The following is a 230,686-nucleotide window of genomic DNA, read 5'->3' as shown; positions in this document are numbered from 1 at the left end:
CTTGAGTTCCTCGTAGCCGAAGCCCATCCGCTCCATCACGCCGGAGCGGAAGTTGCTGACCACCACATCCGCGTCCGCCATGATGGCGTGCAGGACGTTTCGGCCTTCCTCAGTGCGCGTATCGATGGAGACGCTCCGCTTGTTCCGGTTGATGGACAGGAAGATCGGGTTGTCCTGGCCGTCCTTGTCCGGGAACGAGTTGCGCGAGATGTCGCCGGCGCCGGGCCGTTCCACCTTGATGATGTCTGCTCCATAGTCGCCCAGCAGCTGGGTGCAGGACGGGCCCATGAACACCTGGGTGAAGTCCACGATCTTGATGCCGTCCAGCGGCAGCGGAGTGGCGGTGGGTTCCGCCGCGGCGGCGGGCGCCGCCGTCGTGCGTTCCGGCTCTGTCGATTCCAACGTCAATGTGCTCATGCCGGAACCGCCGCATCGGCGTCTACGGTGGCGTTCGACGACGGGACGTCGCCCGGGTCGGCGCCGTGCCGGCGCATGCCCTGCTGGATGTCCAGGGCGGAGACGTCCCGGACCAGGAGGCCGTTCTCGACGGCGAGGGCTGCGGCGACGCCGACGGCCTGGCCCATGGCCATGCAGGGCGGGATCTCGCGGGACATCTTCTGGGCTTCCGGGGTGGCGGAGTAGTGCCGGCCGGCCACCAGGAGCTGGTCCACTTCCTTGGGCAGCAGCGAGCGGTAGGGGTAGTAGTAGTCGCGGCCGCGGGCCACGGTGTCGGCGAAGTGGCGGCGCTGCGTGACGTCGTCCTTGGTCATGACGTACTCGCCCTGCAGCAGGCGGGTCTGGCGGACGCCCATCTGGGAGGCGACGTCCAGCATGTAGCAGTTTTCGAAGCCGGGCAGGTTGGCGCGGACGTAGTCCACGGCCTCGGAGATCCGGTCGCGGGCGGCGAACTCGGCGGCGGTCATGTCTGCCGGGTCCGTGCCGTCGAAGCCGGTCATGTGCGGGGCGTTGCACCAGACCACGCCGTCGATGGGGGTCTTGAGCCACCACAGTTCCCAGGCGCCGCCGAGGAGACGCTTGATCTTGCGGTTGATGGCGCGGGCCTCCTTCGGGTTGGCCTGCTCGAAGGCCTCGGCCGCCTCCGTGTTCACGTTGCCCAGGCGGAAGACGAGCGTGGTGAGGTAGTTGTCCTTGGCGTAGCTGGCGCCGGCCCGGGAGGCGACGTCGATGTCGCCGGTGGTGTCGATGACGACGTCCGCCATGAACGCCTGCGGGCCCAGTTTCGTTTCGCAGATGACGCCCTTGATCACGCCGTTGTCCACAATGGGGCGGGAGAACCAGGAGTGTAGGCGGAGGTCCACGCCGGCCTCGCGGACGAGGTCGTTGGAGACGCGCTTCCAGCCGTCCGGGTCGAAGGCCGCGGCGTAGCAGATGGGCTTGGGGCTGGTGTGGGAGTGGAAGTCGAAGGTGCCGTAGCGGCCCCATTTGTTCCAGAGTTCCTCGGAGGTCTTGCGGTCATCGGCCGGCGGGACGACGGCCAGGCCCAGCTTCTGCAGCCGCTCCACGTATTCGGACACGATGCCCGTGACCGTGATTTCCTGGCCGTTGATCATGTCGTCCAGCACCAGGACCATGCCGCCGGAGGCCAGGCCGCCCAGTGATGAGTAGCGTTCCAGCAGGGTGACTTTGGCGCCGGAGCGGGCGGCGGTGACGGCGGCGGCCACACCTGCGGGGCCGCCGCCCACCACGAGGACGTTGGAGCGGGAGATGACCGGGGCGGTGAGATCCGCCGTCGTGGTGGCGAGTTCCAGGGAGCTGAATGTTGTGGAGGAGTTCATGGGGGATCCTTACTTTCCGACGAACAGGCCGTTGCTGCGGCGTGCGGCGAGGTAGAAGACGATACTGAGGATGGAGAGGACGGCCACGTAGACCGGGAAGATCCAGCTGAGGTTCAGGGACTGCAGCCAGACCAGCAGGTAGGAGGCGGTGCCGCCGAAGAGTGCCACGCCGATGCCGTAGCCCAGGGCCACGCCGGTGCCGCGGATGTTCTTGGGCATCAGGGACGAGCTGACCACGTTGTAGAGGGTCATGTTCAGCACCAGGACGATGGAGCCGCCGAGAAGGACGGCCGCGAAGCCGCCGATGCCGGGCTGGACGTACATCAGCATGAGGAACACGGAGGGGATGGCCAGGATGCGGGTGATCAGGAACCAGCGGGACATGGCCTTGCCGTCGGCAAGCTTGCCGATGATCCAGCTGCCGGCCACCAGGATGACGCCCAGGATGGTGGTGAGGGCGAAGACTGCGGTGGGATCTTCCTTGAATCCGCTGCGGGCCGCGCTGGGCAGGCCCACGTTCCAGGCGTAGTTGTAGGCCTGGGCTGCGCCCACCACGAAGATGATGGCCAGGACGGAGAGCCAATGCTTGCGGACTCCGGACCAGACGGCGCGGGGAGTGTTGGTGGCCATTTCCTCGGCCTTGAGTGTTTCCGGCAGCGAACGGCGCAGGTACAGGACCACGAAGCCGAAGAGGGCTCCGATGATGAACGGTACACGCCATCCCCAGTCACTCATCACGGCCCCGCCCAGGGTAAGGCTGCAGAGGAAGCTGATGAGCGAGGCCAGCAGGATGCCGATGTTCACGTAGAAGGACATGATGCCGGCCACGTAGCCTTCGCGGCCTTCGGGGGCCAGTTCCACGGCATGCGAGGTGGAGAGCGGGGCTTCGATGCCGGTGGAGATGCCCTGCAGGACACGGCAGACCAGCAGGATGATGCCGGCCCAGGCGCCGATCTGCTGGTAACTGGGCGTGATGGCGATGATGAGCGTGGTGCCTGCCATCAGCATGATGGACAGCAGCATGACGCGGCGTCGGCCCACCCTGTCCGCCAGGGTGCCGAGCAGGATTCCGCCCAGCGGACGGAAGGCGAAGCCGACGGCGAACACGGCCAGCGCGTTCAGAGTGGCGGAGAGCGGATCGGTGTTGGGGAAGAAGTTGGGGCCGATGAAGGCCGAGAGGAGGCCGAAGACCATCCAGTCGTACCATTCCAGGGCGTTGCCGAGGCCAAGGCCCAGCAGGCCCTTGCGGACTTCGGGAGTGAATTTTTCGTTTGAGCGGGTGGGGGATGAGTGGCTGGTGCGTGGAGACGGGACAACGTTGTCCGTCCCTCGGGGGTCCGTCGTTTGTGTTTCGAGCATGGAAATGTCCTTACGCTGACGCCCCTGAGGGCGTGGGAGGGTATGACGCATCGACGCCTGTTGGAACAGGCGTTTGATGCGAACGATGCAAGGAGTGTCTGCGGCCACGGAGTGTGTCCGGACAGTTAGGGGAAAACGCTGGTGCCGGTTGGGGTCGGCAGGGTTACCACGCGTGTGGTGCGTTGACCCAGATGGCTACGCATACCTCTTCGTAGCTGTTCTTGTACCAGTGCGGGATCTCTGAGGAGTAGGTGATCGAGTCGCCCTCCTCAAGGCTGTAGCAGACGCCGTCCAGGAAGACGTCCTTGCGGCCCGAGATGATGTAGCAGAACTCCTCACCGCTGTGGGTGAAGGGTGTTCCGCTCGTGTCATGCCCCGGGGGCGTGCTGATCCACTGCGCTTCGATGTTTCCGTCACGATTCGGGGTCAGCAGTTCGTGAACGGCTTCCCCTACCGACTCGCGGGTGACGTTTTTCAGGTTGCGCCGATCGGATTTTCGAACGACGGGGGATTTGGATTCATCCTGGCCAATGAAGAACCTCCCTACGGGGACGTCCAATCCGTGAGCCAGCTGTGCCAGCGTGGTGAAGGAAGGGTTGGCCAGGCCGCGTTCGATCTGGCTGACGATCGCCTGGCTGAGGCCGGTGATGTCCGAGAGCCGGGCGAGGGTCATGCCCTTAGCCTTGCGCATGGTGCGCACCTTGTTTCCGACAGTCGCCAGAAGTTCGCTGGTGGCCGGCGGGGCGGGAGTCTCGGTGGTCATTGCCGCATCCTTCGTTGGTGAGCTAACTCACACAACTATAGTGAAGATTTTCAGCCAGTCAATGGTTTTGCCTTGATTAAAGTAAAAATTTTCACAGGAATGAAGATTTCGGCGGTTCTGGAGACGCGATGCGCCGCCCCGGCCCCCGCCCGGCGTCGGCCCTTAAAGCAAAAAGCTGGTGCAGCCGCCTGCATCTACGCAGGGCAACTGCACCAACCGGTGGTTAAAACATTCAGATTGCTATGAAGCTTTCCTCATGAGCGGCTCCTTATGTCCCGGCTACGCGATCCGGGTTACCTGCGGTCCTCGGCCAGATGCCTCGAGAGGATCCAGCCGGCGCCAATCATCAGCACACCCAGCACCATGTGGGTCCAGTTATCCAAAGTGTTCAGCGACAGGAAATTGGCCGCCGAACCTACTCCGACAATGAGCCCGAAGATGCTGAGGACGATGTACAGCAAGCCAAAGCCCATAAGGAAGTTCCGGGCGCCCATTCCATTACGGGACATTACCCAGCCTGTAGCACCGATGACCAGCTGCACGATGTTCAGCAGCATGGACGTCTGGAACAGGCCAAGGAACATGGCGTGCGAATCAGGCCCAAGGAACCTTAGTTCGCCGTACTGCTGGGTAATGCCCGGGATGAACCCCAGGACACCCACCAACATCAGGACAATACCTACACCCATGCCGACGTTCTGGACATCCGTACGTCCAAAGTGAACACCATGTGCATGTGGGGATGCGGTAGTCATTTTTCTGCCTCCAACCACTGATTGCGGACAATCCAATTTTACGGCCGAGTAACGAAAAAAGCGCTGGGAGATGGGGACTTCTGCCCAGCGACAGAACCGCCACTGTCTGGTGAACTGACACCACCATGCGCCCTGTAACCGTGACCCTCCGAACCTTTGTGGCCGCCGTCGTGCTTCTGCTAACCGCCGGCTGCAGCGTGGCCGTGCCGGCCGAAAAGGCGCCCGCGGTGGGGGCGCTGAGGATGAGCGGGGAGACAGCCGTCCCGGAAGCCGGCGGCGACCGTCCCCTGAACCCCCGTCCCCTGAACCCCAGGCCCCTGAACCGGGCCGAACAGCTCCTGCCCAAGGTGAACGCGCAGCCGTGGGCGGCACCGCTGCCAGTGGTGGTGCAGTCGGCCAGCAAGGACATGCAGTGCTCCATCGACGCGGACGGGGCTGCCTGCCACCTGCTCACGGACGTTGCGCCCCGGCCGGGCGACATCAAGGGCCAGTGCACGGGGCTCAGTGAGTACTTTGGCGGATACGCGGTGGTAACGCTCGATGGCGGGGCCCAGTACGGGCTGTGCGGCAACGGAACGTCGCCCATGGAGGCGGAGGAAGTGGCGGGGCCGGCGTTCCCGGGGCCGTGGATCCAGGACGGCCAGACCGTGCGGCTGGGCAACATGGTGTGCGAACGGGCGCCGGTTGCCATGACCTGCGCGCATCTGCGGACGGGGCACGGCTTCATGATCAGCAGGGAGAACTACGAGCTCTGGTAACTCCGGGGTTTGAGCCTGTCGCAGACGGGTCCGGGGCGCCTCCCGTGACACCATGGAGCACGATGAAACTGCGCGCTGATCAGACCGGAGACCGTGGCATTCCCATGCCCTTGTGGCTGCAGGGAGCGCTCGAATCAGCGCAGGCGGCGGTCATTTCCGCGCTGGTGGTGCTGGCACCGATAGTCGCGGTGTGGGCCACGGCCGGATTCCAGAACAACAACTTCGACGCCCTGGCCCGGCTTGGCGGCCAGGCTTGGCTGCTGATCCACGGGGTGCCGCTGCACCTGACGACGGTGGCCGGGGAGTCCGCGGCGCAGCCGGAATCGGGCACCCTGTCGCTGATCCCCCTGGGCCTGACGCTGATCCCGTTCCTGCTCGCGTGGCGGGCGGGCCGGCGCCTGGCCCGGGCCTCCTACACGGACCAGCTCTGGCAGGCTCTCCTGGGTTCCTGGCTGGTGTACGCCGGGTTCGGCATGGCCACGGGCTTCGTGTGCCGGACGGACGACGTCGCCATCTTCCTCTGGTTCGCCGGGCTGATGCCGCTGGTCCCGTTCGGCCTGGGCATGGTGGTGGGTGCCCGGCGCGAAGCGGGGTCCTGGAGCCGGCTCATCGGCGTCGACGCCGTGGACTGGATTGCACGGACCAGCCAGCATTCCCGCTGGGCAGGGTCCTACCTGGGTTCCGCCATCAAGGCCGGTTTCGTCGCGCTGATGGCCGCCTTCACCATGTCCGCCGCGCTGCTGGCGGTGGACCTCTTTATCCACTGGGACCTGGTCATCGCCGTGTATGAAGGGCTCGACGCCGGCGCCATGGGCGGTGCCGTGCTCACCATCGCGCAGCTCGGCTTCCTCCCCAACCTCGCCGTCTTTGCGCTCGCCTGGACGTCCGGCTCCGGCTTCGCCCTGGGCGTCGGCTCGCAGGCCGGCCCGCTGGGAACCGCGGTCGGCCCGCTGCCGTCCATTCCGGTGTTCGCCGCCTTGCCTTCCGGTTCGCTCGATTACGGCTTCGTGGCTCTGGTGGTGCCCGTCCTGGCGGGCGCCCTGGCCGGCTGGTGGTTCCTGCGCGAAGGCGAAAACCACTTCGACGAATGGCTGTCCATCAAGGTCCGTGCCCGCTGGTTCACGGCATCGGCGTCAACCATAGTCCTCGGCGCCATCACCGGCGTGGCGGCGGGCCTGATGACCGCCGGCCTTGCTTGGATGGCGCGCGGATCAGCAGGGATCGGCCGCCTCACCGACATCGGACCGGACCCCTTGAACACGTCGCTGTGGGTGGCCGCCGAGGTGGGCGTCGGCGTCGTGATCGGCTATGCGGCGGGCCCCTGGCTGGAACGCCAGCAGAAGCTGCGTGAAGCGAACCTGGACACAGCGAAGCCCTAGGGAGCGCCGCCGTCGGGCGTTACTCCCGGAGGGTCAGCGGGCGGTGCGGCTCAGCGGGTGGTGCGGCTCAGCGGAGCTGGGCGGGGAGGGAGTTCTGCAGCTGCGTCTGGCACTGGGTCATGGCCTGCTGGGTGAGCGCACTGCGCGAGCACTGCTGGAAGTCCCGGACCTGGTTGAAGAACACTGCGGAGACCATGATCAGCAGGACCATCACCGCGGAGACCACCAGTCCTGAAATGGTCCCGAAAAACACAAGCTTGGATTCCTTCAGCTTGATGGCCCGGACCAGCACCATGATGCCGAGCACGATGCTCACGGCCGTGAGGAGGGAGGTCAGCCACAGGTAGGTGACGTCCAGCTGGTAGACGAAGAAGGCGCCCAGGACGGCAACGATGAAGGCACGGAACAGGTTGTGCGTCTTCAGCAGCGATGTCTTGGCAGCCTCGCTGAGGGGTTGCCGGGCCTGCTGGGGACCTGCGGGGTCCTTCGGGGGATTCATGTTTTCCAGCCTACGCGAGCGGCCCCATAAGCTAGAGCCATGCGCATCGTTGTCCTCGTGTCCGGTACCGGTTCCAACCTCCAGGCTGTCATTGACGCCGTCAAGGCGGGCGAGCTGGACGTGGAGATCGCCGCCGTCGGCGCTGACCGGCCGGGGACCTACGGTGTGGAACGGTCGGCGGCCGCCGGAATCCCGACCTTCGTGGTGGATTTCAAGGCCTACGCCGCCCGTGCCGAGTGGAATGCGGCGCTGACCGAGGCTGTGGCCGCGTATGAGCCGGATGTGGTGGTGTCCTCGGGGTTCATGCGTATCGTCGGCCCGGAGTTCATTGACGCGTTTGGCGGCAAGTACCTCAACACCCACCCTGCCCTGCTGCCGGCCTTCCCGGGGGCGCACGGCGTCCGCGATGCGATGGCCTACGGTGTCAAAGTCACCGGCTGCACGGTGCACTGGGCCGACGCCGGCGTGGACACCGGCCCCATCATCGCGCAGGAAGCCGTTGCCATCCTCGACGACGACACCGAGGACACCCTGCACGAACGCATCAAGGTGGTGGAGCGCAGGCTCCTCGTCTCCACCCTGGCGCAACTCGCCGCCGCCTGAGCCTGGCCCAACTGACTGGCACTTCCCAACTGACTGGCACTTAACGTCGCGAAACGCGGTTTTCACGACGTTTACTGCGAGTCAGATGGGTGAGCGTGCGCAGTTCTGTGGATAACTTCTGAGCGCGGGCCCGGGGTTTGAAATCATGAGGAATGCGAGATCCGAACCCACTGCCCGCCCCGCTGGGCGAAGCACCCTTTACGGTCTACGAAGCTGTCGACGCCGGTGTGAGCCCCGGGCGTCTTAGGTTCCGTGAACTGCGCGTCCCATGCCGCGGCGTTCGCATCCCCAGCACATCCGAGCCTCTTGACCGGCTCAAGGTGGTCAGGCCGTACACGGTGGTGACCCCGTTCTCGGCAGCCTCGCACACCACGGCTTTCGTATTGTGGGGGCTTCCGGGGTATCTCCCGAATCGGGACGATGAGCGGATACACATATCGCGTCCTGACACTATGGCCATCCCGCGTCGACGAGGCGTGGTGGGGCATGTCGGGCAGTTCTTTTCCGACGAGGTTGTCAGCCTCGGAGGGCTGTTGATTACCACGCCTGCACGGACCTGGCTGGATTGTTCGCGGAAGATGAGCATCAACGAACTGACGGTGGTGGCAGATCACCTGCTGAGGATTCCGCGGCCCGAATTCGACGGGAGGACGGAGCCGCACGCCACGCTGGAAGAGCTCGCGGACATGCTGGACCGGCATAAGGGAACGCCCGGGATCCGGAAGGCCCGGCTGGCACTGGAACAGGCGCGCGTCGGCGCAGACTCCGCACCGGAGACCCGCCTTCGTCTGGCGCTGGAGAACGCGGGCCTGCCCGAACCGCAACTGAACGTACCCACGGAGCTGAGTCCCGGCGTCGTGCGTCAGCCTGACCTGCGCTATCCGGAGCACAAAGTGGCGGTGGAGTACGAGGGCGAGGGCCATTCCGAGGTGGCGCAGATCGTCCGGGACATAGCCCGCGAGGAGGATTTCAGCCGTGCCGGGTGGACCCTGGTCCGGATCTCCAAACGGCACATGGTCAATGATGCCCGGCCGGCGGTAGCAAAGGTCCGCACGGCACTCGTGAGCCGCGGCTGGGTACCCAAGTGACTGGCACTTAACGTCGTGAAAAGAGTGTTTCGCGACGTTAAATGCGAGTCAGTTGGGAGGGGACGGGAGCAGGGCCTACGTCAGCGTGCGCTGCTTCGTCTCGGGGGAGAAGAACGCCATCCACAGCACCGACAGCAGGACCAGCCCGCCAGCGAGTGCGAAGGACGTTGCCAGGCCCAGCTGCGGCCACAGGACCGAGGCGAAAATGAGCGGTCCGAAGCCCGCCCCGAGCCGCGAGAACGTGGACGCCCAGCCGAAGCCGGTGCCGCGCAGGTCCGTGGGGTACAGCTCGGAGACGTACGTGTACAGCACCGGAATGGCCACCTGCACGATGAAGCCGAACACCAGCAGCCAGAACACGGCGGCGGACGGGATGTCCACCACGAACGCCACGATCACCAGGGTCAGCGCGGACAGCGGCCCGGTGATCGCCAGGATCCACTTGCGGCCCACGCGCTCCACCAGCACGGCTGCCACCACCACGCCCAGAAGGCCGACGGCGGCCATGGACGCCGTCGTGAGGAAGGCCTTGTAGTCCTGGAAACCGGCGCCGATCAGGATCCGCGGCATCCATGTCAGGGACAGGTAGTAGACCAGCAGGATGCTGAAGAACAGGGACCATGCAGCCGCGGTGATCTTCCAATTGAACCGCCAGACGCGGACCAGCTGGAGCCAGGCGCTGCCGGCAGAGAGCTTCGGGGCGTCCTGAGCATCCGGGAGGCTGTAAGCGCGGGGTTGGGCACCCGTGGCCTTGACCAGGTCGTCGATGACCTTGGCGGCCTCGTCGCGGCGGCCCTTGCGGATCAGGAACAGCGGCGATTCGGGTACGCTGCGCCGCACCCAGAACACCAGCAGGGCAGGCAGCACCATCACCAGCATGGTCAGCCGCCAATCCGCGAAGGCCGCGACCAGCCAGGCGGAAACAAAGCCGCACAGCGCGGCGCCCACGGGCCACCAGCCGTCCATCGCGGTCAGCACTTTGCCGCGCTGTTTCCGCGGCGTGAACTCACCCACCAGGGCATAGTCCACGGGGATGCACCCGCCAAGGCCGAAACCTGCCATAAAGCGGAACACGCAGAACCAGATGAAGTCGGGGGAGAATGCGCCCAGCACCGTGAAGAGCGAGAAGATCAGCAGGGTGGCCGTGAAAGCCTTCTTGCGCCCGATGGTGTCCGCAATCGTGCCCCACGCGAACGCACCCAGGGCCATGCCCACCAGGTTGGCCGTGCCGATCCACGCGGCATCGCCGGGCGCCAGCGCCCAGTGGGTGGACAGCAAGGGGATGAGGATCCCGTTCAGCGTCACATCCCAGGCATCGAACATAAAACCCAGGCCGCCGATCACGAAGATCCGCCCTTGGACTTTCCACCGCCAGGGCAGTTCCTGGACCACTTGTTCGCCGCTGGGCACAGTGGTGTAAGTATTCATCTCGGCCTCCTGGGAAAACTCTACGTTGCGCTCGCGGGTGCGCGCGCGGACTTCACACTCGGGCCTGCAGGGAGGGCATCGCGCGGGACGCGATAAACTGGCCACATCCCCACCAACCGCGGCACCCACCGTGTCAAAAGACGGAGACCTTTGTGAGCTTTACGCAGCTAGACCGTGTTCCCATCCGCCGAGCCCTGATCTCGGTCTACGACAAGACCGGTCTGGAGGAGCTCGCGAAGGGCCTGCACGAAGCAGGCGTCAAGATCGTCTCCACCGGCTCCACCGCGAAGAAGATCGCGGCTGCGGGCATCCCCGTCCAGGAGGTCGAGGAAGTTACCGGCTCGCCGGAGATGCTGGACGGCCGCGTCAAAACCCTCCACCCGCGCGTCCACGGCGGCATCCTGGCGGACCGCCGCGTCCCCGCCCACATGGAAACGCTGGCCGGCATGGAGATCGAGGCGTTCGACCTCGTCGTCGTGAACCTCTACCCGTTCGTGGAGACCGTCAAGTCCGGTGCCGCGCAGGACGACGTCGTGGAGCAGATCGACATCGGAGGTCCCGCCATGGTGCGCTCCGCCGCGAAGAACCACGCCGCCGTCGCGATCGTTACCGATCCCAATTTCTATGGCAACGTTGTGCGTGCCGCCGCAGAAGGCGGCTTCGACCTGAAGACCCGCCAGCGCCTGGCCGCGAAGGCCTTCGCCCACACAGCCAGCTACGACACCGCCGTGGCCACCTGGACGGCCAGCCAGTTCCTGGACGAGGACGGCGACGGCGTGATCGACTGGCCCGCCTACGCCGGCCTGGCCCTGGAACGCTCCGAGGTCCTCCGCTACGGCGAAAACCCGCACCAGCAGGCCGCCCTCTACGTCGACAAGGCCGCTCCCGCCGGCATTGCCCAGGCTGACCAGATCCACGGCAAGGCCATGAGCTACAACAACTTCGTGGACGCCGATGCCGCCCTTCGCGCAGCATTCGACTTCGCCGAGCCCGCCGTGGCGATCATCAAGCACGCCAACCCCTGCGGCGTGGCAGTCGGTTCCGCCGACGCCGCGGACGCCATCGCCGACGCACACGCCAAGGCCCACGCCTGCGATCCCGTCTCCGCATTCGGCGGCGTCATCGCAGCCAACCGCACGGTCACCGCCGGAATGGCGCGCACCGTTGCCGGCATCTTCACCGAGGTCGTCATCGCGCCTGGCTTCGAGGACGAGGCCGTGGAGATCCTGTCCAAGAAGAAGAACATCCGCCTCCTGGCCCTGCCGGAGGGTTACGGCCGCTACCCGACCGAGTTCCGCCAGGTCTCCGGCGGCATGCTGGTGCAGGCTGCTGACAAGGTCGACGCCGAAGGCGACAACCCCGCCAACTGGACCCTCGCCGCCGGCGAGGCCGCGGATGCAGCCACGCTGGCCGACCTCGCGTTCGCCTGGACCGCCTGCCGCGCCGCCAAGTCCAACGCCATCCTGCTCGCAGACAACGGTGCTGCCGTCGGCATCGGCATGGGCCAGGTCAACCGGCTCGACTCCTGCAAGCTGGCCGTGGAACGCGCCAACACCCTGGGTGTGCAGGTAGAGTCCGACGTCGAAGGCGCCGGCGGTGCAGCCGGTCCGTCGACGACGGAAGCCAGCGGAGCCCCGCAGCGTGCCCGCGGTGCCGTGGCAGCCTCGGACGCGTTCTTCCCGTTCGCCGACGGACTGCAGATCCTGATCGACGCCGGCGTCCGCGCCGTGGTCCAGCCCGGCGGTTCCGTCCGGGATGACGAAGTGATCGCCGCGGCGAACGCGGCCGGCATCACCATGTACTTCACGGGTGCGCGCCACTTCTTCCACTAAGAGTTAAGCGCCACGTACGACGGCGACCGCCCCGAAGAGGGGACGGTCGCCGTCGTCGTTTATTCAGTTAGTTGTCTTCCGGTTCCGCCTCTGGCTCAGCCTCCGGCTCGGGGAGCCGGACCTCGCGGGGTTTCGCTTCGGCCATCCGCTCCGGCGTCCAGTAGGCGATGATGTCCTCCGGCGCCTGGCTGATGTCGCTGTGGCTCACGGCGTCCTCATCCGAGGGCCCGGTGCTGTCAGTTCGCGGACGATGCACTCGAGTACGCCTGCTGGATGACGGAACCCCAGTAGGGTCCGTACATGACCTTGGAGGGGGCGCCGCTGTAGCCGTAGCTGTTGATGGAGTTCTGGTAGCCGCTGGAGCTGGTGCCGATGAACCAGGGACCGCCGGAGGAGCCGCCCGTCATGTCGCACGGGATGCCCTGCGTGTTGAACTGGGGGTTGTAGGGGTCATCGCTGGCCGGGCCGGTGCAGCTGACCAGTGACTGTCCGTCGAACGGGGCCGCGGCCGGGTAGCCATAGGACTTGTAGGTCAGGCCGCGTGCTGCGTTGAACTGGACCCCGGATGAGCCCACCACATCGGCCAGGTTCTGGCCGTTGAGCTGCGAGACGACGGCGAAGCCTGTGTCGTACTGCATGTCTCCGGCCGAGCTCCACTGGGTGGGGGCGTACAGGGCCTTGGCCGCCCATTTGCCGTACGGGGCGGCGCCGTCCAGATAGGCCGGGACGAAAACGAAGTTGGTGGCAAACGCGCCGGGACCCTCATTGACGCAGTGGCCCGCTGTGGACACGGTGCTCTTGTTGTTGGACACTACTGAGTTACCCGAGCAGACGTAGTTGCTGCCGCCCATGGTGAAGAAGACTTTGCCGATATGGGACACCGGATTCTCATCGACGTGCAGGACGGTCTTTCCCTTGCCTGCTTTGCCCGTGATTTTGGTACTCGAACCCTTTTCCACCGCCGCGGCTGACGAGGTGTTGCCGCGCTGCAGCGCCTTGGCGGCCAGTACGTCGCCCGGAACCGCTGCACGCATGCGGTCTGCCGTCCAGTAATCCGCCGACTTCGAGCCGTCCACCGACTGGCTGGCAACCTGTGCGGCTTCCTGCGGTGAGGCGTCCTGTGGTGACGCGGGCGCTGCATTTGCCCCGCCGGCGGCACAGACGGCCAGCAGTGCGGCTGCGGACAGGCTCAGGAGGCTGGTGGCCAGAGTCTTCGATTTCGTCATGGGTGTGTCCTCAACAGAAGTGAATGCGGCGCCCTCAGATGGTGGCCGCCGCTGGTGGTGATCAACCTACCCACTGTGACAATTGTTGTAAATAGAAACCCGAGTTTTGTATTGTGCCTGGTGTTACGCGGAGTCCCGTGTCATCGCGGCCCTGTCAGCGACCGGCAGGGTCATGCTACGCGTCTCTGGAGGCCCCGATGGGCGCCGACGCGGCCTGCTCGGGTAAGTTAAGTATGTTGAAATAACGCCAGAGTTCCAGATGTATGTATACCTTCAGGAGACGCCCAAGCAATGGCCAAGATTATCTATACCCACACAGACGAAGCGCCCATGCTGGCCACCTATTCGTTCTTGCCGATCGTCGAGGCCTACGCGTCGACTGCCGGTGTGGAAGTGGAGACCCGGGACATCTCGCTCTCTGGCCGCATCATTTCGGTGTTCGGTGACTACCTCACCGAAGAGCAGCGGATCAGCGATGCCCTGGCCGAACTGGGCGACCTGGCAAAGAAGCCGGAAGCCAACATCATCAAGCTGCCCAACATCAGCGCTTCCATTCCGCAGCTGAAGGCGGCCATCGCCGAGCTCCAGTCCCAGGGCTACGACCTCCCGGACTACCCCGACAACCCGTCCTCCGACACCGAGACGGACATCCGCTCACGCTACGACAAGATCAAGGGTTCGGCCGTGAACCCGGTCCTGCGCGAAGGCAACTCGGACCGCCGTGCGCCCCTCTCCGTGAAGAACTACGCCCGCCAGAACCCGCACTCCATGGGTGCCTGGACGCCGGAGTCCAAGACCAACGTGGCCACCATGGGCGCCGATGACTTCCGCGCCAACGAGAAGTCCGTGGTCATCGAGTCCGATGACACCGTCAAGATCCAGCTGGTCAAGGAAGACGGCACCGTCAAGGTCCTGAAGCGCGGATTCCCCGTCCTGGCAGGCGAAGTTGTGGACGGCACCGTGATGCGCGCCGCCGCCCTGGATGAGTTCCTGGCTGCACAGGTTGCCCGCGCCAAGGAAGAGGGCGTGCTGTTCTCCGCACACCTGAAGGCCACCATGATGAAGGTCTCGGATCCCATCATTTTCGGCCACGTGGTGAAGGCCTACTTCACCGAACTGTTCGACACGTACGGCGAGCAGCTCGCCGCCGCCGGCCTCAGCCCCAACAACGGCCTGGCCTCCATCCTGGGCGGACTCGAAGAACTCCCGGAAGACGTCCGTGAGGGCGTCCAGGCAGCCATCAAGAAGGGCCTCGCAGAGGGACCCGCGCTGGCCATGGTGGACTCGGACAAGGGCATTACCAACCTGCACGTTCCCTCCGACGTCATCGTGGACGCCTCCATGCCCGCCATGATCCGCTCCTCCGGCCACATGTGGGGCCCGGACGGCAAGGAAGCGGACACACTGGCCGTTCTCCCGGACAGCAGCTATGCAGGCATCTACCAGGTTGTCATCGACGACTGCCGCGCCCACGGCGCCTTCGACCCCACCACCATGGGCACCGTGCCGAACGTTGGCCTCATGGCCCAGGCCGCCGAGGAATACGGCAGCCACGACAAGACCTTTGAGATCCAGTCCGCCGGAACCGTCCAGCTCGTGGACAGCAAGGGCAACGTGCTGATCGAACACCAGGTGGCACCGGGCGACATCTGGCGCGCCTGCCAGGCCAAGGACGTGCCGATCCGCGACTGGGTCAAGCTGGCCGTCACCCGCGCCCGCGCCTCCGAAACGCCCGCCGTGTTCTGGCTGGATGAGACGCGCGCACACGACGCCAACCTGATCGCCAAGGTCAAGGAATACCTCAAGGAATACGACACCGAGGGCCTCCAGATCGAAATCATGTCCCCGGAAAAGGCCACGGCCTTCACGCTCGAGCGCATCCGCAAGGGCGAGGACACCATCTCCGTGACCGGAAACGTGCTCCGTGACTACCTGACGGACCTTTTCCCGATCCTTGAACTGGGTACCAGCGCCAAGATGCTCTCCGTGGTGCCGCTGATCAATGGAGGCGGCCTCTTCGAGACCGGCGCCGGCGGATCCGCCCCGAAGCACGTCCAGCAGTTGCTGAAGGAAAACCACCTTCGCTGGGACAGCCTTGGTGAGTTCCTGGCCCTCGCCGTCAGCTTCGAGCACCTGGCGACCACCACGGGCAACAAGCGTGCCCAGGTACTCGCCGACACCCTGGACCGCGCCACCGGCACGTTCCTGCTTGAGAACAAGTCCCCGCGCCGCAGCGTAGGGGAACTGGACAACCGCGGCAGCCACTTCTACCTCGCCAAGTTCTGGGCGCAGGAGCTGGCCAAGCAGACCGACGACGCCGAGCTGGCCGCCGATTTCGCCGCTGTCTCCGAGGCGCTGACCTCCAACGAGGACACGATCATTGCCGAGCTGCTCGCAGTGCAGGGCTCCCCGGTGGACATCGGGGGCTACTACCACCCGGACGTTGCCAAGGTCGCCTCGGTGATGCGTCCGTCCGCGAAGTTCACTGAAGTTCTGTCCGGCCTGGCCAAGTAGCCGGACCCGCTGAACGTCAGAACGCCCCGCCTCCCATCACGGGAGGCGGGGCGTTCTTGTTTGGCAGGCAGCCGACGCGGGCGTGGGAGCCGACGCCGGCTTGGCAGCCGCAGCTGCCGGCCGGCCGCAACAGCGTTAGCGCTGGACGTGCTTGCCGAACGGAGGCTCGGTCGCCATGTCCGGATCGGTGTTCACGGGCTGCTCGGTAGGCACCGCGTCGTAGCCCACTTCCTCTTCGAGGGGGACCGCAGTGGTGGCAGCCTGAGGATTTTCCGCCGTCGTACCCGCTGCAGCGCCCGTTCCGGCGGCACTTCCAGTGACTGCGCTGTCGCTGACGCGTTCCCGCCAGGCGCCGGTTTCCACGTGGCGTTCCTCGATGAATTGCTTGAAGCGTTTGAGGTCCGAGGCCACCTGGCGGGAATCAAGCCCCACTGCTGCTCCCACCTTCTCAACGGCGGAGTCCGGCTCCCAGGCGAGTTCAACGCTGACCTTTGTTTCGGTCGGGTTGAGTGCTTCGAACCATACGGTCCCTGCGTTGCGCGGCTCGTCGAGGCTTTCCCACGTGACGCGCTGGTCCGGCTGCTGGACGGTGATTCGCGCGTCGTATTCCCTCTTGACGCCGGCGATGCTGGTCTGGAAGTGCACTGTGGTGTCGTCGAGCTGGCGGACAGCGTCCACGCCGCTCATGAAGTGCGGGAAGTCCTCGAACTGGGTCCACTGGTTGTAGGCCTGGCTCAGCGGGACACCTACGTTGATGGATTCCTGGACAATTGCCATGCGTAAATCACTCCTTCAGCTGGCGGGCCGGCGGCCCGCGGTTCTGATCTCGCTGCGCTTCGTGGGCGCACTTAACCAACCTAGCGACATTGGCGGCAAATAGTAAGTTTGCTGACGAATCTCCCGCAGGTCCGTTGTGGTTGCGTGTCGCCTTCCCTAGAGTGATAAGCAAGCTTAGTTTCTGGCCGAACGGCCGCCTGTGGCTAAGAACTGCTCATCAAAGGGGAACGAACCATGCCAGCTGACAGCAACATCCGCATTCCCGGCGCGACGTCGAGCGAGCCACCCGCTGTTGCCGAGCCGACGGAACCGCGCGAACCGCTGCCGCCCAAGCCGGACCAGCGGGGCCCCGAGGCGGTCTCGCCCACCGGAACGCCGAGCGGCGCCCCGGTCCATTCGAGGGCCCAGTCCGGCGCCTACCTCACCACCGCGCAGGGGCTCCGGCTCCAGGATACGGACCACTCGCTGAAGGCAGGCCGGCGCGGCCCGGTACTGCTCCAAGACCACCATCTCCGCGAGAAGATCACCCACTTCGACCACGAGCGCATCCCGGAACGTGTGGTGCATGCCCGCGGCGCCGGAGCGCACGGCATTTTCCGCTCCTACGGCTCCGCTGCCAACATCAGCCGGGCGGGATTCCTGGCCAAGGACGTCGAAACACCTGTATTTGTCCGGTTCTCCACGGTGCTGGGGTCCCGCGGCTCCGCCGATACTGTCCGCGATACGCGCGGTTTTGCAACGAAGTTCTACACGGATGAGGGCACTTTCGACCTGGTCGGCAATAACATCCCGGTGTTCTTCATCCAGGACGGCATCAAGTTCCCGGACATCATCCACGCCGGCAAACCCCACCCGGACCGCGAAATCCCGCAGGCCCAGAGCGCCCACGACACGTTCTGGGATTTTGTTTCGCTCCACACCGAGGCGCAGGCGCACACCATGTGGAACATGTCCGACCGGGCACTGCCCCGTTCCTACCGCACCATGGAGGGCTTCGGCGTCCACACGTTCCGTTTCGTGAATGCCGAGGGCGCCACCAGCCTGGTGAAGTTCCATTGGAAGCCCAAACAGGGCGTCCATTCGCTCCTCTGGGAAGAAGCCCAGCTCATCAACGGCATGGACCCGGACTTTCACCGGCGCGACCTTGCCGACGCGATCGAGTCCGGAGCCTACCCGGAATGGGAGCTGGGAGTGCAAGTCTTCCCGGACACCGAGGAGGAGTTCTTCGAGGGAATCGATCTCCTGGACCCCACCAAGTTCGTCCCTGAAGAGCTTGCGCCGGTGCAGCCCATCGGCCTGATGACCCTCAATGCCAACCCGGTGAACTACTTTGCCGAGACCGAGCAGGTTGCCTTCCACCCCGGCCACCTCGTACCGGGAATCGACGTCACCAATGATCCGCTGCTCCAGGTGCGGCTCTTCTCCTACATCGACACGCAGATCTCCCGGCTTGGCGGTCCGAACTTCGGACAGATCCCCATCAACCGGCCACAGGCGCCCGTCAACGATATGCTGCGCGACGGAATGCACCAGCAGGCGGTGCACGGGGGTGCGGCACCGTACCACCCGAATTCGCTGGACGGCGGCTGCCCGTTCCTCGCAGGGGCGGACCTCAGCGCATTCGTCGACGTTCCCGAGCAGTTGGCGGCGGCAGTCAAGGAACGGAAGTCGCCGGCGTCGTTCGATGACCATTTCAGCCAGGTCAGGCTCTTTTTCCGCAGCCTGAGCCCGGTGGAGCAGGACCATGTGATCCAGGCCTACACTTTTGAGCTCGGCAAGTGCCGGGAGGAAGCCATCAGGGAACGGCAGCTGCAGAATCTGGCCAACGTTGACGCCGAACTGTGCGCTGCCGTCGCCACGGGACTGGGCATGTCGGCACCCGCAGCTTCGGTGGAGGTGGCCGACGCTGAGCCGAGCCCCGCGCTGTCGCAAGTCGGAGGCACCTGGCCGGTGAAGGGACGCGTGGTGGGTATTGTGGCCGACGCGTCCAGTGACCTTGACGCGGTGCGTGCCGCGCGCACGGCTCTGGATGCCGCGGGGATCGTGCCGCTGGTCATTGCACCCTCCGGAGGCTACTTGGGAGAGGGGGCCGACGGCGGGATCCCCGTTCAGCGCACCTACCTCACCGCACGTTCCACGGAGTTCGACGCTGTGCTCGTGGCCGGATCGGCTGACCCGGCCCCGGACGCTGACCAGGGCCTGGATGCCAAGGCCGGAGAGCCCGGCGCTTCCCTCGATCCGAGGGTGGTTCTTTTGCTTTCCGAGACGTTCCGCCACGCGAAGGCGATCGGCGGCTGGGGCGGAGGTTCCGCCGTCGTGGACGCCGCTAGCATCCCGCAGGATGCTCCCGGGATAGCTCTCGGTGAGTCAGCGGACGGCGTGGTGTCGCAGATCCAGGAACTGCTTGCCGCACACCGGTCCTGGGACCGTTTCCCGGCGTCGGGCTTCACGTCGTAGCAGAGCCCCTAGCGGGGGCGTCCCGGCGAGGGGCGGATCTTCGTGAGGCAGGACGGCTGATTCCGGCAAGTGCCGGAATCAGCCGTCCTTGCCTTTGCCCTTTTCGCCCTTTCCCGGACCTTGGTTTTGCTGGGCCGGAGCTGGCGCGACCGGCGCCGGCGCTTCTGCGGCGGGAACAGCGGCCGCTTTCGCGGCTTCTGCCGCTGCCGCGTCCGCGGCGGCCTTGGCTGCGGCCGCCTGGGCTGCTGCTGCAGCTGCTGCTTCGGCTTGAGCTTTTGCGGTGGACAGGTCCGCTCGCACCGCCTCGATCGCCTTCATGATGCTCTGGTGGCGCTTGAACGAAACGTCTCCCTCGGCTGCCGCGGCGTCGAGCTGTGCCACCAGCTCGTCAAGTGTTTTGAGTGCGCCGGCCGGATCGTTGCCGGCAGCGGACTGCGTGACGGTCAGGACTTTGGCCTGCAACTGCTGCGCGGCTTCCACGTCCAGGTCCGGGGCTGCAGAACTGCAGCCTGCCAGGGCCGCGGAAAGCACGCCTGCTGCGAGGACCAGGTGCCATCGCTGGGCTGGCCTCGCGCGAAGGCGACTGACTGCAAGTAATGTCACGGTTCCACGCTCTTCTGAAGTTGGTCGAGGTGCTCTCCCAAGGTGCCGGTGACCGCGGGGTATTGAACCGGCTCCGGTGTTTTGGGAGTGAGGGCAGGCGCCAACATTATGGCGGCGACCGCAAGCACCGCAGCGGCTGCCAGCGCGGCAGCCAGCTTGCCGCGGCCAGCAGGCCGGAGTCGTCGGGCAGCGTTGGGGCGCGGCGGGTTGCTGTGACCCGGCTGCAACTCGGCTGTGGTGCGGCCGCCGGTGTCCGAGCCCGGTGTGCGGGCGCCGCCCGGCGCAACCAGCGGGGGACGAGAAGGCGGTGCCGGGAGGATGCGTGTTGGCTCCTCGGCCACGGAACCGGGAACCGACTCCGGAGAGACCAGGGCCTGTCGAAGGGCGGTCTCGAGATCAGCTGCCGTCGGGCGGTCCATGGGGTCCAGCGCGGTCATGGAAGTGATGAGGGCGGCCCACTCGACGGGAACATCGTTGGGGATTTCCGGGGCGCGGTGCAGGCGCGCCACCGCGGATTCAATGGCGCTCCCCGGATATTCCACGGCTCCCTTGATGCACTCGAGCAGCACGAGGCCAAGGGAATAGATGTCGCTGGCGGGACCGAGGTCGGCGCCCCGTGCCTGTTCCGGGCTCAGATATGCGGCTGTTCCCACCATGGTTCCGGTAGCCGTCAGGCGTGTGCCGTCGACAATCCGGGCAATGCCGAAATCGGTCAGTTTGGGGCGCAGGGGCTCGCCGGGGCGGACCTGTACCAGGAGGATATTGGCCGGTTTGATGTCACGGTGGATGATGCCCAGGTTGTGGACGTACGCCAGGGCGTCGGCCACTCCGGCGCCGATCACTGCCAGTTCATCCAGCGGGACAGGGCTGTGCCGGATCCTGCTCCGGAGGTCCTGCCCCTCAACCAGTTCCATAGTGAGGAACGGACGCGGCTCCTCCGGCACGCGGGAGTCTATTCCGGCGTCGAACAAAGTCACGAGGCTGGGGTGGTTCAGGGTGGCGAGCAGCTGGATCTCGGCTTCCTGACGCTTCAACTCGTCCGCGTCGGCTGATTGCGGGGCAAAGAGCTTCAATGCCACGTCCCGGCCGAGGTTCTCGTCCCTGGCTGTGTACACCGATGCCATGCCGCCGCGTCCGATGACCTCGCCGAGGCGGTATCGGCCGTCCAGGACCTCTGCCGTCTCGCTGCGCGAACTCTCCACGATGTCCCCATCCTTTTCAGCGTTCCCTCGGAATGCACTCTAAAGATGATACGGGGACGGGTATGCATTTTCATAAGGGTACTTGGTAATTACGCTTGCCGGAGCGGAATATGCGGGCCCCGGTGGTCTGGCCCGGCAAGCCCTGAGCGGCTTCCCGGGCCAGACCGGTTTAAGGTCTCACCACGCCTGGCGGGCAGGGCGCCGGCACCGCCGCCGCCCTGCCCGCTGATGCCCTATGCCTTCTTGCGCCGGGCCGGAACGAGCATGATGATCATGCCGGTGGCCAGCAGGAGCAGGGCTGCGGCCAGCAGCTCAAGGTTGGCGCCCGTGTTGGCGAGCATCGGAGCTGCCATGGGAGCTACTGCAGCGGCGGGCGCCATCTGCGTACCGGCAAGCACCGTATTCGTACCGGCCACCGCCAATGACGACGGACCTTCGGTAGCTGTCACAGGAGGGGCAACTGCCGGGCCGAAGACCAGCGGGGGCGTAACCACGGGAGGCGTGACGACGGGAGGCGTGACGACGGGAGGCGTGACGACGGGAGGCGTGACGACCGGGGGAGCCACGACGGGAGGAACGACCGTGGACGACGAGTCACCGCCAATTCCGACCGAGGCACCGCCAATCGTGATCGGTGCGGTGACGGGTGCGACGACCTGGGTTCCGGAGGCGAGGCCGTCGGAGCCGCTGGTCGATGGGGCGGGGGTGGTGCTGGTTCCCGCCGGTGCGGTGGTGGCGCCGTTGTCGCTTTCGGTGGTGGCCGTTGAGTCACCCAGCAGGCCCAACGACGTCGTACCTAGGGTGATTGGTGCGGTGACGGGTGCTGCGACCTGGGTTCCGGAGGCGAGACCGTCGGAGCCGCTGGTCGATGGGGCGGGGGTGGTGCTGGTTCCCGCCGGTGCAGTGGTGGCGCCGTTGTCGCTTTCGGTGGTGGCCGTTGAGTCACCCAGCAGGCCCAACGACGTCGTACTTACGGTGATCGGTGCGGTGACGGGTGCGACGACCTGGGTTCCGGAGGCGAGACCGTCGGAGCCGCTGGTCGATGGGGCGGGGGTGGTGCTGGTTCCCGCCGGTGCGCCGTTGTCGCCTTCTGTGGTTGCCGTTGAGTCACCCAGCAGGCCCAATGACGTCGTACCTACGGTGATCGGTGCGGTGACGGGTGCGACGACCTGGGTTCCGGAGGCGAGGCCGTCGGAGCCGCTGGTCGATGAGGCAGGGGTGGTGGTTCCCGCCGGTGCAGTGGTGCTGGTGCCCGCCGGTGCAGTGGTGGCGCCTTCGGTGGTGGCCGTTGAGTCACCCAGCAGGCCCAACGACGTCGTACCTACGGTGATCGGTGCGGTGACGGGTGCGACGACCTGGGTTCCGGAGGCGAGACCGTCGGAGCCGCTGGTCGATGGGGCGGGGGTGGTGCTGGTTCCCGCCGGTGCAGTGGTGGCGCCGTTGCCTTCGGTAGTGGCCGTTGAGTCACCCAGCAGGCCCAACGACGTCGTACCTACGGTGATCGGTGCGGTGACGGGTGCGACGACCTGGGTTCCGGAGGCGAGACCGTCGGAACCGCTGGTTGTATCCGCTGCGCTTGCAGCGGTGGTGCCGAGGGCTAGTAGTCCTCCGGCAAAGAGGGTGCTGATCAGCCCTCTGCGGATATTCGCGTGCATGGTGATCTCCTGAAAGTTGTTGTGTGGGTGCCCAGGGCAGCCCGAATGGCCGTTTTCCGCGCAAAGGCGCAGGGAAGGCCCAACTAGTCAGGAGATGAACCGGGGTCGAAAGACACCGGTGCGGGAGCACTTTGCAGGGGGCCGCTGACGGGAAGAACAACGGTCAGCGGAACGTCTAGGTGGAAAGCTGATAGCCAGGCTGCTCCGCCGGCACCGCCGCCTTGCGACTGGCTGCTCCCAGATCCGGAGCCCGGAACAGCCGGCAACACTGCCGGGCTGGGGGTTCCGTCGCGGGGGAGGGGATCTGCAAGAATTCCCGCTTGTACCGGTGCAGTCTGCAGCGTGCCAGGGCCAGAGGGGTGGAAGGACGCCGCTGACTTCGACATGGCTGAGGTTGATGTGGCCGGGGCGGCCGGCAGATCACTGGCGCTTGGGGCGTCCGCGCTGACGGGCGGGACCCTGGCCGGTGCGATGCTGTCGGCGGTTGCGTCGTCAGCCGCGGCGATGTCAGGAACTGGGAGATTCGGTATCAAGACCTCCGGACCCGGAAGGGGACCGACGCCCGCCAGGAGGTCGCCCACCGGTTCCACAACGGGGTCCAGCACTGGCAGGGCATCGCCAGCTATTGGCAAGACTTCCTCGGCGATGCCGGTGACGATTCCGTCGGCCGCGGCCGTGACGGGCGCCGTGACGGCGCCAACAGTGCCGGAGGGGACTATCTGGTTCACCACCGGAACAACCTCAATCAGGTAGTCCACGGGACCGGTTGCAGCGCCGGTAAGAGGCTGGAGCAGACCGGCCGGTTCAGCGGAACTTGGCTGTGCCGGGAGTACGGCTTCATCAACCGGAGCGTCCGTTCTTACGCCGGGAACCGCAGCGGCCAGGACGTCCTCAACTGGATTGATTGCGGCGGCGGTTACTGATGAGACGGAGGAGCTGACGCTTCCAAGCAGGGAAGCGGAATCAGACGCGGTATCGGCGCTGGCGGCCGGAGCAGATAGGGTCAGCCAGGCAGTGGCCGCGGCGCCTGCGAGGAGCAATGGACGGAGCGCGCGCCATGGAAAACCTGCTGATTCCATGCGCAAACACCCCCCAAGGCACCTCGAAGATTCGACGATTGCCTAACAGCCTAGGCACGATCCGGAGCCGGCGTCCAGCCTTTTCCGGTTAATAGTCCGGCGAATTGATTATTTTTTCCGCGGTGTTGAGCGACGTCAGTGTGCATCGTTCGGGTAGGTCACGCCGAGCTGGGCGCGGACACCATCGAACAGCCTCATGACATTCAGCGAGTCCTCAAGCGGCATGACCGGGCTCTCGGTGAGCCCCTGCTGGATGCACCTGGTGACCTCGCGGAGCTCGTAAGTGTAGCCACGGCCCACGACCTCGAAATGCTCGGTCCGCGGTTCCGTCATGCCGATCCTGACGTGGATTTCCTTGGGATTGTTGACCGAACCGATGGTCTGCAGATACCCGAGACTTCCTGCGACGGTTGCCGCCCGCGGGCCGTATGCCGTCAGCGATGATGTCAGTTGCGCCTGCGCGCCGTGGTGGTATCCCAGCGTCAACGCATTCTGGGCATCCACGCCGTCGTCGTTCACTGCCCCCGTGGCACTCACGGTTTGCGGAAATCCCAGGGTGCCCAGAGCCCAGAGCAGGGGGTACACGGTCAGGTCAAGGAGGGCGCCGCCGCCGTCCCTGAGGGCCCAGAGCCGTGCGCTGGGGGAGTAGACCGCCGGGAAGCCGAGATCCGCGGTGACCCACTGGACCGTCCCGAGCTCCCCGGAAGCCGCGATGTCGAATGCGCGCTGCATGCTGGGGAGGAAGCGGCTCCACATGGCTTCCATCATGAACAGCTTCTTGGAACGCGCGAGGGCTACAAGTTCACCAGCTTCCCGGGCGTTGATGGTGAGGGCCTTTTCGCACAGCACATGCTTGCCGGCATTGAGCGCGGCCAGTGCCACTTCATAGTGCTGCGCGTGCGGCGTGGCTACATAGACAATATCCACGGAGTCGTCGGCGAGGAGCCGGTGGTAGCCCGCTCCGCCGGCGTCGTCACCGTAGGCTGTGGAAAAACCGTACTCCGCAGCGAACGCTTCAGCCGACGCCTGGCTGCGGGAGCTGACGGCATACAGCTCCGCATCGGCCAGAAGGGCAAGATCCCTGGCCACCGATTGGGCGATGCCGCCGGTAGCCACCACTCCCCACCGCAGAGTTTGTCCTGTAGCGGAACGGGGATCCTGATCGGCCTGGCTGAACAGCCAGGGCTTCGCGATGGGGGCAGTCATTGTGACATCCTCTCATCCGGCTGAGAGAGCATCGGGGAAATACCTGCAGGAAGTGAGAGAGCGTCCGAATATTTCCTGCGACTGGTGAGAGAGCGTTGGGTTGAAAGCGGCAGGAGCTGAGAGAGGGTTGCTATCAGCCTCCTCAGCTCCTGCCGCGCGGGCTGCGACTACGCCGTGGCTGCAGCTGCCACCCTGGCGCGGGAGGGTTCCTCGGTGAGGCGCCCCTGCTGGAGCCGGAAGCGGCGGTCCGTCTTGTTCGCGAGCTGGCGGTCGTGCGTCACCACCAGGATGGTGGTGTTGTGGTCGCGGCTCAGCGAGCTGAGGAGCTCGATGATGTGCTCGCCGGTCTGCTCGTCCAGGTTGCCCGTGGGCTCGTCGGCCAGGATCAGCTTCGGCTCGTTGGCCAGTGCGCGGGCAATTGCCACACGCTGCTGCTCGCCGCCGGACAGGCGGTTGATGCGGCGCACGTGCTTCTCCGGATCCAACTGCACCTGCTCCAGCAGTTCCTTGGCCCGTGCCAGCCGCGCGGCCTTGCGGACCCCGGCGAACTCCAGCGGCAGCATCACGTTGTCCACGGCGGACAGGTTGGGGATCAGGTTGAACTGCTGGAACACGAAGCCGATGTCGCGGCGCCGGTACTCGGTCAGCTTGCCGTCCGGCATGCTGGCCAGGCTGACGCCGTTGACGACGACGTCTCCGCTGGTGGGCTTGTCCAGCGCACCCAGCAGGGACAACAGTGTGCTCTTGCCGCTGCCGCTCTTGCCCACGATGGACGCGAGCGTGCCCTGTTCGAGTTCGAAGCTGACGTCGTTGACGGGTTTGATGGTGCGGTCGCCGGACTTGAAGGTGCGGACGAGATTCTTGACTTCGATCATGGCTACTCTCCTCGGAGGACTTCGATGGGGCGGATGCGGGCGGTCAGGAGCGCGGGGACCAGCGCACCGATGATGGCGACGCCGAACACAGCGGCGATGCCGGCCGCGATCACGCCGGGGGAGGCGCTCGCGGTGACGGTGGTGAGCAGCTGGGAGGCTCCGCCGAAGGGCCCCCCTTGGGGAAGACCTGCGCCGCCGGGGAAGCCGGCCCCGCCGGGCATGCCGCGCCCGGTGGTTGCCGCCGTCGTCGTCGATGAATTGGAGCTGATCAGTGCGGAGGCGATGCCGCCGCTGGCGAACGACGCGATGGCGGCACCCGCCACGCTGCCCAGGGCCACGAGGACCAGCGCTTCCAGGACGAACTGGAGTCCGATGGTGCGGTTCGGCGCGCCGATCGCCTTGAGCACACCGATTTCACGGCGGCGCTCGCGGACCAGCATCACCATGATCAGGAGGATGATCAGGCCGGCCGTGCCCAGCGCCGCGATGAAGGCAATGAGGGAGATGTTCTTGACGCTGTCGAGTGAGCTGACGGCGGTCTCGAGGTTGCGCTGGCCCTGGGTGACGTCGGCCTTGTCCGTACCGAGGGCGGCCTGGAGGGCGGTCTTGGCGGCATCCACGTTTTCCATGGTGTTCACGGTGACGATCATGGTGGACAGCTCGCCGGGCAGTTCAGCCAGGGTCTGGGCGGAGGGGAGGGTGACGTAGAGGGCGTTGTTGCCGAAGGTGGTACCGGCGTCGAACAGGCCTGCCACCGTATAAGTCTGGTCATTGATGGTGAACGTCGAGCCGACCTTGAGGTTGTTCTTCTCGGCGAGCGTGGTGCCGAGAAGCGCGTTGGCGGATTCCGCGTTGTAGTCGCCCAGGCCGGTGCCTTCGGTGATACTCAGGGCCTTGCCCGTGCTGTCCACCTCGGCGCCGATCCCGGTGGCGGTGATCGGCAGGGACATGGTCCGGGCCGGCTGGGTGGTTCCGGTTGAGCCCGTGGTTCCCTCCGCGGCCTGGTTGCGGTTGCCGAGCGTTCCGGCGTCGATGGCGGCGGTGAGGCTGGTGGTCAGCGTGGTGGTGGCCTGTCCGCCGGGTCCGCCCTGGCCTCCGCCGGGGCCGACCGTCTGGGTTCCGGCGGCGGACTGTGCTGCCGCCTCGGTGGCATTGCGCAACCTGAGCGCCTTTGTGCCGACTACGCTGGTCACGTTCGGTACTGCGGCAGCGGTTGCCGCCTGCTCCGCCGTGAGCGGTTCTCCGCCGCCCTCGAAGCCCTGGCCGCCGGCCGGATTCACGGTCAGGACGGTGCCCACGGATGCGTTCAGTTCAGCGACTTTGGCGGCAACCGCCTGGTTGGCCACCAGCATGGACAGGGCCAGGCCGATCGCCACGGCCAACACCGCCACCACGGCCCCGGTTCGGACCTTGTTTCTGAAGGCATTGCCTACACTTCGGGCGAGGACGCTCACGGTACTCCTAGGATCTCTGGCCGGACGGAATGACCGGCTGCTGATCCAACAGTGGTGCGCGTGGCTGTGCGGGGAACGGGCCGAAGCTATGTTTCCGCTGTGAAGACGCGCTGGACTGCGGGAACCCCGTCCGGGCTGCGGGACCGTCGCGAAACCAAAAGCCCCGGCCCACCCTCTCGGGTGAGCCGGGGCCCTTGACTGCTGCTACAGGCGCCTAGGCGCGGACTACTTGGTGATCGGGCCGAGTACCGGATCGTCCACGTAGGCCGTCTTGACGTTCTCCTTGGTCACGATGACCGGATCCAGCAGGTAGGCCGGAACGGTCTTGACCGTGTTGTTGTAGGACTTGTCATCGTTGATCTCAGGCGTCTTGCCGGCCTGGATGTCCTTGACCATGGTGATCGCGTGCTCTACGAGCTTGCGGGTGTCCTTGTTGATGGTGGAGTACTGCTCGCCGGCCATGATGGACTTGACGGACTCAACCTCGGAGTCCTGGCCGGTGATGATCGGGAGCGGCTTGCCGGCGGCCTTGACGGACGTCAGTACTGCACGTGCCAGGGTGTCGTTCGGAGACAGGACGCCGTCCAGGGAAGCGGTGCCGTAGCTGCCGGTCAGCAGGGTGTCGGCGCGACGCTGGGCGTTCTCAGCCTTCCAGCCCTGGGTGACGGCCTGCTCGAACGAGGTCTGGCCCGAGACAACCTTGAGGGTGCCGTCATCGATCTTCGGCTTGAGGACGCTCATGGCGCCGTCGAAGAAGACCTTCGCGTTGGCGTCATCCGGGGAGCCGGCGAAGAGCTCGATGTTGTACGGGCCGGAAGGCTTCTTGGCCTTCATGCCGTCCAGCAGCGCCTGGCCCTGGAGTTCACCCACCTTGAAGTTGTCGTAGGCCACGTAGTAGTCCACGTTCTCGGTGTTCAGGAGCAGGCGGTCGTAGGCGATGATGGTGGCGCCGGAGTCCTTGGCCTGCTTGAGCTGGGTACCCAGCTGGGCGCCGTCAATGGCACCCACGATGATGACCTTTGCACCCTTGGTGACCATGGCGCTGATCTGGTTCTGCTGCTCGGAGACGCCGCCGTTGGCGAACTGCACGTCAGCCTTGAAACCGGCTCCGTTGAGTCCGTCGTTGAACAGCTTCTCGGCCAGCACCCAGTTTTCACTGGTCTTCTGCGGGAGCGCGACGCCGATCGAGGAGTTCTTCGGGAACGCCTCGCCGCCGCTGCTGCCACCCGTGGTGCCGGTCTCGGCGCGGCCGCAGGCTGTCAGCGCCAGTGCCGCAATAGCAGCGATCGCTGCTGCCTTTCCTGCTTTACCAATCATTTGCATTGCTTGGTTCACTTTCTTTAGATGGTGTGCGGAGAATCGTGGGGGAGCGCTCAGGCTTCCTTGCGGATAGCGTCCTTGGTGGATGAGGTCTCGTCCGGCTGCAGCTCGCTGCTGCTGCGGCCGAAGTTTTTCATCATCATGCCGATGATGGACTTCTTGCCCTGGGTCTTGTTGTAGACGTCGAAGGCAACGGCGATCAGGAGGACCAGGCCCTTGATGATCTGGGTGAGGTCGGCGCCGACGCCGAGGAGCTGCAGGCCGTTGTTCAGCACGGCCATGACCAGGCCACCAACGATCGAGCCGATCACCGTACCCACGCCGCCGGTCACGGCGGCGCCGCCGATGAACACGGCTGCGATGGCGTCTAGTTCCCAGCCGACGCCGTCGAACGGTCCGGAAGCGGTGGAGCGGCCCACGAAGATCATGCCTGCCAGGCCGGCCAGGATGGACATGTTCATCATCACCAGGAAGTTGACCTTCTTGGACTGCACGCCGGAGAGTTCGGCAGCGTGCCTGTTGCCGCCGACGGCGTAGATGTGGCGGCCGACGATGGTCTTGGAGGAAATGAAGCCGTAGATGAGGACCAGGACGGCCAGGATCAGGCCCGGAATGGGGAAGGACGTTCCCGGACGGCCGGTGGCGAACAGGTACGTGGCGTACAGGATGGCGCCGCAGATCAGGACGAGCTTGAGGATCATCACCCAGGCTTCCGGCACCTCGGCGCCGAGGGCAAGGGCCCGGCGGCGGGCACGGATTTCGCTGAAGATCACGAAAGCCACGGCCAGCAGGCCCAGGAGCAGCGTGAGGTTGTTGTAGGTGGTGTTCGGGCCCACTTCGGGAAGATAGCCCGAGCCGAGGTACTGGAAATCGGCGGGGACCGGGATGGTGTTGGACTTGCCGACGAACTGGTTGAAGCCGCGGAAGAGCAGCATACCGGCCAGGGTCACGATGAAGGCGGGAATGCCCACATAGGCGGTCCAGAACCCTTGCCACGCCCCGATCAGCGCCCCGAGGGCCAGGCCCAGGAGAACGCCGGCGTACCAGGGGATGCCCCAGTCACGGATGGCCAGGGCCACGGCGACGCCGACGAAGGCTGCCACGGAACCCACGGAGAGGTCGATGTGGCCGGCAATGATGACCAGCACCATGCCGATCGCCAGGATCAGAATGTAGGAGTTGCCGTTGAAGAGGTTGATGACGTTGCCCGGGGTGAGCGTGCGGCCCTCGGTGAAAATCTGGAAAAAGACGATCAGTGCAACCAGGGCGAAGATCATGCCGAATTGGCGGGTGTTTCCGCCAAATAGCTTCTTGAGCGCGTTCATTGTTTCGGTCCTTGTGTCTGGAAGGTTCTGGAGGTATCCAGAAGGTCAGGCGGCGGTCTTGCGGGCGGATGTCATGAGCTTCATCAGGTTTTCCTGGCTGGCTTCATCCTTGTTCAGGACACCGGTGATGGCGCCTTCGAAGATGGTGTAGATGCGGTCCGAGAGTCCCAGCAGTTCCGGCAACTCGGAGGAGATCACAATCACGCCCTTGCCCTGGTTGGCCAGCTGCTGGATGATGCCGTAGATCTCGTACTTGGCGCCCACGTCAATGCCGCGGGTCGGTTCGTCAAGAATCAGCAGGTCCGGGTCGGTGAACATCCATTTGGCGAGCACCACCTTCTGCTGGTTGCCGCCCGAGAGCTTGGCGACGCCTTCTTCCACTGAGGGCGCCTTGGTGCGCAATGACTTCCGGTACTGCTCCGCAACGGTGAATTCCTTGTTGGGGTCCACGATGTTGTGCTTGCTGATCTTCTTCAGGTTCGCCGCAACGGTGGTGGTTTTTATGTCATCCAGGAGGTTCAGCCCCAGGGACTTGCGGTCCTCGGTGACGTAGCCCAGCCCGGCATCGATAGCCTGCCGCACGGTGCGGAGGGTGATCTCCTTGCCGTCCTTGTAGATATGGCCGGAAATGAAGCGGCCATACGAGCGGCCGAACACCGAACGGGCCAGCTCCGTGCGTCCGGCGCCCATGAGCCCGGCAAAGCCGACAATCTCGCCGCGGCGGACGAAGAAGTTGGAATTCTTGCAGACCAGGCGGTCCTGGATCTGCGGGTGCCCGACGTTCCAGTCCTTGACTTCGAAGAACACCTCGCCGATCTTCGGTTCGTGGTCCGGGAAGCGTGACTCCAGCGTGCGGCCCACCATGCCCTTGATGATGCGGTCTTCATCCACGCCGTCGGCCTTGACATCGAGGGTCTCTATGGACTTGCCGTCACGGATGATGGTGATGGAGTCCGCGATCTGCTCGATCTCATTGAGCTTGTGGGAAATGATGATGGACGTGATGCCGCGGCCCTTGAGCCCCAGCATGAGATCCAGCAGGTGCTGGGAGTCGGACTCGTTCAGGGCCGCCGTGGGCTCGTCGAGGATGAGGAGCTTCACTGATTTGCTCAGCGCCTTGGCGATTTCCACCAGCTGCTGCTTGCCGACGCCGATCTCCTTGATGGCGGTATCGGGATCTTCGCGCAGGCCCACCCGGGCCAGCAGTTCGGTGGACCGCGTCCGGGCCTCGGCCCAGTCGATGATTCCGCGCTTGGTGGGTTCGTTGCCGAGGAAGATGTTCTCCATGATGGAGAGCTCCGGGATGAGCGCGAGTTCCTGGTGGATGATCACGATGCCGGCCTGCTCGCTGGCACGGATGTCCTTGAACTGCTGGACCTCGTTCTGGTACACGATGTCGCCGTCGTAGCTGCCGTACGGGTACACACCCGAGAGGACCTTCATGAGGGTGGACTTGCCGGCGCCGTTCTCGCCGCAGATGGCGTGGATTTCGCCCGCCTTCACCCGCAGGCTCACCTCGGACAAAGCTTTAACGCCGGGGAATTCCTTGGTGATGGACCGCATCTCGAGAAGGATCGGATCACTTTGCGTGGTCTGGGACGTCATTTGCCCTTACGCCTCCAATGCATGACTTCGTTGTCCGCCCCGCAAACCGCAGGGCCGTCTGATGAAAAAGTAAACTGGATCACAGCCCTTGTCGTCAAGTCTTTAACGCAACGGGCCGATAACGAATAGATTCAGGAGCGCCGGATTCCCGCGTGCTGGAAAACCAGGGCAGCCGCACCGAGCGCCTCGGCCCGGTCCCCGAGCGAGGACATGGTGAGCGTGGTGGTCTCGCCGATGACGGGCACTGCGTGCCGGATCAGGCCCCGCCTGATCGGGTCCAGGAGCAGGTCTCCCAGGCCGGCCAGCGGACCGCCCACCACAATTACTTCCGGATTGATGAGGTTGGCCACGTTGCCCAGTGCGCGGCCCACAGCCAGCCCTGCGTCGTCTATGACCCGGAGCGTTGCGGAGTCCCGTTCCAGCGCCTTGCGGACGATGTCCTCGGCGCTGAGGGGCTTCTCCTCGCCGCGGCCCAGGAGCTCGATCATGGTGGTGGTGGAGGCGATGGTTTCCAGGCACCCCCGGTTTCCACAGCGGCAGATGAGGCCGTGTTCATGGATGGTGGCATGGCCGATTTCGCCGGTGATGCCCACGTTGCCGTAGTACGGGGCGCCGTTGAGGATCAGCCCGGCACCAATGCCCGAGCCGATCTTCAGGAACATCAGGTTGCTGATGCCGCTGTGGGGGCCCCACGTGACCTCGGACAGGGCGCCGAGATTGGCGTCGTTGTCAACAAACACGGGGAAATTCAGGGTGTCTTCGAGGTGCTGCAGGATGTTGATGCCCACCCACTCGGGGAGGATGGCGCCTTGCGCCACGGTGCCCGTCCGGCGGTCGATCGGGCCGGGGATTCCGACGCCGGCGCCCACCACGGCGCTGCGTTCCACGCCGCTCTCGTCCAGCAGTTTGGCAAGGAGTTCCACGGCGGCCCGGATGCCTTCGTCGGCGTGGTGGCCCAGCGGCAGCAGCACCGATTCCTCGGCGATGATGTGGTAGCTCAGCGTCGCCAGGACCACCCTAAGGTGCCGGCGGCCGAAGTCGATGCCAACGGCAACTGCACCGTTGCTGTTGAGGCGGACATTCAGTGCCCGACGGCCGGAACTGGTGATCGGTTCCGTGGACGCCAGCCCGGCGTCCTGCATGATTTTGACGATGTTGGAGACCGTGGCCGTGGACAGGCCGGTCTGCCGGGCGAGTTCAGCCTGGGTTGACGGACCGTTCAGCAGGCACTCGATGATCCGTTGCTGGTTCAGGTGCCTCAATGCGGACTGTGACCCGGGGTTTTTGGTTCGGCTCCTCGTTGAGCGCGGTGTTGAGGGCATGCAATGAAGCGTGCACCATCTGCACCGTTGTAGTCAAGAAGTTAACGCAAGGCGCAGTCGTGGTGCCCTGGCTGCAGCCGCGGACGATCCGCACCGCGGGCCCCGGTCGCCAGGTGGAAATGCACCTAGGGCACAGTCTGCACCCTGGCTACGCTGGTAGGAAGAGGCTGCAAGGCAGGGTGGTCCGCACGTTTCGCGGCCGCCCCGGAGACTATAGAGGTGGTAATGGTGCTGCTGGCACTCCTGCAGGCGAACGCCGCCGTACTTGATGTGGAAGCCAACTGCGGTGCGGTGGATAACGCCGCCCGGACGGCGGCCGCCGCCGGCGCCCGGGTGCTGCTCACTCCGGAACTGTTCCCGGTGGGTTATGCGCCCCTCCGGGTCCGGGACGGGCTGGACCCGGCCCGGCTTCCGTCGATTCGCCGGAAGCTGGCAGACATCGCCCGGCGGAACGGGATCGCGCTGGTCTACAGCCTGCCCGCCGTCACCGCAGACGGGCGGTGGCAGATCACTGCCACCCTGGTGGACCATGACGGCGCTGAACTGCTGAACTACGCCAAGGTGCACTTGTTCGGTGCGGAGGAGCGCAAGGCGTTCAGCCCCGCGTCCGAACCTCCCGCCGTCGTGGATTTCCACGGGATCAAGACGTCCATGGTGATCTGTTACGACGTCGAATTCCCCGAAGCGGTGCGTGCCGCCGCGACCCGTGGCGCCGAATTGCTGCTGGTTCCCACGGCGCTGGCCCAGGGGTTTGATTCCGTTCCGCAGATCCTGCTGCGGGCCCGGGCGCTGGAGAGCCAGCTGACCGTGGCCTACGCAAACCATGCAGGGGAGGAGGATGGCTGCGAGTTCCTGGGCGGGAGTGTCATCGCCGGTCCCGACGGCTCCCTGCTGGCCGCGGCCGGTCCGGCACCGGAGCTGCTTTTCGCGGAGGTGTCCGCAGCAAGCGCCCGCAACGCGCGGCAGGTAGTGCCGTACCTCCGGGAGCGCCGGCCGGATCTCTACCGCGACTGGGAATCGGGTGTTCCGGAGGCCGGGGCCGGAGATTCGTCCACGTACTGAAGGGCGAACCAGAGTTCCGCCCGTACCTGGGCCTGGTTGAGGTCGGTGTCCAATAGCTCGGCGAGGGCGTTGATCTGGCGGCGGACGCTGTTGCGGTGCAGGCCCATGGCTTTGGCCGTGGCGTCCCAGCTCCCGTTTTCGCCCAGCCATGTCCGCAGCACCGCCAGCTGTCCGGCCCGCCGCTCGGGATCCTCCTGGCTGAGGACCGGTTCCAGCAGCCGGGCCGCAAGCATGGTCCCGGCTTCGCGGCCGAGCAGTCCGGCCACGGACCAGGTCACCTCGTCCACGCGGGCGCTCCGGCCGGTTGCTTGAACCCGCGCCCGCAGGGAGGTGACCCGACGGTACGCAGAGGACAGCCCGTGGAACTCCGTGGCATCGCCGATCACCAGGCGCCAGCCGAGCGCCTCCGTTTCGGCGAGCAAGGCCTCGTCCACCTTGAGGCGGGTGATGGCAGCGAAACCATAGTCGGTGATCTCGACGAGTTTGGTGTCGAACATCCGGCGCCACTGCAGCAGTTCCCGCACAGGGCTTTCGCCCGCCGGGCCGCCGGCTTCCGCCTTCACGCCCTGGACCACCCGGAGCGGTGCCGAGCGCGTGGAGGACATGCTCTGCGCCAGGAGGTCTTTGAGGCCGTTGACGTGCTTTGTGCCGCCTGAGGCGACGCTGTCCGGGTGCAGCAGCAGCGCCGTCGCAAGCTGGCTTGGTGCGAGCGAGCCGCTGGTCCGCTGCCGCACGAGCAGTTCCAGCAGCCCCACGACGGAGGACACCACGCTGTTCTGCGCCGGGGTGAGCGGACCGTTGGAGCCCAGGACCAGGGCGCCGAGATTGGCGTCCCGGGTGCTGCGGAGCGGATGGCCGAACACCACGGCGGACCCCGGTTCCTCGAGCTGCTCCATTTCCACGCGGGGCCCGCTGCCGGCCAGCAGCCTTTTCAGCAGCGGCTGCAGGGTGGAAAGTTCGACGGCGGCGCCCCCGCCGTTGCCGCCCGCGGACCGGGCGCGGATGCGGCCGTCGGCTCCGACGAGCAGCGCCCAGACCGGCACCCGCTGCACCAGCGCCGCCAGCAGTTCGTGTTCCGGCCTGGCCGAGAGGACCGCCCGCATCAGCTGCCGGTTGGTGTCCGCGAGCTGCCGGAACACCCTGGCGTTATCCGACTCCAGCAGCTGCGAGAATTCCAGCCCGATGGCGGCGAACGGAACAGTTTTGGGAAACTCCACGAGGGTCAGGTTGTGGCGCCGGCAGGCCGCTACAACGGTCTGGGGTACGGCATCGAAGTAGGGTTCCAGCCCGAACCCCAGGGCCCCCACCCCGGCGCCAACCAGCCGCTGGACGTAGGCATCCACCTTCGCCTCGCTGCCGCCGTCACCGAGGAAGGGCAGCCCGGCGGTGAGGATGAACTCGCCGTCGAGCAGGTAGGGCGTGGGGTCCTCCAGTTCGCTGGGCTCCACCCAGCGGAGCATCCCGGCACCGTTGCCGCCGTCGTGGAGTATCTTCAGCTCCGCCGGCAGCTTGTGCAGGAACTGCTCCAGCGTGACGAAGCCGAGCCGCTCGGCGGTGGCCTCAGGCGCCAACGGGAGCACCGGCTTCCTGGTAGTCCGGGCACTCGTAGGCCCGGGGCAGGCGCGGGGCGATCCGGTTGATGATCTCGTCACCGTGGCTGCCGATCGCTGCGCCCCAGTCATCGGCGCTCGCCGCCCCGGTGCGCGGATCGCCAAATAGCACGGCTGTGTCACCAACGGCCACGCCGTTGGCATCCGGGCCCAGGTCCACCATGAACTGGTCCATGCAGACCTTGCCGATCACCGGAACCCGGCGCCCGCCCAGGAGGATGAGGCTGCGGCCTGAAATGCCCTTCGGGATGCCGTCCGCGTAGCCCAGCGGGATCAGCCCCAGGTACCGCGGCTCGTGCGTGATGGCCTGGTGTTCATAGCTCACGCCAGTCCCGGCGGGCACTTTCTTGACCAGGACCACCGGCGCCGTCACGGTCAGGGCGGGGCGCAGGCCGAAGTCGGCCGGGGCCAGGTGGTCCGCCGGAGCGAGCCCGTAGAACGCCAGGCCGGCCCGCACCATGTCGAACGCGAATTCGGGCCGGTCCAGGATGTTGGCCGAACTCGAGACGTGCCGCAGCACCGGCTTCAGCCCTGCCGTCCTGGCCGCGAGGACGGCTTCTTCGAAAGCGTCCACTGCGGCCAGGTTTGCCGGGTGCGCGGGAACATCGGCCCAGGCCAGGTGGGTCCAGACACCCCGCACCGAGAGTGTGCCGTCACGCTCCGCCGCCCGCGCAGCGGCCACCAGCTCTGCCCAGTCCTCCGTCCGCGCTCCGCCGCGGCTGAGGCCCGTGTCGAGTTCAAGATGGACGACGGCGGGACGGCCCAGGCGGCGCGCGATGCCGGCCACAACGTCGAGCTGGGCGACGCTGCCCAGCGAGACATCGACGTCGTACTCCAGCGCTTCGCGGATCGTCTCGCTCGAGGCCGCCGCGAGGTACAACCAGGACAACACCGGGGCGGTAATGCCGGCCCGGCGCAGGGCGATGGCCTCGTGCAGCTGGGCCGTTCCCAGCCAGTCGGCACCGGCGGAGAGCGCCGTCCGGGCGACGTCAACGAGTCCGTGGCCGTAGGCGTTCCCCTTCACCACGGCCATGAAATGGGGGGCCGCAGACCGCTGGCGGAGGGTGCGGATATTGTCCGAAATGGCCGAGAGGTCAACGCTGACCTGCCCGGTGAGAGCCGCGTTCTGAGCGCTCTCCACGTGTGCATTAAGTCTCATGCCAGAACACTATAGGGCATTTTGCACAACGGTGAGAGGTGGCTCACAAACCTAAGCTGGTCCAGGGGAAAGCCGATAACTACTCACGAACGGACGTCAATGATGACTGTGCCTACACTCACCGGCCGGCCGCCGGCCGCTGCCCGCCGTCCGGGCCTTGCCGCGCAATTGCTGCGCCGCAAGCCGATCGGCCAGATGGTCAGCGAGGCTGAAAACGGCCACGGCGGGACCAAGCTGGTCCGCAGCTTCGGAGTCCTGCAGCTGACCATGATCAGCGTGGGCGCCACGCTGGGAACCGGCATCCTGGTCATCCTCGGTGAATCGGTGCCGTTGGCCGGTCCGGCCATCTGGATTTCGTTCGCCATCGCCGGCCTGGCTGCCCTGCTCTCCGCCGTCTCCTACGCCGAGATGGCCGGCCTGGTCCCGGTGGCAGGATCCAGCTACTCCTACACCTACGCCACCATGGGCGAAGGCATGGCCTGGATCTGCGGCTGGTGCCTGGTGCTGGAGTATGCGGTGTCGGTGGCCGCTGTGGCCGTCGGTGCCGGCCAGTACGTGAACGAAACCCTGGCCGTGTTCGGCCAGGTCCTTCCGGACGCCGTTTCGCAGCCGCCCGGCGACGGCGGCGTCATGAACATTCCGGCCATGGTCATCGTGGTCCTGGCCACCATCCTGCTGGTCCGCGGCGCCCGGGAAAGCGCCTGGATCAACACCGCGATCGTGGTGGTCAAGGTGGCAATCCTCCTCTTCTTCTGCGCCGTGGCTTTCACGGCCTTCAACGCAGGCAACTTCGAACCGCTCCTGCCGATGGGCGCCGCCGGTGTCTCCGCCGCCGCCTCCACAGTCTTCTTTTCCTACATCGGCTTCGACGCCGCCTCCACCGCCGGTGAGGAAGCCCGCAACCCCAAGCGGGACCTGCCGCGCGCCATTATGCTCTCCATGGTCATCGTCACCACCATCTACGTCCTCGTGGCTGTCGCCGCCATCGGCGCCCGTCCCTGGGGGTGGTTCGACGGCACCGAGGCGGCCCTGGTCAAGATCCTCGAGGAAACCACCGGGCAGCCCTGGATCGCACTGGTCTTCGCCGTCGGCGCCGTCCTGGCCATCGCCAGCATCGTCCTGACCGTCCTCTACGGCCAGACCCGCATCCTGCTCTCCATGGCCCGCGACGGCCTCATCCCCAGGATCTTTGGACGAGTTTCGTCCCGCACGGGCACGCCGGTGGCCGGGACCGTGATCGTGGGCGTCCTCGTGGCCCTCACCGCCGGGCTCGTGCCGCTTGGCGACCTCGCGGACGCCACCAGCATCGGAACGCTGTTCGCCTTCGCCCTGGTCAACGTCGCCGTCATCTACCTGCGCCGCAACCGGCCCGAACTCAAGCGCACCTTCCGCGTGCCGCTGTTCCCGCTGACGCCCATCCTCGGTGCCCTCATGTGCGCCTACCTGATGGCCAACCTCGGCGCCGACACCTGGGCGGTGTTCGGCATCTGGATGCTGGTGGGCCTGGCCGCCTACTTCGGCTACGGCCGGAGGAACTCCAGGGTGGCGGCGCTGGGCCACGAGGAATACCGTGAACTGAGCGGGCCCCAAGCTTCAACCCTGTCCACCCCCGAACCGACGAAGGCAGACCTTTCATGACCATCGCCACCGAACTGCCGGCCAACGATCCCGCTGCGGCCCCGGGCCCGGAAGCTGCCTCCGCAGCGGCGCGGGCAGCCGACGCCCCCATCACGATGCTGAACCCGGACTTCCCCTTCAGCTATGACCACTACCTGGCCCACCCGGACGGCCTCGGCTCCGTCCCGCCCGAGCTGTACGGAACCGAAGTGGCAGTGGTCGGCGCGGGCCTGTCAGGCCTGGTCACGGCTTACGAACTGATGAAGCTGGGCCTCCGCCCGGTCATCTACGAAGCGGACCAGATCGGCGGCCGGCTACGGACTGCCAGCTTCCCGTCAGCCCCCGGCGTGGTGGCTGACCTCGGCGGCATGCGGTTCCCGGTGTCCGGCAAGGCGTTCTACCACTACGTGGACCTGCTGGGCCTGCAGACCCAGGAGTTCCCGAACCCGCTGGCCGCGGCCACCTCCAGCACCGTCATCGAACTGGCCGGACAGAAGCACTACGCGAGCACGCCGGCGGACCTGCCGCCGTTCTTCCGTGAAGTGGCCGACGCCTGGAAGGCCGCAGTGAACGACGGCGCCATGTTCACTGAGATGCAGGAGGCCATCCGGGCACGGGACACAGCCAGGATCAAGGAGATCTGGAACGAGCTCCTGCCCCTGATGGACGAACAGACGTTCTACGGCTTCATCGCGGCCAGTGAGTCCTTTAAGGAAGCGGGCTTCGCGCACCGCGAGGCGTTCGGGCAGGTGGGATTCGGCACCGGCGGCTGGGACACCGACTTCCCCAACTCCATCCTCGAAATCCTGCGCGTCGTATATACGGACGCCGATGACCAGCACCGCCTCATTGCCGGGGGAGCGCAGCGGCTCCCCGAGGCACTGTGGCAGCACACGCCGTCGGGCATGGCCCACTGGCCGGACGGGACGTCACTGGCGTCCCTGCATTCAGGCTCACCGCGCGGTGCCGTGGACCGGATCAGCCGGGACGCCAACGGCGATCTCCGCCTCCGCGAACGCTGGGGCAGGGAAGCGAGCTACGCGGCCGTCGTCACCACGTGCCAGTCCTGGCTGTTGTCCACCCGGATCCACACCGAGGAGGCGTTGTTCCCGGCGGAGCTGTGGACGGCGATCGAACGTTCGCACTACATGCAGTCCTCCAAGACGTTCGTGATGGTGGACCGCCCGTTCTGGAAGGACATCGACCCGGACACCGGCCGCGACGTCCTGTCCATGACCCTGACGGACCGGCTGAACCGTGCCACCTACCTGCTGGATAACGGGCCGGACAAGCCCGCCGTGATCCTGCTCTCCTACACCTGGAACGACGACGCCCTGAAGTGGCTCGCGCTGGACGCGGACCAGCGGGTGGAGCTCATGCTTCACTCCCTGGAACAGATCTACCCGGGCGTGGACATCGCCGGCCACATCATCGGCCAGCCCATCACGGTCTCCTGGGAGGCGGACCCCAACTTCATGGGCGCTTTCAAGGCAAACCTGCCCGGGCATTACCGGTACCAGCAGCGGCTGTTCACCCACTTCAAGCAGGACAGGCTCCCGGAGTCCCAGCGCGGAATCTTCCTGGCAGGCGACGACGTTTCCTTCACTGCCGGCTGGGCCGAAGGCGCCGTCACCACGGGCCTCAACGCGGTGTGGGGCGTCGTGAACCACCTCGGCGGCCGGTCAGCGGCCGGGAACCCGGGGCCGGGGGAGCTGCTGGACGCGATGGGGCCGATCAGCCTGGACTAGCCGGCGTGGAGCTCCCGGTGCGCCTGCGCGAGTTCGCGGTAGTGCGCGGCGTTGCGCTTCACGCCGTCGAACTCCTCGTCGGTGAGCTCACGCCGGACTTTGGCCGGAACGCCGGCCACCAGGGAGCGAGGCGGGATGACGGTTCCTTCGAGCACCACGGCGCCGGCCGCCACCAGCGAGCCGGCGCCGATCACCGCACCGTTCAGAATGGTTGCGCTCATGCCGATGAGGCAGTCGTCCTCAACGGTGCAGCCGTGCACGACGGCGCTGTGCCCTACGCTGACGCGGGCGCCGACACTGCAGGGGAATCCCGGGTCGGCATGCAGCACCACGTTGTCCTGCAGGTTGCTGCCCGCGCCCACGGTGATGGCGGCCGTGTCCGCGCGCACCGAGACGCCGTAGAACGCGCTGGCGTCCTCGGCGAGGGTGGCGTTGCCGATCACTGATGCGCTGGGTGCGACGAAAACGGAAGGGTGGACGTCCGGGCTGGTGCCGGCGAAAGGATATAGAGGAGCCATGAGCCCAGCCTAGGAGTTTTTGTCCAGATAGCGGGACCAAAAGGGTCGTTTGAGGCGATTATCTGGACAAAAACTCGCGGGCCGGACCAGCCAGTTGCCGGTGTGCCAACGGACTTTGTGCCTAGTGACGCCGCTGCCGCGTCTCACTACCATTGGGCCATGGAACTACGGGGTTTGGACCTTCAAGGTCTGCAGTTGCAAGGACTTCACCTGCGGAAGACCGGAGGGGGCGGGGCCGGCCGGTTCCGCCGTTTGATGCGGGGGATTGAGCAACTGGAGGCCCTTGACCCGGCCGTCCGGGTTGCCGAGCCGAAGGCCGGCCGCCTGGTCCAGAACGAGCGAGTCCGCAGCTTCCTCCACGGCGATGCAACCGGAATACCACTGCACGGCATCCTCACAGACGTGCCTTTCGGCGCATGGTTCATGGCCATGTTCCTGGACCTGTACCCGGATGAAGGGACCCAGCGGGCGGCAACCCGCCTGATGGGCCTCGGCGTCGTCTCAGCCGTGCCCACTGCGCTGTCAGGATGGGCCGAGTGGGCGTTGGCCGGCCGGGGAACGCAGCGGGTTGGCATCGTCCATGCAGGCTTGAACGCCGCGGCCGTGCTGATCTTTGCCGGATCCTGGGCTGCCCGGCTCCGGGGCAAGCGCAGGCTGGGCGTCGGGCTGGCGAGGTTCGGGGCGCTCGTGGTGATCGCGGGCGCCTTCCTGGGCGGATACATGGGTAGTGCGCGCAGGGGAACCTAGGCCCGCGCTTTCCCCAACTGACTCGCATTTAACGTCGTCATTCGCGGATTTCGCGACGTTAACTGCCAGCTACTTGGGTTGGGGCGGGGGAGTGCGCAGAACCAGGAACTGGTAGTGCTGCGTCCAGTGGCCGGCACCCGGGCCGGATTCCGCCCCCGTGCCCTCCGGCCACGTGACGAATTCCTCAATCTCGCCGTGCCGGCCGAAGATCCGTCGGAGCGCCGCGTCACTGCGCCGGCTGAAGAACCGCGGCGGCTGGATCTCGTCTTCGGGGTTGATCACCTCTTCATCGTCCCCGGACCAGAGCCCGACGGCGATCGGCGCCCCCGGCGCGGCTACCCGCACCAGTTCACGGACGACGTCGTCGATGTCCGTGTTGGGGATGTGCAGCAGGGTGCTCATGGTCCACACCGCCGGGAAGACGCCGTCGGCGAAGGGCAGGTTCCGCGTGCTGGCGACCGAGACATTCAGTCCCTTGGCCGTGGCGATGCGCACCTGCTCTTCGGAGATGTCCACGCCCGTGTAGTGGATGCCGGCCTGGACGAACTTCAGCCCGTCGATCCCCGGACCCGAACCGATCTCCAGCACGGCGTGCCTGCCTTCGGCCTTCAGCCGCGCAATGAACCGCTCCCGCTGCTGCACCCGCTGTGGCGTCAGCGGGTGCTCCGGATGAAGGACGGCGCGCTGGTTGTAGAACGCGGCCAGCCGGTCCTCCCCGCTGTGGTGCTGTGCTCCGGGGTCCCCGCTGGCCGCCGTCACGTCCTGCCCGGCCTAGTTGAAGACGACGGTGCGGTTTCCGTCCAGCAGCACCCGGTGCTCGGCGTGCCATTGGACGGCCTGGGCCAGGGTGCGGCCTTCCACGTCCCGGCCCATCTGCACAAACTGTTCTGCCGTGCGGCGGTGGTCCACGCGGATGACTTCCTGCTCGATGATGGGCCCTTCGTCCAGCGCAGCCGTGACGTAGTGCGCAGTGGCGCCGATCAGCTTCACGCCGCGGGCATGGGCCTGGTGGTACGGCTTCGCACCTTTGAAGGACGGCAGGAACGAGTGGTGGATGTTGATGGCCTTGCCGGTGAGCTCGGTGCACAGCTCGTTGGACAGGATCTGCATGTAGCGGGCCAGGACGGTCAGCTCGATGTCTTCCTCTGCGATGATTTTCCGCAGCTGGTCCTCGGCCCGGACCTTGGTGTCAGCGGTGACCGGAATGAAGTGGAAGGGAATGCCGTAAAACTCCGCCAGCCCGGCCAGGTCCTCATGGTTGGACACGATGGCGGGGATTTCGATGGGGAGCGTGCCGGAGCGCTGGAGGAACAGCAAGTCGTTGAGGCAGTGGGCAGACTTGCTTGCCATCAGCAGCGTCCGGACCTTCCGGCCCGCGGGGTTCAGGCTCCACTGCATGCCGAAGGCCACGGCCACCGGCTCCAGCGCAGCGTGGACGTCTGAATGCGAAGCGGCAGTGGTGACCTCCACCCGCATGAAGAACGTGCCGGTGGTCTGGCTGCCGTACTGCTGCGAGTCCGTAATGTTGCATCCGGCCACAAGCAGTGCGCCCGCTACGGCATGCACGATGCCGGGCCGGTCGGGGCAGGAGAGGGTCAGTACGTAAGCGGAGGAAAGCTGGTCTTCAGTCACGAAGAACAGCCTACCCGCGCCGGAGGCAGCGCCCTCAACGGGGTTCCGACGGAATTCGGAAGGGTTTTGATAGTCTTAACCGGTCGCAACTGGCGTTGGATGGCTAACCATCAGGGAGCGGCACTGACGAAGACCACGGATCGTACGCCTGGGCCGAGGGTCATGTTTTGCCGGACGGCAGTTTAACCGCTGCCACACCCTGGCGTTGCCTTGCCCGTAACCAAGGGGCGGAGCCGCGTCACAGCCGGTAGCCTGACCTTAGCAGCGCCCATCCCTAGCCAGGAGTTCTTCGTGACCACTTCACCGACTTCCGTCAGCACTTCCTCGACCGTCAGTAACCTGCCGCTGGCTGAGCTCGACCCCGAGATCGCCGCCGTACTTGACCAGGAGCTTGGCCGCCAGCGCGGCACCCTGGAAATGATCGCCTCCGAAAACTTCGCCCCGCGCGCTGTCATGGAAGCCCAGGGCTCCGTCCTGACCAACAAGTACGCCGAGGGCTACCCGGGCCGCCGCTACTACGGTGGCTGCGAATACGTGGACATCGCCGAGCAGCTGGCGATCGACCGCGTTAAGGACCTGTTTGGCGCCGAGTACGCCAACGTCCAGCCGCACTCCGGTGCACAGGCCAATGCAGCAGCGCTCTCCGCCATGATCACTCCCGGCGACAAGATCCTGGGCCTCTCCCTGGCCCACGGCGGCCACCTGACGCACGGCATGAAGCTCAACTTCTCCGGCAAGCTGTACCAGGTAGCCGCGTACCAGGTGGAGCAGGACAACTTCCGCGTCGACATGGATAAACTCCGTGAACAGGCAATCGTCGAGAAGCCCCAGGTGATCATCGCCGGCTGGTCCGCCTACCCGCGCCACCTGGACTTCGCAGCCTTCCGCTCCATCGCCGATGAAGTCGGCGCGCTGCTCTGGACCGACATGGCCCACTTCGCCGGCCTGGTGGCCGCGGGCCTGCACCCGAGCCCGGTGCCGCACTCCGACGTCGTCACCTCCACTGTGCACAAGACCCTCGCAGGCCCCCGCTCCGGTGTGATCCTGGCCAAGCAGGAATGGGCCAAGAAGCTCAACTCCAACGTCTTCCCCGGCCAGCAGGGCGGACCGCTCATGCACGTCATCGCCGCAAAGGCCGTTGCCTTCAAGATCGCCGGCACCGCTGAGTTCAAGGAGCGCCAGGAGCGCGTCCTCGAGGGCGCCAAGATCATCGCCGACCGCCTGAACCAGGCTGACGTCGCAGAAGCAGGCGTCTCCGTGCTCACCGGCGGCACCGATGTGCACCTGGTCCTGGTGGACCTGCGCAACTCGCAGCTGGACGGCCAGCAGGCCGAAGACCTCCTGCACTCCGTGGGAATCACCGTGAACCGCAACGCTGTTCCGTTCGACCCCCGCCCGCCGATGGTCACCTCCGGCCTGCGCATCGGTACCCCGGCACTGGCCACCCGCGGCTTCGGCGCCGAGGAATTCACCGAGGTGGCCGAGATCATCGCCACCGCCCTGAAGGCCGGCTCCGCCACCGACATCGAGGCCCTGCAGGCCCGCGTGGACAAGCTCGCCGCCGACTTCCCGCTCTACCCGCAGCACGAACAGTGGTGAACCGGGCCATGGCGCAGACCGCGAAGATCCTTGACGGAAAGGCCGCCGCTGCCGCCATCAAGTCCGAGCTGGCTGAGCGTGTCGCCAAGCTGAAGGCCCGCGGAGTCACTCCGGGCATTGCCACCGTGCTCGTGGGCGCGGACCCTGCCTCGCAGCTGTACGTGTCCATGAAGCACAAGCAGTCCGTAGAGATCGGGATGAACTCGATCCAGCGTGAGCTTCCGGCGGATGCCACCCAGGCCCAGGTTGAGGCCCTCATTGACGAACTCAATGCGGACCCAACCTGCCACGGCTACATCGTGCAGCTGCCGCTGCCCAAGCACCTGGACACCGACGCCATCCTTGAACGGATTGACCCCGCCAAGGATGCCGACGGACTGCACCCGACCAACCTTGGCCGGCTGGTGCTCAATGTCAGCGGCGAGATCACCTCGCCTCTGCCGTGCACGCCCCGCGGCGTCATCGAGCTCCTGGAACGCAACGGTTACAGCCTCTCCGGCAAGCACGTCGTTGTGGTCGGCCGCGGTGTCACGATCGGCCGCACGATCGGGCTGCTGCTCACCCGGCGGTCCGTGAACGCCACTGTGACCCTGACGCACACAGGGACCGAGAACCTCTCGGAACTCCTGCGGCAGGCGGACGTAATTGTGGGCGCGGCAGGTGCCAAGCACATCGTCAAGGCTGCGGACGTCAAGCCCGGTGCGGCACTGCTCGACGTCGGCGTCACCCGTGAAACGGATCCTGAGACGGGCAAGAGCAAGGTCCACGGAGACATCGATCCCGCAGCTGCCGAGGTAGCGGGCTGGATTTCGCCGAACCCCGGCGGCGTCGGTCCCATGACCGTGGCGCTGCTGATGACCAACGTGGTCGAAGCCGCGGAACGCAAACTGGCAGCGGAAAGCGCCGGGACCGCCTAGCCCTGCCACCTTGAAGGAACGCCGCAGGGCGCCTGCTCCCCAGGGAGCAGGCGCCCTGCAGGCTTTAAGCGGAGGCCTTGCGGCACTACCCCGGGGCGCTTGCCGGCAATCCACATCGAATGGATTTTTTGAGATCCAACTCTTTCTTTGTTCGAACGTGCGTACTAACGTTGTGAGGGTGCCTGAACTTGTGTCCAACGAAGAACTCTCCAACAAACAATCCCGCAGCCAGCACCGGGGCGACCAGATGCAGTACGTCATCACCGCCGAAAACCTCACCAAGACGTACGGCGACGTCACCGCCGTCGACGGCATCTCGTTCAGCGTTCCAGCCGGCGAGGCCTTCGGACTGCTTGGCCCCAACGGGGCAGGCAAGTCCACCACCATGAAGATGATCGGCGGGGTTTCCCAGCGCACCTCCGGAAACCTCTCCATCATGGGGCTGGATCCGGAAAGCCACGGCCCGGAAGTCCGCGCACACCTTGGCGTTGTGCCTCAGCAGGACAACCTCGACGAAGAGCTCAAGGTCCGCGACAACCTGCTGGTCTACGGCCGTTACTTCGGACTGCCCATGAGCTACCTGAGGCCCAAAGCAGATGAACTGCTGGAGTTTGCCCAGCTCACGGACAAGGCAAAATCCAAGGTAGACGCCCTCTCCGGAGGCATGAAACGGCGGCTGACCATTGCGCGCTCGCTGATCAACGAACCGCGGATCCTGCTGCTGGACGAGCCCACCACCGGTCTGGACCCGCAGGCCCGGCACATCCTCTGGGACAGGCTCTTCCGGCTCAAGGAACAGGGAGTCACGCTCATCCTCACCACGCACTACATGGACGAGGCGGAACAGCTGTGCGACCGCCTTATCGTGGTGGACAAGGGACGCATCATGGCGGAGGGCTCGCCGTCGAGCCTGATCCGTGAATACTCCACCCGGGAAGTCCTGGAGCTGCGCTTCGGTTCCGAACGGAACGCCACGATCGGTGCTGAACTTGAGGGAATCGGAGAACGGCTGGAGACGCTACCGGACCGCGTGCTGATCTACGCGCACGACGGCGAGGCGGCGCTGGAGCAGGTGTCTGCCCGCGGCCTGCGCCCCCTCACGTCGCTGGTGCGGCGGTCATCACTGGAGGATGTCTTCCTCCGCCTCACCGGTAGGAGCCTCGTTGACTGAGCACGCCGCGCCTTCCGTGGCAGACGCCGGAGGCCGCGGAGCTGCCGGACCTGCCGCGCTGCGCGCCCATTCGCCGGCCGTGTCAGCTGCCCGGGCCCGCCGCTGGGGATCCTTCTACTACGCCGAGCAGGTCCTCCGCGTCATGAAGGGCTACGGCTGGACCATCGTGATGTACGGCGTGGGCCAGCCCGTGGCCTATCTGTTCGCCATGGGGGTGGGCCTGGCCACGCTCGTGGATACCAGCAGCGCTGCCGCGTTCGGCGGGGTCAGCTACCTGGCATTCATCGCCCCTGCGCTGTTGATCTCCGCGGCGGTCATGACGGCCGCCAACGAATTCACGTTCCCGGTCATGGACGGCTTCAAATGGCGGCGCGTCTACTACGGGCCGCATGCCTCCCCGCTCACGCCTGAGCAGATCGCGTCCGGCCACATCATGGCCGTGACCCTGCGGTTCCTGCTGCAGTCCGCCATCTACTTCGTGGTGGTGGCGCTCTTCGGTGCCGCACCCAGCGGCTGGGGCTGGGTATCCATCCTGGTCGCTACCCTGGCAGGGCTCTCCTTCGGCCTGCCGCTGATGGCCTATGCCGCCTCCATCAAGGAGGACAAAGGCCAGTTCGCCATGGTGATGAGGTTTATCGTGACACCGTTGTTCCTCTTTTCCGGAACCTTTTTCCCGCTCGACACCCTGCCCCTCGCGGTGCGGTGGATCGGCTGGATATCCCCGATCTGGCACGGCACCGAACTGGGCCGCGTCTTCAGCTACGGCTATGAGGAACCACCGCTGCTCACCATCCTGCACCTCGTCTTCCTGGTGGGCCTCGCCGTCGCGGGATGGATGCTCACCAAACGCCAGTTCGTAAGGAGGCTGGGGCAATGAGCATCCTGGCTGAAAGTCGCGACCCGGGAAGCCACAGCGTCGCCGAGGCGGCGCGGAACCGCCATTTCGGGCCGTTGTACTCGCGCAACGTCAAGGCCGTCATAGCCCGGGGCCTGATGGCCACCAAGAGCAGCAACTGGATGGTGATGCTCTCCGGCTTCTTCGAGCCGGTGCTGTACCTGATCTCCATGGGGGTGGGTCTGGGCGCCATCGTGGGGGCCGTCCAGGGGCCCGGCGGCCAGGAAATCAGTTACGCCGCCTACATTGCACCTGCGCTCCTGGCGGTGTCCGCAATGAACGGCGCCGTGTATGACTCCACGTGGAATGTCTTCTTCAAGATGAACTTCGCCAAGTTGTACCAGGGCATGCTCTACACCTCGCTGGGCCCGCTGGACGTGGCGATGGGGGAGATCTTCCTGGCTTTGTTGCGGGGCCTGCTGTACGCCACCGGGTTCACCGCCGTCATGGGCGTCATGGGCCTGATCACCACACCGTGGGCCATCCTGATGATTCCCGCGTCAGTGCTGATCGCCTTCGGTTTCGCCAGCTTCGGGATGGGGATCACCAGTTTCATGAAGACCTTCCAGCAGATGGACTGGATCAACTTCGTGATGTTGCCGATGTTCCTCTTCAGCGCCACGTTCTACCCGCTGAGCGTCTACCCGCAGTACATCCAGTGGCTGATCCAGGCCATGCCGCTGTGGCACGGCGTGGAGCTGCTCCGGCAGATCAGCGTGGGGATATTCACCCCTGCAACCGCCATCCACGTCGGGTACTACGTGGTGATGATCGTGCTGGGTGTCATGCTTACCGCCGGGCGCCTGCGCAAGCTGTTCCTCAAGTAACGTTCGCCCCGGGTGGAAGCGTCCACTTGCCCGCTTCGGCATTTGAGACAATGGACCCATGCGAACTTTGGGTAACCCTCACTCTGCGTCCAACCCGGCCAAGGGCGGGTTCTCCATGCTGCGAATCAGCGGCCCGGGAATGATGGTGTTTGTCGTCGCCTTCGTGGTGGCCGTCATCTTTGCCGCCAACCAGAACGACGTCGTCGGCTGGGTTGTGGCGGTCATTGCCGGCTTCTGGCTCGCGCTGGCAGCGTTCGTCGTCTTCAGCATCCAGAAGGCAGCGAAGAAGGCGACCGCCAAGCTGAACGAGGCGCAGAACGCCTTCAACGCCGCGACCGGCCGCGCGCCGTCATCAGGCAGTGCCGACCACGGCGGCACCCGACTGGTCCGGACCCGCAGTGAATCTGAAGAGGTCCGTGACATGAAGCTGGACCACTCCTTCAAGATCGTCCAGGTCCAGGTGCGCGTCGTCGAGCAGGAACGGGCCAAGGATGCCGCCGCGGACCAGGACACCATCCGCCGCGCCCTGGAAACCATCGAAATCACGGCCACCAATGCCAGGGACATGATCAAGTCCTCCGGTGGTGCTGACGAACCTGTCAGCGGAACCATCATCGACTAGAGTGGAGCGGGTGAGCTCGGCATTGAAGAAGGACCACCTTCGCATCGCATCAGTCAACGTCAACGGCCTCCGCGCTGCCTACCGGAACGGCATGGCGGAGTGGCTTGAGCCACGCGAGGTGGACATCCTTTGCCTGCAGGAGGTCAGGGCGCCGGACAAGATCGTCCGTGAACTCCTGGGCGAGGGCTGGTTCGTCCTTCATGAAGAAGCCGAAGCCAAGGGCCGCGCGGGCGTGGCCATTGCCTCCCGCACCGAGCCGCTGGCCACCCGTCCGCACATCGGGGACGACTACTTTGCCACCGCCGGCCGCTGGGTCGAGGCTGACTTCCGCGTTACGGACGCCGCGGGTGCCCCGGTCCAGCTGACGGTAGTGAGTGCGTACGTTCACTCCGGCGAGGCCGGGACCCCCAAGCAGGACGACAAGTTCCGCTTCCTGGACGTCATGGAGAGCCGCCTTCCCGAGCTGGCAAAGCACAGCGACCACGCCCTCGTGGTGGGTGACCTGAACGTGGGCCACACGGAGCTGGACATCAAGAACTGGAAGGGCAACGTCAAGCGGGCGGGCTTCCTCCCCGAGGAACGTGCGTACTTTGACCGCTTCTTCGGCGAAGACATCGGATGGAGGGATGTCCACAGGGGCCTGGCGGGAAACGTCGACGGCCCCTACACCTGGTGGTCCCAGCGCGGCAAGGCCTTTGATACCGACACAGGCTGGCGCATCGACTACCACATGGCCACTCCCGCCCTCGCCGCCGCAGCCATTTCGGCGACAGTGGACCGGGCACCGTCATGGGACACCCGCTTCTCCGACCACGCACCGCTGGTAGTGGACTACCAGCTCTAAGCCCGAAGGTTTTTCTCACAATGACTAGCTCGACTTCCACGGTGACCAAGAAACGCATCCTCTCCGGTGCCAAGCCCACAGCGGACTCGCTGCACCTGGGCAACTACATCGGCGCCGTCCGCAACTGGGTAGACATGCAGGCTGAATACGACGCCGTGTTCTTCATTCCTGACCTCCACGCCATCACCGTTGATTTCGAACCGGCGGAACTGGCCAAGCGCACCCGTGTGGTGGCTGCCCAGTACATTGCGGCGGGGATCGACCCGGACAAGAGCATCTTCTTCGTCCAGTCCCATGTCCCCGAGCACGCGCAGCTGGCCTGGGCGCTGAACTGCATCACCGGTTTCGGCGAGGCCTCACGCATGACGCAGTTCAAGGACAAGACGCAGAAGTCGGGGGCGGACTCCGCAACCCTGGGCCTGTTCGCCTACCCGACCCTGATGGCCGCGGACATTCTCCTGTACCAGACCGACCTCGTCCCGGTCGGCGAGGACCAGCGCCAGCACCTGGAGCTGACCAGAAACCTGGCCCAGCGCTTCAATACCCGCTTTGGCCACACGTTCACGGTGCCCGAGGCCACGATCCTCAAGGCCACCGCCAAGATCTACGACCTCCAAAGCCCGACTGCCAAGATGTCCAAGACAGGCGGGTCGCCCCACGGTTCCATCCAGCTCCTGGAGGACCCCAAGATCGCCGCGAAGCGCATCAAGTCCGCAGTAACTGACACCGGAACGGAAATCCGGTTCGACGCCGAAGCCAAGCCGGGGGTTTCCAACCTCCTCACCATCTACTCGACGCTCACCGGGAAGTCCGTGCCCGAGCTCGAAGCCGAATACCAGGGCAAGATGTACGGCCACCTCAAGAAGGACCTCGCGGACGTTATGGTGGACTTCATCACGCCGCTCCGGGACCGGACCAATGAACTGATGGCGGATCCGGCGGAGCTGGACCGGCTGCTGGCCCAGGGTGCCGAACGTGCCCGGGAAATTGCCTCCGTGACGCTCGGACAGGTCTATGAGCGCATGGGCTTCCTGCCGTCCCTCACCCTCGCAGGAGTCCGCTAGGCCCATGTCATCAGCCAGCAAAGTCACTGCAAACGAAAACTCCCCTGCATACCGCGGAGAGGGAAAATTCGTTGACGCCAATGATGACGCTGCCATGGTCCGGGGCACAGCGCCGCGTAAGCGCCCGACCCGGACCGACGAGATGAGCGTTGGTGTCATCCTGGGCTTCCCGCCGGATATTGCCCAGGAACTGCAGCGCTGGCGGGCCTCGTTCGGGGACCCGATGGCCGGCGTCATTCCCGCGCACATCACACTGGTCACCACCACGCCCACCAAGGACTGGGAGGCCACCCGAAGCCATGTCCGCGAAATTGCACGCAGGCAGGAACCGTTTACGGTCACCATTGCGGGGACGGGCTCGTTCCGTCCCGTGTCCCCGGTGGTCTTCCTGAACGTTGAAGACGGCTTCGGCCACTGCGTGAACCTGCACGAACAGCTGCAGACCGGGCCACTGGAACGCGAGCTGCCGTTTGCCTACCACCCGCATGTGACCATTGCCCACGATGTGCCGCCGGAGAGCCTGGATGAGGCCGAAACGGTGCTCAAGGATTACCGGGCCACATTCCCTGTGGTTAGCATGGGGCTGTACGAGCATGACATCAACGGCATTTGGCAGCTACGGGAAGAACTCGACTTTGGCATCGAAACTGACCACACCCGAGGCGCGTCCGGCAAAGACGGTTCAGGCGGCCCAGACGGCAACTGAGCCTCCTCTTCCCACGGAGCGCGCCCGGCTGAAGCTGGAAGTGAGCCGGAAGAAGGTCGAGTGGAGCAAGGCGCGCAGGTCCGGCAGCGGCGCCGCGGCCGGCCTGTCCGCCATGTTCCAGTGGCTGCTTGCGCGGCTCAATGCTTTCCGTCCCATGCGTGCGTTCCAGCACTACAACCTGCAGCACGGTCCGCTCATGGCGGCCGGTATCGGCTTCAGGATGTTCTCCTCCATCACGGGTCTGCTGGCCACCGGCCTTTCGCTGGCCGGCCTCGTCCTCAGCGGACAGCCGGCCCTGCTGGACCAGGTGATCAGGAGCGTGGCCAAGGCTGCGCCGGGTCTGATGAAGGTCGACGGCGGCGAGGGACTGGTGGATCCCTACGAGCTGCTGAACCCTTCCGGCCTGGGCTGGGCCGCCGTGATCGCCGCGGTGGTGACGGTTTTCACCGCCCTGGGCTGGATCAGCGGCATCCGCGACGGTGTGCGGGGCATGATGCAGCTCGGCCCGCGGGGGATTAACCCGGTCCTGCAGATACTGCGGGACGTCGGTACCTTGCTGCTGCTTGGCGTCGCACTGGTGCTGAGTGCGGCCGCCTCCTTGATTTTCGGCACCGCAGCCGGGTGGGTCACTGAGCAGCTGCACCTGGACCCGGTGATGGCCTGGCCGCTGACCACGGCCATCAAAGTGGGCGTGCCACTGGCCCTTGGCTGGGTGACCGCCCTGATCATGTTCCGGCTGGCGGCGGGCCTGAAACTTACCCGGCGGGCATTGCTTGAAGGAACCATCCTGTCGGCTGTGGGAACCACTGTGCTCCAGATCTTCAGCACTGAGCTGCTTGCCAGCGCCGGACGCAACCCGATTCTCGCACCGTTCGCGATCATCATCGGGCTGCTCATCTGGTTCAACCTGGTCAGTCAGGTCTATTTGGTGTCAGCGGCCTGGTCGGTCGTCAGGGAAGAGGACCTGAAGACTTCGGAGCTACCCCGAAAGAGGGTCCTGGGTTCGCGCCGCCTGCCTCCCCAGACCTGACGGGCGCCGCAGCCTAAGGCGCAGCCACCAATCCCTCCCAGGCCACCGTCCAGTCGGCCGGGAATCCCGGGGCATGCCGCCCGGGGCCGTTGTCCCAGCCTGCCGCCATCAATGCCGCGGCGGCAAGGAGTCCGCCGTTGCCGGGCAGATAGAGCGGCAGGGAATCCGTTTGGCGGTTATGGCCGTTGGGGAGCGCAACGTTCTTGCCGGCAGCCAGCAGCAGGGAGTCGACGGCGGTCTCCGGGTCTTCGAGGCGGGCGGCGGTCATGGCCATGACCGGGTAGTCCCAGCCCCACGTGCTGCCCCAGTCCCAGCCGGCCAGGACGTCGGCGAGCGTTGCCCGCATGATGTCCTTGTCGATCAGGTCGGTCTGCGGCAGGACCCCCAATGCGCAGAGCATCGAGGGGTGGTCGGTGCGGATCGTGAAGGGTTCCACATCGATCGCAGCGTAGACGCCGTTGACGATGCGCGGGGACACCAGGCCGTCGGCAACTTCTGTCCAGGCTCCGACGGGTTCGAGCCCCAGCCGTTCGCGCCACTCGGATGCGACCCTGAGACCCCACTGCCAGTAGGCAAGCTCGAAGGTGGGGTTCGTGACCGTGGCACGCATCGATCCGTAGCTTTCCTGGGCGGGAACCAGGGGCGGCCCCAGTTCGAACCCGCGGGCCGTCGGGTGGGCGAAGCTGGCCATGAAGGCGGCGGATTCGAAGACTATCTCGGCGAACTCCTCCAGAACGTCCCGGGAGGGGTTTGCCCGGTAGGCGAGTTCGGACAGGTGGATTGGGTGCGGTTGTTGCCAGATCAGGAATGTCCCGATGGGGCTGGGGCTCTCCCTGCCGTCGGGGCCTACCTGCTTCGGCCAGCGAACGCCGTCGAATCCCTGGGCCTTTGCGGTCCGGCGCGAGCTCTCCAGGACGGTGGAGTACCACCGCAGCGACGGAAGCAGGAGCTCCGAGCGGTTCCAGAGGGCAAAATGCGCCGCGTGCCACCAGTGCATTTCCAGGTGAAAGCGGCCGCGCCAGGAATTGCAGACCAGCCCCGTTTCCTGCGGTGGCAGTGACCCCGAGCAGTTGATGGCCGTGAGGTACTGGGAGAGGACGATCCGCCGCTCCAGCTCCTTCGCCCTGGGATCGTCGGCCGCGGCAAGCTCGATTGCCCCGCCCGAGGTCCAGAACCGGGGCCAATAGGCCTCCGACGCGGTGATGACATTGCTGCCCGTGGAAAGCCCGACGGCGGTCCCGCCTGCAGCCCTCCGTCCCGGTGTGGAGGCTGCCCGCGTCAGCCTGTTGTTGCCCCGTGGAATGCAGTCGCCGTCTCCGGCGGAGATGAAGCCGATGGAGAGATCAAGAACGTCAGGATTGTCCCGGCCACCCGGTGCCTCCGGAACGATCCGGAAGCCGTGAGGGCCGGTCTGTTGCATGCTCACGTCCCGCCCCGAAATCACCACGTGGTACCGGGCGTTGTCGAGTTGGCGGCGGACCGTCCAACTGGCCGCTCCGGGATCCGCGGCCGGCGCGTCCGGACCCTCCAGGAAGCTGCTGTGGGCGTTCTCGCGGTTCCAGTCGGCGGCGTCGTGCCACGCTTCTGAGCCGTAGGGAAAGCTGACGCCAACCGCCAGGCCCTTCGCGAGAGCGGGTGATTCCACCCGGACCCCGAGTTCGTCGCGATCGGGGTGGCACGCGGTGGTAACCGTCACCGGGTGGCCGGCCAGCGTGAAGCGGCTGGTCACTACTCCCGTCCACAGATCGAGCGTTTGCCCGGTTCCGGAAATGTCGGCTGCGGTGAGGGCCCGCTCTGACCCGTCGTCCATCCAGCGGAAGCCTATGCGTGCCAGGTCGAGGCGGTGGGGGTTGGCCCGGAGCCAGGTTTCTGCCCGGGAGGTGTCCGTCTCGCGATCATTGACGATGTCGCCGGCCATGTCCACGTACGGAACAGGTCCACGGGGCGAGTCGTAGAGGACCGTCGATCCGGCGAGCCCGTACAGGTGGGGAGGAGGACTGGCATGCCATCCCCACTGCGCCTGCGTGCCGAGCAGTGTTCCCGGCGGCAAGTCACCGCGTGCCCCCACCGGGTATGCATCCGGCAGCGATTGCAGTCCGGTCAGGTCCACGGTGAAGGCGAACTCCCCGTTGCCGACGGACACCGGGCTTTGCGGATCGAGATGGTCCTGCCGGACGTTGTGCCGGCGGACGAGTGCTTTCCTGTCGATGGCCACGGCGGGTGTGGTGGCGGATTCCGGTCGGTCGCTGATGCTCTGGCTGTGCACGATGCACGCCCTCCTGGTGCTGTCTGCTGTGACTGCGGCTGGTTCTGATCCGGTCAGGTGCGTCTCGGCTTCGTCGGTACGGGGAGCCGTCCGTGGATGGGAAAGAATCCGTGGATGGGAAAGAAGACGGATGGGCACGCAGCCACCCAAGAAACCGATTTCCGAAACGATTCAATAGTTGTCGCCCCGACGGCCCGTGTCAACCCGTGCGGCAGGCGGGGGGTCTATTGACGCTGAAGAGGCCTCTTGATACGTTTCAGGAACCGCTTTCTGACATCTTAAGGACGTTTACCCAATGGCGCGTAAATCTATCCGAACCTTTCGTAAGGCAATTGCCGTGGCTTCCGTGCTGAGCCTGCTCGGCCTCACTGCTTGTTCCAGTCCGTCGGCCACCCAGCCCGAGGACGGCAATGTTGAAATACGCTTCTCCTGGTGGGGCAACGCCGGCCGCGCCGAGCTGACCAACAAGGCCATCAAGGAGTTCGAAGCCGCCAACCCCACCATCAAGGTGAAACCTGAGTACGGGGACATCAGCGGCTACTTCGACAAACTGGCCACGCAGATGGCCGCCAACGATGCACCGGACGTGATCACCATGGGCGGCGCCTATCCGGCCGAGTACGCCAACCGCGGCGCACTGCTGGACCTCTCCAAGGTCGGCCGCTCCCTGGACCTCTCCAAGACGGACCAGGGGGCCCTGGAAAACGGCCAGGTGCAGGGCAAGCAGTACGGGGTCTCAACCGGCGCCAATGCGCTGGCGATCGTCGTGAACCCGGGTGTCTTCCAGGCCGCCGGCGTTGCGCTTCCGGATGACAGCACGTGGACCTGGGATGATTTTGCCACGCTGGCTTCCGACGTGACAGCCAAAAGCCCCAAGGGCACCTACGGGACGGCAACGGTCCTCACCCATGATTCGCTGGACGCCTTTGCCCGCCAGCGCGGCGAGTCGCTTTATACCCAGGACGGACAACTCGGCCTCAGCAAGGAGACGGTGCAGGATTACTTTGACTACTCCGTGAAGCTGAGTGAGTCGGGGGCTGCGCCGACCGCTTCGGAGACGGTGGAGAAGCTCAACGTCAGCACCGAACAGACATTGATGGGCATGGGCAAGGCCGGCATGATGCTGACGTGGAGCAACTCCCTCTCCGCACTCAGCAAGGCCTCGGGCGCGGAATTGAAGCTCCTTAAGCTCCCCGGTGAAAGCCCGACCCCAGGCATCTGGCTGCAGTCTTCACAGTTCTACACGATCTCGGCTCGCAGCAAGCACACCGATGCCGCCGCAAAGCTGGTGAACTTCCTGGTAAACGATGCGTCCGCCGCCAGGATTATCCAAAGCGACCGCGGCGTGCCCAGCAACTCCGGCATGCGCACTGCCATCCAGGACATGCTGACACCGCAGGGCAAGATCGAGGCCGCCTACATCGACCAGATCGGCAAGATGGACTTTGCGCCTACCTTCATTGGTCCCACCGGTTCAACAGCCGTCGCTGAGATCACGGCCCGCATCAACACCGATGTCCTGTTCAAGCGGCTCTCGCCGGAAAAGGCTGCGGAGCAGTGGATCAGCGAAAGCAAGGCGGCCATCGGCAAGTAGCCCGCCGCTAGCGGTTGGCGTCGAGGTACTGGTCGGCCCACGCGGAAATGATCTTCGCGGCCCGGGCGGCCTGGCCCTTGCCGGTCAGCAGGTGGTCGCTGCCTTCCAGCGACACGAAGCTGCGCGGGTGCCGCGCCGTCTGGAAGATGGTGCTGGCATTCTCGATCCCGACGGTGTTGTCCGTGGGGGAGTGCAGGACCATCAGGGGCTTCCCGAGCCGCTTGATGCAGTCGGTCAGGTCCGCATTCTCCAGGTCCTCCACGAAGTGCCGGCGGATCTCCACACGCTTGCCGCCCAGGTCCACCTCCGCGCTGCCTTCGCTGAGGATCCGGTCCAGCGCCGCATCAAACACATGGGCCACGTGCTTGGGCGAGAACGGGGCTCCCACGGTGGCCACGGCGTCAAGTCCGGGAATTTCCTTTGCCGCCGCCAGGACGGCGGCTCCGCCGAACGAATGCCCCACCAGCAGCGAGACCGGCCTTCCTTCGGCGCGCATGAACTCCGCGGCCTTGACGGTGTCCGCTACCTTGTGGCTGAAGGAACCTTCGGACCAGTACCCGGCGGAATCGCCCAGCCCCAGGTTGTCGAAGCGGAGCATCCCCACCCCGTTGTCGGCCAGCGCCTTGCACATCCTGGACGCCGACGGGCTGTCCTTGCCCAGCGTGAAGCCGTGCGAGAACACACCCCAGCCCTTCACCGGGCCTTCCGGCATGTCAATGATGCCGGAGAGCAATTCGCCGGTGGATCCTTCGAAGCTGACTTTTTCGGAGCGGGACATGCGGACCCTTTCGTAGGGGGCGGGGCGGTAACGTGCCGTGAAACGACGACGGCGCCCCCACCTGAAAGGTGAGAGGCGCCGTCGTCGTGGTTTTCGTGGTTAGCGGGTGCTAGATCTTGCGGGAGAGGATTGCCTGCTTGACCTCTGCAATGGCCTGCGTGACCTGGATGCCGCGGGGGCATGCTTCGGTGCAGTTGAAGGTGGTGCGGCAGCGCCACACGCCTTCCTTGTCGTTGAGGATCTCCAGGCGCATGTCGCCGGCGTCATCACGGGAATCGAAGATGAAGCGGTGGGCGTTGACGATCGCTGCCGGGCCGAAGTACTGGCCGTCGGTCCAGAAGACCGGGCAGGAGGACGTGCACGCGGCGCACAGGATGCACTTGGTGGTGTCGTCGAAGCGCTCACGGTCCTCGGCGGACTGCAGGCGTTCCTTGGTGGGCTCGTGGCCCTTGTTGATAAGGAACGGCATGACTTCGCGGAAGGACTGGAAGAACGGCTCCATGTCCACGATCAGGTCCTTCTCCACCGGCAGGCCCTTGATGGGTTCCACGGTGATGGGCTTGGTCGTGTCCAGGTCCTTCAGCAGGGTCTTGCACGCGAGGCGGTTGCGGCCGTTGATGCGCATGGCATCGGAACCGCAGACGCCGTGGGCGCAGGAACGGCGGAAGGAGACGCTGCCGTCAATTTCCCACTTGACCTTGTGCAGGGCGTCCAGCACACGGTCGGTGCCGTACATGGTGACCTTGAAGTCGTCCCAGGTGGCTTCCTCGGAAACCTCAGGGTTGTAACGGCGCACGCGCAGGGTGACGTCGAACGTCGGGATCTCTCCGCCGCCTCCGATGTGCGCGGGCAGTTCGATCTTTGAGGCTGGCTCAGCAAGTTCGGCGGACATCTTAGTACTTCCTCACCATCGGCTCGTAGCGGGTAAAGACAACCGGTTTGGTGGCCAGGCGGATGCCGGCAATTGCTTCTGCAGAGCCGTCAGCCGGGGCGTGGTCGTCCTTGTACGCCATGGAGTGCTTCATGAATTTTTCGTCGTCACGTTCCGGGAAGTCCTCGCGGAAGTGTCCGCCGCGGGACTCCTCCCGGTGCAGGGCTGCAACGGTCATGACCTTGGCCAGTTCGAGCAGGAAGCCCAGTTCAACGGCCTCGAGCAGGTCAAGGTTGAAGCGCTTGCCCTTGTCCTGGACGCTGATGCGCTTGTACCGCTCCTCGAAGGACTCGATGTCCCTGAGGACCTGGTTCAGCGTGTCAGCCGTGCGGAACACCTGCATGTTGGCGTCCATGGTGTCCTGGAGTTCCTTGCGGATCACGGCCACCTTCTCGTCGCCGTTGCCGTTGCGGGCAATGTCCAGCAGTTCGATGGTGTACGCCTCCGGGTCGGCCGGGAGGTCCACGAAGTCAGCCGTCTTGGCGTACTCCGCGGCGGCGATGCCGGCGCGCTTGCCGAACACGTTGATGTCCAGCAGGGAGTTCGTGCCCAGGCGGTTGGAGCCGTGAACCGAAACGCAGGCCACTTCGCCGGCCGCGTAGAGGCCCGGCACCACGGTGTCGTTGTCCTGCAGGACTTCGGTGGTGATGTTCGTCGGGATGCCGCCCATGGCGTAGTGCGCCGTCGGGAACACCGGAACCGGCTCCGTGTAGGGCTCAACGCCGAGATAGGTACGGGCAAACTCGGTGATGTCCGGCAGCTTGGCGTCGATGTGCGCCGGCTCCAGGTGGGTCAGGTCGAGGAGCACGTAGTCCTTGTTCGGTCCACACCCGCGGCCTTCGCGGACCTCGTTGGCCATGGAGCGGGCCACGATGTCACGCGGTGCAAGGTCCTTGATGGTGGGGGCGTAGCGCTCCATGAAGCGCTCACCCTCCGAGTTGCGGAGGATGGCGCCTTCGCCGCGCGCGGCTTCCGACAGCAGGATGCCCAGGCCGGCAAGGCCGGTCGGGTGGAACTGGAAGAACTCCATGTCCTCCAGGGGAATGCCGCGGCGGAACGCGATGCCCATGCCGTCGCCGGTCAGGGTGTGGGCGTTGGACGTGGTCTTGAAGACCTTGCCAGCGCCGCCGGAGGCGAAAACCACCGACTTGGCCTGGAACACGTGCAGCTCGCCGGAAGCGAGGTCGTAGGACACGACGCCGGCAACACGCTTCTGCTTGTAGGGCGTGCCGTCTTCGCGGACTGCGTCTTCCTCGACCGTCAGGAGATCCAGGACGTAGTACTCGTTGTAGAACTCAACGTTGTGCTTGACGCAGTTTTGGTAGAGCGTCTGCAGGATCATGTGGCCCGTGCGGTCAGCGGCGTAGCAGGCCCGGCGGACGGGGGCCTTGCCGTGGTCACGGGTGTGGCCGCCGAAGCGGCGCTGGTCAATCCGGCCCTCCGGCGTGCGGTTGAACGGCAGACCCATTTTTTCCAGGTCCAGCACGGCGTCGATGGCTTCCTTCGCCATGACCTCGGCCGCGTCCTGGTCCACCAGGTAGTCGCCGCCCTTAATGGTGTCGAATGTGTGCCACTCCCAGTTGTCTTCCTCGACATTGGCCAGTGCCGCACACATGCCACCCTGCGCCGCACCTGTGTGCGAGCGGGTGGGGTAGAGCTTGGTCAGTACTGCTGTGCGCGCGCGCTGACCGGATTCGATCGCGGCGCGCATGCCAGCGCCACCGGCACCGACGATGACGACGTCGTACTTATGGACCTGCATACCAGACGCTCTTTCTCTCAAAATTCGCTATAAAACCACGGGCGGGCGGAGCCTGCACCGTAAAACCGTCGGCCCGCTCAGTGCGGGCACGGCTGATCCCCCCGGGAGGACGGTGCCGCTAGGCTGCGGGGCAGAAGCCGCCGGGCAGCGGTACGCCGTTGACGTCCAGCGGGCACGGGTTGAAGGTGAAGATCACCAGGGTGCCCAGGATGATGATGACAGCCGTTGCGGCGTAGAGGACGATCTTCAGCCAGAAACGCGTGGAATCCTTCTCGGCGTAGTCGTTGATGATGGTGCGGACGCCGTTGGTGCCGTGCAGCATGGCAAGCCAGAGCATGGCCAGGTCCCAGAACTGCCAGAACGGATCGGCCCACTTGCCGGCCACGAAACCGAAGTCAATGGCATGGATGCCCTCGCCCACCAGGAGGTTGACGAAGAGGTGCCCGAAGATCAGGACTACCAGGACAACGCCCGAAAGCCGCATGAACAGCCAGGCAGCCATTTCGAAGTTGCCCTTCGACGCGCCGCTGCGGCGGTACTTGGGGGCAATCAGCCCTGCGCCCGGTTTCCCGCCGTCTTTTCCGCTGCGGGGACTCTGAATGGTTGCAGTCATGGCTTAGTGACCTCCAAAGGCGAGGGAAAGGTGGCGGATGGAGAAGCCCACCATGACGATGACCCAGAGAATCAGGACCGTCCACAGCATTTGGCGCTGGTACTTCGCGCCCTTCTTCCAGAAGTCGACGGCGATGATCCGCAGGCCGTTGAAGGCGTGGAACACGATCGCTGCGACAAGGCCCGTTTCACCCAGGGCCATCAGGGGGTTCTTGTAGGCGCCGATCACGGCGGTGTATGCCTCGGGGGACACGCGCACCAATGAGGTGTCCAGCACATGGACCAACAAGAAGAAGAAAATCACTACACCGGTAATGCGGTGTCCAACCCAGGACCACATGCCTTCACGGCCGCGGTACAAGGTGCCAGCTGGTTTTGTCGGCACTGAATAAACCTCCCTGCAACACAGCGGCGCTGGCATGGGATCCACGCGGGGGGAACGCCTGCTGCGAGAGCACTCGTAAGCTCAAGCCTAAATCTAGGCTTCGCTCACAGCTTATTCAATTCAGGAACTCCTTGGTGACGCCTCCCCGCGCGGTTTTTGCGCATTTTTGAGACGAACGCCACATTGTGGCTGTCCCGGGGGCGTCGGCCAAAGCGCATCTGCCGGTGTCGGGGCGGTGGTCGGCTAAAGTAGGCCGTGATGAGTACAGACATAGTGACAAGCCGGAATTCACCGCTGGACCGTTTTATTGCGGTAATTCCTGCAGGCGGAGTGGGGACCCGCCTCTGGCCCCTGTCACGTGCAGCAGCCCCTAAATTTCTTCACGATCTCACCGGTTCAGGCAGCACGCTGCTGCGGGCGACCTACGACCGACTGGAACCGCTTGCCGGTAAAGGCGTGCTGGTTGTTACCGGCGTTGCCCACCGGAATGCCGTGTGCAGCCAGCTCCCGGAGATCCAGGAGTCCGACCTGGTGCTGGAAAGCGAGCCCAAGGACTCCGGCGCGGCCATCGGACTCGCGGCCGCCATCCTGTACCAGCGGGATCCGGAGATCATCATGGGCTCCTTCGCCGCGGACCAGGTGATCAGCCCCGACGACCTCTTCCAGGACGCGGTGCGCGAGGCCATCCATACGGCTGCGGCCGGCAAGATCGTCACTATCGGCATCAAGCCCACGCACCCGTCCACCGGATTCGGCTACATCCGTGCGGGCCAGAAGCTGTCGATTGCGAACGCCCCGAGCGCGCAGGCCGTAGTGGAATTCGTGGAAAAGCCCAGCGAGGACGTTGCCCAGCAGTACGTGGACAGCGGAGAGTACGTCTGGAACGCGGGTATGTTCGTTGCTCCGGTGTCGCTGATGCTGAAGCACCTCGAAGCGAACCAGCCTGAGCTCTTCAAGGGGCTCACGGAAATCGCGCAGGCCTGGGACACTCCGGAGCGCGACGAGGTTACCGCCCGTGTCTGGCCCACCTTGCCGAAGATCGCCATCGACTATGCGGTGGCAGAGCCTGCCGCAGCTGCCGGGGACGTCGCCGTCGTGCCGGGAACTTTCCGTTGGGACGACGTCGGCGACTTTGCCTCCGTGGGCCGGCTCAACAGTGCGAAGGAAGTGGACGATGTGACCGTCCTCGGTGAAGGCGCCCGCGTGTTCACCGAAAACGCCAGCGGTGTGGTTGTCACGGACACCAAGCGCGTCATCGCGTTGATCGGCATCAAGGACGTTGTCATCGTTGACACTCCGGACGCCTTGCTGGTCACCACCATGGCGCACTCCCAGCGGGTCAAAGCAGCCGTGGACGCGCTCAAGGCCAGCGGCGACACCGACGTCCTCTAGAACGGACCCGGCAAACCCTATTCAGCCCAGTCTCACCGGCACCCGCCGGGAAGACTGGGCTGAGCCGTTCCAGACGCCGGGAGCCGGCTCCCGGATACGTAACCTCCGACGCTGATGCGGGTATTCGGGGCAGCCTCGCTAGAGTTGTTTTGTGCGCAATTACACTACTGAAGCCGAGCCCACCGCCCTCGTGGGGCCGTGGCTGGAGCCGCTGCTGCCGGAACTGATCGATTTCCGCCGTGACCTCCATGCGCATCCTGAACTGTCCTTCAAGGAGTTCCGGACCACGAACAAGCTGGCGGAACGGCTTGAGGCCGCCGGGCTTAGGCCGCGCCGGCTTGAAGGCACGGGCCTCACCGTCGACGTCGGTGAGGGCCCCATTGCCACCGCCCTCCGCGGGGACATCGACGCCCTCCCTATCATTGAGGAAACCGGGCTTCCGTTCGCGTCCAAGAACCACGGTGTCACCCATGCCTGCGGGCACGATGTGCACACCACCACCATGCTGGGGATCGCCCTCGTGCTGCACCGCATGCACCAGGAATCCCCGCTGGGGGGCACGGTCCGGATCATTTTCCAGCCTGCCGAGGAGACCATGCCCGGCGGAGCGCACTCCTGCATCGAGCAGGGCGTGCTCGACGGCGTGCCGCGCATCCTTGCCCTGCACTGCGATCCGCGTATCGAGGTGGGCAAGATCGGAACCCGGATCGGTGCCATCACCTCGGCGTCGGACACCATCAGGATTGAGCTGTCCGGACGCGGCGGCCACACCTCTCGACCCCATCTCACCGAGGACCTCGTTTTCGCGCTGGCGCAGATCGCCGTCAACGTGCCGGCCGTGCTGTCCCGCCGCGTGGACGTTCGCAGCGGCGTCTCCGTGGTGTGGGGACACATCTCGGCCGGCTCCGCGCCGAATGCCATTCCGGGCACGGGCTATATGGCAGGCACCATGCGCTGCCTGGACCGCGACGCCTGGCACAGCGCAGGCGAACTCCTGGACGAAGTGGTCCATCAGGTTGCCGGGCCCTACAACGTGGACGTCCGGCTGGAGCACACCCGGGGCGTTCCGCCGGTGGTCAACTCCGAACATGAGACGGCCATCATCGAGGCAGCCGCGCGCGCTGAAATCGCTGAAAGTGCCGTGGTCCTCACGCCCCAGTCCATGGGCGGGGAGGATTTCGCCTGGTTCCTGGCCGAGCTGCCGGGCGCGATGATGCGGCTTGGCACCAAGACTCCCGGCGGCGAGGAGTACGACCTTCACCGGGGCGATTACATCCTGGACGAGCGTGCCCTGGGGTACGGCATCCAGGTCCTCACCGCGGCAGCGCTCCGCACCATCCGCGACCTCTAGCCCCACCCCGGGCGCGAACGGACAGTTGAGGCCCCGAACCGGGGCCCTAACTGTCCGTTCGTGTTTTAGCCGGCGGATAAGTTGTGCACAATTTAATTGTGCGATATCGTTTTTGATATGACCGACGCTCCCAGACTCAACCGCCAGGTGTGCTTTGCGCTCTACTCCGCATCGAAGGCGGCCACGGCTGTGTACCGGCCCATGCTGGATGAGCTTGGCCTGACCTATCCCCAGTACCTCGTCATGCTGGTGCTCTGGGAAGAGCAGCCCCGCAGCGTCCGCGAACTGGGGGAGGAGCTGGGCCTGGACTCGGGCACCCTCTCCCCGTTGCTGAAAAGACTCGAATCGCTGGGGCTGGTGGAGCGGCGGCGTTCGGCCGAGGATGAGCGCCGGGTGGAGGTCTTCCTCACGGACTCCGGCACCGCACTGAGCGCCCGGGCCACAGCCATTCCCCAGCAGCTCGCAGATGCCGCCGGCCTGTCCGCGGCAGAGCTCGACCAGCTCCGGGAAACCCTGGGCAGGCTCACGGCGGCCCTCCACTCCTCCCGCTAGCAGGGTTTCGGTCGAACAGAATTTCCATCCAACAGAACGGAACCACGTGAAGACTCTCTATACAGCTGAAGCACTCGCCTCGGGCGAAGGACGGGACGGGAACGCCCGCACTAAGGACGGCAGGCTTGACGTCACCCTGGCCAGCCCGGTTGAACTGGGCGGCAACGGCCAGGGCACCAACCCCGAACAGCTGTTCGCTGCCGGGTACGCCGCGTGCTTCCACTCAGCCCTGCGCCTGGTGGGCCGTCAAGAAAAGGCCGACCTGACGGACTCCGCAGTGGCAGCGAAGATCCACTTCGGTGCACTTGGGGACGGTGTGGGCTACGGCCTGGCCGCTGAACTCGAAATTGCCTTGCCCGCCCTGGACCTGGCGACGGCGGAGGCGCTGGTGGCCAAGGCGCACCAGATCTGCCCCTATTCCAACGCCACCCGCGGCAACATCAACGTAGACATCAAGATTCTGGAGGTGGCCGCATGAACGCCAACACCACAACCCTTCCCCGGACAACCCGAGAGATCCAGCTGGCATCCCGCCCGCACGGCCGGCCCGTCCCGGAGAACTTCCGTCTGGCCGAGTCGGAGCTCCCGGAACTGCAGGACGGCCAGGTCCTGGTCCGCAACCAGTTCATCTCCGTCGATCCCTACATGCGCGGCCGCATGAACGACGTCAAGTCCTATTCAGCGCCGTTTGCGCTGGATGCAGCGCTCGACGGCGGCGCCGTCGGTGAGGTGATCGCGTCCCGGTCCGAGGAACGCAAGGTGGGGGACGTCGTCGTGCATTCACTCGGCTGGCGCGAATTCGCGGTGCTTGATGCCGCGGCCACATCCCTGGCGCATACCGACCTGGCGCCCGCGTCGGCATTCCTCGGAGCCCTGGGCATGACCGGCCTGACGGCTTACGCGGGCCTCCTGAAGGTTGCTGATTTCAAGCCCGGAGAAGTGGTCTTTGTTTCCGGCGCCGCGGGTGCGGTCGGTTCGCTCGTGGGACAGATTGCCAAGGCGATGGGCGCGTCCCGGGTTATCGGCAGTGCGGGGTCGCCGGAAAAGGTGGCGCGGCTGCTGGAGCTTGGCTTCGACGCCGCGTTCAACTACAACGACGGCCCGGTTGCCGGGCAGCTCGCAGCGGCAGCGGGGGAGCGCGGGATCGACGTGTACTTCGACAACGTCGGCGGTGAACACCTTGAAGCAGCACTGTCTGCACTCACGGTGGGCGGCCGCGTGGCCATGTGCGGCGCCATTGCGCAGTACAACTCGACCGAACCGTCTGCCGCCCCCCGTAACCTCATGCAGGCCATTGGCAAGCAGCTGACCCTCAAGGGATTCCTGGTCGGCGGCTATTGGCAGCACATGGATGAGTTCGTACAGACTGTGTCCGCCTGGGTTGCTGACGGCACCGTGCGCTACGACGAGACAGTCGTGGACGGCCTGGAAAATGCCCCGCAGGCTTTTATGGACCTCCTCGACGGCGCCAACACCGGGAAAATGCTGGTCCGAATCTAGGGAAATGGACGTGACTTGCGGTGGCGGCTACCGGTAGGTAACAAGTTCTCAACAATCTCCTCGCTTGGGTGGCGGCGTGGTGCCCGGACGTGTTCCAGGCCACTACAGTAGCTGTCATCAGTGCGCCTCGGCGCAGTGCTGCGAAACCATCAGTGAAAACAGAATTTCAGTGTGGAGCATTCGAAACGGACACTCATTGAACTCCCGTCGTAGCGCCTATCTCTTTGTTCCTGGAGGAAAATTGAAGAACTCACTGCGTGCAACCCTCAAGCGCGGTTCAATGACCGGAGTTGCCACCGCCGGGGCGGCCGCTCTGCTGCTGACCGGCTGCGGTGCTGCCCCGGAAGCGGGCAGCACCGCCAGCGCCACCGCCAGCGACTACACGGGCTGCATCGTGTCCGACTCGGGTGGATTCGACGACCAGTCGTTCAACCAGTCCTCCTACGAAGGCCTGAAGAAGGCCGAAAAGGATCTCGGGATCAAGGTCAACCAGGTCGAGTCCAAGACCAACAACGACTTCGAGCCGAACCTCCGCGCCATGGTCACCGCAGGCTGCGACCTGACCGTCACGGTCGGCTTCCTCCTCGGCGATGCCACCAAGGCACAGGCCACGGCCAACCCGGACAGCCACTTCGCCATCATCGACTTCGGCTACGAGACCCCCATCAGCAACGTCAAGCCGATCATCTACGACACCGCCCAGGCTGCCTTCATGGCCGGCTACCTGGCGGCAGGCTCCACCAAGACCGGAACGGTGGCAACCTTCGGCGGCATCAAGATCCCCACGGTCACCATCTTCATGGACGGCTACGCCGACGGTGTGAAGTACTACAACGAACAGAAGGGCAAGGACGTCAAGATCCTTGGCTGGGACAAGGCGAAGCAGGACGGCAGCTTCACCGGCGACTTCGAAAAGCAGGACAAGGGCAAGCAGCTGACCCAGAACTTCCTGGACCAGGGCGCAGACATCGTGATGCCCGTTGCCGGCCCCGTCGGCAAGGGAGCAGGCGCAGCACTCAAGGAAGCCAAGGCGGCAGGCAAGGACGTCAAGCTCATCTGGGTTGACTCCGACGGCTTCCTCACCGCCCCTGACTACAAGGACATCATGCTGTCCTCCGTCATGAAGCAGATGGGCGAAGCAGTGGAGACCGTCGTGAAGGAAGACAAGGACGGCAAGTTCAGCAACACGCCGTATGTCGGCACCCTCGCGAACGACGGCGTGCAGCTGGCTCCGTTCCACGATCTGGAGTCCCAGGTTCCCGCGGAACTGAAGACCGAACTGGAACAGATCAAAAAGGACATCATCGACGGCAAGCTGAAGGTCGAGTCGGCAGCGAGCCCGAAGGCCTAATTCCCTCCGCAAAGCGCCACCACCCGGTTGGTCATTGACTTCCGGGCGGTGGCGCTTTGCGTTGAGCGTCGGCTTTTCCGGGCTGCGCCGCCCGCTCCGCCAGAGGCTGCAGGCACTAGGCTGGTGCTGCAGCCACATATCCCGTCCGGGCACATTTTCCGGACGCTTCGAGATTGGTCAGAGTTTTGAAACTTGAACTCAGAGGGATCACCAAACGCTTCGGCTCCCTTGTTGCCAACGATCACATCGATGTGGTTGTTGAACCCGGGCAAATTCATTGTTTGCTTGGTGAAAACGGCGCTGGCAAGTCCACGCTGATGAATGTCCTGTACGGCCTGTACGAGCCAAGTGAGGGCGAAATCCTGGTGGACGGCAAGGCCGTCACCTTCCGCGGCCCGGGTGACGCGATGGCTGCGGGCATCGGCATGGTGCACCAGCACTTCATGCTGGTTCCGGTCTTCACTGTTGCGGAAAACGTGGCGCTCGGCGCCGAAACCACCAAAGCCGGCGGCTTCCTCAACCTGGACGACACCCGGCGGAAGATCAAGGAGATCTCCGACAAATACGGTTTCGACGTCGACCCCGACGCCCTGATCGAGGATCTTCCCGTCGGTGTCCAGCAGCGCGTGGAAATCATCAAGGCCCTGGTCCGCGACGCCAAGGTGCTCATCCTTGACGAGCCCACCGCCGTGCTGACACCGCAGGACACCGACGAACTCCTGGACATCATGCGCCAGCTGAAAAGCCACGGCACCTCCATCGTCTTCATCTCCCACAAACTCCGCGAAGTGAAGGCCGTCTCCGACACGATCACGGTCATCCGGCGCGGCAAAGTGGTGGGCACCGCGGACCCGGGTGCTTCGACCACTGAGCTTGCCTCCATGATGGTGGGCCGCGCAGTCAACCTGACCCTGGACAAGGCCCCGGCCAAGCCGCAGGAAACCACGTTCAAGGTCAAGGACCTCACCGTGATCGCCCCGACAGGCCAGCACGTGGTGGACGGAATCAGCTTCGACATTGCCCGCGGCGAAATCCTGGCCATCGCGGGAGTGCAGGGCAATGGCCAGACCGAACTGACGGAAGCCATCCTTGGCCTGCAGGACCGCGTCCACGGCTCCATCATGCTGGACGGCGAGGAGCTCCTGGGCCGCAGTGTCAAGGAAGTACTCGGCGCCGGCGTCGGCTTTGTCCCGGAGGACCGGACCGTTGACGGGCTGATCGGCACGTTCTCCATCGCGGAGAACCTGGTCCTGGACCGCTATGACCAGCCGCCATTCGCCAAAGGCATCAGCATGAGCCCTGCCCGGATCCTCGAGAACGCGAAGTCCAGGATCGACGAGTTCGACGTCCGGACCCCGTCCGGGGCGCTGGCCGCAGGGACCCTCTCCGGCGGCAACCAGCAGAAAGTGGTGATGGCACGGGAGCTGTCCCGCCCGCTGAGGCTGTTCATCGCTTCCCAGCCCACCCGTGGCGTGGATGTAGGTTCCATCGAGTTCCTGCACAAACGCATTGTGGCTGAACGGGACCAGGGCACGCCGGTGATGATTGTGTCCACCGAACTGGATGAAGTGATCGAACTGGCGGACCGGATCGCCGTGCTCTACAAGGGCAAGCTGGTGGGTATCGTCCCGGCCGGCACCGGACGCGACGTCCTGGGCCTGATGATGGCAGGGCTTTCCCCGGAAACCGCCCACGCTGATGTCGCCCACAGCGGCGGCAGCAAGACCAGCGGGCACCAGCCCGTCCAGACTTCCACCTCCGGTGCCGAAGGAGGCGACCAGTGACTGAACAGGACAATCCCAAACACGTGGCTGATGTAAACGCGGCGGACCACCGTGACGCCCAGGCCCCCGAGCCGCAACGTGCCGAACCCCAGGCGCCGGCCGAAGAGGCCGCAGCCGCCGCCGCGCTGGACACGGCCGGCGGGGCGATGCAGCCTTCGGCTGTCCCCGTTTCGGCCCAGAGCGGCACCGTTCCGGGCGGGGCGGACACCCTGGTCCGGCGGATCTTCACGGGCAGCGGCATGGTGTCGGTGCTGGCCGTCCTGCTGGCCCTGATCCTCGGCGGACTGCTGATTGCCAGCACGGACAAGCAGGTGGGTGCCACGGCAAGCTACCTCTTTGCCCGGCCGTCGGACTTCCTCTCGGCTGTCTGGACCGCGGCGACGCGCTCGTACGTCGCGCTGTTCCAGGGGTCCGTCTTCAACCCCCGCGGTTCCAGCGTTGCGGTGCAGTTCGCTCCGCTGATGGAGACCCTCACCATCGCCACCCCGCTGATCACCGCGGGCCTGGGCGTTGCGCTGGCATTCCGGGCAGGCCTGTTTAACATCGGTGCCCAGGGCCAGATCATCATGGCCGGCATCCTCGCCGCCTGGGTCGGTTTCGCACTGCACCTGCCGCTGGGCCTGCACCTGCTGCTGGTCCTTGTGGCCGGCATCGTGGGCGGCGCCATCTGGGGCGGACTCGTTGGCCTGCTGAAGGCCCGCACCGGGGCCCATGAGGTCATCCTGACCATCATGTTCAACTACATTGCGTTGTACTTCCTGCGATACCTGTTGAATACCCCGGCGTTCCAGCGGCCGGGGGAGTCCAACCCCATTTCGCCGATTCTGGATCCCACAGCGGTGTACCCGCAGATTTTCGGGACCCAGTACCGGCTCCACCTCGGCTTTGTCCTGGCCATCGCGGCCACGGTCTTTGTCTGGTGGCTGCTGAACCGCTCCACCGTGGGCTTCGAATTCCGTGCGGTCGGGGCAAACCCCAAAGCAGCACTGACCGCCGGCATCAACGTCCCGCGCGCCACTGTCCTGGTCATGGCGATCGCCGGCGCCCTGGCGGGCCTGTCCGGCGTGGCGCAGGTGGCGGGGACAGAAAAAGTCCTGACCGACGGCGTCGCCGCCACCTACGGTTTCGACGCCATCACCGTTGCACTCCTGGGACGCTCGACGCCGTGGGGCACCTTCGCCGCCGGCCTGCTGTTCGGCGCCTTCCGCGCCGGCGCGGTACAGATGCAGATCCAGACCGGGACCCCGATCGACATCGTGCTCGTGGTCCAGTCACTGATCGTGCTGTTCATCGCGGCGCCGCCGCTGGTGCGTGCCCTCTTCGGGCTCAATCCCCGCAAGAAGAAGGCCGCAGCGGCCGGCAAGTCCACGACTGCAGCAACCACCGGAGGTGCAGCATGAGCACAACAGCAACATCACCCGTTCCGGGAAAGCCGCAGCAGGGAAAGCCCCAGCCGGGAACACAGCGGACTGCCGCAGACAATGCCCCCGCGGTATCCGCGAAACCCGTGACGTGGAAGGTGCCGGTCCTGCTGGCCGTCCTCGGCGTCGTCGCGTTCATTTTCTTCGGCGTCATGGGACCCAACCAGACGGCCAAGTTCGGGATTTCCTCCAGCGGCGATTTCTTCCAGCTTCCGGCCATCGAAGTTCCGGCTTTCCTGGGCGGAATCGTCCTGTCGGTCCTGATGCTGGGCCTCGCCGCCTACGCGGTGTACCTCAAGACGCGGAACGAAGCTTCTCCCGGCTGGCTGCCCATCGTCTTCATCGTGCTCTTCGTGGCAGCGTTCCTGATCTGGGTGGTGGGCGGCGCCCGCACACCGAGCATCTCGCTGGCCGGACTCATCGCCGGTTCCGTAACGCTCGCCGTTCCGCTCGTGTTCGGATCCCTTTCCGGTGTGCTCTGCGAACGCGTCGGCGTCGTCAACATCGCGATTGAAGGCCAGCTGCTTGGCGGTGCCTTCACCGCCGCGATGGTGGCCACGCTGACCAGGAGCCCCTTCATCGGGCTGCTGGCAGCGGCCGTTGCCGGTGCCCTCGTCTCCATGGTCCTGGCGGTCTTCAGCATCAAATACCTAGTCAACCAGATCATCGTGGGCGTGGTCCTCAACGTCCTGGTCTCGGGCCTGACCGGCTTCCTGTTCAGCACTGTGATGCAGGCAAACAAGGCGCAGTTCAACTCACCGGGACGGCTGCCCATCATCGACATCCCCGTGCTGTCCAGCATCCCGGTGATCGGGCCTATCCTCTTCAAGCAGTCCGTGGTGGGCTACCTGATGTACATTGCGGTCATCGTGGTGTGGGTCGGCCTCTTCAAGACCAAGTGGGGCCTTCGCGTCCGGGCCGTCGGGGAGCACCCGCAGGCCGCGGACACCATGGGCATCAAGGTCAACGCCACACGCTTCTGGAACGTCACCCTCGGCGGTGCTGTTGCAGGCATCGGCGGCTCCTTCTTCACCCTGGTGGCCATCGACAGCTTCACCAAGGAGATCTCGGGCGGACGCGGCTTCATTGCCCTGGCAGCGCTGATCTTCGGCCGGTGGAACCCGATCGGGGCCTTCTTCGCGGCGCTGCTGTTCGGCTTTGCGGACAACCTGCAGAGTATTGTGACCATCATCGGCACGCCGGTTCCGAGCCAGTTCATGGCCATGCTGCCGTACCTGGTGACGGTTCTCGCCGTGGCCGGGCTGGTGGGCCGCTCCAGGCCCCCGGCCGCCAGCGGCATACCGTACGTCAAGGGATGACGGCGGTGGACAAGGATCCGTCGCGCACAGGCACCGGCCTGGAAAGCCGCGATATCGACTGGACGGCTCTCGAAGCCGCCGCCGTTTCAGCCATGAAGAACGCGTACGCGCCATATTCGAAGTTCGCGGTGGGGGCAGCGGCCCTCACCGCGGACGGCCGGATTGTGAGCGGCTGCAACGTCGAAAATGCCAGTTACGGCCTGACGCTGTGCGCCGAATGCGCATTGGTGGGCAACCTGCACATGACCGGAGGGGGCCTGCTGCGCGCCTTCTACTGCGTGGACGCCGGAGGCAACATCCTGATGCCGTGCGGACGCTGCCGGCAACTGCTATACGAATTCCGGGCACCCGACATGGAACTCATGACCACGCAGGGAATCAAAACAATGGACCAGGTGCTACCCGATGCCTTTGGTCCCCAACACCTGGAGGAACCCCGGTGACACCAACCCCGAGCAATACTGAAGCGTTCGACGCCGTCGACATCATCCGCATCAAGCGGGACAGGGGCGTGCTGAGCCCGGCCCAGATCGACTGGACCATCGACGCCTACACCCGCGGTGCGATCGCCGACGAGCAGATGGCCGCCCTGAACATGGCCATCCTGCTCAACGGCATGGACCGCGCGGAAATATCGCACTGGACCGCCGCGATGATCGCATCCGGCGAACGGATGGACTTCTCCGGACTGAGGCGAGCCGACGGCAGCGTGAAGCCGACGTCGGACAAGCACTCCACCGGGGGAGTGGGAGACAAGATCACGCTGCCGCTGGCACCGCTGGTTGCTGTTTTCGGCGTGGCTGTGCCGCAACTCTCCGGCCGGGGCCTCGGCCACACCGGCGGCACCCTGGACAAGCTGGAATCCATCCCGGGCTGGCGCGCAGCGCTGAGCAACGACGAAATGATGGCTCAACTCCAGGACGTCGGGGCAGTGATCTGCGCCGCGGGCGCCGGACTGGCCCCTGCGGACAAAAAGCTCTATGCCCTGCGCGACGTCACGGGAACGGTGGAGGCCATCCCGCTCATTGCCTCCTCCATCATGAGCAAGAAAATCGCCGAGGGTACCGGCTCGCTGGTCCTCGACGTCAAGGTGGGCAGCGGCGCCTTTATGAAGGACGAGGCCCGCGCCAGGGAACTGGCCGAGACGATGGTGGCCCTGGGCAAGGACGCCGGTGTCAACACCGTGGCCCTCCTGACGAACATGAACACGCCACTGGGCCTGACCGCCGGGAACGCGATCGAGGTGGAGGAATCGGTGGAGGTGCTGGCCGGCGGCGGTCCGGAAGACGTCGTGGAACTGACGGTCCGGCTGGCGGAGGAGATGCTCGCCTGCGCCGGCGTGCATGACGCCGACCCGCGCGCCGCACTCAAGGACGGCCGGGCCATGGACGTGTGGAACCGCATGATCGAGGCCCAGGGCGGGGATCCCCGGGCCAAGCTCCCCGTTGCCAGGGAATCCGAAATTGTCTACGCTCCGGCTGACGGTGTCCTCGTGGAGCTGGATGCCCTGGCCGTTGGCGTGGCCGCGTGGCGGCTGGGTGCCGGCCGGGCGCGCAAGGAGGACCAGGTCCAGGCAGGCGCCGGCGTCCGGCTGCACGCCAAGCCCGGTGCCGTGGTCCGTGCCGGTGAGCCCCTGATGACGCTGCTGACGGACACCCCGGAGAAGTTCGGGCGCGCCAGGGAAGCCCTCGAAGGGTCCGTCGTCGTCGCGCCGGAAGGCTCCCGGCCGGCGCAGAAACTCATCATCGACCGCATCGCCTGATCCCGTGGTTCTCCCCGTCCGGGTTCCTGCGGCAGCGGCTCCACTGGCCGCCCGTGGACCGGCCGGGGAGAAAACGGGTGGTCCCGGCCGTTAGGAAACTGTGCAGGCTATCAACGACTTCATTCTCGCGGCGGCGGGGCAGCCCTGGGTTCTCCTCCTGGTGCTGGCCTGCTGCGTGATCGACGGGTTCTTCCCGCCGATCCCCAGCGAGTCGGTGGTTGTTGGCTTGGCGGCGGTCGCTGCGACGGCCGATGTCCCCAACCCGTGGCTTCTGATGCTCATGGCCGCACTCGGGGCCTTCGGCGGCGACAACATCGCCTACGTGATCGGACGGAGGGTGGGCACCCGCCGTTGGCGGTGGATGCGCGGGCCGCGGATGCAGGCCGCCTTTCACTGGGCCGGGAGGGAACTCCGGAAACGGCCGGCGTCGCTGGTCCTCGTGGCCCGGTTTGTGCCGATCGGCCGGGTGGCTGTCAACCTCACGGCGGGCGCCACCCATTTCCCGCACCTGCGTTTCGTGGGCCTGACCGTCTTGTCCGCAGCGCTTTGGTCCTCTTACTCAGTGGCAATCGGGCTGTTTTTCGGGCAATGGTTCGAAGACAACCACCTGCTGGGTGCCGCCATTGCCATCGCCTGCGCGATCCTCCTCGGCATCATCGTGGACATCCTGATCAGCCGCCTCCGCGGCCGGCTGCCCGAGGAGCCCACGGGGGAAGCCGCGCCGGGACCCTGACCGGCTGTCCGGCGTCCGCTGAACGGTGTGGGGAAGCACCGGACCGCGGGTCACTTTTTCCCGGCCGTAGCGTAGCGGATTATGCCGCTGACATGGGACACTAAATAGCGATTTCCGTCACTTTATAGGAGCAGGGCCCCGCGTGGAATTTATCAATGAGGCAGTGCTCCATGCCGCAGGTCAATGGTGGATATATCCGATCCTGCTGGTGTTCTTTTTTGTTGACGGCTTTGCGATGGTTGTCCCCAGCGAAACACTCATCGTGGCGCTTGCGGCATTTTCGCGCCAAAGCGGTGAACCCAACCTCTGGATCCTTGGCGTGACGGCGCTGGTCGGTGCCATCGCCGGAGACAACATGGCCTACATGCTCGGGCGGAAGATCGGGCTTGAACGCTGGCGCTGGATGCGCAAACCCAAGGTGCAGAAGGTCTTCGCATGGGCCCACTATGAGCTGGAGAAGCGCGGCGCCGTCCTGATCTTCACGGCCAGGTACATCCCGTGGGGCCGTGTGGCAGTCAACTACGTTGCCGGCACCACCGCTTTCCCGCACCGCAGGTTCTTCATCCTGGACGCACTTGCCTGCGTCACCTGGGTGGGTTACTCGATCGGGATAGGCCTGCTGGCGAGTTCCTTCCCCTTGCTGCATGACAATCCGCTGCTCGGCGCCGGCATTGCGGTGGTGTTTGCCATCATCCTCGGCATCATCATCGACCACCTGCTGCGCTGGTGGCACAAACGGCTGGGACGCCACGATGATGCACGTCCCGATGTGGCGTCCACGACGGGGGCCGGCAGGGAAGCCTCCCCGGAACCTGGAATGCGCGCCGAGCGGGACGCCGCCGTCGAGGTCGCCCCGCTGGCCATGCCCGCCGTCGCCGAAGCGGAAACGGGCCGCTGAAAGGGGCTTCGGCCCCAGCCGTCCCTACCGGGTGGCGCCGGACGCCGTCCGACCCTAAGGTTGGAACCGTGACTGAGCCTATTCTTGACGCTGCCCCTGCCATCGACTTCGACCTCAAGAGCCTCCCCAAGGTATCCCTGCACGACCACCTGGACGGCGGCCTGCGCCCGGCCACCATCATCGAACTGGCGGAAGCCGTTGGGCACACACTGCCGTCCACCGATCCGGTGGCGCTGGGGGAGTGGTTCCGCGAATCCGCCGACTCCGGCTCCCTGGTCCGCTACCTCGAGACCTTCGACCACACCATCGCCGTGATGCAGACCAAGGAGGGTCTGTTCCGGGTGGCCAAGGAATTCGTGGAAGACCTGGCCGACGACGGCGTGGTGTACGGCGAAGTCCGCTGGGCACCGGAACAGCACCTGCAGAAGGGCCTGACGCTCGACGAAGTGGTCGAGGCCATCCAGGAAGGGCTTGACGCCGGCGTGGACGCCGTTGCCGAAACCGGCCGGGAGATCCAGGTGGGCCAGCTCATCACCGCCATGCGCCACGCCGACCGGGGCCAGGAAATCGCCGAACTGGCAGTCCGCCACCGTAACAACGGAGCAGTGGGCTTCGACATCGCCGGAGCCGAGGACGGGTTCCTGCCGTCCCGCTTCCGCGATGCGTTTACCTACCTCGCCCAGCACAACTTCCCCGCCACGGTCCACGCCGGCGAAGCGGCAGGACTCGAAAGCATCCAGTCCGCCCTGGTCGACGGCCGTGCCCTGCGGCTCGGCCACGGCGTGCGCATCGCCGAGGACATCACGGTCGAGTTCGACGACGAGGACTCCGCAGAGGAAGCCGACGAGAACATCGGCATGGTGACCCTCGGCGAACTCTCCAGCTGGGTCCGCGACCGCGGCATCGCCTTGGAAATTTGCCCCTCCTCCAACCTGCAGACCGGAGCCATCGCCGGCTTCGGCGAGGGCATCGAAAGCCACCCGCTGGACATGCTGTACCAGCTCGGCTTCAATGTCACGATCAATACGGACAACCGGCTGATGAGCGGCGTGACCCTCACCGACGAGTTCGAACTGCTCGTGGAAACCTTCGACTACGACCTTGACGACATCCTGGAGCTCACGCTCAATGCCGCCGAAGCCGCCTTCCTGCCGCTGGAGGAAAAGGAAGCCCTCGTTGAGTACATCAACGACGCCTACGCCAACCTTGCCTAACGACGGTTCAGTTCCGGTTGCCTCCCTGGTGGGCGTCATAGCCGCCCTCAGGGAGCACTGCCCCTGGATGGGGGCGCTGACGCACGAGTCGCTGGTGGAGTACCTCCTTGAGGAGGCCTTTGAGGTGGCCGAAACAATCGAAACCGGCGCCGACCAGGCAGAGCTCCGCGGGGAGCTGGGCGATGTCCTGCTCCAGGTGGTGCTGCATGCCCGCCTCGCAGAGGAACGCGGGAGTTTCGGTTTCGACGACGTCGTCCAAGGCCTCACGGCAAAGATGATCCGCCGGAACCCGCACGTTTTCCGGCCGGACGGCTCGCTCCAGGACACCTTCCCGGCCAGTGTCGAGGAGATCGTCCGGAACTGGGACTCCATCAAACGGGCGGAGAAGCCGGAACGCGGTGATCCCTTCGAAGGAATTCCGCAAGGGCTTCCGGCCCTCGCGCGCGCCCAAAAGTCGTTGGACCGGGCCGCCCGTGCAGGGCTCGCGGTGGCCCCCGGATTCCGCCCGGGGCTGGCTGTGCCGGCGGGTCCGGTGGTTGAGCGGGTCGGTCCGGTGGTTAGGCTTGTCGAACCCATGGACTCCGAAAACCAGCTCGGCGATCTCCTGTTCGAGCTCGTCGCCGCTGCCCGCAGCAGGGGTTTCGACGCCGAACGCGCCCTCCGTGGGGCAGTCCGGCGGTACCAGGACGGCCACCGCCCTGCTCACCCTGACCTGCCCCGGACGGGATCATGACGTCCGGGTGCTGGATAGGTTTCCGTAACGTGCACCACTCTCGACTACGCTAGTCCCTGACGAGGACGTCGAGTTTTTCCGCTAGTTTCCCAGTAAATCGCTTCACCATAAGGAGCATATTCATGGCGCTTATCGATGCCATTCACGCCCGCGAGATCCTCGATTCCCGTGGCAACCCGACCGTAGAAGTTGAAGTTCTGCTTTCCGATGGCCAGATCGGCCGCGCGGCAGTTCCCTCCGGCGCCTCCACCGGCGAACACGAGGCTGTTGAGCTCCGCGACGGAGACAAGGGACGCTACCTTGGCAAGGGCGTCCAGAAAGCAGTCGACGCCGTCATCGACCAGATCGCACCGGCACTGACCGGTTTCGACGCCACGGACCAGCGCAGCATCGACCAGGCCATGATTGACCTGGACGGCACCCCCAACAAGTCCAAGCTCGGCGCCAACGCCATCCTGGGTGTTTCCCTGGCAGTGGCCAACGCCGCCGCAGCCTCCGCTGATCTGCCGCTGTACAAGTACCTGGGCGGCCCCAACGCGCACGTCCTGCCCGTTCCGCTGATGAACATCCTCAACGGCGGCTCGCACGCTGACTCCGATGTGGACATCCAGGAATTCATGATCGCCCCGATCGGCGCCGAGACCTTCTCCGAGGGCCTGCGCTGGGGCGTTGAGGTTTACCACAACCTCAAGTCCGTCCTGCAGGCCAAGGGCCTCTCCACCGGCCTGGGCGACGAAGGCGGCTTCGCGCCGAACCTGCCGTCCAACCGCGCGGCACTGGACCTGATCCAGGAAGCCATCAAGAACGCCGGCTACACCCCGGGCAAGGACATTGCCCTGGCACTGGACGTTGCCTCCTCCGAGTTCTTCAAGGACGGCGCCTACCAGTTCGAAGGCAAGGCCCTCTCCGCCACCGAGATGAGCGCCTACTACGCCGAGCTCGTGGCCGACTACCCGCTGGTTTCCATCGAGGACCCGCTGGATGAAAACGACTGGGACGGCTGGAAGACCCTCACCGACGCAATCGGTGACAAGGTACAGCTGGTCGGCGACGACCTCTTCGTCACCAACCCGTCCATCCTGCAGCGCGGCATCGACACGGCTACTGCCAACTCCCTGCTGGTGAAGGTGAACCAGATCGGTTCGCTGACCGAAACCCTGGACGCCGTGTCGCTGGCACAGCGGGCCGGTTACACCACCATCACCTCGCACCGCTCCGGCGAAACCGAGGACACCACCATTGCTGACATCGCCGTTGCCACCAACGCGGGCCAGATCAAGACCGGTGCACCGGCGCGCTCCGAGCGCGTTGCCAAGTACAACCAGCTGCTGCGCATCGAAGAAGAACTCGACGACGCCGCACGCTACGCCGGACGCAGCGCCTTCCCGCGTTTCAAGGGCTAGCATCCAAAAAAACAGCTGACCGGTGGCTATGGTTGAAAGACCATGGCCACCGGTTTTGTTTGTGGTCCGCTTTTGAAGGAGTGTCATGGCAACCCGACGTCCCAAGGTTCCCCGGGCCACGCCCGCGGTGCGTCAGTCCAAGGACGCCGACGACGGCGCTGACGTCATCCGCGCGGATTTCGGCGCAACGCGCCACCTGCCCGCTGACGGCGAAGCCAAAACGCCCGCCGCGCCCGCGAAAACCACCACGGCCGGACGGCTGGGCGCTTCGGTCAAAGCCGGGGTCGCAGCCGGCAAGCAGGCAGCCGGCCGGCCGGCAGGCAGTCAAGCCGGCGCGAACGCCTCGGGTGCTGCTGCCAAGGACGGGACGGACAGCCAGGATCCCGTGCCCGCAAAGGCCTTCTCCGGCCGGATGCTGGCCCTGGCCGTTGTCATGATTGCCATCACCATCATGCTGGCCCCTACGGTCAAGATCTTCATCGACAAAAAGGCCGAGATCGCCGCGCTGGAGGCCGATATCGCCGCACGGAAGACCGAGCAGGACGGCCTGAAACTCCAGGTGTCCCGCTGGCAGGACCCGAACTACGTGAAACAGCAGGCCCGCGACCGCATTAACATGGTTATGCCGGGAGAAACCGGCTACTGGGTGTTTGGCAGCGATCTGCCGGCCGGGACCGCCAGTGGCCAGGCCGGAACAGGAACAGCAGAGGACCCGGCCAACCTGCCATGGGTGGACTCGCTTTGGGAGTCCATCAGGCGCTCGGCAACAGACTAGAGGCGGTGCCCTCCGCCGGCTTTCCCACGGGTCAGCCTTCAAGGGCAGGAAGGCGGCCGCGCCAGTGGACCAGCATGCAGTAGGCGACAACGCCCTGGGCGGGCAACCCGTGACAGAAGACGCCTCGACCGTACCCGCGTACAGCCACCCGTCCGCCCGGGACCTGGACGTGCTAAGCCGCCAGCTGGGGCGCCCCGTGCGCGACGTCGTCGAAATCCCCGCCCGCTGCGTGTGCGGCAACCCCTTGGTCGCGGCGACGTCACCGCGGCTCAGTAACGGAACGCCGTTCCCCACCACGTTTTATCTGACCCACCCGGTCATCACGTCGGCGGTATCACGGCTCGAGGCCGCCGGCCTGATGAACCGGATGAACGAACAGCTCGCTGAGGACTCCGCTCTCGCCGCAAGCTACCGGGCCGCCCACGAGGCGTACCTCGTGTCCCGGGCGGAGATTGGCGAACGGTCCGGCATTGGCGCCGTGCCCGAGATCGACGGCATCTCCGCCGGCGGGATGCCCACCCGGGTGAAATGCCTCCACGTCCTGGTGGGCCATTCCCTGGCCGCCGGTCCCGGCGTCAATCCGCTCGGTGATGAGGCCATTGCCGCCATCAGTGAATGGTGGACCGCGGACCGCTGCTACTGCGACGGCGCCTGGGATACCGGCGGAGAAGCGCCGTCCAAGGACCTCAGCCGTCACGGGCCGCAGGGGCTCCCCGACATCGTGGGCCGTCCGGCGCCCGTCCGCAAGACCCAGCGGCACGCTGATAGCAACCACGCTGATGAGAATACCGGGAACACCACGGAGGCTGCCCAGTGAACCGCGTTGCCGCCATTGACTGCGGAACCAATTCCATCCGTCTCCTGATCGCCGATGTGGAGGGAAACGGGAGCAGTTCCAAGCTGACCGACGTCGTGCGCGAAATGCGTGTGGTCCGGCTGGGCCAGGGTGTGGACGCAACCGGCGAACTGGCACAGGAGGCGCTGGAGCGCACTTTCGCCGCCACGTCGGACTACGCCGCGCTGATCCGCGAACACGGGGCCGGGAAGGTGCGCTTCGTTGCCACCTCCGCCACCCGGGATGCCAGCAACCGGATCGTGTTCGTGGACGGTATCCGCGAGATCCTGGGCGTCGAGCCGGAGGTGATCACCGGCGATGAAGAGGCGGCCCTGTCCTTCGCGGGCGCAAGCAGCGTCCTCCCGTCCCGCGGCGCCGACCCCGTGTTGGTAGTGGACCTCGGCGGCGGAAGCACCGAATTCGTGCTCGGCGACGCCAGCGGCGTCATTGCCGCCAAATCCGTGGACGTCGGCTGTGTCCGGATGACGGAACGCCACCTTCGCAACGATCCGCCGTCACCGGAGCAGATCGCCGCGGCGGAGGCCGACGTCGACGCCGCCATCACCGAGGCGGGACTGGTCGTTCCGCTGGAACGCACCACCGCCGTCGTCGGTGTGGCAGGGTCCGTCACCACCATTACGGCCCATGCGCTCCGGCTGCCGGAATACTCGCCCGCGGCGATCCACGGCGCGGAACTTCCCCTCGGCACATTCGGCGAGGCGTGCACGGACCTCCTCGGCATGTCCAAGGCCGAGCGGGCCGGACTTCCGTACATGCATCCCGGCCGGGTGGACGTCATCGGCGCCGGCGGTCTGGTCTGGCGCCGTGTACTGGAGCACCTCGCGGAGGTAACGGAGGGAAGGATCACTTCGGCTGTCGCCAGTGAACACGATATTCTCGACGGAATCGCCCTGAGTATCAGCTAGTGCGTTGGTATCAGCCAATGACTTCGCATCAGCCGGGTTCCGCTACAGCCGGATCCTTGTCCCGCCGATGCCACGCGACCGGAGCCTGCCTCCGCACCGCGCCATCACATGTAAAGCCGATTGGACCCGAATGACCAGAGCAACAACCCGCTGGGGCCGGATGGCCTCCGCCGTGACTGCACTTGCCCTGGCCGCAGCTAGCGTGGCAACGTCGCTGATCGCGGCACCGGAAGCCCGGGCCGATTCATGGCGGGACAAACAGTACTGGCTGGCCGAATCCGGCATCACCAAAGCGTGGGAAGTTTCGAAGGGCGCCAATGTCAAGGTTGCCGTCATCGACAGCGGCGTGGATGCCAAGCACCCCGATCTGAAGGGCGCCGTCGTTGGCGGAAGCGATGCCTCCGGGGCCGGCAGCGCCGACGGACAAAAGAGCATCGGCTCGAAACCTGAGCACGGGACCCTGGTGGCAACCATGCTGGCCGGCCGCGGCCACCAGCCGCCGAAGTCGACGGCTACGCCCACACCCGGCGCCCCTCCGGCGCCGGGCCCGGACGGAATAGTGGGCGTGGCCCCCGAAGCACAGATCCTGTCGGTGTCCACGTGGCTGGGCTCCCCGAACCCCGGCGGCAAGACCGACCAGGAACAGATCCCGGCCGCCGTCCGCTGGGCCGTGGACAACGGCGCGCGCGTGATCAACATTTCGCTGGGCAGCACCTCGCCGGAATGGCCGCAAAGCTGGGACGCAGCGTTCCTCTACGCCGAACAAAAGGACGTGGTTATCGTCGCCGCGGCGGGGAACCGTGTGGGTGGCAACGTGCAGGTGGGCGCCCCCGCAACCATCCCCGGCGTCCTGACGGTGGCAGGCCTGGACCGCAAGGGCGCCGCCAGCGTTGATTCCTCGTCCCAGGGCATCAGTATCGGCGTGGCCGCACCGGCCGAAGACCTCATCGGCGGCATGCCCGGGGACGGCTATGCGGAATGGGCCGGAACATCCGGCGCCACCCCGATCGTGTCCGGGGTGGCGGCGCTAATCCGCTCGAAGTGGCCTGAGATGACAGCGAGCCAGGTCATCAACAGGATAGTCACGACGGCGAAGGACGCCGGGGCGCCGGGGAAGGACCCCATCTACGGCTTTGGCGTACTTAACGCGGAAGCCGCCCTGAAGGACGACGTGCCGGAAACGAAGGTCAATCCGCTGGGCACGGTCGCTGATTGGATCAGGATCCACCGCCGTGGCGAGTCCGCCGCGACCACCCCTGCGGCTGAACCTGGCAACAGCCCGACGAGTGCGCCGGCCACGCTGCCCGCCGCCACCATCCCGGTGGCCGAAGCTCCGTCCCAGATGGACAGTGCGGTTCCGGCCATGGTTGTCATCGGCTTCGGAATGCTGTTCCTGGCCATCATCGGGGGCGCCGTCTATCAACTGCGACGGGCGTCCAGGAACCCCGGGAATCTAAGCGATGAGCCCGAGACCGGGGTGCTGGACAAGGTGGACTCCAACGGAACGTAACGGCGCCGGATTAGTTAGTGAAGATTTTCACAAACTACTGTATTCTTGAAACATGGCAACAACCCCACAGCTCCAGGACCGTCCCAGGGTACTCGTCGTCGGCGGCGGGTACGTCGGCCTGTACGTAGCCCTCAAACTGCAGAACAAGATCGCGAATGCCGGTGGCATCGTCACTGTCGTTGATCCGCTGCCCTACATGACCTACCAGCCCTTCCTGCCGGAAGTTGCCGGCGGAAACATCGAGGCGCGCCACGCTGTCGTCTCGCACCGTCAGCACCTGAAGCAGACGGAACTCATCCAGGGCCGCGTCACCTCGATCGACCACGCCAACAAGACCGCGGTGGTTGCACCGTCCGATGGCGGCCCGAACTTTGAGGTGCCGTACTTCGACGTCGTACTGGCTGCTGGTGCCATTACCCGCACCTTCCCCATCAAGGGCCTTGCGGACAAGGGCATCGGCCTGAAGACCATCGAGGAAGCCGTTGCGCTGCGCAACAAGGTCCTCGAGCGGATCGAAGCCGGCTCAACCATCACTGATCCTGCCGAGCGCGCCCGCGCCCTCACCTTCGTGGTGGTTGGCGGCGGCTTCGCCGGCATCGAGTGCATCACCGAGATGGAAGACCTCGCCCGCGCGGCGGTCAAGAACAACCCGCGCGTCAAGCAGGAGGAAGTCCGCTTCGTCCTGGTGGAAGCCATGGGCCGCATCATGCCCGAGGTCACCGCCAAGCAGGCCGAGTGGGTCGTGGAGCACCTGCGCAGCCGCGGCATTGAAGTCCTGCTGAACACCTCGCTGGACAACGCCGAGGGCTCCCTGAAGCTCATCAACCTGCCGGACAAGACCCCCGCCCAGGAATTCGAAGCGGATACCCTCGTCTGGACTGCTGGTGTGCAGGCCAACCCGATGGTCCGCTCCACAGACTTCCCGCTGGAGCCGCGCGGCCGCGTCCGTGTACTTCCGGACCTGCGTATTGCCGGTGACGAAGGCATTATCGAGAACGCCTGGGCTGCCGGCGACATTGCCGCCGTGCCGGACCTCACGGGCAGCGGCCTGCCGGACGGCACCTGCGTGCCGAACGCGCAGCACGCCCTTCGCCAGGCCAAGCGCCTCGCGAAGAACCTGTGGGCCTCCCGCTGGGACAAGGAACTCAAGGACTACAAGCACAAGAACCTGGGCGCCGTTGCCGGCTTCGGCGAATGGAAGGGCGTTGCCAACATCAACCTCCTGGGCCGCATCGGACTCAAGGGCCCGCTCGCCTGGCTGGCACACCGCGGCTACCACGGCATGGCCATGCCCACGTTCGAGCGCAAGTTCCGGGTGATCATCAACTGGATCATCAGCTTCTTCGCAGGCCGCGACACCACCCAGCTGCTGGACCTGGACAACCCGCGCGGAGCTTTCGTCGCTGCGGCCACTCCTGCTCCCAAGCCGGCCGCGGCTCCCGTCGCCCCGGCGGCTGACAAGCCGGCTGAATCCGGCAGCAACAGCCAGCAGAAACAGACTGTATCGGCTGACACCAAGTAGCCACCCAACGCCGATGGCGGCCGTTCCCCCCGGGGAGCGGCCGCCATTGTTGTTTAATGGCTCAATGACTGGTGAAAAGGACATCCGGGCTCTCTTGGCATCCATCCATCCCGTCCTTCGCGAGGGGGAATACGTCTACGTCCTGTGGCCGTACGGCAGGCCGCTGGTTCCAGGCATCGAAGCCGCAGTCCGGGAAGCGGAAGGGCTCACTGTAGTGCTGCCGCGGGCCGAGGCGGACAGGCTGGAGCTTCGCTACGACTTCGTTGCCTCCTGGATCACCCTCCAGGTGCATTCGTCGCTCGAAGCCATCGGGTTGACTGCCGCGGTCAGTGCGGCGCTCACCAACTCCCGGATCAGCTGCAACGTCCTCGCAGGGTTCCATCACGACCACCTCCTGGTTCCGGTGGCTGATGCGGACCGCGCCCTGGAGATACTTCATGAACTGGCTGCAGCAAGTACCGAGCAGCCTGCACCGCAGCTTGTCCTGCGCACTGAACAGCCGGCGGACAGGCCCGCCATCCTGGAGCTCACGGCGGCGGCCTTCTCGGTCTCGCCGGCTACCGGGCTCCCCGTGGACGGCGAACCCGTGGAAGTGGGGCTGTTGAAGCAGTTGTTCGACTGCGACGAGTACCTGCCTGAGTTCAGCATCGTCGCTGAACAGAACGGTGAAGTGGTGGGCCATGTCATCAGCACGCGGGGCTGGGTGGGGGACTTTGAGCTGCTGGGGCTTGGCCCCATTGGTGTGGTGCCGCGGCTGCAACGACACGGCATCGGCTCGGCACTTATGCAGGAAACCGTCACGCGCGCCAATGCCGCGGGGGAGAGGGGCATCGCCCTCCTGGGCAGCCCGGAGTACTACTCCCGATTTGGCTTTGTGCCGTCGGTTTCCCTAGGCATCGAACCGCCCGAGGCTGAATGGGGAGAGGCCTTCCAGTTCCTCCCGCTCGCTGTCTGGCCCGGCGGCATCCACGGCACGTTCCGGTATGCCGGGCCTTTTGAGCGGCTCTGACGGGATACCATTGACCGGGCGCCCCAGTAGCCCAATTGGCAGAGGCAGCGGACTTAAAATCCGCGTGTTGTGGGTTCGAGTCCCACCTGGGGTACTTCCTTGTATTCGCCGTGCCGCCCTTCACTGTGCCTGCTTCCGGCCTGCTCCTTCCGCATTTCAGCGCTCCCGCGCCATGGTGTCCCATATGCAACGACTGTTATAAGGATGTGACCATAGTCACTTATGTTCGGGGCGAAATTGCACTAGCTTGAAGTTAAATCAGGAACACCTGGTAATTCGCATCAAAGGCCGTTCGCACCTTTCGATCGAGGAGACTCTTAATGATTTCACTCCCCCAGGCGGCGCCGCGAGTCGCTAAGCTCACAGCGCTTAGCATCGGCGTCGCCCTTCTGGCTACGGCTTGTGGCGGCTCGTCCACCCCGAGTTCGACGGGTTCCACCACTCCGGCGGCATCCGGGATTGCCTGTCCCGCACCCAGCGCCAGCGGTGGCGCCACCACCCCGGCAGGCGCAGGCGGCTCGGTCCCTGCCTCGACCACCACTACCGACACGCCGCTCAAGATTGGCTCCCTCCTGCCGACAACGGGGTCGCTGGCGTTCCTCGGCCCGCCCGAAATTGCCGGTGTGAACCTGGGCATCAAGGAAATCAATGACGCAGGCGGCGTTCTGGGCAAGCCCGTCGAGGTGATCCACCGCGACTCCGGCGACACCAAGACCGACATCGCAACCCAGTCCACCACCGCACTGCTGGGCAGCGGCGTCAGCGCAATCGTCGGCGCTGCTTCGTCGGGCGTTTCCAAGACCGTCATCAACCAGATCACCGGTGCCGGCGTTATCCAGTTCTCGCCGGCAAACACGTCTCCCGATTTCACCACCTGGGATGACAAGGGCCTCTACTGGCGCACGGCTCCGTCCGATGTGCTGCAGGGCAAGGTCCTCGGCAACTACATGGCTACTTGTGGCGCACAGACCGTCGGCATGATCGTCCTGAACGATGCGTACGGCACCGGCCTGGCCAAGAACGTCAAGTCTGCGTTCGAAGCTGCCGGCGGCAAGGTTGTTGCCGAGGAGCTCTTCAACGAAGGCGACTCGCAGTTCAGCAGCCAAGTGGACAAGGTCATTGCAGCCAAGCCGGATGCGATTGCCCTGATCACCTTCGACCAGGCCAAGAGCATCGTTCCCCTGATGACCGGCAAGGGCATCAAGGCAACCCAGATGTTCCTGGTTGACGGCAATACCTCTGACTACAGCAAGGACTTCCAGGCGGGCACGCTGAAGGGCGCCCAGGGAACCATCCCGGGCACGTTCGCCAAGGACGACTTCAAGAAGAAGCTGCTGGCCATCGACCCGGCTCTGAAGGACTACAGCTACGCAGGCGAGTCCTACGACGCCGTCAACCTGATTGCGCTGGCAGCGGAGGCCGCCAAGAGCACCAAGGGCACTGACATCGCCAAGCAGCTGAAGGCGGTATCTGAAAGCGGCGAGAAGTGCACGGACTTCCCGACCTGCGTGACGCTGCTCCGCAACGGCAAGGATATCGACTACGACGGCCAGTCCGGTCCGGTGACCTTCTCCGACGCCGGTGACCCGACGGAAGCCTACATCGGCATCTACGAGTACCAGGATGACAACACCTACAAGCCGTCCAAGGAAGAATTCGGCAAGCTGTAAAGCCGACTCAACCTGGATAGCTCGAAAGCCCCCGTCCTTTTCGGACGGGGGCTTTCTGTTGCCTGGTGGAGCGGCTTCAGGCGCCTCCGCAGGCATCTAAGGCAGCACACGGCTCAGGCATGCAGAAGGGCCGCCACCAAGCGGTGACGGCCCTTCTGCGGCTCGTAGGGGCGGCTTAGACTTCGTCCGCCAGCGTGCCGAGGTACAGCTGGATCACCTTGGGATCCTTCATGAGCTCCCGGCCGGTGCCGGTGTACGCGTCCTTGCCCTGGTCCAGCACATAGGCACGGTCGCAGATCTGCAGGCACCGGCGGGCGTTCTGCTCCACCATGATCACCGAAACGCCGGCCCGGTTGATCTCGTGGACCCGCAGGAAGGTCTCATCCTGTTTGACGGGGGAGAGGCCTGCGGACGGCTCATCGAGCAGCAGGACGGCAGGCTCCATCATCAGGGCACGTCCCATCGCCACCATCTGGCGTTCACCGCCGGAGAGCGATCCGGCCCGCTGGGCGCGGCGCTTGCCGAGCTCAGGGAAGAGGCTCGTGACGAAGTCGAACCGTTTGGCAAAGTCCTTGGGCCGCTGGAACATGCCCATCTGCATGTTCTCCTCAATGGTCAGGGTAGCGAACACATTGTTGTTCTGCGGGACGAAGCCCACGCCCTTGGCCACGAGTTTGTTGGCCTTGAGCCCGGTGATGTCCTGGCCTCTGACCACAACGGAGCCCGAGTGCACCTTCACCAGCCCGAACATCGCCTTCAGCAGCGTGGACTTTCCGGCGCCGTTGGGGCCGATGATGCCGATCAGTTCACCTTTGCGGGCTTCAATGCTGCAGCCGTTGAGGATGTTGACGCCGGGGATGTAGCCAGCCACCAGGTTGGTGACCGTGACCACTGCTTGGTCCGCGGCGGCTGGTGTGGCGGCTGATGCCGCACTGGTGGCGCTCATTCGGTGTCCTTCTTCCGGGTTTCGGGCGCCGGCTCCTTGTCGGCGGCAACGACGTCGACGGCGATGATGCCGGCGTTCTCGGTGCCCACGATTGACTCTTCGTCGGCCACGAGTTCGGCGGCCAGTTCCTTGATGCCTTCGGCGTCGCCCAGGTCCACGTCGTGGTGGGCGCCCAGGTAGGCATCGATCACGGCGGGGTTCTTCATTACTTCCTGTGGCGGCCCTTCAGCGACGATCTTGCCTTCGGCCATCACCACCACCCAGTCGGCAATGTGGCGCACCATGTTCATGTCGTGCTCGACGAAAAGCACGGTCATGCCTTCTGCCTTGAGGTTCTTGATGTGGTCAAGGAGGGACTGGGTCAGCGCCGGGTTGACGCCGGCCATAGGCTCATCCAGCATCACCAGCTTGGGCCTGACCATCAGCGACCGCGCCATCTCAAGCAGCTTGCGTTGGCCGCCGGACAACGATGCCGCGTAGTCATCCTTCTTCGCATCCAGCTTGAACTTCTCCAGGAGGACGTTGGCCTGGGCCGTGATTTCCTTTTCGCGGCCGCCCCACATGCCCTTGAACAGGGCCTTGGAAAGCCGCTCACCGGGCTGCTCCGAGCCGCCCAGCCGCATGTTTTCCATGACGGTCAGTTTGCCCATCACCTTGGTCAGCTGGAACGTGCGGACCATGCCCATCCGGGCCACCTTGTAGGGGGAGACGCCGGCGAGGCTGTTGCCTTCGAACTGCCATTTTCCGGAGTTCGGTGTGTCAAAGCCGGTCAGCAGGTTGAACAGGGTGGTCTTGCCGGCACCATTGGGTCCAATGAGCGCGGTGATTTTGTGGCGGGGGATCTCAAGGTATTCGACGTCGACGGCGTTGATGCCGCCGAAGCTGCGGGTGACGTTTTCCGCGACGACGATCGGATCCCGCTTCTTGCAGCCCGGGGCCGTTTCGCCGGCGGCGATCGGCCGCGTGTCCGTCATGTAGTCAATTCCTGCGGTGTTACCGCTGTTCCCGGTGCCATTCGCTGTTGGCACATTGCGTTGTTCACTCATGCGAACGCCAACTCCTTCTTGTTGCCGAAGACGCCCTGGGGCCGGAAGATCATCAGCAGCATCAGGGCGACACCCACGAGGATGTAACGCAGCTGCCCGGCCTGGACCGTGTTGAGCCAGGTCACCGCCCCGGATTCGATCAGGCCGTAGAGGATGCCCTGGGTGAGCGAGAGCACCACCCAGAAGATCATTGCGCCCACTACCGGGCCAAGAACTGTTCCAAGCCCGCCCAAAAGCAGGCAGGTGTACAGGAAGAACGTCAGCTCGGTACCGTAGTTGGCCGGCTGGACCGCTCCGCGGGGGAGGGTGAAGATCATGCCGGCCAGGGCGCCGAGGACGCCGCCGATGACCAACGCCTGCATCTTGTACGCGTAGACGTTCTTGCCCAGTGAGCGGACCGCGTTCTCGTCCTCGCGGATGCCCTTGAGGACGCGTCCCCACGGGCTGCGCATCAGCAGCCACACCAGGGTGCAACAGACGATCACGAGACCCCAGCCAACCACGCGGATAAAGAAGTCCCTGTTGTTCATTCCGAAGTAGGAACCTTCGGGGAACGGGTTCATGGAGTAGAACCCGCCTTCGAAGGCGGCAAGGCCGTTGGCGGAACCCGTCACGGACGTGAGCTGGTTGGTGGTGACGATGTAGCGGACGATTTCCGCCGCCGCGATCGTCACGATGGCCAGATAATCGGCGCGCAGGCGAAGGGTTGGAATGCCCAGCAGCAACGCGAAAATAGCCGAGCAGACGACGGCGATGAGCAGGCCCACAAAGAACGGCACGCCGAAGCTAAGCGTCGAAATGGCGAAGCCGTAGGCCCCTACCGCCATAAAGCCTGCCTGGCCGAAGTTGAGCAGGCCGGAGTAGCCGAAGTGAACGGCGAGGCCGAGCGCGGCAAGCGCGTACGCCGCCGTCGTCGGGCTGAACAGTTCACCGGCAGCGCTGGAAAAAATGAATCCAAAGTCCATGGCTGTGTCTCCTAACCCACGCGCTCGCGACGGCCCAGGATGCCCTGCGGCCGGAACAAGAGGACAACAATCATGATGAACAGTGCTCCCACATATTTGAGGTCGGCGGCCAGGCCGAACACGGTGGTCAGCTCCACGAAGATGCCGACGATGATGGATCCGATCAGTGCACCGAAGACTGTGCCGAGGCCGCCCAGGGTCACGCCGGCGAAGATGAGCAGCAGGATCTGCGAACCCATATCGAAGGTGACGCCGGGCCGGTAATAGGCCCAGAGAATGCCGCCGAGCGAGGCCAGCATGCCGCCCGCAACCCAGACAATCCGGATCACGTTGTCGACGTCGATGCCCGAGGCTGCCGCGAGGGCAGGGTTGTCGGCGACTGCACGGGTGGCTTTGCCCAGGCGCGTCTTCAGGAGGATGAAACCGATGAGTGCGATCACAACGGCACTGATGACCAGCGACCAAAGGTTGTTGGGCGAGATCGATACCGGCCCGATCTGTATTTCAGCGCTCTGGGCGTAAGGCAGCTGCTGGGTTGATCCGCCGAAGTAGAACTGAATGACATAGCGGACTGCGAGTGCGAGGCCGATGCTGACGATCATCATCGGGACCAGGCCCGTCCCGCGGCGGCGCAGCGGTTTCCACAAGCCCGCATCCTGGACGTAACCGAACAGGCCGCCGCCGAGCAGCGCAAGGACCACCGCCAGCCAGAACGGAAGGCTCATGGCATTGAAGGCGAAGACAAGAACGGCGCCGAACGTGACCATCTCGCCGTGGGCGAAGTTGGTGAGGCCCGTGGTTCCGAAAATCAGCGAGAGACCTACCGAGGCCAGCGCCAGCAGGAGGCCGAAGCTAAGGCCGGCCACGAGCCTGTTGAGCAGGTTCTGGCCGAAGTCCTGTTGCTGGACCACAATGCCCTTGCCGAAGGCGAAGATCACGGAGAGGTTGGAAGTCTGGCTGAAAGTGACTTTGCGGGGATTCTCCTGGCCATCAGCGAGCTTGATGCCTTCGGGGAGGGTGGACTCGTCCAGCTCTACCTCGTAGGTGCCCTGGACCGGGACTCCGATGGTCCACGAGCCGTTGGCGCCTGATTTTGCGGTCCCGGTGAAATCGCCGCTTTTGGCGGTGATCGTAACGTCAGCGATAGGGGCCCGAGCGTCGTCCCGGAGGAAGCCGCTGATGCTGTTCTGGAACTGCTGGTTCGACGGGGATGGTGTCGGCGAGGGGGTCGTGGCCTGCGATGCCGGGGCAACAACGAGGAGAATTGCAACGACGGCGGCAAATATAGCCCCCACCGTCTTCAGCAATCCGCCGCGCCGTCTGTGCGACAGGCCTCTCGGTGTGCTTCTCAAAATGAAAACCTCCACATGGGGGTGGACTGGGTTGCGCCTTTACAACCACTGCGAACGGAGCGGGGGACGTAGTCGTGGCGCTGAATATGCGGTAGACAAACCGGATACCTTGTGATGTCAGTCACCCTGCTTGGGCTTATGTTACAGCCAGCCGGGATCAATGGAGCGTCGCAGGGGTGCCCCTAAGATAGCGATCAGATAACAACAGTGAAGCTCAGCCTCGGGTTTGATGCAGTTCTGCTAAAGAAAACTTTTGTTGAGCCAGAGTATTCCTAAACAGTTGTACTTGCGGCGTGCCGGTGGCGTGCGTCACGCCCGGCTGCCGCTCATGTCACAGTTGGGTTTCGGCTGGCCCGGCCGGGGAACTATCCCTGCCCCCTGTGCGTGGGAATTGGTACCTTGAGTTATCAGGATCACCACCTACCCCCTTTATTTGGAGGACACCCGCAATGGCACTTGGCGGAAACCCGATCTTCAACGGAAAGAATTTCCGTGGAGCCACCCAGGCACCGCCTGTTCCGCAGGCTCAGTACGGCCAGAACCCCTACGGCCAGACCCAGTACGGGCAGGGCCCGTACGGCCAGGCTCCGGGCCGTGCCCCGGGCCAGGTCATGGACGCACAGGGCGGCTGGATGGCCCAGCAGCAGAACATGACCCATGATCAGCTGCAGCAGATGTACAACCAGCCGGCGGCCGGTCCGGCCGAGACCGGGCGGATGACTTTTGACGATGTCATCATCAAGACGGCGGCCTGCCTCGGTGTGCTGATTGCCGGTGCGGCTGTCACGCTCTTCGTGAGCATGCCGCTGGCCTCGCTGCTGATGATCGTCGGTGCGCTGGGCGGCTTCGTCCTCGCACTCGTCAACACGTTCAAGAAGCAGCCGTCACCGGCCCTCATCCTGGCCTATGCAGGCCTCGAAGGGCTCTTCCTTGGCGGCCTGACCCGTGTCCTTGACGGAATGTATCCGGGAGTCGGGCTGCAGGCCGTCATCGGCACGCTCTCCGTCTTCGCGGTCACGCTACTGCTGTTCAAGAGCGGCAAGGTCCGGGCAACGCCCAAGGCCATGAAGTTCTTTATGATCGCCATTGCCGGGTACGCCCTGTTCTCCGTGGTGAACCTCGTCATGATGCTGACAGGCCTGACGACAGAGCCGTTCGGCCTGCGCAGCGGAATCATCGGCGTCGTGATCGGCGTTCTGGCCATCGGCCTCGCCGCTTTCTCGCTGATCATGGACTTCACCAGCATCGAGGAAGGCGTCCGCAACGGCGCGCCGGAGCGGTTCTCCTGGACCGCTGCGTTCGGCCTGACCGTGACCCTGGTCTGGCTGTACGTGGAAATCATCCGCCTGCTCGCGATCCTCCGCGGCGACGACTAGGACCCAAGCCGGCAAACGCCGTCGTGCTTTAGGTCGTGCATTAACCCGAATGAGCCCCGCCACACGGCGGGGCTCATTCCCGTTATAGCTCGTCCTGCCTAGCTCAGCCGCTCGTAAACCACCGCCATGCCCTGGCCACCGCCGACACACAAGGTTGCCAGCCCGAGCGAGGCGTCACGCTCCTGAAGCCCGTTGAGCAGGGTGGTGGTCATGCGCGCGCCGGTCATGCCGAACGGATGCCCGAGGGCGATCGCCCCGCCGTGGACGTTGAGCCGTGAGTGGTCGATGCCCAGTTCGCGGGCACTGGCTACGACCTGGACGGCGAACGCCTCGTTCAGCTCCACGAGGTCGATGTCCCCGATGCCCAGCCCGGCCCGCGCCAGCGCCTGCCGGGTTGCCTCGACCGGGCCCATGCCCATGAGTTCGGGGGAGAGTGCGCTGACGCCCGTGGACACGATCCGTGCGAGTGGCTCCAGGCCGAGCTCCCGGGCACGGCCATCACTCATCACCACAACGGCGGCAGCGCCGTCGTTCAGCGGGCACGCGTTGCCGGCGGTGACTGTCCCTTCACTCCGGAACACGGGCTGGAGTCCGGCCACGCCTTCGAGGGTGACGCCGCTGCGCGGGGAGTCGTCCCGGTCCACTACGGTGCCGTCGCGGCGTGTGTACGGTGTGATGTCGCGCGAGAAGAATCCCGAGGCCCGGGCCGCTTCAGCACGGTTCTGGCTCAGGACAGCCCATTCATCCTGCTCGGCCCGGGAAATACCGTAGGTGGTGGCCACGTTTTCCGCGGTCTGTCCCATCGCGATGTAGATGTCCGGCATCCGCCCGCCCAGCCGGGGATCGGTCCATGGCGTGTTGGACGCGGACCGGGCCTCCGTCCGGCGGCGGGCAGCGTCGAAGAGCGGGTTGTGGTTGCCGGCGTCGGTTTCTCCTGCCCCGGTCCAGTTCGGATAACGGGACACAGACTCCACGCCGGCAGCCACGAAGGCGTCACCTTCGCCCGCCTTGATGGCGTGGAACGCCATGCGGATGGTCTGCAGGCTGGAGGCGCAGAACCTGTTGATGGTGGCGCCGGGAACATTGTCCAGCCCGGCCAGGATGGTGACCACCCGCGCCATGTTGGAACCCGCTTCACCGCTCGGTTCGGCGCAGCCCAGGTAAAGGTCGTCCAGGCCCGTGCCGTCCCCTCCGCGGGGGTCGAAGAACGGAATCTTGTCCAGGGCCGCGGTGACCATAGCGGCGGCAAGGTCATCCGGCCGCTCATCCTTCAAAGATCCCTTGAAGGCGCGTCCGATCGGGCTTCTGGCAGTGGAAACAATGACTGCTTCTGACATGCGCCCAGCCTACGCCCGAGCTATGCGAGCCGCATCGCCCCGGCCGCAGGGGTAACCGTGAAGATGTCCGGCTTCCGGAACCCCGCGCGGGAGAAGGCCTGCTCGACGGCGGCGCGTACCTGTTTCTCGGCGGCCACCGGTGTGAGGGCGATGGCTGCGCCGCCAAAACCGCCACCTGTCATGCGGGCTCCGATGGCTCCGTTGGCCCGGGAGGTGTCGACGGCCAGGTCCAGTTCGGGGCACGAAATCTCGAAGTCGTCACGCATGGAACGGTGGCTGGCATCGAGGAGCGGCCCGATGGCGCCCGGGCCGGCTGAGCCGAGGAGTTCCACGGTCTGCAGGACGCGGTCGTTCTCGGTGACGACGTGGCGGACCCGGCGGAACGTGACCTCATCCAGGAGGCCGCTCGCTTCGTCCAGGTCCTCCACCCCGACGTCCCGCAGCGCTTTGACGCCCAGCACTTCGGCCCCGAGCTCGCACGAGGCGCGGCGCGACGCATAGCCGCCGTCGGCGTGGGAATGGGAAACCTTGGTGTCGATCACCAGCAGCACCAGGCCTGCCGGCTCCGTCTCGAACGGCACCAGGCGGGCACTCTGGTCCCGGCAGTCCAGGAAGACGGCATGGCCCTTCGCCCCGCGCAGCGAAGCGGACTGGTCCATGATGCCCGTGGGCGCTCCGACGAAATCATTCTCGGCACGCTGGGTGGCCAGGACCATTTCCTCGGCTGTCAGCCCTGCGCCGGTCAGCTCGTTGAGGGCGGAGATGACGGCGCACTCAATGGCGTGGGACGAGGACAGCCCGGCACCGAGGGGAACGTTGGAGTCCAGCAGAAGGTCAAGGCCTGGCACCGCGACCCCGCGCTCCTGGAGCGCCCAGATGACGCCGAGCGGATACTTGGTCCAGCCTTTGGCGCGCGTGCCGTCCAATGACGAGGTGTCCGCCGTGGTCATGCCCTGGTCTCCGTAGGTGGACAGTAGCCGGAGCGTGGAGTCGGGGCGCACGCGGACAGCCACCCGGGCTGTCCGGTCGATGGCGAACGGGAGCACGAAGCCGTCGTTGTAGTCGGTGTGCTCGCCGATCAGGTTCACGCGGCCCGGCGCCTGCCAGATGCCGTCGGGGGCGGAACCGAAGGCGTCCCGGAACCGTGCTTCGAGGTCCGTGTTTCCCAGCTTGCTGTCGCCGGGCTTGCTGTTTCCAGGAGTGTTGCTGCCTGCTGGGGCGGTCATGCGTGTGCGCCTTCCGGGAGTGGCTTGAGAGCTGATGCCGGAACCGTGACGGTGCGCAGCCGCTCCGCCACGAGTTCCGGGGTGGTGTCGTTAATGAAAGCGCCCATGGCCGCTTCGGAACCGGCCAGGTACTTGAGCTTATCCTCGGCCCTCCGCGGTGAGGTCAACTGGAGGTGAAGGTAGCCGGCCGGCCGGAGCAGGTCATCGAGCGGGGCCTGGTGCCAGGCCGAAATGTACGGGGTCGGCGTCGGATAGAGCGCGTCGATGCGCTTGAGCAGGTCCAGGTACACGTGCGCCAGTTCGTCTTTTTCTTCGCCGCTGAGTGCCGCCAGGTCCGGTACCTGGCGGTGCGGGACCAGGTGCACTTCCAGCGGCCAGCGGGCCGCGAACGGGACGTAGGCGCTGAAGTTCTCGCCTTCGAGGACCATCCGGCTCCCGTCTTCGCGTTCGGACCGCAGCAGCGAGCCGGTCAGGGTCTGGCGGCCGTCGGCGTCGTCGAAGAACTTCCTTGCCGCGGCGCCCATCACCGCGGCGCGGGGCGTGACGTAGGGGTATGCATAGATCTGGCCGTGGGGGTGGTGAAGGGTAACGCCGATGTCCGCGCCGCGGTTCTCGAACGGAAAGACCTGCCGGATGCCCGGCAGCGCGTTGAGTGCCCCGGTGCGGTGTGCCCAGGCCTCGACGACGGTGCGTGCCCGGACTTCGCTCAGCCCGCTGAAGGAGCCGGTGTGCTCCGGCGTGAAGGACACCACCTCGCACCGGCCGAACGCCGTGCCGGTGGTTCCCCAGCCGGCGTCGGCGGGAACCGGTCCCAGGGCAGGTCCGAGGGAGGGGAAGCGGTTCTCGAACACGACGACGTCGTAGTCCGGTGCCGGGATCTCGGAGGGGTTGGCCGGGGTCGTCGGGCAGATGGGGCACTGGTCCGCCGGGGGAAGGTGGGTGCGGCCCTGGCGGTGGGCGGCCACGGCCACCCACTCGCCGGTGAGGGCGTCGAACCTGACTTCGCCCGGCTCGCTCCGGGCCGGCAGTTCGCGGCGGTCTGGAGTCTCCTCCGGCCGGCGGGTATTCCCGCCCGCCTGGGCCCCTGCCGTAGCGTCATCGAAATAGAGCAGCTCCCGGCCATCGGCAAGGTTGGTGCTGGTGATGTGAGTCATGCGTCTTGTCCTTTACGAGCGGCGGCCATCGGAGTCCCGCTCTCGAGGGGCGGAAAAGCAGGCATTTCAATTCTCCCACAAAACGATCAAAAAGAAATAGTTTCGAACAAAAGTTAACAATGACCGGTTGTGCCGTTTCGGCGGACGTGTGGGCGCAAATGGAGGAGGTACCGTTGTGCCCATGAATCCGAGCGCACGCCACTCCCGCCACAGCGACCCCGACGCCTCAGGTGCCAGCGAGGGGGTGCCGCGCCGCTACGCCTCGGGCAGGCAGTATGAGCTCCGCCGCGGTGATGCCCTGGCCGTGGTTACGGAGCTGGCCGCGGGCCTTCGGCTCTATTCCAGGGGTGATGTCCAGCTGACGGAGACGTACGGAGACGGCGACATCCCTCCGGGCGCCACCGGAATCACGCTGGCGCCCTGGGCCAACCGGGTGGAAGACGGCGTCTGGTACTTGAACGGCAAGAAACAGCAGCTGGACATCACCGAAGTTTCGCGCAACAACGCCAGCCACGGCCTGTTGCGGAACGCCGCCTACGAGCTGGTGGACGAAGCGGAGTTCTCGGTCACCCTCGAGGCGCCGGTCTTCCCGCAGCACGGATACCCTTTCCTGGTGCGGCACCGCGTCCAGTACCTCCTGGCCGAGGACCTGGGGCTCGTTGTCAGCCAAACGCTGCTCAACGATTCCCAAGCACCCGCCCCCTTCGTCCTCGGAGCCCACCCCTACCTCAGGCTGGGCGACGTGCCCGCCTCGGACCTGGTCCTCACGGTCGGCGCCGGCAGCCGGCTCGTGGCGGATGAGCGCCTCATACCCCGCAGTTCGGAACAGGTCGGTGGCGACATGGATCTGCGCGGTGGCCGGACGGTGTCCGAACTGGATATCGACGTCGCCTATACAGACCTGACGTTCGACGGCGGCGTGGCCCGCCAAACGCTGAAGGCATCGGACGGCCGCAGCGTAAGCCTCTGGCAGGACGAAAGCTGCAGCTACGTCCACGTCTTTGTCACCGATCAGTACCCCGGCAGGGCCAAAGCCGTTGCCATTGAACCCATGACCGGCCCGGCAAATGCGTTCAACAGCGGCGACGGCCTGCGCTGGCTGCCGGCAGGGGAGTCGTTCACCATGACGTGGGGCATCAGCGCCTCCCTGTAGCCGCCTGCTGTCAGCTTCGCCGCCGGCACGACAGTGCCCCCCGGCACAACAGTGCCAATGGCGGCCGGGGCGACGTGGCGGTTTCCCATCGGGGCGCCGCTGGGGAAGTATTAGGCTATGACGCCAGCTGAGGACTCCGCACCAAACCAGAGACCGGATGCCAACATTGGCGCGGCCCTGCCCGTAGCCCAGGACGGCCCGGCACCTGCAGGCCCCACGCCTTCGACCGCGCTGCGGGTGGTGACCGACCGCGAACTGGACCAGGACATTCCCTACGGCGTGCGGATCGCTGCGTCGTGGGCCTGGCGGCTCGGGCTCATTCTGCTGGTCGTTGCCGCCCTGATCTGGATGCTGAGCAAGATCAGCTTCCTGATTATCCCCGTGATGGTGGCAGCATTGCTGGCCGGTCTGCTGAGTCCCATAACACGCTGGCTCAAGGCACGCCGCGTCCCCAACGGAGGTGCCGTAGCCATCACTGTGCTGGGTTTCCTCGGCCTCATCGGCGGCTCCCTGGCGCTGGTAGGCCGGCAGCTGGTTTCGGGCTTCAGTGAACTGTGGAGCGAGGCACTGGCCGGGATCCAACAGATCCAGGGCTGGCTGGCGGACGGTCCGCTTCACCTCACGGCGGCCCAGATCGACCAGTATCTGAAGGAGGCATCGGATGCGCTGCAAAACAACAGCAGCAGCATCCTGAGTGGCGCCTTGTCCTTCGGCAGCACGGCCGGGCATTTCGCCGCGGGACTCGTACTTGCCTTGTTCGTCCTGATCTTCTTCCTCCTGGAGGGCGGCCGGATCTGGGGTTTCCTGGTCCGCTTGCTGCCCCGCAAAGCCCGCGCCGCCACCTTCGGGGCGGGCCGCAAAGGCTGGGCGTCCATGGTCAGCTACGCCCGTATCCAGATGTTCGTGGCTTTCGTGGATGCAGTGGGTATCGGCGTCGGCGCAGCCATCATCGGAGTCCCGCTGGCGCTTCCGCTGGGCGTGCTGGTCTTCATCGGTTCCTTCATCCCGATTGTGGGCGCCCTGGTCACCGGAGCCGTGGCTGTGCTCCTGGCCCTCGTGGCCAACGGCTGGGTCAACGCGCTGATCATGCTCGGGATCGTGCTGCTGGTCCAGCAGCTGGAAAGCCACATCCTGCAGCCGCTCGTGATGGGCAAGGCGGTGGCCCTGCACCCGGTGGCCGTCATCCTGTCCGTGGCTGCCGGTTCCTACCTCGCCGGCATCCCCGGCGCACTCTTCTCTGTGCCCATCCTCGCCGTAGCAAACTCGGCGATTCGATATATTGCTGCCAGAACGTGGGAACATGAAGGAGTGCTGGTGGCGGATGGCCCGGGTGTAACCGGGGACTCCGGATCCAGCCAGGACAACACCTTCAAGGATGTCTACCTTCCCGGTGCAAACCCGGGCCGCGGCAAGGGCGCCGCACAGCCAACGGGAAATCCCGCCGGACATGCCGGCCCGGACGCCCCAGCCGAATTCCCCAAAGGAGACTAGTTCGTGAAAACCCTCAATAGCCTGCCCGTCACGCTGGACAATGTCCTTGAGGCGCAGAAGCTGCTTGAGGGCATTATTACGCGGACCCCGGTGGAATCGTCCCGGGCCTTGGGCAGCATGGTGGGCGGCGAGGTGTTCTTCAAGTGCGAGAACCTCCAGCGGGCAGGTTCCTTCAAGGTCCGCGGCGCATACGTCCGCATGGCGAAGCTTTCCGCTGAAGAAAAGAAGCGCGGCGTGGTCGCCGCGTCGGCCGGAAACCACGCCCAGGGGGTGGCAGTTGCAGCCAAGAGCCTGGGCATCAAGGCGCGCATCTACATGCCGGTCGGCGTGGCTCTGCCCAAGCTTGCGGCCACGCGCAGCCACGGGGCGGAAGTAGTCCTCCACGGGCACAATGTGGACGAGGCACTCGCCGAAGCCCAGCGCTACGCCGATGAGACCGGCGCCGTCTTTGTCCACCCGTTCGACAACGTGGACGTTGTTGCCGGGCAGGGCACGGTGGGACTGGAAATCCTGGAACAGATTCCCAATGTGGACACCATCCTGATGGGAGTCGGCGGCGGAGGGCTGCTGGCCGGCGTGGCGGTGGCCGTGAAAGCCAGGGCCAGGGAGCTGGGCCGGGAGATCCGGATCATCGGCGTCCAGGCCGAAAACGCCGCGGCCTACCCGCCGTCGCTCGCCGCAGACGCCCTGGTGCCGTTGAAGAAGGTCTCCACCATGGCCGACGGCATTGCCGTGGGCCGCCCGGGGCAGCTGCCGTTCAGCATCATCCGTGAACTCGTCGACGACGTCGTCACGGTCAGCGAGGATTCCCTGGCCCGGGCGCTGATCTTCCTGCTGGAACGCGCCAAGATGGTGGTGGAGCCGGCCGGCGCCGTGGGCGTCGCCGCCCTGATGGACGGCAAGATCGAAAATCCCGGCACCACCGCCGTGATCCTCTCCGGCGGCAACATTGACCCGATGCTGATGCTCAAGGTGATCCAGCGCGGTCTCTCGGCTGCCGGCCGTTACATGACGGTCCGCATGATGCTGGATGACCGGCCCGGCTCGCTGGCCACGATCGCCCGGATCATCGCGGAGAACGACGCCAACGTCACCGGCCTGGACCACACCCGCGTGGGCGGTTCCATCAGCATGGGAGATGTTTCCATCACCGTCAATCTGGAGACCAAGGGCCACGAGCACTGCGAGCAGGTCCTGGGTGCGCTGCGTGCCGAGGGCTTCCAGCCGATCGTGGTCCACTAAGGGGCCATGGTGCTGGATGCTCAGGGGGGCCGGCCGCAGCTGAGGCACACCGCTGCCGCACGCGCCCAGGGCGGGCTGTTGATCACAGGGCTGTTCGTGGTCCTCCTGTTTGCCATTGAGTTCGTCAACGCGGCAACCTTCCATGCATTGAACCGGACGTTCGGGCTCCGTCCGCGCAGCGCCGACGGGCTGCTGGACATCCTCACGTTCCCGCTGTTCCACGCAAATCTTGGCCACGTGGTTTCCAACGCGTTGCCGCTGATCATCTTCGGATTCCTCGTTTTTATGTCCGGGCTCCGGGTCTTCGTCACCGCAGTGGCCTTCAGCTGGTTCGGTTCGGGCGTAGTCGTGTGGCTGATCGGCGGCTGGGGGATCACGGTGGGCGCGTCGGGCCTGGTGTTTGGCCTGTTTGCCTTCCTGCTGGTCCGGGGGTTCTTCAACCGCAGCTGGTGGCAGATAGCGCTGTCGGTGCTCCTGTTCCTCAGCTACGGCGGAATCCTGTTCGGTGTCCTTCCCGGCGTGGCAGGGTTCGTTTCCTGGCAGGCGCACCTGGGCGGGGCACTGGGCGGCGTCGCCGCCGCCATGCTGCTGAGGCCGCGGCGGCTTCCGCACGAAGGTCAGGTGGCGGAAGACCAGGCCACCAGGAAATAGGCCTTAACGCACGACGCCGGCCGTCCCCGCGGAAGGGGAGGGCCGGCGTCGTGCGTTAAGGGTTTGTAGTAGTCCCGGAGCTGCGCTCCTAGCCTGCGTACGGCTTGGCGGAAAGGATCTCCACCGTGATGTCCTTGCCGTTCGGGGCGGTGTAGCTGAGCTTGTCGCCCTCCTTGTGGCCCACAATCGCAGAGCCAAGCGGGGACTTTTCGCTGAAGACGTCAAGGTCCGAATCCCCGGCGATCTCGCGGGATCCGAGCAGGAAGGTCTCCTCGTCGCCGGCGATCCTGGCGACAACGATCATCCCGGGCTCCACAATTCCGTCGTCGGCCGGGGACTCGCCCACGTGGGCGTCGCGAAGCAACACGGTGAGCTGGCGGATGCGGGCCTCGATCTTGCCCTGCTCCTCCTTGGCGGCGTGGTAACCGCCGTTTTCCTTGAGGTCGCCTTCCTGGCGGGCAGCTTCGATTTTCTGGACGATTTCCGCCCGGCCGGCGCCGGAGAGGTGGTCCAGCTCTGCCTTCAGGCGGTCAAAAGCTTCCTGGGTAAGCCAAGCCGCAGTTGCGCTGTTGGTGGTAGACACGGACTTCTCCTTTTTCGTGGTCAAACAAGTTTGTGGTCAAACAAGTAAAACCCCGCCATGGTGGCCACTCATGGAACTCAGCAACCAGCTCAGCGGGGTAGAAGGTATTGATCCATTGTAGTCAATGCGCTGGACAAACCAAAGAAGGCCTGCGGCGTGGGTCACAGGCCGCAGGCGAAAGCGCCGGCAAAACTACGGCCTGCTACTTGTTTCCGTCGGGGATCCAGCAGCTGTCCACCACGCCGGAAACTGACAGTGACTCCGTGCGCACCACTGCGCGGTGCACCGTGGTGCGTCCGCCGTCAGCCGTGGCGTCCGCCGGGTTAGGCCCGATATCAACCACTTTCCAGCCGACCACCGCGAACTTGGCATCCAGCGCCTTGACCGCGCATTTGGCGGCGGTTCCGGGCTCCTTGGTGACCTGGAAATCGATCTCCGCCTGGGTGGCGTCCGTAGTGCTGTAGCCGATGTCCTTGAATGACACCGTCTCAGTGTTCAGGGAGGTGGAGATCCACGCCATGAAGCCGATCCCGGCGACCAGCGCAGCGATTCCGATGTTGCGCTTGGCCTTACCCGAGAGGGCACGCTTTTGGCCCCCGTAACGATTGGCTAGGGTGGTAGTTGCCGGTGCCGAAGTAGCCGGCTGATCCTCGGAAGTCACCGTTCCAGTTTAGTGTGGATCCGAACGGGATAATTCCGCGTCCGTGCCGCCGTGAACCCGCAACTCCAAAATTCGAAGAAAGTGAGCCGTTTCAGATGACAGCGTCTGCAAGCCAGTCAAAACCGCTCCGCCTGCTGGCAGTCCACGCTCACCCTGACGACGAGTCGAGCAAGGGTGCAGCCACCATGGCGATGTACGCAGCGGCCGGTGTTGACGTCATGGTGGCCACTTGCACCGACGGGTCGCGGGGCGACATCCAGAACCCCGCCATGGAGCACGACCCACACCCCAAGCGTGACATGGCCGGCGCCCGCCGCGTCGAAATGGACAACGCCGCCCGGGTGCTGGGAATCCGCCAGCGCTGGCTGGGCTTCGTGGACTCAGGACTGCCTGAAGGGGACCCGCTGCCGCCCCTGCCGCCGGGCTCCTTCGCCCTCCAGCCGCTGGAGGTGGCCGCGGCTCCGCTGGTCCGGCTGGTGCGCGACTTCAAGCCGCACGTGATCCTGAGCTACGACGAGAACGGCGGCTATCCGCATCCTGACCACATCATGGCCCACCGCGTGGCCGTGGAGGCCTTCGAAGCCGCCGGCGATCCGGAACGGTACCAGGGGACCGGCGAACCCTGGGCGCCCGGCAAACTGTACTACGACCGTGCCTTCAGCCCTGACCGGTTCCGCGCACTGCACTTTGCGCTTGAAGAGGCAGGCCTGCAGTCGCCCTACGCCGAACGGCTGGCAGCCTGGCTCGAGGCTGACGCCGAAGGCCACACACCGCCGCCCCCGACCCACCCCACCACCACCCAGATTGAGTGCGGGGACTATTTCGAAGCCAGGGACGATGCGCTCCGCGCCCACCGCACCCAGGTGGATCCTTTGGGCTTCTTCTTTGCGGTGTCTCCGGACATGCAGCGCCGCGCCTGGCCCTGGGAAGACTACAGCCTGATCCAGACGCGGGTGCCGGTGGAGCTGCCGGAAAAGGATCTCTTCGCCGGGCTAAGATAGAGCCAGGCTCATTTCTATGTCCTGTAGAAGTCAGGGCCCTCAAAACGCTCCACAGAAGGTTTAACCGTGCATCACTTGCTCATTGCCCTCGCGACGACCCCGGCACCCAGCCCCACGCCGTCCCTGCGCCCGGGCCTCTCCGAAGACCAGGTGACTCCGGGCATGTGGGGCTTCATCATGACCGCGTTCTTCGTGCTGGCCACCACCCTGCTGATCGTGGACATGGTCCGGCGCATCCGCAGGGTCCGCTACCGGGCCCAGGTGGAGGAAGAGCGACTGGCCGCACTTGCTGCCGGGAACGGGGCTATGCCTGGAACCGGCGCGCCGGTCGCGCAGGCTCCGGACGCAGAGGATTCCGGCACGCATGGGCCTGACACGCGCGGCGGCCGCCAGGGCGGCGCCGATCTCCGGACGGAACACAACGGTGATGAAGGCCGCGGACAGCGCTAACGGCGACGCCGGCAGCGGCGGCCCCGGCGCAGCCCGGCCCGGGGCGGCCCGGCCAGGTGCGGCCAACGCGCTGGCCGGCGAACCGTCGGCCTACCTGAGGCAGCACGCGGACAATCCGGTGCACTGGCGGCCGTTCGGCGATGAAGCGTTCGGTTTCGCCGCACAGCGCGACGTTCCGGTGTTCTTGTCCATCGGCTACGCCGCCTGCCACTGGTGCCACGTGATGGCACACGAATCGTTCGAAGACCAGGCAACCGCGGACTTCCTGAATGCCAACTTCGTGGCCATCAAGGTAGACAGGGAAGAGCGTCCGGACGTTGACGCCGTCTACATGGCCGCAACGCAGGCGATCAGCGGTGAGGGCGGCTGGCCGATGTCGGTCTTCCTGATGCCGGACGGCCGCGCGTTCCACGCCGGAACGTACTTCCCGCCCCGGCCCATGCCCGGCCGGCCCTCCTTCCGCCAGGTCCTCGAGGCCGTCCGCGAAGCCTGGGTGGAACGGCGCGGGGGCGTGGAACAGAACGCCGAGACCCTGGCCCGCGGGATGGCGGAAACACAGCTTGCCGCCGCGGTGCAGCTGACCGGCTTGCCTGACCCGGTGGACGCCGGACTGCTCTCCGAGGCGGTCCGCGTCCTGGCCCGCTCCGAAGACCAGAACGACGGCGGATTCGGCACCGCGCCGAAATTCCCGCCGTCGCCCATAGTGGAATTCCTGATCCGGCACGCCGCAGCCGTGTCGGAAACTGCTGACGCGGCAAAGGACATGGCGGGGCGGACGCTGGCAGCGATGGCCCGGTCCGCGCTGTTCGACCAGCTGGACGGCGGGTTTGCACGGTATTCCGTGACGCGCGATTGGTCCGTGCCGCACTTTGAAAAGATGCTCTACGACAACGCCCAGCTGCTGCGGGCCTATGTCCACTGGGTCCGGCTCGGGGGCGATGCCGTGTACACCGCCGGGGAAGCAGCGGACGTCGCGTCCCGCACGGCGGACTGGATGATTGCGTCGCTGGGCCTGGCCGGACACGCGGCGGGGCCTGACGAGGCGCTGGACCCGGGGCCGGATATGGGCGCGGAGCCGGGTCAAGTTGAGGCTTTCGCGTCGTCGCTGGACGCGGACACCGTGGTGGACGGCCGGCATCTCGAGGGGGCCAGCTACCTCTGGACACCAGAGGAGCTGCTGGACGTCCTGGGACCGGATGACGGACCTGCTGTAGCGCGGCTGATGAATGTCCGTGCCGAGGGCACCGTGACTCCGGCGGCTTCCCCCTTGCACCCGGGCCGCGGGTCCGACGACGCCGGGCAGCACCTGTGGGATCGGGCGCGGCCGCGCCTGCTGGCTGCGCGTTCGGCGCGTCCCCAGCCCGCCAGGGACGACAAGGTGGTGGCCGGCTGGAACGGGCTGGCACTCGCCGCGCTCGCTGAAGCAGGTGCCGTCCTGGACCGGCCGGGGCTCGTCGCTGCCGCAGAGCGAACCGCCGCCTACCTTGAACGCGTCCACTGGCAGCCTCCCCGCGCCGGGGACCAGGGCACGGAACCCGGCACCCTGGTGCGGGTCTCGCACGGCGGCCGGGCCAAGGGTATCGGCGGCCTGCTCGAAGACTACGCCTTCTGCGTGGACGGGCTCCTGGCTCTTTACGGAGTGACTGGAAGTGACCGGTGGTACCGGCTCGCGGAAGACATCCTGCAGGCTGCCTGCCAGCGGTTCGCCGCGGACGGAACACTGGTGGACACTGCCGGAGAATCGTCCCAGGTATTCAACGCCCAGGGCCAGCGGGCCGGCCTCGAACCCTTCGACAATGCCACGCCGAGCGGCGCGGCCGCGTTCGCCGGGGCCCTCCTGGGATATGCCGCGCTTTCCGGTTCCAGCGACCATCGGGTCATGGCCGGCAACATCTTGTCGCTGCTGCCGGCGCTGGCAACCAGGGCGCCACGGGCGGCAGGCTGGCTCCTGGCCACGGCGCAGGCTGCGCTGGCAGGCCCCGTGGAGGCCGCCATCGTCGGACCCGCCGGTTCCGCGCGGGCGGAACTCCACCACGCCCTGATGATGTCCGCCAGCCCGGGCCTGGTGGTAGCGGTTGCGTCCGACGCCGGGGTCCCGGCGGCCGATGCCGCCCCGCCTGACGTGCCGCTGCTGGAGGGCAGGACAGCGGCGCCCGACGGTTCGCCGCAGGTGTACCTCTGCCGCGGGATGGTGTGCGAACGCCCGGTGGCCTCCGTGGCGGAACTTCTGGAGCGACTGGCTGCGATGGCCGGATGACGTCTTTGCCGCATCCGGAGTCAGGTGTTCCGCGGTACCCGGGCCGCTTTGAACTGGTGATATTCGACTGCGACGGCGTCCTTGTCGATTCCGAGTCCATTGCCATCAGGGTGGACCAGCGAGTGCTCGCGGACCTCGGCTGGGAGCTGGGCCTCGACGAGATCGTGGAACGCTTCGTGGGCAGGTCCGAATCGCACTTCGTGGCCGAGACGGAGCGGCACCTGGGCGTCAAAATGGATAAGGACTGGGAAGAGAAGTACGAACAGTGGTACCGCGATGCCTTCGAACGGGACTTGGCGGCCGTGGACGGCATCGTGGAGGCGTTGGCCCGGCTGGACCTCCCGCACTGCGTGGCATCCAGCGGCACGCACGCCAAGATGCGGCGGACGCTCGGGCAGACGGGGCTGCTGCCGCTGTTTGAAGGACGGGTCTTCAGTGCCTCGGAGGTGGCCCGGGGCAAGCCTGTCCCGGACCTGTTCCTCCATGCCGCCGGAACGCTCAGTGTGGATCCGGCTGCCTGTGCAGTGGTAGAGGACAGCGTGTACGGAGTCCAGGCGGCCCGCGCGGCAGGAATGCACGTCTTCGCCTTTAGCGGGGGAGTGACGCCGGCTGCGAAGCTGGCGGGCCCGGGAACCACGGTATTCCAGCACATGAGGGAGCTTCAGGACCTTATTGCCGCTCCGCGCATACGCCAGGAAAGGCCTGCCGCTGGTTCTGCCCGCTGGCGTTAAGCCGGCCTGCCGAGGACCGCTACGGCTATGGCGATGAAGTGCGCGGCAAAAGCGAACACGGTAAATGCGTGGAAGAGCTCATGGAAGCCAAAATGTTCGTAGCTGAAGTTCGGCTTCTTGAGCGCGTAGAACACGGCGCCGGCGATGTACAGGGCGCCGCCAACGCAGATCAGCACGGCGGAAGCAATGCTGGCCGCAAAAAAGTCCGGCAGGTAGAACAGGGAACCGCAACCCAGGGCAATGTAGATAGGCACATAGAGCCAGCGTGGCGCGTGGGTCCAGAGCAGCCGGAACAGCACGCCCAGAATGGCGCCGGACCAGATGACCCACAGCAGCACCACTGCCTTGGGCCGTTCCAGCAGGGCCCAGGCCAACGGTGTGTAGCTGCCGGCGATCACCAGCATGATATTGGTGTGGTCGAGGCGCTTCAGGACGATCTTGACGCCGGGGGACCAGTTCCCGCGGTGGTACACGGCGCTGATTCCGAACAGCAGCACCCCTGTCACTGCGTAGACGGCGGAAGCGATTTTCAGGTCGGTGGTGGGTGCCAACAGGATCAGGACCAGCCCCGCGGCGAAAGCAAGCGGCGCCGTCACGGTATGGATCCACCCACGCCACTTGGGTTTGATCGTCAGCAGCTCCGCGATGCGGACTGCAGCATCGTCCATCGGGCCTGATTTCCGGCCGCGGCCCGCTCCCGCGCCCGGTTGGGGAGATTTGCTTTCCATGGCTCAAGAATAAACTACGTTCCAGTAAGTTACCCGTGAGTAACAATGCTAGCGCTGAATTGCGAAGGCCTGTTGCACCCTGCCCCCGTTGCGGGCGGGTAGCCTAGGAATGCACTGCCGTCATACATCAAGGAAGTCAGGTGAGTCTCCGGATGGAGTTGCCCGGGATCCTCTATGGCTTCTATGAACGCAAGCTTTTGCGATCGCTGGACAAGGACCGCATCCCCAAACACATCGGTGTCATGGTGGACGGCAACCGTCGCTGGGCCAAGCAGTTCAACGCACCCACCAGCCAGGGCCACCAGGCCGGTGCCGACAAAATCCATGAGTTCCTCGGCTGGTGCCAGGAACTCGGGATCAAAGTAGTCACGCTGTACATGCTCTCCACCGACAACATGAGCCGATCCGGTGAGGAGCTGGACCTGCTGATGGGGATCATTGCCAACACGCTTGACCGGCTGGACGAGGACGCAGACATCTCCGTGCACGCCATGGGGGCGCCGGAGCTGCTTCCCGATTACCTCGCCGAGCGCCTCAACAAGCTCACGGCGCGGACACCGGCACACGAAAAACTCCACGTCAACGTCGCCGTGGGCTACGGAGGCCGTCGCGAAATCGTGGACGCCGTCCGGGAGCTCCTCCATGACGCAGTGGCCCGCGGCAAAGACATCGGCAAGCTCGCGGATGAACTCAGCGTCGACGACATCTCACGCTTTCTTTACACTCGCGGTCAGCCGGACCCGGACCTGGTGATCCGCACTTCCGGGGAGCAGCGGCTGTCCGGTTTCCTGATGTGGCAGAGCGCCTACAGCGAGTTCTACTTCTGCGAGGCGCTCTGGCCCGCATTCCGTAAAGTGGACTTCCTGCGGGCATTACGCGACTACGCAGGCCGGCAGCGTCGCTTCGGCTCCTGACAACTGCCGCCGCTGCCCGTTCCCGGCAACCGGTGCACATGCGCGCCCGGCAGGCGCCCGGCTCCCGGCCGGTTCACGCGGAGTTCACGTGTTCGCAACAAGAATCGCCGGGAAATGGTTTGGGAAACAAACCCGCGGGGAATTACGTTGATCTCATTAGCAGGCACACTGCCGGCTAAGCGGGGAGGCCAGTACATGGAGCGGATTTTCGCACCGGATGTATGGGAGGCCGGAACCGGCCTCGTGGCCGATCCGCCTCACCTATAGATATCCGGGCGTGCGCCCCGGGGCTGGAGTCGATGTGGCTATTTCTGAACAACTGCCCGACGTCATTTCCGACCAGGGAGAGAAAGCTACCTCTCGCGCCAAGCGAGCAACCTCACAGACCGGTGCGGCCACATATGACGCTGCGGCCGGTCTTGCTGTATCCGGCGAAAGTGCCGCGACAGATGACACCCTGTGGAGCTTTGTCATCGACACCTCGGTCTTGCTCTCGGACCCCCGCGCCCTGCTGCGGTTCGCGGAGCATGAAGTCATTGTGCCGATCGTGGTCATCACGGAACTAGAGGGCAAGAGGCACGACCCCGAACTGGGATACTTCGCCCGCAAGGCGCTCCGGCTCCTGGACGACCTCCGCGTCCAGCACGGCGGACTCGACCGCCCGATCCCGCTGGGTGACGACGGGGGCACCCTCATGGTGGAGATGAACCACATCTCCACCGAGGTCCTCCCCATGGGATTCCGCGGAGGGGACAACGACAGCCGCATCCTCGCCGTCGCGAAGAACCTCGCCAACGAAGGCCGCAACGTCACTGTGGTCTCCAAGGACCTGCCAATGCGCGTCAAGGCCTCAGCCATGGGGCTGCTGGCAGACGAGTACCGCAACGAACTGGTGAAGGATTCCGGCTGGACCGGGATGGCGGAGGTGGAAGCCAGCGAGGAGGACGTCGCCACGCTCTACGGCCACGAGCCCGTCTTTATCCCGGCCGCGGCAGAGATGCCCGTCAACACCGGACTGGTGCTGCTCTCCAACCGGGGCTCAGCACTGGGGCGGGTGGGCGCCGACAAGCAGGTCCGGCTGGTGAAGGGCGACCGCGACGTCTTCGGATTGCACGGACGTTCCGCGGAGCAGCGGCTGGCCATCGACATGCTGATGGATCCGTCCGTGGGCATCGTGTCGATCGGCGGCCGTGCCGGCACCGGAAAGTCGGCGCTGGCACTGTGCGCGGGCCTCGAAGCCGTGCTGGAACGCCGCGAACACCGCAAGGTGATCGTTTTCCGGCCGCTCTACGCGGTGGGCGGCCAGGAGCTCGGCTACCTGCCCGGTTCCGAATCGGAGAAGATGAACCCGTGGGCGCAGGCCGTCTTTGACACCCTCGGTGCCCTGGTCAGCCAGGAAGTCGTCGAGGAAGTCATGGATCGCGGCATGCTGGAAGTCATGCCCCTGACCCACATCCGCGGCCGCTCGCTCCATGACGCGTTCGTGATCGTCGATGAAGCACAGTCCCTGGAGAAGAACGTGCTCCTGACGGTGATGAGCCGGATTGGCCAGAACTCGAAGATCGTCCTGACCCACGACGTCGCCCAGCGTGATAACCTGCGGGTCGGCCGGCACGACGGCGTGGCCGCCGTCGTCGAAACCCTCAAGGGACACCCGCTCTTCGGGCACATCACCCTCACCCGGTCCGAGCGCTCGCCGATCGCGGCCCTCGTCACGGAACTGTTGGAGGGGGCGGAAATCTAGGCCTCCCAGTTGGGTGCGCCGGTCACCCTTCCTGACCGGCGCACCCGCGAACCGCTAGATTCCCAGGAACTTGGCCGTGGGTCCGTGGCCCTCCACCTTCAGCGTCCAGTCGGGGCGTTTGAAGGTGGCCGGGGTGACTCGGACCTTCTGGACGTCCTCCATCTTGCCGCCCCACGAGGCCCGGGTGACGCCGTTCAGCTCGTAACCGAGGGCGCGGGAGACCCCGAGGGACTTCTCATTCCACGCCGCAGCCTCGGATTCGGCCACTTCCGCTTTCAGGTGGTCGAAGGCATAGCTGACGACGGCGGCCCGCATCTCCTTGCCAAAGCCCTTGCCCTGTGCCGATTTCGTGAGCCAGGAACCGGTGGAGACCGTCCTGAGCGTCGCGAAATCCCTGGCCTCGATGTCCTGGCAGCCGATGAACCCGCCGTCGTGCCAGATGCCGAGAAGAAGAGTCCACTCCTGTGGCGACATGTTCCCCCGGCACCGCCAGTACCACTGCGCCATATTGGGTCCGAGCTCCTCTGCCGGGGACTCTGCCCAGGGCCGGCTGAAAGGGCTCTGGCCGGGTTCGTGGACGCCGCTCAGGGCCGCCTGCACCGCCGCCGGAATCTCTTCGTCGCGGATGGGACGGAGGGTGAGGCGGGGCGTGGCCAGCGTGAGGGCGAACGGGGGCCAGTAGGAGGCAGGCTCAGTCATCAGCGAAGCCTAACCGGAGCACCGTTGGGCTGCCAGTCACACGCCTCGGGAGATGTCCCAGGTGATGTGGCGGCGGACGTCGGTCAAGTTCATGGATTCGGCCACGAACAGATCATCGAGCATGTAGTCGTCAACTGCCAGGATCCGGAGCCAGTGGCCGGAACCCCTCGATTCATTCTCCAGCGAGCGGCTTGAGACGCAGACTCCGGTTCCGACGTCGATCCTTATCAGGTTCCGCCCGGGCCGGCACAGCGGCGCTCCGGGGTCCGAGGGGCGGTAGGCGGCGTTGGGGATCACGACGGCTTCCAGCGCAGGGCGGCCCTGATGGTCAACAGAGAGAATGGGGCCGAGGTCCACGGCATTGGTGTCCGGGAATTCGATAGGCACGGGGGAGTTGCCGGCCAGTTCCACCGGATCCAGCGCTGCGGCAAAGCGGCCGTTTCCGAAACAGGGCTCGCCGTAGGCGGCCTCCGGACGACGGCGGACCAGTCCGCCGTCGTCGTACACAGGGGTGACCAGTTGCGGAGGCAGGAGCCACGACTTCCGGGTGGAGCTGACGTAGAAGCCGTCTTTGGAGTCATTGATGCCGGTGGTGCTATGCAGCACCACACCGGCAGCGGATTCCAGCCGGAGGGCGCCGGGCCGCCGCAGCCAGGCTTGCACTGTGTTGTCGGGGTCCGGGTTTTCGGCATCCGTGCCTGTGGAGTCCCGGTTTGGAAGATCCGCCGAGGGCCGGTCCACATACTCGAAACGAAGGCTCTGCCACTTCCAAGGCGAGGACCGGCACAGGTTCCGGAACGTCATGGCCATGTCCGCCGGCTTGTTCCGCTGACCGGCTTCCCCCTGGCGCCTCGCGTCCCATGTCGACATATCCACAGTTTACGCGCGGGCTCAACAGCGGAGCGGGAAAATCCAGTAGCATCCGAGGGTGATCCAACGACTGGGCGAACTTTGGGAATCCACCCCGCTGGCCTTCTGGCTGGTGCTGGCGGCCTGCGCCTACTTCGGCGTGATGGCCGTGCGGCTCACGGTCATCGACGTCAGGCACCACCTGCTGCCGAACAGGATTGTGTTCCCGTCCTACGCAGTGGGCGGAGTGCTCCTGCTGGCGGCGGTTGCCACTGTCCTGGTAGCGGGCGCGGACGCCGAGGCAGTGCCCGACGGCGCCGCCCGGCTCTTCGGACTGCCGGGCGTACGCATCCTCGCCGGGGGAGCGGTGCTGTGGCTTTTCTACTTCATCCTGCGCATGATTTATCCGCCGGGAATGGGATTCGGCGATGTGAAACTCGCCGGTGTGCTGGGTCTGTACCTCGGTTACCTCGGCTGGGGCCACGTGTTCGCCGGGACCTTCGCCGCATTCCTCCTGGGCGGTCTCTGGAGCCTGGGCCTGCTTGCTGCCCGCCGCGGCACGCTCAAATCGGACATCCCTTTCGGCCCGTTTATGCTGGCAGGCACGGCCGCGGCCATGTTGCTCCTGCCTGCTGGCTGACGGCACGGATCGGCGTGGTGCACCTGCACGGATCCGGCCGCCGGATCCCGCTAGGCTGAAGGTATGGCAGCACCCGACTTCATCCTCAAGCTCCGCGAAAAAATCGGCCATGATCCGTTGTGGATTCCCGCGGTACGAGGGGTGGTTTTCAACGACGACGGCCACGTCCTGCTGGGCCAGCGCTCCGACAACGGCAGGTGGGCGCTGATCTCGGGGATGCTGGAGCCGGGAGAGCATCCGGCCCCGGGACTCGTGCGGGAAATTTTCGAGGAGACAGCGATCGTGGCGGAAACGGAACGCATGGTTTCAGTCGGCGTCGTGGGGCCGGTCACTTTCCCGAACGGCGATGTATGCGACTTCCTGGACATTGTGTTCCGTTGCCGCCACGTCTCCGGCGAAGCACGTGTGAACGACGACGAGTCCCTGGCCGTGGACTGGTTTCCCCTGGACGGGCTTCCGGAACTCCGGCCCGGGGACCGCGAGTGCATCCGACGGGCGCTGCTGCCCGAGGACGCCGTCCACTACGAACCCTAGCGAACTCCTAGACGGAGGCGGACTGGCGCTCGGCCTCCAGGCGCTCCGCTTCTTCGCCGCCCACAGCCTCGCCCCGGGCCACCATTCCGGCAGTGTCCGAGAGCGGGATCTGCTTCAGCGTCAGCGCGAGGATCAGTGCGATGCCCAGGAATGGCAGCAGGTACCAGAACACCGGCGCCAGCGAATCGGCATAGGCGTTCACAATGGCGTCCCGGAGCTGTTCCGGGAGCTGGCTCAGGGCCTGCGGGTCCAGGGTCCGGGTGGACTGCGCAGCCTGGTCGGCTGAGGCCCCGGCCCCGGTGAAAGCATTGGCCAGGGCCTCTGCCAGCCGTGAGGTGAAGATGGAGCCGAACACGGCCACACCCAGGGAAGCACCCACTTCGCGGAAGTAGTTGTTCGTGCTGGTGGCCGTACCGATCTGCTCCGCGGGCACGGAGTTCTGGACCACCAGGACGATGACCTGCATGATGGAGCCCAGGCCGGCGCCGAACACGAACAGCTGGACGCAGATCACCCAGATGGGGGTGTCCGCCGTCAGCGTGGTCAGCCAGAGCATGGCACCCATGGTGAGCGCGGCGCCCACGATGGGGAACATCTTGTACTTGCCGGTCTTCGAGATCCGGATGCCCGAATAGATGGCCATTCCCATCAGGCCCACCATCATCGGAAGCATCAGCAAGCCGGATTCGGCGGCGGAGGTGCCGGAGGACATCTGCAGGAACGTGGGAACGAAAGCGATGGCAGCGAACATGCCCAGCCCCAGCGTGAAGCCGATGGCTGTCGAGTTCACGAAGATCCGGTTCTTGAACAGCCCCAGCGGGATGATGGGGTCCTCGGCACGGCGTTCCACCAGGACAAACGCGGCGGCGGCCACAAGGAGGCCCGCGCCAAACGCCCAGGTCAGCGGCGAATCCCAGCCCCCGTCCTTTTTGCCGCCGAAATCGGTGAAGAAGATCAGGCAGGTGGTGGCTGCGGAGAGCAGCAGGACGCCGAGGATGTCGATCCGCTTCTCGGCCTTCTTGTTCGGCAGGGTCAGGGTGAACCAGGCGATGGCGAAGGCGGCGACGCCGATCGGGATGTTGATGTAGAAGGCCCATTCCCAGGTGAGGTGGTCCACGAAGTAGCCGCCCAGGAGCGGGCCGGCGACGGCCGAGAGGCCGAAGATGGCCCCGAGCGGGCCCATGTACTTGCCGCGGTCCTTGGCCGGGACGATGTCGGCGATGATGGCCTGCGAGAGGATCATCAGACCGCCGCCGCCCAGGCCCTGGACGGCTCGGAATACCACGAAGCCCCAGAAATCGGTGGCGAACGCGCAGCCCACCGAGGCGAGGGTGAAGAGTGCGATGGCCACGAGGAACAGGTTGCGGCGGCCGAGGACGTCGCCGAACTTGCCGTAGATGGGCATCACGATGGTGGTGGCCAGCAGGTAGGCGGTGGTGATCCAGGCCTGGTGTTCCACCCCGCCGAGCTTCCCCACGATGGTGGGCATGGCGGTGGAGACGATGGTCTGGTCCAGGCTGGAGAGCAGCATGCCGGCGATGAGTGCGGAAAAGATGATCCAGATGCGTTTCTGGGTCAGCAGCAGCGGCTCGGCTGCCGGCTTGGGAGTGACGGCGGTGCTCATGGTCGTCCTTCTGCGGGTGCGGGTTCGTGAAATTCCTGGGAAAAAAGCCGGCGGGCGGCGGAGATGTTCTCCAGCAGCAGCTCCCGGTAGGGGCGGGTATTGCCCTCGGAGAAATAGACCATGCTGCTCTTGCGGGCGATATTTCCCAGCAGGACAACGGCCATCTGAACCACTGGGTGGTCCGGCGCAACGCCTTCGCGGAGGGCGACGTCTTTGGCGAACTCTGCCTCTCGCTGCTCGGTGGCCCCGATGATCCGCAGGATTAGCTGGGGCTCCTTCTTGATGACGCCGATCAGCTGGCGGGTGTCCTCCTCGGAAGCGGCCATGTTCTCGGACAGCCTCAAGGAAAGGGTGACCAGGTCCTGTAGGAGTGTGGGGGAGATGATGCCTGGCGGTGATGACTGGCCGCCGGCGATGAACTCGTCGATGACTTCGTGGGGAAGTTCGTCGTCCGCGTGGCCGATGATGGCATCCTCTTTGGCCGGGAAGTAGTTGAAGAACGTACGGCGCGAAATGCCCGCTTCGCTGCAGACTTCATCCACCGTGTACCCGTTCAGGCCGCGTGCGGCGGTCAACTTCCGGGCCGTGGCGGTGATCGCCGCCCGGGTGGCGGCCCGCTTACGCTCCCTCAGACCCCCCTCAGTAACTGCACTTTCGTTCATATAGTACATATTTGCACTCAATAAAAATTAGTGCAACTTATGCCTGCCGTGGAGTTTTTGTCCACGTAACGGGACTTCGCGGGCCTACAAGTCCCGTTAGGGGGACAAAAACTCCACGGCGATAAAGAACGACGGCGGCCGCCCGCCTTCGCTGGGAAGGTGGGCGGCCGCCGTCGTACTTTTTGGGGACCTAGGCCTTGTGCGGCGGCCGCGTCATCGACATAACGTCCAGGGCGGTGTCCAGCTGCTCTTCGGTCAGCTCGCCGCGCTCCAGGAAGCCCATGGCGACGACGGTCTCGCGGATGGTCAAACCTTCAGCCACTGCCTTCTTGGCGATCTTGGCTGCATTCTCGTAGCCGATGAACTTGTTCAGCGGGGTGACGATGGAGGGCGAAGCCTCGGCGAGGAAGCGGGCGCGCTCGACGTTGGCCGTGATGCCGTCGATCATCTTGTCGGCCATGACGCGGCTGGTGTTGGCCAGCAGGCGCACGGACTCGAGCAGGTTGGCGGCCATGACGGGGATGCCGACGTTCAGTTCGAAGGCGCCGTTGGTTCCGGACCAGGCGATGGCGGTGTCGTTGCCGATGACCTGGGCGCAAACCATGATGGATGCCTCGCAGATGACGGGGTTGACCTTGCCCGGCATGATCGAGGAACCGGGCTGCAGGTCCGGGATGGCGATTTCGCCGAGGCCGGTGTTGGGGCCGGAGCCCATCCAGCGGAGGTCGTTGTTGATCTTCATGAAGGAGATCGCGATGTTGCGCAGCTGGCTGGAGGCTTCGATGAGGCCGTCGCGGTTGGCCTGGGCTTCGAAGTGGTCGCGTGCTTCGGTCAGGGGCAGGCCGGTGTCGGTGGCGAGCAGTTCGATGACGCGCTCCGGGAAGCCAGCCGGCGTGTTGATGCCGGTGCCCACAGCGGTGCCGCCGAGGGGAACTTCGGCCACGCGGGGGAGCGAGGCGTTGATGCGCTCAATGCCGTACCGGACCTGTGCGGCGTAGCCGCCGAACTCCTGGCCCAGGGTCACCGGGGTGGCATCCATGAGGTGCGTCCGGCCGGACTTCACGACGTCCTTGAACTCGACGGACTTGCGGTCCAGTGACTCGGCCAGGTAGCCGAGGGCCGGGATCAGATCGTTGATCAGCGCCGACGTGGCAGCCACGTGGACGGACGTCGGGAAAACATCGTTGGAGGACTGCGAAGCGTTGACGTGGTCGTTCGGGTGGACAACCTTGTCGCTGCCGGCGGCCTTGAGGGCACGGGAGGCGAGCTCCGCGATGACCTCGTTGGTGTTCATGTTGGAGGACGTGCCGGAGCCGGTCTGGAAGACGTCGATCGGGAAGTCGCCGTCGTACTTCCCGGCAGCAACCTCATCGGCGGCATCCGCGATCGCCTTGGCCAGCTCGCCGTCGAGCACTCCAAGTTCTGCGTTGGCCTGGGCGGCAGCCTTCTTCACCCGGGCGAGGGCTTCGATGTGGGCGCGTTCCAGGGTCTTGCCGGAAATGGGAAAGTTTTCAACTGCACGCTGCGTCTGGGCACGGTACAGGGCGTTCACGGGGACGCGGACTTCGCCCATCGTGTCATGTTCAATGCGGAATTCTTCAGTGGAAGTCATGGGGCTAGCTTAGGGCGATTGGCGGCCGGGGCTAAAACCGTGAAGCGCTTGAGTCAGCCCCGGCCACCGCCCGTTGGCCGGGGATTTAAAGTTCGCCGATCCCCGAAACAAGGTCGGCCTTGCCCTCTTTCAGGCTGTAGGAGAGGCCGATCACAGCTGCGCGTCCGGTTTCGATGGCGTTCGAAATCACACGTGAGCTGTCCACGAGCCGTTGTGAAGTCTGCTTCACATGCTCAACCACCATGTCGTTGACTTCGGTTTCGTTGTTGCGCAGGGAGGTCAGCACTGACGGCGTGATCCGCTCGACGAGGTCGCGGATGAAGCCCACGGGCATTTGGCCCGTCTCAACGGCGTCCTTCGTGGCGCTGACCGCGCCGCAGCTGTCATGGCCCAGGACCACAATCAGCGGCACGCCCAGCACACCGATGCTGTACTCCAGCGAGCCGAGTACTGCGTCGTCGATGACCTGGCCGGCCGTACGGACAACAAACGCGTCGCCCAGGCCGAGGTCGAAGATAATTTCAGCGGCGAGGCGCGAGTCCGAGCAGCCGAAGATCACGGCGAACGGGTGCTGGTTTTCCACAAGCGAGGACCGGCGTGAAGCGTCCTGGTTGGGGTGCGAAGATTCTCCGGCGACAAAACGCTCGTTTCCTTCGCGCAGTCGCCGCCATGCCAGAGCTGGAGTCAAGTAAGTAGCCACGGGGCCACTTTACGGCGAAGGAGTGGGTGAGGGTGAAACCGTTGCGGCCGGATTACTTTCCAGTGACTTCACGACGGCGTCCGCCAGCGCGGCGAACTCGTCAAGTTGGGCGGTCCCGGTCAACACAACGGTGGTGCCTTTGTGGGCGAGGACCATGCTCCGCTCGCCTTTGCCTGTGTCGCGGAGTTCCCAGTCAAGACCGCCGGCATTGCGGCTTCCGGTCACGGGGGCGTTCCTGGTCTGCTGGAGCAGCCATGTCGGGTTCGCCCGGGCGGTCTGGACCAAGCCGATGAATGACTCCTTCGGCGTGAGGTATCCGACCTCCCAGGTTGGCACGCCGCTGCCGGTCCCGGACTCCCAGCGGGCGTAATTCGGACTGAATGTGTCGCCGGTCTCGGGTGTCACCGGTGTGAATCCCGCCACACCGGTGGCGTTTTGCGCTACCGCACTCACATTGACGTTCGGCCGGTAGCCGTCCGACTTCGGCGAGGGGTTCATCAAGACGATGGGAAGAAACGCAGCGACACTGACCAGCAGCGCGATGATCATCCCGATGACCGAGGCGTTGGCCCTTTTCGCCGCAGCCGCGCGGATAACGGGCTTAACCACCGGTGCATCCGGTGGGCCCTCGGAGCTGGCGGGGGAGCCCGTGCCGGCCGTCTGGTTGTTGGGGGTGGACTTGTCCTGCGTTTCGCTCACGCTTCTATAGTCGCGCATGTGAATGCCGTTCTCACATTCCTGCCGTGCAGCCGGTGAGGAAACGCCGTGTTTCACGGGGTGGTCATCCCATGACCTTCTGATGCTGCCGCGACTATGATCAGTAGCAGAGGAATCACCGTGACGGACTCAGACCGGCCGTACGGGTTCAATGATCGCCACTCGAAGAAGAGGTTCACGTGTCACCAGCGCCTATGACCCAGCAGTACTCCACGATTTCGCCGTCGCTTGCCGTAGGCATTGACGAACCGGACCGTAACCTTGCCCTGGAACTTGTCCGCGTCACCGAAGCCGCGGCTATTGCCGGCGGCCACTGGGTTGGCTTCGGCGACAAGAACAAGGCTGACGGCGCAGCAGTTGACGCCATGCGTTCCTTCCTGCAGACAGTCCACTTCAACGGTGTTGTGGTAATCGGCGAAGGCGAGAAGGACGAAGCTCCCATGCTTTTCAATGGCGAGCACGTCGGTGACGGCACGGGTCCCGAGTGCGATGTCGCCGTCGACCCCATTGACGGAACCCGCCTGACCGCACTGGGCATCAACAACGCCCTCGCCGTCCTCGCCGTCGCAGAACGCGGCTCCATGTTCGACCCCTCCGCCGTGTTCTACATGGAGAAGCTCGTCACGGGTCCGGAAGCCGCGGACATGGTTGACCTGCGACTGCCGGTCAAGCAGAACCTGCACTTAATCGCCAAGGCGAAGGGCGTGAAGGTCAACCAGCTGAACGTCATGATCCTGGACCGGGACCGCCACCGTCCCCTCGTGGAGGAAATCCGCGAAGCAGGCGCCCGGACCAAGTTCATCATGGACGGCGACGTCGCCGGCGCTATCGCTGCCGCCCGCTCCGGCACCGGCGTTGACGCGCTCATGGGCATTGGCGGCACGCCGGAAGGCATCGTTGCCGCGTGCGCCATCAAGTCCCTCGGCGGCGTCATCCAGGGCCGCCTCTGGCCCACCAGTGACGACGAGAAGCAGAAGGCCATCGACGCCGGTCACGACCTCGAGCGGGTGCTTTCCACCAACGACCTGGTCTCCAGCGACAACTGCTACTTCGCGGCCACGGGCATCACCGACGGCGACCTGCTCAAGGGCGTGCGCTACTCCAAGGACAAGGTCCTGACCCAGTCAATCGTTATGCGGTCCAAGTCCGGCACCATCCGCTTTGTGGACGGCGAGCACCAGGCCAGCAAGTGGGAGGGCTACGCCCGGAAGAGCTAGTCGCTGCGGGTTACCCGCTTTATTCAGCGCGAACGGGCAGTAAATGCCCTCAAATCCAAGATTTGGGGTCGTGAGCTGCCCGTTCGCGTTAACACAAAGTTCGACGGCGTGCGCGCTCAAGGGCAGGGGGCTCGGCTCAGCTGCGGAGGGCGCGGAGCTTTTCGCGGGCTTTCCGGGCGAGCTGGTAGGCGCCATAGCGGACCTTTTTCACGGGCAGGTCCCAGGTGCCCGGATAAGCGATTTCGCGCCCGCCGAACGACTTCTTGAACGCCGTGAACCCGGCCCACTTGTGGTTCGGCTGGTCCTCCGGGGCAACGCCCCACAGGTCCACATGCTTCAGGCCCTTCTCCTTGGCATCCGCCATGAGGGTCACCAGCAACGGTATGCCCGCACTCAGCTTGCGGTGCGAGTCGTCAAGGGCCGCGTGGGCGTAGGTACGGGTATCGGCAGAGTCGTAGGCCAGCGCCGCGGCAATGGGACCGCCGTGGCGTTCGGCGATGAACAGGGTGGCCGCACCCGCAGGCATGAGGGACCGCGCCACCTGGCTGAGGTACTCATCGCTTTGCGGCTTGAACCCGCTCCTCTTGGCTGTCATGTGCAGGAAATTCAACAGGATGCGGACGTCGTCGGGATCCTGCGACGCCCGGAAAGTCACGTCCTTTTTGTGAATGTTCCGGTAGAGGTTCCGGTTCACCGGTTTCATGGCGGCGAGAACATCCTTGAAATCACGGTCCAGGTCCACGATCCAGCTCAGTTCCGGCTGCTGGTTGACGGGGGCGGGCCGCAGTCCACGGCTTCGCAGCACGGACTGCGACTCGGCGGTGTCGAATCCGGCGCTGGCCGGCTCGATCCGGACAAACGCTGCGCCGCAGGTGCGGGCCAGTGCCACAAGGGCGGCCAGGGCGGCGTCGAATGCTTCCAGGGACTCCGCCACGGGACCGTACGGCGCGTAAAGGACCTTGCCCGCCGGATTCTTCTCTTCCACGGCCAGGAAGCTCCAGCCGGGGCCGGACTGTTCGTGTACCGTGCGGCCCAGGGAGCGCTGGAAATCGGCCCACTGCGGGGTCTGCAGGAAGTACTCCATCGGATCAGGCCCCCAGCGCGGTGGTCACGGCAAAGGCAACGGCAGTCCCGGAGGAACCGGCCGCCGGATGCACGTTGACCGGAGCCTCAGCGGCGGGGAGGAAGGCACTCGCGCCGCGGTCAAGATGGAGATCGCCTTTGGGGGAGTCCAGCAGGACGGAACCGGAGACCACGATAATCACTGCCGCGCCGGACTGCGCCAGCGGGACAGGCCCGCCGTCGGGCTCCAGCTCGATCCGCTGCAGCTGGAATTCACGGAACGGCGGCCGGTAGAGTTCCTGGCCCAGCTCGGACGTCTCTGCCGGCAGCATCGGCACTCCCACCGACTCGAACTCGACGGTGGCCAACAGCTCGGGGACGTCCACGAACTTGGGCGTCAGCCCGCCGCGGAGCACGTTGTCCGAGGAGGCCATGACCTCGATGCCCAGCCCGTGCAGGTAGGCGTGGACGTTTCCCGCCGGCAGGTAGACGGCCTCCCCGGGGGCCAGCGAGATCCTGTTCAGCAGCAAGGAGATGAGCACTCCGGGGTCGCCGGGGTAATGGCCGTGCAGGCTGACCACCGTGGACAGTTCGGTCTGGTAGGGGGACATCGGCAGCCCGGCCTTGAGCGCTGCGACCAGCTCACGTACCGCGTGCGAGACGGCATGGCCTCCGCCGATGAGCCGGGTGAACGCGGCTTTCAGGGCGTCGTGCTCCGCCGGGGCAGACAGGTCCGCCACGACGTCGAGGAACACGTGTGGGACATCCAAGGACATCCCGTGCATCGACGCGGCCAGATGCTCGAAGAGGGCGCGCGTGGACGCAGCCGGCCGGAAGCCGCAGAGCGCCTCGAACGGCGTCAGCGCGAAGATCATCTCCGGCTTGTGGTTGTCATCCTTATAGTTCCGCTCCGCAGCGGACCGGTCGACGCCGGCAGCCTCCTCGCGGGCGAAGCCCGCCCGCGCCTGTTCCAGCGTCGGATGGACCTGAAGGGACAGCGGGCTCTCCGCGGCAAGCACCTTGAGGAGAAAAGGCAGCCGGGGCCCGAACTCGGCCACGCTGGCACTGCCCAGGTGGTGGCCGGGGTCGGAACTGATCAGCGCATCCAAAGCCAGCGGACCGCCGTCGGCCGCTGCTGCCACGGACGGCGAGTCCGGGTGGGCGCCGACCCACAGCTCCGCTTCCGGCCCACCGGAGGCCTGCCTGCCGAGCAGGCCGGCAATGGCCGTGGTGGAGCCCCAGGCGTAGGGCCGGAGGACATTCTCAATTTCGTACACAGCCAGGTGTCCTTTATCTCATTGCAGCAGTTACGGCGTCAGGCGGTCGGGCAGGGGGCGCCTACAACGGGCGGCATTGGCCGTTCGTGGCCACAAGGTCGCGGATCGCCTGCTCGTTGCCCTCACGCTTGAACTGGTTGAGCATCTCTTCCGTGATGGGCTCGCCGTCGGGGGTGGTGGTCACGGGCGTGAAGTCCGACGACGACGGCGAGGGCGCCGGCTGGGTCAGGGGTGCCGCCGGTGCGGCCGCCATGAGGGGGCCAGCGGCCGTGCCGGCTTGCACGATGGTGTCCTCCCCGGCGGGATTATCCGCGGCTCCGGCCGACTCGGACTGCGCGGCCAGCAGCTGGTCAACCCTGTCGTGGATTTGGTTGAAGTCCGGCACCGTGGAGAACGAGGCGTCGAAGTCCGGCGGTCCAATGGTCAGCCGGCTGACTTCCTTGCCTTTGGCTTTCATGGCCAGGTCCACGAAGCTGCCGAGCTGGCTCGCGGAAATGTTGGAGTCAACCACCTTGGTGCCCGCGTTGGCGATGTCCTCGAACTTGGCGAGGAGCGTTGCCGGGTCCAGCTGCTTCAACATGGCCTGCTGGACGCATTGCTGACGCTGGATGCGGGCATAGTCATCAACGAATTCGCGGGAACGTCCGTACCAGAGTGCGTGGTAGCCATCCAGATGCTGGTCACCGGCCGGGATCCAGCCGAGGGGCATTCCGTGGATGCCGTTGGCCTCGTCCACCATGTCGCCGCTCAGCGGCACCCAGCCGCCGGCCTTGATCTTGATGCCGCCCATGGCGTCGATGAGCTTGGCGAAGCCCTCCATGTCCACCAGGACATAGGCCTGGACGGTGATGCCGAGCGTACCCGAGACAGCCTCAAGGGTTGCCTGGGCCCCGGGATCGGCGACGCCGGGGTAGAGGTCCGCGTGCTCGTTGGTCACTTCGGTGTTGATCGCATTGATGAGGCACTCGTTGCCGCAGTCGTAACCGTCCGGATAGATCTGCCGCATGGGGGACCCCTCGCTGAACTGTGCGTTCTGCAGGTTGCGCGGCACGGAGATGATGGCTGTCTGGCCGGTCTTGGCGTCGACGCTGAGGACGGAGAGGCTGTCCGGGCGCCGGCCCGTGCGGTCGTCGCCGGCGTCGCCGCCCATCATCAGGAAGTTGTAGCGGCCATCCACGGGGTCGATTGCGGGGCCCGCCGAGAAGATGCTGCCGATCGCGTTCCGGCTCACGTTCAGCACGTACGCGGCGTAGCCCAGTGTCCCGCTGCTGAGCAGCATCGCCAGGACCAGCGTGACGCCGACGACCGGCCTCATTCCGGGTGCCAGCAGGACCGGCCGGATCAGCCTGAGGGTGTTGACGAACAGCGCGGCCCAGCCCAGTGCGAGGGCAATGAGGATGATGATGATCAGGAGTGAGGCCACCGTGTTGGTGAGGATCCCGATCAGGAGGGTGCGGTTCACCAGCAGCAGCACCAGTCCCGCAATCGCCAGTCCCCAGACAGCGAGGGTCACCCGGAGCGCGATCCTTCCCAGTTTCCGGTCGCCGGCCACGATCTGGGCACTGCCCGGCACGAACAGGGTCAGCAGCAGGAGGACAAACGCGCGTTTGGTCCTGACGGGCGCCGGAGCGTTCGCCGGGTTGCGGACGGGGTCCGTCAGGGCCTGTTGCGGCACCTGGGGGCGGGAGTGGCTGGTGGTCATCTACTGATTCCTAACGGCTGCCCCGGAGAACGACGTTGCCGTCGGAGAACACTTCGCTGACTTTGTGCCGCAGGGCCGCGCCCTTGCGGGTGGCGACGTCATTGAGCTCCTGCGCGAACTCAATCAGGTCACCGCGCAGGCGGACCGCGAGGTCGTCCGTACCGGATGCCAGCATCCGGACGGCCAGCAGGCCGGCGTTGCGTGCCCCTGCGATCGACACTGTGGCCACGGGAACGCCGGCGGGCATCTGGACGATGGACAGCAGCGAGTCCATGCCGTCGAGCGTCTTGAGCGGGACGGGGACGCCGATGACCGGCAGCGGCGTCACGGACGCAAGCATGCCGGGCAAGTGTGCCGCGCCGCCGGCTCCGGCGATGATGACGCGCAGTCCGCGCTCGTGGGCCGTCTGGCCGTAGCGGATCATTTCGGTGGGCATGCGGTGGGCTGAGACCACATCGGCCTCGAACGGGATGCCGAACTCGGCAAGGGCCTCTGCCGCGGCTTCCATGACGGGCCAGTCGGAGTCCGAGCCCATCACCAGGCCCACGAGGGGAGCGGCGTTGTCCGTGTCCGCCGGGCGGATCGATGCGGGCGTGCTCATACGGTCTCCTCGGAGTTCCCTGGTGCTGGTCGGGCCGGAGCGCGGCCGTCCCTGATGATGTTGGCTACGGTGGTGGCGCGCTGCCGGACGGAGTCAACATCGGAAGCTGCTGCCCCCACCAGGTTGACGTGGCCGATCTTCCTGCCGGGCCTGACGGCCTTCCCGTAGCAGTGGATCTTCGCTGCCGGCTCGCTGGCCATGGCCAGCGGATACGCCGAGAACAGGTCCTGGTTGTCGCCGCCAAGGAAGTTCTTCATCACAACAATCTGTCCCAGCGCGTCGGTCGCTCCGAGCGGGAGGTTCAGCACGGCACGCAGGTGCTGTTCGAACTGGCTCGTGACCGATCCGTCCTGGGTCCAGTGGCCGGTGTTGTGCGGGCGCATTGCGAGCTCATTGATCAGGAAGCCTGACCCGACGCCGGGGGTTTCAAAGAGCTCCACGGCCATGACGCCGGTGACTCCAAGTTCGTTGGCGATCCGGATTGCGGCGTCTTCGGCGGCCGCGGCGACCTCAAGCGGAGTGTCCTGGGCCGGGGCGATCACTTCGTCGCAGACACCGTCCACCTGGATGGTGTGGACCACGGGCCAGGCCCGGGATTCGCCGTCAGGAGTCCTCGCGACGAGTGCGGACAGTTCGCGGCTGAACTCCACCTTGGCCTCGGCCAGCAGCGGGGTCATGGCCGCAAACCAGTCGGCGGTGTCGGCGGCTTCGTCGGCCGATCCGACCATGCGGACGCCTTTGCCGTCGTAACCGCCGCGGGGCGTCTTCAGCACCACGGGCCAGCCGGTCTTCTCACCGAAAGCAACCAGGGCCTCGACGTCGGCAACGGAAGCCCAGGCCGGGTTGGGCAGCTCAAGCCGGTCGATCGCTGCACGCATCACCAGTTTGTCCTGCGCGTGGACCAGGGCGTCCGGTCCGGGCTGGACGTTGACGCCGGCCTCCTGCAGGGCCCGCAGGTGGTCGTTGGGGACGTGCTCATGGTCAAAGGTCATGACGTCGAGCCCGCGGGAGAACTCGAGGAGGGCGTCAAGGTCCTTATAGTCGCCCACCGGCGACGTCGGCACTGCGGAAACCGCGGAAACGTCCTCGCCTTCGGCCAGGACACGGAGTTCAAAGCCCAGGGCCGTTGCGGCGGGGGCCATCATGCGGGCTAGCTGGCCGCCGCCAACTACGCCTATTACTGGAAAAGTCACAAGAGCCAGCCTACAGAAGAGCAGCGGTGTTCCGGGCTTCACCACTGTTTCAACCGGGAATTTTGCGTCATAGCGGCGCCGCAGGAGACCGCGCTCCCGGCCCGGCGGGGCGGCTCCCAGCTTTGCGGGCTAAAATAGGTTCTCGGCCCTGTGGCCTGAAATTTCAGTCGGCCATGGAGGGTCATGTTTTACACACTTGCAGAACGTTTGCGCGGACTCGCCTCGCTTTTCTGGCGCGAGGTGGCCAAGTTCGGCGCCGTTGGCGGTGTCGCCTTCGTTATCGATAACGGCCTGACCTACTACCTGATGCACGGCCCCATGACGGACAGCGAGGCCAAGGCCCGGTTCGTCGGTGCCACGATTGCCACGATTTTCTCCTGGATCGCGAACCGGTTCTGGACCTTCCGCCACCGCCGCCAGGACAACGTGATCCGCGAGTTCTTCATGTTCATTCTGATCAACGGCATCGGCATCGGCATTTCGACCGGGTTCACGGCCCTGGCCAAGTATTCCTTCGGCATCACGGACAAGAACATGCTGTTTCTGGCGGGCGTGGCCGGCATCCTCGTAGCCACCGTGGTGCGCTTTTTCGCTTACAGGTTCCTCGTCTTCAACAAGGAACTCGACGAAGAGCCGGCTTTCTCGCACGACCACGAAATCATGGAATTGCACCACCACCACCAGAACCAGCGCCCGGTACGGGTTCCAGCTACCGAGGCGCCGGACCAGGTGGAGGATACCGACCTTCCCGGTCCGACCCGCAGCAGCTAGGCCAGGCGGGGACTACCCTCCCTGGACCCGTTCGTCGCTGAGGAGCTTGTCCGTCACTGTGACGTCAGGGTGGACCAGCACGACGGACCCACCGCTATGCCAGGCACCCAGCGACTGGGCGAGGGCAGCTTCCAGCCCGTCGCCGGCCCGGACCAGTAACCTCACTCCCGCGTCGTGGGCGGCAGCGAACCCTTCCAGCAGGTCTGAGTGCGGATGCAGGGTGCCGGCCGACGACACGACGGCCCGGTTGGAACCTTCCGGATCTTCGTGCGCCATAAAGACGTCGCCGTGCGAACGCACTTCGGCGGCGAAGTCGACGACGCCGGGAGGCAGCTCCCCGGGCCAGCGCATGGCCAATGCCGGCAGCGGCACCGCGATGACGGCGTCGTACGCGCCGTGCTCCTGTCCGGCGTCCGGTGACTCGGTGGCGAGGAGGTCGGCGTCGGCGGAGTCAAGGACAACTTCCATACCGAGCTGCCAGGCGGCGAGGGCCAGGACCATGGACTTCCAGTGCACCGGAAGGTCCAGCCGCAGCCGCATCCCGGGCTCGGCGTCAAGTTCGTCCTGCAGCAGGTTGCTCGTCTTTGCGACCCAGTTGTCCAGGACGCGGCCGGACAGTTCCACCCGCTCGGCGTCCGGTCCGTACCAGGTCAGTCGCGGTGAGGTGGAGTGGCCGGACCGCAGGGCAGTCATCAGGTCGATCGCCGGGATGTTCATGCCAACATCTTGCCACGGTGCCCGCCGGGGCGGGAGGTGCCAGGCGGGGCCGCGGGGGCCGGGGACAGCCCGCAGGGCCATGTGATCTGCGCCACGTTATTTTTTGCTAACTTTGTTGGCGAAAATCACAGTTGCAGGCGGATTCCCCGGAATTCCCGGAAAATTCACAGGAAACTAGTCAGTATGCTGTCAAAATTCCCGTGATGGCGGCGAGCCGGCCAAAAATCACGGGCGTGGCGTGGCGGCGGATTCCGTCCGGAGTTGATTATTATCCCTGCTGCCGCTTGACTCCCGACTACTTACACACGTGTAATTAGTTATCGAACGCCAAGCGCAAAATGCAGGCCACACAACCGAGTGTCCAAGTATTCAGCCACGGGCAGCAATTCAGGAGGGACGCCACAAATGGGGCAAGTTGAGCGTATCCAGGAAGATGCAGTCGTCGCCGGACAGGCGTCGGCAAAGTACCGCTCACGCGGCGTACCAAGCGATTGGTATGTAGATCCGGCCGACCCGGATGCCGCCGAGCGGTACAACCAAAGCACCAGCGATTTGCTGCAGGACCAGGCCACGGCCTTCCTTGCGGCGCACGAAGCCCTTCTGGCGGGCAACCCGGACCAGGACGATGATCTCCACGATCCTCCAATGGAATTGCGGACCCTCCATTCGGAAACCACCGCGCAGCCGGTCTGGATCGGGCTTCCTTTCGAGCAGAACTTCGACGACGAAGGCGAACTCGGATGGCAGACGGACGCTTTGTGCGCCCAGACGGATCCGGAGGCATTCTTCCCTGAAAAGGGGGGCTCCACCCGTGACGCCAAGAAAGTCTGCGGCGCCTGCAACGTACGCTCTCAGTGCCTGGAATACGCGCTGTCGAACGACGAACGCTTTGGCATTTGGGGAGGCCTCTCCGAGCGCGAGCGCCGTCGGCTGAGGAAGCGAGCAGTCTAATTCTTCAAGTAGTACATGTCACCGCCGTTGTGGTCGCCCACAACGGCGGTGACTATCTTCCCAGGACCTTGGCGGCATTGTCACAGCAAACCCGTCCGGTGGATGCGTCTATTGGCGTTGACACCGGCTCGCGGGACAATTCCCTGGCCTTGCTTGACCAGGCGTTCGGCGAGGCCAATGTCACCACCTTCCAGCAGGGACGGACCGGGATGGGGGAGGCGGTCAAGGCCGCCCTGGCGAACCTGGCACCCCGGAACGCGGACTCCCGTAACGACGCCGAGTGGATCTGGCTGCTGCACGACGACGCCGCTCCCGCGCCGGAGGCGCTTGCCGAACTGCTCCATGCCGTGGAGCGTGCGCCGTCGGTGACGGTGGCGGGGTGCAAACAGCTGGACTGGGACGCCAGGCGCCGGCTGATCGACGTCGGGCTTTCCACCAGCCGCTGGGCTGAACGGCTCACCCTCATTGAGGCGGACGAACTCGACCAGGGGCAGTACGACGGCCGCAGCGATACCTTCGCGGTCAACTCCGCCGGCATGCTCGTGCGGCGGGACGTCTGGGAGGAACTGGGCGGATTTGACTCCGCCCTTCCGGGCACCGGTGACGATGTGGACTTCTGCTGGCGCAACCGCCTGGCCGGGCACCGCGTAGTAGTGGTGCCCACCGCCCGGATGTTCCACGTTTCGCACCGGCCGCATGCGCTGGGAAGTGCAAGTGCCGCCCGGAAAGCCCAGGTCTACCTGCGCCTCAAGCACACAGTGTGGTGGAAGGTGCCGCTGCATGCGGCAGGGGCGCTGCTGGGGAGTTTGTTCAAGCTCGTCCTCAGCATTGCCGTTAAGGATCCCGGTCACGGATTTTCCCAACTCATGGCGACGTTCGTTGCGCTGGGGCGGCCGGGGGCCGTGATCCGCGGACGCCGCGACGCGGCCAGAACGCGACGGATCCGCCGCTCGGTGATCAAGGGACTGCAGACGCCGCGCCGCGAGGTCTGGGCCCACCGGCGTTCCCTTATTGAAGCCCTGGGCTCCGACGACCCGGGCGGGGACTCGGCCCGGACGGATCCGCTGGCCGAACAGCCCAGCGGTGATTCCACTGATGACTTTGCCGCCCTGACCACTTCGGAACGCGGCTGGGTGGGCAACGGCGCCCTTCTGGCGGTAATTCTCACAGCGGCGGCTTCGCTGTTTGGGCTCTCCGGACTATTCCGCGCCGAAGCCGTCTCCGGCGGCGCCCTGATCCCGGTCTCGTCGAAGATATCGGACATCTGGCACCACGCCACCAGCTGGTGGATCGGACTCGGTGCCGGACTGCCCGGCCACGGCGACCCGTTCGCCCTTCTGCTGTGGATCCTTGGCCTCGCCGGCGGTGGCGATGCGAACAGCGCCCTGGCGTGGCTGCTGCTCCTTGCCATGCCGCTCTCCGCTCTCGCTGCGTGGTTTGCGGCAGGAGCCCTGACCACGCGGCGCCGGTTCCGCCTCGTGGCAGCCGTCGTGTGGGGCGGGGCGCCCGTCCTGCAGGTTGCACTGAACCAGGGGCGCCTTGGCGCCCTGGTTGCGCACATCATGGTGCCGTTGCTGGTGGTGGCACTGCTGCGTGCCACCGGCACCGCCCGCGGCCGGGGACGCTTCGCGGTTCCCGAACCGGGGGACCGGCGCTTCCTGGAAAAGCCTCCGGCCAAGCCGGGCGTCAACGGCACGCCTTCCTGGACTGCTGCAGCGGCTGCCGGCCTGGCGCTGGCTGTCGTGGCAGCGTCCGCTCCGTCCTTACTGCTTCCGTCCGCCGTCGTGGTTGTCCTGGCCGGGATCCTGCTGGGCAGGCGCGGCCGCACCGTATGGTGGGCGCTGCTGCCGAGCGCCGCGCTCTTCATTCCGTTCGGCATTTCCGTTCTTGAGCGCCCCCGGGCGCTGCTCGCGGACCCCGGCGTCCCGCTCGGTTTTGACGGCGCGCCGTTGTGGCAGCAGGTTCTGGGACAGCCGCTGTATTTCGATGCCGACGGCGGTTTGGCCGGCCTTCCGGTCTTCGGCGGGTCTGCCGTGCCGTGGGCGCTGCTCCTGGCACTGCTGATCGGGTTCCCTGTCCTGGCACTTGCAACGGCGGCACTGTTCGTCCCGGGCAAGCGCACCCGCGTGGCCCGCGCTTTGTGGGTTGCCGCCCTGATCATCCTTGCGGGCGGCTGGCTCGCCAGCCACGTGGCCAGCGGTGCCGGCGCCGACACCCTCGTCACCCCCTTCACCGGACCGGTTGTGTCCGCGTCCGGCTTCCTGCTGCTGGGCGCCGCCCTGATCGGTGCCGACGGCCTGCTCTGCTTCTCTGAGAAGGCGGCCGAAGCCCCTCCCGTCCGCCGGATCGTCCTCCAGGCCCTGTCCGTCCTTGCGATGGTGCTGCTCCTCGCCGGGCCCGTGGCCGGATTGACCGCCTGGGCAGCCGGAAATCTGCTGCAGTCCGCATCCGGGGCAGCACCGGCGGCGGCGGGCACGACCCCTCCGGGCACCGCACCCCTGGGAACCCCGCGGCAGATCGCTCCCACGGCCGCGCGGACCCTGCCGGCCACGGCCATCGACCGCGGCCAGGGGCCCGAGCAGACCCGTACCCTGGTCATCGACACAGCGGATGACGGAAGCTTCGACGCCTCGATCGTGAGGGGTGCCGGGACTACCCTCGACGGACTGTCCACCATTGCGGCCGCCCGCAACATCATGGGCGAACCCGGCAAGGAAACGGTCAGGGATGACGACGCCGTCACGGCGGCACTGCGCAGCGTCGTTGCCACAGTGGTCGCGGGCCAGGGCGTGGACCCGAGGCCTGAGCTGGAACGCCTTGGCGCTGGGTTCGTTGTCCTGCGGGCCTCGGATACTGCAGCGCAGCTGACGGCGAGCCGCATGGATGCCGTGCCCGGACTGGTGGCGGTGGGGCAGACAAACGTCGGCTGGCTCTGGCGGATCAGCCCGCTCAACCAGCCTGTCATCGACGCCGCCGACGTTGCGCACCGGGTGCGCATCGTGGACGGCGCCGGCGCTGCCATCGGGCTCTTGCCATCGGACCTGGAAAGTGTTGATGCCGCTGTTCCGGAAGGGCCGGAAGGCAGGCTCGTGGTTCTCGCCGAACGTTCCGATCCGGGATGGACTGCGTGGATGGACGGCCGGCGGCTGACGTCCACAACGTCCGGCTGGTCCCAAGCGTTCACCCTCCCCGCCCAGGGCGGCCAGCTCACCATCCGGTACGACAACCCGTGGGCAGTGTGGTCCGCTGTCGTGCAGGCAACGGTGATCGGACTCACCGTCCTGCTCGCAATCCCCATGCCCGCCCGCCGGCCGAACACCGGCCTCTCCCGGGATGAAGGCTCCCTGCGTAAGGAACATCAGCATGCATAAGGACGCGAACGACGACGTGCCGCAGGTACCTGGTGACGTAAACTCCGCGGCGGGTGCACAGGATGCGGCGGATGCGGCGGACGGCTCCGGCGCAGCGGGCGGGACGGCGAACGGAACTCCCGCTGCCGGCAGCCTGAAAAGCCTCAACGGGCGCGGACTATCCGTCCGCGGAACGGTCGCCGGGATGGCCTCAGCTGTGATCATCGTGGCCGCCGCCGGCAGCCTGGTCGCGGCAGCGTCGATGGTCCCCCAAAGCGCAGGCAGCCGCGCGCTTGAAGCGCCGCTGGCTGCAGTCCCAGCGGGCAGCAACGTGGGGATCTGCCCCGGCCCGGCCCGCTTGCTGGAGGGCACCGCCGTCGGCACCGACCCTCAGTTCAGCCCGGAATCGGCCACGGCCAAGAGCCTGGTCAATGCTGCCGTGCTGAGCACCAACTCCGGTGCCCTGCCCGGCAGCAGGCTTGCGGAGCTCAACGGAAATCCCCTGACCGAAATTGCCAAGAATCCCGGCAGTCCCACCACGTCGGCTGCCCCTCCCGCGCTGCTCGCAGGCGTCGTTTCGCAGCGCCCGGTGGATTCCGTCAGCGTCCTGAGCGCGGACGCAGTGGGTAACCAACAGGCCACCGCGGGCGCGGTCATGAGCTACACCGCCACGGACGGTGACCTCCAGGGCTCGGCGGCTGCAGGCTGCCAGCAGCCGGCAAACGACCTGTGGCTGGTGGGGGCGAACACGTCGCTGGGACGGACAGCGGTCCTCAACCTCAGCAATGCTTCCAGCACCCCGGCCACCGTCAGCCTGGAGCTGTACGGTGCGCAGGGCCAGATCCAGGCTCCCGGCAGCAGGGGACTCCTGGTTGCGCCGGGAACCACCCGGTCCATCGTGCTGGCCGGGCTTGCTCCGGATCAGGAAAAGCTCAGCATCCATGCGCGCAGTGCGGGCGGTCCGGTCACCGCAGTCATCCAGCAGAGTGTCCTACGGGGGCTCACCCCCGGCGGTGTGGACTTCATCGTGCCCGGCGCGGCACCCGCAACCCGTCAGGTGATGTCCGGCCTGGACATCCAGGATCCCGCATCAGCGAAGGCTCTCACCGCCAAACAGGGGTTTGCGGATGCCTCAGCGGCCCTCCAGATCGCTGTTCCCGGCCCGGCCGATGCCGTGGTGGAAATCAAGCTGTATGGACGTGACGGCCAAAAGGCACTGCCAGGCGGCGGAGTCGTGACAGCCAAAGGCGGGTCCGTAACCGAGGTTTCGCTGGCCGGAGTACCGGCCGGCCAGTACACGGTCGCAGCCAGTTCCGATGTGTCCTTCGCCGCTGCTGCGCGGCTTGCCCGCGGCCTCAAATCGGACAGTGCCACGGACTTCGCGTGGTCGGCAGCGTCAGCCAGGCTCGGCAGCCAGCACGTGGTCACCGTACCGCGCGGTGGGGAACGGTATCTGGTCTTCGGTGCACCCGAGGACCGGGCCAAGATCACCTACACGCCCATTACGGCCGACGGCAAGGTCCGCGCGGCCGCCACCGCGGACATTGCGGGCGGAACGACGACGGTTATCAAGGTGCCGGGGGAAGTGGACGATGCTGAGGTGCTCGGGTACGTAGTGTCAGCCTCCGGCGACGCCGCCTACGGCACGGTGCTGCTGGAACAGAACGGTCGCGCGGACATCGCCACGGTGGCGGTTGCCCCGGGGGCCGCCGGACAGGAGCAGGTCGCCGTGAAACTGGGCTACTAGCACCGGCTAGTAGCGGCGCCGGTACACGGGGTCCAGTGTCTCGGGTGCAACCCCGAGCATTTCGGCGGTCCGCTCCACCACGACGTCATGCACCAGGTCCTGGAGTTCTTCGCGGCTGGAGCAGGCGTTCTCGATGACACGGCGGTAGAGGGTGATCACGGGACCTTCGCCGGCGGTGGCGGGCTCGTACAGGCCCATGGGCGCAGGGGACCGGTCCGCGACCAGTTGCTCCAGGCCCTGCGGGATCTCGTCGACAGCAAACCTGACACCGTCCAAGGGCTTTCCCCAGATGTCATGGAGGCGCTGGGCGGAGTCCATGACCATCTCGTCGAAGCGGTCGGAACGGGTGCGGTAACCGGGCAGCGTGGGCAGCATCAATTCACCGCGCAGGCCGCGGCCATGGCGGTTCCTGCGGCGCTGCCTGAAGCTCTTCCCGCGGACCGCCACTGACGGCGCGGCGTTGTCCGCCGGCTGGCCGGCTCCCGGGTCAGCCAACCGGACCGTAAAACCCGGAACGTGGTGCGATTGCTGCATATATTGACTCTAAACCCGCCGCCTGAAATACGCGACATAACGGGCAACGCCACACGGGGCATCCGTGCGTTCCCCGACACCGCCGAACACAGCGGGCCGGAATGCACGGCGCCGCGGCGAACGGGGAGTAGTCTGTGATGTCGTGGGTGCTATTCGTCAATGTTCAAGATCAGCCTGCCGCAATTCGGCGGTGGCAACTTTGACGTACGTCTACGCGGACTCCACGGCTGTCCTGGGCCCGCTGGCTACGTACGCGGAGCCCCATTGTTACGATTTGTGCGAACAGCACGCGGGGTCGCTGACGGTGCCGCGGGGCTGGGAAGTGCTGCGCCTGGCCATGCCCGCCACGCCGCCCCAGCCGGGGCCCGATGATCTTTTGGCCCTCGCCAACGCCGTCCGCGAGGCGGCGTTGCGGCCGTCGTCTGCGGATTCCGCGCCGGGCCAGCGTTCGGCGCATGCCGCGCTTGAAGCCCCGCCGCCTGCGGAAGGCGCCCGGAGGGGACACCTGCGCGTCCTCCGCGAGCCGTCCTAAGCCGCGGTCCCGCCACGAAGCTTGTACGCTGGAAGCTGCAAATCCATCGGCCACCGGCGCCTGCTGCGGCGCCCATCAGGGAGCATCCACCATGCCAAAGATCAGTCCTGACCTGTTGTCTGTCCTGCGTTGCCCCGTTACCGGCTCGACGCTGGTTCAGGAGGGCGAGGAACTCGTCTCCACCGCCGCCGGGCAGTCCGGGGAAAAGCTGCGCTACGCCATTGAGGACGGCATCCCGCTGCTGTTACCACCGGAGCTGGTCTCTGCAGCGAACGCTGCGCCTTCGGACCAGCACGACGGCGGCCCGGGCGCAGTGGCCGGCACCGCAGCGTCGGGCGCCTTCAGTGCCGAATAACTGCCCGGCCGGCCCATCGCCCGTCCACTTGGCGCCGAACTTCCCATAGATCGCCGAGCGGGCCTCCACTTCCGCCGTTCCAGAATTTTCCGGATATAACACAAGGACTCACATGACTTTCGATTACAAGGTTGCTGATATCTCCCTGGCTGAGGCCGGCCGGCACCAGATCCGCCTCGCGGAGCACGAGATGCCCGGGCTGATGTCCCTGCGCGAAGAGTTCGGCGCCAGCCAGCCCCTCAAGGGTGCCCGGATTGCCGGTTCACTCCACATGACCGTCCAGACCGCCGTGCTGATCGAAACCCTCACAGCCCTGGGCGCCGAGGTCCGCTGGGCTTCCTGCAACATCTTCTCCACCCAGGACGAAGCCGCGGCCGCCGTCGTGGTGGGCCAGGGCACGGTTGAGGACCCGCAGGGCGTCCCCGTTTTCGCCTGGAAGGGCGAAACCCTCGAGGAATACTGGTGGACGGCCGAGCAGATCCTTACCTGGCCCGGGGCGGACAGCAACCCGGACCTTGGCCCGAACATGATCCTCGACGACGGCGGCGACGCAACCATGCTGGTGCACAAGGGCGCTGAGTTCGAGGCCCTCGGTTCCGTCCCGGCGGCAGCAGAGGACGAGTCCGATGAGGGGCGGGTCTTCCTTGACGTCCTGCGAGCGTCGCTGGCTGCGGATGCACAGAAGTGGACCCGCATCGGCTCCCGCCTGCTGGGCGTGACGGAGGAAACCACCACCGGCGTGCACCGTCTCTACCGTCTGGCGGAGCAGGGCAAGCTGCTCTTCCCGGCCATCAACGTCAACGATTCGGTGACCAAGAGCAAGTTCGACAACAAGTACGGCATCCGCCACTCGCTGCCGGACGGCATCAACCGCGCCACGGACGTCCTGATGGGCGGCAAGATCGCCGTCGTCTGCGGCTATGGCGACGTCGGCAAGGGCGCTGCGGAGGCCTTCCGCGGGCAGGGCTCCCGCGTGATTGTCACCGAGATCGATCCGATCTGTGCCCTGCAGGCAGCCATGGACGGCTACCAGGTGGCCAAGCTGGAGAGCGTCCTCAGCGAAGGACACATCTTCATCACCACCACCGGGAACAAGGACGTCATCATGGCCGAGCACATGGCCGGCATGCGTGACAAGGCCATCGTCGGCAACATCGGCCACTTCGACAACGAGATCGACATGGCCGGCCTGGCGCGGATTCCGGGCATCAAGAAGGTTGAAATCAAGCCGCAGGTGCACGAGTGGGTCTTCGACGCCGGTACCGCGGACGAGCGGTCCATCATCGTCCTCTCCGAAGGCCGCCTGCTGAACCTGGGCAACGCCACCGGCCACCCGTCGTTCGTGATGAGCAACTCGTTCGCGAACCAGACCATCGCGCAGATTGAACTCTTCACCAAGCGGGACCAGCCCGAGGGTGAGCGGGAATACGAAAACCAGGTTTACGTGCTCCCGAAGATCCTCGACGAGAAGGTCGCCCGGCTGCACCTGGATGCCCTGGGCGTCGAGCTGACGGAACTGTCCAAGGAACAGGCCGAGTACCTGGAACTGGACGTTGCAGGCCCGTACAAGCCGGATCACTACCGTTACTAGGACTGAGGCTGCCATCCCGGCAGAAAGCTGAACCCGATGGGCCCCGGAGCGAGATCCGGGGCCCGTCTTATTGGCCCTTGTGTTGCCGGTTTCCCCGTGAACTCCAAGGTGGGTGGCCTAGGCTGAGATCATGATGACTGCAATGGTCCCAAGGCCATGACGGCGCGGGAACACCGGACCACCACCAGGAAGGTGCTCCTGCTGGGAGCACTCTGCCTGCTGGCCGCAGGCGGGGGAGTTTTTGCCGCCGTCGCCCCGGGTTCCGGCCGCGCCGCCTTTGAATCCGAGGCCGGTTCTGCTGAACGTTCGACGCCGGGACTGGCGGCACCGGTGGTGGCGCCGGTGCAGCTTGCGGCCTCCCCGGCAGACGGTGCACAGCAGGTGAATCCGGCAGCGCCGGTGTCGCTCCGCGTCACCAACGGAAGCATTGACCGCGTGGCCCTGACGGACAGCGACGGGAAAGCGGTCGAGGGTAGCCTCAGCCCGGACGGAGCCGGCTGGTCAGCCGTCGGCCCCCTGCAGTTCAACAGCAGCTACACCTACAACTTCGTGGTGACTGACGCTGCAGGCCGCAAGACCAATGAGACACGCACGTTCACCACTGTGACGACGGCCAACGAAGCCGACGCCGCCGTCTACCCTCTGGACGGCATGAAGGTTGGCGTAGCGCAGCCGCTGCAGATCACGTTCAGCGAACCCGTGCTGAACAAGGAGGCAGTGGAGAAGGCCATCAAGATCTCCTCGACATCCGGCCAGGCGGGCGCATTCCACTGGTTCAGCGACAGCATGGTGCGGTACCGGGCCGAGAACTTCTGGGCCGCCAACAGCACGGTGACCATGGACATGCAGTTGTTCGGCGTCGATCTCGGCAACGGGCAGATCGGAAACTTCAACAAGTTGGTCACGGTCCACATCGGCGACAAGAAAGTCGCCGTCGCCGACGCCACGGCGCACACCTTTTCGGTGAGCGTTAATGACAAACCGGCGGGCTCATGGCCCGCCACCATGGGTGATACCCGGTTCCCGTCGGCCAAGGGCTTCCTTGTGTTCATGGAGAAGTACCGCGTGGAGCACATGTCTGCCTCCAGCATCGGGCTGAAGCCGGACGACCCGGCCTACTACGGCGAGCTTGACGTTAACTACGCCACGCGCCTCACGCCCAGCGGAGAGTTCATCCACCAGGCCACGGACTCCGCGATGCCCTACATCGGTGTGGCCAACCTGTCGCACGGTTGCATCGGGCTCGGCCCGGACGGCGCCAAATGGGTCTTCGACAACATGACCACCGGGGACGTCGTCCAGGTGGTCAACACCGAGGGCGAGAACGCCAACTTCGACGACGGGTTCGGCGACTGGAACATCCCCTGGCCCCAGTACGCCAATTGACCCACCCGCCGTGCGGTAAAATCGTCTGGTCAGTGCTGGGAGCTGAAGGGCGCTCCACTGAATGAGACCGAGACGGTATTGGGGCTGATCAGTGGCCTGTCGGGGGACATGGAGAAGGTCATGACTGTAGTCCACAAGCGGAAAACCATGAAAATTCTGGGCGTCGTGGCCATCTGCGCCGCGGTTGCTGCCGGCGGCATCGGCGTTGCCACTGCCCCCAGCTGGGCGGAGCCCGCGTTCCAGTCGGAGTCTTCCAGCCCGGTCCGCAACGAACCGGGGCTCGCTGCTCCTGTCGTCAAGGCAGTCGAGCTCGGCGTAACCCCGACGGACGGCGCCGCGGGAGTCAATCCCGCCGTCGCGCCGTCGGTCAAAGCCGTCAACGGCACCGTAAAGGACGTTGTCCTGGCAACTGCCGACGGCGGCGAACCCGTCAAGGGCACACTCAGCGCCGACGGGTCCACCTGGACCGCCCTGGACCCCCTTGAGTTCGACGCGGCCTACGATTACGCCTTTACAATCGTGGACCAGGCGGGCCGCGAAACGAAGAAGACGCAGACCTTCACCACGGTGGCCGCGGCCAACGAGGCCGATGCCTCCGTCTACCCGCAGAACGGTTCCACCGCGGGATCGGGCCAGCCGATTGAAATCGTCTTCTCCGAGCCGGTCCTGAACAAGGAGGCTATGGAGAAAGCCGTCACCGTCACCTCGTCCTCGGGCCAGGCAGTCGCCTGGCGGTGGTACTCGGACCAGCGCGTGCGAATCCGTCCCGAGGCGTTCTGGGCATCCGGAAGCCAGGTCACCGTTGACCTTAAGCTGTTCGGCGTGGACTTCGGGAACAAGATGGTGGGCAACGTCGACACCAAGGTCAGCTTCAAGGTTGGCCCGCAGCGCGTGGCCGTCGTGGATGATGTCACCAAGACGATGAACGTCTACTTTGACGGCCAACTGGTCAGGACCGCCCCCGTGACACTCGGCGATGCCGAGTGGCTCTCGCCCACCGGATACGCCGTGATCATGGAGCAGGAACGCCACTCCAAGTTCAACGCCGGAAGCATTGGCCTCAAGCCCGGCGACAAGGGCTACTACCCGCCGCTGACCGTGGAATACGCCAACCGGCTCACCTCGTCCGGCGTCTATGTCCACCAGGCACTCGAATCCGCGTGGAGTTATGTCGGAAAGGCAAACGTCTCGCACGGTTGCGTCGGACTGCTGCCGGCGGACGCGGCCTGGTTCTTCAACAACATGAAGACCGGCGACGTCGTCCAGACCCTCAACACGGGCGCCCCTCCCGTGGAACCGCTGGAGGGCTATGGCGACTGGAACATTCCCTGGGCGCAGTACGCCAAGCGCTGAGAACTGCGGGTTACGGCGTGTCCCGGCTGTAGGGCAGCCGGTTCAGCCGTTCCCCTACACCCGTGCTTCGTGCCCGTGCCCGGCTCAGCCGGGCCAGTTCCCGCTCGCGGCGTTCCACCAGCACTGCGGCCAGGTATTCTTCCGGTCCCGTGCCGGCCGGAGGCGGGGGAGCGACACAGGCGGAGACCTCAGTGGCGAGCGACGCCGCCATGGAAGCGCGCGACGCCGGCGACATCCTGCCTGCCTGCCGGATGAACTGCGACGAGCGGCGGGCTACGGCGTCCGGTATCCGGCCGATGTCAGCCAGCGCCGCCCAGGCCCGCAGGTGCGGCGGTACAAACGGGACGAACGGTGGTTCCGCCGGGACCCGGCGCCGCAGGGAGTATGTTCCTGCCACGATGTCGCCGAGCCGCTTGGACTTGTCATTGAACAACGCCACGGCGATGGCCAGGCCGCCGAACGTCAGGTAGATCTCCAGGAAGCCGATCAGGCCGCGGATCACAGCGTGACGGAAGCGGATGGCGCCGCCGTCGTCCCGTACGATCCGAAGCCCTGCCGCCAGCTTCCCCAGGGAGAGGCCGCGGGTGAGGGTTTCCACCGCCACCGGGAGGATCACTAAGCAGAAGACCACACTGACCAGAACCAGGGCGCGGGCCGCCGCGTCGTCCAGGTCGTCGTAGGCCGACGAAATCACTGTGATCAGCACAATGAGGAGGACCACATTGGCAGCGACGTCCAGAATCAGGCCCAGTGCCCTTGCGGCGAACGACGCCGGGCGGAGCTCCAGTACCACTGCTTCACCTGTGATGATTGAGCTCAAGCCGGGTCCCCGTCCCCTACACGCCGCCTACGGACGCTCACAGTCTAATCCGGGAGCGCTAGGGTAGTGGCGTGGACATGGATGCGTTCTCCGCGGTCAACGGGGACAAGTGGGCGCGGCTGCACGTGCTGGCGTACAAGCGGCGGCTTAGCGGAAGCGAAGCGGATGAACTGCTGCGCCTCTACCAGACCACGTCGGCGCACCTTTCCCTGATTCGCTCCGTGGCACCCGAAAGCGGGTTGTCTGCCTCCCTGTCGGCCACACTGGCCCAGGCCCGAACACGCTTCACCGGGGCCCGCTCCAACTTCATGGACGACCTGGCCCGGTTCTTCGTCATAGCGCTGCCGGCCGCGTTCTACCGGCTCCGCTGGCTCACCGTCTGGTGCGGTGTGGCGTTCTGCCTGGTCGCGGGCGCGTACGCACTCTGGATCTCAACGTCCCCCGATGCGCTCCGGGCCCTTGGCTCGGATGCGGCCATCAAGCAGTATGTCGAACAGGATTTCATCGACTACTACTCGGAGAATCCCGCCGCGTCCTTCGCCGGCGCCGTCTGGACCAACAATGCCTGGATCTCGGCACAGGCAGTGGCCCTGGGCATCACCGGCTTCTGGGTTCCCATGATCCTCTTTGGCAACGCCCAGGGGCTGGGGGTCGCCGCGGGCGTCTTTGCCGCCGTCGGCCAGTCAGATGTTTTCTTCAGCTACATCCTTCCCCACGGGCTGATGGAACTCACCGCAGTGTTCATCGCCTGCGCGGGGGGCCTGAAGATCTTCTGGGCGCTGGTTTCACCGGGGCCCCGGACCAGGGGCCAGGCGGTGGCGGCTGAGGGACGCTCCCTGATTACCGTTGCCGTGGGCCTCGTCCTGGTGCTGTTCGTCTCCGGCCTGGTGGAAGGTTTCGTAACACCCAGCAGTCTTCCGGTGTGGGCCAAGATCAGCATCGGCGCGGCCGTCCTGGCTGCCTACTGGCTCTATGTCCTGGTATGGGGCAGGCGTGCGTACCGGTCGGGTGCCACCGGCGACCTGGAAGACGGCGATGCCGGATACACGGCATTGGCTGCCTGAATACGTTCCGGAACGGGGTGGCACCTGCCGCCACGGAGTGCCTGACGGTAGGCTCATCTGGAGATAAGTAGCGTTGCCTGGCGGTTCCCGGCGACGCGGACGCCTACGGAAGTGAAACTGCAGTGACTGAGAAGACGCCCACCCCGCCGAACCGGCAGGATCCGCACCTGGATCCGGCCGATGACACCGATGAACCCGCTTTTGACTGGATGAAGCCCGCCGGTGCCGGGGCAGGCACTGCCGCTGTGGCAAAGGGAACAACCCCGGCCGAAAAGACCTCCCCTGACGCGGGCAAGGACCAGCCGGCAGCGTCCGCCGGCACCGCTGCGCCGCAGGCAGGGAGCCGCGCCGACCGCAAGGCCGCTGAGGCCGCCGTCGAGCCTGCCCCCGAACCGCAGGGGAGGGGGACGCATTTCCGGGAACCGCTGCCCACCTCCGCCCTCCAGGTGCGGCCGCCCCGGGACGAAGTGGAGCGCCGGAACGCCGAGCGTGAGCTTGCGGCCAACACCAAGCCGGTCCTGCCCCGCGTGATGCAGGTCCTGCTGGCTGTCTTCTATCCGCTGATCCTCCTGGTCCTCGCCGTCCGGGCCGTCACCAGCCCGTTGTTCCTCTGGGTGGAGTACAACCGTCCGGGCTTCCCCGGCGACGGCTACGGTTTCAGCACGGATGACCGCATGACCTACGGGTCCTACGCGGTGGATTACCTCAGCAACTGGTCCGGTCCACGGTATCTCGGCGAACTCGTCAACCGTAGCGGCGATGCGCTGTTCCAGGAGGGCGAGGTCAGCCACATGGCCGACGTCAAACTGGTGATCCTCTCGGCGTTCGCCGGCGGTGCGCTGCTGATCCTGCTGAGCATCGTCGCTATTGTCTACCTTCGCCGCCGAAGCACCGGGGGAGTGCGCCGCGGGCTTTTTGCCGGCGCCATCGTCACGCTCGTGGTCATTCTTGGGCTGGGCACGTTGGCTGCGCTCAGCTGGCAGCAGTTCTTCACCGAGTTCCACCGGATCTTCTTCGCCAACGGGACCTGGACATTTGCCCTGGATGACACCCTCATCCGGCTGTTCCCGGGCCAGTTCTGGGTTGACGCCGGAATCGTCATCGGTGCCTTGGTGCTGATCGCTTCCGTCGTCACCCTGATCCTCACCTGGCCCACCCGGAAGCGCCGCGGAATTGCCAAGGACGTCGTTGCCAAGGATGCGGACGCCGCCGAAACGCCGTCCAAGGACAGCGACGCCGGCGCCTCGGATCGTCCTGACGCCGCGCCGGGACGCGCGCGGGGAAACTCCGCCGTCCTGTAAGGGAGGACCCTGGACCGTACAGTGAAGGCGACCGGCACTTGTGCCGGTCGCCTTCACTTTTTGTTCTGGGCGTACAGGCCGTTGATGTGCGCTTCAAAGTCGCGTACGACGGCGGCCCGCTTCAGTTTCAGTGACGGCGTCAGATGACCGGACTCGACGGTGAAATCAGCATCCAGCAGCACGAAGCTGCGGATTGACTCCGCTTTCGAGACCAGCAGGTTGGCCTGGTCGATTGCGCCCTGGACGGCCTCACGGACCCGGGCGTCGGAAGTGGCCTCCGTCAGGCCCATGACCGCGATCCGCTGGGCGGAGCACCAGTTCTCCAGGCCTTCCGGATCAAGGTTGACCAGTGCGGAGACAAACGGCCGACCGTCTCCCACCACCACTGCCTGGGCCACCAGCTGGTGCTCCCGGATCTTTTCCTCGAGCGGGCCAGGCGCCACGTTCTTGCCCCCGGCAGTGACAAGGAGGTCCTTCTTGCGCCCGGTGATGGTGAGGAAACCGTCTTCATCCAGCGAACCGAGGTCTCCGGTGCGGAAGAACCCGTCCACGAACGCTTCCGCGTTGGCTGCCTCGTTGGCGTGGTAGCCCTTGAAAACGCCGATGCCCTTGACCAGGATCTCGCCGTCGTCGGCCACCCGGATGGTGGTGCCCGGCACGGGAATGCCGACAGTGCCCACCTTGGTCCGCGACGGGGTGTTGGCGGTGCATGGGGCCGTGGTTTCGGTGAGTCCGTAGCCTTCCAGCACCGGTATGCCGGCGCCACGGAAGAAGTGTGCGTCATTGGAGCTCAGCGGGCTGGCGCCGGAAACCGTGTACTTCACCTGCCCGCCGAAGGCCTGTCGGAGTTTGGGGTACAGCAGCCGGTCAAAGAGGGCGTGCCTGGCGCGGAGCATGAAGCCGGGGCCGCTGCCCTTTCCCCGGGCCGCGGCGTCGAGTGCCTTGGAGTAATCTATGGCCACCGCGGAGGCAGCGGCGAACAGCCGGTCCTTGCCTGCCAGGGCGGCCTTGTGGCTGGCCCCCGCATAGACCTTCTCAAAAATCCTGGGTACCACCAGCAGGAAAGTGGGTTTGAACGTCGCCAGGTCCTCCAGCAGCTGGGCGGCGCCGGCGGTGTGGCCCAGGGTGGCCCCGGCGCTGAGGCACACCACCTGGACGGCGCGGGCCAGGACGTGGGCGAGGGGGAGGAACATCAGCGTCCGGGCGCCCTCCTGCCGCAGGATCTCGGGGAGGAACTCCACGATGTTGGTGGCCACCAGGGCGAAGTTGCCGTGCGTTATCTCGCAGCCCTTGGGCTTGCCCGTAGTTCCGGACGTGTACACCAGCGAGGCGACGTCGGCGAGGACTGCGGTGCTGCGGTGCCTCTCCAGCTCCCCGTCGGTGACGCCGGCGCCGGCGGCGGCGAGGCTGGCCAGGTTGGGTGCGCCGCCGTCGTCGTCCATCCGCACGACCGTCACCACTGCATCGCCGAGCAGTTCGGAGTGGGCCAGGACACCGGCCACGAGCTCAGCCTTGGCCTGGTCCTCAACGAACACCCTGCGGGCGCCCGAGTCATGCAGGATCCACTCGACCTGGCTTGCCGAGGAGGTTTCATACACCGGAACGGTCACGCCGCCGGCGAACCAGATGGCGAAGTCCACAAGGGTCCATTCGTACCGGGTTCCGGACATCACGGCCACGGTGTCGCCCGGGGCCAGGCCCCCCGCGATCAGTCCCTTCGCCAGTGCCATGACCTTGTCCAGGAACTGTTGGACGGGGATGTCAACCCAGCCGTTGGGGCCCTTGCGGGCGTACGCGGCATGGGAGGGGTCTTTGGCGTGCTGCCCGAGCAGCAGGTCAGTCACGTTGCTGTCCTGATCCAGCTCCACGAGCAGTTCAGTGCTTGCTTCTCTCACAGCCTGTCTCCGTTCCGGATCCGTGATTGGTTTCCCGATACCCGTTCCATCTCCTGCGGTTCCAACGCCCGCGGCACCCCTGCCATACTGCCCTAGATCCAGGACGGCATCCACATTCGGAACCGCCACTCCTGGTACGGGATGATTTCCGCGGTCCAGATGGGGTAGAAAAACGCAGAGAGCAGCACTGCCCCGGCCACGAACACCGCCACCAGGTAGAGCCCCGATCGCCGGCGCCACAGCGGGTCTTGCGGCCGCCCGAGCACCAGGCCAAGGCAATAGGTCAGGGCAAGCACCAGGAACGGTTCAAAGGACACGGCGTAGAAGGTGAACATGGTCCGTTCCGGATACATGAACCAGGGGAGGTAGCCCACGGCGACCCCCGCCAGGATGGCACCGGCACGCCAGTCGCGGCGGCCTGCCCACCAGAACAACAGGATCACCAGCGAGACGGTGGCGCTCCACCAGATCAGGGGATTGCCCACCGAAAGGATGGCCGACGTGCAGCTGGCGACGTCACAGCCGGGGCTTCCCTGCTTAGGGGACTCGTAGAAGAAGGACGTGGGGCGCCCCATCACCAGCCAGCTCCAGGCGCTCGCCTCATAGGGGTGGTCTGAGCTGAGTCCCTGATGGAACTTGTACGCTTCCAGGTGGTAATGGGCCAGGGACCGCAGCGGTCCGGGGACCCATCCCCACTGGGCTGACGGGTTGGTGTCGGCCCAGTGGCGGAAGTACGCATCCTTTGACTGGAACCAGCCGGTCCAGGTGGAGACATAGACCAGGGCGGCCACCGGCACGATGCTCAGGAACGCGGGAATCCCGTCCTTGATGATGCCGCCGCTGATCCATCCGCGGATGCCCGCGATCCGGCGTGCGCTCAGGTCCCAGAAGACCGTCAGCAGCCCGAAGCCGGCCATGAAGAACAGGGCGGACCACTTGGTCCCCACAGCAAGTCCCAGGCAGACTCCGGCTGCGATGCGCCACCAGCGGATCCCGAGCCACGGCCCGGAAACCAGCTGGACCACGGAGGGCCTGCCCTCAGCCGTGCCGCCGGCCTGGCGCCCCAGCCGGGCGGCCAGCCGCCGCCGGCCGTCGTCGCGGTCCATCAGCAGCGCGCCGAAAGCGGCGAGGAGCCAGAACATCAGGAAGATGTCCAACAGGGAGGTCCTGGACATCACCAGGTGGTGGCCGTCCACTGCCAGCAGGAGGCCTGCGACGGCCCCCAGCGTCAGTGAGTGGAAGAGTTTCTGCGCTATCAGGGTGACCAGGAGGATGGACAGTGTCCCCGTCAGCGCTGCGCCGAACCGCCAGCCAAGCGGGTTGTCCGGGCCGAACAGCCACATTCCCGCGGCGATCATCCACTTGCCCACCGGCGGGTGCACAACATACTCGGGAGAGGACAGGATGACGCCCGGGTTGCCCGCTACGAACGAGTCGTTGGCCTTGTCAGGCCAGCTGCGCTCATAACCGCTGACCAGGAGCGAATACCCGTCCTTGACGTAGTAGGTCTCGTCAAAGACCAGGCTGCGTGGACTCTCAAGGCGGACGAAGCGAAGGATTCCGCCGATCGCCGCCGTGATGGCCGGAATGAGCCAAAACCAGAGCCGCAGCGACGGAGGGTAGTCGCGCCAGCTGCGGATGTCCCGGAGCAGCCGCTCCTGCAGGGCACTTTCCGTAAACGCTTCCCGCGGACGGCGGATCCACCGGTGGCCCTCAAGGTTGCGGCCCAAAGCCCCGGACGCCGGCTGCGCCGGTTTGGCCGGGTCGGCCTCGACAGGTGGTACGGAGGTCTGCGTCACGTGCCCATGCTACCTTTTGGCGCTGGAAGAGCCTGCCAGCAGTAGGCTGGTCGTGTGGACCAACAACTCAGTACTTCCCGCGCGAGCGGCTCCGATGATGCCGGCACTTCTTCAGAGGAAGGTTCGGCTTTAGAGGCAGGTTCGACCCCGCCGGACTCGGTGTCCGGGACGGCGGGAGCCACGGATGAGGCCTGGGCCCCGGCGGGGGAAGCTGCGGCCCGCCCCGCGGAAGGGCAGCCGGGCAGGATCGTGCTCGCGGCGACACCCATCGGCAATGTCGGCGATGCGTCTCCCCGGCTGGTTGAACTCCTCACCACGGCTGACATCGTTGCCGCCGAGGACACCCGGCGCCTGCATCGGCTGGTGCAGAACCTGGGAGTCGCCGTGGCCGGTCGGATCATCAGCTACCACGAGCACAACGAAGCCGTAAAGACCGCCGAACTCCTGGACCAGGTGCGGGCCGGGAAAACCATCGTGATGGTGACCGACGCCGGAATGCCCGCGGTCTCGGATCCGGGTTTCCGGCTGGTTGAGGGTGCTGTGGCGGCCGGACTGACCGTGACCGCCGTGCCGGGGCCGTCGGCGGTCCTGACAGCACTCGCCCTGTCCGGCCTCCCCACGGACCGTTTTTGTTTTGAGGGATTCCTTCCCCGCAAGGCCGGAGAGCGCGCCTCCCGGCTGTCCGAACTGGACGCTGAACGCCGGACCATGGTCTTCTTCGAGGCGCCGCACCGGCTGGAACCGATGCTACGGGCGCTGCGTGAGCGCTTCGGCGGCGACCGTCCGGCCGCAGTGTGCCGGGAGCTGACCAAGACCTACGAAGAAGTCATCCGCGGCCCGCTGACCGACCTGCTCAAATGGGCAGAAACAAACGAAGTGCGCGGCGAAATAGCCGTGGTGGTAGGCGGCGCCCCCGAACGTGAGCCGGGCAAGCCGGAGGACCATGTGGCCGCTGTCAACGGCCTGATCGCGCAAGGCATCAGGCTGAAGGAAGCCGTGGCAGCCGTGGCCGAGGACGCAAAAGTCAGCAAGAGGGAGCTCTATTCCGCGGTCCTGGCTGCCCGCTAGAACGCGGACGCGGATCTTGTGCAGCTGCACAGCAAAGTCCGAAGTTCGTAGTGCGCACATGCATAGACGCTCCGGAGCGCACGGCAGTACCGTGGCTGTAAAGCAGCCGAGTGCTGAACCCATCCCCAACCCCAATTGCTGACGAGGGAGTCATCGTGACTTTAACTGCACAGCCCACCGTTACTGCGGAGCGCGAGAGCGAGCTGCTGGCCTCTGTTCCGACCGGCCTGCTGATCAACGGCGAATGGCGCCCGGCGGCGTCCGGAAAGACGTTCGACGTCGAGGATCCCGCCACCGGCAAGGTCCTGCTCAGCATCGCTGACGCCGGCCCCGAGGACGGCGCAGCCGCTTTGGACGCGGCCGCTGCCGCCCAGGACTCCTGGGCCAAGGTTCCGGCCCGTGAGCGCGGGGAAATCCTGCGCCGCGCCTTCGAGATGGTCACGGCCCGGGCGGAAGACTTCGCGCTGCTGATGACCCTGGAGATGGGCAAGCCCCTGGCCGAGGCCCGCGGCGAGGTCACCTACGGTGCCGAATTCCTGCGCTGGTTCTCCGAGGAAGCCGTCCGCGCGTTCGGCCGCTACTCCGTCTCCCCGGACGGCAAGTCCCGCCTGCTGGTCACCAAGAAGCCCGTGGGCCCGTGCCTGCTGATCACCCCGTGGAACTTCCCGCTCGCGATGGCCACCCGCAAGATCGCCCCCGCCGTCGCTGCCGGCTGCACCATGGTGCTGAAGTCCGCCAACCTGACGCCGCTGACCTCCCAGCTGTTCGCGGCCGTGATGCAGGAAGCCGGCCTGCCCGCCGGGGTCCTGAACGTCATCCCGACCTCCACGGCCGGTGCCACCACGGGCCCGCTGATCAAGGACACCCGGCTGCGGAAGCTCTCCTTCACCGGCTCCACCGAAGTGGGCCGCCGGCTGCTCTCGGACGCCTCCGAAACGGTCCTGCGGACCTCGATGGAACTCGGCGGCAACGCCCCGTTCGTGGTGTTCGAGGACGCCGACGTCGACGCCGCCGTGGCCGGGGCGATGCTGGCGAAGCTGCGGAACATGGGCGAGGCCTGCACGGCCGCGAACCGGTTCATCGTGCATGAGTCCGTCGCGGACGAGTTTGTGGAGAAGTTCGCCGCGAAAATGGGCGAGATGACCACGGCGCGCGGCACCGAGCCCGAGTCCAAGGTGGGCCCCCTGATCGATGCGAAGAGCCGGGACAAGGTCCACGAGCTCGTCACCGACGCCGTGAACTCCGGTGCGGTGGCTGTGGCCGGCGGCGGCCCGGTGGACGGTCCGGGCTACTTCTACCAGCCCACGATCCTCAAGGGCGTCACCGAGGGCACCCGCATCCTGTCCGAGGAAATCTTCGGACCGGTGGCCCCGATCATCACCTTCGACAGCGAGGACGAGGCAGTCCGCCTCGCCAACAACACCGAGTACGGACTGGTGGCGTACGTCTTCACGCGCGACCTGAACCGCGGCATCCGGATGGGCGAACGCCTCGAGACCGGCATGCTCGGCCTGAACGCAGGCGTCGTGTCCAACGCAGCAGCACCGTTCGGCGGCGTCAAGCAGTCCGGCCTGGGACGCGAGGGCGGCCTCGAGGGCATCGAGGAATACCTCTACACCCAGTACATCGGCATCGCCGACCCCTACGCAGGCTGATCCGCCCACGGGGCAGTGCAGCTAGCCCCGTCGCAGCCGTCGCAGGCCGTCGCGCACCGTCCGCCAGGACCGCGCGGCGGCCTGCGCGGGTTTGGCCGCGGCCCGCAGAACGGCATGGAAGGGAGCGGACACTATGCGCCCCCAGCGATTCATGACCGACGCCGGGAGCCACTCCGCCCGCAGCCGTCGTCCCGCTCGGGAGTGCTTCCGCAGGGATGCCTGGACCACGGCTATCCTCTCGGCTGCTGACGGCGCCGCGCCGTCTTCAGCGACCCCGGCATGTCCGGCAGGCGGGCCGTACTGCTGACGTTCAAAGTCGGCGGTGAGTGCGGCGACAGCCCGGATTCCGGCGGCGTCGTCGGCGTCGTCGCGCGCGCCAAGCGCACCCGATCCACGAAGCCGGCTGGAAAAGTGACGCGGGGTTTCGCTGAGGCCGGGAGCCAGGCCGTAGTCGGTAGCCAGGTCCCGCAGTTCGGCCCAGGCCGCTGCGGCCGGGTTGCCGCCCAGGGCAGGCGCGCTCCTGAGCCGCCTGGACCGCAGGCCCGCCCGCACCATCCGCGGCGACCCGGCGATCAGGGCAAGGAGGAGGATACCGGCGGCTCCGTAGAGCGGCAGCGTCAGCGGGTGCCCTGGTTCGCCGGCGGATTCCAGCCCCGGCAACGGCGTCGGCGTGGCACCGGGCGTTGCGCCGGGCGTGGCGGTGTTCGACGGGATGAGATCGTCGTTGTTTTCGTTCGTGCTGGCACCGCCCGGCGTGGAGGCCTGCGCCGCGTAGTCCGGCACCACGCCGCGTGAAGGCGTGGGTTCGAACGCCACCCACCCGAGTCCTTGGAAGTAGAGTTCGGGCCAGGCATGCGCGTCCCTGGAATCGACTTCGTATTCCGTCAGTGCCCCTTGCCCGGGAACCGAAACCGTGGCACCCGTGGACCGGCCCGGGGCATAGCCCACTGCGATCCGGCTGGGGATTCCCTCCAGCCGCGCCATCACGGCCATGGCGGAAGCGAAATGAATGCAGTAGCCGCTCTTTTGGGTCAGGAAGTCCGCGAGGACGGAAAGTCCGTTGCCGTCATAACCGCCCTGGACAGGGGACTGCAGGGAATACGTGAACTCCACCGAGCGAAGGTAATTCTGGATGGCCATCGCCCTGGCATACGCCGTCCTGCTTCCGGCGGTCACTGTATCCGCCGTGTTCCGCACAATGTCCGGTACGTTGTTGGGCGCCCGGAGGAACTCGTCGGAGATCCCGCGCACCGGCGCCGAGGACTGTGACAACAGTTCCGGGGTGAGCCTGGGGGCAGTCGACTGCACCACGTACTGCTGGTTCCGTGAATTGGTGTCCACCCCCTTGATGCTGAGCGTGGCCGGATCCCAGCTCCATCGTCCGGCCAAGCCGTTAACAGCATCCGGAGCGTACGGCACAGGAAGGTACGGGCTGGTGAAACGGCCGGTATTGACCGCCGTGACCTGGCGGACCTGCTCGTCCGCGAGGATCTCGTACCCGGCGTCCATCCTCCCGACCCCCACGCGCCGGGACGCGTCGCGGTCGTCCGGCGACCAGGAGTCGCCGTCGAACCGGTCCACCGTGACGGACCGCAGATACGGGGGCCTGCTGGCACTCGTGGCGTAGGTGATGCGCCCGTCCCCGGAGGGACTCCGCAGGCTGTTGCCCAGGCTGATCATCGGATTGAGCCCGGTGGATGAACCCCACGGATTCAGCCTGGAACCCTGTGGGAACGTGCCCTGGTCGAAGCCCGGAACGGCCAGGGGAAGGAGGAGCGTGATGACAAGCGTGATGCCGCCGGTGAGGGCCGCGCGGCGGAACTGTCCCGGATTGCGGGCGGTGTCCGCCGTGGTGCGGTTGTCCGGGGCGAACCACTGGCTGCAGGCAAGGATCATCAGGTAGCCGGCGGCGGCTGCTGCAAACCCCCAGACCCCGACGCTCTGCGGTTTGACCATGGCAGGCACCACCAGGATGGCCACCAGGCCCAACCCGCTGGTTGCCGGCAGGGCCAATGGCACTGCGAGGGCATCGACCAGGATCACCACCAGGCCCAGGACCGCGCACGTGACCAGCACTATTCCTGCATTCGGCGCAACCGGGGAGCTCTCGGCCAGGACGGTTTCACTGGCCCGCCGCAGGTACCTGCCCAGCTGTTCCATGGTGTCCCCGGACGGAATGAACCCGGCGATGCTGTCCCGGCGGAAGAACGTGAAAGTCAGGATGAACGCGAGGGACGCAAAGCCGCCCAGCGCCACGAGGAACGGATGCGCGCGCAGCGACCTCAGGACGGCCATGGCCAGGGCTACAACGCAGATGGTGGTAAGCGCCGGGGGATACCAGGCCCAGCCCCGCAGCACGCCGTTGAGGGAAAGGGCGGCGCCGGCCACCGCGACGGCGACGGCAGCCGCCATGGCCCACGGCTGCGCACCAACGCGGCGCAGCCGCGCGGCCGGAGCGGCCGTCGGGGCAAGGACCTCGGGCGGGCGGCCCGTGTCCGGACCGGGATGCCGCTGGGGCGTCAACGTCATCGCCTGACCCCCGTGCCCCGGCGCACGTCCGCTGCGGCCGTGGCGGTAGCCGCATCGCGCTGGTCGAAATAGGACCATGCCGCCGGCACCGACGTGCCAGGGCTGACGGCCACTGCCCGCCAGCCGCCGGACCTCAACGACTCAAGGGCCGCTTGGCAGTCGCCCGGGTGTTCGGTGACCACTATCGCGAATGCATTGGCGCCGAACCCGGCAGCCGCGGACAGGGCGCGTGCCTCTGCCGGCTGCAGGTGGCCCAGGATGGCCATGATGGGCCCGCGCTGCCGGTGGGCGGAAAGCTTGTCCATGAGCCGGTCGTCGAAGGGCCTCGGACCTGATTCGGATCCCGGCGCATGGTGTGCGCCGGAGAGCTGGATGGCCGCCAGGCTCTCGGCAATGGACTGCAGGCCTGCGGACCCGGTGTATTCCTCTGCCGTCGGTTCGGGTGCCGAGGGAGAGTGCAGGAATGCAGGTTCTCCCGAGGGATCGAGGAAACGGAGGGCGTAGTTGCGTTCCGCCAGGTGTGCGCTGACCGACATGGTGGCTGTGACGGCCCACTCGAACGTTTCGCTGGTCACCAGCTCGTGGCCGTCCTCACCCGAGGTGGACGAAAAAGCGGCACCCGGTCCGCGCGCGAAGGCCGCCCACCGGTGGTCCAGGATGATGGTGGCCTCCGGCGTGGTCACGGATTCCTCCTGCCGCACCATCAGGGCACCGTGCCTTGCTGTGGCGGCCCAGTGCACCCGGCGCATTGGGTCCCCGTGGCGGTACTCGCGGGTCATGACGTCGTCGTCGCTCGGATTAGCCCGGATCCGTGTGGCAGTGACGCCGTCATTGCCACGTGCGCCGGCAAGGCCTGTCGCGGGAAGTTCGACGGCGGCGGGCGTCACCGTCAGTGTGTCGCCGTCGTCAATCGCGTGGCGGTGCAGCGAAAGACCAAAGGGGTCGGTGAATTCGGCCGTCACCGGGCCAATCACAAACTGTCCCCGCTTGCCGGACCGGAGGTGGTACTCATAGCGGCTGGTTCCGCCGACGGCAGAGCGGGACGGGAACCGGAACGCCGGCGATTCGCCGAACCGCGAGGGAAGGCGCTCTTCCATCATCACTTGCCCGGTGGCTGCGCCGGTGCGGGCCACGGCAAGCCGCACTGTGGTGGTCGAGGAGGTTTCCACGCTGGCGGGGCTGAACTCCCGATACACCTTGAACCGGGGTTTGAGGATGCGGATCCCTGCGAGGGAAACCAGCGGGAGGACCAGCAGAAGGATGCCGAGCGTGAGCAGGTCCCGGCGGCCCATGACCTGCGCCAACAGCAGCGAAACCACGCCGGCAGCCAGCAGACCCCAGCCGCGGGTGCTGAAGAGGTGTCCCGGGAGCTTGTCTGTGAGGGCCATCGTGGCGTTTTCGGCTAGCGCGAGTGCCGCTGGTCCGGGCCCCCGCGCGGGTTGCCGGTCCGGGACGGTGCCGCGGACATCTCCTGCGGCACCGGAAGCTTTGCCAGGATGCCGCGGATGACGCTATGCGGAGTTTCCCCCATGCCTGCGGCCTTGCGGTCAAGGATGATCCTGTGGGCCAGCACGGATTCGGCAACACTGACGACGTCGTCCGGGAGGACGAAGTCCCGGCCCTCCAGCGCCGCGGTGGCCTTCGCCGCCCGCAGCAGCTGGAGCATGGACCGTGGACTCGCCCCGAGACGAAGCATGGCGCTTTCGCGGGTGGCGCGTCCCAGTGACACCGTGTACTCCTTGACGGCCTGCGAAACGTACACCCGCTGGACGGTGGCGATCATGGCGGCCACATCAGCCGAGGTGACGACGGCCGTGACCCTGGTCAGCGGAGACGTCGCCTGGTGTGTCTCCAGCATCTCAATTTCCGAGTCCTTGTCCGGATAGCCCATGGAGATCCGGGCCATGAACCGGTCCCGCTGGGCTTCCGGCAGGGGGTACGTCCCTTCCATCTCAATGGGGTTCTGGGTGGCCACCACCATAAAGGGCTCATCCAGCTTGTAGGAGTCACCGTCCACAGTGACCTGGTGCTCCTCCATGCATTCCAACAGCGCGGACTGGGTCTTTGCGGAGGCCCGGTTGATCTCGTCCCCGATGACAATGTTGGCGAACACGGCTCCCGGCCTGAATTCGAACAGCCGCGAGGCCTGGTTGTAAATGGAAACACCGGTGACATCCGAAGGCAAAAGGTCCGGGGTGAACTGGATCCTGCTGACCGAACAGTCGATGGTGCGGGCGAGTGTCTTGGCCAGCAGCGTTTTTCCCACGCCGGGAACATCCTCGAGGAGCAGGTGCCCCTGGGCAAGGAGAACCGTGAGGGCAAGCTTCGCGGCCTCCGCCTTGCCGTCGATCACGGTGTTGATGGCTGACAGGATGCGCTCGCTGGCGGCATGGAAAGCGTCCGCGTCCATGGCCGTCGGCCTGGATCCGTTGAGTTGGTTTCCGACAACACCTGCACCACCGGGGAAGCCCTGCCCTTCCGGGAGCGCTTCATCTACTGTCGTGCGTCTGTGGGAATCCATCGGCAGCCTTTCAGCCCTCGGGAAAGCCTGGCACGGGTTGGCAAGGACTGCGGCGCCCGCCGTCGGACCTTCGCCCGTATGCCTACCAGACTACTAACACAACTGCCGGAGCTGACAGAGAGTTCCGGGTAATTCCCGGCGGGGCCGGGATTGCCCGGGCGGCTAGGGTAGAAGGATGAACACCCCGTTGACGCCAGCCCCGTTTCGTGTGCCCGGAAGCGACGGCTCCGGCAGGCACGGCTATCCGCCCGCTCCCGAGCCGCTGCCCGTCCCGGTCATGGACAACCACACGCATTTGGACTTCCCGAACAGCGACGTGACAGTGGACGTGGCGGCCGCCCTGGACGTCGCCTCGTCGGTAGGTGTCCAGGGAGCCGTGCAGGTTGGCTGCGACCTGGAGTCCTCCAGGTTCACGGTGCAGGCCGTGGACCTGGACCCCCGGCTGCTCGGTGCGGTGGCAATCCATCCCAACGATGCACCGGACTATGCCGCCCGCGGGGAGCTGGAGGCCGCCCTGGCCGAGATTGAGGCCCTGGCTGCCCACCCCAGGATCCGCGCGATTGGCGAGACCGGCCTTGATTTTTTCCGCACGGAGGGGGAGGGGCTGCAGCACCAGAGGTACTCGTTCCGCCGCCACATCGACATCGCCAAGCGCCTCGGGCTGACGCTGCAGATCCACGACCGGGACGCCCACGACGATGTTGTCCAGGTCCTGCGGGAAGAAGGGCCCCCGGAACGGGTGGTGTTCCATTGCTTCTCCGGGGACGAACAGCTGGCCCGGACGTGCAACAACGAAGGCTGGTACATGTCCTTCGCCGGCACTGTGACATTCAAGAATGCGGCCAATCTGCGCGCTGCGCTTGCCATTGCAGATCCGGCCCGCGTGCTCGTGGAAACAGACGCGCCCTTCCTGACCCCGCATCCGTTCCGCGGCCGCCCCAACGCCAGTTACCTGATTCCGCACACCGTCCGGGCAATGGCCGAATTGACAAGCACCGACTTGTCCCGGCTCTGCGCCCAAATCGCCGAAAATTCCCTGCGGGCGTACGGATCCTGGGACTGATAGCCGGTCTGTTCAGCCACTCTTCAGGTATACCAGGTATGCACAAAATCTTGGATGCTTTATAACGCTTCGGTTACAGTGGAAAACTATTAGCCGGGGTCGGGGAAGGCCTTCGGATAATTTCGCTCAGTTCCAGGCCCGTCTCACGGCGGGTCCGGTGAGTCCTGAGTGTGGCGGCGCACACGTCTGCTGCAAACAGCCGGACCGTGTCCGGAGTTGCCCTGAGGGTGTTTGCGTCGGTGGGTGATGTGCGTTTTTCCCCGTGCCCGGATGGTCCTAGAGTTACGGGCAATCGTGGTCAAGTTCTTCACTTCGGACGGTAAGTTCAGTTTCGTCAAGGTCGGTGCCCAGCTGGTTGTGCTCTCTGCACTCGTGCTGGGCCTGGTGGCCTTCGTAGGCAACAACAAAACAGTCACCCTGAACGTGGACGGGAAAGTCAGCTCCGTCCAGACGTTCGGCGGGACGGTAGGCCAAGTGGTCAAGAGTGCCAAGGTGGAGCTGCAGGCCGCGGACCGGGTTTCCCCGTCGGCGGACGCCCGCGTGGAGGATGGCTCGGTCATCAACGTCAATCTCGCCAAGGCAGTGAAGATCAGCCTCGACGGCGCTGAGAAGACGATCAACACCACCTCTGCCAACGTCGAAGGACTGGTCACCGAACTCGGCGTTGCCAGTGCCTCGGAAGTCTCCGCGCCGAAGGACGCCCAGCTGGCCGTCTCCGGTTCGTTCCTGGCCATCTCCACGCCCAAGACCGTCAGCATCCTGGCGGACGGCAAGGCGTCAAAGACAACCACCACGGCTTCAACCGTGGCGGAAGTCCTTAAGGACGCCGGAGTGACTGTGGGTGCCGGTGACCGGCTTTCCCAGCCGCGCAACGCGCACGTCGTCAATGACATGGCGATCAAGGTCTCCCGGGTGGATTCCTCCAAGACTGCCGCAACCTCCGAAGAGGTTCCCTTCGAGACCCTGAGTTCCGAAAGCGCCGACCTGTTCGTGGGCGAGAAGAAGGTCACCCAGGCCGGTGTCCCCGGCAAGGTGGACAAGAACTTCAAGCTGGTGCTGGTGGATGGCCGGGAAGCCTCCCGGACCCTCGTCTCCGAGACAGTCTCTGTCCAGCCGGTGACCGAAAAGGTCTCGGTCGGGACCAAGGAAAAGCCCAAGGCCGAAGCGGCCGGTGCCAACACCGGTGCAGCCGCCCCCGCCATGATGAACGAAGCAATGTGGGACAAGATCGCGCAGTGTGAATCCACCGGCAACTGGTCCATCAACTCCGGCAACGGCTACTACGGCGGTCTGCAGTTCGACATCCAGACCTGGCTCGGTGCCGGAGGCGGCGCCTACGCCCCCAACGCCAGCCTTGCCACCAAGGCCCAGCAGATCGACATTGCCAACCGCGTCTACGCGCAGCGCGGCCTCTCCCCTTGGGGCTGCGGCTGGGCAGCGACCAGCTAACAGTCTTTACAGCCGGCAGTTCCTCCCGCTAACAGCCTCGGCGGCTGACCACCGCCGCGGGGGAATTGAAGGCCGGGTCCGGACTACCGGACCCGGCCTTTGCCGTACCCTGCGCTGGTCTGACAGGGGCGCTTCACAGGGCGCCGTCGCGGCAGGCCAGCGGGATAGGATACCTAGGTGACTGAACCGACCCCCGCCGCCTCCGGCACCGCGCCCGCACCGCTTCTTGGCGCCTCCGACGTCCGCCGGCTCGCCGAGGAGATCGGAGTCCGTCCCACGAAGACACTGGGCCAGAACTTCGTCATCGATGGCAACACCATCCGCCGGATCGTGGCCGCCGCGGACATCCACGCCGATGAGACCGTCCTCGAGGTAGGTCCGGGACTGGGATCGCTCACCCTGGGATTGCTGGACGCCGCAAAGTCCGTCGTCGCCGTCGAAATCGATCCGGTCCTTGCCGCCAAACTTCCGGGCACTGTGCAGCAGTGGCGGCCCGACGCCGCCAAGGATTTCCATCTGGTGCTGGCGGACGCCATGAAGGTCACTGACCTGCCGGTGGAACCGACCGCCCTCGTGGCAAACCTCCCGTACAACGTGGCCGTCCCGGTAGTGCTCCATCTCCTGCAGCACTTCCCGAGCCTGCGGCACGGCCTGGTCATGGTCCAGGACGAAGTGGCGGACCGGCTTGCCGCCGGCCCCGGCTCCAAGACCTACGGCGTGCCCTCTGTAAAGGCGGCCTGGTACAGCAGCATGCGCAAGGCCGGCGTTATCGGCATGAACGTTTTTTGGCCGGCACCCAAGATCCACTCGGGGCTCGTTGCCTTCACCCGCCGTGAGCCGCCGGTGACTTCGGCAACCCGCGAACAGGTCTTCGCCGTCATCGACGCCGCTTTCGCCCAGCGCCGGAAGACCCTGCGGGCCGCCCTGGCAGGATGGGCCGGAAGCGCGGCGGAGGCCGAACAGTGCCTGCTGGCGGCGGGCGTGGATCCCACCGCCCGGGGTGAAGTGATCGATATCGCAGCGTTCGCACGGATAGCCGAAGCGCGCCGGGACCGGCAGGGTTGAGGCTGAGGCCGCTACCGTATGGCATGACCCCTTGAGGGCGCATGCTTGGAGCCTGACGCTGCCATGCCATAGCTTGGACTCATGAACGCAGTGAGAGGGCGCTTTGCCGCGAGGACGGTCCGGGTCAAGGCTCCCGGCAAAATCAACGTCTCGCTGGATGTGGGCCCGCTGCGTGAGGACGGCTACCATTCCGTTGCCAGTGTCTACCTGGCGGTGTCCCTTTACGAGGAAGTGGCCGCCACCAGCACAGCCACGGACGGGATCACGGTCAGCATCAGTCCGGCCAGCACGTTGGACCTGTCTGACGTGGACATCCCGCTGGACGAACGGAACCTCGCATACAGGGCGGCCGCCATCATGGCCGACGTGTCCGAGCACTCCACGGGCGTCCACCTGGAGATCACCAAGCGTGTCCCGGTGGCCGGCGGCATGGGCGGCGGTTCAGCCGACGCGGCAGCCACGCTGCTCGCCTGTGACGCCCTCTGGAACAGCGGCCTATCCCGCGACGAGCTCGCCCACCTGGCCGCGGAACTCGGCGCGGATGTCCCGTTTTCGCTCCTCGGCGGCACCGCCGTCGGACTGGGCGTGGGCGATGAGTTGTCGCCGGCGCTGGCCAAGGCGCAAATGGACTGGGTGCTGGTCACCGCCGACTACGGACTGTCCACGCCGGAGGTCTTCCGCACCCTGGACCGGCTCCGCCTCGCCGAAGGCGTCACCGTGGAAGAGCCCGCCGCCGTGGATCCGAAGATCCTTCAGGCGCTGCGCAGCGGCGACGCGGACGCCCTCAGCCGTGTACTGGTCAACGACCTCCAGCGCGCCTCCATTGAGCTGGCACCGGGGCTGCGGGATACCCTTGGACTTGGCGAATCGTGCGGAGCCATCGCCGGACTTGTTTCAGGCTCCGGCCCCACAGTGGCCCTGCTCACCCATAATCCTGCAGCGGCTGCCGGCCTCGCGGAAGACCTCAGCCATCACGGCCTGAATGCCCTGGCCGTCCACGGTCCGGTGCCCGGGGCACGCATCATCTCCGATACGCTCCTTTAGTACTTTTAACGAATTTCCACCGAAGAAAGCAGTTCCCAGTGGCTCACCTGCTCGGCGGCGAGAACCTCACGGTCTCGTATGCAACCCGTACCGTCCTCGACGGCGTTACCCTCGGCCTTGAGGAGGGCGACCGGATCGGCATGGTGGGCCGCAATGGCGATGGCAAGTCCACCCTCATGCGCCTTCTGGCGATGCGTGCCACCCCTGATTCGGGGCGGGTGACCAAGCGCAGCGAGGTCAACATCGGTTACCTCGACCAGAGCGACGTGCTCGACGGCGACCTGACGGTCGGTGCCGCCATCGTTGGCGACCAGGCGGACTACGAATGGGCCCGCAACCCGCAGATCCGCGAGGTCATGGGCGGCCTGGTATCCGACGTCGACTGGCACGCGAACGTGCACGCACTGTCCGGCGGACAGAAACGCCGCGTTGCGCTGGCGAAGCTGCTGATCGAAGACCATGACGTCATCATGCTCGACGAGCCCACCAACCACCTCGACGTCGAAGGCGTCGCCTGGCTGTCCCGCCACCTGAAGACCCGCTGGCGCGCCAACCAGGGCGCGTTCCTGGTGGTCACCCACGACCGCTGGTTCCTCGACGAAGTCTGCAACAAGACCTGGGAAATCCACGACGGAATCATGGACCCGTTTGAAGGCGGCTACGCGGCTTACGTCCTGGCCCGCGCCGAACGTGACCGCTCGGCATCCGTGATGGAAGGCAAACGCCAGCAGCTCGTCAAGAAAGAGCTCGCCTGGCTGCGGCGCGGCGCCCCGGCGCGGACGGCCAAGCCGAAGTTCCGCATCGAAGCAGCCAACGCGCTCATTGCAGATGTCCCCGAGCCGCGCGACTCGATGGCGCTGAGCAAGATGGCCACCGCGCGCCTCGGCAAGGACGTGCTGGACCTCGAGCACGTTTCGCTGGACTTCCTGGGCGGCGAGCCCGGGCAGAAACTCTTCGACAACATCACCCTGCGGCTCGCGCCGGGGGAGCGGCTCGGGCTGGTCGGCGTCAACGGCGCCGGCAAGACCACCCTGCTGAAGCTCCTCAACGGCGAAATCCAGCCCACCTCGGGCAAGCTCAAGCGCGGCAAGACGGTTGTCACCGCTGTTCTGACCCAGGAGGTCAAGGAGCTGGACGACGTCAAGGACCTGCGCGTCATCGAAGTGATCGAGCGCGAAAAGCGGTCCTTCAACGTTGGCGGCAAGGAATTCAGTGCCGGCCAGCTGGTGGAACAGCTCGGGTTCACCAACGAGAAGCAGTGGACCCCGGTCAAGGACCTCTCAGGTGGCGAACGCCGCCGACTCCAGCTCCTGCGCCTGCTCGTGGGAGAGCCCAACGTGCTGATGCTCGATGAGCCCACCAACGACCTCGATACCGACACCCTCGCCGCCGTCGAAGACGTCCTGGACGGCTGGCCGGGCACGCTCGTTGTGGTGAGCCACGACCGCTACCTGCTGGAGCGCGTCACCGACCACCAGATGGCGTTGCTCGGTGACGGCAAGATTCGCGCCCTGCCGCGCGGCGTCGACCAGTACCTGGAACTGCGCGAAAGCGCCCTGGCCGGCTCCACCATCACCGGTGGCGGCAACCCCGTCACCGCCGCCAGCGGCGGTGCAGCTCCCGCAGCCAGCGGTCCGTCCGAGGCCGAAAAGCGGGACGCCCGCAAGGCCAAGAACCGGATTGACCGCCAGCTGGGCAAGCTGACGCAGCAGGAAGAAAAGATCCACGCCCAGATGGTCAAGAGCACGGCCGACAACGACTTCGACGCCATGGCCGAACTCAACAAGAAGCTCAAGACCCTGGCCGAGGAACGCGAAGCCCTGGAACTCGAATGGCTCGAGGCGCTGGAAGTCCTCGGGGAGTAGGAACCGGGGTGGAAGGGTGCCGGGCTGGGCGCCGGAGCCGGCCCTTCGACGTCGCTTAGACACGTCGCAAAGGGGACATTCCGGTCGCTGGGCGACCTCCATGCCCCGATGCGCCGCGATGCGCTCCTTTTCGAAGGACCGCCTTCGGCGAGGACAGTCACCTCGCCCCGTGGCACGGTAGGCAGGAGACATACTAAGCCTCTGACCGGAGCTCCGGATCCTTCTGCAGGCCGGTGAGGCCGTTCCAGGCGAGGTTTACCAGGTGGGCGGCCACGGCGCGTTTGTCCGGGGTCCGGCTGTCCAGCCACCACTGGCCCGTCATGGCCACCATGCCCACGAGCATCTGCGCGTACATGGCGCCGTCGGCCGCACTGAAGCCGCGGCGGGCGAACTCGTCGGACAGGATGTGCTCCACCCGGGCAGTTACGTGGGACAGCAGCGTGGAAAACGCGCCTTCGGGCTGGGACGGCGGGGCGTCACGCATGAGGATCCGGAACCCGTCGGTGCGTTCCTCGATGTACGTCAGCAGGGCCAGTGCGGCGCGCTCCACCTGGACCCGCGGCTTGGCTTCGTCCGTGAGGGCTTCGTTGATAGCTGCGAGCAGGATCCGGAACTCGTACTCCACCACCTGGGTGTAGAGGCCCTCCTTGGACCCGAAATGCTCATAGATCACAGGTTTCGACACACCGGCAGCAGCAGCAACCTCTTCGATCGTGGTGCCGTCAAGGCCCCGGATGGCGAAAAGTCCGCGTCCGATGTCGATCAGCTGTGAGCGCCGCTGCGCCCCGGTCATCCGGGCCCTGGGCACGTACCCTGGAGCCCGGACGGGCCTGCCTGGATGGTTTCCCGCACCCTCGGGCGCACCGTTGATCTTGCTCACCGTCCCATCATGCCTTAATGGGCGCCGGGACTACCGAGTCGCACGTGCGCCAACCTTCGTGGCAGAATTGGTTCTCGTGCCGCCGGGCTAAGGGCCCGGGCACGGTCCGCTCTGGTGTAATGGCAGCACCCCGGCCTTTGGAGCCGTGGAGTATAGGTTCGAATCCTATGGGCGGAACAGCCGCTGTGGACGGGTCCTGCATCCGGAACAGACAGGCGAAGGTGTGAAAGTGCGCGCAACTGAGATCCACCAAGCAAGGAGAGCCTGTACGTGAGCCCCGAGACAACCGGCCCCGCTGCCGTCATCGTCCTAGCTGCAGGTGCCGGTACCCGGATGAAGTCGCGTACCCCCAAGATCCTCCATGAAATCGGCGGCCTGTCGCTGGTCGGCCATGCACTGCGTGCCGCCCGCACCATCGATCCCCGGCAGCTGGCCATTGTGGTCCGGCACGAACGCGACCTCGTGGCAGCCCACGTGTCCGGGCTCGATCCGGCAGCCCTGGTCGTGGACCAGGACGAGGTGCCCGGCACCGGCCGGGCGGTGCAGGCAGCCCTGGAAGCCCTCGACGCCGGCGGTCCGCTGAGCGGCACCGTTGTGGTCACGTACGGCGACGTCCCGTTGCTCTCGGCGGAACTGCTTGCCGAACTGGTGCTGATCCACGAACACGAACGCAACGCAGTCACCGTCCTGACAGCAGTCCTGGACGACGCCGCCGGTTATGGCCGAATCCTGCGTGCGGCTGACGGCACCGTCACGGGCATCCGCGAGCACAAGGACGCATCTGACGAGGAACGTGAGATCCGGGAAATCAATTCCGGGATCTACGCCTTCGACGCCGCCGTCCTTCGCGACGCGCTGGCTCACGTCACCACGGACAACGCGCAGGGCGAGATGTACCTCACCGACGTCCTGGGACTGGCACGCACGGCCGGCGGACGCGTGGCCGCGGTTGTCACCAACGACCGCTGGCAGGTGGAAGGCGCCAACGACCGGGTGCAGCTCTCCGCGCTGGGAGCCGAACACAACCGCCGCACCGTCGAAGCCTGGATGCGCTCCGGCGTCACGGTGGTGGACCCCTCCACCACGTGGATCGACTCCACGGTGAACCTGGCAGAGGACGTCCGGATCCTGCCCAACACCCAGCTGCACGGCTCCACGACGGTGGCGAGGGACGCCGTCGTCGGCCCTGACACGACGCTGACCGACGTCACCGTTGGCGAAGGCGCCAAAGTAACCCGGACGCACGGCTCCGGCGCCACGATCGGTGCGAAGGCCAGCGTCGGTCCCTTTACCTACCTCCGCCCGGGAACAGTGCTGGGGGAGACCGGCAAGATCGGCGCCTTCTACGAGACGAAGAACGTGAAGATCGGCCGCGGCTCGAAGCTGTCCCACCTCGGCTACGCCGGTGATGCGGAGATCGGTGAGGACACCAACATCGGCTGCGGCAACATCACCGCCAACTACGACGGCGAGAACAAGCACCGCACCGTGATCGGCTCGGGCGTGCGCACAGGTTCCAACACGGTCTTCGTGGCTCCGGTCCAGGTGGGCGACGGCGCCTACAGCGGAGCCGGCGCCGTGATCCGCCAGGACGTGCCAGCCGGTGCGCTGGCAATCTCGGTGGCCAAACAGCGGAACGCCGAAGGCTGGGTCATCTCGCACCGGCCCGGCTCCGTCTCAGCAGTACTGGCCGAAGCCGCGGGGGCAACGGCACCGGCCAGCGAAACAGCAGCGGCCCAGCCGCCCCAGGATTCCTCAAGCACCCCGGCACCTACAGAAGAGGGCAAGCAATCATGACCGAAATTACGGCACGCGGCGAGAAGAAACTGGTTCTCGCTGCTGGGCGGGCACACCCCGAGCTTGCGCGGGAGATCGCCAAGGAGCTGGGCACTGAACTGTTGCCGGTGGATGCCTACGATTTTGCGAACGGGGAAATCTACGTACGCGCCGGGGAGAGCGTCCGTGGCACCGACGCCTTCGTCATCCAGGCACACCCGGCGCCGCTGAACAACCACCTGATGGAGCAGCTGATCATGATTGATTCGCTGAAGCGGGCATCCGCCAAGCGCATCACCGTGGTTTCGCCGTTCTACCCCTACTCCCGCCAGGACAAGAAGGGCCGCGGCCGCGAGCCGATCTCCGCCCGTCTGGTGGCTGATCTGTACAAGACCGCCGGCGCCGACCGCATCATGAGCGTTGACCTGCACACCTCGCAGATCCAGGGATTCTTCGACGGCCCCGTGGACCACCTCATGGCCATCCCGCTGCTGGCCGATTACATCCGCACCCGGGTTGCAGCGGACAACATCACCGTCGTTTCGCCGGACACGGGCCGCGTCCGCGTGGCCGAACAGTGGGCCGAGCGCCTCGGCGGGGCTCCGCTGGCGTTCGTCCACAAGAGCCGGGACCTCACGGTTCCGAACCAGGCAGTGTCCAAGACCGTGGTTGGCCAGATCGAGGGCCGCACGTGCGTCCTGATCGACGACATGATCGACACCGGCGGGACCATTTCCGGTGCCGTCCAGGTGCTGAAGAACGCCGGCGCCAAGGACGTCATCATCGCGGCCACCCATGCTGTCTTCTCCGATCCCGCAGCGCGCCGGCTGTCCGAGTCGGGTGCCCGCGAAGTGGTGGTCACCGACACGCTGCCGATTCCGGCCGACAAGCGCTTCCCGCAGCTGACCGTGCTGTCGATCGCGCCGTTGATTGCCCGTGCCATCCGTGAAGTGTTCGACGACGGCTCCGTCACCAGCTTGTTCGACGGCAACGCCTGAGCCCCGGCCGCCCCGGCGTTGGGCCCCGTTTTCAGTAACCGGGCCCAACGCTGGTAAGCTGGTCCACGATACCTTGGCGAGGGAGAGCACTGGAAAGCCGTTTTTACGGGCAACCAGTGTGCAGGTCTCCGTTATCGACTGGGTCTGAATCTCCCTTCTTGAAGGGCCGGCCACGGGCCGCCCGGCGTTGAAGGTCGCAAACAGACCTCCGCCCTTGCTGAACACCGTTTAGATTTCAAGGAGATTTTCATGTCTGAGCAGAAGCTCGCAGCAGAAGTACGCACCGAATTCGGCAAGGGCTTCGCCCGCCGCGCACGCATGGCCAACCTCATCCCGGCTGTCATCTACGGCCACGGTGCAGAGCCCATCCACATCACCCTGCCGGCCAAAGCCACCACGCTGGCTGTCCGCGTTGCCAACGCCCTGCTGACCCTGGACATCAACGGCGAAAAGCACCTCGCGCTCGTCAAGGACATCCAGCGCGACCCGATCAAGCAGATCATCGAGCACCTTGACCTGCTGACCGTACGCACCGGCGAGAAGGTCACCGTGGACGTTCCCGTCCACGTCACCGGTGAACTTGCTCCGGGCAACGTCTACAACCAGGAAATGACCGTTGTTTCCCTGGAAGCCGAGGCAACCCACCTGCCCACCGCCGTCGAGGTCAGCATCGAAGGCCGCGCCGCCGGCGAGCACATCCACGCTTCCGACCTGGTCCTGCCGAAGGGCTCCGTCCTGCTGGCTGACCCCGAGTCCCTGGTGGTCAACATCTCCGAGGCCACCGAGGTCACCGAGGAAGAGGCTTCCGAAGGCGCCACCGCCGAGGCATCCGAGGCTTCCGCCGAGTAATTCCGGCAGCCCGTTTTCCGTGGCCGGGTCCCCGTCGGGGCCCGGCCACTGCCGTTAATAGCCCACTTGTATTAACCCTAGGATTGACGCATGACTGACACCTGGCTGATCGTAGGCCTTGGCAACCCCGGCACCGAGTACAGCAACAACCGGCACAACGTCGGCCAGATGGTGCTGGATGAACTGGCCCGCCGGGTGGGCGGGAGCTTCAAGGTGCACAAGGCCCGCGCCCATGTGCTGGAGGGCCGCCTCGGGATTGGCGGCCCCCGCGTTGTGCTGGCCAAGCCGATGAGCTACATGAACGTCTCCGGCGGACCGGTATCAGCCCTGTCAAAGTTCTACGACATCGATCCGGAACACGTCGTAGCGGTCCATGACGAAATAGACATTCCCTTTAATACCGTCAAACTAAAGATCGGCGGCGGTGAGGGGGGACACAACGGCCTGCGGGACATTTCGAAGGCACTGGCCACAAAGGACTACCTCAGGGTCCGGGTCGGCGTGGGCCGCCCGCCGGGCCGGATGGATACTGCGGACTTTGTCCTGAAGGACTTTGCCACCACCGAAAAAAAGGACCTGCCCTTCCTCCTGGATGACGCGGCCGATGCGGTGGAGACTGTGGTCAGGGACGGCCTTGCGGCTGCCCAGCAGAAATATCACACTGCGGTCCAGTAACGTTGCCTCGAAGGTGCCTTTTGAGGGGTAGCCTGCGGGTGGGGACTGGCTACGGAGAGTGCCACGGAATTGGTTAACCAATTGCATAAAGCGGCCTAATTGTTTAGTCATACCTGCTATGGTAATTTTCACATTCAAGGTCTTGTTGCCTCGTTTGGCGGCATCGGAAAACTGAAAACCCGACGGCTGAGCCAAGTCGCACCAGCTCGAGCCACGAAGGTAGCGTGATCGATCGTGCTTGCATCACCAGGCTCTGAACATGGGGGGCTGCTGGAGACTGAACGCCGGGGCATGGGAGCCTCAGAGCGTCGTAAGTGGTCGTCTTTAGTCAGGCAGGACCTCCAGGCCTCCGTCGTTTCGATCCTTGGCGATAACGATCTTCACGGCGTTGTTGTGGCCGGTGCCCAAGGCGTCGGCAAGTCCACCTTTGTACGGGCAGTGGAAGCGCAGCTGGCGGGAAAGATGCACGTCATCCACCTGCATGGAACCACCACCGATCCCGCGATCCCCTTTGGCCAGTTGGCGTTTCTGGTGGCCCGGCTGCCCGGCAAGGCGCTGGAATCGCCCGGGGAAATTGTTCACGGCATTTCCCGGCTGATCCGGGAAGATGCCGCCGGACGTCCTGTCCTTGTGGTGCTCGAGGATCTGCCGGCGATCGACAGCATGAGCACCGCCGTCCTGATGCACCTCGTACTGAGCGGCGTCGCGAAGCTCATGGTCACCGTCCGCAATGTGACGGACATGCCCGAAGACCTGATCCGGCTCCTCCGGAACAATTCACTTGAGGAAGTCCGGCTCGAAGTCTTCACCCGGCCGGAAGTGAGCAAACTGCTTGCCGGCGTCCTGGGGCGCCCTGTGACTGCCACCGCCGCCAGTTCGCTTTACGCAGCAAGCGGCGGGAACCCGCTGGTCCTCCAAGCGATCGTCATAGAACAACTGCGTTCCGGCAACCTCCATCTGGCCGGGAAGGTCTGGGCGCTCAGAGGGGGGATCAACCTCGCAGAGGCCGACGCCCTGGTTGACCTGGTCCGGTCCCGGCTGGCACGGGAGACGCCGAAGGTCAGGGAGGGCCTGGAATGGCTGGCGCTGATCCGGCGGGTTCCCCTGTTCGTCCTCCTTGACGTCCTGGACCCGGCAGTGGTTGCCGATCTCGAAAAAGCCGGGTACCTGCAGGTGGGAGAGACGGGCCGGCGCTGGGTGAGCCTGAAGGACGAATATGTAGGCGAAGTCATCCGGGGCTGGATGGATCTGCCGCGCCGCAAGGAGCTGCATCAGCTCGTGGCCAGGGCGGTGGGCACAACGCCCGCTGAGATGGATGTCGAAGAGCTCCTCGGTTATGTGGCGTGGACACTTGACTGCGGCGAGCCAGTGGAACCGGCGTTTGCACTGGCCGCGGCGGCTGCGGCGAACCAGCTGTTCGACCCGATGTTCGCCTTGGAGTCTTTGGCGCAGATCCGGGTGGGGGACCCGCACTGGGCGGAGGCAGCCCAGCAGCGGGCGGCCGCCTACATGACCTTGGCAGAACACGAATCTGCAGTGGCCGTCCTCGAGGAAGTCACGCCCGAGCAGCTGTCTGAACTCCCCGCGACCGCCTACGCCAGCTACATCCAGGACTTCTGCAGTTCGCTGCTCTGGATCCACGGTGGGTACAGCCGGATCGGCGGCATCCTGTCGGCGGCCAGGCAGGAGCTGGCACGCAGGGAAAGGGCATCCATCGGCAATGAAACATCCGCCGACTTTGCCCGTGCGCATGAACGGATCAGGCTTGCCGAATTTGAGCAGATGGTCCACCAGGGCGAATATGCGGCTGTTGCCGAAGACCTGGAGCGGGCCTACAAGGAAGCCGGCGATCCCCTGTATGTCTTGAATTGTGCCTGCCTGCTGACCATGGCCTGGGCGGTCCTGGGCCGGGAAGCAGACGCCATCGCCCTGGCCGCCGAGATCCAGCACAGGATGGAACAGTCGAACGTGGCTCCGGGGATGCTCAGTTGGCAGGCTGAAGGCCTCTTTGCTGCGCTGCTGTGCAGCGGCGAGTGGGAGGACTGCGTCAGGATACTCACGGAAGCCCTGGACCGGAAGCCCAAGATCATGCAGTATCTCGGCGGGGCAGCCGAACTCGCACTCGGTGTGGCCTACACCTACGCAGGACGCGCCGACCTCGCCATCGACACCTTGCTCGGTGCCCAGGCGCAACTGGAAATCAGGCGGAGCTACTACGGTCCGTCGCTTGCCTGCTCAGCGCTTGCCTTCGCTTATTCCCAGGCCGGCGATATCCAGGAATCGCGGAACTTCCTGGACCTGGCCGCCCAGGAGGAGCAGCACGTCGCCTGGTTCACTTCATGGATGGCCGACTTCTGCGTCCGGATGGCAAAACGGTGGCTCAAGGATCCGGGAGCCAAGCAGAAGCTGATGGAATCCGCCCACGAGGACATTTCCAAGGGGCGGACAACCACTGCCTCCATCAGCCTGTTCGGTGCTACGGTGCATGGAACAGAGGAAGAACTGGTCCTGCTGACCGAAATTTCCTCTCGTCGGCAAGGAAAAATGGCCAGCGTCAACCGGCTGGTGGGGGAGGGGAGCAGAAAGAAGGATTCCAAGGTCCTGCTGGAGGCAGCGTCCGTGGCCCATGAGCTCCATCTCGATGCGGTGGAGTCCAGATGCGTCGTCCTGGCGCTGGACATCGCCAGGGAAAAGGGAGATTCCCAATCCGCACGCGCGGCCCAGCACCGTCTGGACCGGCTCGTGGAGACGTTGCCGGTGTTGCCGTTGATGCCGCACACGGTGGGACCCGAACTGACCGAACGGGAACGGCAGGTTGCCAGGATGGCCAGCCAGGGGTTGAGTAACAAAGAAGTGGCCAACCGGCTGCAGCTGTCCATCCGTACCGTGGAGGGCCATCTTTACCAGATCTTCACGAAAATGGGGATTTCATCGAGGAGTGAGCTTGAAGGATCCGCTCAAGTCTGACGGGAAGGCTTCGGCGCAGACGCGCGCCGGAACCAAGCGCCAGAATGCTGGGGAGCCCTGGATAGACCGGGGGGACATGCTGTCCTCAGTCAGGGACGCCCTTGCCTCGGACGACTGCTGGGCGGTTTTTGTGGTGGGCGACGCCGGGTTGGGCGCCTCTTCCTTGCTGGCACAGCTGAACGACGCACGAAACGGCCGGACGGCCGTGATGACTGTCCACGGAAGTCCGTCCTTGGCCCCCGTTCCGTACGGGGCGCTGTCTCCGTACCTGGCGGATCTCTCCGTTGAAGACGTCACATCCAAGGTGGCTGTCCTGAGGGCGTTATGGGCGCACCTCGAAAGCGGCAGGAAAAATCCGGGACCTGCCCTCCTGTTGGTTGACGACGCCCACGACCTGGACACGGCCACCGCAGAGATGATTTCCGAACTCGTCCAGGCAGGCTGGGCCAAACTTGTGGCCACCTGCATTCCGAGGCCTGGCATACCGCAGCCGCTGCTCCGGCTTTGGCACGACGGTACGGCCGAGAGATTCGACATTGCTCCCTTGACAATGGAACAGGGGCATCAACTCTGCGAGGCGCTGCTCGACGGCAAAGTCCTCAACAGCACATCGCGTCAATACTGGCAGGAAGCCGGAGGCAACACCCTCCTGCTCAAGACCCTCGTCCGCGAGGCCCAGCGCTCAGGTGACCTGATCCGGCGCAACGGAGTGTGGCTCAATACCGGATCGTCCCACGTCCGGACCCTGGAACTCACCGCCGTCGTCAAAGTCCAGCTGATGCGCATCTCGGCCGACGGCCGGGAGGCCCTGAACCTGATCGCCCTGGCGGAACCGGTGGACAGAACCCTCGTGGGAGAAATCGCCGGTGAGCCCGCCGTCAAGGAGCTGCTGGACCAGCGGCTCGTGGCCCAGTCGGTGGACAGCGAGCCGACTCTCCGGCTCGTGAGCCCCGTCTACGGCGAAGTGCTGCGCCGGATCGTTCCCGCGGCCCGAAGCCTCCAGCTCCACCGGGAACTCGTGTCCCGGATGGAAGTCTCTGCAGACAAACCGGAGTCGCTGCTCCGAATAGTTACCTGGTCCTTGGACTGCGGGGCCGAAGTGCCTGCCCGCCTGCTGATCCGGGCTGCCGTGCTCGCCTGCAAGCTGTTCGAGAGCGAAACGGCCCTGCGCATCGCCTGGGCCGTCAAGGACCCGGAACTGCAACAGACTGCGCGCGCCGTGATGGCCCGCTCACACTACAACCTCGGGCACTACGACGAAGCTGCCGCCCTCCTGAACGTCAACGTCGACGCCGGTAGCGGCCTCACGCACATGGTGGTCAACAGCCTCCTGAGATCGGCCACCCGGACCGCACTCGGGCACCCCGCCTCGGAGATCGCGGAAGATGCCAGCCGCCTGCGCCAATGGGGCGAAAAAGAGGCGGCGGCCAATCCCGCGGACTCAGCCGCCATCCTCAAGGTCACGGCACAGCGGGCGTCGCTTGTAGAACTCATGGCGTACTCGCTCGCGGGCGACTACAGGCGAATGGGGCCTGCGCTCGGTGACCTGCTGGCAGCCGGCGATTCGCTCGCGGCACCCGACGGCGCGCTCACCCGGTCGATGGCGCTGGCGCTACAGGCGGAGCGCCTTTGCGCGCTGGGGTATCCGCTGCAAGGGCGCCAACTCGCCATGGACGCCTTCGGCCAGGCCCAGCCTCCGGACAACGACATCTTCTTCCTCCCTGAGTTCATCGTGGTCCGACTCGTGGCCTGCGATCTTGCGGCCGGTGAATGGGCCGAGGCGCAGCAGCTCCTGGCGGGTTATGCGGAAACACCCTTCGGTTCCGCCATGGTCTCGTTCAGCGGAGCCGCCTACGTCGTCATGGGGTACGTAGCCGTCCGGCAGGGAAAGCTCGCCGACGCCCTGGAGTTACTGACCACGGGCCTGGAGGCTCTCCGCGACAGCGACCCCCAGCAGATGTTCCGGCTCTGTGCGGCCATGGCCTATTACGTCGCGGCCGCCCAGGGCCTCACAGCGGAGGCTGCCAGGCTGAAATTGGATTATGACGCCTGGGGGGAGCGGGGCATGCATCTGGTGACGGCTTTTGCCCGGGATTTCCTGGCCGCAGGTGACGAACACCTGGCCGGCGACGGAACCGGCGTCGCGGCCCTGCACCGGAGCGCCGGGGAAGCCGCGCAACAGGACGCCAAGTTCCTGGAGCTGAATGCCCTCGCCATGGCGCTGGGCCTCGGAGACACCACCAGGCTGGAGCGGCTGCAGGAACTCGCCGGCGCGGTGGAAGGCGCCTGGGCGGCCGCCCTGGCTGAATACTGTGCGGCGCTTTCCGACGGCAGCGCCGAACTGTTCCTGCGCGCGGGGGATGCCCTCTGTGCGGCCTCCGTCTTCCAGCTGGCCGCGGACGCTTATTCAGCCGCCCTGGCCTCACTGGACCGGAGCCGCGACCGGGAACTGGCAGCGCTGGCCCGCGCAGGCATCGCCCGCTGCAACGAAGAGCTGGGCCACGCAGGAAGCGAAGCCCAGCCGGACGCCGTGGCGCCCGTTTTGACCAAGCGGGAGCGGAACATTGTCGGACTGGCGGCAACCGGGCTCAGCGACCGCCAGATCGCAGACAAACTGCAGATTTCCGTCCGCACGGTGGAAGGCCACCTCTACCGTTGCTACCTGAAACTGGGCATCGCAGGACGCGACGAGTTGGCCGCTGCGGCAGGACTGGGAGAAGAAGCAGCCGTGAGGGCGAAAACATCCCCCGGCAAATAGGTACCTGGACCGCCGGCGACTACCCGGGCGGGCGCGTAGCGAAACCGGTAGCGCCCTGGCGACTTGGTTAACTATTTTGGAGCGGCAGCAGGTGTCTGCATAGCCGCATTCCGGCGGCAGATCCGCTTGTCTGCGTACTGCCACAGGGCAACCAGGGGTACCTGCTTTCCAAGTACAGGTATGGGTGCCGGGCAAATTCGAGTACTCACTACTGGTGCCTGCGGGCCTGCCAGCTGGTTAGTTTGGGTTACTAGGAATCGCTCGTAAATACAGAGGTCTCACTCATGTTGACAGCCGATAATGTGGCCAGTTCACACGCCACCAGGTCCGCCGGAACGACACGGGGCGCCGCGTGGCCTTTGATCGGGCGCAGGCAGGCGGTCAGCTACATCACACGCGCCCTGGCGGAGTCCACCGGTGGAGTCCTGGTGACCGGGAGCTCCGGCACCGGGAAGACTTTCCTCACCACCCACGCCCTTAAACAGTTCCGCGACGATTCCCTGGTTGTGACGCTTCGGTGCAGTGCAGCACTCTCGCGTTCCCCGTACGGCGCGCTGAACATGCTGTTGAGCGACCTGGAGCCGGGCTATTTGAACCACCCGGTGCTTGTCCTCTCCGGCCTGATGCGGCTCCTGCGCGAACGCGCGAAGGGGAAGACCGTTTACCTCTTTGTCGACAACGCCGGCGAAGCTGATGAGCTGACGGCCGTCACGATCGCCCAGCTCGCCCGAAACCGCGCAGTGCGCCTGGTCCTGACATGCTCTGACCCGCTGCGGCTGTCGGCAGAGATTTCGGGACTTTGCGACGGCGGATTCCTCACCCGTATTAACCTCGAACCGCTGTCCTTCCGGGAGGCCGTCAGCTGGCTTGAAGAAGGCCTCAGCGCCAAAGTTTCGCACTCGGCGGTCCAATCGCTCTGGGCTGCCAGCGACGGGAACCCGCACTACCTGAAGATGCTTGCAATAGAGCTTGCTGACTCAGGTTCCCTTGTGGTCCGCGACGGTGTGTGGGTCCTGACCGCTGACCACCACGTACATGGCCGGGCCATCACCGACCTGATCGCCACCCGGCTGGGGCGGATGGGCGAGGCTGACCGGCGGATTCTGGAGATTCTGTCGCTGGCAGAGACACTGCCGTTGGATACCCTGCTGAAGCTGGTGGAGGCCGACGACGTGGACGCCCTCGAAGAGCGCGGGGTCCTGGCGGTCGAGGACTCCCTTCCCCGCCGCGTCAGGATCCAGAGCCAGTTGGTGGCCGATGTGGTCCGCGAAAACGTCCCGCCCGGGAGGAGCAACGAGCTCCGCGAAATGGTCCTCCTCGCCGCGGCACCTTCCCTCCGGACTCCCGCGACGGAACTGCCGTTCGCGGTCTGGGCGCTTGACTGCGGTGCCGTGTTGTCAACGGAAGAGTCCCTTTCAGCCGCACGCCTCGCCAACGGGAGGCTTGATGCCGCCCTGGCGCTGCGGTTCGTCCGCTCGGTACCGGGGCATGAGGCGCTGGCTGCGGCAGTCACCGAGGAAGTGGCGGCACTGATGACCCTCGGCGATGTTGACGAGGCCCTCGAGGTGGTCCGACGGCACCGTAAGGCGTCGACGGGAGACCCGGCGCTCGCTGAGTGGATCGGTCTGCTGCTGGCCGAGAGCTCGGTGTTCCTTGCCACCCCGGGCGCTTGGCAAGAGGCGGCTGAGTCCCTGGCCCGGGTGCGAAAAGTACTCTATGACGACGCGACTGGTCCGGCAGCCGATATGCCCGCACCGGAGCTCAGGCGCATCCGCGAACAGCTGACACTGGCCGAAGCCGAGGCAGCCAGCTACGCCGGAACCTATCCGGAAATGGCTGCCGACCTCGCCGGCGCCCTGGACAATGTGGAGTTCCACAGTGCCGAATTCCGGCTCCAGGCAGGCAGCTGGTTGTGTGAAGCGTGGGCCGTGACGGGGCGCCAGGCGGATGCCGCCGAGCTCGCTGAACAGCTGAAGCTGCAGTGCCTCCGTCCGGAGATCCCGGTGGCAATAGCGCAGTCGGTGATTTCCCGGCTGCGCTTCGCTTATTTGGTGGCCGGCAGATGGGACGAGGCGGCAGAGACCTTGCCGGACGAGGACTGGGGTCCGTCGTCCGTGGTCTACCGGAGGTTCAGCGCGACTGAGGTTCCGGAGGCGATCTGCGCCTGCATGCAGGGCCGCGGACGCGACGGACTGGACCTGCTCGTTCCCGGTATCAGCCAGCTGCGGATCCAGGACAGCGACGGCGTGCTGACTCTCGCCTGCGCGGCCGCGGCTTACGCCTCGGCTCTGCAGGGTGAGCGTGAACAGGCGCTCGGCTACCTGGCCGAGACAGAATCAGGTTTCCGGCGGAAATCATGGAAGGTGTCCCGGGCTGAGGGTTACTTCACCGCACTCGCACGGGCGGAGCTGGATGGGCCCCGGACGGGGATCGGAGAGTTGCTGCGCATGGCGGAGGAGGACCGCGGCACGGGCAATGTAGGCCACGAGCTGCTGTGCTTGAGCTCGGCCGTCAGGCTTGGGGAAGCAGCTGCGGCGTCCCGGCTGCTGGAGAGTGCGGCTGAAAACCAGGGACCATTCGCAGAACTGTGCGCACAATACGCCCGGGGCATCATTTCCGGTGAAGCCGACGAGCTGATGGCTGCTGCAAACCTCGCGGCCCGGCTGCACAATGACAGGTTTGCCCTGGACATCGCCGAATCAGTTCTCAACCTCGACCAGACACGGCTCGAACGGAGCCTGATCCGGCAGGCCAAGCACTTGGCAGAAACCTGCCGCAGGAGGCTGCGGACGCCCCAGGACGGAACCCACGACCGCCTCACCCTGACAGCCCGGGAGCTCCAGATTGCGCAGCTGGCCGCAGCCGGAGCGAGCAACAAGAGCATCGCAGCCCAGCTGCACGTTTCCGTACGGACCGTGGAGGGCCACCTCTACCAGATCTACGGCAAGCTGAAAATCGAAGAGCGTTTGGAGCTTCCGGTAGCCCTCGGCAGTACAGGAGATGACTAGCCATGACTGAGTCCACCATCACGGCAGAGAGGCTGATCGGGCGATTCGGCATGGTTGCCTCGGTTGTCGATTGCCTTCTGGACGCCAACGGCCCGGGTGCGCTCATCCTTGGCGATGCCGGCATCGGCAAGACGGCGCTCGCCAATGAGGTGATCTTTGAGCTTGGCAGCCGGATCCGGCCCTTCTACGTCTACGCGGGTCCTTCGCTCTCCGAGGTACCGTACGCGGCCCTTGCGCCCTTGCTGACGGCGTTGACTCCCGGACAGACGGACCAGCCGCGTGCCGTGCTTAAGGCTTTGGTAACGGAGCTCAATCCGGAGGGCTTGCGGGACCAGTCGCAGGCTGTCCTGGTCGTGGAAGACGCCCAGCACCTGGATGACAGCAGCGCCGCTGTCATTGCCCAGCTGGCCGCTGCCGAAGCCGCCAGGGTGGTGCTGCTGTGCCGGCCGCACCCGTCACCGCCGCCCGAGGTGTTGTCCATGTGGTCGGAAGGCCTGGTTGACCGTTTCGAACTGCAGCCGCTGAGCAAGGAAGAATCGGACGAGTTGTGCACCCGGGTGCTGGGCTCACCGCTGGTCCCCAGCGCGAGCGCGGTCCTGTTCAGGTCGTCCGGCGGAAATCCGATGTTCCTGCTGGAACTGATAGCCCATGCCAAGACCCGCGGCCACCTGGTGCAGCGAAATGACACGTGGGTGCTATTGAGCGAGCCGGGAGCAGCCACTGTCCGGCTGATGGACCTCGTCAGGAACCAGATCATGCAGCTGAACCCCGGTCAGCGCCAGGCCTTGGAATCAGTGGCGCTCGCTGAGGCGATCCCCCTCAGCGTCCTCCAGCGTGCCAGCGACAGCCACGCCGTCGACGAGCTCAAGGAGCTCCAGTTCATCGCGATCTCGGCGGACCCGGCGAGGCATGTCCGCCTGGCCCAGCCCCTGATCGGCGAAGTGATCAGGCAGCTGGTCCCGACCGCCCGCAGCGTGACCATCCGGAGGCGGATCGTTGACCTGATGGACTCGCGGCCGGAGACCCTGGACGGCAGGCTCCGGCACGTCACCTGGGCTCTGGAGTCCGGCGCAACTGTCCCCGACGCCGACATTCTTGAGGCGGCCCAGCTGGCGAACCGTCTCTTCATTCCCGAATACGTGGAACGGGTGGTCGGCGCCATCAGGGATCCGTCCCTGAAGCTTGCCGCGCAGGTGGAACTGGCCCGCGCCAAGCTGTACGGACGGGATCCCATGGGAGCCGGCCTGTGCCTTGAGGGCGTGGTGGAACAAGCCACCGACCTTCGAACCGTCCGCCAGGCTTCTATGCTGGCGGCGCAACTCGCGGCCGGCAAACGCAACGGTCCGGAGTCCGTGCTGCGGGCGGCCGATGCGTGGGCGGAAGCCGTTTCGAGGCTGGAAGAGGCCCGGCCCGGATTCGATGCCAAGGAGTTTGCGACGGCGCGGCTTGGCAGCAGGCTTCTTGCCCTGGAGGGCTACCAGGCGGCAGGACGCCATGTGGAGGCGGAGCCGGAACTCCAGCAGATCTGGGAGTCCACGGACGACGACGAGTCCCGGCTGCTGGCCGGGACGTTGCTGGCAGAGTCGCTGGCACTCACGGGACGTGCCGTGTCCGCAATCCAGATAATCATGGACGTTGAGGACATCCTTGCCGATAGCGGCGACCGGCGCCTTGAATACGCCGAGTTCGTGATGCGACGCTACTTGCTGGCGCTGCTCCATGCCGGTGAGTTCGACGTCCTGGACGAGTACCTGCAGAACCACATCGCCCAGGCGTCGAACTCCCTGATCTATTTTGGGGGGATGCTGCATCTCGCCGCGGGCACTGCGGACCTGCACCGGGGCATCATCGGGGCCGCCCTGCCGAAACTCAGCCAGGCGGCCGAGGTGCTGCGTCTTTCCGATGCCGGGGGAGACTTGCCTGATGCCCTTGCGGCCGCAGCCTACGCGGCGTCCATCCTTAACCGGACGGAAACGGCAAAAGTGAACGCGGACGCCTATGAGGCGCTGCTGTCGGACCATCGCCACGCGTCACTGCTGGGGCAGGCCTACACAGTGGCGGCCCTGGCCGAACGCCTGGGCGTCCAGACGGCTGTCTCCAAGCTGACGGCCCTCGCGGACGCGGCAGCCGCGTCCGGCTTCCTCAGTTATGAAGTGGAGATACTCTCCCTGGTGCTCCGGCTCGGTGACCTGTCCGTTGTGCCGCGGCTTGCCGTAACTGCGGAGGGCTGCGAAGGGCGCAGCGCGGAGTTCCTGGCCGCCTACTGCCGTGCCCTTGCCGCCAAGGACGTCAACCGGCTCGTGGAAATGAGCGATGCCACCGCGCGGGACGGTTTGGACCTGGCGGCCGCAGAATGCGCTGCCCACGCCCTGCGGATCCTCGAGACACGGGGAGATAAGCCCCGCCAGTTCGAGGCCCAGAAACTCGTCAAGCAACGCAATGCGGCGCTGAACAAGACCGGCTCGTCCGCCGCCGAGATCCCGCCGGATCTGCACAAGCTGACGCGGCGCGAGCAGGAGATTGCCGCGCTTGTCCAGGCCGGTGCGAGCAACCGGGAAATCGCCCTCCAGCTCGGGCTCTCGCTCCGGACTGTGGAAGGCCATCTGTACCGGATGTTCGCGAAACTCGGAATCAGCCATCGGGAGGACCTGGCGTCGGTAGCTTACGGCGCCCGCCACGCAGGCTAGGTGTACTACCCAATAACGTTAGTTGGGTGAGTGTGATGACTCGCTGGGGTCTTTGACTCATAGGTGAGGACCTCCGGTTGCACAGTGGAGTTGCTTAGACAACCGCTGAGGCGACCAGGAGGTCCTCAATGTCCCACGCTAATGTCGCTTTGACTCCAGGCCAACGTTTACGGCTCACACGTCTGGTCATAGACCACGGATGGCCGGTTTCCCGGGCCGCCGAGCAGTTCCATTGCCTGGCCCACGGCCAAACTCACTCCGATCGACAGCCGTTGTCTTTCCCCGGATCTGTCAGTCCCTGCGATTACTTGGTGAGACGCTACGCCTCGCTGCCGGAGTGACTCAAGGAGAGCGTGCGCCGGAGCTTCCCGACTACACGCACCGGCTAGCGGGCGTTGCTCGCCTGCATCGGCGACTTCGGTGACCTGGCCCGGATCGGCGTCGAGGGCACCGGGGTCGTACGGCCGGTCTGACCCCGACGCCTCGTTAAAGCCGGCCCGACCGTTCCGACCGCCGCCGCAAAGGCAAGGAGACGATCTCTGGGCGATAAATGCAGCCCGCGCCGCATTGCACGGTCGACGCAACAGCATCCCGAAAAGCAAGGACGGCGCCGTCGAAGCTTTGCGGGTGCTGCGCGTCACCCTCGCCCGCGCGGCCCGGGATGTCAGCGCTGGTCGAAAAGTGAGCCATTTCGTGGCCGGGCGGAGTTCAGCGGTCGTTGCAACGGTTTATGGTTCTATCGCCGGTGAAGTCAGTCTAGCCAGGTGCTCTATAGGACTCTGCCAACCCTGGATTTCGCGTGGCCTGCGATTGAGTTCAGCGGCGACCCTGGTGAGGTGTTCGGGGCTGTGGACGCCCAGGTCTGTTCCTTTCGGAAAGTATTGGCGGAGCAGGCTATTGGTGTTCTCGTTTGAGCCGCGCTGCCAGGGGCTCGCGGGGTCACAGAAGTACACCGGGATTAGCGTCTGCCGCGTGAAATCCTGGTGGCAAGCCATTTTCAGTGCCCTGATCCCAAGTCAGGGAACGGCGCAGATGGGCCGGGAGCGGGCTCATCGATTCAGCCAACCGATCGCGCAGATTCTCAGCACCGCGGTTCCCCGCAAGATGCACGAGGATGATAAAGCGCGTGGTCCGTTCGACCAGTGTGGCAATGGCCGAGCGACTGCCCTTTCCAATGATTAAGTCCCCTCCCAATGCCCTGGTACTAATCTGCCGATCACTTCTGCAGGCCTGTCCCGGATCATGACCATGTCCGGGAAGCGCCTGGTCCGGTGCTCCTTCCGGCGGCGTGGCCGGCGACCGGTCCGTCCGCTGCGAAGGGAGACGGCCGGATCCACGGCCAGGTCCAGGCTTCCGCGGCCGTAAAGGGCCTGATAGACGGTCTCAGGCACGATTTGCATCTCCGGTTGTCCCGGGAAGTCAGCGCGCAGACGGTTGCTGATCTGGCGGGGGCTCCAGCGTTGTTTCAGGTGTTCGCGCACAGACTCCCGCAGCTCCGGGTTGCCGGCGATCTTCCCGGTCCGCTGACGACTCCGTCTGCGCTCGGCACTGCGCTGGGCTGTCCGCGGACGGTAGTCGCCAGAGGGTTCATGCAGGTTCCGGCGGATCTCCCTGCTCACGGTCGACGGACTACGCCCGAGCTCCAGGGCAATGGCTCGGATGCTGCGCGGGGCATGCAGGAGGTCCGCGATCGTGATGCGTTCGGACTCGGAGAGAAAGCGGGCGGAGATCACGGCCGGCCTCTGATGGGAGATGGGAGCGTACTCCTTGATGTCTCCGGACTTCAGAATGACCGTGTGGCCGTGCCGCCATCGAGTGCCGGATTACGGCTGATTCCTACGATCCGGCACGCTTCGGAATTGCCCATTCCCTGTTTCATCAGCTGATCATAGTGAGCCCGTGCAGCGTTCTTTGGAGGGGCGCCCCGGGACTTTCTTGGTCTTTTCATCCCTCCCAATTGCAACTCCTAAAGGCTCAGGTGTTGCAACGACCACTGGACGCCAAGCCGTCACAATGGCTCAGTTTTCGACCGTCACCGACACGGGAGCGCCGCAGCGCCCGGATGTCGATCGCCTCCGCGCCGGTTGAACTGCGCGACCAGTTCCGCCACCTGACCCGGATGCAGCTAATCCGCACCTTCGCTGCATGGCGGCCGGACGTGTCAAACGCGACCGATCCCGTCACCGCCTACCGGGTCTCGATGAAGTCCCTGGCCCGCCGCTACCTGGAACTCACCGACGAGATAGCCGACCGACGAACTCATCAACTCCATGGTCGGCTCCCACGCACCCCGCCTCCTGGAACGCGTCGGAGTCGGCATCGAAGTCGCTGGACAGCTCCTCTTGACGGCCGGCGGCATTCGCGATGCTCTGCGGCGTTTCACCTCTGCCCGCGTCCTCTGGAATGACACAACGGCATCGACTCAATCGCTGCGGCGAGCGCCAAGCCAACCGCGCCCTGCATCTCGCGGTCATCCGCCGGATCAGACTTGACCCGAGAACATAGACCCGCATCGCGAAAAAACCGCCGAGGGACAGTTCAAGATGGAGATCGTCCGCTGCCTGAAGCGACACGTCGCCCGCGAGGTCTACTTCATCCGCACCCCGGCCGCCGGCACAGCATCCCCAGCATCAGGGACCACCGAACTGCTGCTTGACACTTAGGAGAGCATCCGGGCTTCCAGTACCAGCACACCTCATGGCGCAAACTCCCGGAGGCGCAGGCGCGGTTCAATCGATGTCCCGCAATGGCACCTGCTACGACTGTCAGTCTATTTCTGCTTAGTCCCGCGAGGATTGGGTAGTGCTGGCTGGCTCGGTCTGACTCTTGCTTACGATTGACCCTCATGGTGTCTTGGCGTTGATCTGTCGATCTTCGGTCGGGCACGCAGTAGCCGCTGCCGCCGGACCGGGCGTGACCTGATAGGAGAGTGGAGCAGACTTTGGCAGCGTCGCCGAGACCAGTCCTGTCCGCCGCCGGCGCCAGCGTAATACCCGCGCCATCCGGCAAGGAGCCAGCAGACTAGGGAACAGATCGAATTTGTCCGCTCTGAGCACGTCGTGATCGGCGTTGATACCCACAAGCACAGCCACGTCGCCGCAGTGATGGACACGATCCGGGTATCCTCGCAACTCTCACGATCGCGACCGATGCAGCTGGGTTCAAGCAACTGCTCGAGTGATCGACGGGCTTTGGAAAAATCCGCGCCTTGGGTATCGAGTGCACCCGTTCCTACGGGATCACCTTGACGCAGATCAAGCTCGCACGCGATTTCGCCTCGTTGAGGCCACGAAGCCTAGACACCCCCGAAGACGCTCTGCCCCACGCCCTTGCGCTCTCTAGCCTGTCGCTGGCAGAACCTGGAAAGCGAGGCGAAAGAGCTGTCAACGATGATCGTGCAGCTCGTGACCCGCACTGCACCGCAACTGCTTGAGCAGTTTGGCATCGGTGCCGACACTGCTCCGGAAATCCCTATCGTAACGGGAGAAAATCTCGAACGACTCCGGGCCGAGGCCGCGTGGTGAAACTCGCCGGGATCAGTCCCATCCCTACCGGGTTAGGGATGACCTACGGGAATCACCGCACCAATCATGGAGGGCACCGGCAGCTCAACGCTGCGACATACCGTGCCCGGGCATTCGCGATGATCCAACGAGTACCGATGCGAGTAGTGCGGGCAGGCCGGACGCGTACCACCTTGTTCCTGCCAGTGGTCCACCCGCAAAGACGGGTAGAGCCCACTCGCGCCCCGGCATGCGGTTGGTTAATACGCTGTAGCTTGTTGGGCCGCAGGCAACTATTGGGGAAAGAAATGGGTCTCTAGATGTATCTAACAGCTGACACTTGGCTTTCGGAATTTCATGTGGCAATCCACCTGGAAGACTCCTCCACGGCGACCAGCACCCCGCCGATTGCGGGAACCTCAATCGAGCCGGCGACGATCCGGGCAGCGTCTTCTGAGACCGGGATCTGTCACCCTTCGTCGCCGGCTTTCATACAAACGGGACACATCGATATCGGGAGGTCGGTTTAGCATGACACCGAACACCAAGCTAAAAACTCACAAGTCACCGCAGGCCAGGGCAGCGCTTCCACCATTGCTCGAGGATTCCCGTGAGTGGCCTGCAGACGGCACTAGAGCGGCTGAAGCGGCAGTCAAGGCGGTCGATCCAACCGTCCTAACCGGCGACCCGAATGGTCAGGATCTCACTTTCACGTTTGACGTGGCGATTGTCGGGCTTGGATACGTCGGCCTGCCGACTGCCCTTGCCATCAACGCCTCCGGGCGGCGAGTCCTGGGACTGGATGTCTCCGAGAACAGGTTGTCAGTGATCCGTTCCCGCCAGGCAGACCTGCTGGATTCGGACAAGATCCGGCTAGACAAGGCGCTGGACGATCCGTCGTTCATGATCAGCACTGACCTTTCCCTACTCGCTCGTGCGGCGGCAGTTGTGGTTTGTGTTCCCACCCCCGTGGATCCCTACCTGGTGCCGGATCTCGGCATTTTGCGGGCTGCTTGCGCATCAGTTGTCGAATTCGCAGTGCCGGGGCAGCTGCTAATGCTGACCTCAACGACCTACGTCGGTTCCACCCGGGATCTTCTGGCAGTGCCTCTGGCGGCCAAAGGCCTAATTCCAGGTCGGGACGTGTTCGTGGCATTCTCGCCTGAGCGCATCAACCCCGGAGTGGATGCCTTCTCGCACGAGGACGTTCCACGGGTGGTGGGCGGCGTAACCCCAGCTTGTGGTGAGGCCGCGGCAGTGCTGCTCCAGGCAAGCACGAAGCTGGTGCACGTGGTGCCGTCGGCAGATGTGGCCGAGATGACCAAACTGGTTGAAAACACTTTTCGGGCAGTGAACATCGCCCTGGCCAACGAGTTCGCGGATATTTGCCACGAACTGGGCATGGAGGTGATGGACGTGATCGATGCGGCCTCAACGAAGCCCTATGGCTTCATGCCGTTCACCCCAGGGCCGGGCGTTGGAGGCCATTGCATTCCATGTGACCCGCATTACCTGCTCTGGCAGCTTCGGAAAGCCAGGGTCACGGCGCCCGTCATTGAGCATGCTATGGCTGGAATTGCCGGGAGGCCCCACCAGGTTGTGGAAAAGGCCAGGCGCATTTTGTCGGACCGGAACCATGGTATTTCCGGTGCCCGTGTCATAGTTCTGGGCGTGGCCTACAAGCCCGACGTCGAAGACCTTCGCGAATCTCCCGCGCTGGAAATCATCGCTGCAATGGTCGCCGACGGAGCTGTCGTGGCTTATCACGATCCGTGGTGCCCCACCGCTCCAGACGGCCAGGGGGGAGTACTGGAATCCTTGGAGGATCCCTCGGCCTGGGAGGCAGATCTGGTGGTACTCCACACGAGGCATTCCTTAATGGACCTCGAATGGCTGCGCGATGCACCCGCTGTCCTCGACACCACCTATCGTCTAGCCCCCGGCAGCAACGTCACCCGCCTGTGAATCCGGCGTTTGTAATGATCCTCAGCAGAAAGTAGGAGCAGTGAAAACAGCAATAACTGGCGGGGCCGGCTTCATCGGGAGCCATCTCGTTGAACATCTTCTCGCAGCCGGAGACAAAGTGACGGTGCTGGATGACCTCTCAACCGGCCGTCTGGAAAATCTTCGGACTGTGATTGGCCACAAGGACTTTCATTTCGTGGAGGGCAGCATACTGGACCGATCGGCGGTGGACAAAGTGGTGGCCGGTGCTGACCGGGTATTCCACCTGGCGGCCGCGGTAGGAGTCAATCTCATCGTGGAGCACCCGCTGGAGAGCCTGCGCACCAACATCCACGGAACAGAAGTGGTACTGGACTCGGTCCTGGAATCCGGCGCCACGCTGCTGCTGGCGTCCACTAGTGAGATCTATGGAAAGAACACTTCGGACAGCCTGTCCGAGGAGTCCGACCGGATCCTCGGGTCGGCTCTCAAATCCCGGTGGACCTACGCCGCGGCGAAGGGCATCGACGAGGCATTCGCGCATGCTTACTGGCGGCAGTTCGGCCTCCCTGTTGCTATTGTCCGGCTATTCAATACTGTTGGTCCCCGGCAGACTGGCCGGTACGGAATGGTGGTACCGCGCCTGGTCAAACAGGCACTGGCCGGCGAACCTTTGACGGTTTACGGTGACGGGCACCAGACGCGCTGCTTCTCCTACGTCGGAGACATCGTCCCTGCCATCACGAGGATCTCGGAGGAGAAGTCGGCCTATGGTAACGCTTACAACCTCGGCGGTAGCTATGAAATCTCCATTCTGACTCTTGCACAGCGGATCGTGGAGCTGCTTGGCAGCGAAAGCCCTATCACCCTTGTGCCCTACGAACAGGCGTATGCGGAGGGTTATGAGGACATGCGGCGCCGAGTGCCGAACAATGGTAAGGCAAGGGATCTCGTGGGCTTCGACCCGAAGACCACCCTCGACCAGATCATCATGAACGTGGCAGCCGACCAGCGGCCGTTGAAAGTACCGGATCCACGCGGGTGGAAAGTAACGATGGCGGCCAACTAGAAGTGGTCAAATCAGATTCCGAGCAGACGTAATATGGGCAGGGTAGGCAGGCTGGCGGCATCGTTGCTTATAGTGGCAGCGACTGCCGTGGCCTGCACTCCCCCCAACAACCCACCTGAGGAGAGATCTCAGGGGAAGTACCCTTGGCACACGAAAATTGTGGCCACAACCTTCTGGGTCGGCGAAGTCTTTGATCCCAATGCAGCGGATGGTAGCCAGGTCTTCTCTACATATGATTCGAGGTGGATGGAGAGCTACGGCGGCTGTGATGGCCAGCTCACGTCCGACGGTTGCGAGACCGAAGCACGTTCGGAATCGAACGGATACGCGCCAAGCAGCGTGAAGCCCAAAGAGAACCCATTCTACCTAGATCTGCCTTATGACGACGTCAACAATGAGGTGGCCTTCCGCGAGAGGGCTTCGGTTATTCCATGGGCAAACGATGAGGGGTACGAGGGCCAGGCCACAAACCGTTCCTTCAGTTACATGAAGAACCGCTGGGTCAAGATCCGCAAGGACGGCAAAGAATGTTACGGCCAGATCCAGGACGCGGGGCCGGGGGAGTATCAGGACAAGGAATACGTCTTCGGGGCGAACGACGCGCGGCCGGTCAATAAGAAGTTCAACGGTGCCGGCATGGATGTTTCGCCCGCTCTCAACGGCTGTCTCGGGTTCAGCGACTTGGATGGAGAAGCGGATAGGGTCGATTGGCAATTCGTGGAGCAGAAGGATGTTCCGCCTGGACCCTGGCTGGACGTGGTCACAACCAGCCAAGTGAAGTAACGGGTGCTTTCGGAAGCAAGGGACGTCAGCGTCAACCTCCTGTTCCTGCAAGGCCGGAACCGAGCAGGTCGGAGAAGCGGGCTGTGCCTTGGTCCACGCCGCTGCAGGTGAAGCTGGCGGTTTCTTCTGACCCGCCGGAACTGCACGGGGTATCCCTGTTGAGCGACCACATGGAGAGACGCTGGATGCCTTGCTCCACCGCGTAGTCCTTCATGCCCCGGGCAGCATCCAGGCCGAACACTTCGCCCGGCTGGTCATTGCGGCCGATCATGGGGGTGAGGCCCATCTTCTTCCAGACTTGTTCCCCGCTTAGATTGATCCCTGCCCGCTGGTAAACGATGCTTAGTTGGTCGTGAGAGGCCCGGGCGGCTGACAATGCCGCCTCAAGCATTCCTTGGGAACTGCTGCGGCTAGCACCATAATTCATGGTCATAATATTGATCCCTGCCAGCTGGACGCCGCCGTCGAGCATCTGCTCGACGGCGGCGATTCCGGCGTCGGTCAGCCCACGGGGCGAAGCCGGGAGGGTTAGCCACACCGCGAGCCTTTTTCCTGATGCGTTGCGGTCTCCTTGGAGAGCCGCCACAGCCTTCGCACGCCGCTCGCCGCCTGCTTCGTCAAGCAGATCGGCGCCCTCCAAGTCAAAGTCGATGAATGCAGGATCATAGCGCTCTACGATGTCCCGGTATGCCGTGCGGAGTTTCGCTTCGTCCTGGCATGCGGTGGCCAGCTCACTGTTCCGGGCGCCGCCGAACGAAACTGAAACGGTTCCGCCGTGCGACCGCAGAATGGAAATCCGCCGGTCCAGGTCCAAAGATCCGCGTGCCTCCTCGATGCCATAGAGTGCGCCCCAGCTGGCTACGCAAGAATCCTGGGGGGATGCGACGAGGAACGACAGCACGACGTCCTTGGTGCCCTGTGTGGCTCCCTCTTCGAAATGGTATTCCGGCGACACTGTGACATCGACGTAACCGGCAAACCACGTGGGTTTGGCGGTCTCTGCCGCCAGGCCGGCGCGCCACGACCAAAATGAGATGACGCAGGCCAAGATTGTCGTTATTGCAAGGACTGCCATTAGCGTTGTTCGGGGACGATGCGGCGGACGCGTTCGGAGAGCGGGCGGCATGCTGGCATCTTGCGGTGCCGCAGAGGCAGGGCCGCTGGCCCCCGGACCGGAACCGATGTTTCGTGCTGTCATCCTGGTCCTGCGCCCCCATCCGCTGTGCTTAACCACCATTTCACCATGGTCCGCCTGTTCGCGGGGGCTCTCGGGCCAGGCAACACGGGTGTCTTACTCAGTGCTTCGGGTTCCGATTCGAGTAGTGGCCGAGTGGCAGCGGGCTTGTGTTTGCGATTCCGGCACCAAAGACGGGTAGGAACCACTCGTGCCGAGGAACACTTCACTTAATAGGCTTTGGGTGTCGGAAAGAAGCAGAGTTCCGGGGGGAGAGTCGGTCTCGAATGGGCATGGACACAACATTGCGGGCAAGAGTCCCCGGCCGGACCTGTGAACAGCAGCTCGATATGCAACCGGCAGCAGGAGCGCCCGGTCTATCGGAATGCATTGCCCGGTTCACTTCCGCATTTTCCGACAACGCTGCCAATAGGCAGCCCTCCCCGGCGCACTTGACCGGGGACCTTGAACGGGGGTCGGTGGCGAACAAGCCTTTGAGACCAAGGCTTCCCCCCAGTCGTCACCGACCCCTTCAGGGGGTCAATCCATGAACAACCGCGGCATGAGGGGGGATCCTCTTTGCGGCCGAATCACACGGAAGTAAGAGGGGATACCTGTCATGAGCAAAAGGCGAGGACAACCGGAAGACCAAGGCGGTCCGCTCGGTTCCGGCTTGACGAGTCAACGCAAGAGGACAACGCTTTGGGCCGTCTCGGGTCTGGCCGTTCTGGCACTCCTGACGGGCTCCGCCGCATTAGTACCCAATGGTGTCTCGCAACTAGCCGACGCCGGCGAACCGGGGCGCGCCAAACCCGTAGACACCAGCCTCGCGCTCACCACTGTCACGCTGACGTTTGATGGCGGAAGAGCAAGCCAACTGACCGCAGCCAAGATCCTCAAGGCCCACGAGCTACGGGGGACCTTTTTCGTTAACTCGGGCTTTATGGGTGCAAAGGATTACATGAGGGTTGAGGATCTCCACGCTTTGGCAGCCGACGCCAACGAGATTGGCGGCCATACTGCAACCCTGGCTGATCTGACCGCACTGGAACCTGACGAGGCGAGACGCCAGGTCTGCGATGACCGGACCAAGCTCACTGACTGGGGCTTCAAAGTCACCTCCTTCTCCTACCCCTTTTCAGCGAAGTCCCCGGAGTCCAAGGCCCTGGTGGCGGACTGCGGGTACAACAGTGCGCGCAGCCTAGGCGATCTCAGAAGCCCCGGCGGCTGCTCGGAGTGCGCCGTGTCAGAAACAGTTGTACCGGCTGACCCCTTCAGCACGCGCTCCACTGCGGAAGTTGGTGCTGCCTGGACTTTGGCAGACTTGCAGCGGTCCGTCACAAATGCGGAGAAAGCAGGAGGGTGGCTGCAGCTTGTGTTTTACGACATTGATGACACCAAGGCTCCCCGGTCTGTGACGCCAGCTATGTTTGCCGAATTTGCGGGGTGGCTGGACTCACGGATGCACCAGGGAACCACGGCGGTCCGCACGGTCCATGAGGTGATTGGGGGAAGTGCAAAATCCAGCGTCGCCGGTCCTCCTCCGCCCACGGCTCCTCCCGGCGTCAACGCCATTAGGAATCCCGGGTTGGAGACTGCCGGAAAATACGGGCTGCCTCAATGCTGGCAGGTGGCGTCCTACGGTGACAACGCCCAGGTCCTGAGCACGCTAACACCCGGCCATAGCGGCGAGATTTCGCGGCGTCTCGATGTCACAGGCTATGTATCGGGGGATGCCAAGCTCCTGCCGGTTCTGGATATGGGCGCCTGCTCTCCAGGAATAATTCCGGGCCACAGGTATTCCTTGAAGGCGATGTATCAGTCCACCGCCCCGACGCAATTCGCACTTTACTACCGCAACACGAGCGGGGTCTGGAGCTTCTGGACAGCCAGCCCGTGGATGCCTGCCAATGGTACTTACCAGCCGGCCGAGTGGACGTCGCCACCAGCTCCTGCAGATGCGGCCGGTATGAGTTTTGGGTTGAACCTGTTCAGCAACGGCCAGCTGGCCACGGACAACTACGAGATGTACGACGTCGGGACGGAGCCTGCCCCGTAGGGTCCGTCCCAGTACCACCCGATCTGCGGCATACCGCGGAATCGACCCCAGGAATCGAGTAGATCCATGAAAACCGAGAGCCCCCAACGCTTCGTCAACCGCCGCGGGCGGTGGGCGGCAAGAACCGTCACGATTCTGAGCGCCATCGCCATGGCCGCGGCAGGCCTCGCTGGCTTGGCAGCGCCGGCGAATGCAGCAGGACCCACAGTTGTCTCGCTGACTTTCGACGACGGCAATGCTGATCAGCTGACTGCCGCGGGGCTGCTCAATAGTTATGGCATGAAAGGTACCTTCTTTGTGCCGTCCGGATTCGTCAACAACCCTGGGTATATGAGCGTTGCTGACCTTCAGGGACTGCAGGCCGCAGGCCACGAGATCGGCGGCCACTCCGTAACGCATCCGGACCTGACCACCCTCCCGGCAGATGAGGCCACGCGACAGGTGTGCAACGACCGTGTCAACCTGACCAACTGGAACCTGCGGGTGACGAGCTTCGCCTACCCGTTCGCGGCCGAGAATGCCACTGCCCAGAGCATCGTCCGCGACTGTGGATACAACAGCGCCCGCGGCTTGGGCGACATCAAGACACGGTTCAGTTGTTCAGGCTGTGCGCTTGCCGAGAACATTCCCCCGGCGAATCCGTATGTCACAGCGGCCCCGGACCAAGTTGACACGTCGTGGCGGCTCGCCGACCTCCAGACCTCGGTTACCCAAGCGGAGCCTGCAGGCGGCTGGGTGCAGCTGACATTCCACCACGTAGCTGCCTCTAGCACGGATCCGCTGAACATCACGCCTACCGTGCTTAATCAGTTCCTCGCCTGGCTGAAAGCCCGCCCGGCCACCACCACGGTCAAGACAGTGGACCAGGTCATCGGTGGAACAGTAAAACCTGCAGTTTCTGGCCCGGCAGTCCCGCCGCAACCCAGCAGCGGCAACCTGGTCAAGAACTCGAGCGTAGAGACGCTGGTCAGTAATGCTCCCCAGTGCTGGCAGCAGGGCGGTTACGGAACGAACACGCCAGCGTTCTCAATCGTCACCCCGGGCCATACCGGCACCAGGGCGGCCCAGCTGAGGGTTACGAAGTATGTCAACGGGGACGCCAAATGGCTGCCGTCACTTGATCTGGGCGGGTGCTCCCCGACGGCGACAGCTGGGCATACTTATAATTTGGGGGCGTGGTATAAGTCCACAACGAACACTCAGTTCGCCCTCTACTACCGGACCGGCCTCGGATCCTGGGTGTATTGGACCTCGAGCCCGTGGTTTGCCCCGGCCACAACCTTTCAGAAGGCCAGCTGGACAACGCCGCCGCTGCCTACCGGCGCCAGCGGTATCAGCTTCGGACTCAACCTCTTCAGCAATGGGACACTGATTACCGACGATTACGAGCTGATCGACACGGCTACGGCCCCGCCTCCGCCACCGCCTGCGGCCGGCACGAACCTCGTACAGAACCCAGGCCTGGAAACGGCGGGCAGCGGAGGGTTCCCGCAGTGCTGGCAGGCGGGCGGTTTCGGCTCCAATACGCCGCGGTTCACCACGGTATCCACGGGAGCACGGTCCGGCACGAAAGCCGAGGAGCTCAACATAACCAACTATGTGAGCGGCGATGCGAAGCTCCTGCCGTCCATGGACGCAGGATCGTGCTCACCGCCCGCCATCGCCGGCAAGACGTACTCACTGCGGGCTTGGTACAGGTCTACTGCGGTGACTCAGTTTGCTATCTATTACCGCAATTCCAGCGGCGCATGGGTTTATTGGACATCAGGACCGTGGCTGCCCGCTTCGGCGACCTACACGCAGGCAAGCTTCACCACTGCGGCATTGCCCGCCGGAGCGACCGCGATCAGCTTCGGTCTCAGCCTGTTCAGCAACGGCACGCTGACAACGGACGACTACGCCATGTACGACACGGTAGGAGCCCCGGCACTGTGATCGCCGTCTATATTGTCCTGGTTCTGGGAGTCAGCACCATATTCTGGTCATTCGTCGGCCTGATGCGTCTGGTCAACGAGCAGTACACGCGGCGCGTGGCACTGGGACCTCCGCTGTCCGGGCGCGCGCTGGGCCTCCTTCGGAGGTGGCCGCTGGCAAACCGGATCGGCTCCAGTGTTCATGGGGCCCACGCGCTGCCGGAGCCGCGGTCGCACCGTGGGCAGCTGCACCGTGCGCACGGAAGGCATCGTGCTCACGGGGAGCGGATCATGCCGGCGGACGTGGCTGTGCTGGTAGCCGCCCACAACGAAGCCTTGGTCATAAGTGAAACCATCCGGGCAGCATCGGTGCTGGTCCCGTTACGGAACATACACGTCATCTCGGACATGTCCTCTGACGACACTGCCGCCATTGCACGCAGGGCGGGGGTCAAGGTGCTGGAACTGGAGCCAAACAGAGGAAAGGCCGGAGCCTTGGCCGAAGGTATTTCATACTTCGATCTTTGCCGAAAATTCAAAGTCGTTATGATGCTCGACGCTGACACCCGCCCCACGCCGGACTACTTGGATACCGGACTGCCGCTGTTCTCGGATGCTTCCGTTGTGGCGGTTGCGGGACGGGCCAAATCGATCATGATGCCCCCCGCCCCGACGGCCTTGGGTCGGTTCCTTGTGGCGTATCGGGAGCGGCTCTACATCGTAGTGCAGCTCTTGCTCAAGTACGGTCAGGCGGCGAGAGGCGCGAACGTTGTTTCCATCGTCCCCGGCTTTGCCAGTATGTACAGGACCAGTGCGCTGGAACAGATCCGGGTGCTGGCCCCAGGACTGGTTATTGAGGACTTCAATATGACATTCGAGGTCCATGCAAAAAAGTTGGGGAGGATCGCGTTCCATCCATCTGCAGCAGTCGCCTACACCCAGGATCCCGACAACCTCCAAGACTACACCCGGCAGGTGCGTCGGTGGATTCTGGGGTTCTGGCAAACGGTTCGGAGGCACCGCATGCAGGCAGGGAAATTCTGGTTCGTGCTGGTTTTCTATATTTTTGAACTCGTTGTCAGCTGCATTTTCTTCGTGTTGCTCATTCCGGTCTTCATGCTGTCGTCGGTGGCGGCCATGCAAGTCCGCGAGTTCGGTCCCAACTCCGACGCCTTTGTGTTTCTCGCGGGGCTCTTGCGGCCTCAGGACCTACTTCTGGGCGTATTCTTGCCGGATTTAGTCCTGACAGTGATCGCCGCCACAGCCCTTCGGCGCCCGGGCATCCTGCTCATGGCACCACTTTTTCCCTTGATGCGAATCCTCGACTCAATTATTTGCCTGATGGTATTGCCCAAGGCGTTTTCTTCCGCTTCGTCGGGAGTGTGGGTCAGTCCGATTCGTCGGATCCAATCCGAGGGGCTCGAGTTGGAAGCGACAGCGGGCGCCGGCGCATCCAGATAAATGGAACAATGCCGCCGGAGACGGAAACGCCCCTCCCGCAGGACACTGTGGTCCTGCGGGAGGGGCGTTCAGGTTTCGGCGTTCAGGATTCTGCGCAGACAAGCGCTGTTGTTACCAGCTGACACCCGACGTGGTTTCGACGTTCAGCCACGGTCCGGCGGGAACATCTGCGCGGTCAACAAACCTCCACGAGACGTGATCGCCGCTACCGTCCAGTTCGGCGAAGCCGAGGCAACCGTTCAGCGCAGGGGAAACATCCATTCCTGCGCCCTGCGTACCGTCGGCGGAGAAATCGGTGTTTGCCGGGCGGGCGTCGGCCGCGCCGAAGACGTAGTTCGCGTCATGGTATTCGGAACCGCTGGAAGGACCGGCATCCTCAATCTGTCCATAGCAGACGTTGCCGTTGGGTCCGGTCATCTGGACCCACCGGTTCTTCATGTACGAATAGCTGCCATCCGCGCAGTGGTCGACACCTGTGGCGGCGTTGTCCGCGGCGGCCCACGGGATGACCTGGCAGCGCTGCTGGAACGCGACGCTGTCGTTGACGTCGTCGTAAGGCAGGTCGAGGTAGAAGGGGTTCTCAAGCGGCGCGGGCTGGTTCTTGGGGAAGTACCCGTTGGAGGCATCGCGTGCTTCCGTGGCGCAAGTGAACGAACTTCCCGAGCCGGAGCTCACGCCGTCGCAGCCGCCGTAGATGCTGCCGGGGCAGCCGGAGGCAGTGGCGGGAGTAGTGCCGGCGTTGATGCCGGTGTGCTTGAAAGCCCACTGGCCGTTGTACGTCGAGCAGACCTGTGAACCGTCTGCAAGGTTGGCGTTGAAGATTTCGCCCACCCAGAAGGTAGTGCTCACGACGTTGGTGTGCAGGGGGTACTTGTTGGCTGCCGGCGCGGCTACGGGCTCAGCTGCGGCTACGGCCACCGGTGCGGGAGCCGCGACGGCAGGTTCGGGTGCGGAAACCGCGGCGGGCGCCGGTTCCTTGACGGGCGACGCAGCCGGTGTCGAACTCGGTGACGGTGTTGCCTTCGGGGTTACCTGCGATGCTTCTGCGCTGGCTGACGAGGGACTGGCGGAGGCCGACGGGCCGGGCGCCGATTGGGCGGCACAGCCTGCGGTCAATACTCCGATGAGGAGAATCAACACGGCCATGATGGGCGTGGTCATGCGTTTCATTTTTTTGGGATACATATCTGTTGGGGACATTAACAGGGTTGGCAGGTACCCAATGAGGGCACGCCAAGCACGGGTCATGACCGCCAGATCGGCGCGGCAGTGGCCGCGCCCAGAATCGATGCTGATAGTGAAATCAGCTGAGCCGCTTACTCCCCAGAAGCAGACAGCGGGACCGTCAAGAGACCCGTAGAGACCGTTAACACCCGCTCCACATTACACGGATGCCTGTGAGTAGCCCGAACGGGCCCGAGAGCAACGGTCCGGCATATTCGAGTAGTCACTACTCACGCCAGCGCGAGCGGTGGCTAGGTAGCGTAGGAGTTGCTAATGCCGGCAGATGGTTGGGGGCGGTCCGGAACTTCACGCTCCGCGGCTAAGGAATCGACGCAACCATGGACGTTAGGGCAGGAAATTCAGCTTTGCCCCCAGTCATTCGTGTGGCCGAACTGCGGGCCGCAATCAATGCCCTCTCCAACTCAGAGAGCTCGGGCGTCATCATTACCGGCGCTGCCGGCTCGGGCCGGACCAGGCTTCTTGCCGCCGCAGCGGAAACGCTCTCCGGACGGCTCACCGTCATTGTCCACAGCGTTCCCCGGTCCTGCCGCCGGATGAAGTTCGGCATCGGCAGTGTGCTGGCGCCGGCGTTGCCTGCGAATTCCAAGGTGTCGCCACTGAACATCGTCCGGGCGTGCCGCGATGCGCTGCGCAGCCAGGACCCGGGGGCTAACGGGATCCTGATGGTCCTGGACAATGTGGACCACCTGGACGGAACGTCCCTCTGGGTTCTCAACCAGCTTCTCGCGGAACCGGACATCAAGATGCTGGCAAGCCACCGCTCGGACCGGCAGTTGCAGATGGAGCTGATGGAGTCGGTGGTGGCCCGGCAGCTGTCCATTGTGGAACTGGAGGACCTGACACCGGACCAGCTCCGTACTTTCCTCGAGCACAGGCTTCCGGCCCGGCCTGACCGCAGCCTGGTGCGCGACGTTCTCGCCGCAGCGGGCGCCAATGCGCTCACTGCGAGCTGGCTGGTGGACGAAGCGTTGGCGGACGGCCGGATTGTGCAGCGCGGGGACAGCTGTGTGATGGTCCGGCCGCCGGACCTGGCGGAAGGACGCCAATTCGACCTGGCCCGACGGCGGATCGAGGCGCTTCCGCCGGACCAGCGCCAGGTGGTTGACTTCCTGGCGGCCGCGGATCCGGCTCCGCTTTCCGTGCTCGCCCGGACCGTGCCGCCGACCGCCCTGGCCGCGTTGGAACGGGGCAACTTCATCCGGCTCCAAATCAGGAGCGACGGCGGGGCCGACGTCACGCTGAACCACGAGGTCGAGGCCACTGCTGCCCGGCATTATCCGGGCGGGGCCGGACCGCTGGACCTCGGCCGTGAAGCGGACCTGCACGGCTGGGGGCTGGGCGTCCCACGGAGAGCGGGGGAGGAACCGCTGTGGGATCTTTTTCGGCGGGTGGAAGCCGCACTGGATGCCGGCACGGCTGTCGCTGACCTGGACCTCCTGGCGGTGGCCACCACCGCCAACAACCTCTATGACAGCGACCGCGCCCAAAAGGCGGCCGAAGCGATCAAGGCACCCGAACTCCAGCTCATGGCGCAGACGGAGGCGGCCCGGGCGCTGTTCCATGCCCACAAGTACGGCCGGAGCGCTGAGGTTCTTCGAGGCCTTGTCGAGAACACCCCGGCTGTGCTGAGCATGGAGTTCGCGCGGGCAGTGGGCCTGCTCCTCCAAGCCCTCATGCCCACGAATCCGGGCCGGGACGCACTTCAGTCCGTACTGGACAGTGCACGGAAGCGGCTGGCCATGGCGGCAACTGCGTCCGTCGGTGATACCGCTGCCGACACTTACCAGAATGCCGTCCAGGATGAGCTGGATGTCCTGCAGCTCTACCTGGAGTCACGGGAGGGAACCTGGCCCAGCCCGGGCGGGGAGCTCTTCCACCGGCTTTGCCCTGCCGGTTTCTGCGACGGCGGCCAGCCGCCGGGTCCGGATGATGCGCCGGGTACCCATGCGGGCATCCTGCTTCTGGCGCTCGCTTCACAGGGGCTGTCCGTGCGGGGGAAGTCCGCTGACGCCGTCGCGCTTTCCACCCGGGCGCTTAACGCCGTGGACCGCCTGCCGCGATGCAGCGTCGATTTCCACTCGACAGTGCTCACCATCCACGCGTCCAACCTGACCCGGTTGGGCGAGGGACCTGACGCCGGGAGTGCGGACAAGCGGCCCGGCCGCAACAAATGGATGAGCTACCCGGGCGGCCCGCTGCAACTTTTCCGGGCCATGATGTTCTGCCGGCAGTCTGCCGGGCACGCCGCTGGGCGAGCGAGCGGCGGCGCGGACGCCGGAACAGCAGGTGACCCTGAGGACCTGCTGGCACTCACCCTGGCCGCGCAGGCAACGGCGGAGTGGCTGACCTGGGACCTGGCGCAGCTGCCAGGCGCCGGGACCGCCGCGGCAGACGAGCGGCAAGCGGACAACCGGCAAGCGGACAATCCGCGAGCGGACAACCGGGCAGGGGACGGCGACGTCGCGGCGAGGCTGGCTGAAACCTACGCATCGGTGGCACGTCCGGCCGTAATGGGCGCCGCAGGTCCACCGCAGCGGGCGCCCCGCAAGCCGGCCATGGCGACGGGTGGCGGCAGGGGCCGCCGGGCACGTGAACTGCTGAACCTCGGAGTCGCAGCAAGGCCGGATGGCGCGGCATTTGAACAATCGACCGACGGGCCGCCGGACTGGCGGTGGTCGAGCGACGGGAACAGCGGACCGGCCGCTGATGCCGCCAAGCTGTCCCAAAGGGAACGCGAAGTGGCCGTACTTGTTGTCACCGGCATGGGGAGTGCGGGCGTAGCGGCGGAACTCGGCATCGCCGTGAACACGGTAAACGCGCATTTGCAGCGGATCTACGGCAAGCTGGGCGTTTCCCGGCGCCAGGAGCTGGCTGAACTCTGGAACAGCCTGGACGGCGCGGGGCGGTGACGGCCCGTGCGGAACCGGCGCCGGGCAATAGTGGGACAATTGAGGAGTAGCACCGCGGATGCAAGCGGTGTGCCTGCCCGTGGCGGCGAGCCGTCGGCAGGTCTTGCCTATCTAGGAGCTCCAGTTTGGTCATGGTATCCACTCCCGCTACCGCAGACACCCAGGTCGCGCTAAGTGATGTCGAAGTCCTGCGTATCCGCAACGACTTCCCCGTCCTGGACCAGGAAGTCAACGGCAGGCCCCTTGTCTACCTGGATTCCGGCGCCACGTCACAGAACCCCCGAAGCGTGCTCGAAGCCGAGCAGGAGTTCTACGAACTGAGGAATGCCGCGGTGCACCGCGGTGCCCACCACCTTGCCGTCCAGGCCACCGACGCCTTCGAGGATGCCCGTGCCACCGTGGCCGGCTTCGTCGGCGTGGCCGACGACGAACTGATCTGGACTGCGAACGCCACCGCCGGGCTCAATCTCCTCGCATACGCCTTCTCGAACGCCAGTGTCGGCACCGTCCGGAGCGAGGCCGGCCGTTTCGCCCTCGGCCCCGGGGACGAGATCGTGGTGACGGAAATGGAACACCACGCGAACCTGATTCCCTGGCAGGAGCTCTGCCGGCGCACCGGTGCCACCTTGAAATTCATCCCCATCGACGACGACGGCGCGTTGCGGCTTGAGGAGGCGGCGCGGCTTATCACCGGGCGCACCAAGGTCCTGGCGTTCACCCATGCGTCAAATGTGCTCGGAACGATCAATCCGGTGGCCGAGCTCGTGCGGCTGGCCCGGGCTGCAGGAGCCCTCGTTGTGCTGGACGCCTGCCAGTCGGCGCCGCACCTGCCCTTGGACTTCAAGGCCCTTGACGTGGACTTCGCTGTTTTCTCCGGCCACAAGATGCTGGCGCCCACGGGGATCGGCGGCGTGTACGGGCGGCGCGAATTGTTGAATGCCATGCCTCCGTTCCTGACCGGGGGCTCCATGATCACGACCGTGACGATGGAAAAGGCCGAGTATCTTCCGGCGCCCCAGCGGTTCGAGGCCGGCACCCAGCCCATCTCGCAGGCTGTGGCGCTCGCAGCAGCCGCCAACTACCTGCGCGAAACCGGCATGGAACGAATCGCCGGCTGGGAAGCCTCCCTCGGCCAGCGGCTGGTCACCGGTCTGAGCGCCATTGACGGAGTCCGGGTCGTGGGACCCGCTCCCGGCGTGGAACGGCTCGGCCTGGCAGCCTTCGATGTGGCCGGCGTGCATGCACACGACGTCGGGCAGTACCTGGACAGCATGGGCATCGCCGTCCGCGTGGGTCACCACTGCGCACAACCGCTCCATCGCAGGCTGGGCCTGACCGCCACCACGCGGGCGAGCACCTATTTGTACAACACGACGGACGAAGTGGACCTGCTGCTCGAGGCTGTGGCCCAGGTCCGGCCCTACTTCGGCGTAGAAGGCACGGGGGCATCCAAATGAGCGCCCTGGACGCGATGTACCAGCAGCTGATCCTGGAGCATGCAAAAACCCGCAGCGGGGCTGACCTGACGGCCGATGAAGCCACGGTGACGCCTGATCAGGCGGGAGTAGGGCAGTGTCACCAGCTCAATCCGGTGTGTGGCGACGAAATTACGCTGCGTCTGGAACTTGAGGCCGCGGGGAACCCGCCGACAGTGAAGGGAATCCACTGGCATGGTGACGGCTGCGCCATCTCAATGGCCTCGGCCTCAATATTGAGCGAATTGTCCGAGGGGGCGTCGCCGGACGAGCTCAGCGAAATGATCGGCCATTTCCGGGAGCTCATGCGTTCGCGGGGCCGGCTGGAGCCTGATGAGGAAATCCTGGGTGATGCGGCGGCCCTGGCCGGAGTGGCAAAGTACCCGGCCAGGGTGAAGTGCGCCATGCTGGCGTGGGTGGCTGCCGAGGACGCGCTGCGGCAGGCCGTAGCCACCAGCCGCTAGGTCTTACCGGACTCCGGATGCTCATCGTCCGCGAGCGTGGAATGGTGCTGGACGTAGTCCTCGATGGCATGCTCGGGGACCCTGTAGGAGCGGCCAAACCGTACGGCGGGGAGGTCGTGCGCCTTGACGAGGCGGTATACGGTCATCCGTGACAGCCGCATGACTTCTGCTACCTCGGAAACGGTCAGGAAACGGGTATTTGAAAAACCTTCAGCGGCCACTTTTCTCAGCTCTCCTGGGACGTAGTTCAATCCTGAGGACGTACTTCAATCCTGAGACAAACGTCGCTGAGCCGATCGCCAATCCTATGGCTACCTTATGGCATGGTGAGCAAGATGTGAAGAGCGCGCCGCAATGGGTATAAAGACAAGTAGTGGCCACTCTAGTGGCGTGGAGGCAGGGCCGGTAACTTCTTTATATGGTTGATATCCAGGACGAAACTGAGTGGCGGCAGACGCAACGCAGGATTCACAGGGCGGAAATTCTCTGCGTTGTAGCACTAGTGGTGCTCACCGCGCTCACGATCGTTGCCGGCTATTCCAACTTTGTCCGGTAATTGCGTAGGGAATGTCGCTCGGAACGGGAAGAAAATAGAACTCCGACAGGTGGGGACCCGCCGGAGTTCTGTGTAATAGTGGCTAGATTCGAATATTAGTGGGGAAATGCGACTATTACCCACGCGATAAGACCCAATAGGGTGATAGCGAAATACAACGACCAGTTTCTGCGGTCTATCTTACGGTGGCTTCCGTGCCAAATCCGTTCCATATCGTTCGCGTCCATGTCTGAAATTTACGGCTTATCACATTCAGATAACAGCGTGTCCGCCACCTCATCTACGCCCCCCTCCTACTCCATTTGCCGCGCCGGGTACTCGAGTGGCCGGCTACCCGACCAATCCGGCGATGCCGATTGCCGCCGTGGCGGCGCCAAGCACCAGTGAGACGGACACCAGGACGACATGGACCGTGAGGAACCTGGTAGCCTTGCCGGCCGAGTCGCGTGATCTCGGATCCTGCATCACACGCTTGAGGAACTGAGGCCAGACCACCAGGGACCAGGCACCGGCAATGACCAGGACCCAGGCCAGGGCAACGGGAAGCTGCACGGGTTAGTGGCTTTCCAGCCAGGCCTGCGCCTGCTGTGACTGGATGTTCAGGGCCTTGCCCACCATGGGCTCCGCAGCATCGGCAATCTTGCCGCCCAGGAACGGAACCGAGGACGTCACATTGCCCTCGAGCTCCACGCGGGTGCTGCCGCCGTCGGCCACCAGCCGCTGCACGGCGCTGACGTCCAGCGGGGCACCTGCGATCTTCAGGCTGATGTTGCTCTGCCGGGAGCCGTCGGCGGCAGGGGCTTCCCAGGTCTCAAGCTGGGTGACGGTCAGGCGCTCGCCCACGAATTTGCGGGCAATTTCCGGCAACCGGGTGGTGGGCAGGGTGCGCACCGAGGTGGTGCTGAAAGCGCCGGCAACATCGCCGTCGACCTTGAACGATTCAAGGGTTCCGCCCACCAGTTCACTGGTGTGGCGCTGGAAGTCTTCATTGGCGAACACAGCCGTTACGCGGTCAACGCTGTGCGGCAGGGTGGTGGAAGCACTCAGTGCCATTGTTCCTCCATGGGGGTTGGGGGTATGGGGCATCGGTTTTTGCCTCCCACATCCTATGCGGTGGACCCTGCGGACTCCGATTCGGCTTCCGCCAGCTTTTGCGCAGCTGCCGTGATGTTGTGTGACATCGCCGGAAAAATGACGCTGTGAAACGGCAGTACGGCGAGCCAGTACAGCTTGCCGCTGAGCCCCTTCGGGAAGAAGATGGCGCGCTGGCGGTACCGGCTGCCCGTGCCTTCCGGTTCCACTGACAGCTCCAGCCACGCACGGCCGGGGGCGCGCATTTCCGCGCGGAGCCGCAGCAGTCGGCCGCGCTCAATCCGCTCTGCGCGCCACCAGTCCACTACTTCGCCCTCGGCTAGCAGGTGGGGGTGCCGGCGGCCGCGGAGCAGCCCGGCGCCGCCGGTCAGCTTGTCCAGCCAGCCGCGGACCTGCCATGCCAGCGGCAGGGAGTACCAGCCGTTGCGGCCCCCGATCCCCTCGATGATGGTCCAGACATACTTGGGGTCCACCGGGCTGGAATAGCTTCGCTCGTCGACATACACCCGGTAGCCGGCCCAGTCCGGGTCGCTCGGCAAGGGATCGGCGTCCGCGCCGGCGCTGGCCCAGGTGGTTTCCACCTGTGCGTCGCGTTCCTTGCCCAGGGCGAGGGACACGGCACGGCGGTAGGGTGTCAGGCCCCCCTCGGGCAGCGGTATGTAGTCGTCAATGTCGTGCTCGCGCGCCACTGCGTCGTGCTGGAGCGATTCGACGAGCGGGAGCGACATGGAGAGGGGGATGGGCGTGGTCAGGGCGACCCACATGCCGGCGAGTTTCGGTGCCGGAATGGGCAGGGCCAGCACCACGCGGTAGGGCAGGCCGGCCTCGGCCGCGTACTCCTTCATCATTCCGGCGTAGGTGAGGACCTGCCGGCACCCGATGTCGAAAGTGCGGTTAATGTGCCCTTCCAGGGACGCCGCGGCAACGAGATAGTAGAGCACGTCCCTGACGGCGATCGCCTCAATCCGGTTCCGCACCCAGCTCGGCGCGGGCATCAGGGGAAGGGTCTCCGAGAGGTGCCGGATCATCTCGAAGGACGCCGAACCGGATCCGATCACCACGCCCGCCTGGAACACGACTGCGTCCACCGGACTCGCGAGGAAGACCTTGCCCACGGCCTCGCGGGAGCGCATGTGGGTTGAGAGTTCCGCCCCTTCCGGGTGCAGGCCGCCGAGGTAGACGATCCTCTCCACCCCGGCGTCTTCCGCCGCCTTCGCGGCGGTCTCCGCCATGGCCTTCTCTTTGGCTTCGAAGCCGGTACCGGTGGCCATTGAGTGGACCAGGTAATAAAGTACGTCGACGCCGTCCAGCGCCTCCCGGAGCATGTCGCCGTCGTCGAGGCTGCCCTGGATGACCTCCACCTTGTCCAGCCACGGAACGCCGGCGATCTTCGCCGGAGTCCGGACCACGACTTTCACGGTGTGTCCGGCCTCAAGGAGACGGGGGACCAGCCGCCCGCCGATATAACCGGTGGCACCGGTGACAAGCACGGTTTTCGGGATGCCGTTCATGTGAATCTCCTTGGAACGAAAGCGGAGTGCGTCGGTGCACAGCCAGCTTAGCAATCCAAGTTTTTCCAAAGGACGCTGACCGATGCTGGGGCCATTCAGTGAACCGGGCGACCACGTTGAGGCGGGAGCCGGTACGAATTCGATGGAGGGAAAAGTCATGGCTAAACATCGCAAGTCCCGAAAGGGGGACGGCATGCCCCATCCTCAGGGCCCGGCGGCCGGCGTGGCCCGCAAGGTCACCGCCGGTGCGCTGGCCCTTCTGATCGGGGCGGGGGTTGTCCCCTCAGTTCTGGCACCAGCGGTTTCCGCGGCTCCGACGGGCCAAGGGTTCACACTCAATGCCGGCGATATGCGGTTCATTCTCAAGCAGATCAAAATCGCCGAAAACAACGCCACCAAAGAGGACGCCCAGGGGGACGACGTTCCCGGCCAGCCGCTCCTGGGCGACGGCCCCAACCAGGTGGCCAGCCCGTTGTTGCCTTACGGACTGCGGACCGTGGACGGTACAGACAACAACCTGGTTGCCGGCCAAAACGGCTACGGTTCCGCCAGCCGTGAGTTCCCCCGGCTGTCTGACCCGGAATGGCGCATGTCGTCCGGCGGTCAGAACTACGAATCCGTTAACGCCAATGTCACCGATAACGGCCCGCGGTTCGTCAGCAACGTCATCGTGGACCAGACCGCCACCAACCCCGCGGCTGTAGCCGCGGCCGGCAAGGCGCACCGCACGGTCAACGACGGCCCCACGGCCGTGCCCTGCGACGGCAACGGACTCCCGGAAAACTGCGTGCCCGAGGGAGAGACCCTCGACATTCCCAACGTCACCACGGACTTCGGCCTCTCACCGCCCTATAACGGCATGTTCGCGCTCTTTGGCCAGTTCTTCGACCACGGCGTGGATTTCACCAAGAAGACCAAGAACTACGTCATGATGCCGCTGTCCCCGGACGACCCGTTGTATGTTCCGGGCGGGCGCACCAACTTCATGCTGCTGAACCGGGCGGAGAACCAACCCGGTCCTGACGGCGTCCTGGGAACGGCGGACGACGAGCAGAACGCCACCAACACGGACTCTCCGTGGGTGGACCAGAGCCAGACGTACTCGTCGCATTCGTCCCACCAGGTGTTCCTGCGCGAATACACCCTGAATGAAAACGGTGATCCAGTGTCCACCGGCGAGCTCATCGAGGGCGAACCCGGCGGCATGGCAACATGGGCCCGCATCAAGGAACAGGCCCGGACCATGCTCGGGCTTGACCTGTCAGACGTTGATGTGGCGGACATTCCCAAGCTGGCCACCGACCAGTACGGACGGTTCCTGCGCGGGCCGAACGGACTCCCGCAGTACGAGACCGCTACCGGGCGGGTTGAAGGAAACCTGGCGGCTCCGGTGGCACCGCCGGCCAACGTGGAACGGATCGGCATCGCCTTCCTGGACGACATCGGCCACAACGCGGCGCCCTTCAACTCCCAGACCGGGGCCCCGCTGCAGCCGGACGACGACGCGGACGTCAACGGCGTCAACGAGCCGCGGCCGGCCGGCAGGTACGACGACGAGATGCTGGACAAGCACTTCGTTGCCGGTGACGGCCGCGTCAACGAGAACATCGGCCTGACGGCAATCCACCAGGTGTTCCACTCCGAGCACAACCGCCTGGTGGGCTACATGGAGGAGCTTCTCACTTCACAGAACCTCGACCTCAACGAATGGAAGCTTCCCAACGGGCAGTGGAACGGTGAACGGCTGTTCCAGGCGGCACGCTATGTGACCGAGATGGAGTACCAGCACATCGTGTTCGAGGACTTTGCCCGCAAGATCCAGCCAGGGATCAACGGTTTTAACGTCTTCACGCAGTCGGACACCGGCATCGACCCCGCGATCCACGCGGAGTTTGCCCACGCCACCTACCGGTTCGGCCACTCGATGCTCACCGAAACAGTGGACCGCAAGCTCAACGACGGCACGGATATCGGGATGCCGCTGCTGGACGCGTTCCTCAACCCGCCGGCCTACTACGAGAGCACTGCGGGTACCCTCAATCCCAAGCAGGCGGCCGGCGCCATCGCCATGGGCATGACGGACCAGGTTGGTGCGGAACTCGATGAATTCGTGACCGACACCCTGCGGAACAACGTCCTCGGCCTGCCCCTGGACCTTGCATCGCTGAACCTTGCCCGCGGCCGGGATACGGGCATCCCGTCCCTGAACAACTTCCGCACCCAGCTGTACGCCAGCACCGGCGAGTCCTCGCTGAAGCCCTACACTAGCTGGGTGGATTTCGGCCAAAACCTGAAGCACCCGGATTCCGTGGTCAACTTCATGGCTGCTTACGGCACGCATCAGACCATCAAGGCAGCAGTGTCCATCACGGACAAGCGCGCAGCGGCCCAGCGGCTGTTCGACATGGACACCGCTGACCCTGCCACTCCCGCGGACTCCTACGACTTCGTCAACAGCGCCGGAGCCTGGGCATCGCAGCCCAGCGGCCTGAACAACGTGGACCTGTGGGTGGGCGGCCTCGCGGAGCGCCAGAACCTCTTCGGCGGGCTCCTGGGCTCCACGTTCAACTACATCTTTGAACGTCAGATGACGGACCTGCAGGACGGGGACCGGCTGTACTACCTGTCGCGCACCTCGGGACTGAACCTCCGCACGCAGCTGGAAGGCAACTCGCTGGCAGAGCTGATCATGCGCAACACGGATGCGGAAGCCCTCAAGGCGGACGTCTTCGGCGTGGCGGACTGCGAGTTCGAGCTCGGCCGCATCACCGCCGGCACCGGAAACTCTCTGGCTGACGACCCGGCTTCCGCCTGCGACGAATCCGCCCTCCTCATGAGGATGTCGGACGGCACCATCCGGTACCGCGTCAGCAACACTGTGGACCGTCCGGGCCTCAACGCCCAGTCCACCTTCAACGGCACCGCGCTCGGTGACCGGATCTGGGGCGGCATCGACAACGATACGTTCTGGGGCAACGACGGCCAGGACATCATCGAAGGCAACGACGGTGCCGACACTGTTCTTGGCGGTGACGGAAACGACCGGATCACGGACTCGCACGGCGATGACGTCCTGAAGGGCGGAAACGGAAACGACGCCATCGACGCCGGCCCGGGCCTGGACATCATCATGTCCGGAGATGGCGACGACTTCTCCAACGGCGGCCTCAACGGCAACGAGACGTTCGCCGGCGAAGGCAACGACCTGGTCCTTTCCGGCGACGGACCGGACACGGTGTTCGGCGGCGGCGGCGATGACTGGCAGGAAGGCGGCAACTCCAACGACCTGCTGCAGGGCGACAGCGGCGCACCGTTCTTCGACGACATCAACGCTCCGGGCCATGACGTCCTGACCGGCGGTTCCGGCGAAGACGACTACGACGCCGAAGGCGGCGACGACGTGATGGTCGCCGGCCCCGGCATCGAACGCAACCACGGAGTGTTCGGCTTCGACTGGGTCACGCACGCACGCTCGGTCGAACCGGCCGATTCGGACATGCGCCAGATCATCGTCGACGGACCGAACGCCCTCAAGGACCGTTTCCTCCTGGTCGAGGCCCTCTCGGGCTGGGACAAGGACGACGTGCTCCGCGGCGACGACGAGGTGCCGTCCGTGCCCAACACCGAAGTCAACGTCGAAGGCCTGAGCAACGAACTGGATGCAGCCGGTATTGCCCGGATCAACGGGCTGGCCAGCCTGCTGCCCGCGGGCGCCACCACTTTCGGAGCCGGCAACATCATCATTGGCGGCTCCGGCAGCGACCAGATCTGGGGCAACGGCGCCGATGACATCATCGACGGCGACAAATGGCTCAACGTCCGGCTCAGCGTCCTCGACGGACCGGGCGGCTCCGAGATCAGGACGGCCACGTCGCTGACCGAACTCCAGGCGGACATCATGGCCGGGTCCATCGACCCCGGCAACGTGAAGATCGTTCGGGAAATCCTCGCCAGCCCGGGCGAGGCCGACATCGACACGGCAGTGTTCTCCGGCGCCCGGAATGAGTACCAGATCAGCACCGTCGGGGGAGTCACCACCGTGGCCCACACCGGCGGAACCGGCGCCGACGGCACAGACCGGATCACCAACGTTGAACAGTTGCGGTTCACCGACCAGACCGTGAACCTCGTTCCGGCTGTCATCCAGGCTCCGGCCGCTCCGCTGATCGGAACGGCCGTGGCGGGAGACACCTCGGCGACGGTGGCTTTCACGGCACCGGCAGGCGGGTTCCCCGCTGACTCGTTCAGCATTGTGGTGCGCACCGGCACCACCGTGGTCAGGACCATCGACGGAGTTCCCGGCAGCGCCACCAGCCATCAGGTCACCGGACTGAGCAACGGTACGGCGTACAACTTCCAGGTCCGGGCGGTCAACTCAGCCGGCGAAAGCCCGTTGTCGGCGGCATCCAACGAAGTGACACCAAAGGTGGTCCTCACCGGGCCGGCCGCACTGGCTACGCCTGCGATCGCCGCAGTGGCAGCAAATACACCAAAGCTTGGCTCCGCCGTCGGACCCGTAACCTGCGGGTTGAAGAACAATGGTTGCTACCAGAGCTTCCAGGGCGGGGATGTGCACTGGACGTCTTCGACCGGGGCGCAGGCCACGTACGGCGCCATCCGTGTCCGGTGGGGGAGCCTTGGCTTTGAGAACGGGAAGCTTGGCTACCCGGTCTCGGGTGAGGTGTGCGGGTTGAAGAACAATGGTTGCTACCAGAGCTTCCAGGGCGGGGATGTGCACTGGACGTCTTCGACCGGGGCGCAGGCCACGTACGGCGCCATCCGTGTCCGGTGGGGGAGCCTTGGCTTTGAGAACGGGAAGCTTGGCTACCCGGTCTCGGGTGAGGTGTGCGGGTTGAAGAACAATGGTTGCTACCAGAGCTTCCAGGGCGGGGATGTGCACTGGACGTCTTCGACCGGGGCGCAGGCCACGTACGGCGCCATCCGTGTCCGGTGGGGGAGCCTTGGCTTTGAGAACGGGAAGCTTGGCTACCCGGTCTCGGGTGAGGTGTGCGGGTTGAAGAACAATGGTTGCTACCAGAGCTTCCAGGGCGGGGATGTGCACTGGACGTCTTTGACCGGGGCGCAGGCCACGTACGGCGCCATCCGTGTCCGGTGGGGGAGCCTTGGCTTTGAGAACGGGAAGCTTGGCTACCCGGTCTCGGGTGAGGTGTGTGGCCAGCCCGACGGCGGCTGCTTCCAGCGATTCCAGGGCGGGACTATCAACTACTCGCTAACGCGGGGTACGTATCTCTGATCGTGTTTCGCCCGGCTAAGGCAGGTCCCGGACATTCCGGGGCCTGCCTTTCCATTTGTCCACTTCTGCCATTTTCGCGCGGTTACCGACCACCTGTCACTTTGATTTACAGGACTACTTGCCAAGTGCATCCAGTACCTAGCCGACACATACTGCCCTACCTGAGGGCAACGCAATAGGTACCTGTCTTTTCCGCTCCCGAAAAGACAGGTATGTGAATGTCTTGGAGGCCTTTCTTAGCCGTGGCACGGTGGATTTGGAAAGCCGGACCGGGAGCATCGCACCGCTGCCTGGTCCTCGCGGAAGACGCGTAGTTAGCGTTTACCTGGGGAAAATGGAGAACATCGTGGGGACAACTCCTGAATTATCAACGTCAATATCTGTCCGATTGTTCGGAATGTTTGAAATCCGGCGCAACGGGGCACTGCTGGCGGCGTCTGACTTAGGCGGATGCAAACCGCGGCATATTCTGGAAGTACTGTTGCTGAATTTAGGCAGCCCACTATCCAAAAGCCGGATCCTGGAAATCCTGTGGGGCTCCAGCGCCGGCGGCGGAACGACTGCAACGCTGGAGAGCTACGTGTGCGGAATCCGGCGGGTGATCCAGCCGGGCAACACCAAGACGGGTCCGCTCCGCACGGCCAACGGCGGATATGTCCTGGATCCGGCGCTGGTGGACCTGGACCTGTGGACGTTCCGCCGGCTGGTGCGGGACGCCGGCCAGGCAGCTCCCCGGGACGCGTATGCCATGCTGACGGAGGCCCTGCAGCTATCCGCCGATCCGCTGCTCGGGTCAGAGCTGGCCTGCGACTGGGCCGATGAAGCCAGGACCCGGCTCAGCGCCGAACGGGTGGCCGCGCAGGTCCTGGCCGCAGAAACAGCAGTCCTGCTTAACCGGCCCGCGGAGTCCGTCTTCTGGGCGCAGTCGGCGGTGGCATCCGACCCCCTCAACGAACGGGCCTGGACCGTGCTGGTGACGGCCTACGAACTATCCGGGCTTCCGGCCGAGGGCCTGTCTGCGTATGCCCGGTGCCGAAGGATATTCGACCGGGACCTGGGCTGCGCGCCGGGTCCGGCCCTGCAGGCCGCGCACCTGCGGCTCCTGCGCCGGCACGCCGAGGCGGATGTGGAGCTGACAGAAGCCCTGGCTGCCCTGCTGTACCTGGGCGAGTCAATGAAGGGAACCCGCCGCGGACAGGAGACCGGCGCTGATCCCGTGTCCACCCGGGAGAACGCCGGACACATCCTTGATTCCTTTCTGCAGCGCGCCCGGGCCGCGGTCTGACGCCGGTCCGCACAACCATCTGCAGCGCGCCCGGGCCGCGGTCTGACGCCGGTCCGCACAACCAGTCGCACGCAGGCTCCGCGGTCGCGGTAGGCTGGGAAGACCCGGGATTCTCGCGAATTTCGGGTTTTCGTGTTGCCTGCTTTCCCGTGATCATTTCAGGAGCTTCTGCCATGAGCCTCACCGGCCCGTCACTCACAGGCCTTCGCCGCGCGCTCGCCGGAGACACAACGTTTGCCCGCGTGCAGGCTGAAGCGTCCCGGAGTTTTGGACCCCGCAGCGAGGATTATCAGATCAGCGCACCTGCCGGGCTTCGTGCGGCGCTGCTGGCGGAGATGTCCGACGGCCTCACAGCGCTGCACGCCGGCGCCGGCGCGTCGCCCGAGGCAGGCAACAACGACGGCGGGGCACCCCTGGTGCTGGCCGTCACCGCCACCGGCCGCGAAGCGGAGGACCTCACCGCGGCGCTGCGGGCATTCCTGCCGGCCGGTTCCGTGGCCGAATTCCCCAGCTGGGAGACACTCCCGCACGAACGGTTGTCCCCGCGTTCGGACACTGTTGGCCGCCGCCTGTCCGTGCTCCGCCGGCTGGCCCACCCGGGGACGGCCTCCGGAGGGCCGCTCCGCGTGGTGGTGGCGCCTGTGCGCGCCGTGGTCCAGCCGATCGTGGCGGGCCTGGGCGATCTCAAGCCCGTCACGCTGAAGGTGGGCCAGGACGCCCCGTTTACCGACGTGGTGCGCAGCCTCTCCGACGCCGCTTACGCCCGTGTGGACATGGTGACGCACCGCGGCGAGTTCGCGGTCCGCGGCGGCATCCTGGACGTGTTCCCGCCCACCGAGGACCACCCCATCCGGGTGGAGTTCTTCGGTGACGAGGTGGACCAGATGCGCTGGTTTGCCGTGGCGGACCAGCGTTCCCTCTCGTCTCCGGGCCTGCACCACCCCACCGAACTGCATGCCCCGCCGTGCCGCGAGATCCTGATCACCCCCTCCGTGATGTCCAGGGCGGCTACGCTCAAAACCCAGCTGCCCGCCGCTGCCGACATGCTCGAAAAGATCGCCGGCGGCATCGCGGTGGAAGGCATGGAGTCCCTGGCGCCCGTGCTGGTGGACGCCATGGTTCCCTTTGTGGAGCAACTTCCTGGCGGTTCCATCTCGGTGGTGATCGAGCCGGAAAAGGTCCGCACCCGCGCCCACGACCTCGCAGCCACGAACGAGGAATTCCTCGAGGCCGCGTGGTCCACTGCCTCGGACGGCGGCACGGCGCCTCTTGACCTGAGCTCCGCTGCCTCAGCCGCCCTCCACTCCGCCAGCTTCCGCTCCCTGACGGAGACGCGCACTTCGGCCCTCGGCCAGGAGGTCTCGTGGTGGTCCATCACCTCGCTGGCCACCGACGAAGAGCTGACGCCGGACATCAACGTGCTCAACCTGCACGCCCGGGAGCCCCGCGGCTACCAGGGCGACGTGGCGGAAATGATGGAGTTCATCGGTTCGCACGTACAGGACCAGTGGCGCATTGTGGTGGCCACTGAGGGCCCCGGCCCGGCCCAGCGCCTGGCCGAGCTGTTCCATGACGCGGACATTCCCTGTGCCCGGGTTGACTCGCTGGACAACGAGCCCCAGCCCGGCATCATCGAGGTGACCACTGCCGCCGTCGGACGCGGTTTTGTCCTGGACGGGCTGAAACTGGGCCTGCTGACGGAAGCGGACCTGCTGGGACGCACGTCCGCGGGTTCCACGAAGGACATGCGGCGCATGCCCTCCAAGCGGCGGAACGCCGTGGACCCGCTGCAGCTGGTGGCGGGCGACCACGTAGTCCACGAGCAGCACGGCATCGGCCGCTTCGTGGAGCTGATCCAGCGCAAGGTGGCGGGAGGCGGAGATGGCGTCCGCGAGTACCTCGTCCTGGAATACGCCCCGTCCAAGCGCGGCGCTCCCGGCGACAGGCTCTTTGTGCCCACGGACCAGCTGGACCAGGTCACCCGCTACGTTGGCGGCGACACTCCTGCGCTCAGCAAGATGGGCGGCTCGGACTGGGCCAGCACCAAGTCCAAGGCGCGCAAGGCAGTCAAGGAGATCGCCGGCGAACTCATCCGGCTGTATTCGGCCCGGATGGCCTCCAAGGGCTTTGCCTTCGGCCCCGACACGCCGTGGCAGCGCGAGCTGGAAGAGGCGTTCCCCTACGTGGAAACCCCGGACCAGCTGACCACCATCAACGAGGTCAAGGCGGACATGGAACGCGAGATTCCCATGGACCGGCTGGTGTCCGGCGACGTGGGCTACGGCAAGACCGAAATCGCCGTCCGAGCCGCCTTCAAGGCCGTCCAGGATGGCAAGCAGGTTGCCGTGCTGGTGCCCACCACCCTGCTGGCCCAGCAGCACTACGAGACCTTCACGGAACGGTTCTCCGGTTTCCCGCTGCGGGTGAAGCCGCTGTCCCGCTTCCAGGCATCAAAGGAGGCCAAGGAGACCGCGGAAGGCGTCAAGAACGGTTCCGTTGACGTGGTGATCGGCACGCACCGGCTCCTGTCCAAGGACTTTGCGTTCAAGGACCTGGGCCTGGTGATCGTGGACGAGGAACAGCGCTTCGGCGTGGAACACAAGGAAGCGCTGAAGAAAATGCGCACCAACGTGGACGTCCTGGCCATGAGCGCCACGCCAATCCCGCGCACCCTGGAGATGTCGCTGACCGGCATCCGTGAAACGTCCACCCTGGCCACCCCGCCGGAAGAGCGCCACCCGGTGCTGACCTATGTGGGACCGTATACGGACAAGCAGACGTCCGCCGCCATCCGGCGCGAACTGATGCGCGAGGGCCAGGTGTTCTTCGTGCACAACCGGGTGTCATCCATCGAACGGACCGCCGCCAAGATCCGTGAACTGGTCCCCGAGGCCCGGGTGGAGGTGGCCCACGGCCAGATGTCCGAGAGCCGCCTCGAGCAGATCATCGTGGACTTCTGGGAGAAGCGCTTCGACGTGCTGGTGTGCACCACCATCATCGAAACCGGCCTGGACATCTCCAACGCCAACACCTTGATCGTGGACGGTGCGGACAAGTACGGCCTCTCCCAGCTGCACCAGCTGCGCGGACGCGTGGGCCGCGGCCGCGAGCGCGCTTACGCGTACTTCCTCTACCCTTCGGAGAAGCCGCTGGGCGAGGTGGCGCTGGAACGGCTCAAAGCTGTGGCAGCGCATAACGAGCTTGGCGCCGGCATGCAGCTGGCCATGAAGGACCTCGAAATCCGCGGCGCGGGCAACCTGCTGGGCGGCGAACAGTCCGGCCACATCCAGGGCGTGGGCTTCGACCTCTACATCCGCCTGGTGGGCGAAGCCGTGGCGGACTTCCGCGGCGAGGCCGAAGAGAAGGCCGCGGAAATGAAAATCGAGCTCCCCGTGAACGCCCACCTGCCGCACGATTACGTGCCGGGCGAACGACTGCGTCTCGAGGCGTACAGAAAGCTGGCCTCCGCGCTCACGAACGTAGCCATCGACGAAGTCCTGGCCGAACTGGTGGACCGCTATGGCGAACCGCCGCTGCCCGCCCAGAACCTGATCGCCGTCGCTCGTTTCAGGGTGGGAGCCCGCGAAGCCGGGCTATCCGACGTCGCCCTGCAGGGAAACTTCATCAAGTTCTCCCCGGCGCAGCTGCCCGAATCGAAGACCATGCGGCTTGCCCGGATGTACCCGGGCTCGCAGTCCAAGCCCGCCCTGGACGCGGTGCTGATCCCCAAGCCCAAGACGGCCCGGATCGGCGGCCGCGACCTCCAGGACGCCGAGATCCTGGAGTGGGCCAACGGCGTCATCCGGAACATCTTCTCCGACGCCCCGCTCACAGTCGGTTAGCCGCATGATGGGAGGACACCACGCCGCGTCGGGAGCCGCGGCGTGGGTAGCCATTGCCTCGACGGGGCCATACACCCTGGGCTGGTACCCGCTGGACGCCACCGGGATCCTGATCGGCGGCATGGCGACGGCGGGAACCGCTCTGGTGTGCGACTGGGACCACCGCCACAGCACCGTGGCCAATTCACTGCCGCCGCTGTCCAACGTAATCGCGGTGGGGATCGAAAATGCCAGCGGCGGCCACCGGCAGGGGACGCACTCGGTGCTCGGGGCCGCCTTCTTCGTGCTGCTGGCCACCATTGCCGGGCAGCTACAGCTGCACACTGACTGGGGCCTGCTGTCAGTGGGTGCCGGCCTGCTGTGCATGTTCATGATCAATATCGCCGCCAAGGCCCTGAAGCTCTTCCCCAAGTCAGGCTTCATCAGCAACTGGCTCTTCGCCCTGACCATGGCCGGGCTGGTCACCTGGTTCGCGCCGGACCAATGGACCTGGCTTCCCGTCTCGATGCTCACCGGGGTGGTGGTGCACATCGTCGGCGACATGATCACCACCGGGGGAGTGCCCCTGCTCTGGCCGATCGTGATCAAGCCGCCCCGGTTCCTGCGGAAGCTCCCGGTGCTCAACGACGTGTGGAAAGCCAACGGCGCGTTCTCCATCCCGCTGCTGGGGCGGGCCGGCTCCCGGCGCGAGTGGCTGGTGCTGATTCCCGTCAGCGCCTACGCCATGGTGGGGATGTGCGTGGCGGCCTGGGCGCTGGCCAAGGCCCATTTCCCGGCAGCCCTTGCACTGGGAAGCACCCTGGTCAACAGCCTGTTCGGCGCGGCCGGTTAAACAGCTGTGGCCCCCGGAATCCGGGGGCCCCAGCTGTTTAACGTGGAAGTCTTAGTTCTCGCCGGCCGAATCCGAGCGGCCCAGGAGGGTCTGCGGGATCCAGAACGCTGCGGCGAAGAGGACCAGGCAGACGGCCATCGGCCACGGGTTGCCCAGCGTCAGGAAGGACAGCGAGTAGATGGAGCCGAGGAACAGGGCCATCATGACCACGAAAACGGCGATGCTTCCGGCAAGGCTGTTCTCGTTCTGAGGGGTCTTGGGGCTATCAACGGTCTTGGACATTCATTCCTCCTCGGCCCCGCAGGGCTCAAAACGCCCCGAAGGGCTCAAAAACTGTGGCGCTTCCGCATCCGGTCAGTACGCGGACGAACCCTGTTCGCCCTTGACGATCGCAATTCCGGAGCTGGCGCCAATACGTGTTGCACCTGCAGCAATCATAGCCTGAGCGTCGGCCAGCGAACGCACGCCGCCGGAGGCCTTGACGCCAACATCCGGGCCCACCGTGCGGCGCATCAGGGCCACGTCCTCCACCGTGGCGCCGCCGCCGTTGAAGCCCGTGGACGTCTTGACGAAGTCCGCGCCTGCTTCCACTGCCGCTTCGCAAGCCAGGACTTTCTGGGAATCACTGAGCAGCGCAGTCTCGATGATCACCTTCAAGATGGCGTCGCTGCCGTGCACGGCCTCGGCGACGGCCCGGATGTCATCAACCAGCGCGCCTTTGTCATCTGCGCGGGCGGCCGCAATGTTGATCACCATGTCCACCTCGTCGGCGCCGTCCAGCACAGCGCCGCGGGCTTCGAAGGCCTTGACATCGGTGGGGGTGGCACCGAGGGGGAAGCCGACCACCGAACAGGTCAGGACGCCCGAACCCTTGAGCGCGTTGGTAACGGTCTTCACCCACACCGGGTTCACGCAGACGGATTTGAAGCGGTACTCGGCGGCCTCGGAACAGACCTTGAGGATCTCCGCTTCGCTGGCCTCAGGCTTCAGCAGCGTGTGGTCGATGAAGGAGGCGATTTCTCCGGGTGCGGTGGCCCCGGGCGCCGTGACGCCGGCGGTGGTTTCAGGCATGCCGGCCGCGGTGGCTTCGTTGCTCATGGTGGTCCTTCCTGGTGGGCCTGCCGGGCCTTGTGGGCAACAGGCGCCGTGTTCTACTTGGCTTCTCAGGTGACCATCTTGCCACAACGGGGCTAAGCCGCAGCGGGCACAGGTTCCTGCAGCGTGGCCTGCATGAGCTGGGCTGCGCAGACGCCCGCCGCGGAGCCTGACGCCACGAGCAGGCCCAGGCGGACGCCGTCGAACGAGGCGGCGTCGCCGATGGCCCAGATCCCCGGAACGGACGTCCGGAAGTCCTGGCCGATCACGATCCCGCCGTTGGCGGCCGTCTGAAGGCCTGCGCTCGCCGCCAGGCCATCCCTGGCCACCCGCTCCTCGGCGAGGACCACCAGGTCGCCGTTCATGCTGCTGCCGTCCTCGAACACAATCCCGGCGGCGGGGAGTGCCGAACCCGCCAGTGTCGGGACCACCGTAGCCGGCCGGAGCGTGGTGCGGATAGGCCTGACGCCGCGGGCCCGTAGCACCGCTTCGGCCTGTCCCGCCTCGGGGCCCGTCCCCACCAGGATCCCCAGCGGCCTGCGCCCGAGCACACGGGTGACTTCCTTGACGGCGTCGCCAATACGGGCGGCGTCGTCAATGGTGGAGTAGCTGAGGCACCGGCCGGCGCCGTCCACGGGAGCCAGGGCCGGGGCGGAGCCGGTGGCAATCACCAGCTGGTCGTAGCTGAACTCCATGCCGTCCGCGGTGGCCACCGTGCGGTTGGCCGCATCAATGAAGCTGGCCGGCTGCCCGAAACGGACGGAAACCTGCGGAAGGGCTGCCAGCTCCAGAAGCTCGGTCGGGGCGTCGTCGCGGTTGCTGAGCACCGTGACGGTGCCTGCGAAACGGGACCTCTCCAGCTGGCCCACCAGGGCTCGGGCAGCGGGTCCGGCGCCGGCAATGACCACGCGCGGTGCCGGGGATGACCCCCGGAACGTGGCGGAGGAGGAGATGGACGGTGCCGGAGCGGACATGTGAAGGCCCTTTCGCTGGTGAGGCCGTTGTCAGGCCCGGGTTGCTGATGGGAATCAGCCTAGGCGTACGGTTTTTCCGGGGTGTTTCCCGGTTGTTGCCGGAATGTCCCTGCTCGTTCCACGATGTTTACCAGCCGGCAACAAATGTGTCCTTCGGTGTGTTCCGGCTCACAATCAGGGCCCTGCCCCGTCCTTCATTGGTCAGCCATAGCGGCGGAATGCCTCCCGGAGGCCTCCGGCCACGACTTTGGCGACGACGCCGGCGCGTTCTCCGGGACCGTGGACACCAGCTGGTTCCACCGAAGCGATCAGGGCTGCCGCGTCCGCCAGCCCCATGGTGACCGGGGCATCCAGCAGCGATCCCACCGTGAGACGGGCCTGCCTGGTGTCCTCCCAGGCGTCCGGTCCGGGATCGTCGTGGAAGACCCTGGCCAGGGACAGCCGGTGCCAGGCGCCGCCCGCATGGACGGACGCCCGGTAGGTCACCGACTCGCCGCGGACGTCCACCCGTCCGCCCGCCAGGAACACCCTGGAACCGAACGGCGCGTGGTCGAGGAAACCCGTGAGCCCGGCCGCTGCGCCTGAACCGTCCAGGGGCAGGGTCACCGTAACCGTCAGCCGGACGTCCTGGCCTCCGGCGTCGCCGCTTCCCTGTCCGGCAAACCGCTCGGTGAAGCGGATGCCGGCGGGCGGTTCCGCCATCGCAGTGCAGGAAGCGTCCTTGGGCAGGCCTTCGGCGGTCATGTCCTTGAAATAGTTGCGGGCGTCCCGGTACCCCATGGCGATCAGCGTGTCCGCATCGATGCGGTTCAGGTAGAACTCCGGGTCCAGCGGCAGGGGATTCTCCGGCCTGACCACGTGGAGGACGAAGTCCCGTCCGGCCGCTCCCGCAGCCTCGAAGTCTGCCAGCAACGCGCCCATGGCGCTCATCTCGATCATGTGCACGTACTGCTCCAGCGGACCGTCGCCCCAGTACCCGGTGTTGCCGATGCACCAGACCAGCCACACCTCGTCCGCCCCGCGGCGGAGGGCTTCGGCAACGTTGGCGTCACGGATCCAGACCGCATCCGTCCAGACTTTCCCCTCACGCCGCAGCGGAGTGAGGAAAATGGGCAAGGACATTCCCGCCGCCATCAGTTCGGGATCCACGTCACGGGCGTCGATGGCGTGACAGCGCTTTTCGGTGAACTCCACCACGTTGAAGGTGCCCTCGACGGCGCCCGGCAGGGCGGCGCGGCGACGGATCTCGCCGGCGTCGATCCCGAGGGCCGGGAACACCTTGCCGAGCAGGCCGTCGGCGTCGCCGATGGCGGGCAGTGACCACGGGCCCTTGACGTAGTCGCCCAGGGGCAGCGCCGAGCCGAAGTCCTTGACGTTCACGCCGGACCAGTTCCTGCACATGTCCTCTGGCGACACCCCGGACAGCAGCATGCCCGCAGTCAGGATGCCGCCGGAGGTCCCGTCCACGTGGTCAAAGTGCAGCCCCTCTTCCGCCAGCGCGCGCACCACTCCGGCCTGCCATGCCACGCGCATGCCGCCCCCCGCCAGGACCAGCGAGCGCTTCACGGTCGTTCCCCCGAACCGGGGCCGTAGCCCCCGCCAGCCCCTCGCAGATAGACCAGGCGGCGCAGGTAGATCAGGCAGAGTGCCGCCGTCGCAAGGTCGAACGCGGCCACGGCCAGCGCCACGGGCGCGAAGACGCCGTTGAGGACCCCGACCGCGACGGCGGCGCATGCCCCCGCCTTCTGCACGCCGGACCACAGCAGTACTTCGGCCGCCGGCTGCGGTCGCAGCAGCGTGTGGAGCAGAAGTCCGCCGACCACCACCATGAACATCCCCACGGTGGCGAACAGCTGGCGGGCCGCCGTCGTCGGCTCCGCGCCCAGCAGCTCCAGGACGGCGCCGCCGAACGGGATCTGCACCGCACCGGAAAAGACGGTGACGACGGCGATCGCGGCCAGGACGGCACGCAGCGGATCGGCCGCGATCCAGGCGCCGATGCCGGGAAAGGCCGCCCCGGACGGGCCTACCGCCCCGCTCATGCTCTGCCCCGCGGATGCTGCGCCCTGCTCATGCGAACGCCTCCCACAACCGGCCCCGGTCCACCAGCAGCCAGACGATGGCCAGCCAGGTGAGCGTGGAAACGTAGAAGCGGATGTCGTTCAGCAGCATCCACCGGCGCAGCAGGGAACGCAGTTCGGCGTCGTCAACAAAGTCTCCGCCCCGGATCCTGATGTTGACGGGAATGATCATGGCCTGGCCCACCACGGTGAGGGTGATGATCCCGAGGAGGCACAGCACAGCGGGGATGATCCGGACCGTGCCCCATTCCGTCCAGACCAGGATGATGCCGCTGATGAACATCGGCGGCACCACCACGGTGAAGAACTTGGTGGCCTGGCGGGTGGGGATGCCGAAGTGCATGTCCACGTTGCCCCGGTTCAGGGACTCCCAGGTGGGGTAAAGGAAGAACTTCAGCACCCACATGGTGCCCACGTACATGGTGGCGCCGAACAGGAAGTACAGCGCGTTCAGCAGCAGGAGCCAGTTCACCGGGTGTCTCCGGTGCCGGTGCGGGCCGTGGTGCTCCGGTCCGGTGCGGGCAGCCAGTCCTGGCCCTGGCCCAGGCCAACGACGGACTCGAGCGGGTCGCCGCCGGGAATCCGGGCGGCTTCCTCGGCCGTTGGTGCCGTGAGGAACCAGGCCTCGTAGTGGTCGTCCAGCACTCCGTGGGCTTCGGGCAGGTAGGCGGTGAACACCGGATTCTCCGCCGGCTTTAGGTTCTTGAGGGCGGCAACGCCCGGCGCGTCGCCCAGCACCAGCCGGGCCCTGGCGTCGCCACCCAGGGCGATGTCCCCGGTGGCTTCGAAGTAGATGTCGGATTTCATGAGCATCCCGCGGAAGGCGCAATAGTTGGAGGCGGCGAGCTTGAGCGGGATGCCCATCGCCGGGGGCCGTTCAATCTCGATGAAGCAGCCCAGCCTGCCGCCGTCGTCGTACTGCGCCGAAACCGTCGCGTCGGTGACCACGAAGTCCAGGTTGGCCTGGTGTTTGGGCATGCCCCAGATGCCTTTGCCGCCTTTGACCGAAACCTCGGTGCTGACCGGCAGGTCCACCACGTACTGGCCCAGCCCGAATGTCTTTTGGAAGACCAGCGGCAGCAGCGGAGGTGCCGGCCGGGAGCCGTGCGTGACGGCGATCGCCAGCGAGTATTCGATGTATTTGCCGATGTCCGTCGATTTGTAGTTCACCACGGTGACCACCAGCAGCCCCTTGCCGCCCAGGCTGAACGGACGCAGCTCAGTGCCGGGCAGGATCGCAGCGGCCGCGCGCTTGTTGATGGGAAAGGCCGCCATCAGCACGGGGGAATCGTCGGAGTTGACCGGCATCGAGTATTTGATGCCGTCCACCGTGGCGTGTTGTCCCCGCAGGCGCTCCTGGCGGTGCGGCACGGGGGAGGGCACCAGCCGCAGCAGGGAAGCGGCAAGACCGATGAGTTTGTTCATCTGTTCAGCTCCTTGAGGATGACGGGATAGGTGTCCGCCCAGGCGCGGGCACCGAAGAAGACGTCCAGGTGCCCGTACCCGGGCAACAGGTGCAGGGAATCCCTGCCGGGCCGGTGGCCCTGGAAGAAGGCGAAGGTCCGCTCCTGGCTTTCGGGCAGGAAGCAGCGGTTGTTGCGGCCGGCCAGGAAGGAGAACCTGGCGTCGGTCTGCGGCGCTTCGGCCAGGAAGTTGGCGGGCAGTTCCGGGTGGTTCCCCGCGGCAACCATGCGCCGGGCCAGCACGCTGCGGCCCATCTCGGACAGGAACGTGAACGGCACCTCGGCAAACTCCCCGCTGATCCAGTCGTGGGTGGCCACATCCAGGTTCTCGTGGGACCAGAGCGCGGGCCGGCCGCTGCCGTACGTGAAGCTGACCAGCCGGCACACCAGGTTGTCGCATTCGTGGTGGGTGGCCTTGACCATGGACCTGAGGATGCGGGAGAAGTATCCGTTGGATTTGTAGCCCCACGCAGGCGAAAGACAGGGCGTGAACGGCTTCAGCAGCTCGGCAAGGTAGGTGATCTTGATGACCGACCACAGCGGGATCACGGGATGCAGGGACACTGCGTTGGACACCACCGTATCCACCCGGGGCAGGAGCCCGGCCACGGCCGCCATGGTGAAGGAAACCGACCCCTGGCAATGGATGACCGCCTTCAGCGTTTCGGCGCCGGTGGCTCCCAGGACGTAGTCGACGGCGGCAGGGTGGTCGTACACCGCGGCGTCGCCCAGGGTCCAGGAGAGGGGTTCCAGGTCGATGGAGGCCCGCCAGTTCAGGAGCCAGACGTCCCAACCGTCTTCCAGCAGGGCGTCCACGAGGGTCCGCGGCAGCGGAGGCCGGAAAAGCTCGGCGCGGACCCCGGCCCCGTGGACCAGCAGCACCGGCCCTTTTTCCGGAGCCCCGGAGTCGGCCGGTGCAGCGCTGGTGACGTGCACCAGGGTCAGCGGCGTGCCGTCGCGGGCGGTAAACGGGATGACTTCCGTGACGTGGTCCGCCCGGGTGATGGTGCGGGGGCTGTTCATGGCGCGAATCCTTCCCTGGCGACGGTGACCGGCGGTTCGAAAAGCCGAAGCGGCGGCAATCCGGTTGCCGGCACGGGGCGGAGGCCGCCGTCGTCGTTTTCCGTCAGGGTCCAGTCCCGGCAGACGCGGTCCACTGCCACGGGATAGACCGTCAGGTTGCCGTCTGCCGTGATCCGGATCCGCAGGAAGCCCTTGTGGTCCTCAATGGCCTGGCCGGACATTGCCCACGACGCCACTTCTCCGCGTGGCGTGCCCAGGATGAAGAGCGCGAACGCTTCGCTGCCGGCTCCAAACCCGGTGGCGAAGATGATGGCGAGTACCAGCGCAAGCGTCAGGAACGGCGGCCATGCCGCCTGCCACGGCAGGAGGAGGACGACGGCGATTCCCGCCCCGAGCGCCGTGAGCTGCCACAGCGCACCCCGGGCAACCGTGAACCCGGCGCCGTCTTCCCGGGGATCCCGGGCGAGGCCGAGCGCGGTGCCGAGGGTGACTAGCAGCAGGAGCAGGAACAGGGGGACTGCGAGGATCGCTACCGCGAGGAGCCCGGTATTGCCTGCCCTCAGGCTGAGCAGGCTGTCCACGAAGGAGAGGCCGCGGAATGCACTGAAGACGGTCCAGAGCGTCAGCGCAGCCACCAGGTGCGCGATGCCGAGTGCCGAGCCGAAGCCCGGGTTCCGCAGCGGCAGCCAGAACGGTGTCAGCGGATTGGCCAGGCGTCCGCGGAACTGCCGGGACTCTGCCTTGCCCGGGAAGGTTCCCGGAGCCAGGGCGAAGCGTCGGCCGGGGCGGGGATTGCTCCGTGGTTCTGCGGCGGCCGGGGTGCGGGGCTCCGTGCCGGTGACGGCATGTGCGGGCTGGTGCGCCGGAAGCGTGAGCTCCGCAGGCAGCCACCGGGCGTCCAGGAGGAACGCGCCGCCCAGGCCGCAGGTGATGAGCTGGGTCCGGCGCGGGTCGTCCCCGGGCCGGGCGCCGGTCCGTTGGCCGGGCGCTTCCGGTGCCAGTTCCTCGTATCGCGAATAGTGGTGCAGGTCCCCGGTGAGCCACAGCCGCACGGACGCCCCCGTTTCCTCGAACACCCCGGCACGGTGGTTGAAACGGCGCCGCAAGTAGTCCTGCTCGAAGAAGTGCACCTGCCGGAAAGCATTCGCGTTTTCCGTTTCCCGCACCCAGTAGGGCGCTGCCACGCAGAGGATGATGGCATCGCCCGGCAGCAGCCTGGTGGTCACCGTGTTGTAGAAGTAGTCCAGCTGCGGTTCGTCGATGTACTGGCCCAGCTGGCTGTCCAGGCCCACGAGCCACCAGCCGGGGGAGTCGTCCCCGCCCGTCAGCCGGAGGGCGAAGTAGCTGCGCGTCTGGATGGTCCGCCAGCCGCCGATGTTCCGTTGCCGGGTGAACAGCCGGATGAAGGAGGTCAGTCCGTCGTACCAGTCATGGTTGCCGGGCAGCGCCAGCAGCACGCCGTCCCGGCCGGGGGAGCCGCCGCCGGGCAGCGCCGTCCGGTACGGCCCCACCATGCGGTCCTCGTAGGCGGCGGGCGCGGCCACCGGATACACCTCGTCCCCGCCCAGCACCAGCACCTTGCCGCGGCTCAGTTCATGCCCGTCCACCAGCAGCGACTTTTCGGCCAGCAACGACGCCACCGTGTAGGTGGCATCAAAGCCGTCGCCGAGGTCGGCCGTGAAATCCAGCCACAGTGCAGCGGCCCCGGACCCGTCCGCGAGGCCGGCTCCCTGGCCGTCGGTTTCTTCGGCGGGTTCGTCGGAGCGTGACGTGCGCGGCGTTCCGGGCAGCCCCAGGTCGCGGACTACCGGCTGCGCGGGCTGGCCGGGGACGGGCAGCCTGTCCAGGTCGAGATCGTAGCGGGGGAAGCCGCCCTCCAGTTCACGTTTGTCGCCGAAATCGGCGAAGACGGACGCGAGGACAACCCGCACGGCGGTCCTGCCCAGCTGGGCCGGGGCGAGCCAGCGCACTGCGTCCCGCGGAGTGAAGCCAAGCCTGTCGCTGTGCTGTGCCAGCTCAGCCCGTTTCATGCCCCCGTCGCCCTTCACTGCCGGCCGGCGGCCTTGCCGGCGTCAACGCGGCCGTGCATCCGGCGGCCGTACACCTGCCAGAGCTCGCCGAGAAAGACCTTGCCGAATGCTGCCAGGGCGCTCGCAGGGTTCGGGCCGGCGACGCGGAACGTGGTCAGTTGGCGGGCGAAGTCCCACGGCCGGATGAACAGCATCCCTGCGCCCGCCACCATGGCCCCGTTTTTGTCCACATCGAGGGGGTTCCGGGGCGCGGAAGTCTTATTATCTGGACGAAAACTCGGGGCAGTGGCAGTGGGAGCGACCGGGTCCGGAGGCGGAACATGCCCGCGCAGGACGGTGACGTAAAGCGTGGTGGTGTCACCCCAGACGTCGAAGCCTGCATCGTTGCGGACGTCCTTGTGGCCCACAAAGGTCAGCGGAGTGCCACCCGGATCCCGCAGCCAGAGCCGGTAGAGCATCTTCCGGCCGGCAGGTTCAGGACCGTCCTTGACGAAGAGGTTGAACCAGCCACGTTCCACCGGCAGGCGGCCGCCGAACTGGTCTGCCAGGACGTAGCCTTCAGCCGTGGCCGGATGGAGCGGATCACGGACGAACGCGTCAATATCCGGGGCGGTGATGGTGAGCTCGAACATCATCCGGCGGCTCCGGTCACGGCCCAGGCTGCGTCCTGCCTCGGGGTCCGTCACGCCTGCGCTGAACCACCCGTGCATCTGTTCGGTGAAACTGACGGAGGACGGCCCTGTTTCGGCCAGTTCGGTTTCCTCCTCGATCTCAGCTTCCTGCAGGGCCTCACTTTCGAGGGAGACGGCGGCCTCCGGGGATTTTGCGGATCGCAGGCCCAGCGACCTGCTGGCGGCCCGCGGGACGAACGTGCCTTCTTCGGCGGGGGCCCTGGCACCTTTGGTAGCGTCCGGCACCAGGGCGCGAAGCGGCCCCGGCTGGTAGCCGGGAATCCCTCCGTCGGGCGTCCCGCCGTCGACGCTTCCCGGCGGGAAGGCGGCGGTGTCCAGGCCGCCGCGCTGCCGGTCCGCACCGGTTCCGTCCAGGATCCGGTGGCAGGCCCGTTCGGCAAAGGCGGCGATGGTCAGGGCGGGGTTGGCACCCACCGGCCCGGGCATCACGGCGCCGTCCACCACATGCAGCCCGGGATAGCCAAAGACCTCACCGTAGGAGTCGCACACGCCTTCGCTGCTGTTCCGTCCTGCCGGGGCGCCCCCCAGCGGATGCACGGTGATGACCCGCTTGCTCCACCAGAGCGGATTCTGCTTGAAGCTCCCGCCCAGTTCCGTGGCGATCGCCTGCATTGTGGCCTGCATCCGGCCGAAGTACGCAGCCGAGGTGGCGAGGGTCCAGTTGATGGCCAGCCGGCCGCCCTGGAGCGTCATCACGCCGTCCGGTATGTCCCGGCCCATGCCGAGCAGGGGCACGGAGGACGCCGACAGCCGGCCGTCTCCCAGGGCCGCGGCAAGATCGGCGGAGATGTTGGAGCGCTGGGCCTGGAAGAGCCGGTCCTTGAGGAGCTGCACCATCACTTTGCCCGCGCGCTTTGCCACCTGGCGGAATTGTCCGGTTTCCAGGAGCCAGTTCATGAAGGAGGGGTACCCGGCGTCTTCGATGTAGTACCCGCGGCCGTCGCCGCCGTCGGTGGAGTCGGGCGTGCGGATGGCCGTGGTGATCACCGGTCCCATGCTGCCCGAGAGCGTGCGCGTGACGCCGTCGGGGTCCTTGGCGTCAAGGACGAAGCCCAGCAGGTCCCCGTTTCCGCTGAACCTGGTGCCCAGTGCAGGGCTGAGCGCGGGCAGTGAGGCGCGGTTGCGCAGCAGCAGGAACGTGGTGCCGAACGTTCCGGCGGCGAGGATGAGCCGGCGGCAGTGGATCAGCTGTTCGCGCAGGAGCCCGGGCGTGGCGTCTGCGGGATCGTGGACTACGTAGCGGACTTCATAGCCGCCTCCCGGAAGGGGGCGGATGCCGCGGACGTCGTGGTGGGTCCGGATGTCCGCGCCGGCAGCCTTGGCCGCGGACAGGTAGTTGTGGTCCAGGGTGTTCTTGGCACCGGTGTTGCACCCGATGTCGCATTCGCCGGACAGGGTGCAGGTGGTGCGCACCGTCCCCTCGCCATGGACGCTTCCGTACGGGGCAGGCGGCAGCACCTTGTTCCTGGCGGGGGCGGCGCCCGGCGACTGGGAGAAGGTGACGGCGATGGGCGGCCGCGTGATGCTGAGTCCGAGTGCGCGCGCGGCGGTTTCCATGGCCAGGGTCTTGGGGGTGTCCTGGTAAGGGTAGGGCACGGGGCGGAGCATGGCTTCGGCGGCATCGTAATAGGGCTCGAGGTCCTGCCTGCTAAAGGGCCAGCTTTCGTAGCCTCCGCCGGGAACGGGGGATTCCTGGACAAACCAGTTCTTGTCCTTGCGCAGCAGTACGTTCGCGTAAATCAAGGATCCGCCGCCCAGGCCGCTGGAGACGATTCCTTCCAGGCCCCGGAAGGTCCAGGCGTCAAAGAGACCGTAGAGGCCTTTGTCCGGATCCCAGAAGTTCCGGCCCATCTCGGCCGGTGTCCTGGCGAAGCTTCCCGGCGGGTAGGCCCTGCCCCGTTCCATCAGGACGACGGACTGGCCGCCGTCCGCTAAACGGTAGGCCGCTACCGATCCGCCGAAGCCGGAGCCCACCACCACGGCGTCCACCGACTCCGCGGGATCATCGTCCCCTTGCACCACCGGTTCCACGCAATTCCCCTTGGAAGAGCTGACTCGCCGGACGCCACTGCGGCCACGTACCGGAGCGGTACGAACGCGGCCACGGGGCGGTCAGACGCAAACCATAGCGACATGTTCCCACTGCGGCCCGGGTCTGTCCACGGATTGCGGCCGCGGCCGGCGCCGGCAGGGAACCGCTAGACCCGGATCCGGTATCCGCGCTTGACCACGGTCTCCACCATGCGGCCGTCCGGCAGCGAGGACCGGAGCCGGCTGACAGTCATGTCCAGCGCGTGCACGGAGCCGCGCAGTTCGAGAAGTTCGGAGAGGGATTCCCGGGACAGGACGGCGCCTTCTGCGCCCAGCAGGGCCCGCAGCAGCAGGAGGGGCGCCGGTGCCATTTCGACCGGTTCCCCGTCGATCCGGAGTGACCGTCCGCGGAGCTCCACGCTGCCGGACCGGGTGTCCAGGCGGCGGACGTGGTTCAGGGCAAGGTGTTCGCAGACCAGCCGGATCAGCGCGCCCATCCGGAAGCGTTCCGGAATGAGCGGTGACAGTCCGGCGTCGATCAGCGGCTGCGCCGTGATGGGACCGACGACGGCGGTGGTGACGGTGGTCTTCAGGGCGTCGACGAGCTGCTTGTAGAGGCCCATCTCGTGGGCGGTGCTCCACATGGCGTCGACGGCGGGCGCGCTGGTGAACGTCAGGACGTCCAGGTTGCCGCTGCAGACTGCCTCGATCAGCCGCGGCAGTTTGTCCTCGCCGTCGGGCTTGACCCAGCGGTAGGGGGTCACGGTCAGGACGGTGGCACCTGACATCTTGAGCCGTTCCAGCTGGCGGACGTCCGTGTAGCCGTGAAGCTGTACCGCCACGGTCTTGCCGCGGACGCCCTCCTTCAGCAGCATGTCCACCAGGGTGGCCGTGGTTTCGTCGCTGCTGATTCCGACGTCGGCGAGTCCGGCGGCGCGGACGGCGCCGCGTGCCTTGGGGCCGCGGACGAACATGCGGCAGGCCGCGAGGGTCTCCAGGAGTTCGTCGCCGATGCCGGAGGCGTCAGCCGCCTCGCACCAGCGGCGCATGCCGTAGGCGGTGGTGGCGATACACAGATCGGGCTTGGCGGCAATGATGGCCTTGGTGTCCTCGATGAGCCGCATGTCCTCCTGCACCGGTGCGATCTTGAGCGCGGGAGCGTGCAGTACCTCCGCCCCGCGCCGCTCCAGGGCCTCAATCAGGTCCTGGGAGCGCCGGTGCGACGTCACTCCGATCCGGAACCCCTCCAGGGGCGAATCGGGGGCGTCGGCCGCGGGGGAGTCCTGCGGGCCGGCGGCGGAAGCGGGGGCAATTGAGTTCATGGCGCTCATGGGTTTTCTTTCACGATTCAATCAGTGACGCTGCGAGGCGGTCGAGATCAGCCGCCGCCTCGGCGTGCCCGCGGTTGGCTTCAGCCACCCGCACCACCTCGCCGATGACCAGCACTGCCGGGTTGGTGCAGTCGGCGGCCGCGGTGACAATCGTACCCAGCTGGGCGATGGTGGTGCGCTGTCCGGGGCGGTAGCCGCGTTCGACGACGGCCATCGGCATGTCTGCCGGCATGCCCGCCCGGCGCAGGCCGGCGGCCAGCTGGTGCAGTGTTCCGATGCCCATGAGGACCACGATGGTCCCGCCCAGCCCGGCCAGGTGGGTGAGCTCCTTCTCGGTCAGCGGGGCGTGGCCGGACACCACAGTGAACATGTGGCTGACTTCGCGGTGGGTGACCGGGATCCCTGCGGCTGCCGGGACGGAGATGGCGCTGGTGACCCCGGATACGACCTTGACCGGCACCCCGGCGGCCACGCAGGCGGCAACTTCTTCGCCGCCGCGGCCGAACACGTACGGGTCCCCGCCCTTGAGGCGGACCACGTTGTTGCCGGCCAGGGCGCTCTGCACCATGAGCTTCTCGATATCGCCCTGGCTGACCTTGTGGTGGCCGGGCTGCTTGCCCACATCCACCAGTTCGGCCGTGGTCAGGGACGGCAGTTCCTGGTAGGGAGCCAGCCGGTCGTAAAACACGACGTCGGCATCGCGCAGCGCCTTGACGGCGGCAACAGTGAGCAGTTCGCCGACGCCGGGACCGCCGCCCACCAGGGTGACGTGGCCCGCTGCTCCTGCAGCCGGTTCCACCGCCACCGGGATGCCGGTCGCGCGGCAGCGGTGCAGCAGCGCCTCCCAGCCGGGCTGGCCGTCGTCGACGGCAGCCACGAGGAACGGGCGCTCGGGCAGCGGCCCGTCGTGGCTTGCGCCCTGCGGGGTGCTGAGCCTCGAGACGACGGCGCCGGCGGCCTGATAGCGGCGGACCGCCTGCCGTGCGGCGTGGTCGGATCCGGTGACCAGGACTTCGCGGCCGGTGAGATCAATGCTGAGCTGCATGCCTATACCTCGTTCTTGTCGAGTTCCGGGGTGGAGGGACGCATCGGGATGGTGGCCCCGATGAGGACCTTGCCTTTTTCCTCAGCGGTGGCCGGGCGCATCTGGCCGCGCTCGTCGGAGACGAACGTGATGGAGTCGTCTTTCTGGTCGGGGGCGTTGACGAAGGAACGGAACCGGCGCAGGCGCTCGGGATCCTTAAGGGTGTCGGCCCATTCGTCGACGTAGGTGTCGACGTGCTTGGCCATGGCGGCTTCGAGTTCCTCGGCGATGCCCAGGGTGTCCTTGACCACCACATCCTCAACGTGCTTGATGCCGCCGTCGAGCTCTTCCTGCCAGCGAGCGGTGCGCTGCAGGCGGTCGGCGGTGCGGATGTAGTACATGAAGTAGCGGTCGATGTACTTGATCAGGGTTTCGTCGTCGAGGTCCTTGGCCAGCAGCTGGGCGTGGGCCGGGGTGGCGCCGCCGTTGCCGCCGACGTAGAGGTTCCAGCCGTCGGCGGTGGCGATCACGCCGACGTCCTTGCCGCGGGCTTCGGCGCATTCCCGGGCACAGCCGGAGACGCCCATCTTGAGCTTGTGCGGGCTGCGGAGGCCGCGGTAGCGGAGCTCGAGCTGGATGGCCATGGCCACCGAGTCCTGGACGCCGAAGCGGCACCAGGTGGAACCGACGCAGGACTTCACGGTGCGCAGGCTCTTGCCGTAGGCCTGGCCGGACTCGAAACCGGCGTCCACCAGTTCCTTCCAGATTTCCGGGAGCTGCTCCAGCCGGGCACCGAACATGTCGATCCGCTGGCCTCCGGTGATCTTGGTGTAGAGGTTGTACTTCTCCGCCACGGCTGCGATCACGCCGAGCTTCTTCGGGGTGATCTCGCCGCCGGCGATGCGCGGGACCACCGAGTAGGTGCCGTCCTTCTGCATGTTGGCGAGGGCGCGGTCGTTGGTGTCCTGCAGGGTGCCGCGGCCGGCGTCCAGGACGTAGGCGCTGTTCTGGCTGGCCAGGATGTTGGCGATGGTCGGCTTGCAGATGTCGCAGCCGGTGCCGGTGCCGTACTTGGCCATGATCTCTTCGAAGGAGGTCAGTTCCAGGACCCGTATGGTTTCGAACAATTCCTGGCGGGACAGCTCGATGTGCTCGCACAGCGCTTTGGAGACCTCGACGCCGGACTTGGTCAGCTCGGTCTCGAGCAGCTTCTTGAGCATCGGCACGCAGGAACCGCAGCTGGTTCCGGCCCGGGTGCAGCCCTTCAGCTCGCCGAGTTCCTGGACGGGAGCGTTGCCGTCGCAGGCGCCGCAGCCGTTGACGGCGTCGCGGATGGTTCCAGCCGACACGTTGTTGCAGGAACAGAGAATGGCGTCGTCAGGCAGTTCGGTCTCCGGGGCGTCCCCGCCGCCTGCAGCGGTGAGGTAGGCGCCGGGCTCGGCGGCGAGTTCGCGGCCCAGCATGGGACGGAGGCTCGTGTACGGGGTGGCATCGCCCACGAAGATGCCGCCCAGGAGGGTCTTGGCATCGTCGGTGGTGACAATCTTCTGGTAGACGCCGCGGGCCGGGTCCGCGTAAACGATCTCCAGTGAGTGTTCGGTGCGGGCAAAGGCATCGCCGAAGCTGGCAACGTCCACGCCGGAGAGCTTGAGCTTAGTGGCGGTGTCGAATCCCGGGAAGGTGGCGTCGCCGCCGTGCAGGCGGTCGGCCACAATTTCCGCCATGGTGTTGGCGGGCGCCACGAGGCCAAGGCACATGCCGCCGAAGTTTGCCACTTCGCCGATCGCCCAGATTCCGGGGATCTGGGTTTCACAGCCGTCGGTGATCACCACGCCGCCGCGCGGGCCGAGATCGAAGAGCTGTTCCTCGCCTTCGGCGGCGCGGAAGAGTTCGTCGCGCGGCTTCACGCCGATGGCAACGATGACGAGGTCGGCGGGGATGATGCGGCCGTCCGCCATCAGCACGCCGGTGACCTGGCCCTCTTCGGAGAGCACCTCGGAGGGGAACACGCCGCCGTGGACGGTGAAGCCCTTGGCTTCGATCAGGCGGCCGAGCGCCTGGCCCGCGCCTTCATCCAGCTGGGTGTTCATGAGCCAGGGGGCGCCGTTGATCACAACGGGAGTCGCGCCGAGCTGTTCGGTGCCTGCCGCTGATTCGAGGCCCAGGAGCCCGCCGCCGATGGTGACGGCGGTGATCTTGCGGCCGAGCTTTTCGGTGAGTTCGGCGATTGCCTTGTTGATCGCCCACACGTCTTCGAGTGTGCGGTAGACGTGCACGTGCTCGGCGCCGGGGATCGGCAGGCGGGCGGCGTCGGAGCCGGTGGCCACCACGAGCTCGTCGAATTCATAGGTGTTGCCCGCTGCCGTCTCCACGGACTTGGCAGCGTGGTTGATCCTGATGACGCGTTCGCCGGTCTTCAGCGCCAGGGCGTCGTGGTCCCACATGGAGGCGCTGCCGAGGGTGAGGTCCACGCTGCTGTCCGTGAGCGCCTTGCTGAGGGCTACGCGGTCGTAGGGAAGGTGGGCTTCCTCGGTGAGCACGGTTACCTGCCAGCCTTCAAGGCCACGGGCGTGCATTGCGTCCGCAAAGCGGTGGGCCGCGGGGCCGCCGCCGGCGACCACGATGCGGCGTGGTGTCTGGGTGCTTGAAGTCTGTCCGGTCACTGTGGGCCTTTCGCATGGGCCGCAGACGGTGCTCTGCAGCTTGTCGTTCCAGACTAGGCACGGGCAGTTTCGCTTCAGTTTCCCTTATGTTTCGTGAACTTAACTTCTGCATCACGAACGGATTTCCGGACAGGTGAGTTGCCTTTTACGTGCCGGACACATTGACTGCACGCCGCCGAAACACCGCAGCCCTAGCTTTGAGATGTGGCCGCGTCGGCGGTCCGGGCCCGGCAGCCGTTCCACAGAGCGCCGGGCGGCAGGCAATGCGAGAGGGGCCGGAAATGACCGCAATACTTGAACTTGAAGACCAGAGCACCGGATTTGCGACGGGCTGGAACCGCGTCTGCGCCGTGGAGGAGCTGGAGCTGGCCTGGGGTGAGGCCGCACTGATCGCCGGCCGCCAGGTGGCATTGTTCCGCACCGCAGCCGCCGAAGTTTTCGCCGTGGCCCAGGAAGATCCCGCCACCGGCGCCCACGTGATGGCCCGCGGCATTGTGGGCTCCCGGGGGACCCGCCAGACCATTGCGTCCCCCCTGCACAAAGAGGTCTACGACCTCGAAACCGGTGAGTGCTTCGGCACCGCCGGGCTCCGCCTCCCCACGTTCCGCACCCGTGTGGTGGATGGCTTCGTCGAGGTTGAGCTCTAGCTAGAGCCCCAGGGCCTCCCGCACATCCACCAGGACGCCGTCGAGCGCTGCCCGTGCCGCCTGCCGTGCCTCGGGCAGCTCGGCGGCCGAGCCCACGCTCCGGATGACCTCGAGGTAGCACTTGAGCTTCGGTTCCGTGCCGCTGGGACGGATGATCACCCGGCTGAGGTCTTTCGTGAGGTACAGCAGACCGTCCGTCGGGGGCAACGTTTCGCTGCCTTCGGCCAGGTCCTTGAACATTTCGACGGCGGACCCGCCGAAGGAGTCCGGCGGCCCCACGCGGAGGCGGTTCATCATGGCGTCCAGCAGGCCCAGGTCCGCCACCCGGATACTGAGCTGGTCGCTGGCATGCAGCCCGTGCACCAAGTACAACTCGTCGAGGGTATCGAAAATGGTCTTGCCGTCCGCCTTCGCCGCGGCCGCGAGCTCCGCGATCAGTACGGCGGCGGAGATGCCGTCCTTGTCCCGGACCAGGTCCGGGGCCACGCAGTATCCCAGCGCTTCCTCGTAGCCGTAGAGCAGGCCCGGAACGCGGGAAATCCACTTGAAGCCGGTCAGGGTTTCCTCATGCGCGTACCCGGCGGCAGCGGCGATCCGTGCCAGCAGCCGCGAGGACACGATCGAGTTCGCGAAGACACCGTGTGCCGGGCTTTCGCCGCCGGCAGCGAGCCGGGCCACGATGTGTGCCCCCAGCAGTGCGCCCACTTCGTCACCCCGCAGCATGCGCCAGGCGCCGGTGTCAGGATCCTTGGCGGCGACGGCGGCACGGTCGGCGTCGGGGTCGTTGGCCAGCACGATGTCGGCGTCCACGCGGGCCGCCGTTTCCAGCGCAAGATCCAGGGCGCCGGGCTCCTCCGGATTGGGGAAGTTGACCGTGGGGAAATCCGGGTCCGGCCGCGCCTGTTCGGAGACCAGGGTGACGTCGTCGAATCCTGCCGCCTTCAGCACGGCGACGGCGGTGTCGCCGCCCACCCCGTGCATGGGGGTCAGGACGATCTTCAGGTCACGGGCCGGGAACTGCCCGGGCAGTGCCAGGGCAGCCACTGCTGCCTGGTAGTCGGCAGCGATTGACGGCTCCAGAACAGTCCAGCCCGCGGGGGCCAAGGTAATGGAGTCGAGCGTGCCCACACGGTCGATTTCCGTGGCGATCCGGGCGTCGTAGGGTGCGACGATCTGCGCTCCGCGTCCGCTTTCTTCCACGGCGTGCCTGCCGAGGTACACCTTGTAACCGTTGTCCTGCGGAGGGTTGTGGCTGGCGGTCACCATCACACCGCCGTCGCAATCCAGGGCGCGTACAGCGTAGGCGAGCAGCGGAGTCGGGAGCGCCTGCGGCATCAGGAAGGTGTCGATGCCCGCGGCCGTGAAGACCGCAGCGGTCTCCTCCGCGAAAATGTCGGAGTTGTAGCGGGCGTCATAGCCGACGACGGCGCGGGGCCGGGTGCCCGGCGAAGCGGCCGCGACGGCGCCGGTCAGGAACGCCGCGAACCCGGCCGCCGCGCGCCGGACAACCACGCGGTTCATCCGGTTCGGCCCGGGACCCAGCGCGGCGCGGAGGCCGGCGGTGCCGAACTGCAGCGTTCCGCTGAAGCTGTCCTCGAGTTCCTGGCGGGCGGACGGAACACCGTCTCCTGAGCGCTGGATGAGTTCTGTCAAAGCGGCGGCAGTGGCCGGATCCGGGTCCTGGGCGGCCCAGTCCCGGGCGTCGCTCAGCAGCTGCGGAAGGTCGGCATCGGAAGACGTCATAGGAACAAAGCTATCGCCTAACGTCCGCTATTGGCTGTCCGACAAGCGCAGGGGGAACCTTGACAGTAAATTTTCCGGACACGTAATGTCTGAAAAATGAAGATGGGGCAGGGAGTTGAGTGGGCGCTGCACTGCTGCGTGAACATGTCCTGGGCCCCCTCGGGGGAGGCGGTGAACAGTGCCCGGCTGGCTGAGCTGTATCAGTTACCCGCCGCCTACCTGAACAAGCAGCTCCAGGCGCTGGTCCGCGCGGGCATCCTGTATTCCGTCTCCGGACCACGCGGCGGCTTCCAGCTGGCGCGGGGCGCGGAAAAGATCACCGTGCTGGACGTTGTCCTGGCCATTGAGGGTCCGGAACCCGCTTTTCGTTGCGAATCCATTCTCGCGAACGCGCCTGGGGCGGATCCCGGTGAAGACTACCTCCGAAGTTGCCTGGTGTCCCAGACCATGCGGCAGGCCGAGCTTGCTTGGCGGCAGACGCTCTCCCGGCAGACCATTGCGGGCATTGCCGCCTCAGTCGAGCGGAAGTTTCCAGGCTCCCGTAAGGACGTCCTCCGCCGGCTGATGCCCGCCAGGAGCTAGTTCGTCAGGAACTAGTGCCCGGCGGGCGCGGCCATGCGGTGTCGGCTCAGAGCTTGGCGATGATTTCCGCGAGCAGCTTGGAGATGCGCGGAGCGGCGGCCTGCCCGGCTTCCAGCACTTCCTCATGGCTCAACGGCACCGGGCTGATGCCGGCGGCAAGGTTGGTTACCAGTGAGATGCCGAAAACCTCCATGCCCGCGTGACGGGCGGCGATGGCTTCGAGCGCTGTGGACATGCCCACCAGGTCGGCCCCGATCCGCTTGGCGTATTGCACTTCCGCGGGCGTTTCGTAGTGCGGGCCGGTGAACTGCGCGTACACGCCTTCGTCGAGGGACGGATCAACTTCGCGGGCCAGCCCGCGGATCCGTGCCGAGTAGAGATCTGTCAGGTCAACGAACGTTGCGCCTTCCAGCGGTGAGGTGGCGGTGAGGTTTATGTGATCTTTGATGAGCACGGGAGTGCCGGGAGCCCAGTCCTCGTTGAGGCCGCCGCAGCCGTTGGTCACCACTAGGACCTTGCAGCCGGCCGCCGCAGCTGTCCGGACCCCGTGGACTACGGCGCGGACGCCCTTGCCCTCGTAGTAGTGCGTCCTGGCGCCCAGCACCAGCGCCCGCTTGCCTTCCCTGGTCAGGACGGAGCGGATGGTGCCTACATGGCCCTCCACTGCCGGTGCGGAGAAACCGGGGACCTCGTCCGCGGACAACGTCGCGGTGGTCTCGCCGATCAGGTCCGCGGCGTCGCCCCAGCCCGAGCCGAGCACCAGGGCGACGTCGTGGCTGTCCACGCCCGTCTCTTCGGCGATGTAGTCGGCGGCGGCGCGCGCGGCGTCAAAGGGGTCCGTGTTCAGGAATTCTGTATTACTCACTGGTACAAGTTATCGTGCCCGCGGGGCCGTGCCCAGCAGTGGCGCAGGTCCCTTTTATTGGTGTGCGGCGGCGGATGGGTAGAGAATGGATCTTTGTGACTACGCATCCGGATTTCAGCTCACCTCGCATCGCAATACTCGGCGGAGGGCCCGGCGGCTATGAAGCCGCCATGGTGGCCGCCTCGCTGGGGGCACAAGTCACCATCATTGAGCGGGCGGGCCTGGGCGGCTCGGCGGTGCTCACCGACGTCGTACCTTCCAAAACCCTGATCGCGACGGCGGACCTGATGACCCGCGTCGGCGAGGCGGGGGAGC

188 protein-coding genes, 2 tRNA genes and 2 pseudogenes (2 of these 192 running past the window's edge) are annotated in these 230,686 nt (G+C 65.6%); 105 read left to right on the top strand and 87 right to left on the bottom strand.

Features of this window, described 5'->3' with window-relative positions:
• From JOE31_RS17405 to JOE31_RS17385, 5 genes are all read right to left on the bottom strand, one after another.
• Positions 1 to 417 carry the 5' end (the start) of a CaiB/BaiF CoA-transferase family protein gene (locus JOE31_RS17405; RefSeq protein ID WP_209746735.1) on the bottom strand. The gene continues 843 nt to the left of window position 1, outside the view, so 417 of the gene's 1,260 nt are visible here — the first part of the coding sequence; the start codon lies at positions 415 to 417; its stop codon lies beyond the left edge, outside the window.
• Positions 414 to 1,796: an FAD-dependent oxidoreductase gene (locus JOE31_RS17400; RefSeq protein WP_209746733.1), complete on the bottom strand. Its 1,383-nt coding sequence runs from the start codon at positions 1,794 to 1,796 to the stop codon at positions 414 to 416. The genes JOE31_RS17405 and JOE31_RS17400 overlap by 4 nt, the downstream gene beginning before the upstream one ends.
• Before the next feature lie 9 nt (positions 1,797 to 1,805).
• A complete protein-coding gene (locus JOE31_RS17395; protein WP_209746731.1) occupies positions 1,806 to 3,155 on the bottom strand; it encodes an MFS transporter in 1,350 nt (449 codons plus the stop codon).
• Between the two features lie 163 nt (positions 3,156 to 3,318).
• Complete coding sequence (locus JOE31_RS17390; RefSeq protein WP_011690944.1) at positions 3,319 to 3,918, bottom strand: helix-turn-helix domain-containing protein; 600 nt, start codon at positions 3,916 to 3,918, stop codon at positions 3,319 to 3,321.
• A 293-nt stretch (positions 3,919 to 4,211) separates the two neighbouring features.
• A complete protein-coding gene (locus JOE31_RS17385; RefSeq protein ID WP_209746729.1) occupies positions 4,212 to 4,673 on the bottom strand; it encodes a DUF4383 domain-containing protein in 462 nt (153 codons plus the stop codon).
• A 140-nt stretch (positions 4,674 to 4,813) separates the two neighbouring features.
• On the opposite strand from JOE31_RS17385, the gene JOE31_RS17380 reads away from it, so the two are divergent.
• Positions 4,814 to 5,431 carry a hypothetical protein gene (locus JOE31_RS17380; RefSeq protein ID WP_209746727.1) on the top strand — a complete coding sequence of 206 codons (618 nt, stop codon included), beginning with the start codon at positions 4,814 to 4,816 and terminating at the stop codon, positions 5,429 to 5,431.
• A gap of 62 nt (positions 5,432 to 5,493) precedes the next feature.
• Positions 5,494 to 6,810, top strand: coding sequence for a DUF6350 family protein (locus tag JOE31_RS17375; RefSeq protein ID WP_209746725.1), 1,317 nt, complete (start codon positions 5,494 to 5,496; stop codon positions 6,808 to 6,810).
• A 67-nt stretch (positions 6,811 to 6,877) separates the two neighbouring features.
• Here the strand turns inward: JOE31_RS17375 and JOE31_RS17370 are convergent, their stop codons facing one another.
• Positions 6,878 to 7,309 carry a hypothetical protein gene (locus JOE31_RS17370; protein WP_209746723.1) on the bottom strand — a complete coding sequence of 144 codons (432 nt, stop codon included), beginning with the start codon at positions 7,307 to 7,309 and terminating at the stop codon, positions 6,878 to 6,880.
• 39 nt (positions 7,310 to 7,348) lie between these two features.
• Here JOE31_RS17370 and purN point away from each other — a divergent pair, with 39 nt between their 5' ends.
• On the top strand, positions 7,349 to 7,912 hold the full coding sequence (purN, locus tag JOE31_RS17365; RefSeq protein WP_209746721.1) for a phosphoribosylglycinamide formyltransferase: 564 nt from the start codon (positions 7,349 to 7,351) through the stop codon (positions 7,910 to 7,912).
• A gap of 152 nt (positions 7,913 to 8,064) precedes the next feature.
• Positions 8,065 to 9,000, top strand: coding sequence for a hypothetical protein (locus JOE31_RS17360; RefSeq protein WP_209746719.1), 936 nt, complete (start codon positions 8,065 to 8,067; stop codon positions 8,998 to 9,000).
• 75 nt (positions 9,001 to 9,075) lie between these two features.
• Here the strand turns inward: JOE31_RS17360 and JOE31_RS17355 are convergent, their stop codons facing one another.
• A complete protein-coding gene (locus JOE31_RS17355) occupies positions 9,076 to 10,428 on the bottom strand; it encodes an MFS transporter (protein ID WP_209746717.1) in 1,353 nt (450 codons plus the stop codon).
• Between the two features lie 152 nt (positions 10,429 to 10,580).
• Here JOE31_RS17355 and purH point away from each other — a divergent pair, with 152 nt between their 5' ends.
• Positions 10,581 to 12,260 carry a bifunctional phosphoribosylaminoimidazolecarboxamide formyltransferase/IMP cyclohydrolase gene (gene purH, locus JOE31_RS17350; protein ID WP_209746715.1) on the top strand — a complete coding sequence of 560 codons (1,680 nt, stop codon included), beginning with the start codon at positions 10,581 to 10,583 and terminating at the stop codon, positions 12,258 to 12,260.
• Positions 12,261 to 12,327: 67 nt separating this feature from the next.
• Here the strand turns inward: purH and JOE31_RS17345 are convergent, their stop codons facing one another.
• On the bottom strand, positions 12,328 to 12,468 hold the full coding sequence (locus tag JOE31_RS17345) for a hypothetical protein (protein ID WP_245199238.1): 141 nt from the start codon (positions 12,466 to 12,468) through the stop codon (positions 12,328 to 12,330).
• Between the two features lie 28 nt (positions 12,469 to 12,496).
• Positions 12,497 to 13,486: a serine protease gene (locus JOE31_RS17340; protein WP_209746711.1), complete on the bottom strand. Its 990-nt coding sequence runs from the start codon at positions 13,484 to 13,486 to the stop codon at positions 12,497 to 12,499.
• Positions 13,487 to 13,777: 291 nt separating this feature from the next.
• Between JOE31_RS17340 and JOE31_RS17335 the strand changes: the two genes are divergently transcribed.
• Complete coding sequence (locus JOE31_RS17335; RefSeq protein ID WP_209746710.1) at positions 13,778 to 16,000, top strand: NADP-dependent isocitrate dehydrogenase; 2,223 nt, start codon at positions 13,778 to 13,780, stop codon at positions 15,998 to 16,000.
• A gap of 135 nt (positions 16,001 to 16,135) precedes the next feature.
• Here the strand turns inward: JOE31_RS17335 and JOE31_RS17330 are convergent, their stop codons facing one another.
• Positions 16,136 to 16,777 carry an SRPBCC family protein gene (locus JOE31_RS17330; RefSeq protein ID WP_209746708.1) on the bottom strand — a complete coding sequence of 214 codons (642 nt, stop codon included), beginning with the start codon at positions 16,775 to 16,777 and terminating at the stop codon, positions 16,136 to 16,138.
• Between the two features lie 234 nt (positions 16,778 to 17,011).
• Between JOE31_RS17330 and JOE31_RS17325 the strand changes: the two genes are divergently transcribed.
• Positions 17,012 to 19,234, top strand: a complete 2,223-nt coding sequence (locus JOE31_RS17325) for a catalase (protein ID WP_209746706.1) — start codon at positions 17,012 to 17,014, stop codon at positions 19,232 to 19,234.
• Between the two features lie 78 nt (positions 19,235 to 19,312).
• On the opposite strand, the gene JOE31_RS17320 is transcribed toward JOE31_RS17325, so the two are convergent.
• The 11 genes from JOE31_RS17320 to JOE31_RS17270 form a co-directional block, all read right to left on the bottom strand.
• Positions 19,313 to 19,837: a mucin-associated surface protein gene (locus JOE31_RS17320; protein WP_209746704.1), complete on the bottom strand. Its 525-nt coding sequence runs from the start codon at positions 19,835 to 19,837 to the stop codon at positions 19,313 to 19,315.
• Positions 19,834 to 21,039, bottom strand: coding sequence for a serine/threonine-protein kinase (locus JOE31_RS17315; protein ID WP_209746702.1), 1,206 nt, complete (start codon positions 21,037 to 21,039; stop codon positions 19,834 to 19,836). Before JOE31_RS17315 ends, JOE31_RS17320 begins: the two co-directional genes overlap by 4 nt.
• A gap of 233 nt (positions 21,040 to 21,272) precedes the next feature.
• Complete coding sequence (locus tag JOE31_RS17310; protein ID WP_209746700.1) at positions 21,273 to 22,694, bottom strand: DUF320 domain-containing protein; 1,422 nt, start codon at positions 22,692 to 22,694, stop codon at positions 21,273 to 21,275.
• 83 nt (positions 22,695 to 22,777) lie between these two features.
• Positions 22,778 to 23,773, bottom strand: a complete 996-nt coding sequence (locus tag JOE31_RS17305) for a hypothetical protein (protein ID WP_209746698.1) — start codon at positions 23,771 to 23,773, stop codon at positions 22,778 to 22,780.
• A 135-nt stretch (positions 23,774 to 23,908) separates the two neighbouring features.
• The gene (locus JOE31_RS17300) at positions 23,909 to 24,979 is read right to left on the bottom strand and encodes a Gfo/Idh/MocA family protein (RefSeq protein ID WP_209746696.1); all 1,071 of its coding nucleotides are present in this window, start codon (positions 24,977 to 24,979) and stop codon (positions 23,909 to 23,911) included.
• A gap of 167 nt (positions 24,980 to 25,146) precedes the next feature.
• Positions 25,147 to 25,854 (bottom strand): ABC transporter ATP-binding protein, encoded by a 708-nt coding sequence (locus JOE31_RS17295; RefSeq protein ID WP_209746694.1) that lies wholly within the window; start codon positions 25,852 to 25,854, stop codon positions 25,147 to 25,149.
• A 2-nt stretch (positions 25,855 to 25,856) separates the two neighbouring features.
• Complete coding sequence (locus JOE31_RS17290) at positions 25,857 to 27,308, bottom strand: ABC transporter permease (protein ID WP_209746692.1); 1,452 nt, start codon at positions 27,306 to 27,308, stop codon at positions 25,857 to 25,859.
• A gap of 225 nt (positions 27,309 to 27,533) precedes the next feature.
• Positions 27,534 to 28,631 (bottom strand): sugar-binding protein, encoded by a 1,098-nt coding sequence (locus JOE31_RS17285; protein ID WP_043479298.1) that lies wholly within the window; start codon positions 28,629 to 28,631, stop codon positions 27,534 to 27,536.
• Between the two features lie 50 nt (positions 28,632 to 28,681).
• Entirely contained in the window at positions 28,682 to 29,953 is a 1,272-nt protein-coding gene (gene mmsB / locus JOE31_RS17280; RefSeq protein WP_209746690.1) for a multiple monosaccharide ABC transporter permease, read from the bottom strand.
• A 45-nt stretch (positions 29,954 to 29,998) separates the two neighbouring features.
• Positions 29,999 to 31,558, bottom strand: coding sequence for a multiple monosaccharide ABC transporter ATP-binding protein (mmsA, locus tag JOE31_RS17275; RefSeq protein ID WP_209746688.1), 1,560 nt, complete (start codon positions 31,556 to 31,558; stop codon positions 29,999 to 30,001).
• Between the two features lie 131 nt (positions 31,559 to 31,689).
• The gene (locus tag JOE31_RS17270) at positions 31,690 to 32,880 is read right to left on the bottom strand and encodes an ROK family transcriptional regulator (protein WP_209746686.1); all 1,191 of its coding nucleotides are present in this window, start codon (positions 32,878 to 32,880) and stop codon (positions 31,690 to 31,692) included.
• Between the two features lie 225 nt (positions 32,881 to 33,105).
• Here JOE31_RS17270 and JOE31_RS17265 point away from each other — a divergent pair, with 225 nt between their 5' ends.
• Positions 33,106 to 33,942, top strand: coding sequence for a carbon-nitrogen hydrolase family protein (locus JOE31_RS17265; RefSeq protein ID WP_209746685.1), 837 nt, complete (start codon positions 33,106 to 33,108; stop codon positions 33,940 to 33,942).
• On the opposite strand, the gene JOE31_RS17260 is transcribed toward JOE31_RS17265, so the two are convergent.
• Entirely contained in the window at positions 33,882 to 35,522 is a 1,641-nt protein-coding gene (locus tag JOE31_RS17260; RefSeq protein WP_374100859.1) for a PucR family transcriptional regulator, read from the bottom strand. The genes JOE31_RS17265 and JOE31_RS17260 overlap by 61 nt on opposite strands.
• Positions 35,503 to 36,711, bottom strand: a complete 1,209-nt coding sequence (gene alr, locus JOE31_RS17255; RefSeq protein WP_209746682.1) for an alanine racemase — start codon at positions 36,709 to 36,711, stop codon at positions 35,503 to 35,505. The genes JOE31_RS17260 and alr overlap by 20 nt, the downstream gene beginning before the upstream one ends.
• A gap of 102 nt (positions 36,712 to 36,813) precedes the next feature.
• On the opposite strand from alr, the gene JOE31_RS17250 reads away from it, so the two are divergent.
• Positions 36,814 to 38,349 carry an amino acid permease gene (locus JOE31_RS17250; protein ID WP_209746680.1) on the top strand — a complete coding sequence of 512 codons (1,536 nt, stop codon included), beginning with the start codon at positions 36,814 to 36,816 and terminating at the stop codon, positions 38,347 to 38,349.
• On the top strand, positions 38,346 to 40,076 hold the full coding sequence (locus JOE31_RS17245; protein WP_209746678.1) for an NAD(P)/FAD-dependent oxidoreductase: 1,731 nt from the start codon (positions 38,346 to 38,348) through the stop codon (positions 40,074 to 40,076). The genes JOE31_RS17250 and JOE31_RS17245 overlap by 4 nt, the downstream gene beginning before the upstream one ends.
• On the opposite strand, the gene JOE31_RS17240 is transcribed toward JOE31_RS17245, so the two are convergent.
• Positions 40,073 to 40,594 carry a gamma carbonic anhydrase family protein gene (locus JOE31_RS17240; protein WP_209746676.1) on the bottom strand — a complete coding sequence of 174 codons (522 nt, stop codon included), beginning with the start codon at positions 40,592 to 40,594 and terminating at the stop codon, positions 40,073 to 40,075. The genes JOE31_RS17245 and JOE31_RS17240 overlap by 4 nt on opposite strands.
• A 165-nt stretch (positions 40,595 to 40,759) precedes the next feature.
• On the bottom strand, positions 40,760 to 40,981 hold the full coding sequence (locus tag JOE31_RS21625; RefSeq protein WP_245199237.1) for a hypothetical protein: 222 nt from the start codon (positions 40,979 to 40,981) through the stop codon (positions 40,760 to 40,762).
• Between the two features lie 15 nt (positions 40,982 to 40,996).
• Here JOE31_RS21625 and JOE31_RS21620 point away from each other — a divergent pair, with 15 nt between their 5' ends.
• On the top strand, positions 40,997 to 41,341 hold the full coding sequence (locus JOE31_RS21620) for a DUF2231 domain-containing protein (RefSeq protein WP_245199236.1): 345 nt from the start codon (positions 40,997 to 40,999) through the stop codon (positions 41,339 to 41,341).
• 69 nt (positions 41,342 to 41,410) lie between these two features.
• Here the strand turns inward: JOE31_RS21620 and JOE31_RS17230 are convergent, their stop codons facing one another.
• Together JOE31_RS17230 and purU are read right to left on the bottom strand one after the other, a co-directional pair.
• Positions 41,411 to 42,100 (bottom strand): class I SAM-dependent methyltransferase, encoded by a 690-nt coding sequence (locus tag JOE31_RS17230; protein WP_209746672.1) that lies wholly within the window; start codon positions 42,098 to 42,100, stop codon positions 41,411 to 41,413.
• A 12-nt stretch (positions 42,101 to 42,112) separates the two neighbouring features.
• The gene (gene purU / locus JOE31_RS17225; RefSeq protein WP_209746670.1) at positions 42,113 to 42,973 is read right to left on the bottom strand and encodes a formyltetrahydrofolate deformylase; all 861 of its coding nucleotides are present in this window, start codon (positions 42,971 to 42,973) and stop codon (positions 42,113 to 42,115) included.
• Positions 42,974 to 43,264: 291 nt separating this feature from the next.
• On the opposite strand from purU, the gene glyA reads away from it, so the two are divergent.
• From glyA to JOE31_RS17175, 10 genes are all read left to right on the top strand, one after another.
• On the top strand, positions 43,265 to 44,572 hold the full coding sequence (gene glyA, locus JOE31_RS17220) for a serine hydroxymethyltransferase (protein WP_307864440.1): 1,308 nt from the start codon (positions 43,265 to 43,267) through the stop codon (positions 44,570 to 44,572).
• 8 nt (positions 44,573 to 44,580) lie between these two features.
• Positions 44,581 to 45,489, top strand: a complete 909-nt coding sequence (locus JOE31_RS17215) for a bifunctional methylenetetrahydrofolate dehydrogenase/methenyltetrahydrofolate cyclohydrolase (protein WP_209746668.1) — start codon at positions 44,581 to 44,583, stop codon at positions 45,487 to 45,489.
• Between the two features lie 247 nt (positions 45,490 to 45,736).
• A complete protein-coding gene (locus tag JOE31_RS17210) occupies positions 45,737 to 46,660 on the top strand; it encodes an ABC transporter ATP-binding protein (protein ID WP_209748558.1) in 924 nt (307 codons plus the stop codon).
• The gene (locus JOE31_RS17205) at positions 46,653 to 47,537 is read left to right on the top strand and encodes an ABC transporter permease (protein ID WP_354298657.1); all 885 of its coding nucleotides are present in this window, start codon (positions 46,653 to 46,655) and stop codon (positions 47,535 to 47,537) included. Before JOE31_RS17210 ends, JOE31_RS17205 begins: the two co-directional genes overlap by 8 nt.
• Positions 47,534 to 48,382 carry an ABC transporter permease gene (locus JOE31_RS17200; protein WP_209746666.1) on the top strand — a complete coding sequence of 283 codons (849 nt, stop codon included), beginning with the start codon at positions 47,534 to 47,536 and terminating at the stop codon, positions 48,380 to 48,382. The genes JOE31_RS17205 and JOE31_RS17200 overlap by 4 nt, the downstream gene beginning before the upstream one ends.
• A 58-nt stretch (positions 48,383 to 48,440) precedes the next feature.
• Positions 48,441 to 49,004, top strand: coding sequence for a hypothetical protein (locus JOE31_RS17195; protein WP_209746664.1), 564 nt, complete (start codon positions 48,441 to 48,443; stop codon positions 49,002 to 49,004).
• A gap of 10 nt (positions 49,005 to 49,014) precedes the next feature.
• Positions 49,015 to 49,848 (top strand): exodeoxyribonuclease III, encoded by an 834-nt coding sequence (locus JOE31_RS17190; RefSeq protein ID WP_209746661.1) that lies wholly within the window; start codon positions 49,015 to 49,017, stop codon positions 49,846 to 49,848.
• Positions 49,849 to 49,868: 20 nt separating this feature from the next.
• Positions 49,869 to 50,912, top strand: coding sequence for a tryptophan--tRNA ligase (gene trpS / locus JOE31_RS17185; protein ID WP_011690983.1), 1,044 nt, complete (start codon positions 49,869 to 49,871; stop codon positions 50,910 to 50,912).
• A gap of 94 nt (positions 50,913 to 51,006) precedes the next feature.
• Positions 51,007 to 51,618, top strand: coding sequence for a 2'-5' RNA ligase family protein (locus tag JOE31_RS17180; RefSeq protein ID WP_209748554.1), 612 nt, complete (start codon positions 51,007 to 51,009; stop codon positions 51,616 to 51,618).
• The gene (locus tag JOE31_RS17175) at positions 51,548 to 52,648 is read left to right on the top strand and encodes a YihY/virulence factor BrkB family protein (protein ID WP_209746659.1); all 1,101 of its coding nucleotides are present in this window, start codon (positions 51,548 to 51,550) and stop codon (positions 52,646 to 52,648) included. Before JOE31_RS17180 ends, JOE31_RS17175 begins: the two co-directional genes overlap by 71 nt.
• A 13-nt stretch (positions 52,649 to 52,661) precedes the next feature.
• Here the strand turns inward: JOE31_RS17175 and JOE31_RS17170 are convergent, their stop codons facing one another.
• Positions 52,662 to 54,914 (bottom strand): hypothetical protein, encoded by a 2,253-nt coding sequence (locus JOE31_RS17170; protein ID WP_209746657.1) that lies wholly within the window; start codon positions 54,912 to 54,914, stop codon positions 52,662 to 52,664.
• A gap of 295 nt (positions 54,915 to 55,209) precedes the next feature.
• Here JOE31_RS17170 and JOE31_RS17165 point away from each other — a divergent pair, with 295 nt between their 5' ends.
• The gene (locus JOE31_RS17165; RefSeq protein ID WP_209746655.1) at positions 55,210 to 56,508 is read left to right on the top strand and encodes an ABC transporter substrate-binding protein; all 1,299 of its coding nucleotides are present in this window, start codon (positions 55,210 to 55,212) and stop codon (positions 56,506 to 56,508) included.
• A 7-nt stretch (positions 56,509 to 56,515) separates the two neighbouring features.
• On the opposite strand, the gene JOE31_RS17160 is transcribed toward JOE31_RS17165, so the two are convergent.
• The 5 genes from JOE31_RS17160 to sdhC all read right to left on the bottom strand — a co-directional run bounded on the left by JOE31_RS17160 (position 56,516) and on the right by sdhC (position 60,976).
• Complete coding sequence (locus tag JOE31_RS17160) at positions 56,516 to 57,286, bottom strand: S9 family peptidase (RefSeq protein ID WP_209746653.1); 771 nt, start codon at positions 57,284 to 57,286, stop codon at positions 56,516 to 56,518.
• A gap of 109 nt (positions 57,287 to 57,395) precedes the next feature.
• A complete protein-coding gene (locus JOE31_RS17155) occupies positions 57,396 to 58,178 on the bottom strand; it encodes a succinate dehydrogenase iron-sulfur subunit (protein ID WP_011690989.1) in 783 nt (260 codons plus the stop codon).
• Position 58,179: 1 nt separating this feature from the next.
• The gene (gene sdhA / locus JOE31_RS17150) at positions 58,180 to 59,979 is read right to left on the bottom strand and encodes a succinate dehydrogenase flavoprotein subunit (protein WP_043479322.1); all 1,800 of its coding nucleotides are present in this window, start codon (positions 59,977 to 59,979) and stop codon (positions 58,180 to 58,182) included.
• A 118-nt stretch (positions 59,980 to 60,097) separates the two neighbouring features.
• Positions 60,098 to 60,592, bottom strand: coding sequence for a succinate dehydrogenase hydrophobic membrane anchor subunit (locus tag JOE31_RS17145; protein WP_209746651.1), 495 nt, complete (start codon positions 60,590 to 60,592; stop codon positions 60,098 to 60,100).
• A gap of 3 nt (positions 60,593 to 60,595) precedes the next feature.
• Positions 60,596 to 60,976, bottom strand: a complete 381-nt coding sequence (gene sdhC / locus JOE31_RS17140; protein ID WP_081818859.1) for a succinate dehydrogenase, cytochrome b556 subunit — start codon at positions 60,974 to 60,976, stop codon at positions 60,596 to 60,598.
• A gap of 258 nt (positions 60,977 to 61,234) precedes the next feature.
• Between sdhC and JOE31_RS17135 the strand changes: the two genes are divergently transcribed.
• The 24 genes from JOE31_RS17135 (at position 61,235) to JOE31_RS17020 (ending at position 86,636) form a co-directional block, all read left to right on the top strand.
• Positions 61,235 to 62,368, top strand: a complete 1,134-nt coding sequence (locus tag JOE31_RS17135) for a mannose-1-phosphate guanylyltransferase (protein WP_209746650.1) — start codon at positions 61,235 to 61,237, stop codon at positions 62,366 to 62,368.
• Between the two features lie 151 nt (positions 62,369 to 62,519).
• Positions 62,520 to 63,719, top strand: a complete 1,200-nt coding sequence (locus JOE31_RS17130; RefSeq protein ID WP_209746647.1) for an amidohydrolase — start codon at positions 62,520 to 62,522, stop codon at positions 63,717 to 63,719.
• Between the two features lie 117 nt (positions 63,720 to 63,836).
• Entirely contained in the window at positions 63,837 to 64,271 is a 435-nt protein-coding gene (locus JOE31_RS17125; RefSeq protein ID WP_011690995.1) for a MarR family winged helix-turn-helix transcriptional regulator, read from the top strand.
• A gap of 46 nt (positions 64,272 to 64,317) precedes the next feature.
• On the top strand, positions 64,318 to 64,749 hold the full coding sequence (locus tag JOE31_RS17120) for an organic hydroperoxide resistance protein (RefSeq protein WP_209746645.1): 432 nt from the start codon (positions 64,318 to 64,320) through the stop codon (positions 64,747 to 64,749).
• Positions 64,746 to 65,771 carry an NADP-dependent oxidoreductase gene (locus JOE31_RS17115; RefSeq protein ID WP_209746643.1) on the top strand — a complete coding sequence of 342 codons (1,026 nt, stop codon included), beginning with the start codon at positions 64,746 to 64,748 and terminating at the stop codon, positions 65,769 to 65,771. The genes JOE31_RS17120 and JOE31_RS17115 overlap by 4 nt, the downstream gene beginning before the upstream one ends.
• 280 nt (positions 65,772 to 66,051) lie before the next feature.
• Positions 66,052 to 67,122, top strand: a complete 1,071-nt coding sequence (locus JOE31_RS17110) for a BMP family protein (protein ID WP_209748552.1) — start codon at positions 66,052 to 66,054, stop codon at positions 67,120 to 67,122.
• A gap of 185 nt (positions 67,123 to 67,307) precedes the next feature.
• Positions 67,308 to 68,906: an ABC transporter ATP-binding protein gene (locus JOE31_RS17105; protein WP_209746641.1), complete on the top strand. Its 1,599-nt coding sequence runs from the start codon at positions 67,308 to 67,310 to the stop codon at positions 68,904 to 68,906.
• Positions 68,903 to 70,306: an ABC transporter permease gene (locus JOE31_RS17100; protein ID WP_307864439.1), complete on the top strand. Its 1,404-nt coding sequence runs from the start codon at positions 68,903 to 68,905 to the stop codon at positions 70,304 to 70,306. The genes JOE31_RS17105 and JOE31_RS17100 overlap by 4 nt, the downstream gene beginning before the upstream one ends.
• The gene (locus tag JOE31_RS17095; protein WP_209746639.1) at positions 70,303 to 71,646 is read left to right on the top strand and encodes an ABC transporter permease; all 1,344 of its coding nucleotides are present in this window, start codon (positions 70,303 to 70,305) and stop codon (positions 71,644 to 71,646) included. The genes JOE31_RS17100 and JOE31_RS17095 overlap by 4 nt, the downstream gene beginning before the upstream one ends.
• Entirely contained in the window at positions 71,643 to 72,089 is a 447-nt protein-coding gene (locus JOE31_RS17090) for a cytidine deaminase (RefSeq protein WP_209746637.1), read from the top strand. The genes JOE31_RS17095 and JOE31_RS17090 overlap by 4 nt, the downstream gene beginning before the upstream one ends.
• Positions 72,086 to 73,408, top strand: coding sequence for a thymidine phosphorylase (locus JOE31_RS17085; protein ID WP_209746635.1), 1,323 nt, complete (start codon positions 72,086 to 72,088; stop codon positions 73,406 to 73,408). The genes JOE31_RS17090 and JOE31_RS17085 overlap by 4 nt, the downstream gene beginning before the upstream one ends.
• A 100-nt stretch (positions 73,409 to 73,508) precedes the next feature.
• On the top strand, positions 73,509 to 74,141 hold the full coding sequence (locus tag JOE31_RS17080; protein WP_209746633.1) for a DedA family protein: 633 nt from the start codon (positions 73,509 to 73,511) through the stop codon (positions 74,139 to 74,141).
• Positions 74,142 to 74,283: 142 nt separating this feature from the next.
• Positions 74,284 to 75,039: a DedA family protein gene (locus JOE31_RS17075; protein ID WP_209746631.1), complete on the top strand. Its 756-nt coding sequence runs from the start codon at positions 74,284 to 74,286 to the stop codon at positions 75,037 to 75,039.
• 68 nt (positions 75,040 to 75,107) lie between these two features.
• Complete coding sequence (locus JOE31_RS17070) at positions 75,108 to 76,253, top strand: adenosine deaminase (protein WP_011691006.1); 1,146 nt, start codon at positions 75,108 to 75,110, stop codon at positions 76,251 to 76,253.
• A 67-nt stretch (positions 76,254 to 76,320) separates the two neighbouring features.
• Positions 76,321 to 76,986 carry a MazG nucleotide pyrophosphohydrolase domain-containing protein gene (locus JOE31_RS17065; RefSeq protein ID WP_245199814.1) on the top strand — a complete coding sequence of 222 codons (666 nt, stop codon included), beginning with the start codon at positions 76,321 to 76,323 and terminating at the stop codon, positions 76,984 to 76,986.
• 122 nt (positions 76,987 to 77,108) lie between these two features.
• The gene (eno, locus tag JOE31_RS17060) at positions 77,109 to 78,389 is read left to right on the top strand and encodes a phosphopyruvate hydratase (protein ID WP_209746627.1); all 1,281 of its coding nucleotides are present in this window, start codon (positions 77,109 to 77,111) and stop codon (positions 78,387 to 78,389) included.
• An 85-nt stretch (positions 78,390 to 78,474) separates the two neighbouring features.
• Entirely contained in the window at positions 78,475 to 79,164 is a 690-nt protein-coding gene (locus JOE31_RS17055) for a septum formation initiator family protein (RefSeq protein WP_209746625.1), read from the top strand.
• Between the two features lie 109 nt (positions 79,165 to 79,273).
• Complete coding sequence (locus tag JOE31_RS17050) at positions 79,274 to 79,981, top strand: DUF501 domain-containing protein (protein ID WP_209748549.1); 708 nt, start codon at positions 79,274 to 79,276, stop codon at positions 79,979 to 79,981.
• Positions 79,978 to 80,925 carry a Ppx/GppA phosphatase family protein gene (locus tag JOE31_RS17045; protein ID WP_209746623.1) on the top strand — a complete coding sequence of 316 codons (948 nt, stop codon included), beginning with the start codon at positions 79,978 to 79,980 and terminating at the stop codon, positions 80,923 to 80,925. The genes JOE31_RS17050 and JOE31_RS17045 overlap by 4 nt, the downstream gene beginning before the upstream one ends.
• Before the next feature lie 130 nt (positions 80,926 to 81,055).
• The gene (locus JOE31_RS17040; RefSeq protein ID WP_245199235.1) at positions 81,056 to 82,435 is read left to right on the top strand and encodes a S8 family serine peptidase; all 1,380 of its coding nucleotides are present in this window, start codon (positions 81,056 to 81,058) and stop codon (positions 82,433 to 82,435) included.
• 52 nt (positions 82,436 to 82,487) lie between these two features.
• Positions 82,488 to 83,957, top strand: a complete 1,470-nt coding sequence (locus JOE31_RS17035; RefSeq protein ID WP_209746621.1) for an NAD(P)/FAD-dependent oxidoreductase — start codon at positions 82,488 to 82,490, stop codon at positions 83,955 to 83,957.
• 64 nt (positions 83,958 to 84,021) lie between these two features.
• On the top strand, positions 84,022 to 84,966 hold the full coding sequence (locus JOE31_RS17030; protein WP_209746619.1) for an N-acetyltransferase: 945 nt from the start codon (positions 84,022 to 84,024) through the stop codon (positions 84,964 to 84,966).
• 20 nt (positions 84,967 to 84,986) lie between these two features.
• A tRNA-Leu gene (locus JOE31_RS17025) sits at positions 84,987 to 85,060 on the top strand.
• Between the two features lie 226 nt (positions 85,061 to 85,286).
• On the top strand, positions 85,287 to 86,636 hold the full coding sequence (locus JOE31_RS17020) for an ABC transporter substrate-binding protein (RefSeq protein WP_209746617.1): 1,350 nt from the start codon (positions 85,287 to 85,289) through the stop codon (positions 86,634 to 86,636).
• A gap of 175 nt (positions 86,637 to 86,811) precedes the next feature.
• Here JOE31_RS17020 and JOE31_RS17015 read toward each other — a convergent pair whose 3' ends face one another.
• From JOE31_RS17015 to JOE31_RS17000, 4 genes are read right to left on the bottom strand one after another with little or no spacing between them, the layout of a single operon-like run.
• Positions 86,812 to 87,582 carry an ABC transporter ATP-binding protein gene (locus JOE31_RS17015; RefSeq protein ID WP_209746616.1) on the bottom strand — a complete coding sequence of 257 codons (771 nt, stop codon included), beginning with the start codon at positions 87,580 to 87,582 and terminating at the stop codon, positions 86,812 to 86,814.
• On the bottom strand, positions 87,579 to 88,628 hold the full coding sequence (locus JOE31_RS17010; RefSeq protein WP_374100858.1) for an ABC transporter ATP-binding protein: 1,050 nt from the start codon (positions 88,626 to 88,628) through the stop codon (positions 87,579 to 87,581). The genes JOE31_RS17015 and JOE31_RS17010 overlap by 4 nt, the downstream gene beginning before the upstream one ends.
• On the bottom strand, positions 88,625 to 89,593 hold the full coding sequence (locus JOE31_RS17005) for a branched-chain amino acid ABC transporter permease (protein ID WP_209746614.1): 969 nt from the start codon (positions 89,591 to 89,593) through the stop codon (positions 88,625 to 88,627). Before JOE31_RS17005 ends, JOE31_RS17010 begins: the two co-directional genes overlap by 4 nt.
• Positions 89,594 to 89,604: 11 nt before the next feature.
• Complete coding sequence (locus tag JOE31_RS17000) at positions 89,605 to 90,888, bottom strand: branched-chain amino acid ABC transporter permease (RefSeq protein ID WP_043430445.1); 1,284 nt, start codon at positions 90,886 to 90,888, stop codon at positions 89,605 to 89,607.
• A 506-nt stretch (positions 90,889 to 91,394) separates the two neighbouring features.
• Between JOE31_RS17000 and JOE31_RS16995 the strand changes: the two genes are divergently transcribed.
• On the top strand, positions 91,395 to 92,321 hold the full coding sequence (locus JOE31_RS16995; protein ID WP_209746612.1) for a Bax inhibitor-1/YccA family protein: 927 nt from the start codon (positions 91,395 to 91,397) through the stop codon (positions 92,319 to 92,321).
• Positions 92,322 to 92,419: 98 nt separating this feature from the next.
• Here JOE31_RS16995 and JOE31_RS16990 read toward each other — a convergent pair whose 3' ends face one another.
• From JOE31_RS16990 to galT, 3 genes are read right to left on the bottom strand one after another with little or no spacing between them, the layout of a single operon-like run.
• Positions 92,420 to 93,658: an acetyl-CoA C-acetyltransferase gene (locus tag JOE31_RS16990; RefSeq protein WP_209746610.1), complete on the bottom strand. Its 1,239-nt coding sequence runs from the start codon at positions 93,656 to 93,658 to the stop codon at positions 92,420 to 92,422.
• A gap of 20 nt (positions 93,659 to 93,678) precedes the next feature.
• Positions 93,679 to 94,884 carry a galactokinase gene (galK, locus tag JOE31_RS16985; protein WP_245199233.1) on the bottom strand — a complete coding sequence of 402 codons (1,206 nt, stop codon included), beginning with the start codon at positions 94,882 to 94,884 and terminating at the stop codon, positions 93,679 to 93,681.
• On the bottom strand, positions 94,881 to 96,038 hold the full coding sequence (gene galT, locus JOE31_RS16980) for a galactose-1-phosphate uridylyltransferase (protein WP_209746609.1): 1,158 nt from the start codon (positions 96,036 to 96,038) through the stop codon (positions 94,881 to 94,883). Before galT ends, galK begins: the two co-directional genes overlap by 4 nt.
• 181 nt (positions 96,039 to 96,219) lie before the next feature.
• On the opposite strand from galT, the gene JOE31_RS16975 reads away from it, so the two are divergent.
• The 4 genes from JOE31_RS16975 to JOE31_RS16960 all read left to right on the top strand — a co-directional run bounded on the left by JOE31_RS16975 (position 96,220) and on the right by JOE31_RS16960 (position 100,575).
• Complete coding sequence (locus JOE31_RS16975) at positions 96,220 to 97,191, top strand: aldose 1-epimerase family protein (protein ID WP_209746607.1); 972 nt, start codon at positions 96,220 to 96,222, stop codon at positions 97,189 to 97,191.
• 117 nt (positions 97,192 to 97,308) lie between these two features.
• Positions 97,309 to 98,682 carry an AI-2E family transporter gene (locus JOE31_RS16970; RefSeq protein ID WP_209746605.1) on the top strand — a complete coding sequence of 458 codons (1,374 nt, stop codon included), beginning with the start codon at positions 97,309 to 97,311 and terminating at the stop codon, positions 98,680 to 98,682.
• A 3-nt stretch (positions 98,683 to 98,685) separates the two neighbouring features.
• The gene (gene ilvA, locus JOE31_RS16965; protein ID WP_209746603.1) at positions 98,686 to 99,924 is read left to right on the top strand and encodes a threonine ammonia-lyase; all 1,239 of its coding nucleotides are present in this window, start codon (positions 98,686 to 98,688) and stop codon (positions 99,922 to 99,924) included.
• A gap of 6 nt (positions 99,925 to 99,930) precedes the next feature.
• Positions 99,931 to 100,575, top strand: coding sequence for a rhomboid family intramembrane serine protease (locus JOE31_RS16960; RefSeq protein ID WP_209746601.1), 645 nt, complete (start codon positions 99,931 to 99,933; stop codon positions 100,573 to 100,575).
• Between the two features lie 88 nt (positions 100,576 to 100,663).
• Here the strand turns inward: JOE31_RS16960 and greA are convergent, their stop codons facing one another.
• Both greA and JOE31_RS16950 read right to left on the bottom strand, forming a co-directional pair.
• Positions 100,664 to 101,158: a transcription elongation factor GreA gene (greA, locus tag JOE31_RS16955; RefSeq protein ID WP_011691028.1), complete on the bottom strand. Its 495-nt coding sequence runs from the start codon at positions 101,156 to 101,158 to the stop codon at positions 100,664 to 100,666.
• Between the two features lie 202 nt (positions 101,159 to 101,360).
• Positions 101,361 to 101,819 (bottom strand): DUF4307 domain-containing protein, encoded by a 459-nt coding sequence (locus JOE31_RS16950; protein WP_209746599.1) that lies wholly within the window; start codon positions 101,817 to 101,819, stop codon positions 101,361 to 101,363.
• A 95-nt stretch (positions 101,820 to 101,914) separates the two neighbouring features.
• On the opposite strand from JOE31_RS16950, the gene mca reads away from it, so the two are divergent.
• The 4 genes from mca (at position 101,915) to JOE31_RS16930 (ending at position 106,258) form a co-directional block, all read left to right on the top strand.
• On the top strand, positions 101,915 to 102,820 hold the full coding sequence (gene mca / locus JOE31_RS16945) for a mycothiol conjugate amidase Mca (protein ID WP_209746597.1): 906 nt from the start codon (positions 101,915 to 101,917) through the stop codon (positions 102,818 to 102,820).
• A 66-nt stretch (positions 102,821 to 102,886) separates the two neighbouring features.
• Positions 102,887 to 103,270, top strand: a complete 384-nt coding sequence (locus tag JOE31_RS16940; protein WP_209746595.1) for a hypothetical protein — start codon at positions 102,887 to 102,889, stop codon at positions 103,268 to 103,270.
• Entirely contained in the window at positions 103,248 to 105,527 is a 2,280-nt protein-coding gene (locus tag JOE31_RS16935; RefSeq protein ID WP_209748541.1) for a thioredoxin domain-containing protein, read from the top strand. The genes JOE31_RS16940 and JOE31_RS16935 overlap by 23 nt, the downstream gene beginning before the upstream one ends.
• A complete protein-coding gene (locus JOE31_RS16930; protein WP_209746593.1) occupies positions 105,524 to 106,258 on the top strand; it encodes an HAD family phosphatase in 735 nt (244 codons plus the stop codon). Before JOE31_RS16935 ends, JOE31_RS16930 begins: the two co-directional genes overlap by 4 nt.
• Here the strand turns inward: JOE31_RS16930 and JOE31_RS16925 are convergent.
• Complete coding sequence (locus tag JOE31_RS16925) at positions 106,255 to 106,926, bottom strand: hemolysin III family protein (RefSeq protein ID WP_209748539.1); 672 nt, start codon at positions 106,924 to 106,926, stop codon at positions 106,255 to 106,257. The two genes, JOE31_RS16930 and JOE31_RS16925, sit on opposite strands and share 4 nt — an antisense overlap.
• A gap of 212 nt (positions 106,927 to 107,138) precedes the next feature.
• Here JOE31_RS16925 and JOE31_RS16920 point away from each other — a divergent pair, with 212 nt between their 5' ends.
• The gene (locus JOE31_RS16920; RefSeq protein WP_011691034.1) at positions 107,139 to 107,900 is read left to right on the top strand and encodes an isoprenyl transferase; all 762 of its coding nucleotides are present in this window, start codon (positions 107,139 to 107,141) and stop codon (positions 107,898 to 107,900) included.
• Between the two features lie 301 nt (positions 107,901 to 108,201).
• Positions 108,202 to 109,644 carry a PhoH family protein gene (locus JOE31_RS16915; RefSeq protein ID WP_209746591.1) on the top strand — a complete coding sequence of 481 codons (1,443 nt, stop codon included), beginning with the start codon at positions 108,202 to 108,204 and terminating at the stop codon, positions 109,642 to 109,644.
• 54 nt (positions 109,645 to 109,698) lie between these two features.
• On the opposite strand, the gene JOE31_RS16910 is transcribed toward JOE31_RS16915, so the two are convergent.
• Entirely contained in the window at positions 109,699 to 110,343 is a 645-nt protein-coding gene (locus JOE31_RS16910) for a GNAT family N-acetyltransferase (RefSeq protein ID WP_209746588.1), read from the bottom strand.
• Between the two features lie 36 nt (positions 110,344 to 110,379).
• On the bottom strand, positions 110,380 to 111,213 hold the full coding sequence (locus tag JOE31_RS16905) for a hypothetical protein (protein WP_209746586.1): 834 nt from the start codon (positions 111,211 to 111,213) through the stop codon (positions 110,380 to 110,382).
• Positions 111,214 to 111,271: 58 nt separating this feature from the next.
• On the opposite strand from JOE31_RS16905, the gene JOE31_RS16900 reads away from it, so the two are divergent.
• A complete protein-coding gene (locus JOE31_RS16900) occupies positions 111,272 to 111,832 on the top strand; it encodes an A24 family peptidase (protein ID WP_209746584.1) in 561 nt (186 codons plus the stop codon).
• 63 nt (positions 111,833 to 111,895) lie between these two features.
• Positions 111,896 to 112,366, top strand: coding sequence for an NUDIX domain-containing protein (locus JOE31_RS16895; protein ID WP_209746582.1), 471 nt, complete (start codon positions 111,896 to 111,898; stop codon positions 112,364 to 112,366).
• A gap of 7 nt (positions 112,367 to 112,373) precedes the next feature.
• Here the strand turns inward: JOE31_RS16895 and JOE31_RS16890 are convergent, their stop codons facing one another.
• The 5 genes from JOE31_RS16890 to JOE31_RS16870 all read right to left on the bottom strand — a co-directional run bounded on the left by JOE31_RS16890 (position 112,374) and on the right by JOE31_RS16870 (position 117,681).
• Positions 112,374 to 113,990 carry an MDR family MFS transporter gene (locus tag JOE31_RS16890; protein ID WP_209746580.1) on the bottom strand — a complete coding sequence of 539 codons (1,617 nt, stop codon included), beginning with the start codon at positions 113,988 to 113,990 and terminating at the stop codon, positions 112,374 to 112,376.
• Positions 113,987 to 114,652 carry a TetR/AcrR family transcriptional regulator gene (locus JOE31_RS16885; protein ID WP_209746578.1) on the bottom strand — a complete coding sequence of 222 codons (666 nt, stop codon included), beginning with the start codon at positions 114,650 to 114,652 and terminating at the stop codon, positions 113,987 to 113,989. Before JOE31_RS16885 ends, JOE31_RS16890 begins: the two co-directional genes overlap by 4 nt.
• Before the next feature lie 190 nt (positions 114,653 to 114,842).
• Entirely contained in the window at positions 114,843 to 116,264 is a 1,422-nt protein-coding gene (locus tag JOE31_RS16880) for a class II fumarate hydratase (RefSeq protein ID WP_209746576.1), read from the bottom strand.
• A gap of 85 nt (positions 116,265 to 116,349) precedes the next feature.
• The gene (locus tag JOE31_RS16875) at positions 116,350 to 116,964 is read right to left on the bottom strand and encodes a carbonic anhydrase (RefSeq protein ID WP_209746574.1); all 615 of its coding nucleotides are present in this window, start codon (positions 116,962 to 116,964) and stop codon (positions 116,350 to 116,352) included.
• Between the two features lie 9 nt (positions 116,965 to 116,973).
• The gene (locus tag JOE31_RS16870) at positions 116,974 to 117,681 is read right to left on the bottom strand and encodes a DUF4245 domain-containing protein (RefSeq protein ID WP_209746572.1); all 708 of its coding nucleotides are present in this window, start codon (positions 117,679 to 117,681) and stop codon (positions 116,974 to 116,976) included.
• A gap of 194 nt (positions 117,682 to 117,875) precedes the next feature.
• Here JOE31_RS16870 and glpX point away from each other — a divergent pair, with 194 nt between their 5' ends.
• Complete coding sequence (gene glpX, locus JOE31_RS16865; protein WP_175417425.1) at positions 117,876 to 118,898, top strand: class II fructose-bisphosphatase; 1,023 nt, start codon at positions 117,876 to 117,878, stop codon at positions 118,896 to 118,898.
• A 136-nt stretch (positions 118,899 to 119,034) separates the two neighbouring features.
• Here glpX and JOE31_RS16860 read toward each other — a convergent pair whose 3' ends face one another.
• From JOE31_RS16860 to JOE31_RS16840, 5 genes are all read right to left on the bottom strand, one after another.
• On the bottom strand, positions 119,035 to 119,982 hold the full coding sequence (locus JOE31_RS16860; RefSeq protein WP_209746570.1) for a peptidoglycan bridge formation glycyltransferase FemA/FemB family protein: 948 nt from the start codon (positions 119,980 to 119,982) through the stop codon (positions 119,035 to 119,037).
• A 4-nt stretch (positions 119,983 to 119,986) separates the two neighbouring features.
• Entirely contained in the window at positions 119,987 to 121,237 is a 1,251-nt protein-coding gene (gene manA, locus JOE31_RS16855) for a mannose-6-phosphate isomerase, class I (protein ID WP_209746568.1), read from the bottom strand.
• A gap of 61 nt (positions 121,238 to 121,298) precedes the next feature.
• Positions 121,299 to 122,939, bottom strand: coding sequence for an LCP family protein (locus tag JOE31_RS16850; protein WP_209746566.1), 1,641 nt, complete (start codon positions 122,937 to 122,939; stop codon positions 121,299 to 121,301).
• A gap of 10 nt (positions 122,940 to 122,949) precedes the next feature.
• Entirely contained in the window at positions 122,950 to 123,540 is a 591-nt protein-coding gene (gene purE, locus JOE31_RS16845) for a 5-(carboxyamino)imidazole ribonucleotide mutase (RefSeq protein WP_209746564.1), read from the bottom strand.
• Positions 123,537 to 124,733, bottom strand: a complete 1,197-nt coding sequence (locus JOE31_RS16840) for a 5-(carboxyamino)imidazole ribonucleotide synthase (protein ID WP_209746562.1) — start codon at positions 124,731 to 124,733, stop codon at positions 123,537 to 123,539. The genes purE and JOE31_RS16840 overlap by 4 nt, the downstream gene beginning before the upstream one ends.
• 183 nt (positions 124,734 to 124,916) lie before the next feature.
• Between JOE31_RS16840 and JOE31_RS16835 the strand changes: the two genes are divergently transcribed.
• Entirely contained in the window at positions 124,917 to 125,504 is a 588-nt protein-coding gene (locus JOE31_RS16835) for a GtrA family protein (RefSeq protein WP_209746560.1), read from the top strand.
• Between the two features lie 12 nt (positions 125,505 to 125,516).
• On the opposite strand, the gene JOE31_RS16830 is transcribed toward JOE31_RS16835, so the two are convergent.
• Positions 125,517 to 126,221, bottom strand: a complete 705-nt coding sequence (locus tag JOE31_RS16830; RefSeq protein WP_209746558.1) for a TIGR03089 family protein — start codon at positions 126,219 to 126,221, stop codon at positions 125,517 to 125,519.
• Between the two features lie 405 nt (positions 126,222 to 126,626).
• Here JOE31_RS16830 and JOE31_RS16825 point away from each other — a divergent pair, with 405 nt between their 5' ends.
• The 3 genes from JOE31_RS16825 to JOE31_RS16815 are packed head-to-tail and all read left to right on the top strand — an operon-like array spanning position 126,627 to position 132,269.
• The gene (locus tag JOE31_RS16825) at positions 126,627 to 127,172 is read left to right on the top strand and encodes a WhiB family transcriptional regulator (RefSeq protein ID WP_209746556.1); all 546 of its coding nucleotides are present in this window, start codon (positions 126,627 to 126,629) and stop codon (positions 127,170 to 127,172) included.
• Positions 127,173 to 127,201: 29 nt separating this feature from the next.
• On the top strand, positions 127,202 to 130,543 hold the full coding sequence (locus tag JOE31_RS16820; RefSeq protein WP_209746554.1) for a glycosyltransferase: 3,342 nt from the start codon (positions 127,202 to 127,204) through the stop codon (positions 130,541 to 130,543).
• Positions 130,536 to 132,269, top strand: a complete 1,734-nt coding sequence (locus JOE31_RS16815; protein ID WP_209746552.1) for a DUF5719 family protein — start codon at positions 130,536 to 130,538, stop codon at positions 132,267 to 132,269. The genes JOE31_RS16820 and JOE31_RS16815 overlap by 8 nt, the downstream gene beginning before the upstream one ends.
• 6 nt (positions 132,270 to 132,275) lie before the next feature.
• Here JOE31_RS16815 and JOE31_RS16810 read toward each other — a convergent pair whose 3' ends face one another.
• Positions 132,276 to 132,803, bottom strand: a complete 528-nt coding sequence (locus JOE31_RS16810) for a metallopeptidase family protein (protein ID WP_209746550.1) — start codon at positions 132,801 to 132,803, stop codon at positions 132,276 to 132,278.
• Positions 132,804 to 132,945: 142 nt separating this feature from the next.
• Here JOE31_RS16810 and JOE31_RS16805 point away from each other — a divergent pair, with 142 nt between their 5' ends.
• The 5 genes from JOE31_RS16805 (at position 132,946) to JOE31_RS16785 (ending at position 138,020) form a co-directional block, all read left to right on the top strand.
• Complete coding sequence (locus JOE31_RS16805; RefSeq protein ID WP_209746548.1) at positions 132,946 to 133,335, top strand: DUF3499 domain-containing protein; 390 nt, start codon at positions 132,946 to 132,948, stop codon at positions 133,333 to 133,335.
• 91 nt (positions 133,336 to 133,426) lie between these two features.
• A complete protein-coding gene (locus tag JOE31_RS16800; RefSeq protein ID WP_209746546.1) occupies positions 133,427 to 133,690 on the top strand; it encodes a Trm112 family protein in 264 nt (87 codons plus the stop codon).
• Positions 133,691 to 133,802: 112 nt separating this feature from the next.
• The gene (gene ahcY / locus JOE31_RS16795; RefSeq protein ID WP_209746544.1) at positions 133,803 to 135,281 is read left to right on the top strand and encodes an adenosylhomocysteinase; all 1,479 of its coding nucleotides are present in this window, start codon (positions 133,803 to 133,805) and stop codon (positions 135,279 to 135,281) included.
• Positions 135,282 to 135,437: 156 nt separating this feature from the next.
• The gene (locus JOE31_RS16790; RefSeq protein WP_209746542.1) at positions 135,438 to 136,667 is read left to right on the top strand and encodes an Ig-like domain-containing protein; all 1,230 of its coding nucleotides are present in this window, start codon (positions 135,438 to 135,440) and stop codon (positions 136,665 to 136,667) included.
• A 120-nt stretch (positions 136,668 to 136,787) separates the two neighbouring features.
• Positions 136,788 to 138,020, top strand: coding sequence for an Ig-like domain-containing protein (locus JOE31_RS16785; protein WP_245199231.1), 1,233 nt, complete (start codon positions 136,788 to 136,790; stop codon positions 138,018 to 138,020).
• A 10-nt stretch (positions 138,021 to 138,030) separates the two neighbouring features.
• On the opposite strand, the gene JOE31_RS16780 is transcribed toward JOE31_RS16785, so the two are convergent.
• Positions 138,031 to 138,840, bottom strand: coding sequence for an RDD family protein (locus tag JOE31_RS16780; protein WP_209746540.1), 810 nt, complete (start codon positions 138,838 to 138,840; stop codon positions 138,031 to 138,033).
• Positions 138,841 to 138,911: 71 nt separating this feature from the next.
• Between JOE31_RS16780 and JOE31_RS16775 the strand changes: the two genes are divergently transcribed.
• Positions 138,912 to 139,904: a stage II sporulation protein M gene (locus JOE31_RS16775; protein ID WP_209746538.1), complete on the top strand. Its 993-nt coding sequence runs from the start codon at positions 138,912 to 138,914 to the stop codon at positions 139,902 to 139,904.
• Between the two features lie 122 nt (positions 139,905 to 140,026).
• Positions 140,027 to 141,205 carry a TIGR01906 family membrane protein gene (locus JOE31_RS16770; RefSeq protein ID WP_209746536.1) on the top strand — a complete coding sequence of 393 codons (1,179 nt, stop codon included), beginning with the start codon at positions 140,027 to 140,029 and terminating at the stop codon, positions 141,203 to 141,205.
• Positions 141,206 to 141,258: 53 nt separating this feature from the next.
• On the opposite strand, the gene JOE31_RS16765 is transcribed toward JOE31_RS16770, so the two are convergent.
• Positions 141,259 to 143,100, bottom strand: a complete 1,842-nt coding sequence (locus JOE31_RS16765) for a long-chain fatty acid--CoA ligase (RefSeq protein WP_209746534.1) — start codon at positions 143,098 to 143,100, stop codon at positions 141,259 to 141,261.
• A gap of 92 nt (positions 143,101 to 143,192) precedes the next feature.
• Positions 143,193 to 144,899 carry a dolichyl-phosphate-mannose--protein mannosyltransferase gene (locus tag JOE31_RS16760; RefSeq protein ID WP_209746532.1) on the bottom strand — a complete coding sequence of 569 codons (1,707 nt, stop codon included), beginning with the start codon at positions 144,897 to 144,899 and terminating at the stop codon, positions 143,193 to 143,195.
• 246 nt (positions 144,900 to 145,145) lie between these two features.
• Between JOE31_RS16760 and rsmI the strand changes: the two genes are divergently transcribed.
• Positions 145,146 to 145,967 carry a 16S rRNA (cytidine(1402)-2'-O)-methyltransferase gene (gene rsmI, locus JOE31_RS16755; protein ID WP_307864471.1) on the top strand — a complete coding sequence of 274 codons (822 nt, stop codon included), beginning with the start codon at positions 145,146 to 145,148 and terminating at the stop codon, positions 145,965 to 145,967.
• 155 nt (positions 145,968 to 146,122) lie between these two features.
• A complete protein-coding gene (locus tag JOE31_RS16750) occupies positions 146,123 to 147,622 on the top strand; it encodes an NAD-dependent succinate-semialdehyde dehydrogenase (protein WP_209746530.1) in 1,500 nt (499 codons plus the stop codon).
• Between the two features lie 21 nt (positions 147,623 to 147,643).
• Here the strand turns inward: JOE31_RS16750 and JOE31_RS16745 are convergent, their stop codons facing one another.
• Genes JOE31_RS16745 through JOE31_RS16735 form a run of 3 tightly spaced genes read right to left on the bottom strand, consistent with a single transcriptional unit; the run spans position 147,644 to position 152,672 of the window.
• Positions 147,644 to 150,151 carry a DUF3488 and transglutaminase-like domain-containing protein gene (locus JOE31_RS16745; RefSeq protein WP_209746528.1) on the bottom strand — a complete coding sequence of 836 codons (2,508 nt, stop codon included), beginning with the start codon at positions 150,149 to 150,151 and terminating at the stop codon, positions 147,644 to 147,646.
• Positions 150,148 to 151,539, bottom strand: a complete 1,392-nt coding sequence (locus tag JOE31_RS16740; protein WP_209746526.1) for a DUF58 domain-containing protein — start codon at positions 151,537 to 151,539, stop codon at positions 150,148 to 150,150. Before JOE31_RS16740 ends, JOE31_RS16745 begins: the two co-directional genes overlap by 4 nt.
• Before the next feature lie 14 nt (positions 151,540 to 151,553).
• A complete protein-coding gene (locus JOE31_RS16735) occupies positions 151,554 to 152,672 on the bottom strand; it encodes a MoxR family ATPase (RefSeq protein ID WP_209746524.1) in 1,119 nt (372 codons plus the stop codon).
• A gap of 175 nt (positions 152,673 to 152,847) precedes the next feature.
• Between JOE31_RS16735 and JOE31_RS16730 the strand changes: the two genes are divergently transcribed.
• The 5 genes from JOE31_RS16730 (at position 152,848) to JOE31_RS16710 (ending at position 159,158) form a co-directional block, all read left to right on the top strand.
• Positions 152,848 to 153,735: a TatD family hydrolase gene (locus JOE31_RS16730; RefSeq protein WP_209746522.1), complete on the top strand. Its 888-nt coding sequence runs from the start codon at positions 152,848 to 152,850 to the stop codon at positions 153,733 to 153,735.
• A gap of 270 nt (positions 153,736 to 154,005) precedes the next feature.
• Positions 154,006 to 155,184 (top strand): resuscitation-promoting factor, encoded by a 1,179-nt coding sequence (locus tag JOE31_RS16725; protein WP_245199230.1) that lies wholly within the window; start codon positions 154,006 to 154,008, stop codon positions 155,182 to 155,184.
• A 177-nt stretch (positions 155,185 to 155,361) separates the two neighbouring features.
• Complete coding sequence (gene rsmA / locus JOE31_RS16720) at positions 155,362 to 156,249, top strand: 16S rRNA (adenine(1518)-N(6)/adenine(1519)-N(6))-dimethyltransferase RsmA (RefSeq protein WP_209746520.1); 888 nt, start codon at positions 155,362 to 155,364, stop codon at positions 156,247 to 156,249.
• Positions 156,250 to 156,330: 81 nt separating this feature from the next.
• The gene (locus tag JOE31_RS16715; protein WP_209746518.1) at positions 156,331 to 157,293 is read left to right on the top strand and encodes a 4-(cytidine 5'-diphospho)-2-C-methyl-D-erythritol kinase; all 963 of its coding nucleotides are present in this window, start codon (positions 156,331 to 156,333) and stop codon (positions 157,291 to 157,293) included.
• Between the two features lie 38 nt (positions 157,294 to 157,331).
• Positions 157,332 to 159,158 carry an ABC-F family ATP-binding cassette domain-containing protein gene (locus tag JOE31_RS16710; RefSeq protein ID WP_209746516.1) on the top strand — a complete coding sequence of 609 codons (1,827 nt, stop codon included), beginning with the start codon at positions 157,332 to 157,334 and terminating at the stop codon, positions 159,156 to 159,158.
• A gap of 193 nt (positions 159,159 to 159,351) precedes the next feature.
• Here the strand turns inward: JOE31_RS16710 and JOE31_RS16705 are convergent, their stop codons facing one another.
• The gene (locus JOE31_RS16705; protein ID WP_209748531.1) at positions 159,352 to 159,951 is read right to left on the bottom strand and encodes a TetR/AcrR family transcriptional regulator; all 600 of its coding nucleotides are present in this window, start codon (positions 159,949 to 159,951) and stop codon (positions 159,352 to 159,354) included.
• A gap of 192 nt (positions 159,952 to 160,143) precedes the next feature.
• Between JOE31_RS16705 and JOE31_RS16700 the strand changes: the two genes are divergently transcribed.
• The 10 genes and pseudogenes from JOE31_RS16700 to JOE31_RS21610 form a co-directional block, all read left to right on the top strand.
• Positions 160,144 to 160,215, top strand: a tRNA-Gln gene (locus JOE31_RS16700).
• Between the two features lie 93 nt (positions 160,216 to 160,308).
• Complete coding sequence (gene glmU / locus JOE31_RS16695; protein WP_209746515.1) at positions 160,309 to 161,835, top strand: bifunctional UDP-N-acetylglucosamine diphosphorylase/glucosamine-1-phosphate N-acetyltransferase GlmU; 1,527 nt, start codon at positions 160,309 to 160,311, stop codon at positions 161,833 to 161,835.
• The gene (locus tag JOE31_RS16690) at positions 161,832 to 162,812 is read left to right on the top strand and encodes a ribose-phosphate diphosphokinase (protein WP_011691079.1); all 981 of its coding nucleotides are present in this window, start codon (positions 161,832 to 161,834) and stop codon (positions 162,810 to 162,812) included. The genes glmU and JOE31_RS16690 overlap by 4 nt, the downstream gene beginning before the upstream one ends.
• Before the next feature lie 249 nt (positions 162,813 to 163,061).
• A complete protein-coding gene (locus JOE31_RS16685) occupies positions 163,062 to 163,661 on the top strand; it encodes a 50S ribosomal protein L25/general stress protein Ctc (RefSeq protein ID WP_209746513.1) in 600 nt (199 codons plus the stop codon).
• Between the two features lie 90 nt (positions 163,662 to 163,751).
• Complete coding sequence (gene pth / locus JOE31_RS16680) at positions 163,752 to 164,336, top strand: aminoacyl-tRNA hydrolase (RefSeq protein ID WP_209746512.1); 585 nt, start codon at positions 163,752 to 163,754, stop codon at positions 164,334 to 164,336.
• Between the two features lie 291 nt (positions 164,337 to 164,627).
• Positions 164,628 to 167,303 carry a LuxR family transcriptional regulator gene (locus JOE31_RS16675; protein WP_209746510.1) on the top strand — a complete coding sequence of 892 codons (2,676 nt, stop codon included), beginning with the start codon at positions 164,628 to 164,630 and terminating at the stop codon, positions 167,301 to 167,303.
• A complete protein-coding gene (locus JOE31_RS16670; protein WP_209746508.1) occupies positions 167,281 to 170,061 on the top strand; it encodes a helix-turn-helix transcriptional regulator in 2,781 nt (926 codons plus the stop codon). Before JOE31_RS16675 ends, JOE31_RS16670 begins: the two co-directional genes overlap by 23 nt.
• A gap of 284 nt (positions 170,062 to 170,345) precedes the next feature.
• Positions 170,346 to 173,069: a LuxR family transcriptional regulator gene (locus JOE31_RS16665; RefSeq protein ID WP_209746506.1), complete on the top strand. Its 2,724-nt coding sequence runs from the start codon at positions 170,346 to 170,348 to the stop codon at positions 173,067 to 173,069.
• 2 nt (positions 173,070 to 173,071) lie between these two features.
• Entirely contained in the window at positions 173,072 to 175,756 is a 2,685-nt protein-coding gene (locus JOE31_RS16660) for a LuxR family transcriptional regulator (RefSeq protein WP_209746504.1), read from the top strand.
• A gap of 362 nt (positions 175,757 to 176,118) precedes the next feature.
• Positions 176,119 to 176,419, top strand: a pseudogene (locus JOE31_RS21610) (IS110 family transposase); the annotation flags it as partial.
• 65 nt (positions 176,420 to 176,484) lie between these two features.
• Here JOE31_RS21610 and JOE31_RS21965 read toward each other — a convergent pair.
• Both JOE31_RS21965 and JOE31_RS16650 read right to left on the bottom strand, forming a co-directional pair.
• Entirely contained in the window at positions 176,485 to 176,751 is a 267-nt protein-coding gene (locus tag JOE31_RS21965) for an IS30 family transposase (protein WP_209746503.1), read from the bottom strand.
• Positions 176,752 to 176,934: 183 nt separating this feature from the next.
• The gene (locus JOE31_RS16650) at positions 176,935 to 177,489 is read right to left on the bottom strand and encodes an IS30 family transposase (RefSeq protein ID WP_209746501.1); all 555 of its coding nucleotides are present in this window, start codon (positions 177,487 to 177,489) and stop codon (positions 176,935 to 176,937) included.
• Positions 177,490 to 177,782: 293 nt separating this feature from the next.
• Here JOE31_RS16650 and JOE31_RS16645 point away from each other — a divergent pair.
• From JOE31_RS16645 to JOE31_RS16630, 4 genes and pseudogenes are all read left to right on the top strand, one after another.
• Positions 177,783 to 178,412 (top strand): annotated as a pseudogene (locus tag JOE31_RS16645) (transposase); the annotation flags it as partial.
• A 1,378-nt stretch (positions 178,413 to 179,790) separates the two neighbouring features.
• Positions 179,791 to 181,224 (top strand): nucleotide sugar dehydrogenase, encoded by a 1,434-nt coding sequence (locus JOE31_RS16640; RefSeq protein ID WP_209746499.1) that lies wholly within the window; start codon positions 179,791 to 179,793, stop codon positions 181,222 to 181,224.
• A 40-nt stretch (positions 181,225 to 181,264) separates the two neighbouring features.
• Positions 181,265 to 182,272: a dTDP-glucose 4,6-dehydratase gene (locus JOE31_RS16635; protein WP_209746497.1), complete on the top strand. Its 1,008-nt coding sequence runs from the start codon at positions 181,265 to 181,267 to the stop codon at positions 182,270 to 182,272.
• A 159-nt stretch (positions 182,273 to 182,431) separates the two neighbouring features.
• Positions 182,432 to 183,055 (top strand): hypothetical protein, encoded by a 624-nt coding sequence (locus JOE31_RS16630; protein WP_307864438.1) that lies wholly within the window; start codon positions 182,432 to 182,434, stop codon positions 183,053 to 183,055.
• Positions 183,056 to 183,086: 31 nt separating this feature from the next.
• On the opposite strand, the gene JOE31_RS16625 is transcribed toward JOE31_RS16630, so the two are convergent.
• Entirely contained in the window at positions 183,087 to 184,103 is a 1,017-nt protein-coding gene (locus JOE31_RS16625) for a chitinase (RefSeq protein WP_245199229.1), read from the bottom strand.
• A gap of 745 nt (positions 184,104 to 184,848) precedes the next feature.
• Between JOE31_RS16625 and JOE31_RS16620 the strand changes: the two genes are divergently transcribed.
• From JOE31_RS16620 to JOE31_RS16610, 3 genes are all read left to right on the top strand, one after another.
• Positions 184,849 to 186,288: a polysaccharide deacetylase family protein gene (locus JOE31_RS16620; RefSeq protein WP_209746492.1), complete on the top strand. Its 1,440-nt coding sequence runs from the start codon at positions 184,849 to 184,851 to the stop codon at positions 186,286 to 186,288.
• A 66-nt stretch (positions 186,289 to 186,354) separates the two neighbouring features.
• Entirely contained in the window at positions 186,355 to 188,223 is a 1,869-nt protein-coding gene (locus JOE31_RS16615; RefSeq protein WP_209746490.1) for a polysaccharide deacetylase family protein, read from the top strand.
• Entirely contained in the window at positions 188,220 to 189,662 is a 1,443-nt protein-coding gene (locus JOE31_RS16610) for a glycosyltransferase (protein ID WP_209746488.1), read from the top strand. The genes JOE31_RS16615 and JOE31_RS16610 overlap by 4 nt, the downstream gene beginning before the upstream one ends.
• Before the next feature lie 111 nt (positions 189,663 to 189,773).
• On the opposite strand, the gene JOE31_RS16605 is transcribed toward JOE31_RS16610, so the two are convergent.
• Positions 189,774 to 190,823, bottom strand: coding sequence for a hypothetical protein (locus JOE31_RS16605; RefSeq protein ID WP_245199228.1), 1,050 nt, complete (start codon positions 190,821 to 190,823; stop codon positions 189,774 to 189,776).
• A 428-nt stretch (positions 190,824 to 191,251) separates the two neighbouring features.
• Here JOE31_RS16605 and JOE31_RS16600 point away from each other — a divergent pair, with 428 nt between their 5' ends.
• From JOE31_RS16600 to sufU, 3 genes are all read left to right on the top strand, one after another.
• Entirely contained in the window at positions 191,252 to 193,816 is a 2,565-nt protein-coding gene (locus tag JOE31_RS16600) for a LuxR C-terminal-related transcriptional regulator (protein ID WP_209746483.1), read from the top strand.
• A gap of 125 nt (positions 193,817 to 193,941) precedes the next feature.
• Positions 193,942 to 195,273, top strand: a complete 1,332-nt coding sequence (locus JOE31_RS16595; protein ID WP_209746481.1) for an aminotransferase class V-fold PLP-dependent enzyme — start codon at positions 193,942 to 193,944, stop codon at positions 195,271 to 195,273.
• Positions 195,270 to 195,755 carry a Fe-S cluster assembly sulfur transfer protein SufU gene (sufU, locus tag JOE31_RS16590; RefSeq protein WP_209746479.1) on the top strand — a complete coding sequence of 162 codons (486 nt, stop codon included), beginning with the start codon at positions 195,270 to 195,272 and terminating at the stop codon, positions 195,753 to 195,755. Before JOE31_RS16595 ends, sufU begins: the two co-directional genes overlap by 4 nt.
• Here sufU and JOE31_RS16585 read toward each other — a convergent pair.
• The 4 genes from JOE31_RS16585 to JOE31_RS16570 form a co-directional block, all read right to left on the bottom strand.
• A complete protein-coding gene (locus JOE31_RS16585; protein WP_209746477.1) occupies positions 195,752 to 195,976 on the bottom strand; it encodes a helix-turn-helix domain-containing protein in 225 nt (74 codons plus the stop codon). The genes sufU and JOE31_RS16585 overlap by 4 nt on opposite strands.
• A gap of 665 nt (positions 195,977 to 196,641) precedes the next feature.
• Positions 196,642 to 196,863: an SCO4848 family membrane protein gene (locus JOE31_RS16580; protein ID WP_209746475.1), complete on the bottom strand. Its 222-nt coding sequence runs from the start codon at positions 196,861 to 196,863 to the stop codon at positions 196,642 to 196,644.
• 3 nt (positions 196,864 to 196,866) lie between these two features.
• Entirely contained in the window at positions 196,867 to 197,364 is a 498-nt protein-coding gene (locus JOE31_RS16575) for a DUF2505 domain-containing protein (protein WP_209746473.1), read from the bottom strand.
• A 53-nt stretch (positions 197,365 to 197,417) separates the two neighbouring features.
• Positions 197,418 to 198,914, bottom strand: a complete 1,497-nt coding sequence (locus JOE31_RS16570) for an SDR family oxidoreductase (protein ID WP_209746471.1) — start codon at positions 198,912 to 198,914, stop codon at positions 197,418 to 197,420.
• A gap of 193 nt (positions 198,915 to 199,107) precedes the next feature.
• Between JOE31_RS16570 and JOE31_RS16565 the strand changes: the two genes are divergently transcribed.
• From JOE31_RS16565 to JOE31_RS16550, 4 genes are all read left to right on the top strand, one after another.
• Positions 199,108 to 204,168, top strand: a complete 5,061-nt coding sequence (locus JOE31_RS16565) for a peroxidase family protein (RefSeq protein WP_245199227.1) — start codon at positions 199,108 to 199,110, stop codon at positions 204,166 to 204,168.
• A gap of 334 nt (positions 204,169 to 204,502) precedes the next feature.
• Positions 204,503 to 205,453 (top strand): BTAD domain-containing putative transcriptional regulator, encoded by a 951-nt coding sequence (locus tag JOE31_RS16560; RefSeq protein ID WP_280872951.1) that lies wholly within the window; start codon positions 204,503 to 204,505, stop codon positions 205,451 to 205,453.
• A gap of 173 nt (positions 205,454 to 205,626) precedes the next feature.
• On the top strand, positions 205,627 to 209,295 hold the full coding sequence (gene mfd / locus JOE31_RS16555) for a transcription-repair coupling factor (RefSeq protein WP_209746464.1): 3,669 nt from the start codon (positions 205,627 to 205,629) through the stop codon (positions 209,293 to 209,295).
• Between the two features lie 4 nt (positions 209,296 to 209,299).
• Positions 209,300 to 210,127: a metal-dependent hydrolase gene (locus JOE31_RS16550; RefSeq protein ID WP_209746462.1), complete on the top strand. Its 828-nt coding sequence runs from the start codon at positions 209,300 to 209,302 to the stop codon at positions 210,125 to 210,127.
• A gap of 51 nt (positions 210,128 to 210,178) precedes the next feature.
• Here JOE31_RS16550 and JOE31_RS16545 read toward each other — a convergent pair whose 3' ends face one another.
• The 13 genes from JOE31_RS16545 to nirB all read right to left on the bottom strand — a co-directional run bounded on the left by JOE31_RS16545 (position 210,179) and on the right by nirB (position 226,534).
• Positions 210,179 to 210,409, bottom strand: coding sequence for a hypothetical protein (locus JOE31_RS16545; protein ID WP_209746460.1), 231 nt, complete (start codon positions 210,407 to 210,409; stop codon positions 210,179 to 210,181).
• A 72-nt stretch (positions 210,410 to 210,481) separates the two neighbouring features.
• On the bottom strand, positions 210,482 to 211,225 hold the full coding sequence (gene deoC / locus JOE31_RS16540; protein ID WP_374100857.1) for a deoxyribose-phosphate aldolase: 744 nt from the start codon (positions 211,223 to 211,225) through the stop codon (positions 210,482 to 210,484).
• A 92-nt stretch (positions 211,226 to 211,317) separates the two neighbouring features.
• A complete protein-coding gene (locus JOE31_RS16535) occupies positions 211,318 to 212,196 on the bottom strand; it encodes an FAD-dependent oxidoreductase (protein WP_209746458.1) in 879 nt (292 codons plus the stop codon).
• A 201-nt stretch (positions 212,197 to 212,397) separates the two neighbouring features.
• Positions 212,398 to 213,762: a patatin-like phospholipase family protein gene (locus JOE31_RS16530; protein ID WP_307864437.1), complete on the bottom strand. Its 1,365-nt coding sequence runs from the start codon at positions 213,760 to 213,762 to the stop codon at positions 212,398 to 212,400.
• Positions 213,759 to 214,238 (bottom strand): hypothetical protein, encoded by a 480-nt coding sequence (locus JOE31_RS21605; RefSeq protein ID WP_245199225.1) that lies wholly within the window; start codon positions 214,236 to 214,238, stop codon positions 213,759 to 213,761. The genes JOE31_RS16530 and JOE31_RS21605 overlap by 4 nt, the downstream gene beginning before the upstream one ends.
• Before the next feature lie 28 nt (positions 214,239 to 214,266).
• Complete coding sequence (locus JOE31_RS16525) at positions 214,267 to 214,749, bottom strand: hypothetical protein (protein WP_209746454.1); 483 nt, start codon at positions 214,747 to 214,749, stop codon at positions 214,267 to 214,269.
• Positions 214,746 to 215,702, bottom strand: coding sequence for an acetoacetate decarboxylase family protein (locus JOE31_RS16520; protein WP_209746452.1), 957 nt, complete (start codon positions 215,700 to 215,702; stop codon positions 214,746 to 214,748). The genes JOE31_RS16525 and JOE31_RS16520 overlap by 4 nt, the downstream gene beginning before the upstream one ends.
• Positions 215,699 to 216,763: an alpha/beta fold hydrolase gene (locus tag JOE31_RS16515; RefSeq protein WP_209746450.1), complete on the bottom strand. Its 1,065-nt coding sequence runs from the start codon at positions 216,761 to 216,763 to the stop codon at positions 215,699 to 215,701. Before JOE31_RS16515 ends, JOE31_RS16520 begins: the two co-directional genes overlap by 4 nt.
• On the bottom strand, positions 216,760 to 218,793 hold the full coding sequence (locus JOE31_RS16510) for a hypothetical protein (protein WP_209746448.1): 2,034 nt from the start codon (positions 218,791 to 218,793) through the stop codon (positions 216,760 to 216,762). Before JOE31_RS16510 ends, JOE31_RS16515 begins: the two co-directional genes overlap by 4 nt.
• Positions 218,794 to 218,807: 14 nt before the next feature.
• On the bottom strand, positions 218,808 to 221,516 hold the full coding sequence (locus JOE31_RS21870; RefSeq protein WP_209746446.1) for a GMC oxidoreductase: 2,709 nt from the start codon (positions 221,514 to 221,516) through the stop codon (positions 218,808 to 218,810).
• A gap of 167 nt (positions 221,517 to 221,683) precedes the next feature.
• Positions 221,684 to 222,838, bottom strand: a complete 1,155-nt coding sequence (locus tag JOE31_RS16500; protein WP_209748527.1) for a uroporphyrinogen-III synthase — start codon at positions 222,836 to 222,838, stop codon at positions 221,684 to 221,686.
• 19 nt (positions 222,839 to 222,857) lie between these two features.
• Positions 222,858 to 223,892: a uroporphyrinogen-III C-methyltransferase gene (gene cobA / locus JOE31_RS16495; protein WP_209746444.1), complete on the bottom strand. Its 1,035-nt coding sequence runs from the start codon at positions 223,890 to 223,892 to the stop codon at positions 222,858 to 222,860.
• A gap of 2 nt (positions 223,893 to 223,894) precedes the next feature.
• Positions 223,895 to 226,534 (bottom strand): nitrite reductase large subunit NirB, encoded by a 2,640-nt coding sequence (nirB, locus tag JOE31_RS16490; RefSeq protein WP_209746442.1) that lies wholly within the window; start codon positions 226,532 to 226,534, stop codon positions 223,895 to 223,897.
• A gap of 281 nt (positions 226,535 to 226,815) precedes the next feature.
• Between nirB and nirD the strand changes: the two genes are divergently transcribed.
• A complete protein-coding gene (gene nirD, locus JOE31_RS16485) occupies positions 226,816 to 227,181 on the top strand; it encodes a nitrite reductase small subunit NirD (RefSeq protein WP_209746440.1) in 366 nt (121 codons plus the stop codon).
• Here nirD and JOE31_RS16480 read toward each other — a convergent pair whose 3' ends face one another.
• Positions 227,182 to 228,924, bottom strand: a complete 1,743-nt coding sequence (locus JOE31_RS16480; RefSeq protein ID WP_209746438.1) for a phospho-sugar mutase — start codon at positions 228,922 to 228,924, stop codon at positions 227,182 to 227,184.
• A 96-nt stretch (positions 228,925 to 229,020) separates the two neighbouring features.
• Between JOE31_RS16480 and JOE31_RS16475 the strand changes: the two genes are divergently transcribed.
• Positions 229,021 to 229,506: an Rrf2 family transcriptional regulator gene (locus JOE31_RS16475; RefSeq protein ID WP_209746436.1), complete on the top strand. Its 486-nt coding sequence runs from the start codon at positions 229,021 to 229,023 to the stop codon at positions 229,504 to 229,506.
• A gap of 46 nt (positions 229,507 to 229,552) precedes the next feature.
• Here JOE31_RS16475 and JOE31_RS16470 read toward each other — a convergent pair whose 3' ends face one another.
• Positions 229,553 to 230,371, bottom strand: coding sequence for a purine-nucleoside phosphorylase (locus JOE31_RS16470; protein ID WP_209746434.1), 819 nt, complete (start codon positions 230,369 to 230,371; stop codon positions 229,553 to 229,555).
• Positions 230,372 to 230,466: 95 nt separating this feature from the next.
• On the opposite strand from JOE31_RS16470, the gene JOE31_RS16465 reads away from it, so the two are divergent.
• Positions 230,467 to 230,686 carry the beginning of an NAD(P)H-quinone dehydrogenase gene (locus tag JOE31_RS16465; protein WP_209746432.1) on the top strand. 1,196 nt of this gene lie beyond the right edge of the window, so only the first 220 of its 1,416 coding nucleotides appear in the window; its start codon is at positions 230,467 to 230,469; the stop codon falls past the right edge of the window.

The organism is Arthrobacter sp. PvP023, from assembly GCF_017832975.1.
In the GTDB taxonomy this organism is placed as follows: domain Bacteria; phylum Actinomycetota; class Actinomycetes; order Actinomycetales; family Micrococcaceae; genus Arthrobacter.
Note: the sequence above shows the minus strand (reverse complement) of the source record. Positions and strands in the feature narration are given on the sequence as shown.

Bases quoted from the DNA above. Each gene is read 5' to 3' on its own strand.
- JOE31_RS17400 (WP_209746733.1), bottom strand. From the start codon at position 1,796: ATGAACTCCTCCACAACATTCAGCTCCCTGGAACTCGCCACCACGACG.
- JOE31_RS17395 (WP_209746731.1), bottom strand. From the start codon at position 3,155: ATGCTCGAAACACAAACGACGGACCCCCGAGGGACGGACAACGTTGTC.
- JOE31_RS17390 (WP_011690944.1), bottom strand. From the start codon at position 3,918: ATGACCACCGAGACTCCCGCCCCGCCGGCCACCAGCGAACTTCTGGCG.
- JOE31_RS17385 (WP_209746729.1), bottom strand. From the start codon at position 4,673: ATGACTACCGCATCCCCACATGCACATGGTGTTCACTTTGGACGTACG.
- JOE31_RS17375 (WP_209746725.1), top strand. From the start codon at position 5,494: ATGAAACTGCGCGCTGATCAGACCGGAGACCGTGGCATTCCCATGCCC.
- JOE31_RS17370 (WP_209746723.1), bottom strand. From the start codon at position 7,309: ATGAATCCCCCGAAGGACCCCGCAGGTCCCCAGCAGGCCCGGCAACCC.
- purN (WP_209746721.1), top strand. From the start codon at position 7,349: ATGCGCATCGTTGTCCTCGTGTCCGGTACCGGTTCCAACCTCCAGGCT.
- JOE31_RS17360 (WP_209746719.1), top strand. From the start codon at position 8,065: ATGCGAGATCCGAACCCACTGCCCGCCCCGCTGGGCGAAGCACCCTTT.
- JOE31_RS17355 (WP_209746717.1), bottom strand. From the start codon at position 10,428: ATGAATACTTACACCACTGTGCCCAGCGGCGAACAAGTGGTCCAGGAA.
- JOE31_RS17340 (WP_209746711.1), bottom strand. From the start codon at position 13,486: ATGACGAAATCGAAGACTCTGGCCACCAGCCTCCTGAGCCTGTCCGCA.
- JOE31_RS17335 (WP_209746710.1), top strand. From the start codon at position 13,778: ATGGCCAAGATTATCTATACCCACACAGACGAAGCGCCCATGCTGGCC.
- JOE31_RS17330 (WP_209746708.1), bottom strand. From the start codon at position 16,777: ATGGCAATTGTCCAGGAATCCATCAACGTAGGTGTCCCGCTGAGCCAG.
- JOE31_RS17325 (WP_209746706.1), top strand. From the start codon at position 17,012: ATGCCAGCTGACAGCAACATCCGCATTCCCGGCGCGACGTCGAGCGAG.
- JOE31_RS17310 (WP_209746700.1), bottom strand. From the start codon at position 22,694: ATGCACGCGAATATCCGCAGAGGGCTGATCAGCACCCTCTTTGCCGGA.
- JOE31_RS17305 (WP_209746698.1), bottom strand. From the start codon at position 23,773: ATGGAATCAGCAGGTTTTCCATGGCGCGCGCTCCGTCCATTGCTCCTC.
- JOE31_RS17300 (WP_209746696.1), bottom strand. From the start codon at position 24,979: ATGACTGCCCCCATCGCGAAGCCCTGGCTGTTCAGCCAGGCCGATCAG.
- JOE31_RS17295 (WP_209746694.1), bottom strand. From the start codon at position 25,854: ATGATCGAAGTCAAGAATCTCGTCCGCACCTTCAAGTCCGGCGACCGC.
- JOE31_RS17285 (WP_043479298.1), bottom strand. From the start codon at position 28,631: ATGCAAATGATTGGTAAAGCAGGAAAGGCAGCAGCGATCGCTGCTATT.
- mmsB (WP_209746690.1), bottom strand. From the start codon at position 29,953: ATGAACGCGCTCAAGAAGCTATTTGGCGGAAACACCCGCCAATTCGGC.
- mmsA (WP_209746688.1), bottom strand. From the start codon at position 31,558: ATGACGTCCCAGACCACGCAAAGTGATCCGATCCTTCTCGAGATGCGG.
- JOE31_RS17270 (WP_209746686.1), bottom strand. From the start codon at position 32,880: ATGCCCTCAACACCGCGCTCAACGAGGAGCCGAACCAAAAACCCCGGG.
- JOE31_RS17265 (WP_209746685.1), top strand. From the start codon at position 33,106: ATGGTGCTGCTGGCACTCCTGCAGGCGAACGCCGCCGTACTTGATGTG.
- alr (WP_209746682.1), bottom strand. From the start codon at position 36,711: ATGAGACTTAATGCACACGTGGAGAGCGCTCAGAACGCGGCTCTCACC.
- JOE31_RS17250 (WP_209746680.1), top strand. From the start codon at position 36,814: ATGACTGTGCCTACACTCACCGGCCGGCCGCCGGCCGCTGCCCGCCGT.
- JOE31_RS17245 (WP_209746678.1), top strand. From the start codon at position 38,346: ATGACCATCGCCACCGAACTGCCGGCCAACGATCCCGCTGCGGCCCCG.
- JOE31_RS17240 (WP_209746676.1), bottom strand. From the start codon at position 40,594: ATGGCTCCTCTATATCCTTTCGCCGGCACCAGCCCGGACGTCCACCCT.
- JOE31_RS17215 (WP_209746668.1), top strand. From the start codon at position 44,581: ATGGCGCAGACCGCGAAGATCCTTGACGGAAAGGCCGCCGCTGCCGCC.
- JOE31_RS17210 (WP_209748558.1), top strand. From the start codon at position 45,737: ATGCAGTACGTCATCACCGCCGAAAACCTCACCAAGACGTACGGCGAC.
- JOE31_RS17200 (WP_209746666.1), top strand. From the start codon at position 47,534: ATGAGCATCCTGGCTGAAAGTCGCGACCCGGGAAGCCACAGCGTCGCC.
- JOE31_RS17195 (WP_209746664.1), top strand. From the start codon at position 48,441: ATGCGAACTTTGGGTAACCCTCACTCTGCGTCCAACCCGGCCAAGGGC.
- trpS (WP_011690983.1), top strand. From the start codon at position 49,869: ATGACTAGCTCGACTTCCACGGTGACCAAGAAACGCATCCTCTCCGGT.
- JOE31_RS17180 (WP_209748554.1), top strand. From the start codon at position 51,007: ATGGTCCGGGGCACAGCGCCGCGTAAGCGCCCGACCCGGACCGACGAG.
- JOE31_RS17165 (WP_209746655.1), top strand. From the start codon at position 55,210: ATGGCGCGTAAATCTATCCGAACCTTTCGTAAGGCAATTGCCGTGGCT.
- JOE31_RS17160 (WP_209746653.1), bottom strand. From the start codon at position 57,286: ATGTCCCGCTCCGAAAAAGTCAGCTTCGAAGGATCCACCGGCGAATTG.
- JOE31_RS17155 (WP_011690989.1), bottom strand. From the start codon at position 58,178: ATGTCCGCCGAACTTGCTGAGCCAGCCTCAAAGATCGAACTGCCCGCG.
- sdhA (WP_043479322.1), bottom strand. From the start codon at position 59,979: ATGCAGGTCCATAAGTACGACGTCGTCATCGTCGGTGCCGGTGGCGCT.
- JOE31_RS17145 (WP_209746651.1), bottom strand. From the start codon at position 60,592: ATGACTGCAACCATTCAGAGTCCCCGCAGCGGAAAAGACGGCGGGAAA.
- JOE31_RS17135 (WP_209746650.1), top strand. From the start codon at position 61,235: ATGAGTACAGACATAGTGACAAGCCGGAATTCACCGCTGGACCGTTTT.
- JOE31_RS17125 (WP_011690995.1), top strand. From the start codon at position 63,837: ATGACCGACGCTCCCAGACTCAACCGCCAGGTGTGCTTTGCGCTCTAC.
- JOE31_RS17115 (WP_209746643.1), top strand. From the start codon at position 64,746: ATGAACGCCAACACCACAACCCTTCCCCGGACAACCCGAGAGATCCAG.
- JOE31_RS17110 (WP_209748552.1), top strand. From the start codon at position 66,052: ATGACCGGAGTTGCCACCGCCGGGGCGGCCGCTCTGCTGCTGACCGGC.
- JOE31_RS17095 (WP_209746639.1), top strand. From the start codon at position 70,303: ATGAGCACAACAGCAACATCACCCGTTCCGGGAAAGCCGCAGCAGGGA.
- JOE31_RS17090 (WP_209746637.1), top strand. From the start codon at position 71,643: ATGACGGCGGTGGACAAGGATCCGTCGCGCACAGGCACCGGCCTGGAA.
- JOE31_RS17065 (WP_245199814.1), top strand. From the start codon at position 76,321: ATGGGGGCGCTGACGCACGAGTCGCTGGTGGAGTACCTCCTTGAGGAG.
- eno (WP_209746627.1), top strand. From the start codon at position 77,109: ATGGCGCTTATCGATGCCATTCACGCCCGCGAGATCCTCGATTCCCGT.
- JOE31_RS17055 (WP_209746625.1), top strand. From the start codon at position 78,475: ATGGCAACCCGACGTCCCAAGGTTCCCCGGGCCACGCCCGCGGTGCGT.
- JOE31_RS17040 (WP_245199235.1), top strand. From the start codon at position 81,056: ATGACCAGAGCAACAACCCGCTGGGGCCGGATGGCCTCCGCCGTGACT.
- JOE31_RS17035 (WP_209746621.1), top strand. From the start codon at position 82,488: ATGGCAACAACCCCACAGCTCCAGGACCGTCCCAGGGTACTCGTCGTC.
- JOE31_RS17030 (WP_209746619.1), top strand. From the start codon at position 84,022: ATGACTGGTGAAAAGGACATCCGGGCTCTCTTGGCATCCATCCATCCC.
- JOE31_RS17020 (WP_209746617.1), top strand. From the start codon at position 85,287: ATGATTTCACTCCCCCAGGCGGCGCCGCGAGTCGCTAAGCTCACAGCG.
- JOE31_RS17015 (WP_209746616.1), bottom strand. From the start codon at position 87,582: ATGAGCGCCACCAGTGCGGCATCAGCCGCCACACCAGCCGCCGCGGAC.
- JOE31_RS17010 (WP_374100858.1), bottom strand. From the start codon at position 88,628: ATGAGTGAACAACGCAATGTGCCAACAGCGAATGGCACCGGGAACAGC.
- JOE31_RS17005 (WP_209746614.1), bottom strand. From the start codon at position 89,593: ATGGACTTTGGATTCATTTTTTCCAGCGCTGCCGGTGAACTGTTCAGC.
- JOE31_RS16995 (WP_209746612.1), top strand. From the start codon at position 91,395: ATGGCACTTGGCGGAAACCCGATCTTCAACGGAAAGAATTTCCGTGGA.
- JOE31_RS16990 (WP_209746610.1), bottom strand. From the start codon at position 93,658: ATGTCAGAAGCAGTCATTGTTTCCACTGCCAGAAGCCCGATCGGACGC.
- galK (WP_245199233.1), bottom strand. From the start codon at position 94,884: ATGACCGCCCCAGCAGGCAGCAACACTCCTGGAAACAGCAAGCCCGGC.
- galT (WP_209746609.1), bottom strand. From the start codon at position 96,038: ATGACTCACATCACCAGCACCAACCTTGCCGATGGCCGGGAGCTGCTC.
- JOE31_RS16975 (WP_209746607.1), top strand. From the start codon at position 96,220: ATGAATCCGAGCGCACGCCACTCCCGCCACAGCGACCCCGACGCCTCA.
- JOE31_RS16970 (WP_209746605.1), top strand. From the start codon at position 97,309: ATGACGCCAGCTGAGGACTCCGCACCAAACCAGAGACCGGATGCCAAC.
- JOE31_RS16960 (WP_209746601.1), top strand. From the start codon at position 99,931: ATGGTGCTGGATGCTCAGGGGGGCCGGCCGCAGCTGAGGCACACCGCT.
- mca (WP_209746597.1), top strand. From the start codon at position 101,915: ATGACAGCGTCTGCAAGCCAGTCAAAACCGCTCCGCCTGCTGGCAGTC.
- JOE31_RS16935 (WP_209748541.1), top strand. From the start codon at position 103,248: ATGAAGGCCGCGGACAGCGCTAACGGCGACGCCGGCAGCGGCGGCCCC.
- JOE31_RS16930 (WP_209746593.1), top strand. From the start codon at position 105,524: ATGACGTCTTTGCCGCATCCGGAGTCAGGTGTTCCGCGGTACCCGGGC.
- JOE31_RS16925 (WP_209748539.1), bottom strand. From the start codon at position 106,926: ATGGACGATGCTGCAGTCCGCATCGCGGAGCTGCTGACGATCAAACCC.
- JOE31_RS16920 (WP_011691034.1), top strand. From the start codon at position 107,139: ATGGAGTTGCCCGGGATCCTCTATGGCTTCTATGAACGCAAGCTTTTG.
- JOE31_RS16910 (WP_209746588.1), bottom strand. From the start codon at position 110,343: ATGACTGAGCCTGCCTCCTACTGGCCCCCGTTCGCCCTCACGCTGGCC.
- JOE31_RS16905 (WP_209746586.1), bottom strand. From the start codon at position 111,213: ATGTCGACATGGGACGCGAGGCGCCAGGGGGAAGCCGGTCAGCGGAAC.
- JOE31_RS16895 (WP_209746582.1), top strand. From the start codon at position 111,896: ATGGCAGCACCCGACTTCATCCTCAAGCTCCGCGAAAAAATCGGCCAT.
- JOE31_RS16890 (WP_209746580.1), bottom strand. From the start codon at position 113,990: ATGAGCACCGCCGTCACTCCCAAGCCGGCAGCCGAGCCGCTGCTGCTG.
- JOE31_RS16885 (WP_209746578.1), bottom strand. From the start codon at position 114,652: ATGAACGAAAGTGCAGTTACTGAGGGGGGTCTGAGGGAGCGTAAGCGG.
- JOE31_RS16880 (WP_209746576.1), bottom strand. From the start codon at position 116,264: ATGACTTCCACTGAAGAATTCCGCATTGAACATGACACGATGGGCGAA.
- JOE31_RS16870 (WP_209746572.1), bottom strand. From the start codon at position 117,681: ATGCGCGACTATAGAAGCGTGAGCGAAACGCAGGACAAGTCCACCCCC.
- glpX (WP_175417425.1), top strand. From the start codon at position 117,876: ATGACCCAGCAGTACTCCACGATTTCGCCGTCGCTTGCCGTAGGCATT.
- JOE31_RS16860 (WP_209746570.1), bottom strand. From the start codon at position 119,982: ATGGAGTACTTCCTGCAGACCCCGCAGTGGGCCGATTTCCAGCGCTCC.
- JOE31_RS16850 (WP_209746566.1), bottom strand. From the start codon at position 122,939: ATGACCACCAGCCACTCCCGCCCCCAGGTGCCGCAACAGGCCCTGACG.
- purE (WP_209746564.1), bottom strand. From the start codon at position 123,540: ATGAGCACGCCCGCATCGATCCGCCCGGCGGACACGGACAACGCCGCT.
- JOE31_RS16835 (WP_209746560.1), top strand. From the start codon at position 124,917: ATGTTTTACACACTTGCAGAACGTTTGCGCGGACTCGCCTCGCTTTTC.
- JOE31_RS16830 (WP_209746558.1), bottom strand. From the start codon at position 126,221: ATGAACATCCCGGCGATCGACCTGATGACTGCCCTGCGGTCCGGCCAC.
- JOE31_RS16825 (WP_209746556.1), top strand. From the start codon at position 126,627: ATGGGGCAAGTTGAGCGTATCCAGGAAGATGCAGTCGTCGCCGGACAG.
- JOE31_RS16815 (WP_209746552.1), top strand. From the start codon at position 130,536: ATGCATAAGGACGCGAACGACGACGTGCCGCAGGTACCTGGTGACGTA.
- JOE31_RS16810 (WP_209746550.1), bottom strand. From the start codon at position 132,803: ATGCAGCAATCGCACCACGTTCCGGGTTTTACGGTCCGGTTGGCTGAC.
- JOE31_RS16800 (WP_209746546.1), top strand. From the start codon at position 133,427: ATGCCAAAGATCAGTCCTGACCTGTTGTCTGTCCTGCGTTGCCCCGTT.
- ahcY (WP_209746544.1), top strand. From the start codon at position 133,803: ATGACTTTCGATTACAAGGTTGCTGATATCTCCCTGGCTGAGGCCGGC.
- JOE31_RS16790 (WP_209746542.1), top strand. From the start codon at position 135,438: ATGACGGCGCGGGAACACCGGACCACCACCAGGAAGGTGCTCCTGCTG.
- JOE31_RS16785 (WP_245199231.1), top strand. From the start codon at position 136,788: ATGACTGTAGTCCACAAGCGGAAAACCATGAAAATTCTGGGCGTCGTG.
- JOE31_RS16745 (WP_209746528.1), bottom strand. From the start codon at position 150,151: ATGACGTTGACGCCCCAGCGGCATCCCGGTCCGGACACGGGCCGCCCG.
- JOE31_RS16740 (WP_209746526.1), bottom strand. From the start codon at position 151,539: ATGGCCCTCACAGACAAGCTCCCGGGACACCTCTTCAGCACCCGCGGC.
- JOE31_RS16735 (WP_209746524.1), bottom strand. From the start codon at position 152,672: ATGGATTCCCACAGACGCACGACAGTAGATGAAGCGCTCCCGGAAGGG.
- JOE31_RS16730 (WP_209746522.1), top strand. From the start codon at position 152,848: ATGAACACCCCGTTGACGCCAGCCCCGTTTCGTGTGCCCGGAAGCGAC.
- JOE31_RS16725 (WP_245199230.1), top strand. From the start codon at position 154,006: ATGGTCCTAGAGTTACGGGCAATCGTGGTCAAGTTCTTCACTTCGGAC.
- JOE31_RS16715 (WP_209746518.1), top strand. From the start codon at position 156,331: ATGAACGCAGTGAGAGGGCGCTTTGCCGCGAGGACGGTCCGGGTCAAG.
- JOE31_RS16705 (WP_209748531.1), bottom strand. From the start codon at position 159,951: ATGACCGGGGCGCAGCGGCGCTCACAGCTGATCGACATCGGACGCGGA.
- JOE31_RS16690 (WP_011691079.1), top strand. From the start codon at position 161,832: ATGACCGAAATTACGGCACGCGGCGAGAAGAAACTGGTTCTCGCTGCT.
- JOE31_RS16685 (WP_209746513.1), top strand. From the start codon at position 163,062: ATGTCTGAGCAGAAGCTCGCAGCAGAAGTACGCACCGAATTCGGCAAG.
- pth (WP_209746512.1), top strand. From the start codon at position 163,752: ATGACTGACACCTGGCTGATCGTAGGCCTTGGCAACCCCGGCACCGAG.
- JOE31_RS16675 (WP_209746510.1), top strand. From the start codon at position 164,628: ATGGGAGCCTCAGAGCGTCGTAAGTGGTCGTCTTTAGTCAGGCAGGAC.
- JOE31_RS16665 (WP_209746506.1), top strand. From the start codon at position 170,346: ATGTTGACAGCCGATAATGTGGCCAGTTCACACGCCACCAGGTCCGCC.
- JOE31_RS16660 (WP_209746504.1), top strand. From the start codon at position 173,072: ATGACTGAGTCCACCATCACGGCAGAGAGGCTGATCGGGCGATTCGGC.
- JOE31_RS21965 (WP_209746503.1), bottom strand. From the start codon at position 176,751: ATGGCTTGCCACCAGGATTTCACGCGGCAGACGCTAATCCCGGTGTAC.
- JOE31_RS16640 (WP_209746499.1), top strand. From the start codon at position 179,791: ATGACACCGAACACCAAGCTAAAAACTCACAAGTCACCGCAGGCCAGG.
- JOE31_RS16620 (WP_209746492.1), top strand. From the start codon at position 184,849: ATGAGCAAAAGGCGAGGACAACCGGAAGACCAAGGCGGTCCGCTCGGT.
- JOE31_RS16615 (WP_209746490.1), top strand. From the start codon at position 186,355: ATGAAAACCGAGAGCCCCCAACGCTTCGTCAACCGCCGCGGGCGGTGG.
- JOE31_RS16605 (WP_245199228.1), bottom strand. From the start codon at position 190,823: ATGACCACGCCCATCATGGCCGTGTTGATTCTCCTCATCGGAGTATTG.
- sufU (WP_209746479.1), top strand. From the start codon at position 195,270: ATGAGCGCCCTGGACGCGATGTACCAGCAGCTGATCCTGGAGCATGCA.
- JOE31_RS16575 (WP_209746473.1), bottom strand. From the start codon at position 197,364: ATGGCACTGAGTGCTTCCACCACCCTGCCGCACAGCGTTGACCGCGTA.
- JOE31_RS16570 (WP_209746471.1), bottom strand. From the start codon at position 198,914: ATGAACGGCATCCCGAAAACCGTGCTTGTCACCGGTGCCACCGGTTAT.
- JOE31_RS16565 (WP_245199227.1), top strand. From the start codon at position 199,108: ATGCCCCATCCTCAGGGCCCGGCGGCCGGCGTGGCCCGCAAGGTCACC.
- JOE31_RS16560 (WP_280872951.1), top strand. From the start codon at position 204,503: ATGGAGAACATCGTGGGGACAACTCCTGAATTATCAACGTCAATATCT.
- mfd (WP_209746464.1), top strand. From the start codon at position 205,627: ATGAGCCTCACCGGCCCGTCACTCACAGGCCTTCGCCGCGCGCTCGCC.
- JOE31_RS16550 (WP_209746462.1), top strand. From the start codon at position 209,300: ATGATGGGAGGACACCACGCCGCGTCGGGAGCCGCGGCGTGGGTAGCC.
- JOE31_RS16545 (WP_209746460.1), bottom strand. From the start codon at position 210,409: ATGTCCAAGACCGTTGATAGCCCCAAGACCCCTCAGAACGAGAACAGC.
- deoC (WP_374100857.1), bottom strand. From the start codon at position 211,225: ATGAGCAACGAAGCCACCGCGGCCGGCATGCCTGAAACCACCGCCGGC.
- JOE31_RS16535 (WP_209746458.1), bottom strand. From the start codon at position 212,196: ATGTCCGCTCCGGCACCGTCCATCTCCTCCTCCGCCACGTTCCGGGGG.
- JOE31_RS21605 (WP_245199225.1), bottom strand. From the start codon at position 214,238: ATGAGCGGGGCGGTAGGCCCGTCCGGGGCGGCCTTTCCCGGCATCGGC.
- JOE31_RS16520 (WP_209746452.1), bottom strand. From the start codon at position 215,702: ATGAACAAACTCATCGGTCTTGCCGCTTCCCTGCTGCGGCTGGTGCCC.
- JOE31_RS16515 (WP_209746450.1), bottom strand. From the start codon at position 216,763: ATGAACAGCCCCCGCACCATCACCCGGGCGGACCACGTCACGGAAGTC.
- JOE31_RS16510 (WP_209746448.1), bottom strand. From the start codon at position 218,793: ATGAAACGGGCTGAGCTGGCACAGCACAGCGACAGGCTTGGCTTCACT.
- JOE31_RS16500 (WP_209748527.1), bottom strand. From the start codon at position 222,838: ATGAACTCAATTGCCCCCGCTTCCGCCGCCGGCCCGCAGGACTCCCCC.
- cobA (WP_209746444.1), bottom strand. From the start codon at position 223,892: ATGCAGCTCAGCATTGATCTCACCGGCCGCGAAGTCCTGGTCACCGGA.
- nirD (WP_209746440.1), top strand. From the start codon at position 226,816: ATGACCGCAATACTTGAACTTGAAGACCAGAGCACCGGATTTGCGACG.
- JOE31_RS16480 (WP_209746438.1), bottom strand. From the start codon at position 228,924: ATGACGTCTTCCGATGCCGACCTTCCGCAGCTGCTGAGCGACGCCCGG.
- JOE31_RS16475 (WP_209746436.1), top strand. From the start codon at position 229,021: ATGAAGATGGGGCAGGGAGTTGAGTGGGCGCTGCACTGCTGCGTGAAC.